Source organism: Natronolimnobius sp. AArcel1 (genome assembly GCF_011043775.1).
In the GTDB taxonomy this organism is placed as follows: Archaea; Halobacteriota; Halobacteria; order Halobacteriales; family Natrialbaceae; genus Natronolimnobius.
Genome location: NZ_JAAKXY010000006.1, coordinates 1 through 228958 on the forward strand (window position 1 = coordinate 1; position 228958 = coordinate 228958).

Below are 228958 nucleotides of genomic sequence, written 5' to 3' on the forward strand. Positions count from 1 at the left end.
AGAAGGGGGAGGGTCTCTTTGGCGGTGAATGTCGTATCAATACACACTCACACATAAATGGGTCCACGTTCGGCGACCCCGTCATAAACCGATCAGGCGTCACCGAACTACCATGGCTCACATCAGATCCCATCTTAACGGAAGACCGCAGGGGTGGAATCCTCATCTCCTTCGGACGTATTTGTAGTCCGTCTGGGGTACTTAACCCCTTCGGACCGTCCGTCCAAGTCGACCACACTGAGCGTTTCAGTGCGACCGAACACATCACATCCGAATGCCCTTGTACACTTAAGGGCATCGGATCGGCGAGCCGCCGGAAATCGCATCCGGGGAGCGCCGTTGCGTACTCCAAGAGACGCGCCTTGATTACTTAAGGGCACCGTCTTGGTGTCGCATCCGATCCCGTGTGGGCATGGATGTGCGTTCCTGCCTCCGTGCCGGAATACGGCCGGAGGGCGCGGCGTCGTGCGCCGCGTTGTTCGCATTCATGACGAGGCCCGGGTTCATATATAAGGCCGTCGTCTCGAGCGACGAGTGATCTACGTTGATCAGTCTCGTGGAGGCAGTTCCCACGGTGTTTGAGGCTCGAGGAGCGGACGGTGATGAACGCGCAGTTCGCATGGTTTATGCAGCGAAAGTCTCACAATCGACATCTCCTCATGACGTATGGATCATCTCGTCCCCAGCCGTTGTGTCGCGGTTCTCACTCGTGTCACTCGCTTCGAACCGCACACCTGCTCACCAAGAGTGCCTATGGGCGAGTTCGTTCTGCTGGGGCGCAGACCGGAGCGCGTTTAGTGACTGCCTCAAAACATAATCGTATGCGAAAAGAGCGGTTCGTACTGCTGGCGGTGATCGCATTCGCAGTTGTCTTTGCGAGTTTCCTCACGCGCGGCGTTGGCCAGTTACTGATCGGTCGCGACCTCGCAATCTTGCTTTCGGCCCCGATTGCCGTCGTCGGGTTCGGACTCCTAATTTATCTGTTCGTCCGAGCAACACTCGACGCAGTTGGTGTCTGGACGCTCGAGTGAGTGAACACGAGCGCAAACGGAAGAGGGAAACGGTTTTTCGCGCGCCACGCGAACGCGTAGTAGAGAATAAGCATGGAGATCACTCAAATCGCCGACCTCGGTCCGGATGATCGCATTGCGTTCTTCGAGCGAGACGCGGGGGTCGACGCGATCAGTGGCGATGTCAGCGAAATTGTCGAGCGAGTCCGAACAGAAGGAGATGTCGCAGTCCGTGAGTACACGAGCGAGTTTGATGGGGTCGAAGTCGGCAATCTCGAGATCACGGATCAGTGTGAGCGTGCGTACGATTCCCTTGAGGATGACGTTCGTGAGGCAATCGAGGTGGCAGCGACAAACGTACGAGAGTTCCACGACGCGCAAGTGCCCGTTGACTGGCGTGAGGACTTTAGCCCTGGTCGTGAGCTTGGACGGCGATTCCGCCCAATCGATCGAGTTGGAGTCTACGTTCCTGGTGGCGCTGCGGCGTATCCCTCGAGTGCGATTATGGGTGTCGTTCCGGCGGTTGTGGCGGGTGTCGACCACGTCACAGTGGTCACGCCACCAGCGGACGAGCTCAACCCGGTCACGCTGGCAGCGATTCACGCCGCGGGTGCGGACGCGGTCTACAGCGTTGGCGGCGTACAAGCGATTGCGGGGCTCACCTACGGAACGGAGACGATGACGCGAGTACAGAAGATCGTTGGCCCAGGGAACAAGTGGGTGACAGCAGCGAAAGCCGAAGTCCGTGGTGATGTCGAGATTGACTTCCTGGCAGGGCCAAGCGAGGTCGTTGTCGTTGCAGACGAAACGGCAGATCCGGATCTCGTCGCGGCGGAACTTGTTGCACAGGCTGAACACGACCCGAACGCGTCAGTCGTCGCGGTCACCGATACGCCAGCGATAGCCGACGCGGTCGTCGATGCTATCGACGAACACGCGAGCGCACGCGAGCGCGAAGAGACAATTCGATCGGCTCTCGAGAACGAGGCAAGCGGCGTCTTGCTGGCACGGTCGATGAGCGAGGCGATTCTCTTTACTGAGGAGTACGCACCGGAGCATCTCTCGATCCTCGCACGCGATGACGAATCGGTCCTCGAGCGAATCGACAGTGCGGGGAGTGTGTTCCTCGGGCCGAACACGCCAGTTGCGGCTGGCGACTATGCAAGCGGGACCAACCACGTGTTGCCGACCAACGGTGGGGCACGCGTCACTGGCGGACTCTCTGTCGAGACGTTCATGCGGTCGACAACCGTCCAGCGACTCTCGAGTGAGGGGCTCTCTGAGATCGGTGAGACGGTAACGACGCTTGCGGATGCAGAGGGACTCGAGGCGCATGCCGAAAGTGTTCGACTGCGACTGGACGAACAGCCAGACGAGCACAGCCAGTAGGGTCGGAGGCTCCAACACTTTCTCTCGCAGGTCGCGGAACCAGCAACTGCCGCGGCTGCGATGTACGCTGCTGTTGTCTGTGTACGACTACAGATCAACCTGTCAGACAGTGCAGTACTCGTACTATATAGAGGCTCAGACATGACATACCACATAATGTGGCCCGAACGAATATCTATGACTCTTGTGCATAACTCGTATGAAGAATCCGGTGACAGCGTTCTTTTCCCGTCGGCAGACGTCCGAGACGACACACGAGTCGGCGAGTGATGACACCGCTGTCGAGACAAACCGGGATGAATCGGAAGAGCAAACCACTGCGGCCGACCAAGCGGCGACAGAGACGACAACCGATGCGTCTGCCTCGAGCGACGAGACTGCAGAAACACACACGGAAACTGCAGCACAGACAGCGTCTGATGGTGGCCAGATACGCGTGGGTGCGACTGATGCAGACGAGTCAACACCAACGCAGCCAGCGCACCCAGACCAACATGCTGGCGGCAGCAGTATGGACGCAGAAACGTTGTTCGAGCTGTTGCCACAGCCAGCGTTTGCGATTGGTCCAGCACATCAGATCGTCGGCTGGAACCGCGAAGCAGCCCTGCTAACGGGAATCGATCGGGAAGACGCACTCGGAAAGGATGCAGCGACGGTCTTCTTCCGAGATAGTCGGACGAAAACGCTCGCAGATACGGTCCTCGAGCGACCGCATGCTGCACACCAAGAAAGCGGCATTGCGCAATTGACCCGTGATCGACATGCCTACGAGCGCGAGAGTGAACTCGAGGATGCCAACGGTGAGACGGTGTGCGTTCGTTCGGTTGCGACGCCAGTGTACGAGGACGACGAACTCCAGAGCGTGATGCAACTCGTTCAAGACACCACAGCGGTTGTTCGCCGGCACGAGGCGATGGCGGAGTTGGTCACAGAGGCGACTGAAACCGGCCAGGCAATCACGAACGGCCGACTCTCGAGTCGGGTTGAGTATACGGACAACGCGGGCGTTCTTGATGAGGATAGCCGACAGCTTGCGGCGACGATCAACGAGATTGCGGCTCACGTGGAGGAGGTAATCCATGGACTCAGCGACGAAATCGAGGATCTCTCATCCGACGCAGTCGAAATCTCGGATGCAGCAGATGAGGCTGACGAGCAGGTCCGCGAGCAAACCCGTTCGATTCGAACGATCGTCACCGAAATCAGCGACCTCAGTGCAACGATGGAAGAAGTCGCAGCGAGTTCAGATCAGGTCTCTGCGGCGGCCGAACAGGCACAGGCTGCAGCGGCAGACGGCGTCGGCGTCAGCCAGAGCGCACGCAAAGAGATGGACGATGTCCTCGAGACCTCCGATGACCTCGTCGAGACCGTGACGAAACTCGAGCAGCGGGTGGCTGAGATCGATGGCGTCATCGACGTGATCAACGACATCGCCGATCAGACGAACTTGCTCGCGTTGAACGCGAACATCGAGGCCGCACAGGCTGGCGAAGACGGCGATGGGTTTGCGGTCGTCGCAAACGAGGTGCAGTCACTGGCCAGCGAGACGAAAGAGCATACAAATCAGATCTCATCTCGCGTCCGGGATCTACAGGGTCGGACCGAAGAGACCGTGGAAGCGACCGAGCAGACGAACGACAGTGTCACGAGCGCGAACGACGGGATCGACGAGGCCATTTCGAACCTCGAGGAGATCGCTGAGGCGGTCGACGAAGCCGCACTGGGGATTACACAGATTGCCGAAGCCAACGACGATCAAGCCGCATCGGTCGAAGAGGTTGCCTCTGAGGCCGACGGTGTCGCAACTGATGCGGATCAGATCGAAGCACGAATCGCAGAAGTCACTTCGCGGACGAATGCCCAGCGCGACGCCGTCGAAGAGATGGTCGAGTACGTCGAGCAGTTGAATACCGATCAGCGCGTTGATGGTATTGAGGAACAACAGCGACCGTAATCACTGATTGCGTGCAATTTTCAGGTAGATAGGTTCAAATTTGAGTAATTCAGGCGGAGTACGAACTGGTTTTACGGTCACCCATCACGTAGGGTAGCGAAGATGCAACCGCGTACTGTCGACCCGACCGACGCGCGGGTCCTCGAGCGGAATTACGACTACGCGCAGCGAAACGCTCGGCTCTTGTCGATGTGGTATGAGTGTGACCTCGAGCGGATGATCGAACTGTTGGCGGAAAATGGCGTTGAACTGTCGGCAAACGACGAGCAGTTATTCGGAACGTACTATCACTCAGTGAAGCGACGGTCGGCAGTCTGAGACCTGTTGTCGACTGGCCACAGACAGACCTCGAGCGACCGAACTGGTGAGCCGAGCGTGTCGCGTCCGGTATCGGCGCTTCAGTCTCGAGGGCGTCACAGTTAACATCGTCGCGCGTGAATACGTTTGTATGAGCACGGATAGCGTCGACGGCGGGACGGCAGACACCCAGCCTGAGATTGAAGTAACCGAAATCGCTGCCGAACAGGCTCGAGACCTCCTCGAGGGAGAAGGGATGGATCCAGCGGAAGCCGGATTGCGATTGTTCGTTCAGCAGGGTGGTTGTGCTGGCCTCTCCTATGGGATGCGCTTCGACGATGCGCCTGATGAGGACGATACGATCTACGAACACCACGAGCTACGCGTATTCGTCGATCCGGCGAGTATGAAGTACATCGAGGGAAGTATCCTCGATTACGAAAGCGGTCTGCAGGCCGAAGGGTTCCACGTCGAGAACCCGAACGTTGTCAGTGAGTGTGGCTGTGGCGAGTCGTTCCGAACCTAATTTTTTGCGACTGCTTATTCCTCGAGTTTGAACGCGACGGTGACTTCAGCCTGGTACTCGCGGTCGTCAGCACTGGCAATTTCGACGCCGAGCTCGTCGACTTCGACCCAGTGGACGTTTTGCAGAGTCTCTTCAGCGCGGTCGATTGCGTCGTCTGCGGCTGCGTCGAAGCTTTCTGGGCTGGTTCCGATGAGCGTGATCTTTTTGAAAACCATAGCGAGTGTTTGTACCGGCGACAGAAACTTAAATATACGCCGTGCAGCAGCCAAGCGGTTGCTGCGAGTAGTGTGAACGTTTTTGAGGGCGCCAGTACCATGTCAGTACATGCCAACGGCTGACGATCCGATCGATGTCGCGGAGATCGATGAGTTGACGCCGCCAAACCGGACGCTAATGGGGCCGGGGCCGAGTGATGTCCATCCACGCGTGTTGCAAGCGATGAGTACGCCGCTGGTTGGCCATCTCGATCCCTCGTTTGTCGAGATTATGGACGAGGTACAGGCGTTGTTACGCGACACCTTCAGGACAGACAATCAGTGGACGATTCCCGTTTCGGGCACTGGGTCGGCCGCAATGGAGGCTGCGATTGGCAACGTCGTCGAACCGGGCGATACGATGCTTGTCCCGACGAACGGCTACTTTGGGGACCGGATGGCCTCGATGGCCCGCCGAGCAGGCGGCGAGGTCGTCGAGGTTGAGGCTCCCTGGGGCGAACCGCTCGAGCCCGCAGCCGTTTCAGACGCGCTGGCCGAACACGACCCTGACGTGTTCGGATTCGTCCATGCCGAAACGAGTACTGGGGTTCGCCAGCCCAACGTTCCAGAACTGACTGCAGCGGCTCACGACCACGACGCGCTGGTGATCGCCGACACCGTCACTTCCATCGGCGGGGTAGAGCTGCACGTCGACGACTGGGGGATTGACGTAGCCTACGCGGGCCCCCAGAAGTGTCTCTCCTGTCCACCGGGAGCCAGTCCACTCACGCTTTCGGATACGGCGATGGAAAAAGTTCTCTCGCGCGAGGAAGACCCACGCTCGTGGTACCTCGATCTCTCCCTGCTCGAGGGCTACTGGGGCGAGGATCGGTCGTATCACCACACTGCACCAGTCACGAACGTCTATGCGCTTCGCGAGGCACTCCGCCTCGTTACAGAGGAGGGAATCGAACAGCGCTGGCAGCGCCACGAACACCTCGCGGGTGCGCTCAAAGCTGGCGTCGAAGCAATGGGCCTCGAGATGAACGCGCCCGATGAGTACTGGCTCCCGAGCCTGAACGCCGTCCGTGTTCCTGAGGGGATCGACGACGGCGCAGTCTGTTCGGAACTGCTCGAGCGCTACGATCTCGAGATTGCAAGCGGATTAGGCGACCTCGACGGTGAAATCTTCCGCATCGGGTGTATGGGCCACTCCGCGCGCCCGGAGAACGTGATCTACGTGGTGACGGCACTCGGCGATGTGCTCGAGTCGATGGGCGCGGACGTCGATCCGGGCGTAGGTGTCACTGCGACGCGGACGGCACTCAGAAAAAGCGAGTAGCCGGGATTACGCGGAGACGCGCGGGCCCGGTGGCGCGCGTTCGACCTGATAGTCGTCTCCGTCGACGACGATAATCGCCCACTCATAACTGGGCTCGGCCTGGGTCAGTTTCTCCTCGAGCGCGTCTGCATCGTCGGGTTCAGCGACGAAACAGTGGAACTTCCCTGACGACGATGTCGGAAGTTCGCCATACTCGAGAACGGTGTTTACGTGGACAACTTTCCATGCTCGTTCAGCACGGAACTCTGGACCGGTACCCTCGACGGTGTACCCTAGCTCGGCAAAGATCGACCTGGCCTGCTCGACGAGACGCATGTTAACAGGTCCCATTCATCCATAGGTATGTCACACCACAGCATAAACGTTGGTGTCTGACGCAGTATCGCCGGAACCAGCATCAAACTAAATTATTTGAAGACAAGTAAGAGAGTCGATCCAGAACAAGTAAACAATCGTCGCTTATAGAGCGAATTTACTTAAAATGTATCGAATAGCCATGGCCAGAGTCACTCGTGGGCAGCATCCCACTCGGTCGGCTTGCGGAAGTTCCCACACTGGTTGCACTTGATGCGGCCCATGGAGTCCATCGCGTTGTCGAAACTCTCGCAGTTCGAACAGAACCAGCCGTATCGGCGGTCTGCGTCTCGAGACTCGTAGGCGACGAGAAACGGGCCTTTCGACCCGCGGTCGCCGTCTGTCTGTGAGACGTAGACGGTCTCTCCCTCCGGCGTTGCGGTCCGTTGCATACACACGCATACTCACGCTCGGAATAAATGACTGTCCGTCTCTGTCACGAACGGGTGCGGTATGAGAGCATTACCCACCTCTGGCAGCAATAACTGAAACCTTTACCCGCGCGGAAATCGTTCGAACGAGTAATGTCGTTGGTCGTGGTCCCCGTTCGCTACCCCCTGTCGAAACACTCTCGTCGAACGCTCGAGCGCGCTATTGACGTTGCTCGCGAACGGGATGCAGCGTTGACCGTCCTTCACGTCGATCTCTATCAAAACGGGAAAAAAGTAACGCGAATCGACCTCAAAAACGCTGTCGAGCAGACGACCGGCCCAATCGAGAACGCTCGGTACGTCGTTCGCACTGGCTTTCTGGTCGAAGAAAGTATTCTTGACGAGGTCGCAGCCGAAGAAGCCGATGCCGTCGTCATCGGACGAAAACAGGCCAGTCGCCTGCGACGGATCTTCCAGCGTTTTACCGACAATCCCGATATCGAACGCTATCTGCGCGATCACCTCGACTGTGACGTCATTACCGTTGAAGGCGCACGCGCGTAGCTACTCCGGGCCAGCATTTCGAACGACGAACACCGGCATCGACGCATTGTCGACGACGCGCTCTGAAACGCTCCCGAGCGACGTCACCTTCTCTCGAGGACTCTTTCCTTGCGTCCCAATCACGATCAGCCCGATATCGTTGTCATCAGCATACTCGAGAATTGTCTTCGCGGGTGTCCCCTGGCGAACCGAACCGGTCGCCTCGAGGCCTTCAGTCGCCGCCTGCTCCTGAATCGCACCGATAGCGTCGTCGCCCTCCTCAGTGAGTGAGCGCTCGAGATCAGATCCGGCCTCGCCACCTGCCGCCGCCGTAATTCTGCTATCAACGACGTAGAGTGCGTGTATCGTGGCGTCGTTGTCCGCTGCGATCGGAAGCGCGTGTGAGAGAGTTTCACGAACAGTGTCGCTGCCGTCGGTCGGGATGAGAATATCGTCGTACATCGTCTCGAGTGACTAGTCGTCCAGTATGAACATAAAAGCATCCGCAGTGCCCACGACGACGGAACACTGGGCCGATACGGACGGCGTTCTACCTCATTCGTCGGTGTCAGTGTCCGTCCCGGCAGTGTCCGTTTCTGTGTGGGTTTTTTCACTCGAGGACGCCGTGCTCGAGTCGGTCGGTGTCGATTGGTCGTCGGCAGCGACGTGGCTATCGTGCGATTCTGGATCCGATGCGGGAGCCAGTTCCTGTTCGTCCACCGCGAACTGGGCGACACCGCTCGTCTCGTCGAAGACGTGATGGCGGTGGGGATAGGCAAACTCGATATCAGCGGTCTGAAACCGCGTTCTGATCGCGTCCTGAACAGCAGACTGGACAACGAGTTGCTTGTAGGGATGCTTGATCCAGAAGCGAAGCCGTAACAGAATGCCGTCGTCTCCGTACTCAACGATCGAACAGTCCGGAGCCGCAGCGTAGCGTGCACTCCCGATACGAATGTCCGGACCACCAGAGATCACCATATCGACATTGCGTGCCGCTCGTTCGGCGTGGCGTCTGGCCGCATCAAGGTCGCTCTCGTAGGTAATCTCGAAATCGACCGCGATTCGTGTTCGCTCATCTTCCGCGGAGTAGTTGATCACGTCTCGCTCTTGAATTTCGGAGTTTGGCATCACGATGAACGTATTCTCGAGGGTGAAGATTTTCGTGTAGCGAATCGTGATATCCTCGACAAAGCCGCGATGACCCTCGTCGACAATTTCGATCATGTCGCCAATTTCGTAGGGTCGATCCGCGAGGACGAAGATCCCGTTGATGAGGCTCCCGACGAGTGGAGCGAGAACGACTGCGATAACTGCAGAAATGACGGTCACCGAGAGGAAAATTTCGGTCCCACTGAGGCCGAAGACGGCTGCGACCGTGACGAGTGTCAAGACGAGAACGGATATTTTGACGCCGCGCAGTACGGTCCGCGTGACGCTGGGCCGTTCGATTCGTCGTGCGACCGTGCGTCCTGCTAATCGAACAACGAGATTCGAGAGATACCAACCGACAACGAGGACAATAGCGGCAACAGCAAGTTGGGCGATAAACTCAGATCCCGGGAGAACGGCTTCGACAGCCTCGACGATACCATCAGCACCCTCAGCGACCGGATCGTCAGCACCCTCTTCCGGAGACTCATCGCCCCCATTTCCGGCCGGCTCGTCTTCATCCTGTACGGCCGCGCGCATGCAGACATACTCTGTGCCGTGGTGGTTAAGGGTTCTGAACGACCACCCTGCCACTTCGCGGAGACAACCCGATTGTGAAAAGAGGTGCTACTCAGTACATAATAAATCATTTATCCATCGGGTCCCTGGCGAGGGATATGGCATCAGATGAGCTTCGAACGACGGTCGAACGCGTCGGCGACCGCTTCAACCTCGGCGAGTACGAGATCGACGCCTACCTCACTGTCCTCGAGCAGGGACAACTCACGGCGAGTGAAATCGCGGACCGAACCGAGATTCCACAACCGCGCGTCTACGATACCGTCCGCAGCCTCAGTGATCGTGGCCTCGTCGAACTCCGTGAATCCCGCCCGATGAAAGTCGTCGCACTCGATCCCGGCGATGCGTTCAACGACGTCCAGAGCTCTCTCGAGCAGATGATCGACGAACTCGAGGCCCGCTATACGGCCCCGGCCCGCGAGACCGAAGCCGTCTCGCTGGTCAAATCTCGTTCGACCATCCTGCGCTATCTCGAGGAAGTAATCACCGACGCAGAGTACGAACTCTCGCTCTCGCTCACCCCAGATCTCCTGGTTCGTTTCAAGGACGAACTTGCTGTCGCGGTCGACGACGGCGTCAGTATCGACCTCATCGTGACACCGGCCTCGGAAGCGCCCTCGCCCGAGGAGTTTGACTATCTCTCGGTCGCGACGACCGCTCGAGCGCGTCGTGGGATTACGACGCCGGTCGTCGCCGTCGCCGACGGCAACTACTCGATTTACGCGACCCAAGACGCCCTTCGCGACGATCAGGATCGCTACGGTGTCATCTTCAACCGCTCGGCGCTTGGCTTTCTCGTCTCTGGCTTCTTCGGCACCGTCCTTTGGACCACCGCAGAGGAAACACTCTGTGAAGACGGCTCGAACCGCGGCTATCCCCGCAAGTACGCGACGATCCGACGCTGTGTCAAGGACATCATCGATGACGGCGGCGAGTTCTACGCGACCATCGACGGCCGCGACGTCGAAGTCGGCGGTTCGCGCATCGTGCGCGGGCGCGTGATGGACGTTTCATTCGAAGTCAGCGAAGAGGTTGCTGCACTCACCCTCGAGACCGAGTCTGGCGAAGAACTCACTATCGGCGGCCGCGTGGCCGCACTCGAAGATATCGAGGCCCACGAGATCCACATCGGGCGTCACGAACCGCCAACGATCGACGACTGAGACGGGTTTCTGGAATGATTTCTGGTGGGACAGAGTTCGGATTTCAGTGATCTTGGCCGACACGAACACGATTTTGCAGGCGGCTTTGAAACAGGAGCCTGGGGAAGGCCTGGATTACACGCCGCCGTGTTCCACTGAGCAATTGATAAGACCTGCTTAGACAGCCACAGACTGCCGACTGTCTCGATTAATTGCGTATAATCAGGGCCACGATTAAAGTCGTTCAATCGCGTTGAAAGACGAAGGATGGGCCACGATAAGCAGCAACGAGGGCGTGTTGTGTCTGCTCGGGCCGGTGTTGAAAACTGGTCTCGTCGCCAGTGCCTCACGGCGGCATCGACCTCGGCAGTGCTCGGGAGTGTTGGCCTCGCCGGCTGTCTCGGCGGTGCACGCGACGAGAGCACCATTGTGATGAGTGGCGATACCGACTTCGAGGGAGCGATGGACGGTGAAGACGCCGAGACATCCATTCAGGAGGCGCTTTGGGACGCTGGTCTCGACGAGTCGATCACCGTCGAGGTCCAGGCCAGCGTCGACGACACCGACCAGCGGATGCAAAACTACCAGTCGACGCTGCAAGCCGGGCGCTCCCCACCCGATATCTTCATGATGGACAGCGGCTGGACGCTCCCGTTTATCCTGCGCGAGCAGACCACCAGCATGACCGAGGTCCTCCCCGACGACGTCCTCTCGCGCGTCGAAGACGACTATCTCGAGGCCTCACTCGAGACGGCGCGCCATCCAGAAACCGGTGATCTGCACGCGATTCCGCTGTTTCCGGACTTCGGCTTGATGCAGTATCGCCGCGATCTGGTCGAAGACGCTGGCTACGACACGAGCGCGTGGGATACCGACCCGCCCAGCTGGCAGGAGTTTGCCGAGGCCGCGGCTGACGCCCGCGACGAAGCCGGCATCGACTACGGTTTTACGACGCAGGCAGCCGCCTACGAAGGACTCGCCTGCTGTACGTTCAACGAGGTGATGACCACCTGGGGCGGCGCGTACTTCGGTGGTACTGAGACCCTTTTCGAGGCCGGCGACCGGCCGATCACCGTCGACTCCGAACCCGTCCTCGAGTCGATTCGGATGATGCGCTCGTTTATCTTCGGTGATGACGCGTCGGATACGCTCGATGGCTATCCCCAGATCGCGCCATCGACAATCGTCCAGTGGACCGAAGAGGAGTCACTCGGCCCGTTTGCCTCCGGTGAGTCCGTCATGCACCGCAACTGGCCGTTCTCGATTATGGACCTCGGCGCTGAAGACGAGTTCGGCGAGGACTTAGGCGTCATGGCGATGCCGTACGCGGTCTCCGAAGACGAGGCCGAATTCGAGGGTACCGGCGGCTCAGCCAACGCACTCGGTGGCTGGCACCTCACGCTCAACCCGAACACCGAACGCACCGAGATGGCCATCGAGGTCCTCGAGGCGTTCACCCAGGAGGAGGTTATGCTGACCATTTTCGAGTTGTTAGGATACATCCCGCCAGAAGTCGAGTTGGTCGAGGACGCCGATCCGGACGAGGTCGGCCCCGTCGCTCGCTACGGCGAGCAGATTCAGGAGGCCGCTGACAACGCGATTCCCCGACCTGTGACCGACATCTGGCCGGAACAGGCCTCGGTCATCGCCCAGGAAATCAACGCCGCCTACCGCGGCGCAAAGACACCCGAGGCGGCACTCGGTGACCTCAGTAACCGCCTCGAGCGAAGCGAGGTCGACGTGGAGGGGCAGAATGGCAACTGAATCAGAGAGTGGCGGCCCCGACAGTGACGAGGGGATTTTGATTGGTGGCGATAGCGAAACCGAACGCGGGCGCAGCGGCAACGCCGTCATCAACTGGATGGAGAATCTGAGCGAGGCCGCCTACGCCTACCTCCTCTTGATCCCCGCGTTCGCCCTGCTCGCGCTCATCGCGTTCTATCCGCTGGTGATGACGTTCGTCATGTCCCTGCGCGAGGATCGCACCCGCGGCCTCGAGCCACTGGGCGGCTTCGTCGGCGTCGAAAACTACGTCGACATCCTCACCGGGAACGCCCGCCTCGCCCGGCAGTTCATGGACGTAACGCTCTCGACGTCGTTCCCCTTCCTCGAGTTTGGCGTCCCGTTGCTCCAGCAAGCGCTGTTCGTCACGCTCGGCTTTGCGGTGATCAGCGTTATCCTCGAGACGGTGATCGGCTTCGGACAGGCGTACGTGCTGGATCAGGATTTCCGCGGCCGGCGCTGGGTTCGGGTTGCGATTATCCTCCCGTGGGCGGTGCCAATTGTGATACAGGGGATGATCTTCTTCCTGCTGTTCCAGCCGACGGTCGGTTTCGGCAGTGACCTGATGCAGTGGCTCGGCATTTTCGGTGCTGATCCGCTCGCGGACAGTCAGGATTCGTTCATCATCATCCTCGTCGCGGACATCTGGAAGTCGGCGGCGTTCATGGCCTTACTGATTCTTGCAGGCCTTCAGAGCGTCGACCGCAGTCTGTACGATGTCGCACGCGTCGCGGGCGCGTCGCCGTGGCAGCGCTTTAAGATGATCACGCTGCCGCTGGTGATGCCCGCCCTGCTGGTCGCGATGTTGTTCCGAACGATGGACGCGATGCGCGTCTACGGGCTGATCGAATCGACTGCGGGCTGTACGACCGTGCCGTCGCTGACGTGTCTCGTCGTCGAGGCGATGTTCGGCGGGACGCGTATCTATGCCACGGCGGCGGCAGTCGCGTTCATGACCGCACTCGTGATTGGCCTGATCATCTCGGTGTACGTGTTCTTCTTCCGTGACACCGAGGGAGGGCTCTACTGATGACCGACGACACCATGTCACACGACGATACAGCAGACGACAACGGCGACGACCGATTGGACGACGGCGTCCCTGAACACTGGAAGCACGTACAGCGGCTGGCTGACGGCGGCCAGCCCGGCGGACAGGCCGACCACGGCGCGGTGTTCGACGACGACGGCGATGTCGAACTCGACCGCGGCCCAATCGAACGCTGGGCAGCAAACGCGATCAAAAACCCCGAGCGGACCTACCGTGCGATGTTCTACACCGCGACGATCTTCTTCCTGTTTACGACGCTGTTCCCGTTCTACTGGCTGCTTATGGTCGCGCTCACCCCTGAAGGCCAGCAACAGGACATCATCCTCACGCCGAACGGCTTCAACCCCGGCGCGTTCATCGAGGTCTTTCAGGTCCTGCCGTTTCACTGGTATATGTTCAACAGCTTCGTCATCGCGACCGCCTCGACGATCATCGTCCTGGTCGTCGGGAGCCTCGCTGGCTACGCCTTCGGCCGTCTGCAGTTCCCCGGGAAGATCCCGCTCATGCTGTTAGTGCTCGTGATATCGTTCTTCCCACCAGCGGCCTTCTTCATCCCGCTGAACGACCTCTTTAACACCTCGTTCTTCGCCCTCGAGCCGATCACTGGCGATGGCACCCTCTACAACACGCCGGGTGCGATGGTCCTGCCGCTGTCAGCTATCTTCATGCCACTCGCGATTTTCATCCTCACAACCTTTTACAGCCAGATTCCGGACGGTCTCGAGGATGCTGCCCGTGTCGAGGGGACCACGCGCCTCGGTGCACTGTTTCGCGTGATCATCCCGCTGTCGGCCCCCGGCGTCGCCACCGCGGGCGTCCTGACGTTCATCGCCGTTTACAACGAGTTCTTCTTCTCGTTCCTGATGACCGACGGCCAACCGGAGAACTGGGCACCGATTCTCGAGGGGATCCTGGGTTACCAGGGCCAATACGAGGTGATGTACCACCTGATGGCCGCCTCGAGCATCATCGGCGTGATTCCGGTCGCGATCCTCGTGATCGTGGCTCAGGAAAAGATCGTGAGCGGACTGACCGCAGGCGCACTCAAAGAGTAACATTATGGCACGAGTTCAACTCGAGAACATCACGAAACGCTACGAGGACGTAACGGCAGTCGACGACGTCAGCATGGAGATCGAGGACGGCGAATTCGTCACCTTCGTCGGCCCCTCGGGGTGTGGCAAGTCGACGACGATGGAGACCGTTGCCGGCCTGACGAAACCCACCGAGGGCCAGGTCTACATCGGGAACGACGAGGTCACGAACCTCGCCCCCAAGGATCGAGGCGTTGCGATGGTGTTCCAGAACATCGCCCTGTTCCCCCACATGGACGTCTTCGAGAACATCTCGTTCGGGCTCCGCCTGCGAACCTACGATGACGACGAAATCCAACGCCGCGTCGAACGCGCCGCAGAGATCGTCCAACTCGAGGGGATGCTCGACCGGATGCCCGACGAGATGTCCGGCGGACAGCGCCAGCGCGTTGCGATTGCCCGCGCAATCGTGCGCAACCCCGACGTATTCTTGATGGACGAGCCACTCGCGAATCTGGACGCCAAACTCCGAGTGCACATGCGGACGGAACTCCAACGACTCCACCGCGAACTCGGGACGACGATCATCTACGTCACGCACGATCAGGCCGAGGCGATGACGATGAGCGACCGGATTGCCGTCCTAAACAAGGGAAAACTCCAGCAGATCGCGCCACCACTGACCTGTTACAACGAGCCAGCAAATCGCTTCGTCGCCGGCTTCATCGGCTCGCCGTCGATGAACTTCGCCGAGGGTCAACTTGTCGCGGACGGTCTCGAGACCGACCATTTCCGCGTCGATATCGACCCAGCCGACGTTCCCGGCGGTGGAGTCGGCGATTCTGTGACGCTTGGCATCCGGCCGGAAGATGTCCACCTCGAGCGAGGTGCGGACTCGCTTCCGGACTCAACGGAGATGATCAGCGCACGGACGGACGTCTTAGAGCCGATGGGCGATGAGGTGTTCGTCTATCTGTTGCTTGCCGAGGGCGTCGAACACTCGATGGAGCAAGACCCCACCGCATCGTCAGACCAGTTGCTCATGAGCGTCACGCCGGATACGGAAATCGCAGAAGGCCAGGACGTCAACGTCGTCCTCGACCGTTCAAAGATCCATCTCTTCGACACCACGAACGGGGATGCACTTCGACATGGGCTCATAGACCAATCGGCGCACGACTCAGACACCACACGAACGGAAGCCGACAGTTGACTCGACTCGTCGATATTCGTTTGGCGATGGAGCAAAGCATCTCGAGTGCCGAAATTCAATATAGCAGTGCGTGGTGTATCAGCGTGCAATACGACACACAACGGAACGGATGACAATGGACCGAAGCGATATTAGAACTGGAATCGTTGGCCTCGGGAACATCGGACAGTATCACGCCGAGCGACTGGTCGACCTTGACGTACCACTCGTCGGTGGAATGGACGTCGCAACGGAGGCACGAACACGGTTTGGGCGCCGCTACGATGTCGACGTCTACGAAGACCACCAAGAGTTGTACGACATTGTCGACGCTGTCATCATCACAACCCCAAACAAATACCACGAATCCTATGCTGTCGACGCGTTCGAACGCGACTTGCACGTCCTCCTCGAGAAACCACTGGCTCACTCACTCGAGAGCGCCGAGCGAATTGCACAGGCCGCCCGCGAAACGGAGAGTCACTGCATGGTGGGGTTCAACAATCGGTTTGCAAACACCGTCGAAATCGTCAAAAACCGGACCGAACGCGGCGAGTTGGGTGAGGTCACACACGTCGAGGCCAACTACGTCCGGCGGCGGGGCATCCCCGGCCGAGGGTCGTGGTTTACCCGCCGGCAGATTGCTGGCGGGGGCGCGTTGATCGACCTCGGCGTCCACGCGATTGACCTCGCACTCTACTTGCTCGACTACCCCGAAATCGAGGAGGTTATGGGCGTCACCCGCAGCGATTTCGGCTCGAGAGAGGAGTACACCTACCTCGAGATGTGGGGCGAAGACGCCGGTCCAGCCGGGTTCGACGTCGACGACTCTGCGAGCGCGTTCGTTCGCTGTGCCGACGACCGAACGATTGCCCTCGAGGTTGCGTGGGCGACGAATCGACCCTCGACACACGAGTTCGTCGCCAGTGGGACCGAATCCGCCGCACAATTTGACCTGCTCGAGGGAGACCTGCGATTGTACTCAGTTGGTCCGGACAAACCGAATCATCTCGAGGATACAGCCATTGAAACGCGCCAGAACGATACCCACCGGGCCGAACAGCGGGCGTTTTTCGACGGCATCGTAGTAGGCGATAACGGCTACGCCGACAGTGTCGAACAGGCACTGACTGTCCAGCAGGTAATTTCAGCAATCTATCGCTCGAGTGAGATGGGCCAGACAGTCACTGTCGGAGAGTAACAGGATCAATCCGAGCCATGTCTTGTCACGGTCGCTTGCAGGTCGTGTCCTTTTGACCCATGCGAACGAACACCACATAGAGCTATGCGAGTCGAACGAACGCTCGTGCTCGAACTCGAGCGCCACGAGGTAACGGTCGGTGACACAGTCACCGTCCGCGTGCGAGACACGGCGAACAGACCGATCGAAGGGGCGCGTATCGACGCAGGACCAGGGGTGTACTGGACGGATAAAACCGGCCGCTGTCGGCTCTCGTTTTCTACGCCCGGCTTTCAGAAATTGGTTGCGAGAAAAGCGGGTACCGACCGCGTCTCATACAATCCGGCGACAGCGCTCGTTCGGGCGCTTCCGCGCTCGAGAGCGCCGTGGCTTGCACGGTGAGATTACGCCCGCTCGAGGGGAGTCAGAGAGACAGAACCGTCGCCAGTGACGGTGACCTCGTAGTCTTCATACTCGAAAACGAGTCGTAGGACTCCGTTTGTCGCCGACGATGAGGCGATCAGTTGGTCGAGCGACTCCGGATTGACCGCCGCGTACAACGGGGCATACGCTGGTGGTTCAACCTCAGTAATGCCAACGCCTTCCGCCCGTGCAACAGCGTCGATGATCGCCCGACTCGGCGTCACGTCGTTAGTGACCGACGACTGTTCATCTGGAGCGGACATACGGAACACTAACAGGGATATTCTGATAAGGATGCCGGCAATTCGCATTCGGAGAGTCTGGTCTGCCCTGCAACACGACAGTGAACGATACTGGCTGGGATAGTCGAGAGACGCCACACAGCCCCTGAGCCTCGAGTCACTCCCGCGCTTGTTCGAACGTCTCGATTGCCTGCTCGCGACGCTCGCCGTGATCAACGATCGGTGCCGGATACTCGGGTGCAAGTCTCTCGCGGTCACTACTCGAGCAATCACACCAGTCGTGAATCACCTCTGCCGGAACGCCCTCAAGCTCTGGAACATATCGCTTGATATACGTCGCATCCGGGTCGTACTCGCGGCCCTGTTTCATCGGATTGAACACCCGGAAGTAGGGTTGGGCATCCATCCCTGTCGAGGCAGCCCACTGCCAGCCGCCGACGTCGTTTGCTGTGTCATGATCGGCGAGTTGCTGTCGATACCAGTCGTATCCACGCCGCCAGTCGACCAGCAGATCCTTCGTCAGAAACGAAGCGACCAGCATCCGAACGCGGTTGTGGACCCATCCCTCCGCAAGCAGTTGGCGCATCCCCGCATCGACGATCGGATATCCCGTTTCACCGGCTTTCCACGCCTCGAGTTCGTCGGGGTCGTTTCGCCACTCGATATCGGCCTCATAGCTACTGAAGTTCGACGTGACAATCTCCGGATTGAACGCAAGGACGTGTGCATAGAACTCGCGAAATGCGAGTTGGCGCTGGAACGACTCGATCCCCTCGCGCTCGTCAGCCGACGCCCCCTCGAGTGCGTCCGTAGTTGCGTCGTACACCTCTCGTGGGCCGAGGGTTCCCCACTTGAAGTGCACCGAGAGCTTCGAGGTCCCCTCAATTGCGGGATACTCGCGTTCACTATCGTACGCGCCGATCGACTCCGCACAGAATCTCTCGAGGTGGTCGAGTCCTGCCTCGCGTGTCACCGTGGGTGGGTCCGCAGCCGGCTCGTCGAAACCCAGTGTCTCGAGCGTCGGAACGTCGTCCGCAGTGTCGAGGTCGCTCGCGAGGGTCGCGGCTGCGGGCGCGTCGAACGGCGATTGTTTCTCACGGTCGCGCCACTTCTTCCAGAAGTACGAAAACACCGAGTAGTGTTCGCCCTGATTCGGCGAAATCGAGCCTGGCTCATGACAAACGTGGTCGTGACACGTTCGGACCGTAACATCTGCATCCTCGAGAGCGGCCGTCACAGCTCGATCACGCTCGCTGGCAAGGCCACTGTAATCAGCGTTCCAGTGGACGGCGTCAGCACCGTACTCCGCAGCGAGTGCCGGAATCACACCACTTGCTTCCCCCTGAGCGAGTACCAGGTCGCTGTCGCGCTCGCGATACCACGCCCGAAGCGACGCCAGTGCACGTCGGAGACAAGCGACGCGAATCGGCGAGGCGTGCTCGAGAATCGTGGGGTCAAGGACGAACACCGGAACAACGCGGTCACGTTCGGCGGCGCGTGCGAGTGCGGTGTTGTCCGGCCCGCGAAGATCACGACGATGCCAGTGGACGATCATAGCTCACAACGCGGGCTCGAGGGTCGAAAGTCTCCGGTTTGCGGTGAACCGGACGGTGAGTCGTTGTCGCGTGGGATTATCGGTCGAGACGCGCTTGCTCGTATTGCGTGGAGAGATAGCCACGCGCGGTTTCGTACAGCCCGCTGACGGTGTAGTTATAGCCGATGTAGACGCTCAAAAGCGCAAGCCCCGTCCCAGCGATGACATCGGAAAACCAGTGGATGCCGAGATACATCGTCGAGATGACGACGCTGATTGCCAGAAACGCCGACAGTCCAAGCCACAGCGGATACTTGTCTCGAGAGACCCACGCCAAGAAGAGGACAGTCATCGAGAGCGACGTATGCAGCGACGGGAAGACGTTCGTGCTCTGGTTCACCGAATTCGTTAACTCCCGCGAGCGCGGGAACGCCTCATACAGCAGGCCTTCAAACAGCACAGGATCGAAGTTTCGCGGGCCGTACGCCAGAAAGATCATATAACAAAGCAGCCCAATCCCGTAGTTCGCCGTAAACGAGAGGATCAACGCTTCCAGATGCTCCATCTCCTCGAGAGCGAAGTACGCAATAAAGGGAAACAGGAGCAAGAATGCGTAGCCATAGATGTAGATGAACACGAAAAACGACGTCAGCTCTGGCGACTGATAGGACTGAATAATGGCGACCGGATCTCCCGGTAAGAGGACACGATCGATCTCGAACAACAGTTGCGTGATGTTCTGGCTGAACACACGCCGTTCAAGTCGTGTGGTAATATCGACTGTCGACCAGCGAACGAGCAACACAACGCCGAGTGCGAGCAGCGGGATAAGACAGAACTCGAGTCGCCAGCGGAAGTCACTGACAGCCGCGACGAGCCGTCGAGGTCCAACCAGCACTAACGCAGCAGTCACGAGCATTGTCGTGACGACGAGAGCGAGTTCGAGGAGGACCACGGCGAACGACATACAACTACTCGAAGCTAGTGCTGCGAGACCATTAATAGCGACCGGTTAGTGGTCGGCCTGCATGGCGTTACCGAAGCAGTTCTCCATCTTCGTAGCGATAGCCAGCACCTTCAAAGAGCGACTGGACGCGCGTAGTATCGATTTCGCCATCAGCGCCCGGAAACGTCGAAATTGTCGATTGATGCTCGAATCCCCACCCATCGTTGCGAATTCCGAGCATCGAACTATAGCCAGTCGCCGGCATCGCTTCACCTTCGAAAAACTCATCTGCGACGTAATCGCGGTCGATCAACTGCGAGACAATTCGACGAAAGTGCGGGTTTCCGAGTTCGGGATGGTGGAGGTTATAGCCAACCATATAGAACGCGCTCGTTTCTGCAGACACTGACGTCGCTTCCGTCGCTTCCTGAACTGCCTCGAGTTCGGACGACGGCAGCGGCTGGCCCGTCAGGTCAATCTCGCCCTCAAGTAGCGCCTCGATCATCGCGCCGGGGTTTGGGTCGACTTGGAACTGGAGTCCCTCAAACTGCGAGAATCCTTCCAATACGTTCGGGCGATCGTCGGAATCGCTATGGAAGGGGTGATCGTCAAACATCTCGAGTTCAATCTCATCTGTTGCAACATCGCCTACCTGAAACAGTCCGGAGCCGACCGGTTCGTCGTTGTCCGTGACGAGCGCTTCTGTCTGGTAGTCTGCGACAACCTCTGATCGTGGGTCCCAGATATGGGCTGGCAACAATGGCACAGTCAGTGCTCGAACCGCAACCGATTGGGTGCCAGCGGTGAATCGAATCCGGATGGTCTCGGTGTCGATCACTTCCGTTCGTTCGACAAGCGTCGTCCGCCCACGGTAGCGGGGGGCAGGGAGTCCGCCGTCAATCTCTCCATTCGAGGTGTCCTGAAAGAATTGATACGTAAACTCGACATCGCTTGCATCGAGTGGCGTCTCGTCGTGCCACCGCAGGTCCTCACGAAGTGTGACTGTCGCCTCGAGCGGCCCAGAATCGTGCCACTCGAGGTCGTTCACCAGCCACGGTGTGTAGTCATCGATGGTCTCACCGTTGAGGCTGCTTCCGTAGTCAGTGCGACGGACCAGTGGGTCGTACACCAACTCGAGCAAGCCGTCGACCTGGTTTCGATCGATGACGAGTGGGTTCAACCGCGTTCCAATCTCCTCACCGTAGACGCCAACGATTAGCGGCCCCTCTCGTGGACCGTCTTCGCGTTCACTGCTCAGGAGTTCGAGATAGTCAACGGCGCGGTGTGGTGGCGATGAGACATCGATTGACTCATGAGCGCCACCAAGACGGTTCGGAAAGGCTACCGTCGTGTATGGAACGACCTCGTCAAGATACGAGAGCAAGTCACCAATCGTTTCCTGGCGCGTCGACGTATCCGTCGCCTCGCGCTGCTCATCGAGTGCGTCGTCGGCCGTAACGTCGGAGTAGTGAAACGGGTTCTGCCAGCCGCGCTCGCCGACAAACCGCGAGTGGAGGAGTTCATAGAGGTCGTCGTAGTCCTCGATGCCAGGGTGGCGGGCAACGAAAATGTCGTAATCGCCCTCGAGCAAGATGTCTCGGTAGAGTTCCAGTTCGCCGATTGGTTCGTGAGAGACAGCGATGCCAGCAGCCTCGAGGTTTTCTCGAAACTGACTCAGTATACGGGCGGCGAATGCGTCGTCGTCTGCGGGAAGCGTCTTGATCGTGAGTTCGACCTGTTCGGGTGCCGTATTTTCGGCACGAGACCAGAACTGCTCCGAACAGCCGGCAAGCGAACTCGCGGTCCCACCAACTACGCCAGCGAGCAGGGTCCGGCGGGACACCGACGACGCATCTTCGGCCATGCTGGTGCCACTATGCCATCACCGCGTATAGGACTTACTCTCTAAGCGATAGCTTACGATATCCGTCTGAGGCCCGCTACCGCACAAATATGAGTTCATGAGCGAGTCTGCGAGATTGATACTAATTAGTCAGCCAAGACCAATGCCAGCAGATAATCACGAGCTGATGACAGTCATAAATTGAGTACTATCGGGAAGTAATGACTGTCTTCTATTGGCTACTCTCTTTTCTCCGTTCGTATGTAGGTCATAACAATGGCTGTCACAGGCAAGGTATCTGCTGTGGAATCCGTTCCCAACGCTGGGCGGTCCGGCCACGCTCGAGCGGTGCGCTGACGGCCGGCCTCGAACGCCCACGGAACGACCACGAGAGACATAACGAACCATGAAACTCGCACTCATCGGCTTTGGTCAGGCAGGCGGGAAGATCGTAGACGAATTCCTGGCGTTCGACGAGCAAATCGACGGCGGCTTCGTCGAGGCAGCAATCGCTGTCAACTCGGCGACGGTCGATCTACAGGGCCTCGAGAACGTTCCCCAGGAGAATCGCGTCCTGGTCGGACAGGCACGCGTGAAAGGACACGGTGTTGGCGCTGACAACGAACTCGGCGCTGAAGTCACCGAAGCAGATATCGACGAGATTCAGGGCGCAATCGATAAAGTACCGGTCCACGAGATCGATGCGTTCCTCATCGCTGCCGGCATGGGCGGCGGCACCGGCTCCGGCGGCGCACCTGTCCTTGCAAAGCATTTGAACCGAATCTACACCGAACCGGTCTACGGACTCGGTATCCTCCCCGGGACCGACGAAGGCGGGATTTACACGCTCAACGCGGCCCGCTCCTTCCAGACGTTCGTCCGCGAGGTCGACAATCTGCTCGTCTTTGACAACGACGCTTGGCGCAGTGCCGGCGAATCCGTCGAAGGCGGCTACGACCGCATCAACAAAGAGATCGTCGAGCGCTTCGGGCTGCTCTTTGCGGCCGGCGAAGTCGGCCACGACGATGACGTCGCCGAAAGCGTCGTCGACTCCTCGGAGATCATCAACACACTCGACAGCGGCATCTCGACCATCGGTTACGCACGCGAAACAGTTGATTCCGACGACGGTCTCCTCTCGTCGTTCCGGGGCGAAGAGACGTTCGACGAAGGCGAAGCAACCAATCGCATGACCAGCCTCGTCCGCAAAGCAACACTCGGACGCATGACACTCCCCTGTGACGTCTCGAGTGCAGACCGTGGCCTGGTCGTCGCAACCGGCCCGGCCGAGCACCTGAACCGCAAAGGTGTCGAACGCGGCCGCCAGTGGCTCGAGGACGAAACCGCGAGCATGGAGATCCGCGGTGGCGACTACCCGATGTCGGACCGCGACGAGGTCGGTGCAATCGTCCTCCTCTCGGGAGTCACCGACATTCCGCGAGTCGACCAGCTTCAGCAGGTCGCTATCGAAGCCCAGGAGACGACGGAGACGGTCAAAGCCAACGCGCAAGACGAGTTCGCATCGCTGGTCGACACCGGTGGCGAACTCGACGCACTGTTCTAACGTGCGCTGCCCAGTTGTGCTGACTCGCTGTTAATTTCGGCCCTTCGTGTTGTCACCCCTCTTGTTTTCGATAAACATTACAAGCGTTCACTGTGTCTACTCGAGTGGGATTGACACGCAACGCACTCGCGACTGTCGCGTGTCCTGACGGCCCGGCGTGGTGCCAACGGTCGACTCCCGGTGATTCCAATGACTGTTCGAAGCCTGCATCTCCCGGTCGCTGCACAGCCTCACGTTGACTCACTCGTCGACCTCGCCCAGGTGGGCGAACGCCACGGCTACGACACCGCCTGGCTCCCCGAAACCTGGGGGCGCGACGGCGTTACCGTCCTGACGAGTATCGCCCGCGAGACTGAGAGTATCGGCCTCGGCCCGAGCGTCCTCAACGTCTACTCGCGCTCGCCAGCCCTGCTCGGACAGACGGCGACGACGCTACAGGAAGTCGCCGACGGACGCCTCCGAATGGGCGTCGCTCCAAGTGGCCCCGCCGTCATCGAGGGCTGGCACGGCCTCGAGTTCGAGCGCCCGCTTCGGCGAACGCGCGAGTACATCGAGATCATGCGCGAGGTGATGAGCGGCGAGACGGTCCACTACGACGGCGACCTCTTCTCGCTGTCTGGCTTCCGACTTCGCTGTGACCCGCCCACCGAACCGGTCCCCATCGACGCCGCCGGCATGGGCCCCAAATCGGTCGAGCTCGCCGGTCGCTTCGCTGATGGCTGGCACGCAATTCTGTTCACGCCCGACGGCTTCCAGAACCGACTCGAGGATTTCCGACGCGGCGTCGACCTCGGCGACCGGAACCGCGATGACCTCCGCGTGAGCCTGTCAGTGACCGCCTGCGCGCTCGAGGACGGCGAACGTGCCCGTGAGTTAGCCCGCCAGCATCTGGCGTTCTACGTCGGCGCGATGGGGACATACTATCGCGAGTCACTGGCGCGACAGGGCTACGAAGACGAAGCCATGGCTATCGCGACAGCCTGGGCCAACGGCAATCACGACGACGCGATTGCTGCCATCCCCGACGCACTACTCGATGATCTCGGGGCCACCGGCACCCCGGAACACGCCCGCAAGCAACTCCAGACATTCGAGTCACTCGAGGGTGTTGATGAACTGTCAATTGGGTTCCCACGCGGGGCCTCGAGCGACGATATCAAGGCGACGATTGAGGCACTGGCCCCAGATTCATAAGGCAGAATCCCGGCGGTAGGAGGCTCTTACCAGTATGTTGCCCATCTCGTTCAGTACATCACACACATTCGTTTCCATGAGAGTCATAGTAGCAAGAGAATAACCAATTACGATACGCCAGTGGAACAGAATATGTCCAGACAATCCAGTTCACCGACCGCGGGCACAACCATGCGAAACGCCGTCAAATCAGTCCTGTTCCGAACCGATCAGACGACCACCATCGAAGAGTGTCGCCGCTGTGGCAAAACCATCGAATCTCGAGAAACAGTCTGTCCGGTCTGTGACTGTGATGACATCGTCGAGTATCGTATTCAATAAGCTGGCTTTTTCCGTCCGGAACGGTGGCCTGACGACCAGCTAACACCGTTTTCGGTCTGCTCACGCTCGTATCGTTGGTAGCCCCAGTCGAGGGAGCCGTCACGAAACCGGCAGTGCACCCGTCTCAATCGCATCCCGCCGCCCATCGAGAACGGTAAATAGCTCCTCACGTCGACACTCGAGCCAATACAGGAGTCGTTCAGCCCACTCGAGCTTGTGCGCCTTCGACGCGGAAACGGTTGGATCGTCGAAATCCCAGCCGACGAATACGAGCGTCGCTGCCCCAAGGTGGTCGGCGAGAAACGCCGCTCGATCGCCGTCAGTGAAGCCGCCAACGTTCTGGACGTGCGCCCGCGGCGCTGCCTGCGTCGTCGGCAGGACAAACGCCTCGGAACAGTCGGGAACGACGGTCCGGATCGCGGGGATGTTGTCGCCGTGGGCGTGTACCGCAACTGGAACCTCGCGAGCGGTAAGCGCCTGTACTGTTTTCGGATTCTTATCGAGGTCCGTCACCATGCAGTCGACGCTGACGCCATTGTCAGAGAGGGTATCGACGGCCGTCGACGCCGCGATGACGACATCCGCCGCTCGAGCACGTTCACGTTCGGCCTCGGTCTCGAGTGAGGGACCAGCACCGGCAATCGCGACGGTCTGATCTCGAACCGCTGGCAATCGGCTGAAATCAAACGGGGCTGTCAGTGATGCAAGTACGTCTCGAGCGCGTTCGTCTCCGCGTCGATCGTAGTCGAACTCCTGCAGAATTGCTTTATAAACAGGCTGCCACTCATCGAACTCCATACGGTCTGTCTCTGTCGGAGCTATAACAGTCATCCGCTGTACTGGCAGGTTTTGTCATCACTCTCTCTCTCTCCTGGCGTCCAGCGTTGTGACTATCAGATTATCGTCCGTTCGCGAGATGGCTGTTGTAACTGCGGAGTGTGACTGTCGCAATAATTCCGTGTTGTGGGCCGGGGGTCGCCTCCAAAGTACCCCTACCCGGGAGGCCGCCCGGCGTCCACTCTTTCCTTTCGAAGCCTCCGCCATAAGCTTTCTCTTACTACAGTAATGCTTCAATTTCTGTGCGTAATCTTTGTATACCGTCGCTATAGTGCTCGAGACGCCCCAGAGCGCCAGATATCGAAGTTGCCGTTCCACCCAGTAATACGATGTTACCGGATCCGTGCGTGGCAATCGCACCCGCATCGTTACCGGCTGTGACGAGCGCCTGGCGCGTTTCGCTCGAGAAGCCCTCGATTTCGAACAACTGTGTCTGAATATCGGCATGTTCTGTCGCGTCGACGCCTCGAGCTTCCAGTTGGCGGCGAAGCGTTCGCGGTGAGTCCACCTCGAGGCGCGCGAGTGAGAACGAGTCAGTTGTAACGGGTGATCGATCGGTGAACGCATCGCCGATCAGTGCGGCATCGCGCGTTTCGGCAACATCGTGTGTACGGATGATGTGGGCACCCCGCTCGACAGCCATCGATGTCGCCGCCAGACTGACCGGCAAGCGCTCGTCAGTCTCGCGATCCGCAATCGAGCCGAGGAAGTTCTTCCGGTTGATCGAGACCAGCATCGGGCGCTCGAGGGCGCGAAACTCGGTCAATCGGCGGAACGTCGCCTGATCGTCCGCAATTGTTTGTGCCTCGCTCCAGCCGCCAAAGGCCGGATCGATGATCGTCTTCTCGGTCATACCGTTCTGTTTCAGCGCTTCGTACACCTGGTCGACGTAGTCAGCCTCGGCCGCCCACTCCGACGATTTGCGTGCGGCCCAGTCGGTTTCCTCGACAGCACCCGGTCGCTCGAGATCCGGCGGACTGGCCATCTTTGCGACAGCGACGTCGTGTTCCTCACAAACGATCGGCATCTCCGGATCAGCAAATCCACAGATATCATTGACCATATCGAACCCCTGGGCGAGTGCTTCGTCTGCGACCTCACTGTAGCGCGTTTCAATCGAAAAGATGGCCTCGCCTGAGACGTGATCGATCGTCTCGAGCGCAACGTGTAGGCGCTCGAGTTCCTCCTCGGCTGAGAGCACCTCGAAGCGTTTGTTCGCCGACTCGAGGCCGATATCGACAATATCTGCGCCCTCGTCAATCAGTTCCGAATCGACGTACGCGGCAGCGTCGGCCGGATCGTCGTACACGCTGGGATTGTACGGCGACTCCTCGCTGACGTTCAACACACCCATGATCCGCGGTGGATGATCGTCACCGATTTGCAGTCCCGCCGCATCGACGGTGTTCATACCTCGACTCAGGAATAGAGCGTGAAAGGCACCGCGGTTGCCGGCCATGGCTTCCGACACTGTTCCCGCGGTGCCGTCAGCCATCACTACAGTGCCCGCTCACCAGATTACACCCGCTGGTATCTCCAGTGTCGCTCTTTACACCCCGCCGATAATCAGTGGGTCACCCCATCGATGGCAGCGGTGTGGATATCTCGCCCTCGAGAACGATCGTCCCATCTGTGGTCGTCGCCTGCATTCCCATTAGTATCCAGCGTGTCTCCTCAGTCGTGGTGACCATTTGTTCGGTCATCGCCGGTCGCTCGAGATAGCCCTGCATCGTCGTTGGCCCCGTCACGGCAACTTCTCCAGCGCTCGCCGCGTCACCATCGGCGTCGACCGCTCGCGCAGTGTCACCCGCATCACCGTCTTGGCGAACGGTCGCCTGCACGCCAGGCAGTGGCTCGCCGAGTCGGCCCGCAGCACGATCAGCCGGCAAGCGAACATGCGTCAGCCCCGTCTCCGGCGTCCCGACGAGTGACACGCCATCTTTTATCGACGCCGACTCACCCGCAGACTCGAGGATGGCGACGCCAGCCATATCTCCTTCGTCGAACGGGGCGCTCGTCTCGTCCGGTAGTTCTCTCGTCTCGGCTGCTGTTCCTCCCTCAAGACCTCGAAGCTCATCATAGTGGGTTGGCGTCAGGAACACCCGCTTTAACGCCGTCGTATAGCGTAGCGACCGAACTGTCTCGGGGTCCCACGTCTCGAGCGGTCGATACCGGTCGCCTTGGACGAGCGTCGCAGTCGCCCCAAACAGCAACTCGAGTGGGTTCGCGAGCTGGAGAACTCCCAGTTGGCCTGCACGCGCTCCATCCGCGGGCGAGACAGCCGTGGCCGTGTCAGACTGACCTAACTCGAGCGCACCACCCCCAGTCCGGCCAGCAGCCGCAAGCGCTGACTGCGAGTACGTGATTGCAAGCGGCTCCCCGTCGTACTCGCCAAGATATGCGATCAGTCCCACTTCCTCGTCTCCGCGGCGGATCATGTCGATTCCCGACCGCGTTCCCGTGCTGTTCATCCCGCTGTTGTCAAGAAACGACTCGAGGCTCACACCCATCCCGGTTCCACCACCGACGCGCACACCAAGTCGAACCGAATCAGCACCAACCAGAATTGATGGCAGCCGCTCAAGGTCCGTCACGACCGCCGTTGCATCCGCCATCTCGAGCGCAGTGGCAACCGCTCGTTCGTCATACTCGAGTGGCATCGTCACCGGAACACACCCATTTCTCAGCGACCCATAGAACGCAACGAGAAAGGCACGTGGGTCAGCAACGCGAATTCCGATGCGCTCGCCAGCGCCAAGATCCCGATTCCGAAGCCCGCCCGCGAACGCATCAGTCCGCGACCAGAGTTGCGAAAACGTACGCGACTCCTCGCCCACAATCGCCGTTTCGGACTGGTGTGCCAGTACCGTCGATTGGAGCGACTCGATGAGTTTCGACATTCAACCAGTTGAACAGACTCACGACGGTTATGTGTTCACGTAATATGGATAATATAATTTATATCGAGACTACCGGGCGAGTAACGAGACAAATAGTACCTCTCGACCGCCGAGCGAGCGTTCGTTACGGCTGGTCGCTCGAGTCGGTCGGTGAGTCGGCCTGTGCGCCTGATTTGGGACCAGAGCCTGGGGTGTGACCGGATGTGGACGACCCAGTCTCGACATCCTCGAGTGGGGCCAATCGAGCATCGCGCAGTAGCACTTTCTTGACGATTGACGGATTCTCGAGCAGTCGGTGTTTGGCGTGGGCACCGCGGCCGCGTCCACGTCCCTCGCGTTCGGATTGGATGACGTTAAGGAAGTTCTGCTCCTGAAGGATTTCCTGCACGCGGCGCTCTGAGAGCACGTCGAAATCGAGCTGTTTGGCGATCTGTTTGTACTGGTTGTAGATAATCTTCGTCGGGAACTCTTTCTGACTGCTGTTTTCAGTCAGCAGCGTCAGTGAGTACAGAATCGCTTTCGCCTGCTGAGGCGAGCCCTCGATGAGTTCGTTGAACCGATCGGCTTCGGTCTTTTCTTTCGCATCGCGGACGTGCTCGGCAGTGACGTGCGTATCAGTCTGTTTCTTCGCGATTCGACCCGCGTTTCGCAGAATGTCGATTGCCTTGCGGGCGTCGCCGTGTTCCTGGGCGGCGAGTGCTGCAGTCAATGGGATCACGTCATCGGAGAGTACGCCATCGTGGAACGCATCGCGGCGCTTCTCGAGGATTTCGACGAGTTGGTTCGCATCGTAGGGTGAGAAGACGAGTTCGTCCCGCGAGAGACTCGATTTGACGCGTTCGGAGAGATGATCCGGGAAGTCGATCTTATTCGAGATACCAATGATCCCGATACTCGAGTCGGAGATGCGCCGATTCTCGCCGGCTCGTGAGAGTTTCCTGAGGACTTCATCGTCCTCTAACATGTCGATCTCGTCCAAAATAACGATGGTAACGTCGGTACAGCGGTCGATGGCCTGCCAGAGTCGCTTGTAGTAGTCACCGGTCCCGAGGCCACGGTCGGGAACGTTGATCCCACTCTGATCGGGTTCGTTGACGAGTTGGGCGATGGTTTTGATGATTGACGCCTCGGTGTTCTGTTCGCCACAGTCGATGAAGGCGTATTTCACCGTCACCCCATCGCGGCCGGCCTCCGAGATAACGCGTTTCGTCACCGACCGCGAAATAAGGGACTTGCCGGTCCCGGTCTTGCCGAAGATGAACAGGTGATTCGGCTCGCTCCCGAAAATAGCGGGATTGAGCGCGTCCGCGACCCGTTGCATCTGCTCGTCACGTCCGACGATCCGGTCGGGCCCTGGAAGATGCGTAATTTCCAGCAGCCGTTCGTCGGCAAAGACCGGATCGTCGTACCGAAAGAGTGGATCGCGATCGTCGTTCGCGGACATTGCAGTACCCCGTGCGTACCAACCGAATTGAAATAAATGTATGGGGATCGGTCGCGTCTGTAAAAGACCCGCCAGAGTGCCTGCATTGGTTCCATGGGCCGAAATAGCAACCGGACTCACAGATTGCCGGCATCGCGCCTCTAACGAAGTGATGGCTCTAGGAGTGGACACTGACACCCCCCTCGCGAATGTAACTGTAACTGGCTTGCGTGTACGAGCAGAATAGCCACTCCGCGTCAGACATAGGTCTGTTACCTGACGTATGATTGAAGTTGGATATGCTCGAGTAAGACCCTCAAGACCCAGTTATCGCCCGCTTCGTGAGCTAACGCTCGAGAACGAGTGGGGACACACACCCCCCTCGCGTATGTAACGGGAAATGGGTGGGTGGGTCTCGAGTGGAAGCGCGATTTCCGATCAGAGTGGGTCCAAATCTCCGATTTTACAAACGAGACGGTGGTGTGTTGTCATTCAGACCCCCCACACGTATGGCCTTACAAACGCGAAGGGGGTGTGTCCCCCCAAAACAAACCAACAGCTATCCCGGCCAGAACGGGTGTCCCCGACGAAATCAGCCGGAATAGCACTCGAGAAGAATCTGGATCAGGTATAGTAGCCACTGAAAGTCAATGCACACCTGATCGCACGACGGGAGCGCGGTTCGGTGTGAGCGAAGCGAACGAGAACCGCGGAAAAGCGAACGGGCACGATGTGCCCGTGAGTCGGCTGTGCGATCAGTGTGTAAATCGTTTCAGTTGTTACTATACACCATCGAGAGTCTGGACAGACTCTCGAGGTCCATCCTTCCACGTCACAGTTTCGTGAACACTTCTAGAATCTATATTCTAGTTTCTAGTTTGTTTCTAGATACGGGTTCGACAGAGAGACAAAACAGCAGTAGCACGGAACAGCTACCGACAGTCGACACAACCACTCAATAGTGCAGCGCAATCCCTGCTATCGCTCGAGTCTGTTCCAGTCCAGTCCTGTTTGGCTTTCGTCTGTCTCCAGTCATCGTTCTACCGTCGTCGCTCTACCGCCGCTCTCTCCCAGACAGTTCCGCCTCTCACTGGCGCGATGAACGCATCATTTTTGCTCGCCCGTTCGATAGCGTCCGTATGCACTCGGCCAGTCTCTCTCCGGCCACGACTATGACTCCGGCTCCAGCTACGGCGACGATTGCAACTGCGACTCTGGGGCGATCATTGTATGCGTGACAGCAACGAATCAACGGACGACTCGCTCTCCGATCACTCGAGCCAAGAACCTGATCCGTCCACGCGAACACCACCAGCCGTCGCCGTCGTCGACGCCCAGACGCCGGGAAATGTCGGGACGATCGCTCGAGCGATGAAGAACTTCGGGTTCGAAGAGCTCTTACTGATCGATCCGCCTGAACTCGATCCAGATGGCGAGGCCTACGGCTTTGCAGGCCACGCCCGCGAGGACATCCTTCCGAACGCGACCGAACTCACGTTCGAGGATCTCGTCTCAACGTATCATACGATCGGCTGTACTGCCGTGACGAACGAAGACGACAACAATCACACCCGGTTTCCGTTCTCGACGCCGGCAGCACTCGCAGATCGACTGGCCACGGTCGACGGACAGACGGCACTTGTCTTCGGCCGCGAAGGCGTCGGACTCACCAACGAAGAACTCGTCCAAATCGACGAAATCTGCTCGATTCCAGCCAGCGATGAGTATCCCGTCCTCAACCTCGGGCAGGCAGCCACGATCACGCTCTATGAACTGCGAACGCTGGCGCTGTCTTCCGAGGATACGCAACTGCCCGACCTCGAGCGCGTGCGTGCGCCCGAACCGACACTCGAGCGACTCTACGAGCAGTGGGACGACCTCTTAGTCGAGATCAACCATCCGGAGGAGAAACGCGAGAAGGCAGGTCGAATGCTGCGGCGGGTGTACGGCCGCGCCGACCTGACCGCACGCGAGGCGAACACGCTGCTTGGGGTCCTTCGACGAGCAACGGAGCGGCCAGCCGACCGCGACCGGTGAGAGAGACTCACGAACTCGAGGGCTCAGACGTTGGCGCGCTTGCCGAGCCAGTCCACAGCCAGGTACAGGCGATCGTTCCGAGCAGCGCCACTGCCAGCCCGACTGTCACCCACAGTGCGCGTCCAATGCCGTACAGTTCTGCGAGGACGCCGACGACTGCTGGCGCGAACGCGATTCCGAAGTACGTTGAGCCGTTTGTGACCGCATTCAGTGGGCCACTGTACTCGGGTGCGGCTTCGACTGCGTAGGCCGACAGCGTCGGAAACCCACTCGAGAGGCCGGCACCGGCGACGAAGACGGCGACAAACAGTATCGGACCGGTCTGGCCAGAGAAGGCGACCGCGAGCGCTGGAATCGTGGGAATGGCGGTGGCGAGGACCAACAGCAGCGAAGGAACGCGGTCGATCAGGAACGTGTAGCCGAGGCGAGCGGGCATGTACGCGAGCAAGTAGACTGAGAGGAGTAAGTTGGCGGTCGTGGGTTCGTAGAAGCTACTCGCGTAGTAGACGAGCCAGGTGAAGAGGATGCCCTCGATTGCGCCGACGAGCATGATGCCGACGCAGGCACCGATGACCGAGCGTCGCTGAAGCAACTCGCGGAGCGCCGACCGCGAGAGCGAGCGTTCGGCGTCCATCGATGGCAGTTCGGTTCGACTCGCGATGAGAATCGTCGGGAGGAAACAGAGCGCGATCACGACAAACACAGCGCGCCAGTCGGCGACCACGAGCACGCCGCTGACCAGTTGCGGGCCGAGCACTGCACCGACTGCCCAGACGAGTGCGTAGGCGGCGTAGATACGGCCGCGCCGTGCCGAATGGAGGTGGCTCAAGACTGCGCGGTCGATGCCGCGAAAGGCTCCCGCCGCGGCCCCCTGTGCGAGTAACGCGATCAGAAAGACGGCATACAGTGGCGACACTGCCATCACGAGCAAGGCGATGACAACGCCGAGTGCGGATAGCACGAGGATCCGACGCATCGCCAGTCTCCCGGCGAGCAACCCTGTTGCAACGACCGCAACGACAAACCCGGCGGTCCCTGCGGGCGCGATCAACCCAAGTGCAGCCTCCGAGACACCGAACGTCTCCTCGAGACTGGGGAGAATCGGGCCTCGAGCCTGCATCGCAATCGCATCTCCAAAGACGAATAGAAACAGGGCTGCCGTCCACCATCGAGCGCGGTCCATGGGTTTTCTGCTCGTGTGCGGACGGAAAACGCTCGGCTTACAGGTAAAATCCGTATTTGGTCAGTGTCTAATTAGTGTAGCTTAAGACATAGTTCCAACGGTATGACAATCGAAGAACTCAATAATTACGAAATGATTTATTTAATATGAAACGCAGAGAACTTATTACATCTGTTGGGGCTATCTCTCTTTCTGGATGTGCCGACCTTATGACGACTGAACGAGAGGCGGATACCCAATCTTTGGATCTTGAGTTTGACAGAAGGACCGGAACTGAATTCTTTTACGACGATCAAGAGATTGGCCAGTTTGGCGCTGGGACTGGGGCATGGGTGAATGCTCCATACGAATTTAGTGTTAGCGCAATAGCTGAAGACGAGTTCGAATGGCTCTGGTGCACTGTCGAATTCACAGTGCCTGATGATATTCGCCCTCCCTTCTTCTATCTTCGAGGTGACACGGAGGTACCGATTACGTCATTTGCTCGGAGAGATGCCACAGATGGGGGTACAACGCTCGAAATTCGGGAGCAGATAGATGAATTCGACCTCCAATTCAGAGCTGAGCCTGCTGGCTCGTCTACTGATTTGGAAGAAATTCCAATTGAATTGAATTTTGACGGTGTTCTTGTGGACAGCAGTATACGGGATACAGAATATTATTCGGCCTCGTCGATTTCGCTCGTGTTACAGAGAGAGTTCGCGTAATCGCTTTGTCTATCGTCCCAACTGATACTGTTTCTATAGTAGTCACTGACAGTCAGTGCACACCCAATCGCACGAGGGCTGTGCGATTGGTGTGTAAACAGTTTCAGTTGTTACTATATTGCTCAAACTGGTTGAACGAGGCAGTTCCCGTTTTCAATCTCCTCCCGCGATTCAGATTCCCGTTTAGTCGTCCGCCGGCTCGCTCGTGCTCGTCGCGGGACCGGTGTCGGCCTCGAGAGTCGACGGAGCCTCGGAGTCGACTGTCGACTCGGCGTCAGACTCGAGCGTGACGCCGCCGTCGGTCCGCGCTCCCGACCTGTGATCTGCGTCACGGATATCGGCCACGAACGTCGATCGGCTTACTCGAGTCGACCGCAAGAGTGCCTGTAGCGCCCGCCGTTTGACGACGACGAAGCCGGCAATGATTGTCAGCAGACCGAGTACGGTCAGCGAGTCCACGACGTACCCCATGATGGCCCAGCTGACGGCCATCGCCACCGCTGGCTCGGCGTAACTGACGAGATTGACCTGCGTCGCACCGGTTCGCTCGAGCAACTCGAAGTACAGCAGAAAGGCGAACACGCCGGAGACAAGCGTCAAGTAGGCAAACGAGAGCAGGGACTCAGGCGTCACCGCGACTGCCGCGATGGATTCGCCACGCAGGGCTGCCCAGCCGAGTAACACGCCAGCGCCGAGCAACATCGCCCAGGCCTGCAGGGTCTCGAGCGGCAGCGAGGAACTGATCGGCTTGAGGAACACGCTCCCGAGGGCGAACGCGATGGCCGAGGCGAACACGAGCGCAACGCCGACTACCATCTCGCCGCCGAGTGTCGCGCCGGATGGCTGGACGACGGCGACGACGCCAACTAATCCGAGCACGAAGCCAACGACACCGGCGGGGGCGAGTCGCTCCTCTGGGAGCAGTAGGCCGGCGAACGCCACCGTGAGAATCGGTGCTGTGCTGACCACTGTCGCCGCGACCGCGCCGGAAACGTAGAGTTCGCCGAGATACAACAGCCCGTGATAGAGTGCAATGACGAAAATACCGGCGACGGCGACCGCGAGCCACTCCCCGCGAGCGCTCGGCCAGAGCTGATCGGTTACGACTGCGGCGTAGGCGAGGACGATCACACCCGCAAGTGCGTAACGCCCACCTGCAAACAACAACGGCGGCACGTACTCGAGGCCGACCTCAATGGCCACAAACGAACTTCCCCAGCAGAGTGCCAGGATCGAAAAGAGCACCGCTTCGCGGTACCTGTCTGGCAGAGATTCAAAGAGTCTCATATTCACTTCGAAAATAGCTCGAGTACTTAGCCCCTTCTACAAAAATACCTTGAGAATCGGATGAGGAACCACACATATGGATCACATCCAATTGAATCTCGAATCCAACACACAGAGTTAGAGAAATATCCAACTATGTCGTCCGGAACACACATGGGTTCGGGGACGAACACCTGCCTATGGACGAGCGCGACGTTCGACTACTGAAAGCGATTTCCGAACTCGAGACGGGGAGTCCGGAGCAGTTACACGACGCGACCGGGATTCCCGTCTCGACGATCCACTATCGGCTGAGCAACCTCCGTGACCAGGGGATCATCGAGAACGACCGTTACGAGATTGACCTCGAGGAACTTGGCCTCGGCGTCACCGTACTGGTAGAGATCCACGCCAATTATCAGGGCTCCTACGAGGAGTTCGCGGATCGGCTCTTGACTGTTGAGGGCGTGACGAACGTCTACTTCACGATGGGAAAGACGGATTTCATCGTCCTCGCCCGTCTGAGCGGCAGCGAGATGGTTGAGCGCCTGATCGCCGAGTTCGAGCAACTCGAGGGCGTCGAGCGGACGGACTCAACGTTCGTAATCTCAGCAATCGAAGAACGGGAGGCACTCCAGAGCTACGACCTCGAGACGCTGCTCGAGGAGTTAGTCGACGACTGACGGTGAAACCACGATTAGCGATAGAACGACGACTGACTGCGAAAATCGAACTCAAGTCCGGTTCAGTCAGGCTCGTTTCTGAATCTCTTCGCGTAGAACCTCGCTCACGAGGTCACCGTCCGCCTTCCCACGCAGCGCACCCATACATTCGCCCATGAGTCCGGAGAACGCCTGCATTCCCTCCTCTTCGACCTGGCCTTCGTTGCGCTCGACGACCTCGACGATTGCCTCGCGGACTTCCTCATCGTCAGCGCCGCCGAGGTCCTCTGCATCGGCTGCCTCTTCGGCAGTCCGGTCGGGGTCGTCGGCCAGTGCTGTAAGGAGATCGCCAACGCCCTCGTTCGGCAGGTCTCCGTCCTCAACCATCCGGAGAACGCCCTGCAGGTGCGTTTCCGTCACGTTCTTGACGGGAACGTCATCCCGGCGAAGTTCCGTCAACGTCGACTCGAGCGTGGACGCCGCAAGCGTCGGGTCGATGCCGTCTGCAACGACGTCTTCGAACAGCGGCATGTGCGTGCCGTAGGCGACCTGCTCGGCCAGTCCTGCGCCGAGGTCGTACTCGTCCTGATAGCGGTCGACCTTCTCGGTCAAGAGTTCCGGCTCGGGAACCTCGCTCGGATCGGGTTCGACTGGCGGTACGTCGGTTTCGGGGTACATCCGCGCTGCACCGGGCAGCGGCCGCAGGTAGCGCGTCGTCCCGTCGTCGTTCGCACCGCGAGTCTCTTCGGGGACGCCCTCGAGTGCGGTCTGTGCGCGCTCAACGACGGCGTTGATGGCGGCCTCGGCAATGTCGGTCTCGTCGGCGACGATGGCAACCGCGTCTTCGGGATCCGCATTGACTGCATCCCGTAGGTCTGCGACCTCATCCTCGGTGACGCCGTAGGCTGGCAACTCGTCGGTATGGAAAATACCGCCCGCGCCATGGCGCTTTGCGTGATCAGAGAACTCGGTGCCGAGGCGACGGTCCGGGGCGATTTCGCGACCGACGAGGCCGTCGAAGCCCTCGAGTCGGACGCCCATGACGCTGCCACCGGAACTGAGCGCGCCCTGAATGACGCCGCTGTCGGTTCCCTCGAACACGTCGGTAACGTCTTCGGGGTTGCTGACGGCTGCCTCGCGTTCGCCCAGTTCGTCTCGAATGTCGACGAGTTCGGCCTGCCGGGCAACCTCGTTGCGGACGATGTCGTCGATATCGTCGAGGCTCTGGACACCCTTGATCTCGACGCGTGCGCCCTCCGCGATGGAGACGTTGACGTCCTGGCGGATCGTCCCCAGCCCGCGTTTGACCTTGCCCGTCGAGCGCAGCAACATGCCGATCCGCTCGGCTGCCTCGAGCGCCTGCTCGGGGCTCGAGATGTCTGGACTCGTGCCGATTTCGACCAGCGGGATGCCGAGGCGGTCGAGACTGTAGCGGACACCCTCGTCGGTTTCTTCGACGCGCTGGGCGCTTTCTTCCTCGAGCAGGAGGTCCTCGATGCCGACCGCGCCATCGCTCGTCTCGATTGCGCCGCCGGTGGCGATCAGCGTCGAGCGCTGGAAGCCCGACGTGTTCGAGCCGTCGACGACGAGTTTGCGCATGACGTTGGCCTGATCGACCGGGTGCATGTCCATCAGTTGGGCGACCTCGAGAGCAGTCTCTAAGGCCTCCTCGTCTAACTCGTGGGGTGGTTCGTCGTCTTCTTCGACGAGGCAGGTGGTGTCGTAGGCGAGGTACTCGAACTCGCGGTCGACCTTGCTTTCTTCTAAGGCGGCATCGTCGATCTCGCCGAGTTCGCTGCGTGTGGGATGGAGGTAGCGCGTAAACGTGCGGGTTGCTTCCTCCGGTTCGCGCAGGTCGGTCGGACACTGACAAAACAGCTTCGTCGCCGTATCGAGTTGCTGGTGGATTTCCAGCCCGGCGACGAGACCGAGGTCCTCGTAATCGTACTCGGTATCGCTCATTGGCGTGGACTCGGAGGCGGAGGGGTAAAAAACCGTCCAGTTGCGGTCAGACCCACGTCGGTACTCTGTCGCCCCATGCCCTGTCCGACTGGCCAGACGCGGGGCTGTCGCTTTCGTTCGATACAGTCTACGGGGAGCGCAGTCGCTCGAGAGTATTAGAGAGACGGGGTAGGCCAGTCAACGACAGTGCACGTGGAAACCACGCACAGTGAAAGGTGGTTGCCTGACCGTGCCGCCTACCCGAATTCTGTTCTATCGCCATAAAACACCTCCGGTCGGTGGATGCGAACTGGCTAACTCGAGAACGGATCGCGTCGCAATTGCGTGCTGTCAGTGTGGCCGGCTTCGTTACTCCTGTACTGGTGCGAGCGCAAGCACAACGGCTACACGCCGGTCGAAACACACTCGAGTATGGTCCGGATTTCGACGATCGTCATCGTGCTCGCGATCATCCTCGGTATCGGCCTGATTCCGATTCCCGTGATTCCCGGCGTGGGAATCCTCGTCGGCCTCTCGGGTATCGTCATCGGGATTATCCTGCGACTCCTCGGGCACTGACAACAGCCTACAGATACGTCCCCACCCGTTCGCGTCGCCGCCGTTCAGTCCGCACTCGAGGGCGTCTTGAGTTCCTGTGAGATACCATCAGAAATCGCCTCGAGAACCGTCTCTGGAGTCGATTTAACTGTTGTTGCGGACTCGAACATCGTCGGGGCGTGAGATGAATCGAGTTCGACGCCATCGTCTGGCGGGCCTGCGACGACGACTGGCCCGGCCGACGCAGCGACCGTCTCGAGCAACTGCTTCGTGCCACGCCGGGTGGCTCGCTCGAGGACGGATTCGGTGACGACCGTGATGTCCGCCGATTGGACTGACTCTTCGAACGCCGTCACTGTGGCCGAGGAGAGCGATTCAAAGGGTGCGACCTCGAGTCGCTCGACACCGAGCGACCGGGCGGTTTCGGCTGCGGTATCGCCTGCAGTGACCGGTCCGATACTGGGATCGATGGCAGCCGCCGCGGTCTCGAGGCGCGCGAGTACGCCCGCGGCGGTGGCACCTGTCCCGAAAACGTGCACACGAACTGACTCTGCACTGGTTTCGTCTTGTGTTTCGGCCTGTGTCTGATCGAGATGTGACTTGTCGGGAAGTGCTGTCACCGTCTCTGTTCCCGTCACGGGATTGGTCGTCACCGCTGCAGTCGCATCGAACACGTCTGCGACCGCCGCTCCGGTGAGAACCGCTGTCGGTGAGCCGCTGCGATAGACGCCGCCATCCGCGAGCATCACGAGCCGGTCGCAGTAGCGCGCTGCGTGATTCAGGTCGTGAATCGCTGCGACGACGGTTCGGCCCTCCTCAACGAGTTCACGAACCAACTCGAGTGTCTCAATCTGGTAGGTCACGTCGAGACTCGCGGTCGGTTCGTCGAGTAACATGACGGGTGTCTCCTGTGCAATCGCACGCGCGAGGACGACCCGTTGGCGCTCACCGCCGCTGAGTTCGTCGATCGGTCGATCCGCAAATTGTGTGGTTCGCGTGCGCTCGAGGGCGTGATCCACGGCTTCTCGATCGGCCGCCGTGGGCGGTGAAAAGCGCGACCGGTGTGGATGGCGGCCCATTTCGACGACGGTTTCGACGTCGAACGAAAACGAGAGCGTCGTATCCTGTGGGACGACCGCGACGCGTCGACTCGAGGCTTTCGACGAGAGACTGTGAATATCGGTCTCATCAACCGTGACGGTGCCCGATGTGGGTGTGAGCGCGCCGCTGATTGCACGGAGCAGCGTGGTCTTTCCCGCGCCATTGGGGCCGACGAGGCCAATGAACTCTCCGGGTTCGACAGCGAGTGAGGCGTTCTCGAGGACCGAAACGTCGCCAAACGAGACTGAGACGTTGTCAACGTCGATCTGGCCGCCGGTGGGTGGAGCAGATTGGTCGGGCTCGCCACTGTTTTTGAACCCAATCATAGCGAGTGCACCTCGCGTTTCGTGAGTAAGTACAGAAAGAAGGGGGCTCCGAGGGCCGCCGTAACGATCCCGACGGGAACAATCGGCAGGCCATAGAGGCCAACACGGGCGATGGTATCCGTGATGACGAGAAACGAGGCTCCAGCAAGTGCGCTCGTCGGCAACAGGATGCGGTGATCGGGGCCAACGATCAGGCGCATGATGTGGGGGACGACGAGGCCAACGAAGCCGATGACACCGGCGACCGCGACGCCCGCTGCGGTGACGATGCTCGCAACCGCGAGCAACAGGATCTTCGTTCGTTCGACGTTGACACCGAGATGATGGGCGTCTTCCTCGCCGAGTAGCAAGACGTTCATCTCGCGGGTGTAGACGCTAAGGATGCCAACGCCGAGAAGCGAGACTGGCAACGCGAACGCGATATCACCCCAGTTGCTTCGATGGAGATGGCCCATCATCCAGACCACTGCCTCCCGAAGGTCGTCGCCGCTGTGGACGAGCATGTACGAAATCATCGCTCCCAGAAACGCCTGAATTGCGACCCCTGCGAGCAACAACGTCGCAACCGGGGTCCGCCCGCCCTCCGTCGCAATCGCATACACGGTGAACGCCGTGATGATCGCGCCCAAAAACGCCGCGACCTGCAACGGTGAAATCTCTATTGTGCCAATCACCGCCGGTATCGTGACACTCGAGAAGGGGATAAGCGCGGGAAACGCGATGGCGGCGACGGCACCCGCTGCGGCACCGCTCGAGACCCCGATAATAGAGGGGTCTGCGAGTGGATTGCGGAAGAATCCTTGCATGACCGTTCCAGCGGCTGCGAGTGCAAAGCCGACCGTCGCGGCAAGTATGATACGCGGAAGCCGAACGTCCATCACGATCGTCTGGTGTGCGGTGGGGACGTCGTACATGTCGGTTGCGACGTGGTTGGCGATCGCTTGGACGACCGTTATGGCGTTGATCCGGACCGGTCCGAGCATCGCGCTTCCGATCACAACGACGGCGAGCAGCGCTAGTAGACCGATTGACCACGACAGGATCCGTCCGGACTGCGACACGTTTGCAAGCTCGCTTGCAGTAGTCAAATATTTGTTGGAGTGGGCTGACGTACGACCAGATGCAACAGAAATTCATTGCGCTCGTCGCTGCCGTTGTCCTCCTGGCAGCCGTCGCTCCCGCAGCCGTCGCCGGAGCCCCGGGCGCCCCACCCAGTGCCCAGTTCGCTGACCAACAGACACCCCACTCAGCCGCGTTGGCTCAGGAATCGCTCACCTGCGAGTACCCACTCGAACTCGAGGACGGCACGGGTGAGACAGTCGAACTCGAGGAGGAACCTGAATCGGTCGTTGCGCTCCAGCCGAGCGATGCGCAGGTTATGTTCGAAATCGGTGCCGAAGACAAACTCGACGGCATGCCTGTCGGAGAGTATACCGAGTATCTCGACGCTGACGAGGAATTGGATATCTCAGATGACAGCGGTGTCGAGCCGGTCACTGAGGAGGTAATCGACCGCGAACCAGATGTCGTTCTCGCTGCAGACGCGCTGGCTGGCGATGACGTCGTCGATCAACTTCGTGATGCTGGCCTCACTGTCTACGTCTTCCAGACTGAGGACTCACTCGACGGTGTCGCCGAGAATATCCGACTTACCGGCGAAATTGTCGGCGAGTGTGAGGGTGCTGAAGCGTCGATTGACTGGATGGACGAACGCCTCGAGATCATCGAGAACGCCGTCGAAGACGAGGATCGCCCGCTCGCGTACTACCCAATGGGCGGTGGCTTCACCCCCGGTGCAGGCACGTTCCAGGATGAAATTCTGACGACTGCCGGTGTCGAGAACCTCGGCGCAGAAGCCGGCCTCGAGGGCTGGGGCGAGATTAGCGAGGAAACCGTGATCGAGGAAGATCCCGACTGGATTATCTACGGCGAGTCCTGGGACGAGCCACCAGTCGGTGAAGCCGTCATGGGAACGACTGCATACGAGAACGAGCAGTTTGTCACCGTCCACGATAACTTCATGAGCCAGCCCGGTCCGCTCGTGGTCTATGCAATCGAGGATATCGCACAGGAAGTCCACCCAGACGCCTATGAGGACGCCGCGGCCGAACTCGAGGACGAGGTGGGCGACGACGCTGAAACGGAGAGCGACGACAGCGACGCAGATGATGGAGCAGCCGACGACACTGACGATGCTGTCGAGACGGATGATGCAGGGAGCGAGTCGATCCCTGGCTTCGGCGCACCCGTTGCCATCATTGGCGCACTTCTCGCTGCGTTCTTGTTGCGCCGATAACGACGATACGTCGGCATTTCATGGCAAGTTGTTTTGAAAAGGATTTACACGTCGGCCATCACAGAGTAGCGCATGGTCGAGAACGTTATCTGGCCCGCCTATCTCGATGCGGCCCGCACACGCTCTGAGGGGCGCCGCGTCGCGGAGGATCTGGCCGTCGACGAGCCGTCGGTCGACGAAATCGCGAAAGCCGTCCAGCAGATCGGCTACGACGCGACGATTGAACGCGATAAAGCCTACTCGAGAGAGCCGTGGGCTGATCGCGGCCGCGTCGTCGTCCGCGGGGCCGACGATTCGAAAAATGACCTCGTACAGGCTGTCGCGGCCTACGTCGTCGCGATGCGTGACTAACATGCGCCGCGTAGGTTCCGTTGTCCGAATCGCACAGGGACTCGCCGTCCTTCGGGCTGATGAGAGTGATAACACCGGCGACACTTCTGACTTACAGAACAACATCGGCACAATCGTTCTCGATGACTCACTCGAGGAAGTTGGTCGTGTTGTCGATGTTTTTGGGCCTGTCTCCCGGCCGTACTTGGCGGTGACGCCGGACGACGATGTCCATGTGCCAGCACTGGTCGGCTCGACGCTGTACGCTCGCTAGGCTGAGAAGCGGCCTCGAGCGCCAACGAAAACACCCATAGGAACGGGGTGCAAACGCCGCGCCATGAACGATCGGATGCGGGTTCTCTTCGCCGTTGGATTCGTCGTGGTGCTCTTTCTCGGCGTCCAACTCGGCTCGCTCGCGCTTATCGAGCCGTTCGACGAGTCTGGCCATCAGGCCGTCGAGGACCCTGAGAACCCGACCAACAGTATCGTCTACTTCGGGATTATTCTCGTCGCAACCGCGTTGATGCTCGCCGCGTTCAAGTACGAGTTCGAGCGCCTGATTCAGGCGTTGATCATTGGGGTCAGCGTGATGATTTCGTGGTTCGTCTTCACGGAGTTCATCCCGCCTGTCGTCACGGCCGGTTCGATGAACGTCCTCGCTGTCCTCGCCGCGTTCGGCGTCGGGGGCGCGCTCCTGTTCTATCCGGAGTGGTACGTCATCGACCTTGCCGGGGTGTTGATGGGCGCGGGCGCGGCCGCGCTGTTCGGGATCAGTTTCGGACTGTTACCGGCGCTGCTCTTGCTCGCTGTCCTCGCCGTTTACGACGCGATCAGCGTCTATGGCACCGAGCATATGCTTGACCTCGCCGAAGGCGTGATGGATCTGAAAATCCCCGTCGTCCTCGTGATCCCGACGACGCTGTCGTACTCTTATCTGGCAGCCGGGAGCGGACCCGAGACACTCGATGACGCAGACGAAGCTGAACCCAACGACGCAGACACCACGGCAACGGCCAACTCTCCGACGCCGGAAGCAAACGGCGGCACAGGTGCTGAACCGGCGGAGACTGCCGCTGGCGACACCACAGCAGACGACGACCGCGAGTTTGACCGCGACGCACTGTTCATCGGACTCGGCGACGCTGTCATCCCGACAATTCTCGTCGTGAGCGCGGCCTTCTTCCTCGAGGCCGACACGGTCGGTGGCTCGCTCCTGATGATCAACGCGCCGGCACTCGGCGCGATGGTCGGCACGCTCGTCGGTCTGCTTGTCTTGCTCTGGATGGTCCTCAAGGGCCGCGCCCATGCGGGACTCCCGCTGCTCAACGGCGGTGCAATCAGTGGCTACCTCATTGGTGCGCTCGCAAGCGGGGTTTCGATTATGACGGCACTCGGTCTGTAGTCCGCTCTTGCGTCTGTCCCTCAAGTTGGATTTGTTCTGTTTATGCGTCTCGAGTCATATTTCTCCAACACAATCTGTCACACGGTCGCTCTCACCATGGTCCTCGAGACGTATGTGCAACCTTAAGTGTGATTCTCTCTCACGGTTGGGTATGTCTAGAGAACGACCCGTCGAGGAACTGTTGCCAACCGTCGCGTCATACACGAACGACCTCGATTTCGAGGATTTCATTCAGGGCGAGCGCCCGATGGTGCTTCGTGGCTTCCTTGCGACGGACGACGACGAACACACAGAAATCGCCGAGCGCTACATCGACTGGGCGGTCCGCTCACAATCGAGTGACGGCCTGATGGCCTACGGTTCGATCGACGTGGTGCCGGAGTGGGACGAACACCGCATCTTCCGACCCATTCCGGACGCCGGCGCAGTCGCCGTCCTCGCGCTCGAGGTCTACGAAAACGGTGGCCCGGAGTCCTATCTCGAGGCGTGCAAGCGACAGTTCGAGTATCTCCACGAGGATGCCCCGCGCAGTGAGGACGGTGGGATCACCCACCACATGGACGATATCGAACTCTGGATCGACGCGATCTACATGATGTGCCCGTTCATGGCCCGCTACGGCCAACTGACGGACACGCCCGAAGCAATCGACGAAGCCGTCGACCAGATTCTAGTCCACGCAAAACGACTTCGTGACCCACACAGCGACCTCTATCGCCACATCTGGCGCGAACAGCCAAACAGCTTCCCAGACGGCTCGCTCTGGCTCCGCGGGAACGGCTGGTTCGCCACCGGCGTCCTCGACACGCTTGATTACATCCCCGAGGACCACCCGAAGCGCGACCGCGTCGAGGAACTGCTCGTCGACCACCTCGAGAGCATGGCTGACTACCAGGATGCAAGCGGTTTCTGGCACCACCTCATCGACGACGACACGATGTATCTGGAGACCTCGGGGACGCTCCAGTACGCCTACGCCTTCGTCGACGCAATCGAACGCGGGCTGCTCGAGGAGGAGTATCTCGAGGTCGCCGAAGACGCGATGAACGCGGCGAAGACGGTCGTCACGACCGACGGCGCGGTCCAGCGCAACGCAGCGATGCCCGGCGGTCCTGAGGCCCCGCAGGCCATCAATCTCTACGGCCAGGGCTGGTTCCTGATCGCGGGGAAACGGCTTCTCGAGTCGGACGCTGACGTCTAAGGCCACATACCAATCAAAACAACCTTTCTGCCGTGTGTGCGCGTTTGGCAGTTATTCGCTGAGGTGGCTCCGAAGCGCCTCGTTCATCGCGTCGACCGGCGCGTCTTCGCCCGTCCACGTCTCGAACGCGTCGACGCCCTGGAAGAGCAACATCCACGCGCCGTCGATTGTCTGCGCGCCAGCAGCCGCCGCATCGCTGAGGAATCGCGTCTCGAGTGGCTTATACACCGCGTCGTACGCCGTCAGGTCGTCGTGCCAGGCATCGGCGGGTGCAGCGGATACGTCCTCCTCGAGGCCCACGCTGGTCGCGTTGGCGACGACATCTGCCTCGGCCATCAGGTCAGGGAGTTCCTCGAGTCCGTGGCCGCTCGCACCGGGAACGTCGTCCGCGAGGTCGTGTGCCTTCGACTCCGTTCGGTTCGCAATCGAGACGGTTCCACCCGCCTCTTCGAATCCGAACGCAAGCGCGCGTGCGGCCCCACCGGCACCGATGACGACGGCTTTGGCACCCTCGAGCGAGACGCCATGGTGGTCGAAGGCCTGTAGCGTGCCGGTCATGTCGGTGTTGTACCCGACCGGGCCGTCGTCGGTGAAGTCGATTGTGTTGACTGCGCCGACGCGCTGAGCTTTTTCGTCCACGTCGGCGAACTCGAAGGCATCGTGTTTGAACGGCAGTGTGACGGTCAGGCCGTCGACGCCAAGCGCTTGCGCACCGCGAAACGCCTCCTCGATTCGGTCGGGGTCTGCTTCAAAGGTGACGAACTTCGCGTCGATACCGCACGCATCGAAGGCCGCTTCGTGCATTGGCGGTGACAACGAGTGCTCGACAGGGTTTCCGATAATTCCGTAAACGTCCATACGGGTTCCCGCTCCGGCGAGCGAAATAATGGCCACGATTTGTTCCTCAGTACCGCGGCATTGTCTCACAGTCCCGCGAGACACTGACACACGCGTGTGCGTATCGATGACTTATTGGTCGTACCCTATTCGTCGCGCTCGAGGTCCGATAGCCTCTGCCAGACGCGCTCGTCCGTCAGCGGCATATCAATGTGATCGACCTCGAGTGCATCACAGACGGCGTTGACGACGGCGGGTGGCGCGGCAATCGTGCCGCCCTCACCGATTCCTTTGACGCCCAACTCGTTCAGCGGGCTGGGCGTCACCGTTTCGTCGGTCTCGATTGTCGGAATGTCGGCAGCTCGGGGGACGCCGTAGGAATCCATGGTATTCGTCACGAGCGTGCCATCGTCGTCGTAGACGACCTGCTCGGTGCGTGCCTGGCCGATTCCCTGGGCGACGCCGCCGTGGACTTGCCCGTCGACGATCATCGGGTTAACGCGCTCGCCGCAGTCGTCGACCGCGAGGTAACGCTCAATCTCGACGTCGCCTGTGTCGGGGTCGACCGCGACGATGCAGGCGTGCGTGCCGAACGTGTACGCCGTTCCCTCTAGTTCGTAGAACGTCGTTGCCTCGAGTCCGGGCTCGAGGCCGTCGGGGACGCCCCAGCCGTAAGCTGTCTCGGCGACTGTTTCGAACGACACCGACTCGTCCGCGGTGGCGTCGGGGTCGCTCGCAACCGAGAACGTCCCATCCGCGTAGTCGACCCGGTCGGGATCGACCTCGAGTTCGGCGGCCGCAAACGCCCGGGCTTTTCTCAGCACTTTCTCGGCGCTTTCGACGATGGCGTTTCCGCCGACGATTGTCGAGCGGCTGCCGAACGTTCCCGTTCCGGTCGGGATCGACGCCGTATCACCCTCGGAAACGTGGATTCGGTCCATCGGCACCTCGAGTGCGTCGGCGACGAGTTGGGCGTAGGTGGTTTCGTGACCCTGGCCGTGGGAGTGGGTACCCGCGTAGACTTCCACGTCACCGTCGGGGAGGACGCGGACGAGGCCGCTCTCGAAGCCGCCGCCGGTCGACTCGACGTAGTTTGCGATGCCGACGCCGCGCAGGCGGCCGTCGTCGGATTTCGTTGGACTGTCGCTATCGTTACGGTGGGACTCGTAGTCGATCCCCTCGAGCGCCTTCTCCATCGCTGGCTCGTAGTTGCCCGAGTCGTAGGTCGTCCCGACGGGCGTCTCGTAAGGGAACGACTCGGACGAAATGAGGTTTTTCCGTCGGAGTTCCGCGGGATCCATCTCGAGTTCCGAAGCAGCGATATCGAGCAGTCGCTCGGTGACGTAGATCGATTCCGGCCGGCCCGCACCGCGGTAGGAGTGAATCGGCGCGGTGTTCGTAAACACCGAGTGGGCCGTGCAGTGGATCGCATCGATTGCGTACTGACTCGAGAGCAGTTTGCCGTACCAGCCGGGAACGCGGGCCCCGCCGCCGAGCGCGTAGCCGCCGGCGCAGGCGTAGGCTTCGGTTCGCAGCCCGCGGATCGTCCCGTCGTCGTCGAGCGCCAGTTCGGCCGTCGTCCGGTGATCGCGCCCGTGGGCTCCCTCGAGGTAGTTCTCGCTGCGGGTTGCAGTCCACTTGACAGGGCGCTCGAGTTCGCGGGCGCACCACGCGGCCATCGCCTCGCCGGGGTGATGGTGGCCCTTGTGCCCGAAGCCGCCGCCAACGTGCGGGACGATGACTCGAATTTCGCCTTCACGGACGCCGAGCGTGTGGGCCAGTTTCCGCCGATGGCCGTGGGGCGACTGGCTCGTCATCGTCACGGTAAAGCCCTCTTCAGCGTTGTACTCCGCAATTGCGGCCCGCGGTTCGAGCGCCGAGGGAATCAGCCGGTTGTTCTCGAGGTCGACATCAACTATGTGGTCGGCATTGGCGAACGCCTCGTCAGTCGCCTCAGCGTCGCCCAGTTCGGCCGACATCGCGAGATTGTCAGGTGCATCCTCGAACAGCTGTGGGGCGTCCGAATCGATTACTGCCGTTCTTGGGTCGACCACCGCCTCGAGAGGATCGTACTTAACCTCGACCGCCTCGACGGCGTCGCGTGCGCGATAGCGGTCTTCGGCGACGACGACAGCGATAGGTTGACCGTGATATCGAACGCGATCCGTCGCGAGAACGGGATGGGCTGGTACGTCGCGCTCGAGGCCCGACAGCGGGAGCCGACCGGGTGAGGACGAGGCCGCGATGTCGTCCCAGGTGTACGCCCCGAGAACGCCATCCATCGCGTCTGCCGCCGAGGTATCGATCCCCTCGAGGTCGGCGTGGCCGTGCTCGCTGCGAACAAATGCCAGATGGACCGTTCCTTCAGGCTCGTGGTCGTCGGTGTACTCGGCGCGGCCGGTCAATAACACGGCGTCCTCACGGCGCTTCTCGCTGGTGCCCGTGTAGGCCTCACTGTCGCCATCATCTGCGCGCTCGAGGTCGTCGATGCGCTGGCTCGAGTGCGTTGATTCAGTGTCGCTCATCGTGTCTCACCTCCGCGACCGGCAGCGTTTTCATCGCGCTCGTCATCGCCCGCGTCGGCGATCGCAGCCCGTATCGCACGTTCGGAAACGGTCGGCAGAATACTCGAGCGGTACTCCTCGCTGGCGTGCACGTCGCCACGTCGTCGCGCTTTCGGAACGTCAGTCGCGGCGTTCGCGACGGCCTCGCTTGCGCACCCGTCCAAGTCGGCGCTGGTGTCTGTCCCCTCGAGTGCGTCTTCGACGCTCGAGAGCCTGACCGCGGTATCGGCGACGCCGTTGGCCGCGAGTTGGACTTCCTCGAGCACGCCGTCCGCAATCGTGACGCGGGCCGCGACCCCGACCATTGCGTAGCCGGAGGTTGGATGGGTCTGCTTGACGTACGCGCCGCCGCTCTGTGCTGTCTCATCCGCTGTAGAGTTGCCGAGCAGTGGAATTCGAATCGACGTAACGATCTCGTCGTCGCCAACGACAGTCTCGAACGCCCCAGTCAGAAACTCTCCGACAGGAACGTCCCGTTCGCCGTCCGGCCCGCGGATTCTGACCGTTGCATCGGCGACGAGCGCCGCGGCTGGCAGATCGGAGTCTGGGTGTGCTTCCGCGAGATTGCCGCCGACAGTGCCTCGATTGCGAATCTGTCGGTCGCCCACTGCTCGAGTCGCCGCCGCGACCGCTGGTGCATGCGCCTCGAGCGTCCCAGGTTTATCTTCGGCAGTGGTTCCCGCCTCAAGTGCAGCCGCGTAGGTCGTCGCCGCGCCAATGACGAGCGCGTCGTCTACGACCTTGAGGCCGGTCAGTTCTGCTACGGTGCTCACGTCGACAACGGCACCCGGTGCAGCATCGCCGGTTTTGAGCCGCGGAAGTAGCGCGTGGCCGCCTGCAAGCAACGTTGCGTCAGGTAGCTCGGCAAGCAGCGAGAGCGCCTCTGTGACACTGCCGGCGCGGTGATAGTCGAACGAGGGCGGATACATCAGTCCTCACCCTCCGTTACGGCCGCGCTGGGAGGCGATCCGCTCACGGCCTCGAGTTCAGTGGCCGCCGATTGCACTGCTCGGATGATGTTCGTATAGCCCGTACAGCGACAGATGTTTCCCTTCAGCGAGCGCCGAATGTCGTCGTCCGTGGGGTCTGGATTCTCCCGCAGGAGGTCTGCAACTGTCAGTACCATCCCTGGCGTGCAGTAGCCACACTGGAGGCCGTGTTCCTCGTGGAACTGTTCCTGGACGACCGAGAGCACGTCGTCGTGACTCGCCGCTGTTCGGATGGTCGCGCCGTCGGCCTGTACCGCAAGGATCGTACACGATTTGACGATGTCGCCATCGAGTTCGACCGTACAGGCCCCGCACTTGCTCGACTCGCAGCCGACTTTCGGCGCGGTCACGCCGAGTTGGTCCCGGAGCGCGTGAACGAGTAGGGTCCGCCCCTCGACCGTCACCGTCTCGCGGTCGCCGTCCACGGTGAGCGAAATCTGGTGCTCTGACATTGTCACTGCCTTTGCGGAGCCACCTCTTCAAAGATCGCCTCCCCCGGTCAGCCCGCCGGTTCAGCGCTCGTGAATCGGACCCTCGCGATCTGTGAGATGTTCTGGCTCGCGATCGTTGTGAACCGCCAGCACCTCGCTGATGATGCTCGTCGCAATCCCATAGGGAGACCCCGCACCGAGGTCGACCCCGATCGGCGCGTACACTCGCTCGAGATCCAGCTCCGATACCGTCTCTCCATCCGCGTTCATCGCCTCGAGCAACTCCGTAAAGCGTTCTCTGGGCCCCATCATCCCAATGTAGGGCGCATCCGACTCGAGTAGTGCCTCGAGTGCAAGTCGATCGTCGACGAAATTGTGGGTCATCACGACCGCGTAGGTGCGTTCGTCGGGTGCGATCGCCGCTGCAACGGCCGCTGGAGCCGTCGAGACGTGCTCGTCTGCCGTCGGAAATCGCGACTCGAGGTCGATAGCTCCGCGAAAGCCAATGACCTCGACACGGAAGCCGTTCTGTGCGCCTAACTCGACGACGGGGCCGACATCGTGGCCGCTTCCGAGCACGACCAGCCGCGGCGGGGGCTGTACGCCCTCGATGAATACCGTCGCCTTGTCCATGTTGTCCGTCTCGCCCGCTGCATCCCCGTCACCACCCTCATCAGAGCCCTCCCCGTCCGCTTCGTCCATCTCACTCGCGTCGGCCTCGAGCGTAACCGTCTCGGTGGCCTCGTTCGCGACACACCGTGTTGCCGGTTCGCGGACGGCGTCGATGAGCCACGCTGGTACTGAGGCGTCATCGACCGCTGTCACACGTCCGTTGCGGGAGTACAATCTGGTGCCAGGCGAGAGTTCGTGTCCGTTCGTTTCCCCTTCGAGAACGGTCACAATGCCGATTGGTGCTCTCTCCTCGAGGGCGGCCGCCAACGGCTCGATAGATGCTGCAAGTGGTTCGACGAGGACGTCGACGATTCCGTTACAGCCGACGCCGAGCCCCCAGACATCGTCGTCCGCAGTGAGATCGTACGTCTCGAGACGAGGTTCGTCGGCCTCGAGGACGGCGTCAGCGAGTTCGGCGAGTTCGTCCTCGAGGCAGCCAGCGGTGAGTTGGCCGACGGCGGTGCCATCGCGTTCGACGACCATTTTCGCACCGGGGCGGCGGTAGGCGTTGCCCTCGACGCCGACCACCGTTGCAACGACCGCCTCGCGGTCGCCAGCCACTCCATCTCGGAGCGCCTCGTGGACGGACCGGCCGGCTTCGGTCCGGTCGAACTCGGTCATACCGGTGTTTCCGCTTGCCGCGTCCTATCGCTTTCGGGTCTCGGTATGAGCGACGACCATTTTATGCGTCCGGGGCAATCACCACCCATGGTTCCCGCTGAAACTGGCGGCGGTGATGACTCGCTGGCCACCCAACCGGCGGACACAGAGCCGCCGGTTGTTGCTGCTATCCTCCTCGCCGCAGGGACCAGTTCGCGATTCGACGGCGCGAATAAACTCCTCGTCCCCGTCGACGGCACACCAATCGTTCGGCACGCGGGACGCACGCTCGAGGCCGCTCCGGTTGAACCGGTCGTCGCTGTCCTCGGCCACGACGCGGACGCTGTCGGCGATGCACTCGCCGGCCTCGACCTCGAGACCGTGACGAACCCTGCGTACGGAGACGGCCAGTCGACCTCGGTTCGGTGCGGCCTCGAGGCGATTCCAGAACAAGCCGACGCCGTCATGATTGCACTCGGCGATATGCCGTTCGTCGATCCCGCCTCCATCACGGCATTAGTCGATGCCTATCGCGCGGGTGCCGGAGACGCACTCGCAGCCGCGAACAACAGCGAGCGAGGCAATCCCGTGCTGTTCGATCGGCAGTATTTTTCCGCTCTCGCCGCACTCGAGGGAGATATCGGTGGTCGCGCCATTCTCGAGCGGGAGGGCGCGCTCGTCGAAACCGGTGACCCCGGCGTGCGACGCGACGTGGATCGCCGAGTCGACATACAAGAGTGAACTGAGTGCCAGCGGCTAGTCTGTATCTGCGTTTGAGTCGGTGTCCGCCTCGAGAATATCTGCTTCGACATCGTCGCCGTGCTCGAGACCCTCGAGCAGGATATCGATGCGCTCGGCTTCGGATTCGCGGTCGAGCGTGCCAGCATCGGGATAGACGCCGACGAGCACGAGATGATCGCTACCGTACTCGAGGCGTGCGATGTCGATGTACACCGCGACACCTTCGTACCCATGCAGCGTCGCCTCGCCATCGAATGTATCGACCGTACTCTCGCGCTCGAGGATAGCGACTGCTCGCTCCTCGAGTTCATCACCAACCTCGAGTTCGGCGTACTGATTCTGGACGTGTTCGGCGATTTCGGCTGTCGTCATGTCGCTGACTGGGTTGAAATCCTCGCCGAGGAGTCTGACCTGCGGTGTGGTGATCGCAGCGAAGACGCCGGCTTCGGTTTCCCCATCGAGCACGCCGAAGGGCGTCGTGATCGTTCGTGTGTACTGGCTGATGTAGTTGACCGCATCGACTGATTGTCTGGCGACTGTCTCCGTTTCGATGACCTCCTGTGTGCCGTGATACTCGTAGCCGGCGTCGTCGACTGCGGTCTGCGAGACGACTGCTGGCGACGCGTTGACTGTCGTGAGGTCTGTGATATATTCCTCAACGCTGCCGAGACAACCAGCGGTTGCCGTTATCCCACCGACCGCGGCCGCTGCGACGAACCGCCGTCGATCCATACTCGAGCGTCCACGAACCGCGGGATAAGTGTCGTGCCTCCCTTCGCTGACTGACACGTTCTCCGTCGCTTCTCATACCGTGGCACTGAAGCAGTTACTCGGATGGTAGCCGATATGCCGCCCCATCATCCGTATCTTGGACTTCGATGCCAAGCGCCTCGAGTTCGTCACGAAGTTCGTCTGCTCGCTCGTAGTTGCCGTCGGCCCGTTCTTGCTCGCGAACGTCGAGCACGAGATCGACCACGTCGCCGGCCAACTCGGCGCTGCCGTCCGTCTCACCGATAAAGGAGAGTCCGAGAACATCCCCCAGTTCCTCGAGCGTGTCGACGGCGTCACAGAGGCCACGGTAGTCATACTCTGTGCGGTCCTCGAGATGAGCGTTGATCGCGGAAGCAATCGACAGCAGCGCAGACTGCGCTTCGCGCGTGTTGAAGTCGTCGTTCATCGCCGCGACGAACGACTCGCGGGCGTCCTTGACGGCTGCCCGGAGGTCGCCTTCTTCGACTTTTGTCCGCGCGTCGGTGGAGTCGACTGCGTCGACGGCCGACTCATACGCACGCTCGAGTTGGTCCCAACGCTCTTCGGCTTCGGCGATGGTCTCATCCGAGTAGAGTTGCTGGCTGTTGTACGAGCCGGCGGTGAGGAAGGTTCGCATCACGTTCGTCCCCCACTGGTCGATGGCTTCATCGACGGTGACGAAGTTGCCCAGACTCGAGGACATCTTCTCGTCGGCCATCTGGAACAGTTCGCAGTGGAGCCAGTAGTTCGCGAACGCCTGATCGGTTGCGGCTTCGGACTGGGCGATCTCGTTTTCGTGGTGTGGGAAGACGAGGTCGCGGCCGCCGACGTGGATGTCGAGGGTTTCGCCGAGGTGGGTCATGCTCATCGCCGAGCACTCGATGTGCCAGCCGGGACGGCCTTCACCCCACGGCGAGTCCCACGTCAGCGAGGTTTCGCAGGCGTGTCCTGGGTCGGCAGCGCCCTCGTGGCGGTGTTCGGCGACTGCTCCTTCGTCGACGCCGCCGGCCTTCCAGAGCGCGAAATCTGCGGGATTGCGCTTTTCGGAGCGTTCCTCGGGGTCGCCTTGGGATTCGATCTCCTCGAGATCCTGATTCGAGAGTTTGCCGTACTCCTCGAAGGCGGCCACGTCGAAGTAGACCGAGCCGTTGGATTCGTATGCGTAGCCCCGCTCGACTAAGGTCTCGACGAGGTCGATGATTTCCGGGACGTGCTCGGAGACGCGCGGGTAGACCTCTGCGCGCAGCAGGTTCAGCGAGCGCATATCCGCGAGCGTGCGCTCGATGTAGGTCTCAGCAACAGTGGCTTCGTCGTCGCCGAGATCATCCTCGCCCACGCGGGCGACAATTTTCTCGTTGATATCAGTAAAGTTCTCGACGTGACGCACGTCGTAGCCGAGGTACTCGAGCCAGCGGTGCATGACGTCGACGTGGACCCACGACCGCGCGTGGCCCAGATGGGGCGGATCCGAGACCGTCAGGCCACAGTAGTAAAGCAGTACGTTCTCGGGGTCCTGTGGCTCGAACGGCTCTGTCTCGCCCGTCAACGTGTTCGTCACGTGTAGGGTCATTAGTCGCTCGTACTGCCGGCTGAAAGTTAAAGCGTTGGATGCTTTGCCACCATAATAGCTGAGGCGCTACAACGATTTCGAGACGTTCTGATCGGACGGTCGATACCCTGAGTCCGAACTAGTCCGGTCGGCGTCGCCCACCTCGAGTACTTCTTCTAATATAAAGGTTGATAAATAAAAGACGAATTGACATGTAGTGATGACTGACGCTTCATCGTCGCCAACTGGTGGGTTCTCTCTCATCAGCCCACCCATCGTAATTACGGCACTGCTTGCAGCGACGTGGTTCGTTCTCAGCGTCTATCGTGTTACGTTTTCCGTCGCACTGCCAGACGTGCTTGCCGAGACGAGCGTGAACTATACGGAAGTGAGCGTTCTGTTTGGTGCGCTGTTCATCGGATACGCGGTCAGCCAATTTCCTGCTGGCAGCCTCGCGGACCGCGTCGGTGTGCGGACGGTGCTGATCGGTGGTGCTGGGATCGCCAGTCTCGCACTCAGCTCACTCGCTGTCGCCACAAACTATTTCCACGTCTTCGCTGCGCTGTTGCTCGTTGGGACCGGAATCGGAAGCTTCCGTGCCGTGAGTCAGGTTGCCATCTCGTCGCATGTCCCCGACGAATACGAAGGGAAAGCACTCGGATTGCTCACAGCTGCAGAACCGTTCAGCTACGTCGTCGGTCCCGTTACTGTTGCACTCCTGCTCGAGACGTACGATCTCTACACGATGCCACTCGTCCTTGCTCTCGCTCCACTACCACTTCTCGGGATTCTCTTGACGACTCGTTCGCTCCCGGCTCGAGTTGATTCGGATCTGGTGGCGATACCGACGTTCCGGCAGGCGGGGACGGTATTCCGCGATCTTCTCCGACGCACCGAGACGGGACTGCTGGTTGGGTTTGGGATCGCGTTTTCTACGACGACGAACGCACTCATCGCTATTCTGCCATGGTATCTTGTTGAAACTACGTCGCTGACATTGACACTGGGAACACTCTATGCGGGTGGCGTATTCGGTGCCGGCGCTGTCGGTGCGATACTCGGTGGTGTACTGCGAGACCGTGTCGGTGCAGTTCCCATCCTCTGTGTCGGGTTCGCGGCCGCCGCCAGCATGCTTGTCGTCTTCGCGCTGTCCTCAACCGTCGGCCAACTCCTCGTCGTCCTTGCGGTCTTCAGTCTTGGCCTCAATAGTATTCTTCCAGCACGTGATCGGATCATCAACGTCCAGGCCAGGGAGTGTTCGACAACGCATACCGGAGCAATGATCGGCGCCCTCCGATCGCTCTGTTATCTGGGTGGCGGACTCGGTGCCGTCATCGTCGGACTCACGTTTGCCCAGTTCGGACTCACGGCCGGATTTGGATTGCTCGTGATACTACTGTGTGCTGGTCTCTGTTGCTCGGTCGCACTGTGGTACGTCAGTGGACGACGATACTGACGTCCACGAGCCAGTCTCAGAGTGTCGGGACACCCTCGAGTGCGTTTTCGACCTCGCGAAGCGCGTTCGCCCCCTCGAGTCGATCAACGACGACGAGAAGTGTGCCGTCGCCGACGGCCGCTGCAGTTGGGTCGATATCCTCGAGCGTGAGTGCCTGAAGTACTGCAGCCAGTGCTGCCCCATCGACCGCACCGGTCGCAAAGATAGCTGTTTGATCGCCGCCGTTCGAGCCGAATCCGGTGGCGCCAACCGAAACGAGCGTGTCGGCATTGGCGTCTGTTGGCCCAATACCGCTTTCCATCTGGACGCGAACGTCTCGCTCCTCGCGTTCGTACGCCGGCAGTTCCTCGGCGTACCGGCGTAGCGCGGTCGCAACCGCATCCGTCTCGCCGTCGACCTCGAGAAAGCGTGCTGCAGCCGTGTAGTTGACAATGCCCGCCCGGAGCGCGGCCACAAGAAACGGGTGTTGATCGGCGACACGGCGTGTCTCGGCTGCCAGTGACATATCGGGGTGCGCGTCCCGTGATGACATAAAGTCGCCGCTCTCTGCAACCGGCGGTCAACTCCGACTCGACGAGACCCAACTGCGACCGGGCCGACAACTCGCTACAGCAGACGATATAAATTCCTTCGACCACAACAACGCGTATGAGCAACTCCGAGTCGGACGCGTCTCTCGAGGATGATGTTCGAACGGCCGTCTCCCTGTTCCTCCAGCGGAACTTTCCACAGATCGAAGGCCACGGCGGCGAATCGACCATCACGGAGGTCGACCTCGAGGAGCGCCATGTTGGGATCAACCTCACCGGTGCCTGCAGCGGGTGTGGCGTGAGTCCGATGACTACCCAGGCAATCCAGCGGCGACTCCCGGCAGAAATCGATGAAATTGATCACGTCACCGTCAGCACCGGCTTCGATGGCATGGCCACGCAGGGGTCGGGGCCTGACGTACCGCCGGATACGCCCTTCTGACGCTCGCGGTTCTGGCGTTCTCCACTGTCATCGCAGCCGTGTCCATCACGGACCGCGGCGCTTTTGCCTCGAGGCGTGCAATAGCACGCATATGAAGCCCGAAGCCGTCGCAGAACTCATCGAGTCGAATCTCGAGGATGCCGACGCGACTGTCACGCACGCACGCGATGAACATGACGAGGATCATCTCGCAGCGACGGTCGTCTCGCCCGCGTTCGACGGCGTCCCGCTGGTCCAACAGCATCAGCAGGTCTACGACGCCCTCGGCGATCACATGACGACCGACATCCACGCCCTCGAGTTGTCGACGTACACCCCCGAGGAGTACGACGACCTCGAGTAGCCACGTCACTGACCGAGCGGTCCCACGTCCTGAATCGGACCCGCAGGTTTTTCCTTCTCTCCTGATACGATAGCAGTATGGAGTCGCTTCACCCGCGAATTCGCTTCCTCTGGATCGCCCAGGGTGTCATCATGGCAGTCGTTCTCGGTGTCGCCCTCGCAGCCGCCGACCAGTTCTTCGTCGATATCCCGACAGCCGCTATCGGCGGGCTCGCCGGTCTCGTCCTCATCGCGGGCATCGCCCACGCCGTTCGTCTCTACCAAATCTGGCGCTTTGAACTGCAAGGGGACGCACTCTACCTCGAGCGCGGTGTCATCACGTTCATCGAGACCGCAGTCCCGTTCGTTCGCGTCCAGCACGTTGACACCCAGTTCGGCCCAATTGAGCGCGTGCTTGGCCTCTCGAGTGTCGTCGTCTACACGGCAGGCTCGCGAAACGCAGATGTTCGGATTCCGGGGCTGACGCCGGACCGTGCTCGAGAACTACAAGATACGCTTCGCGAACTGGCCGTCGAGAGCGAGGCTGACGACGCTGTCTAACATGAATCGACTGCACCCACTCAGCGCGGTCATGTACGCCCTGCAGTATGCGTTTATCTGGCTCTGGATTCCGATGGTCGCCGTTATCGGCCTTGCGGCGGTCTTTGAGCCGATCAGCGGTGGCTGGACGGTCGTTGCCGCGCCGTTCGGATTTGTCGTCGGAATCGCCTACGGCATCGCGTACTACTACCGCTTTGGCTACGAGGTCACCGATGATACCGTCGACGTGGCATCCGGTGTATTCGCCCGCCGCGACCGAGAAATCCCATACGGGCGGATTCAGAACGTCGATATTCGCCAGGGCGTGATTCAGCGCCTGCTCAGTCTCGCAATCGTTTCGATTGAAACAGCCGGTGGCGGCCAGAGCGAAGCGACGCTGTACTTCGTCAGCGAGGCGGAAGCGAATCGCCTTCAATCAGAAATCCGCCAGCGCACCGCTGAGGTAAAAGAACGCCGTCAGCAACGCCGTCGAGACGCGGCCGCTGCTGACTCCCAGGCTCTTGTCGACAGTGAACGCACCGATGCTGATCCCGTCGACGCTGACGACCCAGCACAACGGGAGGTCGAGCCAGAAACGGATGCCGAGTCAGCGTCACAGCGTGACGACGCCGCACCCGGCTTGGGTCCCGACGAAATCGGCCCAGTCCGACCGCCACACATGCGCGGGACGGACTCTGGTGCTCCTGACGAGCCGACAGCACCCCACCCGAGCCAGCGCCGACAGGGACTGTTCGACCTCGAGGCGAAAGAACTCTTGTTGTACTCCTTTACGTCGTTCCGACCCGCCGCCGCTGCCGGGCTGTTGTTCATTTTCTTCTTTGCAACCGAAACCGTGCTCAACCTGTTCGTCACCCTCGCACAGCCCTTCGGCGGGCCGACGGATCTCGAAGCTGGCAACACCGGAAGCTACGGCATTTTGACGATCATCTCGGGTGCGATCAGTGTCCTGATCACGTATGTCCTCAGCGTTGCCTACACCTTCGCGACGTACTACGACTTCGAACTCGGGCGCGTTGGTGAGGACTTCGTCTACGAACGTGGCTTGCTCCAGCGCTACAGCGGTTCGATTCCATCCGAAAAAGTCCAGTCGGTTACAGTCACCGACAACCCGATACAGCGCCTGATCGAGTACGCCGGCCTGTGGGTCGAAACGGCTGGCTACGGTCCGGACAGCAACGGTGGCAGTCAGTCCGCCGTTCCGCTGGCCCAGCGCGGGCGTGTCTACCGCTTCACTGAAAATCTGACTGGCGTCGAGACGCCGAAATTCAGTAGCCCGCCGCCAGTTGCACGACGACGGTATCTGGTTCGCTACTCGCTCGTCGCCGCAGTAATCGTCGCGGTCGCATTTGGACTCGCTACTGTCACGGCGTTCGAACAGTGGTATTTCGCCGCTGTCGTGTTCGTCGCCGTCCCGCCAGCCGCTCACCTTCGGTACGTCAACATCGGCTACTTCGTCGGCGAGGACCACCTCGTCGTCCGCAGCGGCTTCTGGCGACGCCGAACGACCGTGGTTCCGTACTACCGCGTCCAGACTGTCAACACGCGCCGGTCGATCTTCCAGCGCCGACTCGGCCTCGCGTCGCTCGTCGTCGACACCGCCAGTTCCCAGTCGTTCGTCTGGTCCTCGACGACGATCTATGATATCGATCTCGAGGATGCCCGCGATATCCACCGGACGAGTCGAAAACGCCTGCAATCTGCCCTACGCGAGCGAGCCGAAAGCGACGAACTCGGCCTCTCCGTCGACTTTACCTAAGCGCTCGTCCTATTCCAACTGTCGACGGTTTCGGTGCCTTTTACCTGACCCACCGAGTCTCTGCGCGTATGGGAGATGACGATTACCGACTCGAGGAGGACAGCCTCGGTGAGATGCAGGTACCGAAAGACGCCTACTGGGGCGCACAGACCCAGCGCGCCATCCAGAACTTCCCCATTTCGGGAATCTCGTTCAGCCGGCGATTCATCCGCGCGCTCGGTGTCGTCAAGAAGGCCGCCGCACAGGCCAATCGCGACCTCGAGCTCGTCGAGGACGATGTCGCCGAGGCGATCATCGAGGCCGCAGACGAGGTCATCGCGGGCGAACACGACGATCAGTTCCCCGTCGACGTGTTCCAGACCGGCTCCGGCACCTCGTCGAACATGAACGCAAACGAGGTCATCGCCAACCGCGCCGCCGAGATCATGGGCGCGGAAATCGGTGACCGCGTTGTCCATCCGAACGACCACGTCAACTACGGCCAGTCGAGCAACGACGTCATCCCAACCGCGATGCACGTTGCCTCGCTCGAGGCCGTCGAAAAAGACGTCATTCCAGCACTCGATACGCTTCGAGAAGCGCTCGAGGCGAAAGAAGACGAGTTCGACGACGTCGTCAAAACAGGTCGGACGCACCTGCAGGATGCAACGCCAGTCACCCTCGGCCAGGAGTTCGGCGGTTACCGCACGCAGGTCGAGAAGGGGCTTTCGCGCGTCGATAAGGTTCGCGAGCACCTCGCCGAACTCGCTCTCGGTGGCACTGCGACTGGCACGGGCCTGAACACCCACGAGGAGTTCCCCGGCCGCGCCGCCGAGTACATTACGAAAGAGACGGGCGTCCAGTTCCGTGAGGCCGACAACCACTTCGAGGCTCAAGCTGCCCACGACGCAATGTCTGAAGCCCACGGCGCGCTCCGTGTCATCGCCGGGTCGCTGAACAAGATCGCAAACGATCTTCGGCTCTTGGCGTCCGGCCCACGCAACGGCCTCGGCGAGATCGAACAGCCCGAGAACCAGCCCGGCTCCTCGATCATGCCCGGCAAGATCAACCCCGTCGTTGCCGAAGCCGTCAATCAGGTCCACAAGCAGGTCGTCGGCAACGACGCCGCCGTTTCAGCGGGAGCAGCTGAGGGCCAGATCGACCTCAACCTCTACAAACCCGTCCTCGCGCACAACTTCCTCGAGTCGGCCGAACTCATCTCGAACTCGAGTCAGGTTTTCGCAGAGCGCTTCGTCGACCCGCTCGAGGCCAATGAAGAATTCTGTGCGAATCAGGTCGAACAGTCGATGGCGATGGCCACCTCGTTGAACGTCCATATCGGCTACGACAAAGCCAGCGAGGTCGCCAAAACGGCACTCAAGGAGGGCAAAACGGTTCGTGAAGTCGTCCTCGAGAAGGGCTATCTCGACGAAGACGAGGCTGATGAGGTGCTTGATCCCCGAAAAATGGCTCAGCGGGGCATTCTCGGACAGGACGACTAACGCCCAGTCAGTCTGCGGTCGTAATTGATCTCACATTCTTGTTTCAGGCCGTTTGCAAGCGAGTATTTGGCACACTACTGAGTACTCGGAGTACAGTTACATCACATACTGACTAGTCTTTCTTTCCAGACACTCGAGCCCAAATCGACACACAGAGTCCGTATTAGCACGGTACAGAACGGAATAAACGAAACCAAGCAGTTTTGGGGGCCGGTAGCGTCAGACGAAATATGCACACCTGTCGCAACTGCAATCAGTCGTTCCAGACCGAACTTGCACTTGAATTACACCGCGACACCTGCCAGAAAGGACAACTGTTCTGCCAGGTTTGTGGTGACCGATTCCGCGAAGGCGATGCCACACAGGATGGGTGGCACTATGCGTGTCCGAACGACGAGTGTGATGGAGACGGCCTTCAAGAGGACCTCTATCACGTCAAGGACGTCCGCACGGCAACCCACTAACTGCGTTTCCCCTTCTCGAGGCTGTTGCGATGGGATTGCGTGGCCTCTGGCCACGTGGTGTGTACACAGCCAACAGTGACGGTTCTAATCGGCGTTGAGTAACTCTTTTCTCGAGCACCGGTCTTCGCCGTTTGCAAGAGACGAGTTTTAGATATAGCACCATACGATTCATTAGGTGGGTTTCGAGCAGTCAACTCTGAAATTGGAATGCTACCATGAACCAATGGTTTCGGATAGGTCTTGCTCTCACCTCGGCTTTGCCATTGGATTCGAGTACACTGGCCACTTGCTTCTCGTGTCGCGAAACACGCTACACCTTCGATTGCTCATAGTAGTCGATGCACTCACCGCAATTGCGCTGGCTCCCGCGATGCTCGAGCCCCCGATCGAAAGCAGCGGAGACGGCGGTGGTGGTGGCCAACACGTGAATGTGCTGTCTTGATTCCATGACCGGACGTTTCTGACTTAGATCTGTATCCAAACCCAACTGCACTCGAGGCCGTCAGATGGTCCCGCAAAACCAGTATCGTCTACCCGGACGAAAGCCACGGGTTTCCACTCCAGCGACGTTGGCTTGCCCATATGATGTCCGCAATATACACTTCCGCAGTACGCACCGCAGCCGTCTTCATCCGCTCGAGAGCCACTACAGAGCCCGATCGTGAGGTAGTAGGCTGTGTGACCGGTTCGAGTGCTGTGGCATTTCCTGCGCTACTAAGTTGCTTACCGGGTGGGAATGAACCTCGAGCGAAAGCATCTCCGTGACTCAGTCTGGTCTGCTGTCTCTCTCGTCTATACGACTCAAGGCGGTATTTCAGCTACTAGAGAGTGCTATCACCTATGTGGTTCACACACTGACTGCTGATCCTGCTCACGAGCGCGCTACGCCCGTTCGCTCTGGCGCAGCTCGGAATGAAGTGAGAGCCGCGCATCCATCTGCTGATCTGGTGTGTTGGACTTTCAGTGAGTACTAGGATTCTCTCGAGATGGCCTCGATTTCCTGAACCGGGTGCTCTCTTGAATGGATACCACCACGAGGACGATCATTGAAATTGACAGACCGACCTCCAATTACCCCCGATTTGTCTCTGGATTGTATTCTTTCAGGGGTGCACTCGAGTGTCCGCAGAGATTGACTGGAAATATATTTCACACTAATATCTCGTTAATTCACCCGCTGATATTCCCTGTGGGTACTGCTATTGATTTTGTTTGATTTGGCCTCGATTTGTTGAAATGGTCTGGAACAGCACATGTGTGTTTGCTGTCTATTGGTGGGCTTTCTAACTGCGAATTTGGCTTGGGGATCACCCATTTACCTCATAGAAATATAGCCGAAACTTATTATGGGTCCCAGTGGAATATACTAATCTGCAACCCTCTTCTGGAACTGCAACCCCTAGGGTCTAAGCCCCGAGAACCACCTTCTAAAAACCATCATCTATCTACACTTTCTACACTACTACTGCGATTAATAGTGTAGTTTTGCGGAAGAAATGATTCCCAGATGTCTACTTTTCCCCTCGAGTCTTGATTCTCATGGTAGGTACTCGATGCTCCACTAGCATGGTGGTTCCCTAGTTTGCTGTTAGCATGCAACACATTACACTCTTTTAGATTCTATTGTAGTACTATAGTTGCTCGTTTTATAGGCCTACTTTGGAACCTAGCTCGTTATCTGCCCTGGTGTTGCATGCTCATACTCGCAAATAAGGGCATTTATTTCCGAGAATGGGCCAGATTGAAGTGGCTCCCCTGAGTGGTGCCGGCTATGGCAGCCGACGACCGAGTCGCCGTGAAAACGTATGTGCCACGGTACCAAAAGGAGGTCTGGCAAGAGCACGCCGACGACCTCGAGATGAGTCAAAGCGAGTTCGTTCGGACAATGGTCCAGTCCGGTCGAAGTACGTTCGATGTGCCCTCGAGTGGGGGTAGCGAAACACCCCCCGATGAGGGTGGGGAAACCGACCACTCTGAGGGGTTCGGTGATCGCATTCTCGAGGTGCTTCAGCGCGAAGGTGTCAAGAATTGGGACGAACTCGTTGACGCCCTGATTGACGATGTTGAGGACGATTTAGACGCAGCATTGCAGCGTCTGCAAGACGAAAATTTGGTTCGCTATAGCGGCCGCGATGGCGGCTACGTGGTGACAGAAAATGAGTGAGAGCCAGCAGCTGAACACGGTCGAATATTTCCTGCAGGATATCGAACACCACGGGCGCAACGACCGCACGGCAGCAGCCTATCGGCGAGTGTTGCGGGAGTACGAGACGTTCCTCCAGGAGCGATTCGATACAACGCCGCCAGCGGCCAGCTATCGTGATTGTATGGCCTGGGTACATGAGATGCGTTCGACCCACTCAGAAAGCACTGTGGCGACGTATGCGTCGTATCTCAACCGTTTCTACAGCTACCTCGAGCGAGTGGGCCACGCCGAGGAAAATCCGATGACGGTCGTCTTAGAGGAGATGAACGAAACCATCGAGTCGAATCCAACGCGGCGAGATATTACGCTTGCAGAGATGCGTGCGTTCGTCGCTGATGTTCGCCATCCGCTTCATCGGGCGATCATCGTGCTGTTGTTGAAGACTGGACTCAGGGCGGGCGAACTCTGCAACCTGGATTTAGTTGACTGTCACCTCGAGCACGAGGCTCAGGACTGGCAGCCGCGGGCGCATATCGCCGGGCGACCGAATTCGCTCTTTATCTCGACAGAACACACCTACGGCGAGGAATCTGGCGGGGTGCAACGGAGTGCGTCAAACAAGCGCAAGCGTGAGACGGTGATTCCGATCGACGGGGAAGTAAAGCATGCGCTGATACAGTGGCTTGCGATCCGCCCTGATACGCCCTCGAACCCCGGGAGAACGACCGCCGAACCACTGTTCCTCAGCACGGCCGACAACTGGGGGGCGCGTCTCACACCGAAAATCGTCCATCACGTGGTTACCGACTATGCAGCAGACCGTGGCTGGCATCGAACCGGCGGCGGCGCGTCCGAGAACGTCACCCCGCATTACTTCCGTCACTTCTTCACGACGCACCTGCGGGATCGAACCGGGGACCGAGGGATCGTCCAGTACCTCCGCGGTGATGTCGCCAGTGACGTGATCGATACCTACACTCACAACTGGGGCGATCGGGTTCGGGATACCTATCTTGAGCACATCTATACGATCTCCGGCTGACTAACCTCGTGTTGGACTGCATTCGAGTGGCGTTCGTGACTCTCTGAGATGGCTCGTATCGCCAGTTTCCAAATTGTGTCTCCATTGGAAATTGGTGTTCTGGCCTCATATCTCGTTCGACATCAGGCAAATAAACCCTATGTCGCTATACCGAAAACGTAGTTGTAGTTCAGAAGGCTTGGTACTCGCTGGACGAGATTCAGCCTTTGGCCAGATTGCCTGACGATCTCTGTACTACCCAAATTCACCGACGATTAGCGTGAAATCGCTGTACCCGTCTGTAGTCAAACAAGTATTAATACCAATTCTACCTCTCTACTCTTGTATGGATAGTCGGTTTCTCTTTGTTGGGGTAGTTATTTTGTTGGCCGTCTTGGGTTTAGTGGTGTTATTCTCGGTTCCATTGGGCATTGACCATAGTGAGGGACCTGTTGTGTTGGGCGATTCCGAAGAGTTCGTCTCTGCTGGACAGATCTCGAGCGAAGACCAACTACTAGTTCGGCACGACGCTACAGTAACAAACGACACCGCTCACACTGTACTCGAATACGAAAACGGAACCGTGGAATCCGTGTACCGTGACGGCGTCGTGTACACAAAGCATGTAACACACGTCGATAATGAGGACTGGTTTGAACGGAACGAACCAGCAACTGCCGAGATTATTCATTCCGGAGAATATCAAGATCGGTTCATTCGAATTTCTAAAGAGAATGGAACGTTCGATTCGTCTGAAATAGGTTCCGTACGCTCTATGACCTATTCGGGGTTGAGTTCAGCTGATTACGAGAAAACAGGTGAACAAAGCGACCCTGCACGGATAGTGTACTCACCAGAGTCTACATGGATGAAACTCGGTTCAGACACTCAACGAATCAGTTCTAAGTCGGGAGATCTCAAAACAGATCCTGAAACTGGCATCGTCCGAACGGCCTCGCTCCGTGTGACTGTGACAGAAGTGTCTTCGTACGGAGAGTTCTTGTTTTTCAGTGACGATGGTGATATCCTAGACGTACAGTATGAGTATGATCCTGAACCAGACATAGACCAGGTGGAGAAACCCTCATGGTTCAGACAGTGTGTCGAAAATGACCAATGCGAATTCTAATTGCAGATAGAAATCCCACTCAGCAATTTTGGCATCCGTGATTACTGCCCAAAAATCTGAATCGGAGTGTTTCACGTCGAATACAGTTATATTGGACTCCTCGAGTCCTGTCTCACCGATTCGTCGAGATGAAGCCACTTGAGCGAGACAAGGGGCGACACAGCAGCACAGAAAATCAGCAACGACTGTCGTCCTCAGACCGCTTCGGCACGAGCGCTCACCGTATCGAAAATGTGTGGAACGAACCCTTCGGCGAGTGGCGAGAGTTCGTACACTCGCTGTCCACCCTCACGGAACTTGCCGACGAGTCCAGCGTCCTCGAGCGTGTTGAGGTGGTGATACAGGTCGTTTTGCCGTCGCTCGAGCAAGTCGGCGAGTTCACCGCTTCGGAGTTGCCCTTCCTCGGCGAGCAGATAGAGGATGGTAAATCGCGTGGGCTCACCCATCGCGCTGAGGCGATTTGCCTCGCGCTCGAGGTCGAGCGTCTCGTTCAGTAGCTGTGAGTCGAGCCGTTCTTGAGCCGTCGTTCGGTTGTTCGTCTGGACTTCGCGTTCACTCATATCTGTCTCTATGTGCTCGAGTGTCTTAGACTTAATCGTCGTTAAGACGAATTGTCGACACGAGATTTACTATCACGCAACTTGGACTGTATCGTAATGGATACACTCACGGGGTATGAGGGCACGCCGATCGAGACGATAATCGCTCGGTCGGTCCCCGACGCGACGCCGGACGATGTTTTCGTCTTTCTCATGGGACCGTACCGCTTGCTTGATCCGTCGTATCTGTATCCGGGCGATGAGTATCCGCTGCCGTCAGACCCGCTCGCGCCGCGGGCTGGCGCTGGGGAACCCGACGCAATCGAGGCAACGCTGTAAACGATCTGTAAACGTGTCTCTGCAGAAACGGGGGTCACGGCGTTTATCGCGACGGATATCGACATCCCGACTCGGCGAGAGGCCGAACAGCAACAACGTGACGAACCGGGACTGGCTGTGATCGACCAGTCGGTCGCGTTCGCACGCGCGAGCGCAGGAAACGCGTTCGTCTTTACAAAAGCCGGACTCACGACGGGTGCTGGGGCCGAGGCTGGAGCCATTCCCGAGCACTTCCGACTCCGCGACGAAGCAACTCGACGTCGTGATCCGCGGACGTTCTGTATCTTCGCAGAAGCAACCGAAGCCTCCGGTGAACACGGCCGTGTCTACGAGCCTCGGTTCAGCAGCGCCTCGATCGATGAAATGGATGATGCCTACGATCTTCGCTTTCGCTACTTCGTCGACCGGGACGAACTCGTCGACCGGTTGATCGATTTCGTTGAGTCCTACGTCATCCCGCTCTCGAGGTGATTATTCGACGGCGAGTTCGGTCTCGAGGTCAGTGTCGTTGAGCAAAGCTCTGACGGCGTCGACAGCGTCGGTCGTTTCAGAGCGGTTCTCGAGGAGGACGGTTTCGCTGGGAAACAGTTGCTCGCCAAGTAGCAAGCCGTGGTCGCGGGCGGTCGAGCCGGTCACGGTCAGGTAGACGCCGAGTCCGTGCTCGGCGATTGCGGCCTCTTCTTCGCGGTGGCCGTTGGGATACTGAAAATCAACGCCGTCGAGCGTCCGAGTGCCGAGGACGGCTTGGACGAGTCGCTCGTATCGTGGTTCGATACAGAGCGGTCCCTCGTAGGCCTCGAGAAAGTCGCGGTCGAGTCCCTCGGCTGCGGGCGCGACGTCGGGGGTTGCCATCAACGTGTGGTAGACGGTATCGCCGAGGCCGGTAATAACGCGAACATCTGTATCAGCCGGGTCGATTCGCGCGTTGATCGCTTCGATTCGATCGAGTGGCTCCGGGCGGAGTGTGACGACTTCCTCGAGAATGAGGTCGGCGCTGTCGAAGCCGAGTGCGAACTCGTGGGTTCGCAGCGCGCGGAAGGGCTCTTCGCGGCCGATGAGTTGGACGTCGGCGTCAGTGTCGATCGCATCGATATCCGCGAGCGGAATCGTCACGCTGTCGAAGACGATCCGGCGCGGCTTCCCCGCCCGATCATCTCGCAACAGGGTGTACTCTGGGGCGGTTGGGTCGTCGACAGTGCTGTAGTCGGCGAGACGATGGTAGACGTTTGGCTCGTCGGGCTCGAGGGTGCCCTTTGTGAGTGCCTTTTCGTGGCGAAGCGTCGAAGAGATCTCATCCGCGAGCGTCGGCTGCTCGAGACGTCGGGCCAAGCGGTCCAGTACGGACTCGAGCGGTCGTCCTTTGCGCGGGACTGCAATCGGAATCGTCTCGCCCATCGGCCGATTCTCTGCCGGCGACGGATAAACGAGTTGTGTTTTCCGCTACGTTCTACAAAATCGGGATCTGTGACGCACGTGGGTGGGGCGGGTTATTCGCCGCCGTCTGCGAACATCGACCCGAGCTGGTCGCGCCACTCCTGAATGTCGGTGACGTCATCCTGTAGCGACTCGAGGTCGGATTCGACACTGTCGACGTGGGATGCAACATCGTCGACATCGGACTCCACGGCATCGATGTCGTCGTCCAGTTCAGCAACGTCTGTCTCGAGCGTCTCTGCGGTCTCCGTGACGTCGTCGAGACCGCTTTCAAGCGTCTCAACATCGCTCTCGAGTGTGTCAACGTCGTCTTCGACGGCGGTTACGTCGTCACTAACAGAGTCGACCGATTCGTCGACGGCTGCAACATCATCTTCGACGCCCTCGAGGTCGGAGTCGAGCGTTTCCACGTCAGATTCAACACGTTCGAGACCGGTTTCGACGGCATCGACATCGTCACTAACCGACTCAAGATCGGTTTCCAGTTCGTCAGTTTGGCTATCGAGTGCATCGATATCGTCGGGAACTGACGCGAGACTGGAGAGGTCTTCCTCGAGGTCGGTCGTCCACTCGGTCAACGTATCAATTTCGGTGCCGAGGTCGTCGACGCGGGTTTCGGTCCCGCCAAGGCGGTTGTCGATTGCAGCGACATCGGCCTGGAGGGCAGACTGCTCGGATTTGACCTCGTCGATGAGTTGCTTGCCGGTGCCGTGTTCGTTGAGGAACTGCTCGAGGGCGTCGGTGTAGGCTGTAACTTCCTCGACGCGGCTCTGAAGGTGGTCAAGGCGGGTGAGTTCTGCGGTCCCGAGTTCGTCGCCGAGTTCGGCCTGGAGTACCTCGAGGTCCTCGTCATCGACGGTTTCAGCGCGGATTTCAGCAGCGAGCGCGGCGGCGAGTTGGCCGTCTGGTTCGCCTTCCGTATCAAGTCCAGCCGCGTCGTCGGTCGTTGTGGCAGTTTCTGGCGTCTCGGCGGCCGACGTCTCAGGGGTGTCGATCGCTTCGTCGTCACTCATATCGACGACATCGGCGTCGTCGACGCTGTCGGACTCTGCATCCGCGTCGACGGTCTCGGAGTCGGTGTCGACTGGTGCAGCCTCACTTTCTTCAGCCACTGGTTCGGAGTCAGCGTCTGGCTCGACATCAAGCGCTGTATCATCGTCTTCGGCAGCTGGATCCGCCTCGTCGGTGTCGTCGATGGACTCTTCGGAACTCTCGTCGAGCGCTGGCTCTGTGTCGTCTGCGTCGGCGTCGGCATCAGCAGGCTCGTCTAACTCGAGATCGAGTGTCTCTTCCGCTGCGTCGACATCGCCTTCGTCCTCGTCTGCGTCTTCGTCGACGCTTGCCGCCGCATCTTCGAGGTTGAGATCAAGGTCTGGCTCGTCGATATCGTCGTCTGCATCCTCGAGGTCGAGGTCGAGATCAAGGTCGTCGCTTTCACCGTCGGCCTCACTGTCGCTTTCGACTGGCGGTTCGGGGTCGGGGATTTCGTCTTCTTCGAAGCCGAGGTCGATGTCCGGGGTATCGTCTTCGTCGTCTTCCTCGGTGGCCTCGAGGTCGGGGTCGGTGTCGACATCGCTGAGGTCGAGGTCGAGTCCGCCGTCGTCAGCCTCGTCGGCTGTCGCCTCATTGTCGTCTTCTGTGTCCGCATCAGCGTCCGCATCTGCATCAGCCGCTTCGGTATCGGCCAGTTCAGCAGCATCGGCGTCGCCTTCTGTCTCGTCGGTTGCGGCGGTGTCGTCGAGAGACTTGCTGTCCTCGTCACTGAGGCCCGGAACGGAAGACGATTCGCCCGAGAGCATCTCTCGGACGGCCTGGTTGCGGTCTTCGGAGACGATGCTATCGATAACAGTATCGTCGATTTCGTCGCCGCCGGACGTTCGTTCGTCGTCGCCAGAAACCTCGACGACCGTTGGTTCGGTCAAGAATTTCTCGGCGGTCTGTTCATCGTCAATTCGGATGCCATACACCGTCAGGAGGTCCTCACCGGCCTCGAGTGTGCCGGTGAATTCAACGTGGTTGTCCTGGAAAGCAGTCCAGTCGTCGCTGTGATAGTCGGGGTGGAAGCCGACTTTGTCCATTGGGAACGATTCAGGGATATCCTCGGAGAGTCGAAAGGTTACCTGATCGTCTCGCTCGGATTCAATCTCGAAGCGAATCGCAGGCACGGGAAACTCATCCGCCGTGAACGCCTTTCGGACGGTTAGTCCGTCGGCGCTGACCTCGATCACTTCGTCCGTATCGGCGGTGCTACTCATGCGGGCAACGTTGCCCCACCATTGTTATAAATGATACGGAAGAATATCAAATTTAGGTCATATACGCGACTAGAGATCGACGCGATCGCCGATCTCTGCGAGCTCGAGTCGGTGCGGGAATTCGAAGCTCTTCGCGTGATGATGGAGGACTTTCGGGTCGGATGTGAGCCCTTTCCACATGTCCCAGTGACTTGGGAGAAGCCGCTCGAGTTGGAGGTCGTTCGTCGCTTCAATGATCTGGTTTTCGTCGCTGTACCAGCTGGTTCGGGTTGGCTCGCCGGAGGACGAGTCAGGGACGCGGCCGATCGTTCCAAAGGCGAGAACACCCAGATCGATGTCGTACTCCTCGCCGATGCGAGCGAACTCGTCGCTCGGTTTCGTATCGCCGCCGTGGAAGAAGGTACCGCTGTCGTGTTCGATGACGTAACTGACAGGGTGTGTCGAGTCGGGATCGTGGGCAGCTTCGACGTGGATGGTAAACTCGCCGATCTCGAGGGTGTCGCCCTCTTCGACTTCGCTGAGCTGCTCGTCGTCGATGTCCCACTCGTCGGTCCAGCCTTCCTCCTCCGTCACCGCGAGGCTGTCGTCTGCTCCGTAGAACGTTGCGTCCGTATTCTCGAGAATCGGGGCCTGACTCGGCCCGTCGACGTGATCAGTGTGTTCGTGCGTGGCGAGGACGGCGTCGGCCTCGGTCACGTCCTCGGAGTCGAACGGAACCGGGATCATGCGCGTGGTCCGTGGCGGATTGCCAAGGCTCAGGTAGGGATCGATGTAGATCGTCGTCCCCTCGCTGCCTTTGAGGATGAACCCATTGCAGCCAAGATACCAGATGCCGACGCTATCCGGTGTTGCATCTTCGACGTCACGAACAAGCCAGTCTCCCCAGTCGCTTTCGACCATACGTGACGATAGACAAACGAGTGCGTAAATGTTGCTGTCGAGTCCGCCGTCACTGACGAGAGGAGCAAGATGACTGAACAGCGTCGGACACGACCTATAGCGGAACTGTCGACTCGAGCACTTCGGGTTCTTGTTCCATCTTTTCGCGGTCGGACTCAAACTCGAGCCAGGACGCACACAGCGCGGCGTTGTCTGCGGCGATGACTCGACCCGTCTCGGTGTCGTACTCAACCAAACCGGCATCGGCCAGCATCGGCAGGTGGACGTGAACCAGCGAGACTCGAACGTTGTCGACGGTCTCTGCCGTCACGTCGTCCGTCGACGTCTCGAGCTGTGCAACGGCTCGAGCGAGTGCGTCGACCGACACCGTGTCGATCTGATCGACCAGAACGGCGAGCATCGTCCGTCGTCGCTCGTCGGCAAGTCCACTGAACACGGCATCGAGTTCCGCACTCGAGGCGTGTGCGTTCCCAGTGCGGATGGTGTCGACGGTGGCGTCTGGCAGTGCGTCAGTTGCAACGAGTGTGCCGTTCTGATCGGCGATAACCCCTGCGTCTTTCAGGGCGGGCAGGACCCGGTGCTGACAGTCGATGCGCGTCCGCTGGTGTTCGTCGTCCGTGACTGCAGCGAGCGGCTTGTCGTTCGTTACGGCTGCGATCTCGTATGCGAGATCGTTGGGGTCGATACCGTTTGGAGATCGTTCGGCGACGACTCGGAGCACTTCGCGTCGGGGTTCGTCTGCGAGCAGCGTGAAGAGCTCGTCTCGGGAGGGCACCGTTCGTCCGCCGACGTCTGAATTACTCATCACTTACGGGTCCGTACCGTTCGGGCAAAAGAACTGCTCCAAATTAATTTGGAGTAAGTGGCATTTTACCACCAGATACGTGAATATCTCGAGTGGATTGGTAAGTTTCTGTGAACACTGCACTCATATTCCCGAAAAGGATCCGATTCGCATACGTCTGTAGTCACATATTGAGAACCGCGTTATCACTGATTAGGGCAGTAAATATGCATGAGGCGAAGTCACACGATGCCCGACTCGTCACCAGTTCGGACCGTCCACGATACACGAGTTTGAGTGGGTGACTACCAGGTTCCGTGGAAGGTGTCGAACGAGAGGTCCTCGAGTGGCTTGTTGCCGATGGCGATCTCGTACTCGCCGGGAGTGAGCATCGGCTTGTGGAAGCGCGGCCCGTCGTCGGTCGTGATTCGCGGACAGCCGGTATTGACGAACGCGTCCATGTCGAAGTTCAGAAGGCGGTCGGGGGTGACCTCGTCCATCGTAATGAGGTACGCGTTGTCGTTGCCCTCGAGAATTTCTTGGGCCTGATCCCAGCGGCCCTGGCCGATTTTCGTACAGAAGATGACGCCCCATTTTTCGGCGTCCATCGCGCGGTGAACGGCACCGTAGCGCTGTTTCAGGAATTTTTCGGTGTCCGCGACAGTGACGACATTGTTGACTGGATCGGCGATGACGACGTGTTTCTCGGGGTGTTCCATCGCCAGGCCGAGCGGGTGGAACTTGCCGCCGCCGACGTACAGCACCTGATCCGCGGGCACGTCCGCGCTCGCGTAGTTACATCCGAGCACCTGTCCCTCGTGGGTGAGTCGGTCATCACCGCGGCGGCTGTGGACCTCGTAGCCGCGTTCCTCGAGGAATTTGGTCATCTCCTCGTAGAGATTCATGTGCTGGGCCGTCGTCACGAGACCGACATCCTTGGTTTCGTCGGGGTCCTCGAGCGTCTCGAGGGCGTCTTCCATGATCGGCGTGACTTCGACGTTCGAGAACAGCGGCACGTAGATCACCTTGTCCGTGTTCTTCATCGGCGAGTGGCCGAAGTGGACGAACACGTCAGTGCGTTTCATCAGGTAGGTGTCAAGGTCACAAGCGCCATAGCAGGGCTGACCCGAGAGCATGAACGTGACATCGCCCTCAGTCAACTCGCGCAGGTCGTCCGCCACTTTTGGGCCGCGGCGCTTGAGCCCCTCGGGGAACTGCAGGCCGACCTTCTCGGCGTCGCGCTCCTCGACGGCGTCGATAATTCGCTCGAGTTCGTAGTCCCACTCGCGGTCGTGTTTCAACTGCATCCCGGTGTTTCGGAGGTCCCCTTCTGTGTACTCCGTCTCCTGGCTCATTAGCCGTGGTAACGGCCACGGACGTATAACGGCGGCGCTTTTCGGGCCGGTGACACAGCCTCGCAGTCAGCGCTCGCAACTCGAGTGTGGAGTATTGGCGACTGATTGTTTCGACCCAACAGTCATAGTACTGGAGTGTAAACGGGGAGCTAATGTCAGCGGAACAGTCTCCAGATGGCTATCTTTTCGACGTCTACCGTCGATATATCGGTGAACCTGAGGACCGGACCGACATCTACGCCGGGTTCAGTCTGTTCCTCGGCGGTATCGGCCTTGGGATCATTTCGTTGGTACTCTTCCTGTGGAGCACCAACTATGCTGCTCGTTCCGACGCGTACTTCACGTGGACCGAACCCGCGTACGCGCTCGTGATGGTCGCGTTGCCGATTTTGATGCTCGGAATCGTCGTCCTGTTGCCGTCCGAACGTCGTGTACAGTATGCATCTATTGCGGGCGTGGCCGTGACCGTCGTCGCGGTCGGTGGATTTCTATACGCCTATCCGACCGACTGGAACGGCTACGGCGCAGATTACACCGCCGAGGTTATCGCGGTCTATGCAGTTGGTCTCGCCGCGCTTACCGCCTCCACTGGCGCAGCGTTAATCGCTCACTACCTCGATATGGCCCGTGAGGCCCAGCGAATCGAACCCACCGATGATGCGGAATCCGAATCGTACACCGATGAGGAAATCCAAAGCGACATCGACGCCGCGATGGAAGACGTCGAACTCTCCTGGGGTGGCGTCCAGAAAACTGAGCACAAGCGCCTGAGTTTCTCCGAAAACGAGTTCGACGAAGTCGACGTCGATAGCGTGGGGACAAAAACCACCCGCTCCTCGGGCGTCGACGCGCAAGTTGCCGGCCTCAAAGGTCTCAAAGGCGGCGACACGAAAACGACCACCTCGAGTGCGACGGTCGATGATCAGACGCAGAAACTCAAAGAACTCCGCGAGCAACAGCGCGCCGAGGAGTTAGCAACGGATGACAGCAGTGGTCTCGTTGCAGCAGTGACTGGCAGGCTCGCATCGCTGCGCAATCGTTTGGGGCGCAATTAATCACTTATAAACTGACGTAAATACTATATTTTTCTGTATTTTCACAAAATGAAATCAATGCACATAGATTTATAATCCGTCAGCCGCCTTGGGCAACTATGGCTAAAGGCCTAGACGTTGGGACGATGAACATCCTGTCTGCACAGCAGGATGGTTCCGACACGGTATTCGTGCAACAGCGTAACTCCTTCGTGGAAATTGAGTACTCGGATATGGCCGAGCAGATGCTTTCGCGAAGCGAAGTCCTTCACATTCGCAAAGACGATAAGGTCTACGTCGTCGGTGACGACGCCCTGAACTTTGCGAACATTTTCAACAAGGAAACCCGTCGCCCGATGAAACACGGGATCCTGTCGAACGACGAACAGAGCGCGATTCCGATGATGAAACTCATCATCGAACAGGTCGTCGGCGAGCCGGCCTATCCTGACGAGAAGCTCTACTTCTCCTCACCCGCAGATCCAATCGACTCTGATCTCTCGACACTGTATCACCAGAAAACGATCGAATCATTCCTCAACGACATGGGCTACGACTCTGAGCCAATCAACGAGGGGATGTCCGTTATCTACTCCGAACTCGCGGACAACAACTTCACCGGCCTCGGTATTTCGTTCGGTGCAGGGATGACGAACGTCTGTCTCTCCTACTACGCAGTGCCCGTCATGAAGTTCTCCGTCGCCCGCGGTGGCGACTGGGTCGACGAACAGGCCGCCCGCGCAACGGGCACGCCAGTCGACAAGGTCACCTCGATCAAAGAGGACGACTTCGAACTCGACTTCACCACCGACGTCGGTGGCGTCGAAGGTGCACTTTCGATCTACTACGAGAACCTCCTCGATTACGTCATCGAGAACATCGTCTCGGAGGTTGACGAGGAAGACGTTGAGGAAGGCCTCGACGTGCCAGTCGTCGTCACCGGTGGTACCTCGAGTCCAAGTGGCTTCGAGGATCTGTTCCGTGACCACCTGAACGACGCCAATATTCCGTTCTCGATCAGCGGCGTGACCCACGCTGACGAACCGCTCTACAGTGTCGCCCGTGGTGGCCTCGTTGCAGCTCGCTCCGATGAGGATGTCGACGTTGAGGAAGAAGACGCTGACGCAGCGGCTGCTGAGTAACGACGCGACTCATATTTTTGCGTTTTCGACCGGACCTGAGGAGTGAAGCGGCTGGTAGTCTACAAGCCCGTAGGTGCAGACTCCTTGTCTCTACGATTGATAAAAGCGATTGAGAGCGTCGCGCCAGGACTCGGGAGTCTCGGGAACGCTGTCGTGGTCGACCGGAATGTCCGCGTACTCACAATGCGGACAGCTCACGGTCGAGACGTCACCGAGGGAGAGTTCCTCGAGCGAGCCCTGACACCGGGGACACTCGTCCATAGGATGCCTTCGAACGGCCGCTCCTTAACTCTATTCGAAATTGTCACGAAACTGGTGGTGCTGGTGCGCCAGCTCACGTCACTCGAGAATTACTACTGCGCATCTATAAAACTTTTTGTATGCGGGATGTGTATACCCTATGTATGAGCCTGACCTCGTCTGCTGACCACGAAATTCCACTCGAGGGCTGTCGACCAGCGGATGTCACCCCTGTAGCGCTCGAGGCGAGTGCCCTCGAGTCGACTGCGCCGTCGTATCTGCGGGACCTGAAACGCGAGTTTGCTGCGGATGGCCTCGCGCCGACTGCACTCACTATCGATGCCTGTTTTGACGAGACGTGTTCGCTTGCGACGCAGGACGAAATCGACCGAATTCGGGGCTACGTCCGCGCCGGTGCATTCCTCGGCGTTGGCTCCGTGACAGTCGCTATCGATGATATTACCGATGTCGAGACGGTCAAACCCGCACTCGAGGCGTGTGCCGAACGCGCCGACCGCGAGGGGATTGCCTTCGATCTCGAGGGGCCTATCACGCTCGAGCGCTAACGCTTCGGTATGTCGCCGTCTCGTCGGACGATCGCCCGCGAACTCGAGTCACTTGCTGATTTTGCCGATCCCTCGCCCGACCTCGAGCAGTATCTGACGCCGCCTGAAATTGCTGCCCATGTCTGTCATCTGGCTGCACTCGAGGACGACCTTTCGCGGCCAGTCGTCGACCTTGGAACGGGGACTGGAATGCTCGCGATTGGGGCTGCACTTGCGGGTGCCGAACGCGTCATCGGGATCGACGTCGACACGGATGCGCTGGCGACCGCGCGGGAGAACGCGACTCGAGTCGGCGCTGCAGGCATCGACTGGGTTCGCGCCGACGCGACGGCCCCGCCGGTCGCACTCGAGGGCGCGACTGTGCTTTCGAATCCGCCCTTCGGCGCACAACGCGGGAATCGACACGCGGATCGGGACTTTCTCGAGGCCGCTGGCGCTGTCGGGACGGTGTCGTACACGATCCACAACGAGGGCAGCCAGGAATTCGTCGAGTCGTTCGCCGCGGACGCGGGCGGAGAGGTAACGCACGCGTTTCGAGCCGAGTTTCCGATTGAGCACCGGTTCGAGTTTCACACCGAAGCGGAGTCGACGCTGCAGGCGGAAGTGTTCCGGCTCGAGTGGACTCGTTGATTGCCTTCGACGCACGGCGTGAGACGGCAATTATAGTTGGTGAGACGTCGCATTATTCAGCGTGAAGGGCGGAACGTGTTCAGTACAGCGTGCAAACACGCACGTCAGTCCAGACAGATTCCCCAGTTGAGCGAAGGCTGAGCCACACTCTCTCCATCTTCGATAACGTCCAGTGATGACGAGAAGAGATAGACGCCATGGGGGAGACATGGATCTGCCTCGTGGGGTGCAACGAGAACGTACTCTTCTGTCACAGTCTCACCTGGATCCAATTCAACCCTCTCTTCCATCGGCTCGCCACCGATTGCAGCCTCGGCTTGCCAGCACCCGTCCGGATCTGGCGAGGAATAGTGCTCGAGCGATTCCCAATCGTTCAGGAGCCGAGCATCGCGATCACTGTGTTCACCGTGCGAGAGGGGCCTTGGGCCATAGGCAAACGTTCGCTCAGTTGGCGCGTTATTCCCAATGATGACTCGAATTTGAGCAGGATGGTCGGCAGTGAACTCGTGGCGGATTTCGATATCGAGATGAACGCCCTCGGCTGGCGTATCAACGCCGACAGAGATGTCCGGAGTCAAGCTCTCCGCTTCGTCGGTTGGAACGTCGTCATCAGGGGCGGAACAGTCAGCCTTCAACTTTTCCACAGATGGCACATCAGTCGTCAACGCTGGCTCGCCAGTCGTTTGATCGCTGAAGGGAACACTTCCGAGACAGCCGGTGAGGACGGGCAGTGTTCCAGTCGCGGCGAGCAGCTGACGCCGATTCATACCAGATGCTCACTGGTACGTTGTGATAGGTTTTCTGAAAATCACATTTCAAATTAGTATTTTCTCAGTACAGTTCTGACGGTACTGGTCCTGGTTTCAATTCGAACATGATCTGCATGCCGACGCCGTGCTCCACTCAACTTACTCCTCGAGGTGTTCGATTCGCGCATACCGGCCTGCGCGCCAGCCGGCGATGAGCGCGACCACGGTGCCGACCACAATCGAGAGCCCGAAGCCGATTGCGTACACCTCGAGTGGTGTCTGGAGCAAGTCATCGAAGCCGGCGACGGAGCCAGCGAGGCTGTTGAGTCGGCCGACGAGCACCGGCGTTGCTGCGAGTCCAATGACCCCGCCGAGCAGCCCGATGAGTAACCCTTGCATCCCGATGGTTCCTGCGAGCAGTCGCCTCGAGAGGCCGATTGCCCGGAGGGCAGCGAGTTGCGTTCGCTGCTGGGCGGCCACAAGTGCGAACAGGTTGATGGTGAGGACGAGCCCACCGACGACGGCGAGGCCGACGAGCGTCCCGCCGCTTGCAAGCACGAGCGGCTGTTCCTCGAGCATGGCACCGATCTGTTCGTCACTGGTTCGGATGTCGTACTCAGGGTACTCCTCCTCGAGGTCGGCAGCGACCTCCTCGCGGTCAGCGTCGTCGGCGACGTTGCCGGTGATGAATGTCGCCCTGTCGGTGCCGATCGTCCCGGCAACGGCCTGTAGATCCACCAGTGGGAGCGAGACGGTTTCCGAGCCCAGGAATTGTGAGTAGTACTGAGAGGTGCCGACGACGGTGAACTCGTAGTCTGGCGCACTCTCCTGGCTGGTGCCGACGTAGATCGTGTCGCCAACGTCTGCACCGATTTCGTCTGCGACGCGTGGATCGAGGACGATCTCCTCGGTCGTCGGCTCGCTCGAGCGCTCTTCGTAGGCCGATTCAGGTGTCTCGAAGCCCTCTCCCTCCTCGAAGTCAAAGCCCTCGTGCGTTTGCTGGGCTCCGACGGCAGGCCGGCGCTCGAGATCGTCGGGATCGGTCCCAAGGTAGACATCGTGTATGGCGATCGGTGTCGCGTACGTCATATCGTCGCGCTCGACGAGATCCGCCGCGATGCCGTGAGAGCCGACGATTGGGTTTTCGGTCCCGCTGGCGGAGGGGTCGACGGGATCGCTCGAGATCCAGATATCCTGATCGGCGTTCTCGAGGCCGTCTTCGCCGGTTTCGACGACGCCGACGCCGAGACTGGCAAGCAGCGTAATCGAGAGAATGGCGATCGTAACTGCGACCACTGTCAACGCCGTTCGACCTGGAGAGCGCCGTAGCTGAGCGATTGCAAGGCCGGTCACGGCTTTCGTTCGGATGAGCGAGCCGCTGATCATTGGCTTACCTCCTCTAAGACGGACGTTCGTGAGGCAACGGCAAGCGGATAGGGCACGGCGACGAGGCCAGCGAGCAAGGCGACGCCGATCCCGTAGGGGATGAACAGCGGGTGGACGACGGCAACGGCTCCTGGCGCAATCGTTGCACTCGCGGCCGCGTTAACAACGTGTATCGCACCCATGCCGAGCCCGACACCGATGAGTGCGCCGACAGCCGTCGTTGCGAGCGTCGAGAGCGCGACAACCACGAGTCGGCTGAGTGTCGGGAATCCCACTGACTCGAGGACGGCAAGCGTTTGCCGGTCCTCGTCGACTGTCATGCCCATCGTGGTCGCGACAAACGACGCACAGATGGCGATGCTGGCGACGAGCGCGAGAACGCCCGTCGCGAGTGCGAGACCATCGTCAAACAGTGAGCCGAGGGCGACACCGTCAGGTGAGTCGATTTCGGCGTTCGGGTACGCCGTTTCGCCTGCTGTCTCAGCGGCGTCGGCGTCGCCCCAGACGAGGACGCTGTCGGCGAGTTCGTCGTCCGACGCGCCAGAGACGTGCTGTAATTCGCTCAGATGGACGAGTGCGATGGGAGCCTCGTTTTCACCGTCCGAACCAGCCGTTTCGACACCACTGACCGTCACCGCGGGATCCATGTCAGACGGGAGCGCTGCTTCACCGCCTGCAACGGACAACTCGTCGCCGTCTGCCGCCTCGAGGCGGTCTGCGGCTGCCGTTGAGAGCAGAATCTCCTCCTGTGGCGCGCCCGTGTACGAGCCGTTATCGTAGTGTGAATCGCCCGCCTCGAGGCCATCCGTCGGGAGGCCGGCAACCGTTCGTGGCTCGCCGTCTGGAACGACGCCCACCATGAGAATTGTTTGTGGATCGCCATCGCCATTCTCGAGACGAACCGGTTCGACGAGGACTGGTGAGGCGTGGTCGACGCCATCTTCGTCGCTAATCGTCGCTGCGCGTTCGTTCGTCTCGCCGAGGCGTGGCCCTTCGACGCCGTCGACGGCAGAAACGGACTCGCTTCCCTTGGGTTCGAGTTCGGCGGTCGCATCGTTTTCGGAGACGACGCCGCCATCAGCAAGCGCTAACGCGATGCCGGTCAGGACGATCAACAACGTAATGGTCAGCGCAACGGCGGCCGTCGTCGCTGCGATCCGTCCCGAACGAGTGCGGGTTGCTCGACTCCACAATCGACTGAGTGAAAACCCAATGAGGGCGTTCCAGCGCCCTCGACGTGTGCCGTCGCTGTCATCCGCCATCCGCAATCACCTGCCCATCGCAGAGCGTGACCACCCGATCGGCGACGGACAGGGTCTCGTCATCGTGTGAGGCGACGAGCACCGCCCGTCCGCGCTCGCGCCCGACAGCAGTTAGTAACTCGAGGACATCCGCCCCAGTCGTTGTATCGAGTTCGCCCGTTGGCTCGTCGGCGACAATCACATCGGGGTCCGTCGAGAGCGCACGCGCGAGTGCCACTCGCTGGCGCTCGCCGCCGCTGAGTTCGCTGGGCAGGTGGGTCGTTCGCGCCTCGAGTCCGACCGCCTCGAGTAACTCTTCTGCGCGGGCGCGGCGGCGGCGCTTGGGAACGCCCGCCTGTACGAGCGGCAGTGCCACGTTCGCTCGGGCCGACAGCGACGGCAACAGATGAAACCGCTGGAAGACGATGCCGACGTGTTGTCGACGCAGTCGCGTTCGTTGTCGGTCGGAGCGTGTTGTAAGATCATCGCCGAGCACTGACACGGTGCCCTCAGTTGGGACGACCAGGCCTGCGACCGTGTGCAAAATTGTCGACTTGCCGCTGCCGCTTGGCCCCTCGAGCCCGACGATTTCGCCACGTCCCACCGACAACGAAACGTCATCGAGCGCCCGAACCGTCCGCCCGCTCCCCGAACTGAATCGCCCACCACCTGAGCCATATTCGTGTGTGACGCCCTCGAGCTGGACAGCATCCAGTGGCCCGTCCTCGACTCGAGACGCAGACGATGCTGTCGACATCGTCTCTCCCTCGGACTCGGGGGTGGTTCCGGTCGTGGATCGAGACGCCGAAGCCGCCCTCGACAGTACGCGGTTGATCATCGCCAGTAGTTCAACTCACTCGAGCGAACGGGAGTGCCGGCCATTGTTTCACACCGACTTCCCGTTTCCACGTACCGGTTAACCTCACTGGCGCCACCTGCAACTGTTCACCCCACCTATGAGTGTCAACCCAGCCGAATTCTCACAGCAATGTCTGTTTCTTGGTGGCTGGATAGTGATCGGCTCTGGAACACGAAATACCAACGTACAACGGGGTGTTCAGCATCTGTTTGAGAAACCTGCTGGGTTGGGCCGTCTCGAGCAGCGTTTCGCTATGCGGTAAGCGATGACACTCATGAATACGAACCAATTTTGGCCGGCGTACGTCGCCATCCTCTCGAGAAGGCTGTTCGAACACGTGCTTCTCCTCCGAGAAAGGGTCCCATTCTGCGTCCGTTGGGTGCCTACTTGTGGCAGCTAGTTGTACGTCTCCTCGCTGGCAATGGCGACAGCGGTTCCATCCGACACGGCATAGATCGTTTCGTCTTCGTACTCGAACTCGAGACCGTTTGCCGCAGTTGGCTCATCTGGCTCCGGGAGTGGGGCCGTTTCGACATCGCTCGAGGATTCAACCTCGAGGACGAATTCGCCGTCGTCCGGCACGATCGTGATGAGTCGGTTATCGATCCGGAGATCGGCTGTCTTTTCGTCGGATTCGTGGACGACTGTTGGCTCGGAATCGGCCTCCCACATGCGGACCTGATAGACGGGATCGTTTCCGACGGGTTCCCATCCATGTCGATCGACGGAGACGGTCTCTCGCCAGCCAGGACCACCGACACTGACGGTTTCCTCACCCGTGTGGGCCAACTGCTGGTCGGGTATCGCTTCCATCCAGATGTTTCGTTGCTCGCTCGAGACGATCACGCCCGTCGCCTCGAGTCCCGAGTCATCGACCAGTTCGTCGAGGCCGATACCCGAGACGAGTTGGTTTTCGGCTTCCTCAGCGTACTCTATGGTGTAGTCTTCGATTTCAATCGCCTCGTCTCCGGGTTCGTCGTCGAAGACGACCACGTTCAGATTGACCGGAATTGCCATGCCCGAGAGTACTGCGAGGACCAGCAAGACGACGAGTACCGCTGAACTCCGCTGGGTGATCCTCGAGAGCCGCGTCCGTTCTCGAGCGTGCGTGGCGCGGGCGATGTCACGGATGCGGTCGATGCTGGTGGTATCCGTCTGATTGCCGGTTGCAATCTCGAGTACCCGGTCCGTGACTGCACCGGGGTGTTCGTCTGCGTTCCGATCGCGGAAACTGGCGAGTGCGCGGTCGATCCGGGCGGGCAGGACTGGTCGTTCGGTTGCCGTCAGCGCAACCGTGATCAGCAGTGCAAGTACCGCGACGATGACGAGCCCTGGGCCCTGAAAGAGGATATAGGTCTGATTCTCGCCGAACCAGTAAATCTGCCAGAGGCCACGCGAAATTGCATACAGGAGGATCGCCAGCCAGACATGGAGTGCATTCGGCCGGTTGCCGCGACGCTCGAGGACGACGAGTGCGAGCACAAGCCCGAAGAAAAAGCCAAGCGCGTGACCCTGAATCGCGATTTCGGCCCACGAGGGTGCGGTTGGTGGACTTGGTTCGGCGGTATAGGTATAGATCGGATTCTGCAGTGCACGATAGAGCGTCTGAAGTGCACTCTGGACGCCGATGACGCCAATGAGCGTCATGATTGGGTAGTGGACAATCGCAAAGCCAACGAACGCAAACACGACGCCGGAGAAGCCGATCACTGGCCCAAGCGAGAAAATACTCGTCAGCAGGCCAATGGCGATGACTGCGAGCGGGAAGAGTACGACGGCACGGATCCACGGTGTCGTCCACCAGGTGCGAAGACGTGCCCGCATCCCGTCGTCAGGACGGGTCTCTCGAGGCTGCGTCTGCGCGTAGTGGCTCCAGGCGTACTCGGCAATCGGCGCGGCGACGACGGTTCCGGCCAGATTACTGACGAGATGGCCAGCACTCGCGTGTGAAAAGGACGCTGTGAGTATTCCAAGCGGGTAGAAATACGACCAGGAGCGATAGGGAATCGTCACGGGGTCGCTGGGATCTGTGATCCCGTTCTGGACGAACAGATAGACGGCGAGAACGAACGCGATGACGATGAGCGACCCCCACGGAACGCCCATGATGAGTCGGTCACCAGCAATGTCTCGCCACCGCCGGTCAGGGTCGGCAAGTCGCCTGACAACCGCAAGTGAGAGGACGACCGTCGCGACGATAACGGCCGCAAGCAGCGCCGCAATCGGTGACATGTGCCTGAGGTGCGACCGTGGGCGTATATACTGTTCGGCTCACCATCCGACGGCGTCTACCAGTTGAACCGGCCTTCGAAAGGTACAAGCGGTCGACGAACGGAGTAGTCGCCATGGAACTGCGGGTCACCGAGAGCACCGAGGACGAACTCTCGATCGAAATTGCGGGCGAGGATCACACGTTTATGAACGTCCTCAAGGGCGCATTGCTCGAGCACGAAGACGTCAGTGCTGCAACGTACGACGTGAATCCAGAACAGTCCGGCGGCCAGACAGAACCGATTCTGACGGTCAAAACCGACGGGACCGTTGATCCACTCAACGCCCTCGAGGAAGCAGCCGTCGACGTCCGAGAGAAGACGATTTCATTCCGCGACGCGTTCGAAGCTGCGGTATAATCGCTGCTCACTCGTTTTACTGCACACTCACTTGCGTGAGCTCTCGCGATAGCGGTCTAGCCGTCGGCTTCTGACTCGAGCGTGACGACACCCTCGCTCGAGTCGTAGTGGACGCGCTGGTCTTCGCTGGTCGTGTGGCTCACTGTTGCACGGAGGTCATCGACGTCAGCCGGACGATCAACGACCAGCACGGAGTGGCGCGGAGAGTAGTCCATCGTCTGTTCTCTCGGGCGCACGTCGTAGCCGTGGACGTGGACACCGTCGTCGACAGCCTCGACGCGAACCCACTCGTGGCGCACCGAACTCGAGCCGAATCCAGATTCGATGACGAGCACAATCTGGTTGTCGAAGGAAACGTCCTCGAGCGTCTCTCGAGACTCGTCGTCGGTTTCCTCGAGAGTGATCGCCGACTCGAGATCCGATTTCGTCTCGAGCAGGCTGGCGCTGTAGAACTCGCCGATGTCGAATCCCTGACCGTCGACGGCTCGTTCCTCGAGCCGGACCGCGGAAACGGGTTCGAACTCGAGGGTTGGCTCAGATTCCATCCCGTTGCCGAGGTAGTGATCATCCCAGTTCTCCGGATCATCGTGTGCAGGTCGTTCCGGTTCGTGAGGCGGGGTGTCAACGCGTGCTTCCTCAGGTTCATCACCGTCGTTGCCATCCGTGTCCTCGTCGTCGACATCGCCCGTATCGGTTTCAGAACTGTCGTCTTCGTCCTCGTCGCGGTCGCTTCGCTCGCTGTTCTCGTCATCACGTGCGTTGCCATCGCCGTTCCCGTCGTCACTCTCGCCTGCTGGGTCACCTGTCTCCTCGAGGCAGCCGGCGGCGAGGCCAGCGAGTCCGGCCCCGCTTGCAACGAGGAGCCGTCGACGCGTTCGATCAGTCATACACACCCGTTTCGGGGGTGCAGATAAACGCTTTGAGGAAGCTCAAAGACGCGTTTCACTGACGGCGAGTGACAGTCGCTTCAGGCCAATCAACACGCGGCGTAGAAGACGTACACCGTCTGCCCGCCCTCGTCAGGGCCAACGTGGATATCGAGTCCTTCCTGACTGAGTGTGCTCGAGTCGATATCCTCGGAGCCGGATTCAGCAGCCTGAATCGTCGCGGCAATCTCGTCGGCCAACGCCTCGCCGTCCTCATAGTCCTCGAGCTGGCCAACCGGCGGGTGTGAGGCTGCGATCAGGTCGGTCTGGCAGTCCACGCCGAACTCATCCGGGCCGGCGTACTGGGGTTCTGTGTCTTCGTACTCGAGGGCGACGAGACCGCGATTTCGGTGCTCGGCGAACGCGGCGAGGTCGTCATCGTACGTCCGCTGCTCGTCGGCGTCACGGTCAGCATTGAGCCGCTCGTGGACCGCAGATTCGGTGGCCTCGAGGTCGACCCCTGCTGCCTCACTTCCCTCGCCGGGTGCATCCGGCGGCGCTGGCGCGCCAATGCCGGGCAGAATCGAGAGCGGGATAACACCAGTTGCAAACAACAAAAAGACGATGCCGATGACAGCGAACGCGGGCAAGTACGGTTTGGCAACCTCGAGCCAGCTTGGCGTCTCGAGGTCCGTCTCGATGTCGTCGTAGTTCTGTTCGGTCTTCTCGAGATTGTGACTGCCACAGCGCGAGCAGGGCGGGTTGTTGCGCATGTGCTGGCGGCCACAGTCGGCACAGACCCACATGTACTGCGTGCCGGTGTCGACGGTGCCGTCGTCTCGGCCGCGATCGGACTCTTCGCCCTCGCGGACGACCGCCTTCTCGAATTTGTTGTGCCCGCAGCTATCGCAGGGTGGGTCGTTGTCCTCGTGTGGTTTGCCACACCACGTACACCGCCACTTCACTGGTACTAGGGGTCGACCGCGACGAAATAAGCGTATTGAATCAAACTGATTGACTCACCTCGAGCGTCGAGTCTGTCGGTTAGAGTCGAACCGGCACGCCCTGCTCGTCGAGATACGATTTCGTCTCCTCGATCGAGTACTCATCAAAGTGGAAAATCGACGCTGCGAGCCCGGCGTCAGCGTTCGCTTCCGTAAACACGTCGTACATATCCTCGGGGCTGCCACAGCCTGAAGAGGCGATTACGGGCGTATCAACGACCTCACAGACCGCTTCGGTCAGCGGCAGGTCGTAGCCGTCTTTGGTGCCGTCCTTGTCAATCGAGTTGACGAACAACTCGCCTGCGCCACGGGATTCGGCTTCTGCTGCCCACTCGAGGACGTCAATTCCGGTCCCTTCGCGGCCACCCTTTTTCGTACACTCGAACCAGCAGGATTCGCCGTCGATTTCGGTGTAGTGCTCGCCCTGCTCATCGAAGCGCCGGCGCGCGTCGACGCTGATGACGATACACTGGCTGCCGAAGGCGTTCGCCCCCTCGTTGACGAGTTCCGGCCGCTCGAGTGCGCCGGTCGTAATCGAGACTTTGTCCGCACCAGCGCGAAGGGTTTCTTTGATATCGTCGGTGGTTCGGATGCCGCCACCGACAGTGAGGGGGATAAAGACCTCGTCTGCGACTCTCGAGACGACATCGAGCATCGTTTCGCGCCCCTCTGCGGAGGCGGTGATGTCGAGGAAGACGAACTCGTCAGCCCCCGATTCGTTGTACGCTTTGGCCATCTCGACCGGGTCGCCGGTGTATTTCAGGTCCTCGAAGTGCACGCCGGTGTACACTGCCGGATTCCCGTCGTCGTCCAGATCAACGTCAATACACGGGATGATTCGCTTGGTGAGTGCCATGTGGTCGTAGGCGAGTCTTTGCACTGGGGGTAGTAAAGCCGTCTGGATCGAACAATTTCGACGGTGGGTCCGATCGCTTCCTCACCGCTCGAGCAGCCGATCCCGGAACGCCTCAACGGCCTCGGGGAGTACCTCGAGTTCTGCCTGGTATTTGGCGTACTCGCCGTACTCGTCGGTGAGTGTGACGTTCATTTCGGGGTCGCGACTCGCGGCTCGAGCGACTGCATCGTCAGTCCACGATAGTTCTTGGAGAGTTTCGGCCAGTCGGTAGGCACCGAGTGACGGCTCATCGAGTGGCACGGCGTCGCGGGCCGTTTGTGCCGCCTCAAGTGCAGCCGCTCGTTGCGCGCGGATCTCGTCGCTATCATCGGGTGCCTCGACGTCGCCGTCAGCGATCCGATCGCGGACGCGCTCGAACCCACGCAATGACTGCTCGAACTCGAGGGCGCGCTGGAGTCCGAGTCCAAAGGTCTCTGCCTCGAGTGTGTCCTCCATAGATTCGTGAGCCTGGTGTATCGAGCTTCCAGCCTGCCAGATGACGGACTCGAGTGATCGGGTTCCGTCAAACCCATCGAGTCCGACCGCCTCGTACCACGCCTCGCTTTCGCCGTCTTGCGATGGAAAGTCAGCCTCGTTGGCCCGCTCGATCGATTGCTCGAGCGTGTCCTCGAACACCGCCTCGAGATAGTGGTCGCCGTCACCATCTGCAATCCCGCTCGCGTAGCGTTCATCAAAGTGCGCCCAGATGCGTGTCGTGGTCGTTCCGAGCTCGAGGTCGCCCGCAGACTCACCGATTTCGAGGACATCGTCGGCTTCGTGGACGTCCCACCGATTGAGGGTTCGCTCAGCGTGCTGGAGATCTCCGTCTCGCTGGAACGCATACAGTGTTGCACGGAGCCGTCCCGCGTCGGTATCTTCGCCACGATACTCGGGTTCTGCACGCCGATCTGCAAGCGCCGACTGCACCGCGTCGTACTCGTCGCGAAGTTCAGTCAAGAGATCGTCTCGGTCGGCGTCGATAGCGAGCCACGCGGTCGCGGCTTCTCGAGCGACTTTGTGTTGTTCGCGTGCGTCCCGAAGTGCGTGATAGCGGTCTGCACCCACTGTGTCGGCGGCTTCATCCCGGCCCGCCATCGCCTCGAGTCGGTTCTCATCAATCGTTTCTCGGATAACGCCGTTTGGAATGTGAGATTCCTCGAGTGGCTCCGGTATCTCATCGATGAGTGTGTCTGTGCGCTCGAGTGCATCCTCGAGCGCGTCCGCATCCGGTTCAACGGGAACCGGCCACTCGAGAGTTGGTCCGTCCGACTCGAGGACCGTATCGGCCTCTGCAGGTGTGTACGTCGGTGTGGACTCATCGCCGAATCCGGGGAGGCTCTGACAGCCCGCAACGGCGGTGCTCGTCGCTGCAGCGAGGCCTGCGAGCAGCTGTCGGCGAGTGCGACTCGAGTGTGGTGTGTGACTCTCGCCACCCAGTTTCTTGCCAGTCATGAGTCGTCTCCGTCGTTGGTCGCCTCGCGCTCAGCGGTGAGCACGTTGCGGTGACAGGACATACTCTCGGAACTGCTCCTGCTCGTTGGCCCGTCGTTGTACGGCCTGTCGACGCGGATCACGACCGCCTCCATGCGTTCGTAGTCTGCCTCGCAGGTGGTCTCCGGTGACTTCAGGTGCTGGCAGTACTCCGTTCGAAACGAGTTCCCGCGGGCGGTCACATCGAGGAGGTGGCGCTCGTAACAGTCTTCGATTGTTCGCTGGTCGATGACGACCGACTGCTGTTCGAAGTCGGTGTCGTCGACGAACGCCTGTATTTCGCGCTCGGCTGTCTCATCAGCGGTGATCTCGAGCGCGTCGGCGTCTTCGGTATCAGTAATAAACAGTGCCCGTTCGTGTGCGAGGATGGGCTCGTCTTCGTCTGCATCTGCAGCGTCTGCTGCCGTTTCCGCATCTGAATACACGAAGTGCTTGGCATCGTCCGAGCGGATGGACAGGGTTTCGCCCCGGTGACTCGAGTCAGTGCTGGGACGTTCCGTCACAGTGTGTTCGTGCGTGCTGTTAGCAGTGACCTCGTCACTTGTGTTCTGTTCAAAGACCGATCCGCCGTCAAATCCGCCCGTACAGCCTGCGACTGCCACCGAGAGGGCGCTCCCGGCAGCGGCAAGTAACTGCCTGCGGGCTGGCGTAGAGGAGGGCATTATGCGACACACTCGTTGGTCGATTGGTAAATACTTCTGGATGACGAATTGCCGTACTCGAGTAGCCGGCGCTCGAGAGGCTTGCAGTACGATGTAGGTGCGTTTAAGGGACCAAGACGCGAACGAACGGGCATGGCAGACGACACTCCAGCCGCAGATCACGACTCGGGCGCTGACGTCGGCCACGATCTCGAGGCCGACCGAACGACCGCTCCAATGAGCGACTACTCCTCGCGTGCTGTCGCTATCGGCTTTCTCGTAATGAGTATCGGAATAACGGTTGTCTTTGGAATCCCGCTCGTTGCACTCGGACTGTAAGGGCCGTTAGAAGACGTATTCGTCGTCGTGGCCCATCATTCCGTCATCTTCAAGGCCTGTTCCGCCGGTTGCTCCTTCTTCTTCGTCCATCGGTCCGCTGGTCTTGTAGGCTTTGATCCCCGTCGAGAGGAGATCCTCAATCGCTTCTTCGCGATTGACGAACTCGCCACGCTCGACCATCTGGGCGATTTGCATCTCGAGATGTTCCGGGATGGTGATCTCTGCTTTTGGCATGCTGATTCGGCTTTCGGCGAGGGGGTATTTAGGTTTGACGGGGATTGTACGCTCCTTGAAATCACACGTAGTGCGTGTGTATGCACCGAGTACTGATTCCCACCACCGACAGCGGGCCTCCTCGAGAGGTTGATCGAAGCGACTCTCGGTTGATCCTACGCTGGACGGTCAGGGAGGAGTGACGTGAAAAGCGGGTGCGGGTACGTGGTGGACACGCCGCGTCGGGGGTGGAGTGATGCCAGTGTGAGAGACAGCCAGACTGTGGCTGTGACGCGGGTGTGGGTTCGTCTTCGTCGCGACGGGGTCTTAGCGGTTGCCCATCATGGAGTCGAAGGCGTTTTTCAGCGTTGCTCCCGGCTGGGTGATCGAATTCAGCTGCTGGCGCATCTTGCGCTGGTTGAAGTAACTCGCGAACGCGAGGATTGTTGGCGGCCAGAGGCCAACGAACAGTCCGCGCTGTCGGTCTCCGCGGAGGAAAAAGTAATACCACGAGAGGGCGACGGATGCGCCGGCTGCGAGGAACGCTGGCCCCATTGCTTGGTCGCCAACTTCTTCTACTGCCTGTCCAGAGATTTCCTGGTCTGTCATCTGCTGTTTACTCGCCATGCACGTTGTCGGTGGGTAAGATGCTACTAAGTCGTGGCGAGGGTTTCGAGATGTATCCCTGGCTTGTTCATCCAAACGAAGTGTTCCCAATCGTTTCAACCCTGATTCCGTCCCCGAAATTCGGACTTTGCATAGCGCGACCGACACCATGCTCGAGTCACTGCGTCACATCTACGTCTGTCCGCGCGAACACACTTGTATGCCGACCGACGTCACAGACCTGTATCAGGAGTTCGGCGACGACCGACTCCCGCCGGGCCAGCGCGAGACGACGGCGTTTCCAGTCCTCTCGAAGAGTGCCACGCCGACCTGGGACCCTGACACCTGGGAGTTTACCGTCACTGGCGCTGTTGATACGGAACTCCGTTTCTCTTGGGAGGAGTTTCGCGACCTGCCACACGAAACCCAGCGCCAGGACTTTCACTGCGTGACCGGCTGGAGCAAGTTCGACTGCGAATTTACGGGCGTCCCGTTCCCCGAACTCGCCGAGCGCGCGGGCGTTCACGACGATGCCTGCCACGTCATGTTTTCGGCGCTCGATGACTACACGACTGACCTCCCGCTCGAGGAGTGCATGCGCGATGAAGTACTGTTCGCGTGGGACTACGACGGCGAGTCACTGCCCGCAGATCATGGCGGGCCGCTTCGGGTCGTCACGCCGCACAGATACGCCTACAAGGGCGCAAAGTGGGTCGACGGCATCGAGTTACTCACCGAACCCGAGCGCGGCTACTGGGAAAAGCGAGGCTACTCCCAGACGGCGGACCCGTGGCGTGAGGAGCGATATAGTTAGGCTGAAGGCGAGGCGGTCCTGAACATCGTGCGATGGACGGGACCTCGGAGGGACGGCTGGCGGGTACGCCCCATGAACCAGCGAGCGAGACGCTCGAGGAGCCCCTGGTCAGTGCGAGCCGCGAACTTGCGGACGTTTCGTTCGGTGCGATTACTGACGCGGAGTTCACTGATGATGAGGCCAGCCAGTTGCGACTGCAGTGGGCCACCCCGGATGGCCTCGAGATCGTCGGGCGCGGTGTTGCTGCCCGACTCACCGCAACCGGCCCGGACCGATTCGCGGCAATCCGCCAGCAGGCGAGCGATCTTTTTGTCGACCTCGAGCACAACGGGCCGGCAATTGCCCGCCCGCGTGCGTTCGGCGGCGTTGCGTTTCACGACAGTCACGATACGACGACTGCGGGGTCCACTACCGTAGCGGGCGATTCACATTGGGAGGGATTCGACGCCGCGTCCTTCGTCGTCCCGCGCGTGTTCGTCACGCGCAGTGATACCGACGACGTCACAGGAAATGCGAAAATCTGGCTGACGGCCGTCGGCACCGACGCCAGCGCCACGAACGAGCGACTCGAGCGTTGGGATGACCGACTCGCGGACCTCCCTGCGATGCAGCCAAGCGGAACGAGCCCCGGCGTCGCCAAAACCGAGCGAACCACCACGCGCGAGCAGTGGGCCAGTCAAGTTGATGACGCCCTCGAGCGAATCGCGACGGACAGACTCAGGAAAGTCGTCCTCGCACAGGCGCTCTCGGTCGATCTGGAAGACGAGATCGACGTTGCGTCGACGCTCGAGCGCCTGCGTCGTCGGTACCCGAACTGTTACCGATTCCTGATCAGCGGCCACGACGGGTCGACGTTCTTCGGTGCGCCGCCCGAACGGCTGGTTTCGAAACGCGGTGATCACGTCGAAACCGAAGCACTGGCTGGCTCTGCGCCCCGCGGCGAGGCACCCGAAGAAGACGAAGCGTTCGCCGATGAGATGCTTTCGAGCGACAAACTCGACCGCGAACACGACCTGGTCGTCGAAGCGATTCGCGACCAACTCGAGGGACTCGCCAGCGAGCTACACATTGGTGATCGCGGCATCCGGAAGTTGGCGACGATTCAGCACCTCCAGACGCCAATCGAGGCGACGCTTGCGGCTGATCGTCACGTCCTCGAGCTCGTCGAAGGACTGCATCCGACACCGGCGGTCGGCGGGATGCCCCCGGACGCTGCCTGGGAGACGATTCGCGACACCGAGCCTTTCGACCGCGGCTGGTACGCCAGCCCAATCGGCTGGTTCGACGCCAACGGCGACGGCGAATTTGCAGTTGGGCTCCGGTCGGGAGTCGCAACAGCAGACCGCGTCACACTCTTTGCCGGCAACGGGATCGTCGCGGACAGTGACCCGGACGAGGAGTGGGAGGAAGTCCAGTTGAAGTTCCGCCCGATTCTCGACGAACTGCGATAACGACCGACGATTGTTATGCACGCACCAAATCGCGCAACGCTGTGGGGTCGCATTCTCGCCGACGAACTTGCCGCAGGTGGCCTCGAGGCTGTCTGTATCGCGCCCGGAAGCCGGTCGACGCCGCTGACGGTTGCGTTCGCCGAACACGACGATATCGACGTGTATTCACACCTTGACGAGCGCTCGGCGGCCTACTTCGCGCTCGGTCGCGCCCGGCGAACCGGCGAGCCAACTGCACTGATCTGTACCTCCGGTACTGCGGCAGCGAACTTTCATCCGGCCGTTCTCGAGGCGAATCAGGCCCGCGTGCCGATGCTCGTTCTCACGGCGGATCGGCCACCGGAACTCCGAGATAGCGGCGCGAATCAGACCGTCGATCAGGTCAAACTCTACGGCGACGCAGTGCGCTGGGCCGCCGAACTGCCCGTTCCCGAGGCTGACGAGCGAACCGTTCGCAGTCTTCGGACGACCGCCGCACGCGCGCTTTCTGAAACCGTCGGCGTCGAACCCGGCCCCGTCCACCTGAACTGTCCGTTTCGAAAGCCACTCGAGCCACTCGAGGTCCCCGACGCTGTTCCGGATTCATTTGGGGAGACGCTCGCTGGCCGGGGACGCGAGGGTGCGTTCGTCGAGACCGTACGTGGGAATCGAACGCTCGAGGACGACCGCGCCGCAGAAATCGCTAGCGCGCTCGAGGCAGCCGAGCGCCCACTCGTCGTCGCTGGACCTGCCGATCCGACAGCGGCACAGACGCTCGAGGCAGAATCCGTCGTGTCCGTCGCTGAGCGACTTGGCGCGCCGATACTCGCGGACCCGTTGTCGGGGCTGCGATTCGGCCCACACGTCCGGCACGCTGACGGATTGCCTGCTGTCTTCGGTGGCTACGACACCTACATCAACCACATCGACGAGCCGGATGTCGTCCTCCGATTTGGGGCGTCGCCGACCTCGAAACCGCTGCGTCACGCCCTGCGAGACGCGGCTGCACGCCAGTTCGTCGTCGATCCCGCGGGTGCGTGGCGCGAGGCGACCTTTACCGCGACGGATCTGGTCGCCGCAACGCCTGAGTCGGTCATCTCGGGTATCCTCGAGTCGCTCGAGTCCGATTCAGTGTCGGATACGGTGTGGCTCGAGCAAATCGCCGAGGCCGAGCGTCGACACTGGGACCTCGCCGCCGATGCGTGTGAGCGGGGGTCGCTCGAGGCCGACCCCTTCGAGGGAGCAGTTCTCAGGGATGTTTTCGCGCATGCGCCGGACCCGGCGACGATTTTCGTCTCGAACAGTATGCCGATCCGAGACGCGGATCGGTTTGGACAGCCCCGTGCGTCCGAGTTGACGGTCCTCGCCAATCGCGGTGCAAGCGGGATCGACGGCATCGAAAGTACGGCGTTGGGGGCGGGCAGCGCCGCAGACGAACCACTCGTGCTCGTCACCGGCGATCTGGCCTTTTACCACGATGCGAACGGATTGCTCGCAGTCGACCGCTGCGATGTCGACGCGACCATCGTCTTGCTGGACAACGACGGTGGCGGCATCTTCCATAAGCTTCCGATTGCGCAGTTCGAGCCGCCGTTTACCGACCAGTTCAAAACGCCCCACGGCATCGAGTTTGAGCCGCTTTCGGAGGCGTACGGCCTCGAGTTCGCGCGCGTTAGGCCTCACGAGTTTTCGGGGGCGTATCGAGACTCGCTCGAGCGCTCGGGGACGCAGGTGCTGTCGGTGTCGTTCGATTCTGAGGAGAGTCACCGACGCCGGGAGGACCTTGCAGAACGTACTCGAGATGCGATTCGCTGAGCCGCGCCGATACTGTGCGGTGAGAGTACTGTTTTCGCGGGTGTGACTGTCTCTGAGCGAATGGGTCGGCGTTTCGCTGGTGGTCGCTCTCGAACAAATAAATAGTATAGTGCTATACCAAAATTGGGTGTTGCGTACGAATCGAATGGGCCGATTGTGTGGTCTCAGAGTGCGATCATCGTCACACCGATCACCGCGAGGACGGCGGCGATGAGTCGAATTCGGAAGTGACGCTCACCGAGCAAGATGCCGCCGAGGATGACGGCGACGATGGCTTGCGTGTTGATGATCGGCGAGGCGATGCTGGCCGGCAGGACCGCAAACGCGAGCGTCGTCAGGTGCTCGCCCAGTGCGACCATCCCGCCCGCGAGCGCAAACTTCGGCAGGTCTGTACGGACATCGACACCGCGTGGTGGATTGCGAATCGCACCCGGGAGCAAGACGACAGCAATACCGACGAGCAACAGCGGTACCCACAGCCGCTCCGGAATCGCGAGTTCCTGTAGCGCGATTCGCTTACCGAGGTCGCTCACTGCATAACACATCGCGCTCAACAGGGCCAACTGTGCCGGCCTCGAGTTCGCGGCTTTGGCAATCGGCTTGAGGAACCCGCCGGGATCGTAGTTGGCGACGTAGACCGCGAGCGTCGCGACGACGACGCCGGCGACCTGCAGCGGGGTGAGAATCTGGCCGAGTATCACGACCTCGAGCGGGAGGACGAACATCGGGACGGTCTTGTTGATCGGTGTGACGTAGGAGACGTCGCCGTCCTCGATTGCACGCAGAAATAACACGAACGCGATGGCGGTCATCACGACGGTGAGTCCAGTCACACCGATCTCAGAGAGTCCGAACTGAGAGAGGACGGTTGTGGCGTTGGTGGCTTCCGTGGCAGCAACCGGCAGATACCACGCGACGGCGAACGTGTTGAGTAGAACTGTCAGCGCCGCTGGTGAGTAGCCCGAGAACAACCGTTTGAGGAGATAGATGTAGACGCCCCACACCACGGCGGCACCGAGCGCGACTCCGAGACCGGCATCCATACCTCGCCGAATGGAAGTGCGTTACAAGAGTCGTTCGATTGGGCGGCCGAAATGTGCCGTCTCGAGGCGTTGTGACCCGCTTGTCGTGTGGTGACGTTACTCTATCTGTGGTGCTTGGTCGTTACTTCGACCGGGAAGTTCGAGTTCAATCTCGAGTTCCGGATCACCCATGCCGTCGAACTCGATCTCGAGGTTGACCGGCTCGCCGAACGCGAAGGGCAGTTCCCAGGCCTCGTCGCCGCTGGAGTCGCTGATCGTGAGTTCGTCGCCGTTGCGCAGCTGTTCGCCCAGTGCGATCAAGAACTCGCCCGCGTCGGCAGCGTCGAGACGGTACTCCTGTTCGAACTTGCGGCCGGCGCGGATGACGGTTCGGTCGTCGCTGGGTTCGTCGGCGTCGGGAGCGTTCTCTGTAGCGTCTGTCATCGGAGCACGTACGGTGTCCAGCAAAATGATTCTCGTGGGTGGTGTCTCGACTCGCGACGCGGTCGGGCCGAGCGTGACGAGAGCCTTATCAGGAATCGCACACCACTCTCGAGCACCAATGGTTTCGGAACTGTTCGACCCCGACCGCTGGGAGCCCGTCGCCGAGCTGAACGACGAGTTCCGGGATATTACGTATCATCGCGCACTCGAGTCCGGGACGGTTCGGATCGCGTTCGACCGCCCTGACGTTCGCAATGCCTTCCGGCCGGGCACTGTCGATGAGTTGTACGACGCCCTAGAGCACGCCAAACGCCAGACGGACGTGGGCTGTATCCTTCTGACGGGCAACGGCCCATCGTCGAAAGATGGCGGCTGGGCCTTTTGTTCAGGCGGAGACCAGACGATTCGCGGCGAGGATGGCTATCAGTACGAGGGAGACGAAGACCGTGCCTCTGAGCAGGGACGACTCCACATTCTCGAGGTCCAGCGCCTGATTCGCCACGTTCCGAAGGTCGTCGTCTGTGTCGTCCCCGGTTGGGCGGTCGGTGGCGGGCACTCGCTACATGTCGTCTGTGACCTTACGCTCGCGAGTGAGGAGCATGCGAAGTTCCTCCAGACTGACCCGGACGTGGCGAGTTACGACGCCGGCTTCGGCTCCGCATACTTGGCAAAGCAGATCGGCCAGAAGAAAGCGCGCGAAGTCTTCTTCCTCGGAAAGACCTACTCCGCCGCGGAGGCAGCCGAGATGGGCATGATCAACGAGGCCGTACCCCATGAGGAACTCGAGGAGACAGCCCTCGAGTGGGGCGAGCGTATCAATGCCAAGAGTCCAACGGCGATGCGGATGCTCAAGTACGGCTTCAACATGACCGACGACGGCATGATCGGCCAGCAGGTGTTCGCGGGCGAGGCGACCCGACTTGGTTACATGACTGACGAGGCGGCAGAAGGCCGAGATGCGTTCGTCGAGGGTCGAGACCCCGACTTCGACGACTTCCCGTGGCACTACTGACTCCAGCGGCCGTCATAGATGCCCCTCGTATTTGCCAGCGAAAGCAAACCATTTGAAGCTCAACCCCCGAGTTCCGGATAGTGACGCTCCCTGACCGGTCTTCGCTTTCGCGGCGCGAGTACGTTCGGTTGGCTGTCGCAGCCGGCGGGACGGCCGCATTGAGCGCGTGCCTCGGCAGTGACGGGGACGACGCCTCGAGCGTCGACGTTCCATCGGGGACCGACGAACCGGAGTCGCTTCCGACACGACAGCACGCCTGGAACGACGCGCTGACGACCGACGAGCACGGCACCGTTCAGCCGCCAGCACATCACGTACTGGTTGCGCTGTCGCTTCAGGACAACGTGGTCGAGGACGGACGTGTCGACAACAGTGCTCGAGAAACAACCGAAACTGCACTACGCGCGCTCGAGCGCGCCTACGAGTGGAGCAACGAGGGGCTGGTCTTTACGCTCGGCTACACGCCGGCGTACTTCGACCGGTTCGACGAGTCGCTGCCGGAGTTGGTCGATCTTCCGGAGCCTGAAGCGCTGACTGGACAAGAATCACCCGATTTCGACGACTTTGATGCCGTCTTCCACCTTGCGAGTGACAGCCCTGAGGTCGTCATCGAGGCCGAGGAAGGCCTGTTCGGTGAGGTCGAGACGCTCAACGGAGTCGACCCCGAACTCGAGACCGATCTCTCGGCGGTTTTCGATCGACTCGAGGACCAGCGCCGGACTGGCTTCGTCGGCGATGGGTTGCCAGCCGACCACACTGATACTGACGGCGTGCCTGAGTCGGTACCCGAGGATGCGCCCTTCTTCATGGGCTTTCGCTCGGGATTTCAGGAGAGTCAGGCCACGGAGGACCGCGTGACGCTCGAGTCGGGTCCGTTCGCTGGCGGGGCAACCCAGCACGTCGAATCGATGGATATCAATCTCACGCAGTGGTTCAACCAGGAAAATCACTTCCAGCGGGTTTCGAAGATGTTCAGCCACGAACATGCCACCGAGGATCTCGTCGGCGATGTCGGCGAGACGCTTACGGGCTCGAGTGAGTTGCGTGACGAGCGGATCGACTCGACGGCTGCGGACGCACGCAGTCACAACGTTGTTGGCCACGCACAGAAGGCCGCTCGAGCCAGAGAGGACGGTGAGCCGCTCCTCTTGCGCCGGGATTTCAATACAGTTGACAGCGGGGGGCCGGGCCTGCATTTCGTCTCGCTCCAGCACGATATCGACGAGTTCGTCCGGGTTCGCGAGGCGATGACTGGTGCGGATCTCGACGTGCCGATGGCGAACAACGGTATTCGACACTACATCTTCGTCACCCGGCGTGGAAACTACCTGGTTCCGCCACGACCACTGCGAGCGTTACCGCCAGCAGATCCGGACGCAACATGACGACTCGAGACGCTGAATCGCTTTCGAGACCACAAGACACGTGACACGACACACCATGACACGACAGCTATCAGACGGCGAGAGGACTTCGACTACGATCGACCGACGGACGGTCGTCCAGCGACTTGGTGCAGTAACCGGGACGCTCGCGCTTGCGGGCTGTCTTGGGGAGAGTGACGATGATGATACCGAGGGCGAGAGCGATACCGGCGACACAGACGGTGGCGACGATGTCGACGCGATGCCCGATCTCATCGATGTCGATGATCCGCCGGCTGCGGTCTACATTCCGACCCACCGCGAAGCCATGCGAATGCTCGAGCCGATCGAGGCCGGCGAGTACGCGCTCGCGCCGATGCTGTCGTATCCACACCCGTTTTGGGTGATTGCGGGCGGCGGCGATGTTGAAGACGAGGTCGAACGCGTCGAGCCTGAGGACGGCCGTGGCGTCCACATGATGTTCACGCTCTGGGACGCCGAAACGGAGACCGTTTTGCCGGTCGACGAGGGCGTCCAGATCCGGATCGAACGCGACGGCGAGCAGATCAGCGACTCCCCGCTGTCTCCGTGGCCGATGCTCTCACAGGAGATGGGGTTTCATTTCGGAGACAACGTTGTGCTCCCCGAAGACGGAACGTACACGGTCGAGGTCACGCTCCCGCCGATTTCGGCGACCAAGACTGGCGACCTCGAGGGCCGGCTGGATGACAGCCAGACAGTGAGCTTCGAGTTCGTCTATGACGACGAGTTCCGCGAGGAAGTCATCGGTGGCGTCGACTTCCTCGATGAGGTGTACTGGGGTGAACCGGGTGCGCTCGAGCCGATGGACCACGGTCATGATGCTGATGAGCACGATGACCACGATCATAGCGATCATGACGATGGCCACGACGGACACGATGACGACCACGGCGATGATGGGCACGATGACCATGGCGATCATGACGACCACGACGAGCACGGCGATCATGATCACGATGACCACAGCGGTCATGACGACCACGATGATCATGGCGATCACGACGAGCATCATCACGTTCCCTACTCCGAGCTCCCACCGGTCGAGGCCTTCCCCGGAACGCGACTCGAGGCTGGCGATGCCGATGCAGATGACGATCTTAATGGCGACACACCGGCAACGCGAGACCTCCCACGCAGCGGCGACGCGGCGTTTCTGGCAACGCTGCTCGAGTCGGACCATCGACTGGCCGACGGCGACCAGTATCTGCTCGTTTCGCCGCGGACGCCGTACAACCGCGTGCCGCTCGCAGATATGTCGCTCTCGGTGACGATTAACGACGATGAGGAAACGGCTCTCGAGCAAACGATTGACGACGAGTACGGACTTCATTACGGCGCGTCGCTTTCGACCGCGGTCAAACCGGGTGCGTCGGTGACGATCACGGTGGAGTCACCACCACAGGTTGCCCGCCATCAGGGGTACGAGACGGCCTTCCTCGAGATGGAGCCGGTCGAACTCGTGGTTCCGGAGGGTGATAATGACTAATCGGGTGCGAACGTTCACACTCGTGCTCGTGTGCGTTCTCGCGCTGTCACTGGCTGCGATGCCCGCAAGCGCCGGAGACGGAAGCGTGTCGGTCTACTTCCAGACAGAGGAGGAAAGTTCGACCACCCTTGAGATCGATGCCGACAGCGGCGACACCATCGAACTCGAGATCGTGATGAGTGCTCACAGCGACCTCCGTGGGCAAGGAATCGACGAACTTGCTGCGACGGTCGAGTATAATACGTCCGTCTTCACCGTCACCGAAGCCGACCATGGTCCGATGCTGGCGAGCGGCGATTCCGACGCCGAGATTGACGGCTCGCTCGATGTCGACGACGATACAGGACAGCTACTGGTTGACCAGGAACGCACACCTTCGGGTGACGGTGCAACCGGAAACGACCCGTTCGCAACGCTGACGCTCGAGGTAGCGGAAGATGCTGAAGTGACGACGGAGACGCTCGAGGTCACCGATTCGTCGGCGAGTTCGGTCAGAGACTATCCGCGGTCCGTCTTCGACAACGATGCTATCATCCACGTCGAGGGCGGGGCGGACGAGTCGGATGATGAGGGTGATGACGACGATGACGGTCCGGAGGGCGTTACACTGGGCGATGGAGTCGATGACGACACGAACGAGACAGACGACACAACTGAGACGGACACAACCGAGAGTGCGTCGAACGACGCTGATTCGGAGACGGACTCGAACGAAACGAGTGAGGAATCGAGCAATGGCACTTCGGACGCGGCAGACGACGCTACAGCCGGTGACGATTCCGTCCCCGGATTCGCGATACCCGGTGCACTCATCGCGCTCGCGGTCTGGCTCGGCCTTCTCATCCGCGCCGACTAACGAATTTTCGAGAGGTGTTTCGACCGTTCCGTTCGTGATGAGTATTCGCAGACTCGAGCGCAATGCCAACGTTAACACTCCCGCAAGTTGGACACTCGAGTCATGACTGAGGCCGAGACGTCACGAGCGAAGGCGTGGGTGATGGCGGCACGCCCCCAGACGTTGCCCGCTGCTGCGGCACCCGTCATCGTCGGGACCGGACTCGCGGTCGCTGAAGGGGTGTTTGCCCCGCTTCCCGCACTGATGGCGCTCGTTGGGGCAGCGCTGATTCAGGTCGGGACGAACTTTGCGAACGACTACTACGATGCAATCAAGGGTGCGGATACGGACGACCGCGAGGGATTTACTCGGGTCACCCAGTCCGGGTTGATCGCACCTGAACAGGTCAAACTCGCGACGATCATTACGTTCGCGATTGCAATTCTCAGCGGCACCTATCTCGTCTATATCGGTGGTGTTCCAATCCTCGTTATTGGTCTCCTGAGCGTGTTCTGTGGCTGGGCCTACACTGGCGGCCCGTACCCGCTTGGCTATCACGGCCTCGGCGATCTGTTCGTCTTCGTCTTCTTCGGCATCATTGCCGTCATGGGCACGTTCTACGTCCAAGCCGCGGCCGTCCTCCCCACGGATACGTTCATCACAACGATTCCCGACGGCACCGTCACGCTCGAGTCGTTTGTCGCCAGTCTCTCCATCGCAGCGCTTTCGACCTGTATCATCATCGTGAACAACATCCGCGACCGCAAGACCGACCGGGAAGCGGGCAAACGGACGCTTGCAGTCCGACTGGGCTATCGCTGGAGTCGCGTTGAGTACGTTTTCCTTCTCGTCCTCGCCTATTTCGTCCCGGTCTGGTTCTGGCTCGAGGGCTACGGCGTGGCAACGTTGCTCCCGCTCGTGTCGGTGCCCTACGCTGCGGTAGTCACCCGAACGGTGCTGACCAGAACCGATGGCGAGGCGTTGAACCCGGCACTCGAGGGCACCGGCAAACTGCTCGCGCTGTATGCGGTACTGTTCGCCGCCGGGGTGGTGCTGTGAACTCCGATCGTGACCTGGATGCGACAGACGACAGCGACGACACGCTCCAGTTTTCGTATCGCCCGTTTTCACTTGCACTCGAGAAGCCACTCGAGACCGCTGCCGGCCCAATTGACGCCCGCGAGGGCTTTCTCGTCCGTCTTGTCGATTCGAACGGCGTCGTTGGCTACGGCGAGGCAGCCCCGCTTGCGGGGTGGACTGAATCGCTCGCCGATTGTGAAGCCGCACTCGAGCGCGTCCAACCGGCGCTCGACAAGGGTGGCCCAAGCGCGGCACTCGAGGCGGTGGATAAACGGGTTGCCGCACGCCACGCCCTATCGCTTGCATTTTCGGATCTCCAGGCGTCTCGGCAGGCGACGCCGCTGTATCGCTATCTCGGCAACGGGCCGATGATCGGTAGAGTGCCCGTGAACGCGACGATTGGCGACGGCTCGCCGGCAGACACCAGTGCGGCCGCACGCCACGCCAGTGACCGCGGCTTCTCCTGTTGCAAACTGAAAGTCGGACTACGCTCGCTCGAGGCAGATCTCGAGCGCATTCGCGAAACCCGGGCCGCCGTCGGCGAGGAAATGGCTCTCCGCGTCGATGCGAACGAAGCCTGGACCTACGAGGAAGCCGAGCGCGCACTCGAGACGCTCGATGATCTCGATGTCGCCGTCCTCGAGCAACCACTTCCAGCGGGCGCACTCGAGGGGCATGCGGACCTCCGTGCACAGCACTCGGGCGTCGATATCGCACTCGATGAAGGGCTGCTCGAGCACGGCATAGACAACATCTGCGAGGTTGGGGCGGCTGATGCCGTCGTCTTGAAGCCGATGGCGCTCGGCGGGATCGATGTCGCCCGAAAGGTCGCCGCCTGGGTGACCGAACTCGGCATTACGCCGATTATCACGACGACAATTGACGGCGTCGTCGCGCGAACGGGTGCCGTCCATCTCGCGGCAGCGATTCCCAACATCCCACCGTGTGGGCTCGCGACGGCGGACCTGCTCGCAGAGGATCTCGGACGAGACCCGGTCTTGCTCGAGAAGGGTGCTGCCGTCGTCCCGCAGGCAAAAGGACTCGGTGTCGAGGGAGTGTGGGGAGACGAATGACGCCAGTCGACTGGCCCACACGAGACCTCCTCTCGCACCGAGCCGCAACGACACCGAACCGAACGGCGCTGATCGACGCCGACACCGGACGCGAGTGGACGTATCGTGAGTTCGACCGCCGGGTGGACCGGGTCATACAGGCACTCGAGGAAGCCGGTATCGACACTGACACTGCCTCGAGTGGCCGACTCGGCGTGGTCATGGATACACGGCCAGCGTTTGCGGCCGTCTTCTTCGCAGCGATGCGCTGTGGGCAGACACTCGTCCCGCTGAACGTTCGGGAAACGACGAGCGAACTCGCGACCAAAGTCGAGCGAACCGATCTCGAGGTACTCGTCTGCGAACGCGAGACAGAAGGAATGGCGCTCGAGGTAGCCACTGCTGCGTCCGAATCCAGCGAGAACGTGGCGGTCGTCTCCGTTGACGACGCTGAGTCTCCCGTTCAGTCGATTCGTTCGGCGCTCGAGTCCGAGTCAACCCACAAAACCCAATCGACAGCGGTCGATCCCGTCGCGCTCGAGCCGGATGACACCCAACTTCTCATGTTCACGTCGGGCACGTCGGGCGAGCCGAAGATCGTTCGACTGACGGTTGGCAATCTGGTCGCCAGCGCGACTGCTTCGGCGTTTCGCCTGGGTCTCGAGCGCGATGATCGCTGGCTGTGCTGTCTGCCGATGTATCACATGGGTGGGATTGCACCCGTGCTCCGGTCGACGTTGTACGGCACGACCGCCGTTATCCAGCGCGAGTTCGACGCCAATGAGACTGCGCGCGTGATGGACGAGTACGAGATCACGGGCGTCTCGCTCGTCCCGACGATGTGCAAGCGACTCCTCGAGGCGGGCTGGCAGGTTCCTGACTCGCTGCGATTCGTTCTCCTCGGCGGTGCTCCAGCCTCGAGTGAGTTGCTCGAGCGCTGTCTCGAGGCGGGCGTGCCAGTGTGCCCAACCTACGGGATGACCGAGACCGCATCGCAGGTGGCAACGGCGACACCCGCAGAACTCGGGGTTCACGAAAGAACTGTTGGCCAGCCGCTTGTCACCACCGACGTGACGATCGTCGATGAGCAAGGTAAGCCGGTCTCGAGCGGTGAATCCGGTGAACTCGTCGTTTCCGGACCGACGGTGACGCCGGGCTATCTCGACGCCGACCGGACGGCCGAGGCGTTCGGCGAGTACGGCCTGCACACCGGCGACGTGGGGTATCGAGACGACGGTGGCCGACTCTGGATTCTCAACCGGCGCAGCGACCGAATCGTCACCGGCGGCGAGAACGTCGATCCCGGCGAAGTCGTCGCCACGTTGCGCGCGCATTCTGCAATCGAGGAGGCAGCCGTGCTCGGCCTCGAGGACGCGGAGTGGGGTGAACGAGTCGGCGCGCTTGTTGTCCCGACTGACACGGCATCGGCTCTCGAGGTCGAGGCCGTTATCGAACACTGCGACGAACAGCTTGCGGGGTTCAAGCGGCCGAAAACGCTCGGCGTCGCCGACTCGTTGCCCCGAACTGCGTCGGGGACCGTCGACCGGGAGGCTGCTCGCGAGCGACTCCTCGAGGATGGCGTCGACGTGGCTGACTGGGAGCGCTAACTGCGTACCGATTTTGGAAACGGGATTAAGACGCTCGAACCCCTCTCTCGAGTCGTGTGTACACTCACGCTCGCCTGGCAGGTGTTTGAGGACGCGCCGGTTGCCGTCGCAGCGAACCGGGACGAGGCACTCGAGCGCGAGTCGCGCCCGCCGAGTGTCTACCGCGAGGAGCCGCTGATCGTCGCCCCGCAAGACGCCGAAGCGGGTGGCACCTGGATCGGCTACAACGAACATGGCGTGTTCGCTGGCATTACGAATCGCTGGCTCGACGCCGAACTGGCGGGTGAGCGCTCGCGCGGGCTACTCGTTGGTGACGTCCTCAAGGCCGAATCTGCCGCCGAGGCGGCAACTGTCGTCGAGAACGCCACTGTCGAAAACGAGTACGACGGCTTCAATCTCGTCATTGCCGACGCGGCCGATGCGTACTGTTTCCAGTGGGACGGTTCGCTCGAGCGAACTGTCTTCGAACCCGGCGTCCATGTCGTGGTCAACGCTGCCGTCGACGATGATGTGTCGATTCCCGACAGTCGGGCCGAGGCCGCTCACGCGCAGGCTGCGAACGCTCGAGCAGTTCGCCGGGACCTCGCCGCCGAGCGCGATGAGTCGGTTTCGGACTGGCTCGAGCGTGCTGGGACTGTTCTGGGAGATCACGACTACGGCGTCTGTATCCACGGTGACGGGTTCGGCACGCGCTCGTCGTCGTTGCTCGCGCTCGGGTCCGACCGCAGGCAGTATCTGTTTGCGCCGGGTCCACCCTGTCGGACTTCCTACGAGGACGTTCGCCTCGAGTGCGATTTCGGTGACCATTAGCGGTGGTCGCTCTCGCTGTCGGAACACCGAAGGGCACATTTAAGCGGCTCCCCAACGCTCTGTTGGACATGGACGCATTCTTGCCTGTCGCGACACGCACGCAGAGGTGGTCACTGTGAGCGTTTCCGCCGCCGAAGCGGAACTCTCGGAGGACGAACGCGCCGGCCTCGAGCTCGTTCGCGAAACTGGTGGGATTCACCAGAGCGATTTCTGGAAGGAACTGGGCGTGTCCTCGCGAAAGGGCAGCCGAATCGTCGAGTCGCTCGTTGAAAAAGACCTCGTCGACCGCGAGGAAACGGTCTACAGCGGTCACAACACCTACCACATCACGCCGACCGCTCGAGACCTTGATTTCCGGCTGCTGATGGCCGGTGACATGCTCTCGCCGTTTATCGGTGAAGAGGAAGTCGATCCAAACAGCGACGCGTTCTCGCAGTGGATCATGAACCTCGCGTACGAAGAATAACCCGCAGTTAGCCCGTTCCCTCGTTATTCGTACCGTCCGAATCGTTCGATCAACACGAACGGATCTCGTTCTCGATTGTAGTAAGAAACGTCGCCATCTAACGCCTCGAGAATCCGGCGATGGACCTCTCGTGCGGCGCGACTCTCGTCAGGTTCTAAGTTGTGACGACCACGCATGTCTGTCCAGAAGTCGCCGTCAAGCCACAGCAGCGTCTCTTGGTTGGACTGGTAGACGACGTCGCCATACTCGGCAAGTCCGTCGCGGTCGGTTGCGAGTTGTCGACCAGACAGTTGTGCGCGTGCGAGGACGGCGACGAGCTGACGCCGCGAGACTGGGGCATGCAGCGCGACATCGTTGATCGTCTCATCGAAGTACGCTTCGACGAGGTCACAGGCGCGAGAGAACTCGTCAAACTCGAATTCGACCGTGTGATTGCGTGGAAGTTTCATAGTCAGCAAATCGCGTGTCGGTCAGTAGCTGTGTCATTCACAACTACTGATAAAAGTGTATCCCTCGTCGCAGTGAGCGAAACACGTCCTCCTTACTCGAGCGCACTTGCCGCTCGGATCAGTCGCTCTTCGCCAAAGGCCGGGCCGACGAGTTGGAGGCCGACCGGCAGCCCATCAGTCTCGCCTGCTGGCACCGAGATTGCCGGCAGATCCGCGAGGTTGACCGGGACCGTGTTCGCGTCGGATAAGTACATCTGGAGCGGATCCTCGAGGCTCTCGCCGAGTTCGAACGGCGGGACGGGCATTGTTGGTGATGCGAGCACATCGGCTTCGGCGAGTGCGTCGTCGAAGTCCTGTTTGACCCATGCGCGGGCGTCTTGGGCCTTCTTGTAGTACTTGTCGTGGTAGCCAGCTGAGAGGGCGTATGTGCCAAGGAGAATTCGGCGTTTGACCTCGTCGCCAAAGCCCTCCTTGCGCGCTTTCGCGAAGGCCTCGTTCCAGTTGCCGTCGTAGCCGCCCGAGTTGCCGTAGCGGACGCCATCGAATCGTGCGAGATTCGAGGAGGCTTCCGACATCGCGATCACGTAGTAGGCTTCGACGGCGTGTTCGACCGACGGCAGCGAGACCTCGTGATATTCGGCGCCCTGTGCTTCAAGTTCCGAAATCGCGTCCCAGAAGGTCTCGACGACGCCCTCGTCAGCGCCCTCGAGCAGTTCCGTTGGGACGCCAATCTGGAGGCCCTCGACGTCGCCCGTTGCGGCGTCGGCGTAGGACTCGCCCTCGAGATCAGTCTCTCGAGTCGTCGCGTCGTGGTTGTCGGGGCCGGCGATCACGTCGAGCAGGGCGGCGGCGTCTTCGACCGTGTTCGCGAAGGGGCCGATCTGCTCTAAGCTGTTGCCGTAGGATACGAGGCCGTAGCGCGAGACGAGGCCGTAGGTTGGCTTGATGCCGACGACGCCACAGAACGCGGCGGGACAGCGGATCGAGCCACCGGTGTCGGAGCCAAGTGCAACGTCGGCCTCGCCGGCGGCGACGGCTGCTGCGGAGCCACCGGAGGAGCCGCCGGGAACGTGACCCGGTGCGGCGGGGTTGTCCGTCTCGCCGAACGCGGAGGTTTCGGTCGTCGAGCCCATCCCGAACTCGTCCATGTTGGTCTTGCCGACAATCGTTGCGCCGGCGTCTGTAAGCCGCGAGACGACCGTTGCGTCGTACGGCGGGACGTACTCCTCGAGCATAGCCGAGCCACAGGTCGTGCGCACGCCCTCGGTGGAGATGTTGTCCTTGACGGCGACGGTCGTGTCCGCGAGCGGGCCGTCGTCTGCGCCGTCGATTCGCTCCTCGGTGATGAAGATGTTCTCGGCCATGTTAGGAAACGTTCGGCCCCTTGAAGTAGCCGTCCTCGGTTTCGGTTGCGTTTCGAAGCGCTGCGTCTGTCTCGAGGGAGTCGCGTTCCTCGTCCGGTCGCATCACGTTCGCGAGGTCTGCCTCGCGGTCGACTTCGGGAACCTCATCCAGGGTTTCGAAGTACCCGAGAATATCCGCGAACTGGCGCGTAAACTGGTCGATCTCGTCATCATCGAGATCGACTCGAGCCAGGTCTGCAACGTGGCGAACGTCGTCCGGCTCGACTTCGTCCGGGCTCTCACTCATGTCCGAGCACACTCGCCAGCGGAGAGTAAGGGTTTCGATACGGGTACGCAGGCGCTGCCGTCACGACGGTTGGTCGGAACCATGTCTCATCAGTCGGGGGTCAGGGTGATTTCGTCCTCGAGGTGACCACTGAGGACACTCGTTGCATGGGTTCACGTTATCACCACTCGTCAGAATATCTGCTCTGTCACAGGGGAAATTTTAATTATGGAGCAGGCGTACATTTATCATGTCTGTCAGTAACTAGCACTGGCAGTTACGAACGACTATCGACTCACGCGACTCGAGTTCGCGTGAGCGTCCGGCACGGGCACGACACCTATGACACGTAAACCCACTGATTCCGACGGCGAACCGGCGGAGAACAACTGTACGGAGCGTTCGAGTCGAGAGTCCGCGAGCGGCCGTCTCGGACTCGGATCGCGACGCAACTTTTTGAAGGCAAGCGCTGGCGCGGGTGCGCTCTTGCTCGCCGGCAGTTCGCTCGCGGCGGGACAAGAACTCGCTGAGGAGACATGCGAATCGTTTGGCGAAATCACCGTCGGCGACGGCAACTTCCTGCTGATCAACAACGACTGGGGAGCAACCGCTGACGATTTCGAGATGTGTAGCTGGCTCGCCGAGGACGGCAGCTACGGCTACCACTGGGAGACGCGGACGACAGGTGGCGGCGAGCCAAACTATCCGCAGGTGCTGCTTGGCACCAAACCGTGGGGCGACGACAGCGGTGCCGACTCGTTCCCGATTCAGCGCGGCGATGTCGACGAACTGATTCTCGAGATCGACATCGACCTCGATATTTCGGGCGGCGAGTGGAACCTCGCCGAGGAGTGGTGGCTGATGGAACAACCGCCGTTAGAGGAAGAAGAGACCCACACCCACGAGATCATGTTGGTACTCGACTGGAGCGACGACCACGGTCACAACGGGACACTCGAAGACAGCGCCTGGACCGACCAGTTCGGCAACACGATTGACTACTGGGAGTTCTACGGGGACGGCGGTGGCACCGACGCAGACTTCCATATTTTCCGCGTGAGCGGCGGCCTGACGACGGGCCAGATCGATTTGACGGAGATCATGGACTATCTCACAGCAAACGTTGGTATCAGTGAGGATCTGTGGGTCAGCGGCATCGAAGTCGGCAGTGAGTACTGGGAGGGCACGCAGGGCGACGTCACCTACAATACCCTCGACGTAACGATCAACGGAACGACCTACACCAGCGGGAGCGACGGAACTGGAACCCCGCCTGGCGACAGTGGTGATGACGACGATGACGATGGCGGCGATAATGGCGATGACGATACCGGTGACGACGACGATACCGGTGACGACGACAGCCCGGGTGACGGTGATGACGACCTGAACGCCGTGATGAACACGAGCACGACGTCAGCGTCGGCTGGCGACCGACTCACGTTCGACGCTGAGGATACCACGGGCAATGGAACCTGGATCGACTCCCTCGAGTGGGACTTTGACGACGGGACGACCGCCAGCGGCTGGTGGAACGAGCACACGTACGAGTCCGCAGGGACGTACACGGTCGCGCTTGATGCGACCGACAACGAGGGAACGACGACCACTCACGAGGTGGAGATTACCGTTTCCTGATCTCGGCTCACCGCCATCCGGATGGTAGCCCATCAGCCACCTGTGTGGGGTGTGGAACACGTTTTGGACGTGTCGGTCACACCACTGAAGCGTTGATTCCTTCGAATTGCTGTTCTCGAGGGCTCGTGTCAGAAATTCCATAGGCACTGATCGGCGTCACATCGATCCGCTCCACAGTAAATTACACTCAAAACACTAGTGATTTTAATACGTGGGCAGTGACACCAGTGATGAGACCCAATGACTGATCAGACACACTCTTCACCGACCGACGCCGCCTCCACGGACGGCCAGCGTTCGGACACCACGTCGAATCGCGATCACACTGAGACGGCCCTCGAGCGACGGTCGTACATGCAGCTACTCGCCACAGTCGGTGTGGCAACCCCGCTGCTTGGTGCGTCGAGCGGGGCGGCGACTGCGCAAGCGACGAGCGATGAGTGGGAATCGGCAGCGGACGAGCGCATCGAGACGCACCGAACGGGCGACCTCGAGGTCGTGGTTGAAGACGACTCCGGTGAGCCAGTTGCCGACGCCGACGTCGCCGTCGAGATGGATGAGCACGCGTTCAGATTTGGTGTCGCACTCGATGCCCCGACGTTGCTCGAGGCGGACGAGACCGATCCCTATCGCGAGCACACACGAGAACTATTCAACACTGTCGTGTTCGGTGACCATCACAAGTGGCGGTTTTTTGAGGACAATCCCCAAACGGCCGACGACGCGACGGCGTGGGCGCTCGAGCACGACCTCGACGTCCGGGGCCATACCTGCCTCTGGGGAAACGTCAACGCGTGGTCGATCCCCCCTGATGTCGTCGAAGCCATGGGAATCGACTGGCCCGAGGGCGGCGCGGACGATCCTGACTACGACCCCGAGTACGTCCGCGAGCGCACACTTGATCACATCGAGGATCTCATCGAGCACTACGGCGACGACATTATGGAGTGGGAAATCGTCAACGAGGTGCTCCATGAGACGGCGCTGATCGCAGCGGTTGAGGAGGGGCCAGACGAAGAACTCGACCCGACGGCGGCGGCCACCGCGCCGGTGCTCGCCGAGTGGTACGACCATGCACAAACCGTGGCCGACCGCGAGGGTGTCGGTATCGCTGTCAACGACTACAACACGCTCGAGGGCGACTACGCGGACACGCAGGAGGCCTATCACGAGCAAATTCAGTTCTTACTCGAGGAGGGAATCGACCTCGACGGCATCGGCTTTCAGTGTCACTTCGACGCGGCGGAGACGCTCGAGCCGGAGGCCGTGTATTCGATTCTCGACGAATTCGCGGAGTACGATGTCGGCCTGCGGATCACTGAGTTCGACACGTTCCAAGAGTTACAGGACGAAGAGTGGGAGAGCGACGAGGCAAAAGGCGAGTTCCTCTCTCAATTTCTCAAGACGACCTACAGTCACCCGGCAGTCGAACAGTTCGTTCTCTGGGGGCTCTGGGATGGCGATCACTGGGGCGACAATTTCGACGGGCACGAGGCCGACGCGCCCCTGTTCTACGAGGACTGGGAGCCGAAACCCGGCTACGACGCCTACACGGACCTCGTTTTCGATCAGTGGTGGACCGACGAATCAGGGACGACGGACTCGAGCGGGCGCTACGAGACGCAGGCGTTCCTGGGAACACACGAGGTCTCGGTGACAGTGAACGAGACGACGGTAGAAGAGACGATTTCTGTGACAGAGTCCGACGGCACGACTGAAGTGGTTGTCACGGTCTCCGATGAGAGTGAGGATATTTCGGTTGGCGGCTACGAACCGCAGGATACGACGGGCGATGGGTTGGCCAACGATATCACCGGTGATGGGCAGACAACCCACGACGACGTTGCTGCCTTCTTCGAGCACATCGACGCCGATGCGATTCAGGAGAATCCGCAACTGTTCGACTTTGCTGAAACCGGTGACATTGGATTCAGTGACGCCCTTGCGCTGTTGCGATCAGTTTGATCCGACAGGTTGTCTCTCACTCGAGTACTGTTCTCTCGTAACCGCCCACCACAGACAAAATTACGACTAAGCAAATTAAAAATTAACTAACACTAGCAGGAACTTTTATGAGAGTCTGTTGCGACATAATTTCACGTATGAGTCAGCAACAACATATGGCGATGGATCGACGGCGAATGCTACAAGCGATGGGCGGACTCGCATCCGCTGCGGTCCTTGGCGGGGCGATGACCGGAACTGGGATGGCGGCTCACGACGATGAGTATCGTGGCGTGCGCGTCAATCAAGTCGGCTATCCACTCGAGGGAGTCAAACGAGCGATTATCACGTCCCAGGCGATGAATGTCGACGGCGTCTCGACGTTTTCGCTTGTCGATGCCGACAGCGGCGAGACGGTCTACGAGGGGGACCTCATGGACGAAACCCTTGGTGAGGGTGAGAGTGCGGACAACCCCTGGGACGGGACCGATGCAGTGAGTGACGAGTTCGGAACTGACCACAGCATCAAATACGCAACCTTCACCGAGTTCGACGAGCCCGGTGAGTACCAGGTCGTCGTCGGTGACGAGGAGTCCTATTCGTTCGAAATCGCCGACGCGAGCGATCTGTACGCGCCAGTGCTTCGGGACGTTGGCCGACTCTATACGCTCAAACGCTCGAGCACCCGTATCGAGGATCCCTACACCGGCCTCGAGATGGGGCCCGGCCACGAACAGGACGAAGAGGCTATCATCGCCGAACCGATCGGCGACTGGCTCGAGGACTACGAGGCTGGCGACACGATCAGCATTACCAACGGCTGGTACGACGCAGGCGACTACGGCAAGTACGTCAACCCGACGGGAGTCACCGTTGCGCAACTCATGCTCGCCTACGAGCGCAACCCCGAGTCGTTCCACGCCGGCCAGTTCCATATCGACCACCTTGTGGACGATCCAGAACTCGGCGAGATGCCGGACATTCTCGTTGAATGCAAGCAGGGACTGCACTTTTTGACGCAGATGCAGCGGCCAAACGGGTCGCTGTTCTACAAACTCGCGGGCAACGAGAGCTTCCCGGACATGGACGTCGCACCTGAAGACGACGATATGGATCGGTACGTCTTCGGCACCTCTTCGGCCGGCACGGCCCACGCCTGTGCGGTCTTTGCGATGGCCGCTCGCATCTACGAGGACCACGACCCTGACTTTGCCCAATCGATGCTCGAACACGCCGAGGACGCCTGGGCCTGGCTCGAGGCCAATCCAGATCTCGTCTGGGAGGAATCAGAGGACCAAGACGAGGGCTCGGGACCGTACGCTCGCGACGAGTATGACGAACCGGATCGCTTCTGGGCGGCCGCAGAACTGTTGCGGACGACTGGCGACGACAGCTACGATCAGTGGATTCAGGACACTGACCTCGGCTATGACGGCTTTGAGGGACCGGTCGACGATCTGCCCTCGGACGTGGAAGCGCCGATCGACTGGAACAATCCGGTTGGACTCGGCCACTACGCGTACTTCTGGGCGGATGGCGACCTTGCCGGCACCAGCCACGAAGATACAGAGACAGCTGCAGCGGGACTCAACGGCGCGTACTGGGCGACACAGCGGTATCTTGATGACCCAGACGCCGATGAGTTCGATGCGTGGACAACCGGCGTCTACGACCTCTACTGGGGCTGGAGTAAATCCGGGCTCTCGAGGGCGCTTCAGGGCCTCTGGGCAGTCGAAATGCACGAAGAGATCGGCAACGAGTGGATCGGAGACGAGCCGGAAGCCGCCGTGATCACGGAGCCACTCCATCACGTCCTCGGGCGCAGTCCAACAGGCTATTCGTTCGTCACCGGCCACGGCGAGCGCTCGACACAGAACCCACACGACCGCATCGTTCAGAGCCAGGAGATGGACGAGCCGATTCCGGGCATGCTCGTCGGCGGCCCACACCTCAGCGACGGCGTCGATGAAGACGGCACGTTCGAGCATCTCGGTGTGGACTCGACGGATGCGTTCGATCAGGGGCCGCTGCTGGCCTACGCCGACATTCACGACTCTTACGCGACCAACGAGTGGGCAATCAACTACACGGCACCGCTGTTCATGCTGCTTGCGGAAGTCGTCGGCACCATTGACGAAACGCCCGAACCCGACCCAGTCGAATCAGGTGACAGCATTCAGGTTGGTGAGTACAGCACCGAAGACACCACGAGCGACGGTCTGCACAACGACTTCACTGGTGATGGTGAAACCACCCACGACGACGTGACCGCCTTCTTCGAGAATCTCGAGGACGAAAACATCCAGAACAATCCAGAGGCGTTCGACTTCGCCGGGGACGGCGAGGTCGGGTTCGCGGATATCGTGGAGATGCTCAACCGAATCTAAGCGCGCAGCAACACGCTCGAGTGCATTCGTTCTCGAGTGGTTCGTTTTGCAGCGACTCGAGCGAACTCGAGTTACCCGCTTGCGTTCATGTCTGCGAACCAATTAGATACCACAGCCTTTAAGTATGTTTCGGCCGTTATCAGTGAGCACTGCATAGCGTTTTCATCGACGGTTTACCGGTCCCAATACAATGACTGACTCCACAATCCGAACCCGTAGCGACGAGCGCCAGCACACCGACCAGGAGCAGGAGTCTGCCGAGCAGGAACGAGAACAGTGTCCCGAGTGTGGCGGTCGTGTCGTTTCGGACGCCGAGCACGCCGAAACAGTCTGTACGGACTGTGGGCTCGTCGTCGACGAGGGCGAAATCGACCGCGGCCCAGAGTGGCGCGCCTTCGATGCCGCCGAAAAGGACGAAAAGTCCCGCGTCGGCGCGCCGACGACGAACATGATGCACGACCAGGGCCTGTCGACGAACATCGGCTGGCAGGACAAAGACGCCTACGGCCGCTCGCTCTCGAGTCGCCAGCGCCAGAAGATGCAGCGGCTTCGCACCTGGAACGAGCGCTTCCGTACGCGTGACAGCAAAGAGCGTAACCTGAAACAGGCACTCGGCGAAATCGACCGCATGGCGAGTGCGCTTGGCCTGCCGGAAAACGTCCGCGAAACTGCAAGCGTGATCTACCGACGTGCACTCGAGGAGGACCTGCTCCCGGGTCGCTCGATTGAGGGCGTCGCGACGGCCTCGCTGTACGCCTCTGCACGGCAGGCTGGGACCCCGCGCAGCCTCGACGAGATCACGGCCGTGAGCCGCGTCGAGAAAGACGAAATTGCTCGGACGTACCGCTACGTCATCCGGGAACTCGGCCTCGAGGTCCAGCCAGCCGATCCGGAGAGCTACGTGCCGCGCTTTGCAAGCGATCTGGATCTTCCTGACGAGACCGAACGCCGCGCCCGCCAGTTGCTCAAGACGGCCAAAGACGAGGGCATCCACAGCGGTAAGTCGCCGGTCGGCCTCGCGGCTGCTGCTGTCTACGCTGCCGCGTTACTCACCAACGAGAAGGTCACCCAGAACGATGTCAGCGAGGTTGCGAGTATCTCCGAAGTGACAATCCGAAATCGGTATCACGAACTGCTCGAGGCTGAAGAGGCCGCGCCGGTCTGAGTCTCGGCGCTGTTGTCGGCCGTAATGGCTGGTTTGAGTGAATTAATTTGGTACTGTCCGATCACTGGCGCGTTTAGTCACTGTATACTGAATATATGGGCTCGCTACGTTGGGAGTATGAACAGCGAATGCGACAACTGCGAGGCTCGCTCAGAGATCGCATACACGCTTACGACCTACCTCGAGCGCGGTGATGAGCAGGTTGATCTTCACTTTTGCTCGACGGATTGTCTGCAGGTGTGGACCTAACGCGAGGAGTGTCTGGTGCTGGCGACTCGAGCGCATTGTATGGCTCGGCTGACACTTATTGGTGGTCACGCTGAAGCGTCAGTATGACAATTGCGCCGACACCCGAGGAACTTCCCGACGTGAGTACGTCGAGCGGTGATGTAACAGCCGAGGTTCGAACAGTCAACGGGATTCGGCTGCATACGGTCGTCGCGGGCGACCCGACCGATCCGCTCGTCGTCTTCTTGCATGGGTTTCCGGAGTGTTGGATCGCGTGGCACCAACAGATTGCGCCGCTCGTCGAGGCGGGGTTTCGGGTGCTCGTGCCCGATCAGCGCGGGTATAACCGCAGCGAGAAGCCACGCGGCGTTCGCGCGTACCGCCAGCAGCAACTTGCCGCCGATATCGTGGGGCTAATCAAGTCAGAGGGCGCTGGGAGCGCCCATGTCGTCGGCCACGACTGGGGCGGCATGGTCGCCTGGGACCTTGCACTTCGGTATCCCGAGTACGTCAACCGACTGACGATAGCGAACGCGCCCCATCCTGTCGCGTTTCGCCAGCACCTGCTCTCGAATCCCGCCCAGATGCGCCGCAGTTGGTACGCCTACTGCATGCAAGTCCCCTGGCTGCCGGAACGGCTGTGTCGGTCCAACGACTTTCGACTCCTCGAGCGCGCGCTCTGTGACACCGCTGCACCAGGGACGTTCACCGATGCCGACCTCGAGCGGTATCGTCGCGCCTGGGGCGTCACCGGTGTGCTCTCGGGAATGATAAACTGGTATCGTGCGAGCGCCAGATACCCGCCGAACCCGCCACGCGAACAGGTTGACGCGCCAACACTCGTCATCTGGGGCACCGATGACGTTGCTCTTGGCACCGAACTCGCACTCGATAGCTACGAGTACTGCCCTCGAGACCAGCGTCGCCTCGAGTTACTCGAGGGCACGAGCCACTGGGTTCAACATGAACACCCCGAGCGCATGACTGAGTTAGTGCTCGAGCATGCAACCGCTGGCTGAGACACTGGTATTGATCGATTCCCAGGGAATAGGAACAACAGCGAATATATTCAGGCGCCCCACGCTTCACTAGACCTAGAACTCACACCCATGGCTCAGGCAACACTGATACTGACGATGCCCGAGCAGCTCTGGATTCAGCAGCTCTCAACGGCACACCCGGAAACGACGTTTCGCGTACAGGCAGCAGTCCCTGGAGCGGAGACGGGATTTGCACTCGTTCGAATCGCCGGCTCAGACGTGACTGCTGTTCTCGAGGCAATGCGTGAACACGACCAGCTTACCGAGTTGACAATCGCCCAGCGAAGTGAACGCGAGGCGACGGTTCACTTCGAGACGACGGCCCCGCTGTTGCTGTTTTCCTCACAGGAATCAGGAATTCCGATCGAACTCCCGATCGAAATCGCCGACGGCGAGGCCACAGTGGAGGTTACCGGCTCGAGAGAGCGCCTCGCTGAACTCGCCGAACAACTCGAGTTCTTTGGGCTCTCCTATCGGATCGATAGCGTCAGTGAGCGACTGCACCAGAGCCAGTTACTCTCCGAACGCCAACTCGAGATCGTCGTGACGGCTGTCGATCAGGGCTACTACGACACGCCGCGGCGGTGTTCGCTGACGGACCTTGCAGAGCACCTCGGGATTGCAAAGTCGACGTGCAGCGAGACGCTCCATCGTGCTGAAGAGGCGATTGTCAAACGGTTTGTCGAGGATTTGCCGGGACTGGACGGGGCAGAGTCACTCGCTGAACAGCTTGCAGCAAACTGATGACGAGATCGGACCAGTAACTCTGTTGTATATCCCCTCATTCGGCTTTGTGTAGCGATAAAACGGACGCAGTATTTATATCTCCGAACATATTCGCCGCAATTCTCGTGAACTGGAAATTGGGTGTATAATACAACCAGACGTAGCCGCGAGTGCGCGGTAGCGGGAAGGTACAGATGGACATATTCAAGTACACTCCGTCAAGTTACTGCTCTACGAAAACGCCGTGTACAGAGGTGTTTTACCCAGATGAGTACGGACGATGAATCATTCCACCCACTCGGAAGCGAGTGGGAAGACGAACTCGAGACGATGCTCGACGATACCGAGTACGATACGGACCTCGGTATGCAAATGGCCCAAGACGCATTCCGCGTCACGAAGGGCGAACTCTCTGAAGCCGACTTCCACGAGAAATATCACGACGATGTGATGGAGGAGTTCGGCGAGGACGAACGACCAACCAAGGAAGCGTACGAAACCGCCCAGGAAGAAGCGAAAGGGACGGTTGGTCGAATGCTCTCGAAATTCGATGGTGATGGCGAGGACAGTCGCCGCGGTGCCATGAAGAAGATGGGAGCCGGTGCGGCTGCTGTTGGTCTCGGTGCATGGGGAACCGTCGATGACGGTCCAAGCCAGCCCGAACCAAGCGTTGCTGCAGCACAGGAAGAAGGCGACGACGATGCAAATGATCTCCAGTGGGGGATGACAATCGACCTCGAGCGATGTGACGGTTGTCTAACCTGTGTTGAGGCCTGTACGCAGGAGAACGACCTCGATCAGGGTGTCAACTGGATGTACGTCCTCGCGTTCGAAGACGAACTTAGCTCTGGTGGCTCACCAGCGCCCGACGTTCGTGGCGGTATTGACGGGTTTGATATGCTCGTTCGCCCGTGTCAGCACTGTACTGATGCGCCGTGTGAGAAGGTGTGCCCGACGACGGCACGTCACACCCGGGACAAGGACGGCCTCGTCCTTACGGACTACGACGTGTGTATTGGCTGCCGATACTGTCAGGTTGCTTGTCCCTACGGTGTCAACTACTTCCAGTGGAACGAACCAGACGTTTCGACGGACGAAATCGCTGATCACATGGGTGTCGAACCCGGCGAGGAAGGCGACCATATGACCGACGACCGTGGTCGATGGGTCGACGCTCGAGCCCCACGGGGCGTCATGAGCAAGTGTACGATGTGTCCAACTCGTCAGGATGGCCTCATGGGCGACGAACAGGTCGGTACCACGGCTTGTGAGGAAGCTTGCCCACCGGATGCAATCCAGTTCGGAAACGTCAATGACGAGCGAAGCGATGCCTACCAGCACCGTGAGAACCCGAACAAGAGTCGCTCGATTATTGACGCCCACCACAACATGCCGTCACCCGACGACATCGATGAGGAACTCGACGGCGACACCGATCTCGAGGACGCACTCGAGGCGCTCGAAATCGAGTCCGATGTGGTCGCGATCATGAAAGCGATCGAGATCACGACGGATGATCTCGGCCCCAGCGACGAGGAGAACACGACGCTCCTCGAGCAGGAACAAGAGATTCTTGAAGCCGTTGAAACGCTCGAGGAGTACGTTGATCTCGAGGACGAAGATGCACTGGACGAACTTCGGCTTGGCGATGGTGAAGAAAGCGACGCCGAAGACCGCCTTCGCAACTTCGCCGGTAACCCTAGCTCGATGTTCAAACTTCTCGAGGAGTATGGGACGAACCCGAACATCGCGTACATTGGGAAAGAACCCGGACCGAACGCTGAGCAGGTTGAAGGACCAGTCTCGTACGATGGCTGGGACAGTTTGACCGACAACCGGAAGGAAGTCCTTGACGAGGATACTGTTGACGGAGGACTGTTCTCATGAGCACGAAGACACCGGATGAATCGGACATTCTGCGACCGATCGGGATCGACGCGATCTCGAAACCGTATCTGGCACTGTTCGGTGCTGCATCGGTCGCGTTCGGTATCTTCCTGATCGGCTGGATGTACCAGCTCTGGGTTGGGATGAGCGTTACCGGGCTTTCTGACTGGGGTTCCGGCGGCGGTGTCACCTGGGGTCTCTATATCGGCGCGTTCATCTGGTGGGTCGGGATCGCCCACGGCGGGATTATCCTGTCCGCTGCGGTCCGACTGCTTGGCATGGATCGGTACATGCCAGTTGCCCGCCTTGCAGAGATGTTGACGCTTGCAGGCCTCTCGGCCGCTGGCTTCTACATTATTGTCCACATGGGCCGTCCGGACCGGATGGTCACGAGCGTTATTGGTCACTACCACATCACGGTGAACAACTCGCCACTGGTGTGGGACGTGACGGTCATTACGGCGTACTTCGTCCTCACGGCGACGTACCTCGGACTCACGCTCCGATACGACATCACGCGACTGCGTGATGACCTTCCGGATATCTTCGAGCCGATGTACAAGATGATGACCCTCGGTTACTCCGAGAAAGAAGACGAGGTCATTGAGCGGATGGTCTGGTGGCTCGCGCTGGCGATCATCATCATGGCTCCGCTCTTGCTCCACGGCGGTGTGATTCCGTGGCTGTTCGCCCTGCTGCCGACCTACCCCGGCTGGTTCGGCGCAATTCAGGGGCCACAGTTCCTGACAATTGCACTTACCTCGGCAATCAGTGGCGTCATTCTGGTCTCTTACGCCTTCCGACGCGCGTACGACTGGGACCACATCATTACGGATGATGTCTTCCGCGGCCTGCTCCTGTGGCTCGGATTCTTCTGCCTGTTGTTCCTGTGGCTTCAGCTGCAGCAGCTTGCGTCCGGGAGCTTCTCGCCAACTGTCGACCACGAAGCCGCAACGGCTTCGAAGTTCTCGCACCCAGCGTACATCGTGCCGATGATGATGGTTCTGGGCGTCCTCGCGTACATCTTCGCGACGACGATCCGTCCATCGCTGTTCACCAAAGCACGCGCCATCGGTGCGGCCGTGCTGGTGTTGATCGCAACGCTCGTCGAAAAGACGTACTTCGTCGTTGCTGGCCTCTGGTACCCTGCATTCAGTATCTACGACGCCACGCCCGGCGAGTACATGCCGAGCTTGATCGAAATGTCGTCGGTGCTTGGGACGATTGGGATGGTGACGTTGTTCTTCCTCGTCATCTCCAAACTCGTTCCCGTGGTCGAACTCCACGCCATCGAACATCTGCGTGGTGACCACGGACATGGCCACGATGACGACTCAACTGAAAGCGCAACTGAACAGGAGGTGAAAGCATGAGCGCACTCACGGCTGCACTCACGATGTTGCCATTGTATGCCGGTGTCGGTGGGACCGAAGGCGTTACTGGCTTCCCAAACATCGGGACGTACCTCATCTTCGGGGTCGTGCTGGTGCCGATCTACGTGATGATCATCGCGTGGTTCACCGGGACGCCGCGTGACACGAAAACCGGCGTGATGGGAATCGTGTACCTGGTCGGCATTACAGCCGGCATGTGGGTCCCAATGTTCTTCCTGACGATGCTCATCGGGATCATCTTCTTCGGCGGTCTGCCGGAACCAGTCGGTTCACCTGGTCCGTAGACTCACCGTCGACTTGTCCGATTTTGTGACGCGGTTTTTGTTGTTTTTATCCCCTCCTGACTGGCTGTGCACAATCGGACCTTGAAAGCCCATGCAGTATCGAAACTGCCGTGGGAGCAGACAACTGGCTATGACACTGTCACTCTCCGTCGCACTCGGTGTGTCAGAGCTGTCGCTGTTGTATCACGGTTACGACGGCACCGAAGGAGTCACCGGCTTTCCAAATATCGGGACATGGCTTATTTTCGGCGTCGTCCTCGTGCCCGTCTACGTCATGGTAATCGCGTGGTTCGCGGGCACCCCACGCGATACGAAACTCGGGGGGATGGGCGTCCTCTACCTGATCGGCATTACCGCAGGGATGTGGGTGCCCATGTTCTTCCTGACAGTTATCATCGGCATCATTTTCTTCGGTGGCGCACCGGAACCGATCGGCTCGACCGGCCCGCCATAGTCTCGAGACAAACTCGAGCCCTCGAGTGTCTGGGCGGTTCCGAACCATCACACGTATCCCCGTCGGCCTCTTTCAGTTCACCAACCGCTATCGACGCACCATGAGTATCACAGAACACGAACTCAAGATCAAACTCGAGGACATCGAGGACCCTGATATCGGCGAGGACATCATCTCGCTCGGCTTGGTCAACGACGTCACGATCGACGACGAGACAGCCCGTATTTCACTCGCGTTCAACGCCCCGTATGCCCCCTCCGAGATGGAACTGGGCAATCAAATCCGGGAACTCTGTGATGAGGTTGGCCTCGAGGCCGACCTGCGAGCCCACGTCGGGCAGGAACACGGCTTCGACGACGAGGTGCTCCCGCGCGTCCGAAACGTCATCGCAGTCGCCTCCGGGAAAGGTGGCGTCGGGAAGACGACCGTCGCAGCGAATCTCGCCGCCGGCCTCGAGAAACGCGGCGCGATGGTCGGCCTACTGGATGCCGACATCCACGGCCCGAACGTGCCGAAGATTCTACCAGTCGAAAGTGATCCTGGTGTGACGCCGAACGAAGATATCGTCCCGCCGCGCTCGGATGGCGTCCGAATCATCAGTATGGGCTTCATGATGGAAGAAGATGACGACCCCGCAATCTTGCGTGGGCCGATGGTCAACAAGTTCATGATGAAGTTCTTGGACGGCGTCGAGTGGGGTCGTCTCGATTATCTTATTGTCGACCTCCCGCCGGGGACCGGCGATGCAACCTTGAACCTCCTGCAGTCGATGCCAGTCACCGGAGCCGTCGTCGTCACGACGCCCCAGGAGATGGCGCTCGAGGATACCCGAAAGGGGATTCAGATGTTCAACAAGCACGACACGCCCGTACTGGGCGTCGTCGAGAACATGAGTTCGTTCGTCTGTCCGTCCTGTGGCGACCAACATGGCCTGTTCGGGACCGAAGGTGCAGATACGATCGTCGACAACTACGACGTCCCACTGCTCGGACGCATCCCGATTCACCCCGACTTTGGTGCCGACGGTAGCAAGGGCCCAATCGTCAAAGACGACGACAGCCCGGTCCAAGAACACGTCGAGGACGTTGTCGCCGAGGCCTCCGACCGCATCGGCGAGGCAAACCGCCGCACGGTCAACGAACACACCTCGGATACGCCCGATAACACGCTTCCGACCGAGACTGAAGACTGATTCGGTCGTTTCTGTTTCGCTGCCTGCTATTCCTCGTGCCAATCCTGCGAGCAGTAGCAGTTACTCGAGATACTCGAGGTCACCGAACCGTTCACGGTTCATCGTCGTGACGACGAACCGTTTCACCGTCTCGATCAGTTCGGCTTCCGTTTCGTACGTTTCGATGCGAAGGTCCCAGCGCGTTCGTGCTGACCGAATCATTTCACTGGTTACATCCGATTCGTGGACGAATACGATCCTGTCACCGTGGGTCTCCGCAAGGTTCTCGAGGACGCTACCTGCTTCTTCGCCAATGCCGAAATTGTGACCTAAAAACGGAACGATGAACACGGTCGCATTTGCACAGCGACTGTATTCGATACTCTGTGTTACTGCATCCACTGCGTCCGTGTCGATATCGATATCAACTGCGAGAAACGCGTTAATTCCTGGATCTGTTCGAAGATCGCCTTGTACTCGCCGAAGTAGGGCTTTCGCCTCGTCAATTTCGCCTTTGTTTTGGAATAATTTCCTGAACGGTCCCGGGAGTTCGTTGATCTCCACGTCGTTTAGTTCGTCGTTGTTGAACACGTAGTTTAGGTTGAACGATTTGTACGGCCCCATCAGATAGAGTAGAAAACGGTCGTAGGCTACATCGCCGAGTCGGTCCGCGATGTGATCACGTGTAATTTCCTGCGCCATGATTACAACAATATATCAATAGTATATAAAAGAGGGCCTTTTCGAAAAATCCTGGCTTGAGAAAGACTAAAAGGAGAAACCGCGTAGTACCGAATACAATGGGGACGAAAAACACGCGGATCGCCGACAACCCGGACGATCCGGCTGATCTCCTTCCCGAAGAGAGCGTCCTCTCTCTGGATGACTATCTCGAGATGCAGGCTGCAGTCGGTGATCGAACCCGGTTCGAGATCGTTTACCGACTCACACACTCTGGTGATCTCACACCCACCGAACTCGACGATGTGATGGATATCGACGACAGCACGCTCCATTACCACCTCAACAAACTACGGGACGTTGGCCTGATCGAGAAACGCGTCCAAACGGAACGCGACAGCGATGGCCTCTACGCCTACTATCGTGCGACAGTCCTCGGTGAGGTCATCCTCGAGAACGGTGTCGAGGAACTCCTTCGCCGCGAGTGGGACTTCAGTGAGGCGTACGATAGCACCAGTAACTGATCAGACGCGGGCGACTACTCGGCCGGCGGGGGTGTCGGTTCGTCTTCGAGCAGCGACGCGATGTACTTGTCGACGTGGTCGTCCATCCGTCGCTTGTAGCCCGCCTGCCGGGCGAGTCGGTCCAGTTCGCGGGCGACGAGACTGCCGTACTGCACTGCCTTTTTGTCCCGCATCGCAACCGTCTCAGGGAGGTACTGCGCGGCAACCTGTCGGAAGCCCCGTTTTCGCATCTCCTCGTCGGCCAACAGCTCGTTCGGCAGTCGGAGCGCCGCGTCAACGACGGCGTCGTGAAGCAGGGGTGCAACCGGCTCGAGGCCGGCGGCCCGAATCGACAGCACGTCGCGGGGCAGTTGCTCGGAGAGACTCCGAATCTGCTCGCGGACCGCGCCGCGGGTGGTTTCGGCGTCGACGCGGTGGTCGAGCCGGACGACCTTTTCGTAGCCCCCAAAGAGTTCATCAGCACCCTGTCCGACCGCGAGCGCGTCGAAGCCGTCGGCGGCGACGCGTTCGCCGACGAGATACAGCGGGAGGGCGATCTGGACGTCCATCGCGTTCGTCCGCCCCGTCGCGCGGACGATTTCGGGCACCGCACGCTCGAGGTCTGCCGGCTCGAGGTCGACGACGGTAAGGTCCCTGCCCATCGCCTCGGCGGCGGTGTGGGCGGCCTCGATGTCGTGACTGTCGGGGAAGCCAACGACGTAGAGTGGCGCATCAAGGAGTTCGGCGACGAGCGCGGAGTCGACGCCGCCCGAAAAGGCAACGGCGATGTCGCGCTCTGGGGCCGTCGCGTCGCTGTGTGCGGTTTGAATCGCTGACTCGAGTGCCTCGAGGGCGGCTGCCTGATCGGATTCTGGTTCGGGTTCGGGGAGTGTCCAGTGGCGCTCGAGAGTGGTTGTGTCAACAGGCAAGTGCGGATCGTCTGCGTCCAGGGCAGCCCCTGCTGGAACCGGGACGGGGTCGTCGAGTGAAGCGGGTTCGAACGCCCACTGCAGGACGTCCGTTTCGCCGGCCTCGAGAAACAGTGGTTCGCGCCCGAGGACATCGCGGACAAGTCGTCCGTCAAGTTCGCCTGCAAAGCCAGTGGTGCCGGGCAGTGGGTCCGTTCGCTCGAGGGCGTCACGGACAGTCTCTGTATTGGCACCGCGTAACGTCATTGCCATAGCCCCGGCACGCTGTTTCGTACCCGTCGGGTGACGCCACCAGCGAACTGCCGGACGCTGATGTGCCACGGTGTCCGTTTGCCTTCGACGGAGGTCTTGCCTTCGCGAATCGCCTCGAGAATTGCGTCGGCGCTTCGGTCGTCGGCGTCGACGCGGGTGACGGCCTGGCCGACCATCTCGCTGATATGGGCGTCGCTGCCGGCGGTTCGGGGCAGGTCGTGCTCGCGGGCGAAGCGGTCGGCTTGCCGGTTGGCGCGGCCAGTGAGCAGACGCGAGTTATAGACCTCGATTGCGTCCCCTTTCGCAAGTTGCGTACGTGAAATTCGACCCATGACGCCGTGGCGCGATTCCTGGAACGGGTGAGGGATCACGGCGATTCCACCTTGCTCGTGGATCGCCTCGAGCGTCGTTTCGTAGGACAGTCCTGGTGGGATGGCGCGTTCGACGCCAAGTCCGAGAATATGGCCTGCCTTACTCGAAATTTCGATTGCCGGGATACCCACGAGTCCATACTCGGGGGCGCGTTCTGCGGCCTCGAGGCTGGCATCTATCTCATCGTGATCGGTCACCGCAATCGCATCGAGGCCGATCGCTTCGGCTTGCTCTAAGATGAGCGACACCGGGTCGCGGCCGTCGTACGATAGCGACGAGTGGGCGTGAAGTTCGACCGACAGCACGCGTGGTAATTCGGGCAGCGTGATGAAAAGCACCCCGGTCCCGGTTGCCACCGTGGCTGATGGAGACCGTCAAGCCAGAACGCTTGAGAGGCTTCACTCGAGAACAGGGCTATGAACTCGGTGACGAGCAGGCTCCCCGGCAGCGACCGTCCGACCAGTCGGACGAGACTGTTTGGCTCGCTCTGTACGCTGGTCTTTCTCGTCAATCTTGGCCGGCTCATCTATGCGCCGCTGCTCGAGCCGCTGCGAGACGTCTTTGGGGTTGGACCAGCGGCTGTTGGTTTGCTCGCGACGCTGGCCTGGGTTGGGTCGACAGTGCCTCGACTGCCGACTGGCTATCTGCTCACGAAGTATCCGCGTCACACAATCGTTCTCTGGAGTGGCATCATCATGACGGGGTCGTCGGTTGTTGCCGCCGCATCGGTTTCACTCGAGATGCTCTACGTCGGTGCGTTGCTCATGGGCGTCGCCAGCGGCGTCTACTTCGTGTCGGCGAACCCGCTCGTAAGTGAACTCTTCCCGGAGCGTGTCGGCCGGATGATCGGCATTCACGGCATCGCCGCACAGGTTGCAGCAGTGATCGCGCCCGCATTCGTCGGCGTTGTGCTGGCGATTACACTGTGGCCGCTTGCTGGTTGGCGAGTGATCTTTCTGGCAATTGGATTCGTTTCGCTGTGCTCGACGGTGGTCTTCTACGTGCTCGCAAAGCGCGCGACGTTGCCTGATGCTGGGGCAGCCGACCGGAACCTTCGGGCTGCATGGTGGGCGAACTGGCGACTCATTGTGACTGCCGTGGCGTTGGTTGGCTTTATCGGCCTCGTCTGGAACGGCGTGTTCAACCTCTATGCGACGTATCTCGTGGACTCGAAGGGACTCTCTGATGGCGTCGCACTCACGCTATTGACCGTCATGTTCGCCACCGGACTGCCGGCGTTCTGGATTATGGGGTCGCTCGCGGATCGATTGCCGTTTATTCCCCTGCTGCTCGCGATCACCGGCGCGTTTGCCGTCTCCCTGTATGCACTGACGGTTGTGCAATCGCTTGCAGGCGTCATCGCAGTCAGTGCGATCATGGGCTTTGTCATCCACAGCCTCTTTCCCGTCTCGGATACGTACGTCCTCGCGTCACTGTCTGATGCCCATCGCGGCAGTGCGTACGCGATTTTCAGTGCGACGATGATGCCACTTCACGCAGTCGGCCCGTTTGCCGTCGGCTGGCTTGTCGAACAGGGTTTTTCGTTCGATGACGTGTTCCGCAGCTTCGTCGTCGGACTCGTCCTCACCATCGTCGGTTTCGTCGTGCTGTTCTCACTCGGAGCCGTGCCATCCGACTCGAGCGAGTAACGATACCACAGAGCGCCCTCGAAATTTGATGCACGAACGTGCACATAGAAACCCCTTTACCGACCGGCTTTCATCACTGAAGTGAATGAGTCTTGCCGATTCGGACCGCGAACTCGTCGTCGAGGAACTGGGGCGAGAGCCGACCCCGGCGGAGGCGGCGCTGTTCGAGAACCTCTGGAGCGAACACTGTGCGTACCGCTCCTCGAGACCGTTGCTGTCGGCGTTCGAGAGCGAGGGCGAGCAGGTCGTCATTGGCCCGGGTGACGACGCCGCAGTCGTCGCATTGCCCGACAGCGATGGGGACGAGGAGACCTACATTACGCTGGGGATCGAGAGCCACAACCACCCCTCCTACGTGGACCCGTTTGACGGGGCTGCGACGGGCGTTGGCGGCATCGTCCGTGACACGCTTTCGATGGGGGCATACCCGATTGCGCTCGCGGATTCGCTGTACTTCGGTGCGTTCGACCGCGAGCACTCGAAGTACCTCTTCGAGGGCGTTGTCGAGGGAATCAGCCACTACGGAAACTGTATCGGTGTCCCGACTGTGGCGGGCAGCGTTGACTTCCACGACGACTACGAGGGCAATCCACTCGTCAACGTCGCCTGCGTCGGCCTGACCGACGAGGAGCGCCTTGTCACCGCCGTTGCACAGGAACCCGGCAACAAACTCGTCCTCGTGGGCAACGCGACGGGCCGAGATGGCCTCGGCGGTGCGAGTTTCGCGAGCGAAGACCTCGCGGAGGACGCCGAAACCGAAGACCGCCCCGCGGTCCAGGTCGGCGACCCCTACGCAGAAAAACTCCTCATCGAGGCCAACGAGCAACTCATCGAGGAGCAACTCATCGAGTCCGCACGCGACCTCGGCGCGGCCGGCCTCGGCGGTGCCTCGAGCGAACTCGTCGCCAAAGGCGGTCTCGGCGCACACATTGAACTCGAGCGCGTCCACCAGCGCGAGCCGAATATGAACGCCCTCGAGATCTTGCTCGCCGAGTCCCAAGAGCGGATGTGCTACGAAGTCGCACCCGAGAACGTCGACCGCGTGGCCGAAATCGCTGAGCGATTCGACCTTGGCTGTTCGGTCATTGGCGAGGTGACTGACGGGAATTATACGTGCACGTTTGACAATGAAGCCGTCGTCGACGTCGACGCACACTTCCTCGGCGAGGGTGCGCCGATGAACGACCTCCCAGCCGATGAGCCGGACCAGCCCGACACTGCACTCCCCGACGCGGACCTCGAGTCGGCGTTCGAAACCATCGTCTCGAGCCCGAACACGGCCTCGAAGCGCTGGGTCTACCGCCAGTACGACCACGAAGTCGGCGTCCGGACGAGCGTCGGCCCCGGCGACGACGCCGCGATCGTTGCGGTCCGGGAAGCCGAGACTGGACTCGCGATTTCCTCTGGTGCCGCACCCAACTGGACCGACACGGCACCCTACGACGGGGCTCGAGCGATCGCCCTCGAGAACGCGACGAATGTCGCCGCGAAAGGGGCAACGCCGCTTGCGGCAGTTAACTGTCTCAACGGCGGCAATCCCGAGAAGCCCGACGTCTACGGCGGGTTCACAGGAATCGTCGACGGACTGGCCGATATGTGTGCGACGCTCGAGACGCCCATCGTCGGCGGGAACGTCTCGCTGTACAACGACTCTGTCGCCGGGCCGATTCCGCCGACGCCAACGCTCGCACTCGTTGGGACGAAAGCGGGTTACGACGCGCCGCCGATGGCTGTCGACGCGGAAGCCGCAGACGACTCGTCACTGTTGCTTGTCGGTGACCTCGGTCTCGAGGCAGAGACGTTCGCACTCGGGGGCTCCGAGTATCTCGCCCAGCAGGGTGGTAGCGACGTGTTCCCCAACCTCCCCGAGGAACCAACGGCGCTTATCGAGACCATTGCGGACATCGCAGACGACGACGCGACGCTGGCGACCCACGACGTGAGCCACGGTGGACTCGCCGTTGCACTCGCTGAAATGGTCACCGCAGACGCCGGTCTCGAGGTCACCCTCTCGACTGACGATCCGATCGGTACGTTGTTCCACGAACAGCCTGGTCGAGTACTGGTTCAGACGAGCGCACCTGAGATGGTTCGTGAGGCGTTCGACGGCATCGCCCCAGTGGTCGACCTCGGCTCGGTGACGACGACCGGTCACCTCGAGATCACAACTGGCGAGGAAACACTCGAGACTGACGCAGCGACGATTGCCGGCCTGCGAGAAACAATCGAACGCGAACTCGCATAGTCGAGACAAACGAGGTCGTACAGCCTTTTATTCGGCTCGTTGTCAAATAGTGTATCTCACTGCTGATGCCGATATTTTGAAATACCCCCGGGACAACTGCTCTGCATAACGACAGTGGAGGCCACCTAGTCGATGGATACCGAGTTGCCGTCCGTGTTAATTGTCGAGGACGAACCCGACCTCGCGAATCTGTATACCGCATGGCTTGCGGGCGAGTACGACGTTCGCACGGCATACGATGGACCTGAGGCACTCGATGCAATCGACGAGGCGATTGACGTCGTCCTGTTGGACCGCCGGATGCCGGAACTGTCAGGCGATACCGTCCTCGAGACGATCCGAGACCGCGATCTCGACTGCCGGATTGCGATGGTGACCGCAGTCGAACCCGATTTTGATATTATTGGCATGGGATTCGACGATTATCTCGTCAAACCCGTCTCAAAAGCGGAACTGCATCATGTTATTGAACAACTGCTGTTGCGTTCGACCTACGACGAGCAGTTGCGAACGCTCTTTGCGCTCGCCTCGAAGAAGGCCCTCCTCGACGGTGAAAAGAACGAGGCCGAACTCGCAGCCAGCCGCGAGTACGACGAACTCGAGGATCGTCTTGCCGTATTGCGCACGCGCGTCGATGAGACAGTTGCTGCGGTTCTCGAGGGTGGCGATGCGCGACAGCTCTCACAGGATATCGCCCGTGGTGCGTCCGAGGAGTAGTCCTATGGATTCTCGGCATCGACCAACTCGAGTGTCATCACGTCTCTGACGTCGATCTGTGTGCCACCATCCGGGCCGCAGTCGACCGATAACCGCCAGTCATGGGCGTCGGCGATGGCTTTGACGAGTGCGAGTCCTAATCCGTTTCGCGCCGTTTCGTTCCCCGGGGATGCGGGATCGAACACGCGGTCGTGCGTTGCAGCATAACTCTCGGCCGCATCGTCTCGCAGGAAAAAGCCACGCGAGCGGGTATCCTCGTTCTCGAGGCCGACCACGTCGATCCAGACGGTTACGTCTCGTCCCTTGTCAGTGTCGCTTCGCGCTGCGACGTCGTTGAACGCCGCCTCGAGGAACGAGATGAACCGGTCGGAATCAGCTCTGAGCGTCGCTTCTTGCTCGACGATGACGTTCTCTGCGATCAGCTGTGAACTATCAGCAGCCTCGAGAACGGCCTGCTCGAGGCGAATCCGGCTTCGGGTTCGAACTGACGAGGCGTTTCGGGCGAACTCCCGGACGTCGTCGATGAGCCGTTCAGCCCGGTCCAGTGTCGTGCCGACGGACTCCTCTGCGAGTGGGAACTGCCACGAGTCGTCAGTCGGATCATCATCGAGTGCGTCCGCGACCTCCTCGAGTTGCTGTTGAAGGTCGTTCGAGAGCACGTCCGCAACGCTCTCGAGTCGCTCTGTCTGGCGCTCGAGTTCGACGGTTCGATCGCGAAGGATCTGCTCGCGGTCTGCACGGTCGAGTGCGGCACGGGTGTTTTCGACCAGCGTCGAAACGAGGTCGACATCGGTCTCGTCGAAGCGATTGGCTTCGAACGAGCCAGTCATGAGGATACCGTGGGTTCCAATTGGTGCGATGATCTCCGACCGAATGGGGGTTTCGGGGTTATAGAGGTCATCTTCGGCCTCGAGATCGTCGAATTGTTCGACGCCGCCGGCTTCGAAGACGTCCCAGACGAGTCCCTCCCCGGGATTGAATCGCGGGAGGCCACCGAACTCGTCGTGTGCGTCAGCGGTTCCCGCGACTGGCTCGAGATAGCCATGTTCTTCCTCGAGTAGCCATGCGCCGCTGATTGGGAGGCCAAGCAGGTCGCTACCGGCGTGGACGGCGATCGCACAGATCTCCTCGGGATCGTCGGAGTCAAGCAGCCAGCGAGTAATCTCGTGTAGCGACGTCGCGACGCGCTCGTACTCGTGCTGGTCGGTAATGTCGCGAATCACGCAGGCGACGGTCGCTGTCTTGTCTTCAATCGGGACAAACCGAAATTCGCTCATCCGTTCGACGCCGGCCGCGTTCGTGATCGCCGCCTCGAGCGTACGCGTCTCGGTCGCGCCGGTGTCGATGTCGGTGATCGCACGCCCCATTTCGAGTGCCTGTTCATCCGCAACGTCGGCTAGTTCAGTGAGAATTTCGACGTGTTCACCGACGAGTTCAGCACGGGACGTTCCAAGCAGGTGCTCGAGTGCGCTGTTGACGGAGACGATTCGGCGGTCCTGGCTCAGTGTGAGGACGCCGTCGCTGATCGCTTCAACGACGGCCGCATGCTGGGCGAGGGCGGTCTCCTGTTGCTTTCGCTCGGTGACGTCGCGCATGTACACCGACAGGCCGGTCTCGGAGGGGTACGCCCGCGCTTCGAACCAGGTCTCGAGGCGGGTATGATAGACTTCGAACGAGACAGGAATCTGTTTGTCCATCGCCTGATGAAAGCCGTCGGGAAACTGCGTCTCGACGGTTTCGGGGAACTCATCCCACATGACTCGGCCGATGAGTTCCGAGCGCGAACGCTTGAGCAGCGACTGTGCGCGCCGGTTGAGATACGTAAACCGAAAGTCCGTATCGAGTGCGAAAAACGCGTCTGAAACGCGATCGAGCGCTGGGATCGATCGGCGTTTCACGCCGTCTCACCTGTTGCTCCCGCCGCGTCGGAAGAGCCCAGCGTATGCGTCACCGGCATTGACTGCGGACCACGATCGAGAGACATAGAACAGTGTTATCTATACTTTGGGTAGCGCGTATTTCAGTGTCGCGGCCGACGCCCACTGGACGGCAATTACCGTCTCGAGCGGGCTCTCGTCCATCAGAACTGATCACTCAGGTAGGTTGCTGTCTCTGGGAACAGGGCCGTCACTGTCTCGAGCGTACTTGTATCCGCCTCGAGTCGCCCAGTTCGCTCGAGAGCGGTTGCGGAGCGAGCGCCAACAGCGAGTTGCGAGAGCGCGCCGATATCGAGTTGTGCGTCAGCCGCGTCGGCTGTGAGCGAGTCGTCTCGGTCACAGACGCCACCACCGTCGTCGCTCGAGAGCGTAAACGTAGCGTCGTTCCACTCAGCGACATCGTCTGTGACCGCGAGCGTGATCGTCGCCTCGAGATCGGGGTACAAAAGCGCCGACAGCGCGGCTTCGACGTCGACGAGTCGGACCATTGGCCCTGTCTCGACTGTCGTCTCGATTTTGTCGGGTTCGGCTGCAATCTCGAGCAGCGGGACCTGTTCGGGGAGGCGGAGTCGAATTCGGTCGACCTGTGAATCGTGAGTATGACAGAACGACAAGAGTGCGAGTAGGTCGTCGTACGTCTCGAATGCGAGTTCGGAGACGTCCATCGTCCGCTCACTGTGGTCGGCGGTTGCTTCGATCGTGTACGTGAGATAGCCTCGAACGACTCCATCGCGCTCGTAGGCGTAGATATACGGGTCGGTATCGAAGCTCTCGAGGATGCAATAACGCCACCAGTCAGCCGAGCGTTCGAGCGAGAGTGCGTACTCCTCAGCGAAGGCGTGATAGGCCGACTCGAGACGGTCATAGTCGTTGGGCTCGAGACGCATGAACGACCCGTCACGGTCGGCTTCGTCTGAGGCGAACGCGAGCGTTTCGGGATCGCACTCGTGAGTCACAATCGTATTGCTCGTATCCCAGCCGAACTGTCGGTAGAACGCGTATTGAAACGGCCACAGCACCGCGAATTGACAGCCGCGTTCGCGATACTCTTCGAGTGAGTGCTCGAGCAGACGCCCGACGGAGCCCTGACGGCGATACTCCGGCGGGGCCGCAACGGCTGCCAGTCCGGCAGTTGGATGGAACTCGCCGCGTACGCGGGCGTTGAGCCAGTAGTGTCGACAGACCGCACGTGGTTGGCTGGCGTCCGCGTTGGCATCCGGGTAGATACCTCGTGGCGAGCCAAGCAGTGCCCGCGGTGTGTCGTGTTCGTCGGAATCGTACGACGTTGGTCCCAGTTCGGGAGCAAACGCGTAAGTCCGGTACTCGTGGAACACCTCCCGCTCATCGGGAATCTGGCGATAGTCAGCCATACAATCGACCGCCGCAGCGAGCGAGAAAACGTTGCTGATCCCGTCTCAGTGGTCCGCGAGGAACGCCTCGATCCGAGCCAGCGCCTCCCGGATATCCTCGAGCCCGGTCGCATAGGAGACGCGGAGATGGTTGTCACCGCCTGCACCGAAGACGTCACCGGGGACGACGGCGACACCCTGTTCGTGCAGCAGTTCCTCGGCGAACTCTTCTGCGGTCCAGCCTTCGGGAACCTCCGGGAAGCAGTAGAACGCGCCTTTCGCATCGAAGACGTCCATGCCAATCTCGCGGAATCGCGAGAGAATAAACTGGCGGCGTCGATCGTACTGAGAAACCATCTCCTGGACGTCATTCTCGCAGGACTCGAGCGCCTCGAGAGCGGCGTACTGGGCCGTCGTCGGAGCCGAGAGCATCGTGTACTGATGGATCTTGTTCATCGCGCCAATGACCTCGGCGGGGCCAAGCGCGTAGCCAAGTCGCAGCCCCGTCATCGCGTGCGCCTTCGAGAAGCCATTGAAGACGACAGTGCGCTCGCGCATGCCCGGTAGCGTCGCAATCGAGGTGTGCGTGTGCCCGTCGTAGGTGAGTTCCGCGTAAATCTCGTCGGCAAGGACAGTCAGATCGTGTTCACGGACGAACTCGGCGATTGGCTCGAGGTCTGACTCACGCATAATGGCACCCGTTGGGTTGTTCGGATAACAGAATACGAGCAGATCGGCCTCGTTTGCGCCGGCTTGCTCGAGGGCGTCGACCGTCAGCCGAAAGTCATTTTCTTCCGTCGTCGGCACGGGCAGGACCTCACCGCCGGCGAAGGTTACGCCCGGTCCGTAGGAGATGTACGATGGCTGGGCAACCGCAACGGTATCGCCCGGATTGACGAGTGCACGGAAAGCCAGATCGACGGCTTCGCTCGCGCCAGCGGTGGCAATGATCTCCTCATCGGGGCCGTAGCCGAGATCAAAACGATCGGCGACGTAGTCACTGATTGCCTCGCGGAGTTCGCGTTTCCCCCGGTTTGCCGTGTAGGAGGTTTTGCCCTGCTCGAGAGAGGTGATCGCGGCGTCGCGGGCCGCCCACGGCGTTGCGAAGTCGGGTTCGCCGACACCAAGTGAGATGACGTCGTCGCGCTCTTCGGCGATTTCGAAGAATCGGCGGATGCCTGATGGCGGGACCGACTGGACGCGATCTGCAAGTTCGAACGTCATTGTGGGTCAGGGCGACACCGAGAGCCGGTCGTCCTCGTCACCGTTTCCGAACTCGATCCCGTTTTCTTTGTACGAGGTCATCACGTAGTGCGTGACCGTTTGGGTGATCTCGGGGACGGGCGCGACCTTCTCGCTGATAAACTGAGAGACTTCGCGGATCGAGTCACCTTCGACCTCCATATCGAAGTCGTAGTCGCCGCTGACGAGGCGTAACGCGGTGACCTGTGGGAATCGGGCGAGGCGCTCTGCGATGTCGCCGTAGCCGGTTTCGCGGTCGAGTCGAACGTTCAATTCGACTTCGGCACGGACACGCTCGTCTTCCAGCTCGTCCCAGTCGACAACCGCTTGATACCCACAGATGACGCCTGCTGCCTCGAGTTCTTCGATGGCTGTGTCGACCTCGGACTCCTCGAGGCCGGTCATTCGCGCGATATCCGCCGTGGAGTACCGTGCGTTCTCACGAAGCAACTCGAGCACCTCGCGTTCGCTCATACCAACGCGAAGCGCAAGCGCGAGTAAAAACGTTGTTGTTGATCGATAGCACGTGTACTGACTCGGCGTTTTCACTACTCTATCTCATCTTGATGTGCTGACTTCCGAACATATTCCCCGGAGAGATTATGCAACATAGAAACTCACTAGCTAGAATAGGAAAAATAGGTTTTCTAAACCAAAACAATTGTTTTTGCCCGGACAAGCTTTAAGTGGGATGCGCACGTACGATTGACGTACGATGAGCACTCAGAAAACCGTCCGTCAACCAGCCGATGTCGTCGAGGAGAACGAACTTCGCCTTGACCAGGACAAAGCCGAGCAGATCGTCGACGCGCTGAACTCGGAACTTGCGAACGCGTACGTCCTATACCACCAGCTCAAAAAGCACCACTGGGTCGTCGAGGGCGCAGAGTTCCTCCCCCTCCACGAATTCCTCGAGGAGGCCTATGAACACGTCGAGGAAGGTGCAGACGCCATCGCTGAGCGCGCCCAAGCACTCGGCGGCGTACCCGTCTCTGGTCCGGCGAACTTACAAGACCGCGCGACCGTCGAGTTCGAGGGCGAAGACGTCTACGACGTCCGAACGATGTTCCAACACGACCTCGAGATGTACGGCGACATCATCGAATCGATGCGCGGCAGCATCGAACTCGCGGATAACCTCGGCGACTACGCAACCGCCGAAATCCTTCGTGAGATCCTCGTCACGCTCGAGGAAGACGGTCACCACTTCGAGCACTACCTCGAGGACGACTCTCTCGTGCTCGAAGAAGCGACGAAAGAGCGGTAATCGACTGCGGACGACGTTGGCGGCGGGACCACCACACGATTTTTGAAGCGATACTCGTCGCGTCCTGACTGACGCGTACAGCGACCTGTGCTCGAGGAAAAGATAGCTGCGACTGTATGCGTGAGTAGCGAGATAGTCGCGACTGTGATCACCCAATCCAGTCTGGAGGGCGGCGTTCAGTCTGGCTTCGGCTCAGGGCTCGAGGTCGACAGTGAGATCGGTCGCGATCCAGCCATCGGTGTTGTCGCATTCCGTAAAGACGGTTTTTCCGGGGCGGGTCTCGTGGCAGGTCACCACCGCTTCCGGCTCGTCGGTGTCGTCGGTCTCGGAATCTTGCCTGCGAACGGGTACGTCCATTACTGTGAGTTAGGCGAGCCTAATTCTAAAAAGGTTTTGGTCGGCCTAAGTTCTCGAGAATTGGTGAGTGGGAGCGACCTGTTTGGTGTGGCGGTACGTTCTCGTTGCACGTAACCTCCATAGAACGCCGCTCCCGGTCGCCAGCTACTGCCTCACTCGAGGCTCAATCCGCGGATGTCGACCGTGTTGCCTTCCTTGACGTGACCGATAATCTGCCCGTCCGTCTCGGCGACGAGTGCATCAGCCTGCTCGTCGGGCAGCGCAACGACGAATCCAGTGCCCATGTTGAACGTCCGGTGCATCTCCTCGTCGGTCACGTTCCCTTCCTCCTGGATGAACTCGAAGATTGGCTGGGCTGGCAGCGGATTTTCGATGACGTAGTTGTGCTCGCCCATCCGCAGCAGGTTCGTCCACCCGCCGCCAGTGACGTGAGCCGCCGCGCGAACGTCGTGGTCGTGCATCGACTCGAGGAGGTCCGTGTAGATACGGGTCGGCCGGAGCAGTTCCTCGCCGATGGTGTGTTCGGGATCGAGCGGGAACTCGTCGGTGTAGTCGTGATTCCGAGTCGCGGCTTCGCGAGCGAGCGTGAGGCCGTTCGAGTGGATACCGTTTGACGGGAAACCCACGAGCGCGTCGCCGACTGCGGCCTCGCCTTCGAAGATCTCGTCTTTATCGGCCAGTCCGACGCAGGTACCCGCGAGGTCGAAGCCTTTTACGACATCGGGCATGACGGCGGTTTCGCCCCCGAGCATCGTCAGATCGGACTGCTCGAGGCCGACTGCGAGTCCCTCACCGACCTGATTCGTGATCTCTTCGTCAGGCTCGTCGATAGCAAGGTAGTCGACGAACGCGACGGGTTCGACGCCCGCCGCGACGAGGTCGTTGACGTTCATCGCGATGCAGTCGATACCAATCGTCGAGAAGTCCTCGAGGGCTTCTGCGACGAGCAGTTTCGTCCCGACGCCATCCGTTGCGAGCGCGAGATAGCGGTCGCCGATGTCGATCAGACCCGCGTATTCGGTTCGAAGGTCGCTCCCGAAGGCCTCGAGGAGGGCTGCGGTTGCGTCTTCACTGGCTTCGATATCGACGCCGGTGTCGGCGTAGGTGAGCCGTTCCTCGTCTGCATCGTCCGCTGAATCGGTCATGTGCGAACGACCGCGTGGGGCGAGCAAAAGGTCACCGGTCCCGCACGAGGCGAGCGGCCGCTCACCAGAAGCCGAACGTCAGGATGAACCCGACGAGCACGACCGCACTCACAACGAAGACAGCCGAGAAAACGGCTTTGTTCCACGTCAGGACCGTTTTCCCGTCGAGTGGCCCGAACGGGATCATGTTGAACGCGGCGAGAAAGAGGTTGATCAGGACGCCCATGTGACCGATAACCCCGAGGTAGCCGCCAAACAGCATTAGTGGCAAGAACAGGACTGCGAGCAGGTGATTCGTCAACGGGCCGGCCAAGGCGATCATCGCGTTCTCGCGTTTCGTGATGCGCCCACGGTGATAGACGGCTCCGGGTGCGGCGAACAGGAAGCCGATCAGGGCGCTCATGATCGCCAGAAACAGCATCTGATAGTCCGCACGAAATTCCGCGAGTTGGCCGTACTCGATGGCGACGACCTTGTGTGCGAGTTCGTGCAGGAGGAAGGCGACGCCGACGGTGACGAAGCTGAGTCCGACCATCGTGACGAAGTCGCCGATGGTGACGCCAGCAACGCGGTGAATCGGTGCGAGCAACAGCGCAAACGCGACGCTTAGGACAATCCAGGCGACTGCGAGGTCGAACAGCTCCTTGCTGCTGAAAGTGAGTTCCGGCTCCGACTGACGGGTTGTTCGGACACTCATGCGAAGAAGCTGCGGAGTAACTCGAGGCTGTTCCGAGCGCCTTGCATCAGTTCGCCCATGAGCGCGTCAACACCGCCGATGTCGGGGGCCAGATACGGCAAGACGACGAGCGGGAAGAGCACGGTTGCGATCAGGCTCCCGATGTTCGTCAACGCGACGACCATGATGAGTCGGAACAGCGGCACGTTGAACATCTCTTCCATGGCCTCGCCGACCGGCCGTTCGGTGTCGCCGACGATTTCGTTCAGCGTCTGGATATCCCGGACGTTGACCGGCCGGTGTTTGAGTTCGACGTAGCCCGCGAACCAGCCCGGGGCGATCAGCGGGTTGATGCTCGTCAGCCACGCCACGAGGCCACCGACGCCGGCACTGCTCCAGCGTGCGCCTGCGAGTCGGGCGAGCGTAAAGGCAAAGATGCCGTTAAACAGGAACCACGCGATGAACAACTGCAGAAGGAACGTGTTCTGGACGCCTGCCATAATCAGCAGGAAGAAAAAGCCGAAAAATGCAAGCATGACGAGATAGCCGAAGATTTTCAGCGGCGAGAACCGCCGACTCGAGGCCGTGCCAGTCAGCGAGTCCATCGGCGGGAGTTCGTCGGGGTTCAGGAGGTAGTTCTCGATACCGGCTTTGTGGCCCGCACCGACGACGGCGAGCACGTCGTAGCCCTGCTTTCGAAGTGCGTGCAGGTTGTGGGCGATGTAGGCGTCGCGTTCGTCGATCAGGGCGTTTGCGCCACGCGGACTGAACTGGCGGAACTCCTCCATCATCGCGGCGACGACGTCGCCGTCGGTCATCTGTTCGATATCGATCTCTTCGACTTCCTCGACATCACCGCCGAGTGCGGAGAGGACGAGTCCGAGGACGGCTCCGAGGGCAACACCGATCCCGAGCCCTGCCAAGAGGCCAACGCCACCGCGGATCGAGTAGATGCCAGCGCTCTCGAGTCCTCCTTGAGAGAACGGGCCGACGAACGTGCCGGTGGCGACCAGCGCGAGGCTCCCCGCGATTCCGACAAGCACGCCGATGACGAGACTGAGTGAAAAGCCATCGAGGAGGCCGCCGGTGTATTTGTGGGCGGATTCGATCGGGGGGATAAACAGGAGGCCGATGAAGAGACCGCCGGCGGTTCCGAGTCCGACCGCGCCGACGTACTGCAGCGTCGAGGTGGCGGTGATACCAAGCAACAGCGTCTCGCCGAGGCCGAGATACGGCGAGATGAACGCGGCGAAGACAAATCCGAGGAGTGCGCCGCCGACGGCACCGAAGGCAAGCCCAATCGTTTTCGGGTTCGTAATCCCGAGTGCGAGCCCGCCGACCATCTTCAGCTTCTCGGTGAATGATAACCGCCGCCAGAATCGCTGGATCGTAATCTGAATGTCGCGATCGACCAGTGCAACGCCGCTACCGTTTCGTTCCGCGGCGTCGATGCCGGCTTTCATGTCCGCGCCGGGTTCGATATCGAACTGATCGCCGAGTCGCGACTGGACATATGAGAGCATCCAGTACGCGAGGAACTGAAAGACGGTGTTGCCCGAGAGGAGGTCTTTGGCCTCGAGGTCATCGGGTGTACCGCCTTGCATCTGTTGATATCGTCCTTCGTCGAGTTCGACGGCGACGATATCGGGTTGTTCTCTGTCGACAGCTTCGTGGACGTCATCGACGCTGGCCTGGGACACGTGGGCCGTCCCGAGAACCTCGACGGACCCCTGATCGGTGGTGTCGTCGCCGGGGGGTTCCGGGACGTTGGCGTCGCCTGCATCGCTCATTAGCACTATGCAACTCGGTCGGGGCTTTTACCAGTGTCGAACTTGTGAGTCGTTCTCCTCCGTTGATACAGGTCGAAATAGCTCGCCGAATCGTGACGATAGACCTGAATAGCTTCCCTGACAACCGACGAGCATGACCGCACTGATCGAAACCGTTATTGAGAATCGTGAGATGGTCCAGCCAAACCACGCCAATATGCTCGACGTTGCCCACGGGGGCAACGTCATGAAGTGGATGGACGAAGTCGGCGCGATGAGTGCCATGCGCTTTGCCGGCGAGACCTGTGTCACTGCCCACGTCAACCGCATGGATTTCGAGCGCCCGATTCCGGTCGGCGACACCGCCTACATTACCGCATACGTCTACGACGCCGGCACCTCGAGCATCAAGGTCCGGTTGGTCACCGAGCGCGAAGACCTGCGGACGCGCGAACGTGAGAAGACGACTGAATCCTACTTTGTCTACGTCGCGATTGACGAACACAACGAGCCGACGCCGGTACCCGACCTCATGGTCTCGAGCGAGCAGGAAAAACAGCTCCGACAGGAAGCACTCGCAGGCGAAAACGGCGACTGAGACTCACTCAAAGCGAATCGTCTCGGCTGCGGGGTCGACCTCGACGACGCTGCCGATTGGGATCGGCGTCGTCGGCCACGTGTGGCCGAAATCGACGTTGAACACGAGCGGCGCGTCGGGGTTGTACCTCTCGAATACGCCTTCGATTGCCTCGCGCTGCTGTTCTCGATACGTCTCACGACGCTCCGGTGGGCGATCCTCGAGATGTGATCGTGCCGGTGGACGGCCGACGAGCACGCCGGCAAAGCGCTCGAGCAGTCCGCGCTCGCCGAGGGCTCTGAGGACGCCAGCGACCCACCCGGAATCGGGCAGTTCTTCGGAGGTCTCGAGTGCCAGGATCGTTCCCTCCAGGTCGTCCTCGTCGGGGAGATACCGGTCTGCGAGGAACTGCTGGTCGAGAATCTCGAGGCAGCCACCCCAGACGCGCCCCGAGACTGGGTTGTCGCCCCCGGCCCACTGCCAGCCTGAATTGGGTTCGGTGTCGCGGGCCTGCTCGAGCGAGTCGGGGTCTGCCCAGTCGCCGGGTTCGTCGGTAAAGTGGTCGGCGGGGCGGATCTCGCCGACCGAATCCTCGAAGAAGGCGCGCTCGGTGTACTCGATTGTGTGCTCGAACATCTCGCCGTCCATCGCGAGTTCGGTGAACACGCAGGGGCCGTAGTAGGAAACGATCCCCAGATTCCACAGATACAGCGCGAGATTCGTGTTGTCGCTGTAGCCGTAGAACCGGGTTGGATTTTCCCGCAGCACGTCCGCCTCGAGATGCTCGAGGACCCGAATCTGGTCGTTGCCGCCGATGAGAGCAATCACTCCCTTTGTATCTGGGTCCGCGAAGGCATCCATAATGTCTCGAGCGCGCGCCTCGGGCTTGTCGGCTAACGCTTCGTTTCCCATCTCGACGGTCGGGTACTCAACCGGCTCGAGGTCGAACACTTTGCGCAGGCGCTCGAGGCCGCGTTCGTAGACGTACGGGAACTCCTCAATTGGGTTCGATGACGGGGCGATGACGGCGATGTTGTCGCCGCGCTCGAGCGGCGGTGGCGTCGTGACGACTGTCATAGCAGATGTGCTGTGAGAACTGACAAATAGTGCCGGAATGGGATGGTACTGACGCTACTCGGTTTTCGCGTCGTCGACGCGGCCTCGTGCTTCGTGGATGTATTCGTCTGCTGTTTCGCGTGTGTCGGCGGCGACAGCGCCGACCAACCCGCCGATTGCGCCGCCAGTGCTTGCCCCGCTTCGACCGAATAGACTGCCGATTGCAGCACCGATTGCGGCCCCAAACGCGGCGTAGCGTGCCCGCCGAACAATGGTCGTGAGTTTCGATGACATATGTAATCACGTATGACTATGTTGTTCAGCGGGATAAGTATGTCTCCGAATCGTAATCATAGTGCTCAGAGAATTGTCTCGATGTTGCCGAGAGACTCGAGGACGTGGTCCGGTTCTGGGCCAGTCGTTCCAGCCTCAAGGTCCGCTCGTTCCGTCACGCCCGTGAGGACAACGGCGGTGTCCATACCGGCCTGTTTGCCGAGTGCGATGTCGGTATCAAGCCGGTCGCCAACGACGAGCGTCTGGCCGGGATCCGCATCGAGGCGAGCCATCGCTGCCTCGGCTGCGATTGCAGACGGTTTGCCTAAAATTGCGTCAGGTTCACGACCCGAAGCGGCTTCCATCGCTGCGAGAATCGCACCTGAACCGGGAATCGTCCCGCCATCGACCGGAATCGTCGTATCGGGATCGGTGCCGTAAAATGCGGTATCGCCTTCGAGAGCGGACAGCGCCTCAGCGAGGTCGTCATATGAGAAGTCGCGATCGAACGAGCCCAGAACCACATTAGCGTCAGCGGGGTCGGTCGTGACTACAATCGATCGATCCTCGAGAATCGCCTCGAGTCGCGGGCTTCCAACGAGGAAGACGCGCTCGCCGGGATGGGTGTCGGAGAGATACTGTGCTGTTACTGTCGCCGAGGTCAGGACAGTCTCTGGCTCGACCTCGAGTCCGTGCGGGGCGAGTTTCTCGCCGTAGTGGGCACGTCCCCGCGTGGGATTATTCGAAAAAAGCAATCGCGAACAGCCCGCTTCCTCGAGGGCATGAATTCCGTCGGTCGCACCGGGGAGAAGTTCATCGCCGCGAACGATCGTGCCATCGATATCGAGGACCACGGCCTCGTACTCGGTCATCACCTGTTCTATGGGTGGCGCGTGATTGAGTGTTTGGTTCCGCCAGCAGCGTCAATCCGAGCGCTCGTACTCGAGTTCTAACTCGTCGGTGTCGACGCCGGCGCGGTCGGCGCGTTCGTTCGACTCGACCAGTCGGTCGAGGCGGTGTTCGAACTCGGATTCGGAGAGTTCACCCGCGGCGTAGCGTTGCTGGAGTTGGGTGACCGGATCGACGGCCTGTTCGGGCTCGTCTGTGTCGTCCGCGGGCCGGGTGAGATACCAGAGCAAAATAAAGCTGAGGACGAACAGCGCGGTGATCGCGACGGCGACCCACGGTCCCGCCAACAGCAGCGCCGCGATGATCACCACGTCCGCGAGGACGAATTTGAGGGCGAACAGTTCCGTGAGGTTGTAGTCTCGCCCACCGCTATCGCTGGCCATACGAGTGTCTATATCGTCGACAGGAATAACGATGTGGTTCGATCACTGTCACTGGTATCCGTTTGCGCTACTCCGCTGTGTTGACGTCGGTGAGAATTCTTATCCGGAGACCACTCCTACGAACGGGTATGACACTCGCGGCTGACCCACCCGAACCACCGGCCCCACCGGAACTCGAGTTCGTCGATCCAAACGAGTACGAGGACGCGACGATCAGCGCCGACGACGGCGTCGACGTCGACTACCGGCGCGAGGAACTGCAGAACTTTCTCGAGAGCGGTGCCTGGGAGGAGGCATTCGACATGTGGCTCGCAGAGACCGACCTCGAGCGCCGGGAGTACGACATTGCTCGCGATCTCGACCTCTTTGCGGAGTACGACTTCTTCTGGGACGATTTCGCCGACCGCGTGGGGTATCACGCACCGGGGATTCCCGAGGACTGGCAGACTCGAGAGTATCATCCGGAACTCGATACGTGGGGGACGGTCTCTGCGATCAACGCCGAACTGACGGAGTTCGGCCAGATCGTTTCGGAAGTGCTCAAAGACGACTACATCGACTGGGAAGCCGAGTACGAACCGCCGGAGGATCTTCCGGATTTCGACTAACGACAAAAACGTGGAACCACAGTGAGAGTCGCCGCAGGGGTCGGGACTTACTCCCTCCCAACGGCGATGTTTTGTGTCTGCCCGTTACACTCGGGACAGGATCTGAGCGAGTCGGTCGATTCTCGGTAGCCACAGCGTCGGCATTCGTACCGCGAACGGGTCGGTGTGTATGGGTCCGTGTAGACCATAGAACTGTGGGAACATACCACACAAAAGAATGTTCTGTAGGGACGCTTGTGCATCAATCTATACAATACTCTCACCCCTATTGTGGTTTAATATTGGATATTCGTCCAAAATATGGTGTGTCAGCGGCCGTCAGTGGTAGCGATCCTCGCTGTGACTTAGCCACTCCACTCTCCGGCGAGGTCACCAGCGATGTTTTCGCGCCAGTGATCGAACTCCTGTTTGCACGCACCACTCTCGTTTACATGATCGACAAACCCGACACCTGGAGACGACAAGTGGTCGCCACAGAAGGGACACGTTACGGGATCCGTCCATTCTCGAGTACCATTCACTGCCATATCTATGCTGTCCACAACGAACTACATAAATGTATTCCAAAAGTAGGATTTAGCTTGCGAATTACTACTAATCGGGCATTATGCTCCATGGAAATCTTATTTTAGTCCGCGCATGGGCCAGGAATTGGATTTCATTAACACGGACAGAATGCGGCTGTCGAGGAGTCTATTCTCGAGTCGATATCTCGTTCGTGAGGTGTGCTCTCACAGTCGGTTCGCATCGGTGGTTTCTCGTCAGTTCACACGCGTGGATGCATCAATGAGGGGAACGCTTCGCCGCCTCACGGGAGCCGACGTGCTCGTGTTGACGGCTGCAATCTGGTTTCTCGCGAAATTTCTTCGCTATGCGTTCCCGCCGCTGTTCGGCTCGTTCCAGGCGAGTTACGGCGTCTCGAACGCCGACCTCGGGCTGGCGTTTACCGGCTTCATGCTCGTCTATGCCGCGATGCAGTTTCCCTCGGGCGTGCTCGCTGATCGGCTTGGCTCGGTCTCCGTCGTCACGGCAGGCGTGTTGCTTGCAGCCTGTGCGTCGTTGGTACTCGTCGTCGACTCCCCGTTTGTGGTTCTCGTCGGAGCGATGCTCGTCATGGGCGCAGGAACCGGCGCACACAAAACCGTCGCCGTTCGGCTCCTCTCTCGAGCCTATCCCCATCGGACGGGGCGGGCACTGGGCGTTCTCGATACGTTCGGCACCTTCGGCGGCGTGATCGCGCCGACTGCCGTCGTCGCGGTTGCAGGCGTCCACTTCGCGTTCGGCGCGAGTTGGCGGCTCATCTTTCTGGTAACCGGTGTCCTCGGACTTGTCCTCGCAGTCGCATTCTGGGTTCGCATTCCGACCCGAGTGCCGGAGGAAACGGCGAGTGATGCGTCGCCCGCGCTTCGCGAGGCGTTCGCAGTCGGCCAGTACGCGACGCTGTTTCGCGAGTGGCGGTTTTCGGTGTTTGCCCTGCTAACGGTGTTGTTTGCGTTCACTTACAACGGTCTCGTCGCATTCGCACCGCTGTACCTGACCGACGCAGCCAATCTCACGGATGCGACGGCGGGACTGCTCTACAGCGCGTTCTTCCTGGCGAGTCTGGTTCAGCTTGGGACCGGCGAACTCAGTGATCGACTCGGTCAATTGCCGATCATCGTCGCTTTACTCTCGCTTGCAACGGTCGCGCTCGGTACACTCATCGCGCTGACTGAAACCGCGAATCCAGTCGCCCTCGGGGTCGCACTCGTCGCGGTCGGCATCGGCTCACACGGTTTTCGCCCCGTCAGAGGAGCCTATCTGATGAGTGCAATTCCGGACGACGTTGCTGGCGGCGGACTGGGCGTCGTTCGAACGCTTCTCATGGGTGCAGGGGCGATCTCACCGGCACTCGTCGGCGTGCTCTCCGAAACCGCGAGTTTCCAACTAGCGTTTTCGGTGCTTGCCGTTTCGGTCGCCATGGCCACCGTACTCGGCCTCCTGCTCTGGGTCACGGACCGATAGCAGACGACGCAGCGGCTTTTTGACGTCCGTTGTGGACACCCGTTATATACCAGCCACTGCAAGATTCTCGAGACCGAGGCAGAGTCGTCGTAATGCGCTCGAGTCGCTGAGTGCCTGCCCGGTCCGACTGTCGATTCGGCCGAGCGACTGTCAGTCTATCCCGAAGCGACCGCGAGCCGTCTTGCAGTCTCCCTAAAAAATCGACACGGGAAAGCGCCTTATTCTTCGCGAGCGGTTGCTATCGCTCCGACGAGCAACAGTGCGCCGCCGACGAGTGCGCCGGCACCGACCATTCCTGAACCGCCAAAGACGGCGACGAGACCGGCAACCAGGCCCGCACTTCCGCCACCGGCAGCGATTGGGGGAACGAGTGACGCGCGCTGGATCGTTTCGCGCTTGTCATCCTCGTCCGCCTCGTCCATCTCGGAGAGACGCGACTGAACATCCCGTAGCTCGCTTTGCAGTGTCTCAAACTCCTCTTGCGTGACTACCTCGGCCGCTTCCGGCGTCTGTGACTGGCTCTCCTCGAGCGACGACAATCGGTCCTCGAGCGCGCTCCCCATCTCTGGCGACGGCTGCTGGTCAGCGTGTGAGTCGAGGCGCGCCTCGAGGGCTTCAATCGTGGACTCGAGGTCGCTGGTGTCGGCCTGGGCTGCGAGGTCGTCGACTTCCTCCGAAAGCGCTGCTACTCGTTCGACTGTCTCCTCGAGCGCGTCCAACTGGCTCGTGCGGTCTTCGAACTGCTCGGTCTGCGCCTCGAAGTCAGCCTCGAGTGCCGCGAGTCGATCCGTGAGCGATTCGACCGCTGCTGTGGAGACACTGGTCGCTTCGTCCGGCAGGTCCTCGACTGTCGCCGCAAGCGACTCTACCGTTTCCGCGAGGACGACGTGCTCGTCGTGTCTATCCTCGAGATGTGCCTCGAGCGCCGAAATCTCGTCTGCGAGCGCGTCATACTCGGTCTCGAGTGCTTCGAGGTCAGCCTCGTTCGCGACATCTGCCGTTCGCTCATCGAGATCTTCGATGCTCGACTCGAGCGTCTCGACATCGTCTGTCACGCTCTCGACGGCCGCCGTGGTTTCCTGAAGTTCGGTTTCGAGGTCCGACGTTCGACTGGCGATTGGTTCAAGGTCTGCAACAGTCGTCTCGAGTGCTTCGAGGTCGTCAGTAAGCGTTGTTTCGACGCTCTCGAGGTTGTCAGTCAGTGTCGTTTCGACGCTCTCGAGGTCCGCTGTGAGTGACGCGTCCGTATCCTCGAGCATCGCTTCCAGCGTGCCTTCCACGGTTTCGATATCTGCTGTGAGCGACTGCTCGAGATCCTTACGGTCCGCCTCGAGCGACTGCTCCATCTCTTCAATTCGTGTTTCGTGCGCGGCACGCGCTTCGTCCAGTTCGCCAGCCACGGCGTCAATCCGTGCTGTGAGTTCCTCGAGTCGACCCGACACACCCTCGAGACGGGAATTTTGCCCCTCGAACTGGTCCGACTGGTCGTCGAGGCGGCGCTCGAGCGACTCGATAGTGTTCTCGAGCGTCGTTACCCCTGCTTGCGTTGCCGTCGTCTCTAGCTGCTCAGCAACCCCTTCGAGATCGTCCTCGAGCGCGGCCACCGTTTCGGCGAGCGAGTCGTCATCGACTGCCGCTGCGAGGGGTTCGACTCGATCCTCGAGTGCCTCGAGGTCCGCCTCATTCGCAGCAGTCGCTGCGGTTTCCTCGAGTCGGTCATCGACGGCCGCTACACGCGTTTCGTGTTCCTCCCGACGTGTCTCGAGTTGGCGTTCGATTTCTGCAATATCCTCCTCGAGTGTGTTGACCTGGTCTTCGAGTGCCTCGAGTTCCATCTCACTCGCAGCTGTCGAGGCGGTTTCCTCGAGTTCGGCTTCGACGGCAGCGGTTTGGTCGGAGAGCTGGTCGAGCGTTGCAGTCAGTGAGCTATCGACGCGCTCGAGGTCGGTTCTGAGCGCCTCGAGTTCGGCATCCCGGTCGCCGAGTCGGTCGAACAGGTCGTCTATTGCCTTCTGTGCCGGATCGGCGTCGGTTACAGCCTCGTCGTCGAACGCGAGTGTTGTGTCAGTACCCTCAGCAGGGTCGCTCGAGTCGACACCGCCTGCGTCGGCGGTCGCCGTCGCCTCGAGTTCGTCCCACTCGATTGTCCCGTCGACATCATCCGCGGCCGCTGTGGCTGCGCCACGGACGGCACTTTCGGCGGGTGTCTCTGCGAATCGGACACCTCGAATGGAAAACGGGAGCGGGGCCGCGTCGAAGCGACCGCCGATGAGGTACTCGAGGCCGGCGACTGCGCCCGGACCGGCGACTGCGACCGGCACGGCAACGCTCTCTTGAACCGTCCCGTCGTCGGCTCGCTCGAGGAGTTCCTCGAGAATGCTGGCGATCACCGCATCGTAGGCCTGGGCCAGTGCTTGCTCGGTTTCACCCGCGGTGTCTGGGTCGAGTACGAACGTCTCAATGGTGTCTGCAACTGCTTCGCGGGTGGCGTCACACTCGGTTGCCGCCTGCTCGAGTACCCACTCGCTGCCGATGGGGACGGCAAATGAGAGTGCCGGGACACCGTAGTACGCGAGCGAAACCGTCGTTGTCTGCTGCCCGAGACAGACACCGAGACCGGTGAATTTGTCGTCCGAAAGCTGGTCGTAGATCACCGCGAACCCGCGATCAATCGCCGTCGATGAGACGTCGTACTCTGCAGTAGCTGCATCGACTGCCTCACGATAGCGTTCTGCCGCGACGTCGTTCGTTCCAACTGGTGCCGGAATCGCGTAACAGAGCGCCTCGAGGTCCGACTCGAGTGAAAGAGTGGCGTCGACAACAGCCGCAAGCGTGTCCACGTCGATCTCGCCCGCCTCCCCGGTCTGTTCCACACTCGTCCGTTCACCCACCTCGCCAGCGCCGGCGCTGCCAGCGTCGCAACCACCACTGAGCGGTGACGCGTCGATTTCCATCCCCCTGTCGGTATCGCGTGCCGCCCGAACCGCGTCCGGGCCGAGGTCGAGACCGTATGCCATGGTCACACAAACTAAGACCGACCTCTTGGTATTTTGTACCTAAATACCAAACGTGAAAATCAGTCGAGCACACCCACTCGAGTCTCCAGCGCTACTGACCAGGTTCCGTGACGGTCACAAATACGTTCATGTAGCCGTGCTGTCGGCAATGTATTCCGTTTGTTCTCGAGACGGGGGACCATACTTCGCTCAACACGAATAGCGTTATATGCGTTCAGTGCACACAGCCGGTAATGAGCGCACAGGTACGATCTCCAACGGCCCGCATCTGCGAACGCTGCGACCGTGAAGAACGATGGGACGACGAACTCGGCGCGTGGCAACTCGCGCGCAAAGACGGCGAAAAACAGGTTGGAAACCCGCATTGCCTCCACGAGTGGGACATCAACGGCACGTTCAATCCCGTCGCCGACCAGTAATCTGCAGTACACTTCTGCTCGAACCATCGCGAGCGCCGTCTCCAGCACAGCGTCGGGCTTTTTGTACACTCGAGCGTATGACTTTCCGATGCCAACCGTCTATATTACGGCCCCACCGGCGGCCGCTGAATCGCTTGCGACAACACTCGTCGAGGCAGAACTGGCCGCCTGCGTCAATCGCGTTCCGACGACGTCGACCTACCGCTGGGAGAGCGAGATTCACCACGATGACGAAGTCATCTTGCTCGCGAAGACGACCGAGGAGGCCTACGACGCACTGGTCGAGCGCGTCATGGACTTGCACCCACACGACGTCCCCTGCATCGAACGATTCGACGAGGAACACGTCCTCAAGTCGTATGCAACGTGGCGAGACGAGGTCGTTAGTCCGTAACCGTTCTCGAGGCGATGCGTTCGTCAGTCTGTCACAGGCCTGACTGCGCGAAAAAGCAACCCTTAAAACTCGCGCACGGGTTGTGACTGATATGGCTGGAACCATCGAAGTGCTCGTTCCGGGTGGGCAGGCCAACCCTGGCCCGCCACTCGGTCCCGAGCTCGGTCCGACGCCCGTCGACGTTCAGGCGGTTGTACAGGAGATTAACGACCAGACCGAAGCGTTCGACGGCACTGAAGTGCCTGTTACCGTCGACTACGAGGACGACGGGTCGTTCTCGATTGACGTCGGTGTCCCACCGACGGCAGAACTCGTCAAAGACGAGGCTGACTTCGACACTGGCAGTGGCGAACCGCAGAAGGATTTCGTCGCTGACCTCTCTGTCGATCAGGTCAAACAGATTGCCGAGCAGAAACACCCAGACCTGCTCGCCTACGACACGAAAAACGCCGCCAAGGAAGTCGTCGGCACCTGCGCTTCGATGGGCGTTACCATCGAAGGCGACGATGCCCGCGAGTTCAAGGCGAAAGTCGACGCTGGCGAGTACGACGACGTGTTGGTCGAGGCATAAGCCGAGGACAACGCTCGAAAACCGAACGAAGTGAGGTTTTCGGTATTCTCGCGAACGAAGCGGAAGCGTGTTCGCGAGCACCCAGAATGCAAGCATCGCGAGTATTCCGTTGTTCTGGCTGACGCGTAAGCAAAGCCAGCGCTCGAAACGCTTGCGTTTCGTTGTTCTCGCAGCCGACGCCTAAAACGCGATAACACGACAACTGACGGGCTCGTTTTCAGCCCATTTTCCCGGTTCTCGCGAGTCACAACTGCGCTATTTACTGCAGCGGGCGCGCCAGTATATCCAGATTCGCCGCCGTATACACGAGTTCACCACGCTCGAGTTCGGCTAGTCGTCGCTCGAGCCAGCGTTCTAGCTCACGTGCGGTCGCTATCTCTGGTTCATCGACGAGCACCTCGCTCACAGCCCCATCAATCGTCTCGAGGATGTGTTCGACGACGACCGCCTCACGGTGTGGATAGCCCTCGCCAGCCTCGCGTGGGCGGACAACCCAGGCGGAACCACCCGACTCGAGAAGGTCCCAGTTGCGAGCAGGAAGTGCAGACAGCAGGTGGCGGCCGGCATCGCTCCGACCGCCTGACCTGTACTCGTCCATGTGCCGGTGATATGCTTGCTCGAGGCGGCTATCGAGGGGATCGCGTGGGGCGAATCCGGTCGCACCGTCGTAGGTGATCGGTGCGTACAACAGCCCGCCATCTGCGAGCATGGATTCGATTGCCGGCAGCGCGATGTCGGCATCAACGAGGTCGAGAAACGCGGCGGCGATAATGAGATCTGCTGTCAGCTCGAGTGAGAGCGCATCACCACACTCGAGGGTGACCTCGAGGCGTGAACACTGGCTGTTTGGCGATTCGAGGTGGTCCTCGTTGGGATGCGCAACGAACGTCGCAGTCCCGGATTTATCCGACCGCAAGACGTCGTACCCACGCGCCTCGAGTTCGGCGGGGAGACGATCCTGTGCGCGCTCGATGGTTGTCGCGTTGTGGTCGACAGCGTGGTAGCTGACGCGGTCGGGAAGTAGCCCCCACTCGGCAAGTCGTGGGAGCATCGTTCCCATTCCGGCACCAAGTTCGACGATCCGAACCGGTTCGTCTCGAGTCAGTTCGGCCTGTAATCGCTCGAGGACGCGCCGGTTGAGCGCTCGGTCGTCAACGGTCCGTTTGGCCTCGAGATAGGCCTGCATCAGTGCCCACCTCGCGTGTTTGTTGGTGTGGCCGACGCTAGTTGTGACTCCTCGGTGCTGTGCCACGCGTTGAGTACTGCTCGGAACGTCGCCAATTGCTCGTCCCAGGTCGGCTGTGAAACCGCAGTCGCACGCGCTTGCTGGCCGAGTGCAGCGAGTTGGTCTCGGTCGCGCTCGAGTACCTCGATCGTTTTTGCGAGTCGCTCGACGTTGTCCGGGTCGATGAGGGAGCCGTTTTCGCCGTCGGTGACGAGTTCGCTTGCCCCGCCGACGGCGCTCGCGATCGGAATAACGCCGTATTCCATTGCCTCGAGGTACACCATGCCGAACCCTTCGTAACGCGATGGGACAGCAAGAACGTGTGCGCGCTCGAGAATAGACTCGAGGCGCTCATCAGTGACGTGGCCGGCGAACGTAACGCGGGTTGTCAGCCCAGCACGCTCGACGCGGTTGCGCTGTTCGGCGACATACTCGGGTGCTGCGTCCGTACTGCCGACGACGGTTAGTTCCCACTCAGTATCTTGGGACAGCGTCTCGAGTGCTGAGACGACCGTCTCAAGGTTCTTCCGCGGGATGACGTTGCCGACGAAGACGAGGTGCAGCGGAGTTGCTCGAGCGCGCCCGTTGACGGTCGCAGCCGAGACAGCAGCGGTTTCATGGCGGCCTGCCGGGGGGACGACGGCGGTTGGAAGTGCCGTGCAATCGGTCGTTCGATCTCGAGTGAACTCACTTGTACAGATGGCGGCGTCAACGGACTCGAGATAGCGGCGTTCGCGAATGTGACGTTGTGGGTCAGTGACGCTAGGGCCAGCCGACTCGAGGAGGTGGACGAGCGAGACAATTCGGTCAGGGGCATCGAGATCGGGATTGTACTTGAGCAGTGTTGGATAGCAGAGTTCGTCCTCTATCAACACGTCATAGGGCTGGTTCAGTTGCGACCGAATCGACTCATCAAGATCCACTGATTCGTCGCCTCCGTTGTGTTTCGCTCTGGGCGGAAGCGAGAGGACGTCGACCGTATCGCCCTGGCGCTCGAGGTACTCAACGAGTTTCCGATCGTAGCGGTAGCCACCCGATGTTTGCTCGAGGTCGCCAGCGATGACGAGGCCAACGTGCATTAGAGTGTGCGCTGATGGGCAACCGTTGCCACGTCGTCTTCTTCGATTTCGATGCGAAGGTCCGTTATACCGTCTGTCTCGAGAGCGGAGTGAGCAAGCAGGCGGTCGCCGAACACCGTTGCAAAGCGCTCAGCACTCGGATTTCCGTCCTCGAACCCGGGGAGGTCATTGAGTGTTTGATCCCGGTAGAACGCAGCAACGTCGGTCATGGCTTCCTCTATTGCGTCGATATCGACCAGATAGGCGTACTCGTTCAGTGCTGGTCCAGACACTGTCGCGGTAACGGTAAAGTGGTGGGAGTGCAGTTCGCCTTCTGGACCCGGCTCAGGCACCGTTAGATAGTGATGTGCAATGAGCGACCGCGACACGGAAACCTCGTACATAACTGACACAGTCTCGGCCAATGAAAGTAAAGTCTCCCCCTTACAATAACACCGCTCAGTCTGTCCCGTAGGTCAACAGCACCTGTATTGCCTCATCCGGGCGCTCCTCGAGCAGTTCGTATGCCTGGTCGGCCTCCTCGAGTGAAAACTCGTGTGTCAACAGCGGGTCGATCTCGAGTTGTCGGAGCCAGTCCCAGACGACTTCGTGGCGACGCTCTCGCGACCAGCGCCCGCGGAGGCTGGGATCGATCGTGCTCACTTGGCTGCTCGAAATCTCGAGGCGATCACGGTGAAAGTGGCCGCCGAGATCGAGTGTCGTCGGCTTGGTGCCGTACCACGAGCCAACGATGACGCGGCCGTCGAATCCTGTTGCTGCGATTGCGCCGTCGAGTGCATCCGGGTTACCCGAGAGTTCGTACGTCAGATCAGCCCGCTTACCGGCGACGGCTTCGACGCCGTCGCGAATCCCGGTCACTGTTGGATCCAGCGACTCGTCCGCACCGAGAGACTCCGAGCGCTGGCGGCGGCGCTCGTGGGCATCGAACGTGACCAGTGTCTCGAGTGGCATCTCCGCGAGTAAGGCTGTCGTCAGCAACCCAACGACGCCCTGTCCAAGGACGGTGACACGCTCGCCAAGCAGCGGCGCACCATCAAGCAGAAACGTCACTGCGGTCTCGAGATTCGCAACGAGCGCTGCCTCGCGAGTCGAGATGTTGTCGGGCACGACGAGCAACTCGTCTGGGGCGACACAGAAATGACTCTGGTGCGGGACGTACGCGAAAACGCGGCGCTCGAGCCACGATTCTGCGACGTTCTCGCCGACTGCAGTCACCTCACCAACGGTGGCGTAGCCATACGACAGGGGAAAGGAAAAGTCGCCATCGATGGTCTCGAGTTCCGAATCAGCCGGGAGATTACTCGGTGCATCGCCGCGATAGAGCAGTCCCTCGGTTCCGGCGCTGATCGCGGAGACGAGCGTCTGGACGCGAACCTCATCCGGGCTGGGCTCAGGGAGTGTGTGGCGTCGAACAGCAACCGTCTGTGGTGCGGTAAAGTAGAGGGTTCGCGCACTCACCGGCACTCGCCTCCCTGGAACGCGCCCATCCATGTCGCGACATCGTGATTGTTCACACTATCATCTCGTTCGGTGAGGCGTCACTTTACCGTTTGTTCTGTTCCCATCGCTTGCACGCTCACTCGAACCCGTTATCTTCGTCTTACCGATGCCAGCCTGCAACGGCGACCCAGTCTCGAGCGAAGTTGAGCACGAACGGGACCATCACGACGAGTGCAATGAGTCGCGAGAGTCCGGGAGCAACTGGGGGCAACAGGGCAAGCCAGATGGTGACCATCGCGAGTGCGCCCAGTGGTCGCCGGAGTCGACTCTCTGGGAGGTCATAGACTGGTCGACCGTGTCGCCGTCGCCACCAACTGCCAAAGACGAACAGGTATCGAGCGATACCGACTGCGAGAAACGCCAGCGGAACCGCCTCGGTCGCAATGGCGACAAGCGTCCCGACGAGGACGACCAGCGCATCCGTTTCGACATCGAACTGAGCGCCGAGCATCGTCGTGGTCCCGGTCCGTCGGGCAAGCAAGCCATCCACGGCATCGAGTGCAGCACCCACCGCGAACAACAGCGCTGGCAGCCATGCCAGCAGTCCATCCGGACTCGGAACAACGATGAATCCAGCAAGGACGACGATCGCTGCCCCTCGTGTGACAGTCACCCACGTCGCGAGTGTAACTGGCTCTAACCCTGCAGTACGAGTCGTCTTCGACACGATCCGAAAGAAGATGCCGCTCACGAGGCCGATGGTACAGCCGACGACAGCGAGAAAGTGTGCGGACACGATGTCGCCCGCCGTGGCGCGCTCGAGTGCAATCACCAGTCCCCAAGCACCGAGCCAGAGCCCAAGCGTTGCCCGGCCCCATAGTGACCGCACCTGCTGTCCGCTCGAGTCCTCAAGCAGTGAGTCACTCATGGTTGGGTTCGCGTGGTTGTCGGTCGCGTCGAAGCAGCACAATAAGGGCACCGAGCAAGCACACTTGGGCTATTTTGTCAATCGCCTCGAGCGCCGACAGATCGGCGACTGTCGTTGGTTCGTTGAGGACGTACCAGAGAACAATTTGTGCGCCGGTGAACGGAATGCCAGCGAGATACACGAGTTGGCGAGCGATGTTCAAGAGAATAAGTGCGATGCCGAGTGCAAAGCCGGCGGTCGTAGCGAGAAACGCAATGCCCATCCAGTGTGGCAGAAACTCGAGTCCCAGAATCAGGTGGACAAGCGCGGTGACGACTGCAAACCCGATTGCAAGCCAGTGACGCGTCGACAACGATGCCCATGCCACTCGCGAGTCCGCAGTTGCGACGCGCATCTACGAGCTATGTTGGTCTCGAGTGACAAACCGTTTGTGACGCCTTTTTTCGCACAGCGATGGCACGTCTCAGATTTTGTTCGCGGGTGGCACAGTCCGTTCTTCTGGCTGTGTCGACCCGCTCGCAGCGAACAGGACGCGTGCCCCGGCACCCACGCCGAGTATGACCCCAAGGGTCGCGAGCGCGAGCGTCACTCCAAGCGAGAGACCGGCAATTCCTGCGAGAATGCTTCCAGCAAGAACACCAGCACCGAGGCCGTCTCGGCCGACTCGAGCCGTGATCGTCTGACCGACTGCAACGAGGCCCAGTGCGGTCAGAACGGGCAACACGGTCACGCCGAGGATAACGAATGGGATGCCAAAGAACGTCCCAAGACTCGTTCCAAGGAGGAGGTAGCCAGTCTGGGCGAGTCCAGCTATGACAAGTGCGCCTGGCAAGCCAATACATGTCGAGATTACCGGACTTCGGCGAACGGTCCGCACCGACCGCGGCCCAGATTCCTGAAACAGTCCGAGGACGACCAGTGCAACGACGAGTGTTCCCACAAACTGTGCGCCCACGCGCACAGGCGGCGAGACATCGTTGTATGCCTCGAATCCAGTGCCGGCTAGCAGCAATGGCGTCGATTCTCCCCCAGCGATCAGCACATCCACAGCCCACATAGACACATCATACAACTCATCGTATAATATTAGTTTCGATCAGTCTGAAATGTTCTATTCTGCTTGTGTCTCTGCTCGATGCCCTGCGAATGCGTCTCGAGCGCTGGGACCGCCAGTTCGACGGGTTTAAGTTTGCCATGGCATTTCGTTCAAGGGAGACAGGCGTAGCCTGTTTCACTGACCCGTAGGAGCAACCCTGCGTACTACGGAGGTGAACGATGGCAGATACGGATATTCAAACCGCAGTGGCTCGCGCACTCGAGGAGTCACCCGACCGGAACTTTACCGAGACGGTGGACCTCGCGATTAATCTGCGCGACCTTGACCTGAACGAACCGTCGAATCGTGTTGACGAGTCTATCGTCCTGCCGTCCGGAACCGGCCAGGAAACGATTATTGTCGTCATCGCCGATGGAGAGACTGCAGTCCGCGCCGAAGACGTTGCGGACGACGTACTCTCTGTCAGCGATGTGGCCGATCTGGACGACGACGAAGCCAAAGATATGGCGGACGAGACGGACTTCTTTATCGCCGAAGAGGCGATGATGCAAGATATCGCCCGGCACCTGGGTACCATTCTCGGCCCCCGAGGGAAGATGCCGGACCCGCTCGCTCCCGACGACGACGTCGTCGAGACTGTCAACCGACTCAAAAATACCGTGCAGCTTCGCTCCGGTGACCGACGAACGTTCCACACGCTCGTCGGCTCCGAAGACATGGACGCCGAAGATGTCGCTGACAACATCGACGTCATCTTGCGACGTCTGCACGCTGACCTCGAGAAGGGCCCACAGAACATTGATGGCGTCTACGTAAAGACGACGATGGGCCCATCCGTGGAGGTGGCCTAAGATGAGCGCACAGGCTGAACGCAAAACCGAGAACCTTCCCCAGTGGAAGCAAGCAGAAGTCGACGAACTCGAAGAACTCATCGAGAGCTACGAGAGCGTCGGCATCGTCGGTATCGCTGGCATTCCAAGCAAGCAGCTGCAGGACATGCGCCGTGACCTTCACGGCACCGCTGAACTGCGCGTCAGCCGCAACACGCTGCAGGTTCGTGCACTCGAGAGCGCTGGCCTCGGAGACCTCGTCGAACAGGTCGAAGGCCAGGTCGGCCTCATCGGCACGAACGCCAACCCATTCGCGCTGTACAAAGAACTCGAGGCGTCGAAGACGCCGGCCCCGATCAACGAGGGCGAGGTCGCGCCGAACGATATCGTCATCCCAGAGGGTGACACGGGTGTCGATCCCGGACCGTTCGTTGGCGAACTTCAGAGTATTGGCGCGAACGCACGCATCGAGGACGGCTCGATTCAGGTTATGGAAGACTCGACGGTCCTTGAGGCCGGCGAGGAGGTTTCCGCAGACCTGTCGAACGTCCTCAACGAACTTGGAATCGAGCCCAAAGAAGTCGGGCTTGACCTGCGTGCTGTTGTCGCAGAGGGTGTCCTCTTCGACCCCGAAGACCTCGATATCGATATCGAGGCCTACGAAAGCGACGTGCAGACGGCCGCTGCTCGCGCACAGAACCTTGCAGTCAATGCGAGCTTCCCAACCGCGACGACGGTCCCGACGCTCATCGCGAAGGCCACGGGCGAGGCCAAGAGCCTCGGCCTGCAGGCCGCTATCGAGGACGAAGCACTCATGCCAGACCTCGTCAGCAAGGCCGACGCACAGCTGCGTGCGCTTGCGGCCCAGATCGACGACGAGGACGCCCTGCCTGAGGAACTGCAGGGCGTCGAGGCACCGGCCCAGCCGGCAGCCGACGACGGCGAGAGCGACGATGACGAATCGGCAGACGACCAGGACGACGCTGCGGCCGACGACGGCGACGCCGACGACGACGATGAAGACGACGGCGACGGCGCAGAAGGCCTCGGCGCAATGTTCGGATAACCAACTTAACTGGAGATTACAACAATGGAATACGTTTACGCTGCACTCATCCTGAACGAAGCGGACGAAGAGATCAACGAAGACAACCTCACCGACGTGCTCGACGCTGCTGGCGTCGACGTCGAAGAGTCGCGCGTCAAAGCGCTCGTCGCTGCCCTCGAGGACGTTGACATCGAGGAAGCAGTGTCCGAAGCCGCTGCCGCACCCGCTGCAGCAGCTGGCGGCGCAGCCGCAGGCGGAGCCGCCGCTGGCGCTGCTGACGACGATGGCGACGACGAAGAGACCAGCGACGTCCCTGACACGACGGACGACGACGAAGACGACGAAGACGACGAAGCCGGTGGCGAGGGCCTCGGCGAACTCTTCGGCTAACTCGGTTCCAGTCGCAACGCGACGATTCAGCTCATCACGTTTTCTTTCGACCGCCACTCCCGTAGCGACGCGATCAGCGCACTCTCTCGCTAACCGTGTCTCACTCGAGCGCAGGTTTAAGTACGAACAGGGGACCAAACCGTCCGATGGCCGGGCCCTCTCTCGAGTTCGTTTTCGATCCGGCGTTGTCGCTGCAGGTGCTGGCGTGGGTTTTCGCGGGGGCGACACTGGGCACGCTCAGCGGGCTCATTCCGGGGCTACACGCGAACAATTTTGCACTGTTGTTAGCTGGATTCGCGCCCATTGTCCCTGGTCCGCCGCTGTTTGTCGGCTGTGCGATGCTTGCGGCGGGGGTCGTCCATACGTTCATGAACGCTGTTCCTGCAATGGCACTCGGTGTTCCCGATGCCGAGATGGCAGTGACTTCGTTGCCCGGCCACCGCATGGTCTTGGAGGGACGAGGCTACGAGGCGATTCGGCTGTCGGCGCTTGGGAGTCTGCTCGCCGTACTCGTGGCGGTTCCGCTCGCGATTCCGGTAACCGAAGCCGTGCTGGCAGTGTATCCAACGATTCGAGATAATCTCCCACTCGTGTTGGCGATGGTCGTCGTTGCACTGGTTGCCTCGGAACGGACGTGGCGGACCAAAGGCGCTGCTGTACTCTCGTTCTCGTTGGCTGCTGTCCTCGGTGCACTGACGCTCGATCTCTCGCCAGATGCGCCGCTGACGGCTGGCGGGACGCTCGCGCCGCTGTTTGCGGGGCTCTTTGGAGCACCCGTACTGATCGACGCGATTTTCGGCTCCGGAATCCCGCGACAGGACGAGGAGACGATCGAAATCTCGAGTCGACTTGTTGGGGCAACGGCGGTTGCCGGCGCGCTTGCTGGTGCCGTCGTTGGGTACATTCCCGGCATTTCGGCCGCCATTGCTGCTGTCGCCGTCCTCGTATTCATTCCTGGCGGCGCTGGTGATCGTGGCTACATCGTCGCGACCAGCGGTGTCGACACGTCGAACATGATTTTTGCGCTGTTTGCACTTGTCGCGATTGGCCAGCCCCGAACGGGCGTGATGGTCGCCTTTGAGAGCGCGAACGCCCCACTCGAGCTACCGATTCTGATCGGGGCCGTCCTCGTCGCCGGCATACTCGGGTTCGTCCTTGTGATCGTCGTTGGTGATCTCTATCTCGAGGTAGTGGGACGGCTGACGTACTGGAAGATTTCGGCCGTCGTGTTGACGCTCCTGCTCGTTCTTTCGTATCTGTTTACTGGCCTGCTCGGGATCGGAATCTTCGTCGTCGCAGCGGCGATTGGCATGGTCCCGGTTCGATTGCGTGCCCGTCGCGTCCACCTTATGGGCGTCCTGATTGGTCCGTTGATGTTTGGGCTTTGAGTGCGTTCGACCGATTTTACTGGCCGGCCGCTCGAGCGGCTTCGACAACCGCCTCGACGCGCTCTCGAGAAACGACGTTCGTCGTCTCACCGCCGGCTTTGAGTGCCGTTCCAACGATAACACCGTCTGCACCTGCCTCGAGACGGTCGCCGACGGTGTCCGGCGTGATACCACTCCCAACAAGCACGGGAACTCGGTCACCGACAGCGTCTGCGACGCAGTCGAGGTCTGTGCGTGCTGTTTCCTCGCCAGTTCCAGCACCCGAGACGATGATGCCATCGGCCCGTCCGCGTTCGACGGTCTCGAGCGCGGCCTGCTCGAGGGTCGTCTCCCCGATTGGCGTCGCGTGTTTGACGTGGATATCTGCGAGAACCGCGACATCAGCCTCGAGTCGATTACGCAGGCGAAGCGTTTCGTGGGCTTTCCCCTCAAGGACTCCCTGATCAGTTGCGGCGGTCCCAACGTGGACGTTGACGCGGATGAAGTCGGCGTCGACAGCAGCGGCAATCGACAGTGCGGATTCGGCGTCGTTGCGCAACACATTGATTCCAAGCGGGCAGTCAACGGCATCGGAGACGGACGCAGCGAGCGCGGTCAGCTCTGCGACGACGTGTCTGGGAACCGCCTCAGGGTAAAAGGGCGCGTCGCCGAAATTCTCGAGCATCAGTGCATCAACGCCGCCGGCCTCGAGTCGGCGGGCATCAGCGAGCGCACGCTCACGAATGACATCTCGGTCGCCATCGAAGTCGGGCGCGCCGGGGAGCGCCGGCAGGTGAACCATGCCGATAACAGGGGCAGGAGCGTCGATGCGCACCCGAAATGGCGTAATCGAAGTCATACGTGGAGTCACCGCTCGAGGGGCCTAAGCCGTGGCGGAGTGATCGTCCGGACGACCGGGTGGGTGCAGGTGAGGTGTGTCACACCGGGGCAATCCGGCAAAGGCGTTGCCGTCCGCGGTCGTTTTGCCGTCCCCGTGGGTAGTTTGCGTGAGTATGTCATCGCTGTTTTCGACACTGTCGATGCGTGACCTCGAGATTCCGAATCGACTCGCTGTCTCGCCGATGTGTCAGTACACCTGTGAGCCGGACGGGCTTCCAACGGAGTGGCATCGCGTGCATCTCGGAAGTCGGGCCGTCGGCGGTGCCGGTATCGTCATGACTGAGGCAACGGCCGTCGAACCGCGCGGTCGGATCACACCCCACGATCTGGGTATCTGGAGTGACGAGCATGCTGCTGCACTCGAGCCGATTACCGAATTTATCTGCGAGCAAGGGGGAGTCCCCGCGATTCAACTGGCCCACGCGGGTCATAAAGGGAGCAAGCACCGCCCATGGGACGGAAACGTTCCGATTGCTCCGGACGAGACCGACCCCGACGGTGCCGAGGGCTACGAAGTCCTCTCACCCTCGCCCGAGGCGTATCCGCCGTTCGACGGCGATCGACCCGAGATGCAAGCGGCCGACGCGGACGACATCCAGGGCGTAATCGATGCGTACCGAGACGCGGCTGAACGCTCGCTCGAGGCGGGCTTCGAAATCGCAGAGGTGCATGCGGCACACGGCTACTTGCTGCATGAGTTCCTCTCGCCGGTGACGAACGAGCGGACGGATGATTACGGTGGGAGCTTCGAGAACCGAACCCGTCTCGTCCGCGAGGTCACAGCGGCAGTTCGTGAGATCTGGCCCGATGAGAAGCCAGTGTTCGTCCGTATTTCGGGGACAGACTGGCTCGATGACCGCGAGTCATGGGACCTCGAGCAGTCGGTGCGGTTGGCTGGGTCGTTGTCGGATCTTGGCGTCGACCTGATCGACGTCAGTTCCGGTGGTATCCATCCGGACCAGCAGCCACCGGGTGGTCCGAACTTCCAGGTCCCGCTGGCTGAAGCGATCCGAGAGGGTACTGATGTGGCTGTTGGGGCGGTTGGCGGCATTACCGAGCCTGAACAGGCCGATGCGCTCGTGCGAAACGGGCGATCCGACCTCGTGCTCGTTGGCCGTGAGTTCCTCCGAGATCCGTATTTCGGCCTCCGCGCGGCCGGTGATCTCACTGACGAGGCACCGTCGTCGTGGCCGATTCAGTATCGGCGTGCTGTTCGGTAACAATTTCACGACATTAACTTATATAACCGAACTTGTTCGTTCTTCGTCCCATTGTTCGGGAATGGACAGTCAGTACAACTGGTCGCTCGCGTAACTGTCGAGTGACCATGACCGAACATGATACCACTCGTCGGACGTTCATGAAAGCTGCCGGTGCTGCAGGCGCAGTCACGATCGTTGCAGGCTGTCTTGGCGACGATGACGACGGTAACGGAAACGGCAATGGCAACGGGAACGGCGACGATGACGGTGATGAGGCCGAAGCAATCGAGCCTGGCACCGAAATCGAACTCGACGGCCAGACGCCTGGGTGGGTCGGCATCGCCCCCGACTCCATTGACGGCGACGAGAACCCAACGCTCGTCCTTGAAGAGGGCGAAACCTACGAAATCGGCTGGACCGAAGGCGACGGTGCCGACCACAACATCGAGATTCGAGACGACGGCGGCGACGTTGTCGACGACCTCCAGACTGACGAAGTCAGTGACCCAGACGACGACCAATGGCTCGAGTTCGAAGCCAGCTCCGACATGGCCGAGTACGTCTGTGACCCACACGAGACGACGATGGTCGGTGAAATCGTCGTCGAGTAAGCGCCCCTTCTCAGCCATCGCGCGAACGTGACGCACGCTCGCGTTTGTGCGCTCGAGGTGTCCGTGATGGCCTTGAGCCTGTGCTCATACTGTAGTGACCGGGTTCCGATTCCTTCTCTGCTGATACGTCGGTGGTGGCTTCGATGACGATCGTTTCGCGTCTGGGTAGTGGACTCTGTCCATCGGTAGCGTCTTCACCGCATCGAAACAGGTCACCGACAAGTAACTGTTACTCGTCAACCCACTTGATCGAACAGCCCTGTGACGGCTGCCACTCGAGGTCGACGTCTTCGCCTGCCAGGATTGCGTCGATTGCCTCGCGGACGTGATATCGGGTAGGCTCATCGTCGGGACTGAGTGCGTCGTCCAGGCGTCCCTGATAGACCAACTGGAACGCCTCGGCGTCATCGTCGCGTTCGAAGAGGAACGGATCGGGCGTACAGACCGCGCCGTAGGCCTCAGCGACGGTCTGCGTGTCATCTTGGAGGTACGCATCGTACTGAATCGTGCCGTCCTCGACGAACTCCGCCATCGACTCGAGTGAGTCTTCGGGATACTCTTCGGCATCGTTCGGATTGATCCCAACGACGGCGACGTCGTCGTGGTCGGTTGCAATCTCGTTGAGCAGATCGAACTTCGCCTGCGCGTAGGGGCAGTGATTGCACGTGAACACGACAAGCAGCGCCTCGTTGTCGGCGAACGACTCGAGCGTGTACGTTTCCCCGTCGACCCCCTCGAGTTCGAACGCGGGGGCGGTGTCTCCGGCCTCGAGTTGCGTGTCGGATTCGAGTAGTGCCATGGCCGTTCGTTTGCTCTAGTGGTCCTTAAGAATCCCGCTCACGGTGGTGTATGCGATTTCGGGAGCAATTCATCATCGACGGCGTACCTATTTGTACCAGCCACATCATCGGTGAACTATGCAAACCCTCGAGATTACAGACGAACAGTATGCGTTCATCCAGCGGCTTCGTCAGGAGATTTCAGAGGACGTCGTCGGCAAGTACGGCTTCGTTCGCGAACAGGACGCCATCCAGTTTCTGATCGACAATATTGGAAGCGAGCAAGACATCGATATCGACATCGATGAGGCGTTCTCGTCCGCAGCGACCAGCGACGTTGCTGACTCTGTCGAGGCCGCAATTGCGGGCGATCCCGAACCGGAGACGACCGGCGAGTCCGTCTCCTACGACGAAGGCGACGACGCAGACACTGCTGTGGACTCGAGCACAGAATCGGACGAGATAGACGAGACACAGGACGCAACCGACACCAATGACGACGACGCAAGCGACAGTGAGGACACGGACGACCACGACGGCAGCGCCGACGACGACGACATGCTCGACGAAATGATGAGCCTGCTCGAGACGCACGATGACAAGTGGGAAGAGTCCTCGTCGGCAGATTATCGCTACACCGTGACTCTCCCCGACGGGTCGACGGAAGATGTGCAGACGAAAGACGACGTGCGGGCGCTCCTGTTCAAGAACTATCGGTAGCGATTGAGAGGCGTCACTCGGGCGTGGTCGGTGCCGTCCACCCGGTGATTCCATGTAGCCGAAAGCGCGCACCACCGTCTCGACTCTCTGTCACGTCAATTTCCCAGCCGTGGGCATCGACGATGGCCTCGACGATTGCCAGGCCGAAGCCTGTTCCATCAGGAGACGTGGTGTAGCCGTGGTCGAACACTGACTCCCGTTCGGCCGGCACAATGCCAGGCCCGTCGTCTTCAACCCAGAGCATCCCATTATCCCAGCCAACGCGGATTGTTACCGCTGGCTGCATCGAGTCGTTCGAATGTGTCTCCGTGGAGCGGGTCGCATGTTCGGCAGGCTCGTCTGGGTTGCCGGTCGCCTTGAGTTGCTCCGTCGAGCCGTGTTCAATCGCGTTTCGAAAGAGGTTCTCGAATAGCTGTCGGAGCCGTCCGTCATCGGCTCGAACCCGTCGCTCGTCGTCGACTTCGATCTCGAGTGTTGCGGCTGTTGTCCCGAGAGTGTCCCAGGCTGCTTCGACGACCGTCTGCAGTCGAACTGTGACCGGATCGTCGACAGCTTGACCCTGACTGGCGAGCGTAAGCAAGTCGTCGATTAGCGTCTCCATGCGCTCGTGTGCCGCGACCAACTTCTCGAGTCGTTCCTCGACTGTGGATTCTGACGTGAGTTGCAGCGCCAGTCTGGCGTTGCCGTCGGCGACGCTGAGTGGATTGCGCAGGTCATGTGAGACGACGCTGACGAAGCGCTCGAGTTGTTCGTTCTGGCGCTTGAGTGTTCGTTCGCGGCGCTTTCGCTCGGTAATGTCCGTGTAGATGCCAAAGCCTTCGATAGTGCCGTCGAATCCCGAGACGATGACGGGGCGAAAGAGAAACGTTCGACGGTCGCCATCAGCGGTGACGCGTTCGATTTCCGTGCCACTGCCAGCGTCTGACCGGAACCACTCGTCGACGGTCTCGCCACTTTGCTCCTCAGGGACGATCAACGCCGGGAGCGAGCGCCCAACGGCGTCCTCGCCGTAGCCAAAGGTCGTCTCGAACGCCGGGTTGACGGCGTTGACAACCGGCACCGACGCGTCGAAGCTGACCATCACAACCGGATCAGTAATCTGCTCGAGCAAGGCGTCGAAGCGTCGTTTTGCCTGCTCCCGAACACGGACTTCGTTTGCGACGACGGTGAGATAGCCACTATTCGCCCGACTGATTGTCTCGCAGATATCGGCGACTTCGTGACTCGAGTACGTTGCCTGGCGTTCAATCTCGAGGTCCTCGAGTGCGTCCGTGATCAGGTCGGTGGCTTTCTCGACGCCGACGGACTGGCCGAACGTCGAAACGAGTTCGTCGTGACGCATTACGCTGGAAGGAGTAAGGCGACGGTTGTCGTGTTGTGATAACCACTGAGTTGGCCCGGCCCCATACAGATTTCACCGTACGTTTCGAAGCCGACGAACGGAATCTCGAGTTCGTCTGCCATCGCCTCGACGGCCGTGTCGAACGCGTCGCCGAGGACAATGCCACGACAGGCACAGTCGTAAATGAATCCGCCGGCAATTTCGACGTCGCCAGCGTCATCGCGTGCACGCCGGGCAGTCTCGGCGGCCGATTCGATCTGTGCGTCGGGTCGGCCGTGCATCACGCGGAAGACGGTCCCCTCCGGAATGTCGACGGCAAAGTGCATCGCGCCGCCGTCGTCTTCGATCCAGGGCCAGCGCATCTTGTACTGGGTACCTTGATCGATGCCGAACTCGAACTCACAGAGAATTTCCTGTAGCAGTTGCTCACTCGGCTCGAGGTCGTCGATTTCAACGCCAAACTCAGATCTGACGGCCTCACGGACCGCATCTTTCCAGACCTCGAAAGCGGGTTCGCCGTCGAACTCGTAGACCGTTGGCCCATCCGACCGCGTCACTTCGACCGGGTCAGAAAGCGGTTCGTGGCCGTGTGCAACCGCCATGGCGGGGCGCTCGTCAGCACCGATCAATCCGAGGACAACGCCGTCTTCGACCACCTCGCCGTCGTGAAAGACGTACGTCGCCTCGAGTTGATGATTGTCCGCTGCTGAGCCGCCAACGATGAACACTTCGGGGCCGAGCTTTTGCTGCGTGACGAGCGCTAACTGCTCGCCGACACCGCTTAAGCCATCGCTGAGGGCAATCGCTGCGGCGTAGGGATGGTCCTCGAGTGCGTTTGGAATGTCGGTGACGGCTTCTCGAACGGCTCTCGAGACGTTCTCCTGGAGACCCGTTCCGAGCCCAGTATAAAACGAGAGCGTATCGCTTGCAACGAGGCCAACGGCGACTCCGTGGCCGACTTGAGACTGTGTAAACGAACCGTTTGCCGAACAGCCAATGAGCTTCGCATCGGGACCGATAACGGATCTGATTCCCTCGAGCACGGCGTCAAAGTCGTATTCGACGGGACAGAAGACCTGACAGAAGTCAACCTGCGTTCCCGACAGTTGTTCGCACGCTGTCGTGGCAGCGCTGACCCCAGCCTCTCGGCCGTGGGTTACCGTGGCGAGCGCCGTCCCAACAGAAGTTCGCATAGTCCCCCTGACGATTGTTACCTAATTGAATGTTTGGTCTGTCTATCTGGCTATCTGTCGCTATGGCGTCTATACTACGGCGTTTCAAAAATCATGTCTGTCTGTGTCTCACACTCTGTGACGCCCCAACACCAGTCCATCCCAGCGACAGCACTGTTTCGGCGATCCGTTCTGAGCCTGTGATCCAGTACCGTCGCAATCACATCGAATCCGACTCCTTTAGGGGCTGGTAGTGCAAATTTCGTGTACTGATGCCCATCGCTGGACTGAACGGCCCTCGCAGTTCGCTCAGGCGTGACCCGCTCTGCCAGTTTCGACGACCGAACGGAGGGTCCCGATGACTGTCGGTGTCATCGGTGCCGGAATCTCCGGACTGACTCTCGTTCACGCACTTCGCGAACAGGGCGAGGACGTACTCGCCTACGAAGCGCGCGACGAACCTGGCGGGATCATGCGAAGCCGCCAGATCGACGGCCGTACCGTCGAACTCGGCCCGCAGCGACTCCGACTAACGCCCAGTATCGAGACGCTGATCGACGACCTCGAGTTGTATCCACAGCTTCGACTCGGTGCGGACGACCAACCGTTGTATATTTACGCGGACGGCGACCGTCGCGTCGTGCCGCTGTCCGCACGCGAGCTTCTTACAACGGACCTGCTAAGCGTCGGTGGCAAGCTTCGGCTGCTCAAAGAGCCACTAACTGCGGATACACGCCCAGGTGAAACCGTCGATGAATTTCTCGTCCGAAAGTTCGGCCAGCAGGCTGCCCGGCGATTCTTCGGGCCGCTGTACAGCGGCCTGTACGGAACGGACACGCAGGATATGCTCATGGAGTACTCACTCGGTCGCGCCATCGAAAACGCCGGCATCGACGGCAGCATCGTCCTCGCAGTATTGCGAAAGTTGTTGTCGGGCCGCGAAACACCGCCGATCTGTACGTTCGATGACGGCCTTGGCGTCCTCTCGAACGCCCTTTACGAGCGCCACGCCGACGCAATATCGCTCGAGACGCCAGTCACGGCGATCCAATCCGCAGACGGCGGCTACGAACTCGTCACCGACGACGGCACGGAAACCGTTGACGACGTTGTCGTCACAACACCGGCCGATACCAGCGCTGACCTGCTCGAGTCGGTCGATACTTCGCTCGCGTCGACACTGCGTCGGTTCAACTACAACCCGATTGCCGTCGTCTTCCTCGAGTCGTCGTTCGACGAAGACGGTATCGGGACGCTCGTGCCGTCGACGGAGCCGAGTCAGATCAGCGGCCTCACGTGGAACGCGAGCTTTCTCGACCGCGATGGGGTGTTTACCTGCTATATCGATCCCGGTCGGTGTCCGAACATGACCGAGCGCAGCGATAGCGATCTCGAGTCAATCGCGGCCGACGAGTTCGAACGAATTACTGGCGCGTCCGCAGAACCGTTCGGGATCCACCGATGGAATCCCGGTATGCCGGCATACGACCGCTCGTGGACGGCGATGGACGATATCGAACTCCCGGATGGAATTCATCTCTGCTCGAACTACGTTGGCCGTCCAGGTATCCCCGGACGCATCCGAAATGCCAACCGACTCGCAGGCGAACTGGCCGAAGCCGAATAAGTTCGTCTCGGCGGCGCTGGGTGGGTTTCCGCCTCCGAAGTACCTATACGGACTGGGTCCTGACGCCCCCATATGGAGACTGAGACACAAACTGGGACAGCAACGGGCATCGTCCTGTTGAATTTTGGCGAGCCAGCCACGCCGGATCGTGAGGTCGTCCTCGAGTACCTCACGCGAATTTTCTACGACAACGCCTCGCTCGAGGATGCCGACTCCGAGGAGGCCGCATGGGAGCGTTCTCGAGAACTGGCCAAGCGACGCCTGCCCAGCCTGATGGAGGAGTACGAGGCCATCGGTGGCTCGCCACTGCAGGCGCAGGCCGACGCACAGGCCGAAGCGCTCGAGGGTGAACTAACCGACCGTGGCCACGAGGTAACTGTCTACCGCGCGATGCAGTTCATGGAGCCACTGATTCCCGACCTCGCGAGCGAACTCGCCGAGGACGGCATCGACTCGGTTCTTGCCGTCCCGATCTATCCACTCTGTGGCCCTTCGACGACGGTGTCGTCAATTGACTCACTCGAGGACGCACTCGAGAAAATCGACGGCTACGACCCAACGGTCGCGTCACTGACTGGCTGGCATCGAGCACCGGCGTACAACCGACTCAGAGCCGACGGGATTCGGTCGTTTATTGAGGAAGAGGGCATCGACTTGCACGACCCCGACACCGCCTTCGTCTTCTCGGCACACGGGACGCCGACAAAATATCTCGAGGACGGCAGCCGGTACGACCAGTACGTCGAGGAACACGCCCAGGCACTGGCCCAAATCCTCAACCTCGAGGAGTACGAAATTGGGTATCAGAACCACTCGAACCGGAATATCGACTGGACCGAACCCGAAACCGAAGACGTCGTTGAGGAACTCGGCCAACGTGGCGAGGCAGACCGCGTCGTCGTCGAGCCGATGAGTTTCATGCACGAACAGTCTGAGACACTCGTCGAACTCGATATCGACCTGCGTGAGGACGCAGAAGACGTCGGTCTCGAGCTTCACCGGGTGCCGGTTCCACACGATGACTCGAGGTTCCCTCAGTTGCTTTCGGATCTGGTCGAGCCGTTCGTCTCCGGATTCGAGCCGTCGTACTACAACCTCCGGCAGTGTCAGTGTCGCGACGAGCCGGGGTCGTACTGTCTGAACGCTGGCCTCCCGCCGCAGTAGCGCGGGGTAGCAGCGGTTGGGTAGACGACCAGGCAGGATTATGATTCTCGCGGTAGAATAGCAGTGAATTTCCGGTATTGATTGTATACTCAGCCCAGATCTGTTCTCCGATTACGAGGCGACCTGTACATCGAACTTCCCGGACCACTTGTATGTCCGACCACCCCACTCGAACGACGGTGCAACGAGTGCAAGGATGAGAAAAACGGGAACCAAAAGCAGGGATGGGTACGAAAGAACGACCGATGCTCGGGTAATGCCTAGCCTCCAATATGCAAGACCTCCAAGCAACGTTGCTACGATCACGCCGACAATCGGGAACATGAGCGCACCTGCAGAGAAGGCGAGTGAAATCCCAAGAAGGATGGTGGTTTGGAGTGGCTCAAAGCGCCAGGATGTTTTGCCAAGTCGAACGAGTCGGTGATACACGGCTTCGGGAGATCCATTGACGTCAATCTGTCGACAGTGATCCGTCTCGGCCCAGATGTCGTCTACGTACTCACTCAAGAGCGTGTCATCGCCGACCGTTTGACGAAGATCGCGAAGAAATGCCGTTTCATCCAGCTTCGTTCGATCAAACGCGACGCCACCGCCCCACACGTACCGACCGGATGCAGGCCCGGACGTGCCCGCAATAATCAGGGCTGGTTCAAACAACTGCCAGAGACCAGACCCAGTGTACACTGGGACTTCTGTTGCAGCATCGTGGTTTTTCGCGTGCGTTGTGAGCGTTTCGATCCATCCCGCTTCACGATGAACATCATCATCCGTCCAGACTATTATGTCGTCAGTTGCGTGTTCCATTCCCGTTGCAAGCGCGTGCGCCTTTCCCGAACAGCCGGCTGGCTCACCAGCGATGAGGACAGTTGCCCGATCTGGAGCCGCATCAACAACTGGAGCCGTAGACGAATCACACACAATAAGCAACGCATCTGAATCTCGGAGATTGTCAACCACGGATTCAGCAGCGTTCGTCCATGTATTAGTTGGTAAAATAACACTCGCCATGTCAACTAATTCAGGTTAGCTCAAATAGTTGTTCTGTTTCTCTACAGCAACTACACTCCCAATCGTCGAACGAAGTGCGATTAGTTCACTGACTACTCGAGCCGTCTGCGTCGTACTGCGTTGCCGTCTCGAAGAACGCCTCGACGTTTTCGACCGGCGTTTTTCGGTCGACGCCGTGGCCCAGATTGAGAATGTGTCCGTCCCTTCTTGCAGCGTCGATAACGTCGCGCGTGCGCTCGCGAACGTCCGCCGGATCGCCGTACAACAGCGCTGGATCGAGATTCCCCTGAATCGCAACGTCCTCGAGTGCGTCGAGATCCTGCGTGATATCGACCGTCCAGTCGAGGCCGACCACGTCGGCCCCGCTTTCGGCGAGCAACTCGAGGTTGCCGCTCATGTTGCGCGCGAAGATGATCGTGGGGACGTCGACGGCCTCGAGAATCTCCTGATGGAGGGGGAGTAAGAATTTGCGGTAGTCTGCAGGCGAGAGGAGGCCGGCGTAGGTGTCGAACAGTTGGATTGCATCCGCGCCCGACTCGACCTGATAGGTGACGTACTCGACGATGATGTCGGTAAACGCCTGCAGGAGTCGCTCGAACGCGTCGGGGTGTTCCGCGCGGAGTCGGCGAATCGCCATGAACGATCGCGACGGCGTTCCCTCACAAACGTACGCGCCGAGCGTGAATGGGCCGCCGGCGAAGCCAAGGACGGCCGCCTGCGAGCCGAGTTCGTCCGTGAGACGCTCGAGGAGGTCGCCGACGTACCAGAGTTCCTCGCGCACGTCGCCACGTTCGCGGGCTGTGTCTGCCGGTTCCTCGACGGGGTTTTCGACGACCGGGCCGACGCCGGACTCGAGGTGGTAGGAAAAGCCCAGTGGCTCGAGGACGGTCAGAATATCGGAGTACATGACGACGCCGTCGGGCTGGAACCGCTCCCAGGGCTGTAAGGAGATTTCAGCGGCTATGTCCGGCGTGGAAATGGCCTCGAGAAACGAGTAGTCGTCCCGGAGCTCGCGATACTCGGGGAGATAGCGTCCGGCCTGGCGCATCATCCACACCGGGGGGCGTTCCGTCTGCTCGCCGTGGGCCGCCCTGATGAACAGCTCTTTCATAGGTTGCTGTTGGACGGCGGCCGCCTAATAGTTGTGAAAGCGGTCGAATGCACCCGGTTTCGGCGCTCGTATGGCGCTCTCGCGTGATTTGCAAGCGAACCACTATCATTGTGGCGCTCGTGTGTAGGGTATGGGCACTACCGCCGGAGACGCCGTCTCGTTTGGAAAATCAATCGTTGCGGGTATTCAAGCGAAGAAAGTGCCGTTTATGGCTGCAAGTCTCGCGTATCAGGCGTTTATTTCGCTGTTACCATTGCTCGTCTTGCTCTTTTTTGTCGTGACGATTCTCGGCGACGAGCAGTTTGCATCCCAGACCACCGCAGCGACGGAAGGGTTCTTGCCCGAAAGCGGGCAGTTGCTAATCGAAGAGGCAATCACAGACTCGCCCGCGACCGCGGGGTCGACGCTCATCGGTCTCGTTATCCTACTGTGGGGGTCGCTGAAAATATTCCGTGGCCTCGACACGGCGTTTTCGGAAATCTACGAGTCTGGAGACAAAGGCTCGTTCGTCTCACAGCTCCAGGACGCACTGCTCGTGCTCGGAACGATTGGCGGTGCCCTGATCGCCGCTGTCGTTGCGAGTCTCGTGCTCGCGTTCTTCCCGGACATTCCGTTTATTGGTATTGTGCAGCCGCTCTTTCTCGTCGTAATTCTCTCAGTTGCTTTCTTCCCGATGTACTACTTCTTTCCCGACGTTAGCGTTGCCAAACGCGAAGTCATCCCCGGCGTTCTCGTCGCCGCCATCGGCTGGACGATACTGCAGTCGCTCTTTAGCGTCTACGTCTCGTTTGCCGGCGATTCCGAGGCCGCCGGCCCACTTGGTGCGATTTTGCTCTTGCTCACGTGGCTGTACTTCGGGTCAATGATCCTGCTCGTCGGCGGTGTCATCAACGCCGTCGGCGCAGGTCGCATCGAGGTGACAACCGACGAAGAAGACGACCTCCCCGGCATTCCCGACTCGGACCGGCCAGCCTTCGTCGATCGCGAGCGCCGGACACACGAACGCCTCGAGCGCTCACTCGAGTCTGTAACGCGCGAGCGTGACCTGCTCAAAAACGACTTGCGCACACAGCGCCAACGGCGCTATCAGCTTGAGGATCGACTTACCGAACTCGAGGCTGAACGCGAGTCCCTCGAGCACGACCGTGATCGACTCGAGGCGAAGAACGTTCGACTCCGGCAGCGACTCGATGTCGCCGAGGACACCTCGGGCTGGCGGTGGTTTGCTCGGCAGGCACTCGCCCATGTTCGGACGATTCGTATCGGGACGAGTAGTCAGGACTGAGACGGGTTCCTGTCCGTCAGTTCCGGTGCAACCGCGACCCGGGCAGCGGTTGCAACGGTGGACTCGCTGCACTCCTCCACCAAGACTCGTCTCACACGGTTCGACTCACCGCCGGTACATCGGTACAGCAATCTGTACGAGAAACCCGGGCACCTTAGTAGCGATAGCGCGCAGTCTCGGCTGTGTCGTATCCAGTTCGGGACGCACGCGAGCGGATCCAGACGGCCCATCAGCCGATCATTGCCGCGATCAACGACTGTGCAACGCAGGTTGCTGCGCCCTGGGATACCGCGCGAACGACCAATCCCGACGCTGTCGTCGATCCGCTTCGGCGTGCGCTTGCAGAGCGCGGCGTGCTCGCAGAACTTGTGTCATTGCTGGTCGATGTCGTCGAGGCAATCGGATACGAGTGTCATGGATCGCCGGTGCCCGCACCGCCGTACGTGATCGTGACCAGTCGCGGCCCGATGGTCCGTGTCACGATCGATCCGGGACGCCTGGTTATCCGGTTTGACGCGTTCGAAGTGCTTCGCGATCCTGACCCCGAGCGCCGGGCAACGTACCACCGTTGTGACGGCGTCACCGTTTCCGTCTCACTCGAGTAGACAGAGCCTGTTTTCGGTCCTCGAGTGGCGCTTGGTTCGTGGGCGTTATGGTGTCACAACAGCCATTGGCGCGGTTTTAGCATCTCAAACCGGACCCTTACCTCCAATTAATAATATCGTCAGGTTCATTACTAACTACCCGTAACTGGCAGGTGGTGACTACTAGTGACTGATTCACGACGCTCGTCTCGTCGGTCATTGCTCGCGACATCCGGCTCTCTTGCAGCGCTTGCTGTTGCCGGTTGTCTCGGCGATGATGACGAGGCAGACGACAGCGGGAACGGCAATGGGGACGGAAGCGACGACCACGACGACGATCACGATCATGACGATGATCACGACCACGATGATGACCATGATCACGATCACGACGATCATGACCATGACCTTCCCGTTGCTGAGTTCGAGGTTCTCGACCGCGACCACGACGAGGAGGTAGTCGTCTACGTCCACGGCGACCACTGGCACGACGACCCCCTCGAGGTCCCTACTGACGATAATCTCTCACTCGGCGCGTTCGTCGAAGACGAGGATGGCGACGAGATCGAACTCGGCGATGACCTCGAACTTGAGGTCGATATCGTCAGCGGCGACGACGTAATTGACGTCGACTTCCACGGCGATCACGTCCACATCCATGGCGAGGAAGAGGGCTTCGCGGATATTACGTTCCAGCTCGTCGAAGACGGTGAGGTTGGCTACGAAACGCCGGAACTCGAGGTCGACGTTGGTGACCACGACCACGATGACCACGACCACGAGCACGGCGAGGTCGACGAACTGAAAATCCTTGATCGGTCCGAGGACCCACACGAAGAGGTTGCAGAGTATCACGACGGCCACTGGCACGGCGAACTCCCGCACATCCACACTGACGATAACGTCTCACTGGGCGGCGAGTTCTACGACGACCACGGCGACGAGATTCCGATTGGCAGCTCCGAGGAGTACGAACTCGGCGTTCGTGTCGCTGATGATGCCGACGACGATATCGTCGAAATCGACGAAGACGACGACTTCCACGGCGACCACGTCCACATCCACGGCGTCGAAGAGGGTGAGACTGAGGTCGTCTTCATGCAGTGGCACGACGACCACGCCGATTGGGAAAGCGAGCCAATCGCAATCGAGGTTGACGACCACTAAGATGATTTGCTGTCCCGATTTGCCGGTGTGGCCGCAGGACGGTTCGCGGTTGCATCGTCACTAACGGACAGCAGATCGTATTAGGCCCCTGCTGACGAGCGGATTCGTCGTGGCATCCGGCGAATCCGCTCTCCACTGCCTGCGATCGCGGGCGTTCTGCTCGCGACTCGCTCCTTCCTGCGGTGTTACTAGCGATCCCCGCTATAGCTGGCACCGATTATTAACTAACTTGCTACGGATAACAACCCTTTTACCCAAGAGGCCGTACCCTCGTACATGAACCGAACACGCCGTTCAGTACTGCGCTCGAGTGCGAGCGTCGGTGCGGGTGCCGTTGCACTTGGTGGGCTTGCGGGGTGTTTGAGCGAGCCCGACACTGAAAGCAATCCTGACGGCGGCTACGCAGCATTTTTTGCGCTGTGGGATTGGGCTGAACAGGTTTCTGGTGACCAGATGGACTTTGAGAATCCTGTAGACACAGGCGAGATGGGGCACGGCTGGGATCCACAGAGTGACCTCATCGCGGATATCGCCGGAACAGAGGTGTTTGTCTATCTCGACACGCCCGAGTTCGCCTGGGCACAGGACTTAGCTGGTGACCTCGAGAACGATTACGATCATATCACGCTCATCGACGCGATGGAGGGTCTCGGCTCGGAGTTGCTCCCTGCGGCTGGCGATGACCACGACCACGATCACAACGGCGACGGTGACCACGAAGAAGCGGACGAGTACGACGACGATCCAACAGCGGTTTCGATCACGACGTTCGACCTTTTCGATCGCCAGACGGGTTCCCAGGGTGCCTACTGGCACAATGACCACTGGCATCAGGGACTGCCTGACGTCCCAGTCGACAGCTACGCTGCCGTCGATGCCGTTGTCGAAGACGACGATGGGCGCGTCCTTCCACTCGGCGAGGACGAACCGTTTTCACTCGACGCTCGCATCGTCGACGGTGCAAGCGAAGATGTCGCCGAGATCGAATCACACGGCGACTATATCGAGTTCCACGGCCTCGAGACGGGACGAACCCGCGTCATCTTCGAACTCGTTGCCGACGACGAGGTTGTCTGGGACAGCAGCGACGATACGCTCACACTCGAGGTTGTCGAGGAACTCGAGGATGATGCGGTACCGGAGTTTTACGATCCACACGTCTGGACGGATCCAGTACTCGCTCAGGAAATGATCGAGACAATTGCGGATGGACTTGCCGACCTCGACCCGGATAATGCAGAGGCGTATCACGACAACGCCGCAGACTACAACAACCGCCTCGAGGAGGTTCACGAGCAGTTCCAGACACTTTCTGAGGAAGCCGATCGCGATATTGCCGTCCTCGCGGGTCACGACTCCTTCCAGTATATTGAGGACCGATACGGCTTTGAGATTCACACGCCAGCACCGATCTCTCCCGATGCAGAGTTGACGCCAGGTGATCTTGGGGACACGATCGAACTCATCGACGAGTACGACATCGAGACGATTCTGTACGACCCCTTCGATGCAAACGAGGGTGAAATGCCCCGCGAAGCCGAGCACTTACTCGAGAACAGTCAGGCAACGGAGGCCGTCCCAATCAGTCCTGCCGAGGGGACGATGTCGGAGTGGAACGAAAACGACTGGGGATGGCTCGAGCAGATGGAAGAGCTAAACATACCTGCACTGCAGGATGCACTCGGAGCGGAGTAGAATGCAAGCTATACGTACCCCCACAGCGGAACTACTGGTGAGTCGAGCGTGAGTTCAGCCGTCGATATTCGGAACGTTTCGTTTGCCTACGGTGACCAGACTGCACTCGAGGATGTCACCCTGACTGTCGAGTCCGGAGATTTCCTCGGGTTGATCGGCCCAAACGGGTCGGGAAAGACCACTCTTCTTCATATTATGCTCGGGCTGCTCAGCCCGGATAGTGGGGCCGTTGAGTTGTTCGGGCAGGATGTCGATTCGTTCGAACAGGGTGAACGCATTGGCTACGTGTCGCAGAAAGCGACAGATCGTGGCGGAACGATGCCGGTAACTGTCCGCGAGTGTGTTCGCATGGGTCGATTCGCCCACGTCGGTCATGGCCGACTCAGTGACGAAGACCGAGACATTGCGGATGACGCCCTCGAGACGGTCGACATTATGGACCTTGCAGACCAGCAGATGAACCAGCTTTCGGGTGGCCAACGCCAGCGAGCCTACATCGCACGGGCGCTTGCCTCCGAAGCCGACCTGCTTGCACTGGACGAGCCGACAGTTGGCGTCGACGCGGAATCGCGCGATGCATTTTACCAGTTACTCGAGTCGTTGAATGAGTCCGGAATCACGATCATCCTGATCGAACACGATATTGGCGTCGTCACGGATCGGGCGGATCGAATCGCCTGCATCAATACGCAACTGTATCACCACGGCGACACGGAGTCGTTCGTCGAAAGCGATGCGCTGAGTGAAGCCTACGGGGCGACAGGCACAGTCGTCCACCATCACCACTGATGAGCGGAGACGAACCCACCTCGATGGCACACGACGCCTCGGATACACAGGCGATGGAAGCCAATCCAACCAGCCTTCGCTACCGCCTCGAGTCCGTTGCTCTCGGACTCGTTGGGTTACTCGCGGTGGCGATGCTCGTCTTTATTGCACTCGATTGGCTGCGCCATCTCAACGCGGACGCAGCGGTGCTGTTCGATCAGTTCCTGGTCGCTGGCATGTGGTTTGACTACTACGCTGGGACGAACGTCTTCCAGCATGCCTTTATGTGGCGGATGATCGCAACAGGCGTCCTCGTGGGAATCGTTGCGCCGCTTATCGGAACCTATCTCGTTCATCGGCAGATGGCGCTGATCGGCGAGACACTCGCACATACTGCCTTTGCCGGCGTTGCCATCGGATTTCTCGTCATCGCGGTGACTGGCTGGGAGGGGTCGCTCTTGCTCGTTGCACTCATCGTCAGCATACTCGGTGCACTTGGCGTCCAGTGGCTAACTGAACATACCAACACGTTCGGCGACGTGCCCATTGCGATTATGCTCACCGGGAGTTTCGCCGTCGGGACGCTACTGATTAGCTGGGGCCGCGGAACGATGTCTGTCGCCATTGATATCGAAGGGTGGCTCTTTGGCAGTCTCTCGGTGATTCCCTCTGGCGGCGCACGCATGATGGCCGTCCTCACTGTCTCCGTCGTCGCCGTGATTGCACTCACCTACAAGCAACTACTGTTTATCACGTTTGACGAGCAGGCCGCTCGAGTCGCCCAACTCAACGTCACGGCGTACAACACCCTGTTGGTCGTGATGACTGCCGTCGTCGTCGTTGGCGCAATGCAGATTCTCGGCGTCATCCTCGTTGCTGGCATGCTTGTCATCCCCGTCGCTGCCGCCTCACAGATCGCTCACAGCTTCCGTGAGACGCTCTTTCTCTCCGTTTTGTTCGGCCAGTTTGCCGTACTTGGCGGGTTCGCGTTCGCGCTAAGTCAAAGCCTCCCTCCAGGTGGGTCGATTATCGTCGTCGCGATTGGCTGTTATCTCGCGACTATTGCCCTCTCCGATCGGTCCGGTGTTGCTCTGTCGATGCACTAATTCGGTGTGCCTCACTGTCACAGGGCCTTTGTGTTCCTGGTCCATACTACATCTATGGCCATTGAAGCGTCGTTTACTGCCGAAGAAGGGGAGTTTCCACTCGCCGAAGTGTTTTCGAAGTTCCCCGCTGCCCGGATCGAACTCGATCGGGTCGTCCCGACCAACGACGCGTTGATTCCGTACTTCTGGCTGCACGACGTCGATGCGGCATCGATCGATCTCGAGGGCCTCGAGCATCCCGGTATCAATGACCTCCAGATTATCGACGACCTCGAGACGGAGGTGTTTGTCCGAATCGACTGGGATTTCGAGTACGAGAGCGTTCTGACTGCGATTCTCGAGACCAACGTGACGTTGCTATCTGCAGTGGGAAAACAGGATAAGTGGACGTTTGAGATTCGCGGGATGGAACAGGAGGCTGTCTCGAATTTTCAGTCCTACTGCCTAGATTTTGACATTCCGATTGAACTCGTCCAGTTACACGCGCTGTCACCGATGCACTCAGAGAACGAATACGATTTGACAGATACACAACGGGAAACGCTCGTGCTTGCGTATACGCTCGGCTATTACGACTCGCCACGAACGGCGACCCAGGATGACCTCGCTGATGAACTCGAGATTACGCGACAAGCGGTCGCCTCACGTCTCCAACGAGGCACTCGACGTCTGATCGCGAGCACGCTCGTTGGTGCCACGGAATGACTTATAAAGGCGTTACCTATGTAAAAGTCAGCCATAGGCGTTCGTCGTGCATTAGCTATATCATGCGCGGGAGAACTCACTCGAAAGACGCTACGCTGCAGGACGCTCGAACCAGCCGTCCGTTCACTCGTTGGCCACGCTATCAGCGAGTTGCAGCCACTCCATCGAGTGAGACAACGGTGTACGTGAACCGCTTCCTCAAGACTGTTGCCAGGACAGTTATGAGCGTAACCGACAATCTAAGTACGAACACGAATGGGTGAGCCAAACGATCTCCCCAGTTCTGGCGCGGATACCGTCGTCGAGCGGGGGGATACGTACGAGCACGAACAGTATGGCACGGTTGAGGTATCGGCGATCTGGAAAGGCGTCAACGGCGTCGATACGACGCGTGAGGCGGACGAGACGGATACATACATCATCCGCTACACGGCAGATCCGGACGGCGATCCGGTCGATGAACTAACCGATACACTCGAAGAATTTCTCGACGCGATCGAGTGAGTCGCTCGTTTTCACCTAGCGCCGTTGTCGACTCTCCCTACCGAATGGGAACGAGAACGGGGTTTAACTCGCTTCGAAGTGAGGATCCAACTGATGGGACGGCTAGCTACACTGTTCGATCCCGAGACTGTCGGCGTGGTCGGTGCAACCGACCGCGAGGGGGCAGTCGGCCGGGCGATTCTCGAGAACCTTCAATCGGCGTACGAAGGTGAGATCGTCCCGGTCAACCCCTCACGCGAGGAGGTTCTCGGGCTCGAATGCTACGAAGATGTGCAGAGTGCGCCGCCGATAGAGCTGGGTGTCGTCGTCGTTCCCCCACCAATCGTTCTCGAGGCGGTCCGAGAACTCGGCGAGGCGGGGACGGAAAACGTCGTCGTCATCACAGCCGGCTTCGCAGAGACCGGCGGCGAGGGAGCAACACGCGAGCGAGAACTCCGAGAAATTGCCACCGAATACGACCTGAACGTCGTCGGCCCGAACAGTCTCGGTGTCATGTCGACACCGATCGGCATGAACGCCACGTTCGGACCCGAGAACGCCCGCGAAGGCTCGATATCGTTTATGAGCCAGTCGGGCGCGTTCATTACCGCAGTCCTTGACTGGGCGAACGAACAGGGAATCGGCTTCAAAGACGTCGTCTCACTTGGGAACAAATCCGTTCTCGACGAAACGGACTTCATCGAGGAGTGGGGCGAAGATCCTGATACAGACGTTATCATCGGCTATCTCGAGGATATCGACAACGGGGAACAGTTCGTCCAGACGGCGCGTGAAGTAACTGACGAGACGCCAATCGTCCTCGTAAAATCCGGCCGAACTGACGCGGGTGCACAGGCAGCATCCTCGCACACGGGAGCCATCGCGGGCAGCGAACGCGCCTACGAGGCCGGTCTCGAGCAGGCAGGCGTAATCCGCGCCGAGTCCGTTCAGGAACTGTTCGACTACGCGCGGGCGCTGTCTGGACTCCCCCACCCCGACGGCGATGGCGTCGCAGTCGTGACGAACGCGGGTGGCCCGGGCGTCCTCACAACCGACGCAGTCGGCGACTCGAGCCTCGAGATGGCTACGTTCAGCACCGAAACGATCGACAAACTCGGCAATGCGATGCCCGATGAGGCGAACATCTACAATCCGATCGATGCGATCGGTGACGCCGATACCGAGCGCTTCGGCGAGGCACTCGAGATTGCACTCGAGGACCCGAACGTCGGCAGCGCCGTCGTCGTCGCCGCGCCGACAGCCGTCCTCGCCTACGACAACCTTGCTGAGACGGTCATCGAGAAACGCGAAGCCTACGATAAGCCGGTCGTGACCTGCCTGATGGGCGGCGAGCGCGCCCGTGCAGCCGACGAGGTGCTTCGCGAGTTTGGCATCCCGAACTACTTCGACCCGTCACGGGCGATTGCGGGTCTCGACGGCCTGACACGCTATCGTGACGTTCGCGAGCAGGTCCGAGACGAACCCGACGCGTTCGATGTCGACCGCGAGCGCGCCCGCGAGATCATCGCACGGGCAACCGACCGCGACGATAACCGGCTCGGCGTCGAATCGATGGATCTGCTCGAGGCCTACGGGATCCCCACACCAACGGGCGAAATCGTCGACGATCCAGCGCGGGCACGCGAGGTCGCCGAGTCCATCGAGGGCGACGTTGTGATGAAGATCGTCAGCCCGGATATCTCACATAAGTCCGATATCGGCGGCGTAAAAGTCGGCGTCAGCGACGACGATGTCTACGACGCCTACGAAGATGTCGTCTCGCGGGCGCGTAACTACCAGCCCGGTGCGACCATCATCGGCGTCCAGGTTCAGGAGATGCTCGACCTCGAGGCCTCGACTGAGACCATCGTCGGGATGAACCGCGACCCGCAGTTTGGCCCACTGCTGTTGTTCGGCCTCGGCGGCATCTTCGTCGAAATTCTCGAGGATACGTCCGTCAGGGTCGCCCCAATCGGCGAGGACGAAGCCCGCGCGATGGTCGACGAGATTCAGGCTGCACCGCTGTTGCGCGGCGCGCGTGGCCGCGAACCGGCCGACGTCGACGCGGTTGTCGAGACCATCCAGCGACTCTCACAACTCGTGACGGACTTCCCGTCGATCCTCGAGTTGGACGTGAACCCGCTCGTGGCTGGCCCCGAAGGCGTACAGGCGATTGATCTGCGACTGACCGTCGATACGGAGGCGTTCACCGATGACTGATACAGACACAGACACCGACACCGAACCAGACCAACAGACCGAACCAACACGCAAGCGCGACTCGAGCACCGGCGACACTGACACCATCCTCGTCAGTTCGCTCGCCGAAAGCGTCGGCAAGACCGCGATCACGCTCGCGCTGGCCGAACTCGCCCGCGAAGACGGCGACAGCGTCGGCTACATGAAACCGAAGGGGACGCGCCTGCAGAGCAACGTCGGCAAAACCGTCGACGAGGATCCAATGCTCGCGCGCGACCTGCTCGATCTCGAGGCCGAGATGCACGACTTAGAGCCCGTGGTCTACTCGCCGACGTTCATCGAGCAAGCGATCCGCGGGCGCGAAGACCCAGCCGAGTTGCGCGAGCGCATTACGGAGGCGTTCGACGACCTCGCTGCGGACCACGACCGCATGTTCGTCGAAGGCGGCGGCGAGTACGCCGTTGGCGGCATCGTCGACCTCACTGATGTTGACGTCGCGGACCTGCTCGAGGCTCGCGTGATCCTCGTGGCTCCCTACGAACAGCCCGGCGACATCGACGACGTCCTCGCCGCAGCCGACGCCTTCGGTGAGCACTTCGCTGGCGTCGTCTTCAACAACGTCCCCGACGCGGCCTACGACCAGCTCGAGACCGACGTGGTTCCGTTCCTCGAGGGTCGTGGCGTGTCAGTCTACGGCGTCCTTCCGAGTGAACGGACGCTTGCGGGCGTCACCGTCGCCGAACTCGCGGACGAACTCGGCGCATCGGTGCTCGTCGACGAGGGCGAAGACGGCTACGTCGAGCGCTTTGCTGTCGGTGCGATGGGCGCAGACAGCGCGCTCCGATACTTCCGTCGGACGAAAGACGCGGCCGTCATCACCGGCGGCGACCGCGCCGAGATTCACACGGCCGCGCTCGAGGCCCCCGGCATTCGCTGTCTGATCCTGACCGGCGGCCACCGGCCATCCGGCGCAATACTGGGTCAGGCCGCCGAGAAGGGCGTTCCAGTGTTGTCGGTTCAGACGGATACCGTGACGACTGTCGAACGCGCCGAAGGCGTCGTCCGAAGCGGCCGCACTCGAGACGCCGAGACGGTCGAGCAGATGCAAGCACTCCTGTCGGACCACGCCGCACTCGAGGACGTTCTCGAGAGGTAGCGACTCCCAACGTTATGGGACAAAACGGCGTCTATGGCACTATTGATGCTTCTTTCGGCTTTTTGATGACCTCCTATTGATGTGTGACTGTGCGGCTCGTATGACTACACCGTCTGACCAACAATTAAGAGTCCGCCGCGCATGAGCCAAGACATGGTAGACATGGACGACACCCCGCAGGAAATCACCTCGATCGTCGGCCGCGAGGTCTACTCGAACAGCGGCGTTTTCGTCGGTGAAATCGAGGATCTCCAGTTGAATATCGACGGTCAGGTCGTTACAGGCCTCGCGCTCGGTAATCTCAATCCCGAACTGTTCTCACAGGAATCGAAAAGCGGCCAGGGCGTTATCGTTCCCTATCGCTGGGTTCGCGCCGTTGGCGATGTCGTACTGGTCAACGAAGTCGTCGAGCGCGTTCGCGACCCCGACGACGAAGAAGACGAGATTCTCGCTTAAGGACTCCCCATTCTCGAGTATATACTGCGCCGCTTAGGACCCGTTCGACCCTTCGGTACCATCGACACCCATCGTATCGAACAGGGTTCGTTTGACCGCTTCTTCGGTCAACTCCAGCAGCGTATTTCGGTTGTCCTCGGAAATCTCGATGCCGGTGAAGATCCCGAGCGGAATCTCTGCGCTGGCCTGTGTCGAGTGGCCGGCGGTTTCGCCCATTTCGCCGTAAGCATCATCGAGCACTTTGCCGATGTTGATGCGGATATCCTTCGAGCGACCCGCGAGGAAGATGGTCTCGTCGGCAATGCCAAAGACCGCAGTCGTGGTGACACCCTCGAGATCGAGGAGGTGACTCGCGGCCTGCGTCAGTGCCTCCCGGTCGCGGACAAAGCCAGCGTTCGAGACAAGGTGACTCCCCTGTACGTCGCGGTTGGTGATGGCTTCGGCGAGTACGTCGAGCGTTTCCGGCGACATCGACGGCGATTCGACCTGCTCTAGGGTGTCGTGATTCGCAAAGGGGTAGAGATACGCTGCGGCAGTGAGGTCTGCAGGGGTCGTATCGCGTTTGAAATCCAACGTCTCGGCGCGGATGCCGTACAGAAGCGCAGTGGCAACTTCCTCCGAGACGTTCATATCGAACTCCTGGATGTATTTCGTAACGATCGTCGATGTTGAGGACATGTTCGGCCGGATATCGACGAATTCAGGCTCGTAATCAGCCTCGAGTTCGTGATGGTCGATCACTGCATCAACCGAGAGGTCCATCTCCTCGCTGGTCGCGTGATCGACCAGTGCAACGGTGTCGTAGACCGACCGATCCTCGAGGTCATCCCACTGCAAGAGCTCAATCCCCAGAAGGTTGACGAACGCACGATTTTCCTGATGGCCCATATCGCCCAGATAGACGATATCCGATTCGATGCCGAGATGGTTCGCAATTGCCTGCATAGCGGCCGCAGAGGCGATCGAGTCTGGGTCTGGACTGTCCTGTGTGATGATTGCCAGTCGCGAGGACGTCTCTTCTAACAGATTCGCAAGTTTGCCTGCGTTATACTCGAGTTCGCCGGACTCGAGTGCGCGCAGGGCCGATTCGGCGATTACCGAGGAGGGGTTGATAACGATATCAGCGCCTAACTCCTCGAGTTCGTCGCCCGAGACTGGGTCGCTCGCGCGCGCGACGATAAACTGGCCATCGTTTTGATCGCGGATGTGTTTGACTGCCTGTTTGTTTGATTCGACGTCGGATGCGAGGATGAGGACAACGCCGCGCTCACTGACGAGGTCAGCGGCCTCGGGTTCGCGGATGTCGGCGGTGCGAGCGTCTAGGTCCTGATCACGCAAGGATTCGACGCGACTTTCATCGCGGTCGATAATGAGGACGTCTTTGCCCTGCTGGGCCAACTCTTCGGCAACAGCATAGCCCACGCTGCCACAGCCCAAAATCGCGTAATCAGAGATCGACGAAATCGTAACCCCCGTACTCATTGCACGTGTGGTCGGACCGGCCACACTTAACCCTCCCGAAGATTGTTACGTTGCGATAGTGTCACCGGATCCGGGAGTCGCTGCCTCGAGACGCCAGTCTGTGCGTGTTCTGCTCTGCCACGACAGTCTTCAAGGGAAACGTATTTCAACAACCGCAGGAAAGTCGGAGGTAGAGGGCCGGTAGCTCAGTCCGGCAGAGCGTCTGACTCTTAATCAGACGGTCGCGTGTTCAAATCGCGCCCGGCCCGTTCTGCACCGCGAACAATTCGTGAGCGGTGCATCACGGAACCGGCGGGATTTGAATGCAGGGAGAGCGCAGTCTCGCGAACGAAGTGAGCGAGGAAACGATCGACCGTGTGTTCAAATCGCGCCCGGCCCGCTTTTGCGACGAACAGTTTCGTGAGGAGCAAAGCGGCCAGAGCGATTTGAACTAGACGAGTCACAGCCCGTGAGCGAACACAGCGAGCGAACTGGAATGTCTCGACGTAGTTCACAATCGCGCCCGGCGCACGTTGTCGATCCATAATTTTGGTTGACTCGAATTTAGACCACCAACCCAAGAGTAGTAAAGAACATGATCGGTGACTCGAGTGTATCAGCAACGCCTGTCACATTCGACAGTCAATTTGGTTGGACAACTGTCGAGAGAGTCGTTGAATGAGTGTTTAATCACCAACTATCGATCGATAATGAGTTGGTTTTGGGTGGGTTTGTACAGAATTATATGTGGTCGGCAATTACACTTTAGGTGACTGGATCCAGATGATGTGCTATGCTATCACTTCTGGCGTCAGTCGTCGGGAACTCAGAAGTTGCAGAGACCGACGAGAACGCAAGTGGGCCAGGACGAACAGAACCGACGGAGGTGAGCGAAGACGAACTGGGTGCGATCGCTGATCACAGTATCGTTTCCCAACTCGTCGACGGATTTGCTCAGCCAGTGACGGTCGTCGATGCCGATGGGCGAATTGTCATGCTCAACACGGCAGCAGCCGACCTCTACGGGACGACGGCGTCTCCCGTTGCTGATCGCCACCCGGATACGTTACACGATATCGAAAGCGAGGCCAGCGATATCGTCACCGAGGCGCTCGAGCAGGGGAACACAATTCACGAGCGCGAGGAACACAGTCTGATTAACGGCGAAGAGGTGTTTCTCGAGCGCACAGTGACACTACTCGAATCTGACGCTGGCGAGGTGTGTGGGGCTATCCTTGTCGAAACGGACGTTAGTGAGCGTCGCCGCCAGCGAAACAAGAACGCGTTTCTCGAGGCATACAACGAGCAGGCGATGGCAGACTTTCAGACGGCGATTGAACGGCTTGCACGCGGTGATCTGACGGTCGAATTGACGGTGCCGGAACCGGACGAGGAGTTCGACGAAGCGTGGGCAACCTACGAGGAGTACGTGTCGTTACAGAGAAACCTTGAGCAAGCAGTATCGAATATTCGGGAGACCGTCGCGACGATTGAGTCTGTGGCGACGGAACTGGCCGATTCGGGGTCGTCGCTCGGAGCGACAACTGAGGAGGTGACGAATGCAATCGATGGGATCGATGCCTCGTCCTCAGAGCTTGCGAATGGGGCGGATGAGATGACGACGGAGGCACAGCGAGCCAGTGAAAGCGTCAGTGACCTCTCGGCGTCGATCGAGGAGATCACGGCATCGATCGGGCAGATCAACACGAAGACAGAGCAAGTGACCGAACTCGCGAACGACGGTGTCGGCGAAGCGGATGCGGCCGTCACGCAGATTCGTGACGCGAACGAGTCGACGGCGGGGGTTGCACAGCGGATCGACGACCTCGAGGAGAGCATGCAGGAAGTCGGCGAGATCGTCGAGTTGATCAACGACATCGCCGATCAGACGAATCTGCTGGCACTGAATGCGAGTATTGAAGCGGCGACGGCTGGCGAAGACGGCGACGGATTCGCTGTCGTTGCAAACGAGGTCAAGAGCCTGGCCGAAGACTCGCAGGACTCGGCATCCGAAATTGGAACGATCATCGACGACATCCAGGCACAGACGGCGGATCTGGTTCGCAGCATTCGTGAGGCAAGCGCGGAAGTCGAAGACGGGGCAGACAGTGTTGCAGATATCGTTGACCGCCTCGAGCGGATCAACGAACGCGCGGCTCGGACCAGTGAGGACGTTGCACAGATCACTGACGCCGTCGAGTCCCAGGCCCAAAACGCCGAGGAGGTCAGCGTTGTCATTGACGAGACGGCGGGCCTGAGCGAGGAGATGACGGCAACGACCGAGGCAGTCTCGAGTTCCCTCGAGGAACAGACCGAGGCAATGACACTCGTCGCGGATCGTGCCCAGCGCTTTGGCGATATGAGTGAAGATATCCACGGCCGCCTCGAGCAGTTCAAACTCGACGCAGACGACGATGCTGCGCTGGACGTGGATTCCTGAACTGGCCCGAGAGATGCCGAACTCCCCGAATTGGGACGTGTTCTGTGGCCCCAGTCGGGCTTTTTCTTCCCACTGGCTGGGAACACACGACGACTGAAAAAGGTCGTGCGGGCGTAGGTGGAGCTATGACAGCCGACCATTTGCTCACTGACGACGAGATCAGACACACGGTTGTTGACCGTGTTCGAGAGGTCCAGGTCGTCGACGGCGACCCAAGCAGCGAGGAACTGCTCGAGTCGGTCGACGTTACTGACGGCGTCGTCACGTTCACGGTCGTCTTCGATCGGTTAGATCGGCTGATGGCCGAACGCGTCAGCGAGCAACTGCGCGGTGCGGGCCTCTCGACGGATGGTGTTGCACACGTCCGAATTGAGGCGACGGATGCTGATGCGCCGGCTTCGGGATTGCCGGTCACAGGAGTCAATTCGCTGATCGCCGTCGCGAGTTCGAAAGGTGGTGTCGGGAAGACAACGATCACGGCCGCACTCGCTCGCGCACTTTCCGAGGCCGGACTTGATGTCGGTGTGTTCGATGCGAACGTCCACGCACCCGATGCGCCCGATTTACTCGAGGCCGAGGGCCCAGTTCACCAGACGCCCTCTGGGCGGCCGGAGCCGATCGATGCCGATGGAATCGAAATAATGAGTATCGAACTCATCGCGGACGACGGGCCGGTCGCCTGGCGCGGCGCGATGGTTCACGATGTCGTCACAGATCTGCTCGGAAATGCGGCTTGGAGCGACCGAGACATCTTGCTCGTTGATCTGCCGCCGGGGATCGGTGAGGCGGTGACCACCATCGTCCAGCAGGCACCGCTTGATGGCGCGCTGTTAGTGTCGACGCCGACCGATGCCGGAGCGCGAGCGACCGAACGGACTGGGGCGTTACTGACGGCAAACGACGTGCCGACGATCGGTGTCGTGGCGAATATGGTCGGCGACGAGGGGCCGTTCGCCGCCGACGGCACAGGGCTGCAAGACCGGATCAACGAGGAGGCACACGCCGCTGTCGACCCGATTCCGTTCGATCCGTCACTCCAAACCCCCGCGGCGTGTTCGTTTGCTGATCCCGAAACAGATGGGGAAGTCGCAATCGACGCACTCCGGGCCACGCTCGAGTCGTTTTGTGCTGAGATTCAGACACCAGCGTATCCGGCGGACGCGGTCGACCTGCGTGGATTGCCGCCGTCGACGAGCCAACAACAGGCGATTACGGAACTCGGCGTCGACGGTACCGAATCAGTTTCCGTCTCAGCGCTCACGCGCGGTGAGCCTGATGACCTCATCACTGCCGTCCGCACGAGTCTCGAGCGCGATGGGCGCGAACTGACGGCGACGACTGCTGACCTCGGGCAGGATGGCTGGCTCGTCGAACTCGAGGCAACAGCACGCACACAGTCTGCGTCGGAGTCCGAGTCGGCGACGTGAAGACGCAGTCAGTACCCAGTTGCGGTTGGTCCGATACGTGCGTATTCGCGTTTTGGCTGCCCAGTCAGCATTGCGCTAATTGCGATCCTCAGGGGCGCATATAAAGAACCACTATTGGAAGGGATTTGGCCGCAGAGTCCCCAATACGTGGGAAACCGCCTTCTCAGTTTAAGGGTAGAGAGCGCAGGTCCGGGTGTGCATGGTACAGGGACGATCCACTTCACGACGACACGCTCCCCGCTGGAGGGCGGCTGTATCGCCCGCCGACTATCTTCACACCGGTGCGAGGTGGTTCCATGAGTACTGATGATACTGACCCGGACGCAGAGTCCGGACTTGATCTGACGCGACGCGAACTCACCGCCGCGGCAGCTGGTATTGCCGGCGCCTCGGGGCTTGGACTCCTCGGGTATCGACGGCTCGGTCAGGAGGAGACGGCCGACGCCGACGAAGACGATGACGACACCCTGAATCCCTTCGAAGAGTACCCGAACGAAGACTGGGAAGAACACTATCGCGACGTGTGGGAGCCTGATGACTCGTACATCCTCACGTGTACGCCAAACGACACTCACAACTGCTATCTCGAGGCCTCGGTGAAAAACGGCGAAGTTACTCGCCTCGGCCCGTCGATGAATTACGGCGAAGCCGAAGGCCTCGAGGGCGAGCAGGCGACCCAGCGTTGGGATCCGCGAGTCTGTAACAAGGGCCTCGCGATGATCGAGCGATTTTACAGCGATCAGCGGGTGCAGGCCCCGATGGTCCGCGAGGGTTTCCGCGAATGGGTCGAGGATGACTTCCCGCGGGAGGACGACGGCTCGATGCCTGAGGAGTACGCCAACCGTGGCGAGGATAGCTGGGTCGAGATGGAGTTCGACGAGGCGTACGAACTCGCCGCCCAAGCAATCCTCGAGATCGCCGACCATTACAACGGTGACGATGGCGTACAGGACCTCTTAGAACAGGATTACGACGAGCGCGTCGTCGAGGAAACTGGCGGCGTCGGCACGCAGACCCTGAAGTTCCGCGGCGGGATGCCCCTGCTTGGCATGATCCGGCTGATGGGCATGTATCGTGTCGCGAACCAGATGTCGCTGGTCGATCAGCACATCCGTGATGTCGGCCCCGACGAAGCCGTCGGCGGCGTCGGCCTGGATAACTACTCCTGGCACACTGACTTGCCGCCGGGCCACACGATGGTCACGGGCCAGCAGACAGTCGACTTCGACCTCGTCAACGTCGAGTATGCCGACCACGTCGTGCTCGCGGGGATCAACTTCCTGACGACGAAGATGGCCGACTGCCACTGGTTGACCGAAGCCAGACTGAAGGGCACGAAAGTCACCGGCGTCTTTACCGACTACAACGCGACCGCCTCAAAGTGTGACGAACTGATGGTCATCCGGCCAGCAACCGACTCCGCGCTCTTCCTTGGTGCAGCCAAGATCATCATGGAGGAGGGCCTGTACGACGACTACGTCCGCCGGAACACCGACCTCCCGATGCTCGTCCGGATGGACGACAAAAAGCTGCTTCGCGCGAGCGACGTCATCGAGGGCTACGAATCCGAAGAGCTGGAAAAGACGAACGTCGTCGGGGACGACGACGAGCGCCCGGGCGAAGGCACGACGGACATCTGGGAACAGATCCTCACCGAAGACCTCCGCGAGGAATGGGGCGATTTCGTCGTCTACGACGAAGACACCGACGACCTCGAGCCGGTCACCCGTGATGAGATCGGCGATGACTTCGACGTCCCTGCCGCACTCGAGGGAAGCTTCGAGGTGGAGACGGTCGATGGCGAGACGGTGGAGGTCCGCCCGGTGTTTGACCTGATCAAGCAACATCTCGAGGACACCTGGGATGCAGAAGACGTTGCCGAGGTCACGGGCTGCTCGCCGGAAGCCGTCGAGAACCTCGCAGCTGACTGTGCGGATGCTCAGGAGGAGACGCTCATCCTGACCGGGATGGGGCCAAACCACTACACGAATCAGGACCAGAAAGACCGCGCGGTCTTCTTGCTGGCGTCGCTGACGAGCAATATAGGTCAGCACGCAGGCAACGTCGGCAGTTACGCAGGGAACTACCGTGGTGCGTACTTCAACGGCCGTGATCAGTGGATCTACGAGGATCCGTTCAACCCCGAAACCGACCCCGACGTGACGGACGTCGATATCCGGAACACGACGACGGCGCAGTCGGCTCACTGGTACTCTCACGGTGACCGGCCGCTGAAGGTCGAAGGCGAGTACCACATGGGCGACTCGCACATGCCGACGCCGACGAAGCTGCTGTGGGTCTCCGGTTCGAACTCGATCCTTGGCAACGCGAAGGGTTCCTACGATATCATCGAGAACATGCTCCGGAACGGCCGGATCGAGGCCTTCTTCACCAACGAGTGGTGGTGGACGGGAACCTGCGAGTACTCCGATATCGTCTTCCCCGCGGACTCGTGGGCCGAGCACCACCAGAACGACCTCACCGCGGCAGTGACGAACCCGTTCGTGATGGCGATGCCCACGACCCAGATGGAACGCATCTACGACACCCGCAACGACGCTGAAATCTATGCGGGCGTCGCGGAAGCGCTCGGTGACCTCCTCGATGACGACCGGTTCACCGACTACTGGACGTTCATCGACGACGAACACACGGCCAAGCCGTACCTCCAGCGGATTATCGATCACTCGAACACGGTCAAGGGCTACGACATCGACGAGATGTTAGAAGAGGCCGAAGAAGGTATCCCGAAGATCATCCAGACCCGCACGTACCCGAAAAAGGTCGGCTCCGAGCAGGCGCTTGACGACCGGCCGTGGTACACGAAGACGGGTCGCCTCGAGTTCTTCCGCGAGGAGGACATGTTCGCAGAGGCTGGCGAGAACATTCCGCTCCACCGTGAGCCGATGGACGGGACCTTCTACGAGCCGAACGCGATCGTTTCCGGTGACGATCACCCGATGATCGATCCGGACACGCCCGAGGACTTGGGCTGGGACGAGGATCGCCGCGACGGCGACGCTCGCCAGGTTCGCAACCGGATCTACACGCCCGAGGAACTCCTCGAGACTGAGCACCCGCTCAAGGAACTCGACGAGGGCTTCGACTACAGCTACATGACGCCGAAGTACCGCCACGGGACCCACACCTTCGCGAACTCGCTGCCCAACATCGCGGTGTGGTGGGGTCCGTTCGGTGACATGGAACGCCACGACGAGCGCAGTCCCTACTACGGCGAGGGCTACATCGAAATGAACCCCGCGGATATGGACGCGGAAGGGTTCAACGATGGCGACTACGTCTGGGTCGACGCTGACCCTGAGGATCGGCCATATCGCGGTGCGGACTCCGAAGACGAGGACAACTACGCCCGCGCAAAGATGCGCGTTCGCAGCCAGCCGGCGATGCCCGAGGGCGTCACCCGGAGCTGGATGAACCTAAACGGTGCCTCTCACGGAACCGTTGAAGCTCACGATCCTGACGGCGAGGAAGGCGACGGGCTGGCGAAAAACGAGGAGACGGATTACCAGTCGCTGTACCGTCAGGGCAGCCACCAGAGTGCGACACGTACCTGGTTCCGGCCGACCCTGCTGACCGACGATATGGCCCGGAAAAACTACGGCGGCCAGAACGTCGATGTTGGCTTCGAGATGGACGTCCACGTCGCCAACGGCGCACCAAAGGAGGCGTTCGTCAAGGTCGAGAAGGCCGAGGACGCCGCCCACGACGAGGACGAAGAACAGTGGATGCCCGACCGCAAGGGCTTGCGACCTAGCGGCGAGAATGACCGAATGAACGACTACCTGAGCGGCGGCTTCGTCAGCCAATCCGACGACTAACGACGAGGTGACTACCAATGGCAGAAGTATACAACTGGCAGATCGGACGCGAGATGGAATTCCCCTACGCCGAGTCCCGACCGGACCGGCAGTGGGGCGCAGTATTCGACATCAACAAATGCATCGCATGCCAAACATGTACGCTCTCGTGTAAGACCACGTGGACCCACGGCGAGGGCCAAGAGCACATGTTCTGGAACAACGTCGAGACCAAACCCTACGGCTCGCACCCTGTCGGCTGGGACGTCGAGATCCTCGAGGCACTCGACTATCAGGAGTGGGGCTCCGACGGCGTCTACGACGGTGATACGATCTTCGAGGCCAACGACATCAACTGGGACGACATGCTGGTCGATGACGATCCGAGTAACTTCCATGGCGAGGGAATTGAGGGCTACCGTCCAGACGACGAAGACTGGGCGTACCCGAACCTCGGCGAGGACGAACCGGCAGGCGAAGATATCGAGGCTGACACGCACATTGAGGAGAACCCACACCCGATGTGGTTCTTCTACTTGCCGCGGATCTGCAACCACTGCACGTTCGCGGCCTGTGCCGGCGGCTGCCCGGTTCAGGCGGCCTACAAGCGTTCGCAGGACGGCATTGTTCTCATCGACGAGGATAGCTGTGAGGCGCTGCAGGAGTGTGTTCGTGCCTGCCCATACGGGAAGTCGATCTACAACCCTGCCGAGCAGCGCTCACAGAAGTGTGTTGGCTGCTACCCGAAGATCGAGGAAGGGCTCGTTCCACAGTGTTTCGAGAACTGCCTCGGAAAGATCCGCCAACACGGTTGGATCAACCCGCTCGAAGACTACGATGCCTCGAACCCCATCGACTTCCTCGTTCACGAAAAGGAAGTCGCACTGCCGCTGTACCCTCAGCTCGGCTTAGAGCCAAACGTCTACTACGTGCCACCGATCAACGTCCCGACGGACTACCTGTTCCAGATGTTCGGGCCGGGCGTCGAAGATGCCATCGAAACCTACCGCGAGGCGATGAACGGCGCCGAAGAACACCGCGACTTGCGCGGCCTCCTGCACCTGATGGGCTCGACCGAATGGCGCGTCGAGGAGTTCGAGGTCACTGATGAGGAGGCCATCGGCTACGACGGCAGCGGCTCGACCGTCGCCCGCGTGCCGATGGAGGAACCACAGTACGAACGCGACTCATACGACGCAGCGAACGACGTTTACCGACTCGACGTAACGTAATCGAACCGCCCACCCACCACCCCCACGATCACGACACTATGGATCCACACCAACACGTCCACCGCGCACGACTGTACAAACTCGCGTCACTGGCGTTTGACCGCCCCAGTGACGAACTCAGCGCCGCCCTCGAGCGCGGCGAGTTTCAACAGCAACTGGTCGAGTCGGCCCGCGCGCTCGAGTCTGAGGCCCTGCTCGAGCACGCTGAAACGATCGCCGAAGCAAGTCCGACGGAGCCGGCTGGCGTCGACGACCTCGCGACACAGTATTCGACGATCTTCGGGTTCGAACACGGTGGTGAGATTTCACAGTATGAGATCGAGTACAGTACCGGGACAGTGCTCACCAGTACAGATACGATCGCCGATCTCTCGGGGTTCTACAACGCGTTCGGGCTCGAGAAAGTGGATGGGCGGCGTGATCGCTCCGACCACCTCTGTCTCGAACTCGAGTTCGTCTCGCATCTGGCGCTCCAGACGGCCGGACTTGCACTCGATGACGATAAGCAGGGTGTGACGATTCTCGAGAACGCCCAGGAGGATTTCCTCGAGGATCACCTCGGACGGTGGATTCCACAGTTCCGTACGACGGTCGAAGAGGGAACTGACGTGGCGTTTTACCGGGCGTTTGCCGCGCTGTGTGACGAACTGATCGCCGCGGACGCGGAGCGATTCGGTGCAGAGCCGACCGTCTTCCCGGAGACACCGCCGTCGCCGACGGAGCATTTCCTCGGCGGTGACGAGGAGGGAGACTTTCGCTGTAATGGCTGTGGTATCGACGATATACCGGGGCAGAATCCCTCACTGCCGAACGCACCCGGTGGCACCAACGGCGTCGATGCCGGTCGCGGCCCTGGACCGAACTGAGAGGCGAATCAGGTCCGATTCACCAGTCGCTTTTTGAACGCGAACGTCTGTCTCCGTTCGAAGCCGACCAACCCTTTACAACGGCGCTTGAACCCGTCCTATGAACCAACGCAGGACACTCGCCACTCGAATCAGTTGGGTACGCCAACCATGAAAGTCATCTCTCTCGTCGGCCCGAGTGACTCGGGTAAGACGACACTCGTTGAAGAACTCGTCCCACGCCTCACAGACGACGAGACTCGCGTTGGGACCGTCAAATCCATCCATCACGATATCGAGATCGATACGCCAGGTGCAGATACGCATCGTCATCGCACGGCCGGCGCCGAAACCGTCGTCGGGATCACGCCTGAACTCACGTTCGAAATCTCGAGTCAGGGCAAACGAGAGCCGCCGGCTGTCCCCGACTCGGTCGCAGAACGTCTCGAGGATGATCCTGAGCAACAGGCACTTGGGGCGGCGCTTGCCCGCCTCGAGCGTCGTGGATACGATATCGTCCTCGTGGAGGGGTTCACTGCGGCCCCATTGCCGACGATTCTCGTCGGCGAGCGCTCGCCTGCCGACGTTGGTGGGTCCGTACTTGGCCACCGTGACGATGGTCTCGAGGCGCTCGTGGAGGCAATCACATCGCTCGAAGCGTGGGACGAGAAAGGAGCGTCCAGCACGTCAGAGTGAGTCATCGCGTCCGGCTGTTCGCGTGACTGGTGATCTTGCCACACCAATCTGAAACTAGATCTGGTTATTTTCCCATGCCATAGGAACGACTATTGGTTATATTGCGGGCCATGCTCGAGTACCCAGTATGGACAGTCGTGACTGGCACTCGGCTGGGCGATGGAGTCGGCGTGCCGTCCTCGCTGGGGCCGCCGGAACAGCGGTCGGCAGTACTGCCGGCTGTCTCGCCGATAGCGACCGGGTTCGGGTGCTCGCAGCAGGCAGTCTCGCAGTCGCACTCGAGACGGATCTCGGACGGGCCTTTCACGACCAGACGGGAATTGCTCTCGAGGGCGAGTATCACGGCTCGAACGTCGTGATGCGGATGGTCGAAGACGCCAGTGCACATCCGGACGTGGTGATCAGCGCCGACGTGTCACTGCTTCGCGACCGACTCATCCCGGAGTATACGTCGTGGGACCTCTCGTTTGCAGCCAACGAGGTCGGGATCGCCTACGAACCGGAGACAGACCTCGGCGAGCGGCTTGCGGCTGGTGAGCCCTGGTACGAGGTGTTTGCAGACGCCGAGACCAACGAAATCGCGATCAGTGACCCCGATCTCGATCCACTTGGATATCGCGCTGTCCACCTGTTCGAACTGGCTGAGCGCGAGTACGATCTCGAGGGCTTTCGCGAACAGCTCCTCGAGCGAACCTACTGGGAACCAGACGAACCCCAGTTGCTCGCGGGCATTGAGGCGGGTGATCGCGCCTGTGCGGTTGCCTACCGGAACATGGCGGCCGATCACGGACTCCCGTTTCTCGAGTTACCCGATGCGTACAACTTCGGGAATCCGGCGTACGACGACCACTATGCCGACGCCAGCTATACGACGGACGACGGCTACGAGACGAGGGGGTCATCGACCGTGTACAACGCGACGGTGCCGGAAGCAGCGGACCGACCCGATGCCGGCCGCGAATTCATCTCGTTTTTAGCGTCGAATCCCACGATACTCCGCGAGCAGGGGCTTCGCGTCGACGAAACGTTTCCACAGCCAAACGGCTCGGTTCCTGCGGAGGTCCGACTATGACCACAGACACTAATCGAAAGCGGTCGTCGTCTTCGAACTCTCCGTCTCGCTCGGATTCGCCAGCGAACGGCGACGAAGACGATGCACTCGAGCGAGGGGCGACTCCGGCGCCAGCCACAGAGACGGATTCAGCATCCCAAACTGCGCCGCTTGCCACACGGACTGTCACTCGCTGGCTTCCGTCTGGGCTGGCGATTCCTGCCCTGCTGGGGGCGGTGTTGCTCGGCTACTTCATTGTCCCCTTTGCCGTCTTCTTCCTGCAGGTCGGGTCAGTCGACGTGCTCTCGGGGCTGGCCGATCCGACCGTCCAGCAAGCGATCCAGTCGTCACTCCTGACGGCACCTATTTCGACGGCGATTGCGACCGTCTTTGGCGTCCCACTGGCGTACGTCCTCTCGAGAGCCTCGTTTCGCGGAAAACGACTGCTCGAGGCGGCCGTGTTGATTCCACTTGTCCTCCCGCCGATCGTCGGCGGCGTCGTGTTACTGACCGTCGTAGGCCGGTATACGCCGATCGGCGCGGCGGCCGCAGCGCTTGGCTATCCGCTGACGGGCAGTCACGCCGGGGTAATTCTCGCTCAGACGTTCGTTGCTGCGCCCTTCCTCGTGGTCACTGCGAAAGCCGGTTTCGATAGTGTCGACCGCCGACTCGAGGAGGCTGCGCGAACGATGGGCTACGGACCGCTCGAGACGGCGCGGCTGGTGTCACTGCCGCTCGCACGCAACGCCATCGGGGCTGGAATTATTCTTACGTTCGTCCGCGCAATCGGCGAGTTTGGTGCGACGATGATGGTCGCGTACAACCCGCGGACGATGCCAACGCAGATTCGCGTCTCATACATCTCGCACGGACTCGAGGCAATCGTTCCGATAGCGCTTGCGCTGATTGCGATTACACTCGCGGTCACCATTGCGGTTCAGTTGCTAGTCGGAACACCTCGGCAGCTGTGACTGTATGTTCGTCCAGAAAGAAGCGGTAAGGGATGATGAAAGTCGGCCTAATCGTTTCTAACCACTTTGGAAGTGAGATTAATGCAGTTCCTGCTGTACTGATAGACGGAATCATGACATCGATCGCAGACATCGAAATTCCGGCCACTGGTACCGGACTGGGCGAACTCTTCGAGGCAGTCCCCTCGTTGAGTTGTGAGATGGAACGCGTCATCGCCTCGAGCGGCCACTGCCTGTGGCTTTCGGGTGCGACGCAAGACGAAATCGAACACGCGCTTGCGACCTCGAGCGAGGTCGACGACTACGCGCTGGTCAGCGAGGATACCGACCGCTGGCTCTACGACATCGAGTTCGATCCCGAGACGGTCGATCCGTTCACAGTCGTCCTTGAGGAGGGCGGGACGGTGTTGTCCGCGTCGGCGTCGAACGGCTCGTGGCTACTGAGCGTCCGCGTTGTCGACCGCGAGAACGTCAGCACGCTATACGACCGGCTGGTCGACAACGACGTTGGCCCGACCATCGTCCGTCTGTTCGATATGGCCGAGGAGACTCACTCGCAGTGTGGGCTTACCTCCCGACAGTACGAAACCCTGGTCGCGGCCATCGATCACGGCTACTTCGAAATCCCGCGTGAAGTGTCGATGCAGGAACTCTCGGACGAACTCGGCATCTCGCATCAGGCGCTCTCGGAGCGACTTCGCCGTGCCTACCGCGCGCTGGTCACCTCCGAACTCAACGTCGCCGAAGAGGAGACGACCGCGCCGCCGATGCCATCCGACTGAGATACCAGTTCCCATCTGACCGTCCCCTGCCCCGTCCGCTCCCCCGCGGCCGTATCTGATCGATTCTCTATTACGGCCACTCCTGTCCTACCCGCACTCTCACCTGCTCACCCGCAGCGACAGCCTCACTCGCTACAGCAGACGATATAAGAGCCTCGAGGCGGAGACTCGAGTATGCACGTCGATTCCAGTGATGGCGTCCTCGAGCTGACGTTCGATCGTCCCGGTGTCCGAAACGCGATTTCGAAAGCCGTCGCCGAACAACTCGTCGAGTTACTCTCAGACGTTTCGCCTGCAGAGTACGATGCAATCGTCCTCTCGGGTGAGGGCGACGCCTTCAGCGCCGGTGGGGACCTCGAAGCGATGACAGCAGGCCCTGACGCGCCGCGTGCCGAGTACGAGGCGATCACCGACAGTTTCGGACAGGTCGTCGAAGCCATGCTCGAATGTCCAGTCCCAATTGTCGCGAAAATTGACGGTGACGCCGTTGGCGCCGGGTTAGCGATTGCAGCACTGTCGGATATTGCCTACGCGTCGACGGAATCAACATTTTCCTGTGCGTTCGTCCGCGTTGGCCTCATTCCGGACACCGGCGGGACGTTCATGCTCCCGCGACTTGTCGGGCTGCGAACAGCGAAGAAACTCGCCTTTACCGGCGAATTTTTCGACGCGGAGTACGCCGCCGAGATCGACCTGATCAACGAGGCAGTCTCGTCTGCCGACCTCGAGGAGCGAGTCACAGAGACAGTCGAGCGACTTGGTCGTCGGCCAACCGACGTGATCGGCATGACGAAGCAGGCGCTGCACGAAAACATGGGCCGGCCCTGGGATGACGCCCTCGAGTACGAGACTATGCTGCAGGTTCAGGCACGCCACAGCGATGCCCACGAGGAAGGCGTTACCGCGTTCATCGAGGGCCGTCAGCCGGAGTTTGACGTATAGACTCGAGTCGCAGGAACGATCTTGTTATTCCGTCGCAAGCTACCGCAAGCACCACCATCATGGACGAATCCGTTGACACTCACATCGTAATGAGCCCAGAGTTTACCGACGACGACATCGGCAAGACGGTTATCAATGCAAACGGCGAAGACGTCGGCATCGTTGCAGATGTCGACCACGGGACTGCACACGTTGAACCAGACCCCGGCATTACGGATACGATCAAGGCCAAACTCGGCTGGGGCGGCACTGATGACGATGCGTATCCGCTGCAGCACGAAGCCGTGTCGCAGGTGACCGACGACGAGGTCCACCTCGAGAGTGATCTGCAGGGACGAGGAACGGACGCCGGAACGAGTACCAGTGCGGGTGCCGGAGCCGGGTCGATGGGCGATGAGACAGCAGATAGGGGGATGGGAACGAGCGATTCGGCGATGGATACTGACACGGACACAGATTCCGACATGGGTCGAGAGACCGGGACCGAAACCACCGGCGCAGGCGCGGGCGCTGGAACGGACACGGGTCGCGGCGGCGGCATTACTGACGACGATGACAGCCTCATCGGCGACGATGAGAGCGAGATGCGCCGCGATGACGATACGGGTATGATGGGCGATGATGACGACGATGGACTGCTCGGGGATGACGATGACAGCGGACTCATGGACGACGATGATGACGATCTCATCGGTGACGACGACGATACCCGTGCACGACACGACGACGATGACGACCTCATCGGAGACGATGACGATAGCGGACTGATGGACGATGATGATGACGATCTCATTGGCGACGATGACGATAGCGGCCTCATGAGCGACGATGACGATGACCTCATCGGCGATGATGACGATACCCGTGCACGACGTGACGATGATGACGACCTCATCGGTGACGACGATGATAGTGGCCTCATAGACGACGACGATGATGACCTGATCGGCGACGATGACGACGACGAGCTACTCGGTGACGATGATGATGACGACGATCTCATCGGCGACGACAACAGATAATCACTGTTCGCCACCACACCGTTCCGGAACCGATTCCCAATCGCTGTTTTGCTCATCGCCCACGGTCGGTACACCACCCTGCACCGACTGCAGTTCTTTGCGCGCTCGCTCGAGATAGTGGTCCCGCTGTGTTCAGGACCCCGGTTCACCGAACGACTCGCCCTCGCGTTCGTCCGCCCGGCGTCGCCGTAACGCTGCACGAGCGTTCGACGCGTCGTAACCAAAGAAGACGTTCTCGCCATAGGCCTCTGCCACCTCGAGTGCGTGGAGCAGGTTCTCGATCTCGACGTTGACCGCGTACAGTTCGATGCTAAACGGCGTCTCGAGGGCGGTTTCGAAGCCCTTGGCAATCGTCTCGAGCCAGTAGGTCGTCTCGTAGGCCGTATCGTACAGCGGGACGACGAACTCATCGACATATGGCTCGAGTGCCTCGAGATCGATGCCGGCGCGCTCGTAGAGGTGGCCAGGATAGGGATCAGGATAGAGCGTCATGTACACCCGGCCGGGGATGTGCTCGACGGCCTCCTCGAGAAACTCCGTGATGACAGCTGCACGCCACTCGAGGCGGTCGTCGTACTCGCTCGCCTCGAAGCGCTGCTCACAGATGCCACAGCGACAGTACTCGCCTCGAGGAAAGCCAATGTCGTCGAGTCGAACGTCCTCGTTTTCGGCGACGCAGTCGTCGATAATCTCGAGCAGGCCTTCGCGATAGTCCTCGCGGCTGGGACAGATGTACGCCCAGTCGAAGTAGGGCTGTTCCCTGTCTGCAGGCCGGCCCATGTCATCGACGGGAACGAGTGAGGGGTCTGCATCGGCGGCGGCGTTATCGCCGAAACACGACACCATGTTCACCGCATTCTCGAGTGGTTCGGCGGACCGGCCGGTCACGTCTTTGACTTCGTAGAATCCGTGGTCGAACTCCGGCCAGTCGACTTCCTCGGCGTTTCGGGTGACGACGCCGTACATAGTGGAGGGTACGACGCCGACCCTGTAAGCCGTTCGGTTCGGAGGGGTAGTATCCGGGTTATTCTGCTGGTTCGAACTCGACGTCGTCGATCTCGACATCTCCAGATCCGCCGGAGAACACCTTCCAGAGGACAGCGATGACGAACAGGGCGATCACAATCTTGAGTGTGCGCGACATGTACACGTCATACTTCGGGTGTCACCCACTTAGATATTCTGGATGGACTGCTAGAAATGAAGAACGGTCACAAATACAGATCGGTCGTGTGTGATCAGGCGGTATCGATCAACGAGGCGATCTCCTCGCGGACAATTGTTCCACAGTACGAACAGCGAACCGCATCCTCGAGTACTTCGAAGCGAGACGTTACGGGCTCGTTACCGGTCGTGATACAGCCATCGTTCGGGCAGGAGAGAACGTCGACGACGACCTCCGGCCGTTCGACGCGGTGTTTCTCGACGACCTCGTAGTCCCGAACGATATTGATCGTCGCCTCGGGTGCGATCAGTGAGAGGACATCGACTTCGTCCTGGCTCAACTCTCGGTCCTCGACCTTGACGATGTCTTTGCGCGCGAACCGATTCGAGGGAACGTTCATCCCGACAGACAGTTCCTCGCCCCTGCTCCCGTCGATGCCCAAAATCGCGAGAACGTTCAGTGCCTGCCCGCCGCGCACGTGGTCGATAACGGTGCCGTCCCGAATCTTGCTGACGCGCAGTTCGTGATCCGCGTTCCCGTCGTGGTGGTCGTGATCGTCACTCATCGGTGTCACCTCCGTCGTTGCTCAACAGCAGATCAAGCAGCGCCATCCGCACCGGGACACCGTTGTGGGCCTGCTCGAAGTACGCGGCGTGCTCGGTGCCGTCGATTTCGGGCGCGATTTCGTCGACGCGTGGCAGCGGGTGCATGATCGTCAAATCGTCGCTCGCCGCCTCGAGAAGGTCCTCGTCGATCTGGTACTCGCCGGCAACCTTCTGGTACTCGTCTTCGTCCGGGAAACGCTCGCGCTGGATTCGCGTCACGTAGAGCACGTCGAGCGAGGGGAGGATCTCCTCGAGCGTCTCGTGTTCGCGGACCTGGGCGTCCTGTTCTTGATGGAGGTCGTAGATGACCTCTCGCGGAAGTTGTAGGCTCTCAGGGCTGATGAAGTGCTGGCGCGCATCGAAGTTTGTCAGCGCGTGGGCCAGCGAGTGAACCGTTCGGCCGTACTTCAGATCGCCCATGATGCCGATGGTGAGGTCGTCGAGACCCGCGTTCTCTCGGATCGTATAGAGATCGAGCATCGTCTGTGTCGGGTGATGTCCCGCCCCGTCGCCGGCGTTCAACAGCGGCACGTCGACGTATTCGCTTGCCATCTTCGCGGCCCCCTGTTTGGGATGGCGCAAGACGAGCGCATCGGCGTAGCCTTCGATGACGCGGACCGTATCAGCCAGCGTCTCGCCTTTCTTGACACTCGAGGATTCAACCGAGCCCATGTCGACGACGTCGCCACCGAGGCGTTTCATTGCGGTTTCGAAGCTCATCTTCGTTCGCGTGCTCGGTTCGAAAAAGAGCAATCCGAGCAACGATCCCGCGTGGCGGTCGGCGACGGCGGCGCGGTCAGCGTCGATTTCGGCCGCCCGGTCGAGGATGGTCTCGATATCCGCCCGCGAGAGTTGTTTGCTCGTGATGAGGTGATCGTGACGCATTCGTTTGTGTACGCTCTCGGGACCCCCTTGAATCCCTCCATTCACCGTGGTCGTCTACGGCAATTGATCCCGATCCGTCACACTCTAATCTGAATAATACCTGTTTAGATGTTCGAAAGTATTATCTTAACACCTATGTGTTCAATAAAATGACATGTATAAAGAGTTCACCTCTGAAGAGGAGCGTGGACGGCTGATAGCCCGTCTCCGTCCTGATAGTTTCGGACGGTTATTCGGAAAAATGGCTGTTGCGGGTGCTAGTTCGTTTATGCTCTCGTTCTTTTCGATTTTCGCTTGGGCAATAGTGTACAACCCTCCAGATGGAGCGTCGCTTCCGCTTCCGATCACCGTTGTAGGGATTGGCTCATGGGCTTGCTTAGTTGTCTCATTATTCGGTTACGTAATCTGGGCGTCCCAGCAAATCCGGAAACATCCACATGATTCAGAATTATATGAGAAGCGAAAGCGCTTGATGCATTTGGCTCTTGGATTCGGGATACTCACTCTACTGGCACCTATTGGAATCCTATTTGGCGGTATCAGGACATCTTGAGGTCATTTAGTATGGTGCTCAGCCGGAAGTAAGAAAATCAGAAATACCGGGAAATTCCTTCGTTTCGGGATGGAAACTGCCAACCATGGATGACCGGATGTCGATGCTAGACCCGCTGAGGCGGTCGTATTCTGACACAGCCGTAACGGATCCGCTGCCTCAGTCGTTCAAACTCTAATCTGAACAGCGCCCGAAGTACGAAGGCAAAGAATTATGCGGGCACTGTGGCAAGTCGCCACCGTATGGAGAATCGGTTGGAGACCGGAATCGACGTACTCGACCGGAAACTTGACGGCGGCTTGCCCCCGGGCTGTGTTATCTCGTATACGGCGATTCCAGCCAGCCAGTCCGAACTGCTGCTGTACGAACTCACTGCCGCGCGTGGGACACTGTACATCACCACTGAGCGCTCGAAGCCCGTCCTCAAACGTGCCCTCGAGGATTCGCCGTCCTCTATCGGCTCCCCAACGATTCGTCACGTCACGGGTGACGACCCACTCGAGGAGGCACGCCAACTCGTTGCCGCCCTTCCCGAAGGTGCGAACCTCATCATCGACACGATGGACGTCTTAGAACGTGCACCGATGGACGACTACGTCTCCTTTCTGAACGACCTCAAGACGCGGATGGTCGAAACCGGCTCCGTCGCCGTTTTGCACTGCCTCGAGAGTGAGTCTCAACCTGAGAACCGGGCGCGGACCCACCACGCCGCCGACGCGGTCTTTACCCTCCAAACGGCGGTCACTGGCACCGAACTCGAGAATCGACTAACGATTCCGAAGTTCCGCAACGGCGGCCAGCCAACCGAGTCGATCAAACTCGAGTTGACGGAGGAAGTCCAGATCGACACGAGCCGAGATATTGCCTGAGACGGGCGGTCCGAACGTGTGAAACGGGCAGTGCGCTGGTGCCGAATTTATTATAGGAGTGGACTCTCAGGTAGTCATGTATATCCCGCTATGGCACACTCACAACACCCACCCGCGACGGAGCCGCCGCTGCAACGGCTTTTTGATACCGTTCCGTCCCCAATCAGGCTCCTGATCCAGTACGCACTCGTCGGTGCAGTCCTCGCGACGCTCACCATCGCGTTCGCTGCGGTCCTCGATATAACCTGGGCGGCCCATTTCGTCCCACCGTGGTTCGGGAACTGACTTCGGCGGCCGCCTGTCACTATTTTGAGGTCGGCAAAACCGCTCTACGCGTCGCTCTCGAGCATGCTGAAGTAAGTAACGGATTGAAAAACGGAGCCGACGTTACTCTTCGGCGCCTTCGAGTTCTTCGACGATTTCGTCAGCATCGACGTCGGCGTCCTCGAGGGCTGCCTCGATGTCGCCGCCGCCCATGCCACCCATGCCGCCCATCATACCGCCCATGCCCATACCGTCGAGGACTTCCTGGACGATGACGCGGTCGATGTCGACCTTGCCCATGATGTCCTGAGCGATCTGCTGTTTGCCCATCATCCACTGCTGGTTCATCGTCATCTGCGGCGTGGCCTCGAGATAGAGCGTCTCTTTCTCGACGAGTTCGGTTTCGAACTCGGGTTCGGCATCCTCGTCTTCGTCGTCTTCGTCGGGCTCGACTGGGACTTCTTCTTCGACTTCGTCCGTTTCGATCCAGAGGTCGGGTTCCATCCCGAGGTACATCTCGAACAGACCGGCGGCTTTCTGCTCGCGGTCGTCGACCTCGCCGAGGATTTCGTACTCGTACTCGACGTCTTCACCGGCGAGTGGGTGGTTGAAGTCCACGCGTGCACGGCCGCCGATGATGGTGCTGATGTAACCCTGCTGGCCGTCGACCTGGACGTTTGCGCCAGGGTAGCGGTCATCCTCGTCGATCTTCTCGGCGCTGACGGTCTGGACGTCGTCAGGATCGTACTCGCCGAAGGCATCTTCGGCGGCGATCGTCACGGAGCCCTCGTCACCGGCTTCGGAGCCAGTGATGGCTTCTTCGACGCCTTCGAAGATGTGACCCTCTCCGAGCACGATCGTGCGCGGTTTGAACTCCTGGCCCTGATCATCGACGCCTTCTTCCTCGGCGACTTCAGGGTCGGTCGTATCGACTAACTGGTCGCCATCGGCCGTGTACGCGGTGTACTCGAGTTCGACGAAATCGCCGTTCTGGAGTCCGTCAGCGTCTTCATCAACATCCTCTGCAACGTCATCGGCCTGTTCTGCAGGCTCGGCTTCCTGTTCCTCGGTCATACGTTGTACGTCCCGCCGTCTACATTTAAGTACGACGCTTTGGCCCGAGAGGACCGGTACTTACACCTGGTCGCTCGCACTCGAGTCACACATGTACGAGGTCGAAGTCAAGGTGCCAGCCGATCTCGAGGCCGTTCGCGAGCGCCTCGAGGGGCTCGACGCTGAACACGAACATACGGTCGTGCAAGCCGATACCTACTACGACGCGCCGCATCGCTCGTTTCCCGACACCGACGAGGCGCTTCGCATTCGTCGAGAATCGACACCAGACATGGACGAATCTGAGAGCCGCGTGACGTACAAAGGGCCGCTGCTTGACGACGAATCGAAGAGTCGCGAGGAACACGAGACTGGCGTTGCAGACGGTGAGACGATGGATGCTGTTTTGACGAATCTCGGCTTCGACCCGGCCGCCACGGTGCGAAAGGAACGCGAGCATTTTCATCTCACACTCGAGGCCCACGACTTTCCCTACACGATCACGCTCGACAGCGTCGACGACGTTGGCGAGTTCGTTGAGGTCGAAACCGACGTTGAAACCGAACGTGAACTCGAGCCCGCACGCGAGGGCGCATACGCCGTCCTCGAGGAACTCGACCTCGAGCCGGATGACCAGCTTCGAACGTCCTATCTCGGGCTCTTGCTCGAGTCCTGACCGGTCAGCCACAAGAATCAATTACTATGGCGCATTTTCAAACGCAAATCTGTTTCCGCAAGTTATAGAACCACGGTCTGCCAAGACCCGGTAATGAGCGAGCGGAACATTCGGGTCGAGCCAATCGACCGTCAGGCAGTCGAAGACCAGGAGGTCGAAATCGTTGAGCGAAAAGGAATCGGGCACCCGGACTCGATCTGTGACGGCGTCGCCGAAAGCGTCGCCGGCGCACTGGCCCGCGAGTATCTGGACCGAATCGGTAAGGTGCTTCACTTTAACACAGACGAAACGCAACTCGTCGCCGGTGAGGCCGCCCCTGCATTCGGCGGTGGCGAGGTCGTCGATCCCATCTATCTGCTGATCGTCGGCCGTGCGACCAAACGCTACGAGGGCGAACTCTTCCCCGCAGAGACTATCGCGCTGCGAGCCGCCCGCGACTATCTCGAGGAGACGATCCCACACCTGACCGTTGGCGAGGACATCGTCGTCGACGTGAAACTGGGCGAAGGAAGTGGCGACCTGCAGGATGTCTTCGGCGAGGACGAAGTCACCGTTCCGATGGCAAACGACACGAGTTTCGGTGTCGGCCACGCTCCACTGACCGAGACCGAGCAGATCGTCTCCGAAGCCGAGGCACGACTCAACGGCGAGTTCGCCGAGGAGAACCCGTATCTCGGACAGGACGTGAAGCTGATGGGCAAACGCGAAGGTGACACGATCGATGTCACCGTCGCCGCGGCGATGGTCGACCAGCACATTGCTGATATCGACGAGTACGCCGACGCCGTCGAATCGGTTCGCGAGTTCGTCGCCGATGTGGCGGCCGAACACACCGATCGCGAGGTCCACGTCCACGTTAACACCGCCGACGACTACGAGGACGGCTCGATCTACCTCACCGTCACCGGTACCTCCGCAGAACAGGGCGATGACGGCTCCGTTGGCCGCGGGAATCGTGCAAACGGCCTCATCACGCCAAATCGCTCGATGTCGATGGAAGCCACGAGCGGCAAGAACCCGGTCAACCACATCGGGAAGATCTACAACCTGCTCTCGACCGAAATCGCCGAAGAAGTCGTCAGCGAGGTCGACGGCATCCGCGACCTGCGCGTGCGCCTCCTCTCGCAAATCGGTCGCCCAATCGACCAGCCCCACGTCGCCGACGTTCATCTCGTCACCGAGGATGGTGTTTCCCTCGAGGACGTCCAGAGCGATGTCGAAGCAATCGTCGACGAGGAACTCGCCGACGTGACGAGCATTACGCGCCGCGTCATCGACGGCGAACTCTCGACGTTCTAATCCGATTTCCGCGCTGTTTCTGGTCTATACTGGCAGTCCCATAAGGTTCCAGTAGCGAAACACCCAGCACAACACGGCGAGTGCGAGGACGACTGCCGTGTAATGGATGCGACCGGCGACTCCCCAGTAGGACTCTCGCCACGCCTGAACAGCGTATCCTGCCGCGACAACTGTTGCAATCGCTGCGAGCATTGGGACTGTAAACGCAAGCGACAGGCCTGATGGCGGAGCGGTCATCAGCGACCCCCTCCCAAGAACTGAAAGCACGATCTCGAGGGCGAACAGCGCGATCACGACCCCGACGAGCAGCGCGCCTGCGCCTCCGGCTATGAGCCGAGCGCGATGGGGGGTGCTCGAGTCAGTCGGTGACGCACCCTCACCGCGAACCCGGCGAACGGCGGCGGCGAGCGGCCAGCCGAGGACTCCAGAGAGGACGACAAGTGCAGAGCCAAGCCCGAGCCCGACCTGCGTGTACAGGTCGTCGTACCACGATATGCGTGTGTATGTCCACACTGTGCTATCGGATGTGAAGTCGGTGATCTCGCCGTCTGTTTCGTGGAACACGATTGTTGCTTGGCCATCAACACGGCGGAACACCAGCGGCTCGAGTTCGACCCAGCGTGACTGGTTGCTCCCGTCTACAACTAGCGTGCCGTCATCGTCGATCCAGATGTCTACGCCCGGACTCGTTCCCGAGAACAGGGTCTTCTCGTACGTCGTGAGTTCGTGGGTCATAAACGCCCGATAGCTTCCCTCGAGTTCGTCGGCACGGTGGGGTTGCCCGTCGGGGGTCAGTTCTGTATCAGTCGTCGGGACGTACCGCTCGAGAAATTCGTCTTCGAACTCCGAGACGGCCAGTTCGGGCGCAGCGCCCTGAAACGAGACGAACAGTCCGAGATCGAGTTCAGGGATGAAAAGAAACTGGCTGTGATATCCCATTCCCCCGCCGCCGTGGTAGAGGAGGCGGATATCATCGCGTGTTCGCACGAAGAGTCCGAACGCCATCCGCTCGAGTTCTTCGTGTGGGGCAAACGACTGTTTGTGCATCGTCGTCGCGGCGTCTTCGGAGAGCATTCGCCCAGTGTCGGTCGCGCCGCCCTCGAGGTGGGCGAGCAGGAACTGGGCCATATCGCTTCCGGTCGACCACATTCCCGATGCGGGTTCCACATTCGAGTGAAACTGAAGATCTCGCCGAATCCCTTCGCGAGTTTCGTCATCGACGTGACTGGGGATGACATCGAACGTCGTTCGGTCCATGCCGAGCGGGTCGAAAATCGCGTCATCGACGTAGTCGGCGAATCGTATGTCAGCGACATCGGCGATCACCTGGCCAGTCAGTGCTGGTGCATAGTTCGTATACCCCATCACTTCACCGGGTGGTCGAAGACGACTCGGCTGATGGGTGCCAACCGATTCCGCAAGTGGCTGGCGGTCGTCGGGATTTTCGACAGTGTCGTTTCGCATCCGCGGCTCGAAGCCGGCGGTGTGTGTTGCCAGATGCGAGAGCGTGATCGGCTCGTCGAACGTCTCCGGAACTGACACGGACTCGAGGTACTGATTCACGTCCGCGTCGGGATCAATCGCATCGTCATCGATGAGGCGCATCGCCGCGGTGTACGTGGCAGCCTTCGAGACCGACCCCGTGTGGACTGGCGTTTCGTCCGGGGTGACCGCCCGCCCGTCGAACGACGTTTCCCCGTAGCCGCGCTCGAGCGCGACAGCACCGTCGTGGACGACGGAGACGACGGCACCCGACACGTTGTGCGCCTGGAGTGCCGAGTCGATCGCATCGTCGACGAACGACTCGAGGTCGTCCCCGACGGGATCTGGCGGTTCGTCGGGAGTCGCTTGCACGGAAGCCGGCACACGACTGGCTGCGGCCGTCACGCCCACTGCGGTGGCTCCTGCAAGGACGCCCCGCCGTGAGTAGGAGGTGGGCATTGCAGGTCAAACTATCCACTGGGATAACATATTCTGACTGAAACACCGATAACTGTCCGCTAGCCGAAATGATTTTGAGAGTCCAGTTGAAGTTCTAGCACACAGTTCAACTGAATGACTAGTGGTGACACAAGACAGTGAGTGGCAACTGTTCCATCGGACCGACTCGGCTACTCAACGACCGATGTAAGACTCAAAAGAGCCAGTCGTAGCCCTCGAGGAGGGCCTGCCGTCCGTTGGTGTCGATAATCTCGCCGTGGCCGGGGATGACGCGGTCGAACTCCCAGGCCAGAATAGCTCGAATCGAACGCCTGAACGTGGCCTCGTTCGCAATCGTCAGTCGAAGTTCGACCGGCGGCCCGAGCTGGTTACGGACGCGGAGCGCTCGAGCGATAAGACGCGTTCGGAGCGGGCTGTCGTCGCCGATGTGAAAGCCGATATCGCCGAGAATCAGTGTTCGACTCGGTCGGTGAAAGAATGCGACTTCGGTGAGCCAGCGATGGCCGGCGACGACCACCTGATCGATGTCGGTCCCCCAGCGCGGATCTGGCGTGCCACCCAACACGTGATCGAATTGGAGATCAGTCCGGCGCGCGGCGAGGCCGGGGGCAGCCAGCAGTTCGACATCTGGGTAGGCCGCTCGGTACTGTTCCATGTACAGATGGCCGTGGAGTTTGCTCGCCGGAGCGACGAACCGAACCTCGCCGAGGTCGTCGAACGCGGCTTTCAGTTCGGGCGTCAGTTCGGCTGGCGACTGGACGAACAGCTCGCCGCTCGAGAGCCGAATCACGGTCATGATCCGGCCGAGTTCGACGGTGCAAAACTCGAGTGGCTCTGCGTACGTCCACAGCTGTGGTCCCTGTTGCTCGAGCATACTCGAACCTCACTGTGACGACATATATACGCCTGCCCCGGCCTCGAGTGGGTGGGAACCAAGGAGACGAGACGTCAGGATAGGGTTCGACTGGTGGCGTCTCGGCTCGTAACCCCCTTATAGCCCGAACCATCTATCCATGGCCATGCACCCGCCGGGAGCCGACACCGTCCTCATTCGCCATGGCGACCTGAACACGAAGAGCAACCGGGTCAAACGCCAGATGGAGGGCCTCCTCATCGAGAATCTCGAGGCGCTGCTCGAGGACCGGTCGATCCCTGGCGAGGTCGAACGACGCTGGAACCGACCGCTGATCCACACCGACGAAGATGCCATTGCGGAGGCGACCGCGGCCGCGGCGGACGCCTTTGGCGTCGTCTCGGTGAGCCCGTGTGTGACGACCAGCATTGAGAAAGCCCAGATTCTCGAGGCGCTCGAGTCGATGGCGCGCGAGTGCTACGACGGCGGCACATTCGCGGTTGATGCCCGGCGGGCGGACAAAACGCTCCCCTACACGAGCGAGGACTTGGCGCGCGAGGGCGGGACAACTATCTGGGAGGCCGTCGAAGACGAGTTCGAACCCGAAGTTGACCTTGACGATCCTGACCTCACGTTCGGAATTGAGGTTCGCGAGGATATTTCGTTTCTCTCCCTCGAGACCGTTACCGGACCCGGTGGGCTTCCGCTTGGCGCGCAAGAACCCGTCATCGCGCTGATCAGCGGCGGCATCGACTCGCCGGTGGCAGCCTACGAGATGATGCGCCGCGGCAGCCCAATCATCCCAGTCTACGTCGACCTCGGGGCCTACGGCGGTATCGACCACGAGGCGCGTGCAATGGAGACAGTGCAGACGCTCTCACAATACGCGCCAAACTTCGATATGCCGGTGTACAAGGTACCGGGCGGAGAACTCGTCGACTTGCTCGTCACCGAAATGGAACAGGGCCGGATGCTCTCGCTGCGGCGATTCTTCTACCGCACCGCCGAGGTACTTGCCGGACGCGTCGACGCCCACGGAATCGTCACGGGCGAAGCGGTCGGGCAGAAATCGAGTCAGACGATGCAAAATCTCGCGGTGACCAGCCGCGCCACCAGGCTTCCGATTCACCGCCCGCTGCTCACTCGCGACAAACAGGAAATCGTTGCGCAGGCACGCGAAATCGACACCTACACGCAGTCGACGATTAACGCCGGCTGCAATCGCGTCGCTCCCGATCAGGTCGAGACCAACGCTCGACTCAAACAGCTACTCGAGTACGAACCCGACGACCTGCTCGAGCGCGCCGAGGCGGTCGCAAGCGATGCGGAACTCGTTGAGCCTTAGCAGAGTACGTCTAGAACGTTCGGAACTTTTGCTCAAAAAGTATTACTTGAACGCTTTTTGGTGGTAATTCAAAGGAAATCCGTAGGCAAACATCGGGCAACAACAGGTTTCGAACCTTTGATATCTCTTAACAGGTGTTTATGCTGCTGTAATGTGGTTTGTTCAGCTCATGTTTTTAATTCGATGACCTAAATAATATAAATACTAATTAGTATAGGTGAGAATATATGAGTTAATCCTGTACAGTCACCCATGCAGATCGATTGGACCGGAATTGACCACGTAACGAAGGTCGATCCGGAAAAAGCAATGCCGTCGAATTCGGAATCGCTGCTCACTGCAACGGACCTCGTGATAGTCGGTGGCTCTGACGGTGTCACCGAGAAAAATGCCATGGCGACCATCGAGGCGGTTCGCGACGCCGTGCCAGATGTACCAATATTCCAGGAGCCCTTTCGCTCAGATCAGGTGTCAATGGATACGATCAACGCCGTCGACGTTCTCTCGATTGCAGCCGTCTATAACGGCGACCGTGATCACTTCGTCGGCAAGCACCTCTCGATGTACTCCGAGTTAGCGAGCAAGCCGTCCTCGCTACTTGGAACGAATCTCCCGATTGTTGGTAACGTAATTGAATCGAAGGGCGAGACGGTTCTTGAAAATGTTACTGAGAAAATCGTTGGTGAGGGCTACGTAATTCAGAACGTCGATTCGGCCGCAGCCACTACTAGTGGGGTAACGGAACCGCTTACGACCGAGGAGGTCGCAGGCGCTGCCCTCGCTACCGAGACGTTCTACGACTTCCCCATCTTTTACGTCGAGTACTCCGGGACCTACGGCGGCTCCGAGGATGTCACAGCCGCGGCGAACCACCTTGATGAAACCGTCCTCCTCTACGGCGGCGGCATCGACTCCGCAGCCAAGACCGAAGAAATCATCAATGCAGGGGCGGACGCAATCGTCGTCGGTGACTGCTTCCACGACGACCCCGATAGCTTCCTCGAAACGATCCCTGAGTAAGTCCAAGAGTTGGCAGCATCACGAACCCGATGACCTGCTCGAGCGCGCCGAGGCGGTCGCAAGCGATGCGGAACTTGTTGAGCCTTAGCAGAGAATGTCTATAACGTTCGGCACCTCTGCTCGAAAAGCAGTATTTGAACGCCTTGCGGTGGCTTTCAAAAAAGTCCGTAGGCAAACATCGGGATAACAACGGTTCCCGAGCCTTTGAATGTCTTCTAATTCTCCGTTGAACAACTCGATAGTTGACATATATTGGCCGGTCGTGGTCAATACAGGTAACGCACGTATCGTTAAGTACAGAGGATGAACTGACCATCGAGAGGCTATGACCATATCACTCGTGTACCTGATTTTGTAGAACGCGGAAGGAGCGATTACATTGCTTTAGTCTGACTGAGTTTGTTCCGAACGAGGGTCGTCCGGGACGAACCAGGACGGAAAACCATCAGCGGGTGCTGATCGTTCTGCGTGAAACCGACCTCGTTCAAGAGCAAGTTTTAGCGTCACAAACAGCGCGTAAGGGAGCACCCCCGCCAGTGAGTCTGAAGAGATGAATTCTGCAATCAGCAGTCCGACGAAAAACACAGGAATCAACATCATGAGCCCACCCAAATAAATAAGGATAAAGCGGGCGGGTAACTCGAGTATGCTGTACGCTGACATCTCCTTGTATTTTTGCGGGCGAATGTAGATCCGATAAGTAGTAGCGATATGAATGGCGATAAATAATAACGCCGTTCCAAATAGTGATGGAGAGGTTAACACTGAAAAGTTTGCGAGGAATGCCTCAGGATTACCTACTGTGTGTCCTGGCATCCCTTCGCCCGGAGTTCTTTCCAGTAGTGCGGCTCCAAGCACGAAACTTGCAAGCACGATAAAGACACCCGTCGGGATGATTACTCGTAGATTCCGCGGATAGATCGGAGGAAGCGGACCAATCGTTCGAGGCGTATCACTCCAAAACTGATCTCCAAGGGGCTGGATAAGGATCTGCTGCTCCCGCTCTTCGTAGTGACTCCGTCGCTGGGCAAACAGAGCGCAACCGCAGTACACGAGCCACAATGCTACAATATCGACCCAGTAGAGCAGGAAAACAGCAGTATATCCCCAGCTGAATACGAAGTATCCGACGACCGGTAGCAAGTTGGCGAGGGCTATCGCGCCGAACTTGAAGTGGTCGCCCTCAGTTCGTTTCTTGTTCTCCATTCAAGCTATAATATAGACTGATGATTATGCTATCATATACTTTGATACATTCTGACGACGCTTCCAGTAAGAAGAGATCCTGTACTGATCGTTAGAGGGCCCGGTCGAGATTATGGACGATACACGCAAGGGCGAGTTCACGAAACTGCTTCTACCAGCGTCGAGAACGAACGAGGGTCGAAGTCCAAGGCGTCGATACCCGCAATACCGCTAGTTGGAAGCAGTGAAACAAAGAGAGTGAGAAGCACCCGCTAGACTGCCATATCGAGTCTATCGAACGCGTTGTACAGCGTTGACGTGGCAGGAAGTTCAGTGAGGGTGATCGCGTTTCGAATACGAGGAATTTCGATGAGTTCGTTAAGTGTTCGATAGGTCGTACTCTTCCGAACTTTGAGACGTAACAGAACAACGTGCTGATGAAGCGTGTACGCTGTTTCGAGTACTTTGAGGAATCTCGTGAGACTGCTTGCTGGGCAAATGAAATGCTTGCTCGGCAAATCGGAGCAATCGAGACTTTGGGAGAGTCTGCATCTAGACAAGCTTCCAACTGAATCTGTAACTCACTACAGATTCCAACAGAGTCGTCGAGCCGTAAGTCGATGGCACCCGAATGTCCTTCACGACGCCGGGTATAGGTAGATGGCATGGAGACGGCACTCGCCACTGCAGGTGCTGCGAACGGTGTCAACGCTCGAGGGCGGCCCACGGCGTCAGTACGTAATGACTTCGTAGCCGTCAGCAACGAGCGAGCGGATGCTCGGATGGCCTTCGTACTCGTCGAGTTGGTCAGCCGAACTGGCTTCGATTTCGTCGGCAACGTCGTAGGCGTTCGCACAGTAGTGACACGCCGACATAAGGTCGGTCAGCCCGGCGTAGAGGTCGTGATAGTCGTGGTTGTCGTCTTTGAGTTCGGGAACCCATTGCGTTCCCGCTCCATCAAAGATAATTTCGACGTCGTCACCTGCCTCGTCGAACTCCTGGGCGGTCTGGAGTGCGTTGACGACGCGGCCGAGTTCAGCGGGCGAGTCAGTACCGGCGAGTACGACGATAGCTGCGTCTGGCATACACCCTCCAGTTACGACGCCATCCTTCTCACCCTTGTGCGCTCGTGTGCCTGTCGCGCCAGACCGACTCGCTCGAGCACCGCTGCTCAGCAGCGAGCCGACCGGGGTGGCCGCCGATGACTGTCGTTCTCGACGGCGAAACGCTCACACCGGCAGACGTTGCGGCGGTCGCGCGAGATGACGAACGCGTCGAAATCGCCGACGCAGCCCGCGACCGCGTTCACACGTCCCGCGAGCGTGTCGAGGACGTTATCCAGAGTGGCGAAGCCGTCTATGGAATCAACACCGGCTTTGGCGAACTGGTCGACGAGCGGATTCCGCCCGAAAAGCGCGAGCAACTGCAGGTCAACCTGCTTCGGAGTCACGCGGCTGGTGCGGGGCGAGAACTTACGCGTGAGGAGGTCCGCGCGATGCTCGTCGCCCGAATCAATGCGCTCGTGAAGGGCTACTCCGGCGTCCGCGAACGGGTTGTAAACCATCTCGTGACCCTGTGTAACGAGGGCGTCCAGCCGGTTGTCTACTCTCGCGGGAGTCTTGGTGCGAGCGGCGATCTCGCCCCGCTTGCACACCTCTCGCTGGTGCTTATCGGCGAGGGTGAAGCCGACATCGACGCGACCGAGTCGACGGACTCCCCACGCCGCGTTTCCGGTCAAAGCGCCCTCGAGGAGATTGGCCTCGAGGCGCTCTCGCTCGAGCCAAAAGAAGGACTGGCGCTGATCAACGGGACGCAGTTGACGACGGGACTGGCAGCGCTTGCGGTGGTCGACGGCGAGCGTCTCGTCACTGCGGCTGACGCAGCGGGGGCACTGACGACGGAAACGACGCTCGGGACGACTGCCACATCCGAGTCAGCGATTCATGACGTTCGCCCACACGCGGGCCAGCAAGCGAGTGCGGCAAACGTCCGTGCGTTCACTGCAGGGAGCGACGTTGTCGAGGCTCACCGCAACTGTGATCGCGTGCAAGATGCCTACTCGCTGCGCTGTTTCCCGCAGGTTCACGGCGCGGTCCGAGACGCAATTGCACACCTGCGAGACGCTGTGGAAGTCGAACTCAACAGCGCAACCGATAATCCGCTCGTCTTTGCCGCTGACCGTGTCGATGACCGGGCATCGGGCACCGACCGCGCCGCCGTGCTCTCAGGCGGGAACTTCCACGGCACGCCGCTTGCCCTTCGCCTCGAGTATGTGCGACTCGCGCTTGCGGATCTGGCGGCGATCACGGAACGGCGCATCGACCGCCTTCTGAATCCGAATCTGCAGGAGTCACACCTTCCGCCGTTTCTTGCGACCGACAGCGGCGTCGAGTCGGGGTATATGATCGCCCAGTACACCGCCGCAGCGCTCTGTACTGAAATTCGATCACTTGGCCCGGCATCGACGGATAATACACCCGTCAGCGGCGGGCAGGAAGATCACGTTAGCATGAGTGCGCACTCGGCGCTGTACGTTCGGCGTGCCCTCGAGTCAGCACGCTGGGTCGTCGCCGCTGAACTCGTCTGTGGAACCGAGGCAGCCGACTATCTCGACGAGGCGTTCGATACCGACGAGTCGCTCTCACTCGGCACTGGCACGGCTGCCGCCCGCGATCTGGTCCGGGAGGTCGTCCCGCCACTTGCGGCGACCGGCGACCGGCCAGTGCGTCCCGATATTGAAGCCGTCGCTGCGTTGCTTGAGGACGGGCTTGTGACTGGGGCACTCGAGCAAGACACTGCGTGAGCGCCAGGGTGCACGGACAGGAACTGCGACGGGGACTCTCGAGGATGCTGTCACTCAGTTGTGCCGCCGCCCTCTTCGAAGAATTCGCTGAGAATCGATTTGAGGCCTTTTCGGAGGTGCTGGTGCATCGTCGGCGGTGAGACGTCCATCGCCTCGGCGATTTCCTCGCCCGTACTCTCGCGGGGCCAATCGAAGAAGCCGCCGTAGTATGCCAGTCGCAACGTCGTCAACTGCCGATCGGTGAGTTCATCGAGGATTCGATTTCGCCGTTCGGCGGCGGTTCGGACGGGGCGGTCGACCTCTCGGCGGGCGACGAGTTCCGTGTTTTCGTAGATCATCGCCAGTGCGTCGGCGACTTCCCGGACATCTGCACTCTGTGGCACGTCGACGAGGCAGGTTCCGACGCTGTCTTCGACCGTGATGTCGCGGATCGTTGCCCCGTGATTCGTGAGCATCCTCACGCCTGATTCAGCAAGGCGCATCTCGATCGTACACCGCTGGATGCCGTCATGAATCAGCCGACACTCCTCGATCGAGTCGTGGTTGCGAGCCTCCTCGAGAGCGGTTTCTCCTTCGAGACCCTCGACGGTGACGTACTGGAATGTTCGCCCGTTCGCGGTTGCGCCAGCCCACTCGAGTGAGCACGTACAGTCGTACTCTCTGGAGAGGTCGAACGAGAACGAGTCGCCACCGTCGATTCGGAACTCGAGTTCGACGACAGTGTCGGCAAGCAGCAACTGCCGATTCTTGACGGCCATAATGGTGAAGCCGATGGTTTCGCCGAGTAGCTCGAACTCGGCTCTTTCACCCGGCGTAAACGCGTCTTTCCGACTTGCGAGGACCGTGAGTACGCCGTAGGTAACGTCCTCGTAGGTGATCGGGACGGCAATTGCAGCCCGGACGTCGTTTTCGCGGGCGGCCGTCTGGAGGGGGGAGGGCAACGAGTCAGACTCAAGGATTCGATTCGTTATCTGTACGTCGCCCGTTCGTGCGGCACGTTCAACTGGGCGCTCGTGATCGACCTCGAGTTCGCGTACGCAGTCGAGATACATCTCAGCGTCGCCGGCTTCGATACGGTGGGTGAGCGTGTCGTTTCCAGTCCGCTCGACGATCCAGGCGCCACAGTAGAGCTCAGAGTCGACAAGCTGTTCGCAGACCTCCTGTTCGATCGTCTCTCGTGCTGGTGCTTCGACGAGGGTCTCGATGATCTGGTGGATAATCGCGTTGATTCGATTGAGCGTCTCGAGTTCGGATTGGCGCGACCGGAGTTGTCGCTCGCGTTGAGCGCGTTCGGTAATGTCTCGAGCCAGCCAGACGACTGCGCGGTGGCCATTGATGTGCTCATCCGTTGGGACAACTCGTGCTTCGAATCGCTGGCTGCCGTCGGTTGTCTCTCCTTTGTACTCGACAGTCTGAATCTCGTCTGTCTGAATCGCCTCGTCGATACAACGCTGTAGCTCCGTGGCAGTCGAATCGGGAAACACCTCGGTGAGGTGGGCCCCGATCATCTCCGCTGAGTCCATCGAGTACAACTCGGCGGACTCGGGTCGGAGTTGGGCCTCGAGATAGGTCCCGTTCTCGCTGATGACGAACGCTTCGTCCGGGAGTTCGTCGGCTAGAATCCGATGGTAGTCACGGTCGACTTCACCCGCTTCATCTTCGGTTGTGTCCGTCGCCGTCGAGACGGTCTCCAGAATTCGGTCGACTGCCTCGTCGCTCGTCGCCGGAACGTATTCATCAGCGTTCGTGCGGAGAGCAACGGTCGCTAGCCGTTCACTTCCGGTTGGCGGCGCAACGACAGTCGGGATCGATGCTGGTGCGGTTTCGACCGCTCTGAGGAGCGTCCGAAGTCGTTCCGGCGTCGTGAGTTCGAGGATGATCGCTGCTGGCGAGTGGTCGACGGGCGTGGTGTCATCATCGGCGACGAACAATCGCTTCGGATCGTCGTCCTCGAGTGTCGCTTTCGGTTGTAGGTCAGTACGACTCGTCGTGTTTTTGTCGCCGTTGGTCGAGGTGTCCTGATCGGTCACACGCTGTAGCCGGCCGGAATCAGTGTCATCGAACGCCAGTTCCGTGACTGGGATCAAGTGCACCGCTCGATCAGTCTCACGCTCGAGTGGAGTGTGGAGACGACTCTCACTGTCGCGCGACCTCGTCACGAGTACGATCGGTCCGCTGGTTAGTTTTGTTGTCATACCCACCGAGTAGTTCCCACCCACACGTGTCCGCGATGCCACTCCCCTTTCTACCCGAAACGGGCGATTGGAATAAAAAGATGGTGGTTCAATTGATCACTGGGGAAACTGTCTCTTCCGAGACAGTCTGCCAGTTGAGTACTATCGTTCCGTGAGACTGTTTGTGAGGAACTACTCTTACAGTTCGTTCTGGTCTTTCAGGTCCTCGATGATGTCGTCGACGAGCGGTTCGGGGTCGTCGTACGGGAACTCCCCGCCGGACGTCTTCGTGTTCAGTTCCATCGCCGTCATCGAGAAGTCACCGGCTTCAAACGTCGTTCCGGGACCATCCGGTAGGGCCGGGACGAGATCCATCGGACTCGAGATCGGGTAGTTAGCGCCTTCGAAGGCGTCGATCATCTGCTCGCGGAGGTCATCTTCAGCAGCCATTGTGCTTCACCATTACACACGATAAATAATAAATTTGTGGGTAGTTGGTGTTCTGTCTGGTCGTGGGGCTACTCGAGGGTTCCGTTGGTTCAGCATAACTGGCAGTGTCACTGCCGTTTCGCGCCGACATGTCAGGTAGTGGTCGAAACAGTAATTAATCATCGGTGTGGACTGTCTGGACATGGCCAAAGATACCGTCAGGTACCCCGACGCAGTCGTCGAGGAAATCGACGCACTCGTCGACGACGGTATGTTCGAGAGCAAATCCGAGTTCTATCGGTTCTCCGCGGAGTACGTGTTGACGCTCATCAACGCCGAACATGAGGTCGAGACGTTCAACTTCGACGAGATCAAATCCGAACTCGACATCTCTCGAGCGGACCACGCGAAAGCACTCGGCACCGACGGCGGCACCTTCTTCCTCGATGCCGTCATCACCGTCCGAAAGCACGGGCTTCGCGGCGACTATGAGGCTGCCGAGCGCTACATCGATACGCACTACGAATCTACCGATCAGGAGTGTATTATTCTCGAGGAGTTGCTCGGTACCTACCGCAGCGGACCGTCGACGTAAGAACACGTTCCGTTTGCTGTCGTTTCCAATCGTGGGTTCTGAGCTGTCATACCACACTGTCCCGATGTACTGATTGCCACATCGGGGGGTCCCAGTTGCATCGACACTGACGGACCCAGTCCGCATCGGTCACCGCGTTGCCCGCCGACCGAAGACGAACACCAAGATTGCGAGTAAGATCACGCCCGAAGCGGTTTCTGCGACTGCGAGTACCTGTCCACCGCGGGTTGTCGGTCTGAAATCCCCGTATCCCAGCGTCGTAAACGTGAGCGCGCTGAAGTAGAGGCCGTCGAACAGCGAGATGGGATCACCGCTGTCTCCAACCCGCTCGATGAGGTCGAACACCCAGTACGCCAGTCCACAGAGGACAACCGTGAGCGTCCCCGTTCCAAGCACGCGCCACGGGCTTTCGCCGTATCTGGCGACGACACTCGGTACGATTGACCGACAGACCATTTGCCAGTCGGCCTCCCGTCGATACTGCCGCAACTGAATATCTTTCCGCCCGAGAAAACACTGACTTGCCAGCCGTGAGAGGCTGTTCTCACGGGCCAGCGACTCGAGAGTTCCGTACGTCTCGGCGGCTTTTTCCACGGCGTCTCCCTCGTTCGGCGCTCCACCGTCTGCAGTGACGGTCTCACCCATCTGGGGATACCGAGGGTCGTACACACAGTACGGTAGCATTCCACCGCGAGCCACCGTCTTGATGCGCTGAAGGAAACTCCCCTGGAGCGCCGACTCGGCGGGAGAATAGAGGTGTTGGAGTCGCCCGTCTGTCGTTGTTTCCGGCCAGAACCGCGTTTTGCGATTGATTCGTGCATCGCCGAGCAACGCGCCGTACAGGGCGGCACCGACGAGGTCTGCATCCAGCAAATAGGCCCTGCTAAGCCGTGCACCTTCGAACGAAGCCCCGGTGAGGATCGCTCCTGACAGATTGGCTCCTGACAGATCCGCTCGGTTGAAGGTCGCTCGAGACACGTCGCCGTCGCCCGTAAAATCGGCCCCGGCGAAGTTCACATTTGAGAGATCGGCCCGATCGAACGTTGCGTTCGCGGGGAACCTGGCGTCGCTAAAGTCTACACCGGCCAGAAACGTCACGTCGCGACAGTCGAGTCGGTCGCCGAAGACCGGCGTTCGGTCGCGAGTGCGTCCGGTCGTCTCTGTCGACTGGCCGTCGGCCGGCGTCTCCAGAAACGTCGGCTCATGACGGAAGGTCGCCCCGCTGAAGTCGAACCGACCTCGTGTCCAGTCATCCGCGGTAAGTGCGAACGTAGATTCCATCTGCCCGCCGGCAAACGAGAGGTCCGTGGTCGAATCGAATTGCTGCTCGCGAAACGACGTTTCGGAGCGAAAGATGACGTTGGCGAACGAGATCTGGCCGTTCCAGTCCATCTCGTCGAACTGCGCGCGCCCGGTTCCCGCGGTGGTGAACCTCGAGTCAGCGAACGTCAGCGTTCCCTCGTCCTCGATGAGGTCTGCGTCGACGAACAAAATACTCCCATCGCCGTCAGTTTCGAACCGTGACTTGGCGAACGTCACCGTTCCGCCGTCAGCGCGAAATTCCACGCCGGCAAACGAGATGCTCTGGGCTCCGGTCGTCATGAACGTCGCCTCCTCGAACGAGGTCCGTCCGCCGGATGCGGTAATGTCTGCATCGTCGAAGAACAGCCGATTCGATGCCTCAAACGTCGTTTCATCGAACGAGATCCCCGTGTCGTCCGACGCGGAGAACGTTGCGTCTCGAAACGAGATGTTACTGCCGGCGAGGAACGCCGCGTCGTCGAACGACACAGTACCCGGTCCGCTGGGTTCGAACGTCGCATCGTAGAACGAAATGTTGGCGTCGCCTTCGGTGTGAAACCGTGCCTCGTCGAATCGAATGTCTCCGTCGCCGCGGGCCGAAAACGCCGTGCGGACGAAGCAAACGGTCCCACGTCCCGCGGTCGTAAACGACGCCTCGTCGAACGAGAGATTGCCTGACCCCTCGGTGCGGAACGTCGCATCATCGAACGCAACGCTACCGTCGTCATCGCCCGCGGCGACGAACGCCGTGTCGTGGAACGAAACCATCCCGCTCGAGGCGGGTGCGAACGTCGCATCGGCGAACGAGACGGGTCCTGCCGTCGCACGGAACGTCAGCCCGTGAACGAACACGTTACCTGCGTCAGCGGTCCTGAACGCTGTTTCCTCGAAGGAAATCCCCGCTTCTCCCTTGGCTAGGAAATCGGTGTCGTAAAACCAGATGTGACCCGCACCGGTTGCGTTGATCATCGCGCCGTCGAAGGAGACGCCCGAGGATGCGGTGACCGACGCGTTCCGAACTGATACTGTGCCGCCCGCCGCGGTCGTGAACACAGCATTGTCGAACCGAACGTCGCCGTTGCTCTCGGTGAGAAAACGCGCGCCATCGAAGACGATGTCGCCGTCACCGTCGGTCCTGAACGTCGCCTCCTCGAACGAAATGTCGCCGCCCGCAGCGGCGAACGTCGCACCAGCGAACGAAACCGGTTGCTCACCGGTCGTCCGTATCGTTGCCCCTTTGAACGAGACGTCGTCCTCGTCGCCTCGAAAGACGGCGTGATCGAACCGCAGATCCCGAGTCCCGTCCGCGACGATTTCGAGGTCGTCGGCCTCGAGCGAGGCGAACGTCGCGCCGACAAACTGGCCGCGGTGTTCCTGCCGGTCGTCCTGTGGGGCATCCCCGACCGCGTCGATTGCGCCCAGCAGCGCGGCTCGCTCGTCTACGTCGTCGGGGCGCTCGTCGGGTGGCGTATGAAAGATGCAGCGATGCTCGTCGTCGCTGCTCGAGTCGTCGACATCCGCGAGCGGCGGGTGAGGGCAGACCCAGACTGTCGTGTCAAGTCCACCGCGGTCCGGCTCTCTGTCGAGCATCCACTGCTCCTGGGTTTTCCCGTGCCACGTTTCCGGCTCACGTTTGCGAGCCACGTATCCACAGACGGTTTCGCTGTCGCACACGACCGATCGGTACGCAGAACCGCCGCATAACGCTTATCGCCGATCAACCGTTGATGGATCGGCTATGGATCGAAATCGGGTCCTAACCCCAGTCTTTCGAGATCGACGTGCTCGCGGACGAGCGCTGCTGCACGGTCGGCAGGTGTTTCTCTCGACTCCGTGCCAGTTGAGTCACATCCGTCAGTTCCACCCGGCGGCCACTCGACGCCCGCCGACGCCGCGACGGACTCGAGAAACGCCGTTCGAATCGGTGCGTTGTCGAACAGGCCATGCAAGTAGGTGCCACACACCTGTCCACAGGCCGCGCTTTCATCCTCGAGCGGGCTCGAAACGTCCCCAAGTGCCCGTGTTCGGCCGGCGTGAATCTCATAGCCTGTAACCATCTCGCCATCCGCGGCCGCGAGCAACGGGCTTGCGTCACCGTCGACCGAGACGGCGGTTCGCTCGAGACATTTGCTGTCCTCAAAGCGGGTTTCGACCGGGAGCAGTCCCAGTCCGGTGACTGTGTTGGCGTCATCGGTGCCCTCGAGTGCGGCGTTCGTGAGCCGCTCGCCCAGCAACTGGTAGCCACCACAGAGGCCGATGATTGGCCCCTCAAACGCCGAGATTGCGTCACCGACCGGCGACCCGCGGAGTGCGCGCAGGTCATCAACCGTGTTCTTCGTCCCCGGAACGACGACCGCATCGGCCCCAACGGCCTCGAGCGGATCATCGCTTCGAGTGTGCTCGCGCTCGAGCGGGACGAATACGACCGAGACACCCGGTTCACTCGCCAGCGCCTCGAGATCAGTCGCGTTCGAGAGTCGCGGGAGTCTCGGAACGGCGATTCGAACGCGCTGGTTGGCCGGGACCCCATCATCGTCACCGAGCGAACCACGCTCGTCCGTCGCAGGAAGCGAGACGCTGTCTTCTTCGGGGAGTCCGGGGTCGTCATACGGTATGATACCCAGTATTGGAACGCCAGTTCGCGATTCGATCTCCGCGATGCCGTCCTCGAGCAGCGACGGATCGCCGCGGAACTTGGTGATGACTGCGCCAACGACCTGCTCGCGCAACTCTGTTGGCATCAACTCGAGGGTACCGTAGAGGCTGGCGAAGGCACCGCCGCGTTCGATATCGACCAGTACGAGAATATCGGCGTCGGCGAAACGAGCCGTCTCAACGTTCGCCAAGTCGCGGTCATGGAGATTGATTTCGGCGATGCTGCCCGCACCCTCAGCAATGATAACATCGTTGTCGGCTGCCAGTCGCTCGTAGGATTCGACCGCGCGCTCGCGTGCGAACTCCCAATGGTTGTCGTAGTAGTGAGATGCTGGAACGTGCTCGCGGGCCTCGCCCTGAATAACGAGTTGGCTTTCGCCATCGCCGCGCGGCTTCAATAGAACGGGATTACAGTCCGTCGTCGCCGTCGTTCGCGCTGCTCGAGCCTGGACGAACTGCGAAACGCCGATTTCGCCCCACTGGGCACTCGAGTCGGCAGTCTCAGTCTCCAGCCCGTCGCTCGAGGGCGGGGACGGACTGGGAACGACTCGAGCGTTGTTACTCATGTTCTGTGCTTTGAAGGGTGCGACCGCTTTGTCCTGATCTGCAAGGAGGCGACAGAGACCGGCCGCGACGGTCGATTTGCCAACGTGGCTTGCAGTGCCAGCAACCAGCAGGGTGCGTGTCATCCGCGTACCAGACGCCACGCGGAGAGGGTGTATCGGCGTATCGGTTTCAGCCGTCGGTGACGCTATTCCTCATCGTGGGCTGGCTCCGGTGGCATGCCATCGTCATACGCAACCGCTTCGCCAGCGTGTGGCTCGATATGGCTCAGGATTTCGTGGGGAACGTAGCCGATGTTGTACCCCTCCTCGTTGTGCAAGACGATGCCGTGTTCGTACTCACGGAAGTCGTAGCAGTTGATTTCCTCGTAGGCGTTCCCGGGTTTGAACACTACTTTCATAGCTGCACTGACCACGGAGCAGCGGTTGCGCCTACTCCCTGCAGATGAAAGGTACTGTCAGGATTGACGATATGAGCCTCCACAACAACTTCCCCACGACCCACTGTCCTCCGAGTTGGATGGAGTCTCCTCAGTCGCTCGCAGTCCCTGCTCGGTACTGGCGTTCCCAGCGCGGCCCAGCCCAACTCGAGAGGGCGTAGCCAAGCGCGCCAACACCGAGACCGCCAACGGCGAGCGCCGCGGCGATTTCCGGTGTCGGTGCTGGGGTGACGAAACCGGCGACGAGCGCCGGGACGAGGGGGATGGCGATGCCGACGGTGAAGCCGGTAAAGCGGACCGAATCGAACAGGAACTCATTTGGATCGAAGCCGGCGATAGCGACCGTGAGCCCGTAGTAGTACAGGCCATAGCCCCCAAGCAGTATCGCACCGACGAGGGCGTCAAGCAGTGTGGCCTCGTACCAGAGCACTGCCGCGAGATACGGCACGGCAACGGCTGGCGCGCCGACGAGGACGAACGCGAGCCGCTTCGCCCGAAACACGTCTGTGATCGAAACCGGGTAGATTCGATACGCCTCGAGCGAGTCGAACTGGGTCAACCAGTTGTAGGTCGTAAACGCCGAAAGCCCGAGGACGCCGCCAAAGAGGATTCCCGGCGCGGGTTCGATGCCGGTGATCGACTCGACGACGCCGACGAGGCCGACGACGAGCGCGAACAGGATGCCAGCCGAGACGAACGGCTTCCAGACGCCGCCAGCCGACCGCGTGAGATCGAGGAGGCTCTTCGCGACGAGCGCGTCAGTTCGCGATCCGGTCGGCAACCGGTCGCGAATCCGGCCGAATCGGTCGCCCGCTACAACTCTCTGTGTGGGACGGCCATCCGTCGGATTGAACGCGCAAATCGCTCCAATGCTGATGACACCGGTTCCAAGAGCGAGGACGACTGCCGTCGACAACGAGCCCGACATCGGGACGACCACGCCTCGAGCGGGTTCGAGGAGCCCGGTTGTCCACACACCAATAGCGAGGATCACGCCCGTCAGGCCAATGACCCAGACAGGGACGTTCCGGCTGCGTGCGGCGATTAGCGCGACGGTCACTGCCATTCCCGCGGCAAAGACGAGCGTCAGCGAGAGCCACAGTAGGGGCACGCCGGTGAGTACCGGGAATGGGAGCGTCCCGGTCGCTGCGAGCGGGACGGCAGCCAGCGCCATCGGGAGCACGACGACGAGGGCGTAAAACAGCAGATCCTTCAACAAAAAGAGTCCAAGCAATCGTCGGCGCGAAAGCGGTAGCGTTCCCGCCGTCGACAACACGAGCGAGAGCCGCCCGAAGACGTTCTCGAGCATCGACGACCCCGCGAAGGCGGCCGTGCCGCTGTAGAGACCGAATCCGAGTGCGAGTACGTGCAAACCAGTGATGATGGTTCCCGAGGCGGTTCCAGTCGTTTCGAGGGCGAGGACGCCGCCGGTTGCCAGCGCGGCGATAACAACCGGGAAGCCAGCGAATCGCCAGCCGCCAAAGAGGCGGACGTGGAGTCGCCACTCTTCACGGACTAACGCGGCGAACAGTCTCCGGGTCGTTGCGCCTCCGGTTGTCTGGCCCATCGCGCTCATGGCTGTGGCCGCGACTGTCGGTCGGGTGGCGCTGTCTCAGCGTCGAGAACAGGCATGTCCCGCGCCGCCTCCGCATCGACGTGCTCGAGAAAGACCTCGAGCAGCGATGTCTCCGATGGGGCGTCTTCACCAGTTTCATCGTTACTATCGGTGCGACCATCGGCGGAGAGGGTTCGCTCGGTCACGATCGTCCCGTCAGCGACGATGCCGACCCGCGTACAGATTTCCTCGGCGACGTCGATGTTGTGCGTCGAGACGAAAACGGCGTTGTCATCGGCTGCGTACGCGGTGAGAAAGTGTTTGACCTGCTCTTGAACTAAGGGGTCGAGGTTCGCGAGTGGCTCGTCGATCAGAACGAGATCCGGATCGTGGATGAACGCCTGTGCGATCATCACCTTCTGTTGCTGGCCCCGCGAGAGATCCGTATGCAACGTCTCGAGTTTCCCGCGAAAGCCGAGTCGATCTGCCCAGTGGTCGATCGCATCCGCGATTGCCGCTGGCTCGAGATCGCGGACGTCGCCGACGAACTCGAGGTACTCACGCGGTGTGAGAAAGCTCGGCGGTGAGCCGCGCTCAGGGACGATTCCGACGCGGCGGCGCGTTTCGATCGGGTCGGCTATCGGATCGGTTCCGAGGACGCGAATCGTCCCCGAATCCGGCTCGAGTTGACCTGTCAACGCCTGGAGCGTCGTGGTCTTTCCGGCACCGTTCGGGCCGAGAAAGCCGAACACCTCGCCGCGGTCGACGTGAAAATCCATCTCATCGACCGCCTGCACGCTCCCATAGGACTTGCAGAGTCCATCTACCTGTATCGTGCCCATTCAGCGGCACTTATCAACGATCGGTAATAACTATGCTGGCATCGGCAGTTGGCGTGACACACTGGAAATTTGGGTCGGTGACTGCGTTATACTGCCGGACAAAACGAGTTACAGATTTTCGACCGAACGGCTGGTCGAAAATATGTACTGACTTTTGTCTGGTAGTATTAGAACTCCGTTCCCTGCCGGGCGCGCTGGCCGTGGTCGATCGGATGGCGATCTTTCCGAACGTTCGTCAGGAGGTCGACGTGATCCTCGAGATATGCTGGCTTTTCGTGACTGCCTGAAAGCACTAGTTCGAGATTGTCGGGTTTTTCCTCGATCAACTCGAGGACGTCATTCTCTTCAATTAGCCCGCGGTCAGCAGCGTACAGCACCTCATCGAGGATCAGCATGTGAACGCCGTCTTCGGGCGGCCCGTCGAGATCGAGCGGTGCCGTGAGGTCGGCGGTATCGGCTGCCTCGAGTAGTTCTCGTGCGCGCTCGAGTCCAGCCTGTGCTTCGGCTTCGTGGCCCTCGTCGTCACTGCCGTCGGCCATGCCATGCCAGCCGTAGTGGCCGAGGTTTTCGTAGCTGATTCCGGGGAGTGCGTCGATGGTGTTGTACTCGCCACGGACAGCGTCGACGCTCGAGGCACCGCCTTTCATGAACTGCAGGAGGTGGACGCGATAGCCGTGTCCAGCGGCGCGGACGCCCATTCCGAGTGTCGCGGTTGTCTTGCCTTTGCCATCGCCCCACCAGGCTTGGACGAGACCGAACTCTTCGGGAGCGTCGGGTTCAATAGGCGCTGCTTTGGGAGTCTGACCACCGCCGGGTGTGTTCTCGATCGGTGACTCGATGGACTGATCGTCGCTCATACCGTCGCCCTCGCGTCGATGGCACATGTAGCCACCGACTGCGTATCTCTTGGCACTCGAGTCAGCCAAGTGACCAAACGTGTCTTTACGCTCCGACCCTAACGTGTTCGCAGTTCATGCCACTCGAGTGGTCGCGGATTGCTGACGACGGCGAGGATACTGGCCCCAGCCTCGAGACGGTCGTCGCTGTGCTCGAGGACGATGACTGCCGGCAGATTATTGCCGTACTCGAGGAGCCATTGACAGCCGAAGCGATCGCCGACGCGGCGGGGATTGCGCTCTCGTCGACGTACAAAAAGCTCGATCGACTGGTGGACGCCGGGTTAGTTGAGAAGACGACTGGCGCTCGTCAGGGTAGGAAGCAGACAGCGCACTACATTACTGCGGTCGATCGGATTGCGATTGGACTTGAGGATGATCGGTCATTCCGTATCGACATCGATCAGTCCGCGTCGCTCCCGTTTTGGCTTTCACAGTGACTGGGGTCCCTAGTGACTGCGCGACTGAGACGGTGTTTCCGCACGGACAACAGCCCCTAGGTACACTGCGATGGCGACGATCACGATCGTCCCGCCAGGGCGGAGACTGTACTGCCAGGAGAGCCAGATACCGCTGAGGACGGCGAACTCGCCGATGACGATTGCGGTGTACAGTGTCTCTCGAAAACTGGTGGCGAGCAATGAGGCTGCAGCGACGGGGACGACGAGCATCGCGGCGACGAGGATTACGCCGAGAATCTGCATCGCGCCGACGACGACCAGCGCGGTGAGGACGATTAGCAGGCCGTTGTACGCTGAAACGGGGATACGAGCGACACGGGCGGCGCGTTCGTCGAACGTAATAAACAGCAGTTGCTTGTACGCAAGCGCAACGACGCCGACAACGACGAGACTCAACACCGCCATCAGCGTGACGCTGCGCTCGTCAGTCACGGAAATGTTCCCGAACAGGTAGCTGTTGATGTCGACGAACGCGAAGCCGCCGCCGATGTCGATAAACAGTGTGCCAAGCGCAAAACTGCCGGTGAGCATGATCGCAATCGGAACGTCGCCGTACGCGCCGGTGCGAGTCGCAAGCAGTTGGACGCCGAGCGCGCCGACGATCGCTGCAGCCAGCGCGACGACCAACAGCCGCGCGCTCCAGCCAGAGGCCGCAAACAATAGTGTTCCGAACGCAACGCCGGCAAACGCCGTATGCGCAAGCGTTTCCCCAATAAGCGCCATCTCACGGTGAACAAGGAACGTCCCGATCACTGGCCCGACGATCCCGATGAAGACACCGACCGTGACCGTGTTCCACATGAATCGATAACAGGCCAGTTCCGTCCCGAGGATCCGGCCTGCGCTACAGCCCGCGTCGAAGAATCGATCGGGAACCACTCCGAACGCAAGCGGGAGAAAAAGAGCCACAACAGCGACGCCGATGACGCCAAGCAGCGCTCGCAGAAGCAGCCCCAGTGATCGTCTCATCGGTGTGTACTCGTAGGCATCACGCTCTCGAAAGTCGTCCGTCGGGTCTGTCTCGAGTCCGAAGTAGTCCGTTGATGGTCGATTTTGGTGGGTCTCACTCGGCGCCGAGTGCGCGCTCGAACGCTGGCAGATTAATTGATTCCATCTGTCCGAGATAGCTTCCGTGGCCGTCTTCAACCCACTCTTCGACGACGCTTTCTGCCGGCGAAACCATCACGGTGTCGGTCGCCGTCTCAGCTTCGGCGACGATCGTTTCAGCGGTATCCGGCCCATCGAAGTAGTCCCAGAGGACGTACTCGAGGCCGTGTTCCTCGACGAACTCGACGGCAGCGGCGATCTCTCGGCCGCCCGGTTCGTCATCCGGAGAGAGTCCCACTGGCGTGTGGATTTCGAAGCCGTAGCGTTCGGCGAGATACTGAAAGGAGTCGTGGCCGGCGAGGACGACGTGGTCGTGCGCTCGGTCCGCGAGGGCGTGTTCGAAGCGCTCATCAAGCGCCTCGAGATCGTCAATATAGCTGGCTGCGTTGTCCTCGTAGACCGACTCATTGTCCGGATCGAGGTCGATCAGTGCGTCACGGATGGTTCTGACGCCATCCTGTGCCAGGACCGGATCGGCGAAGAACTTGGCGTCGTACTCGCCGTGTGCGTGATCGTGGTCATGCTCGTGACCATGGTCTGCCTCTCCATCACTGCCATCGCCAACGCGAACCGCAAGCGCTGGTGCCTCCCAGCCACCCGAGCCGTCGTCGAGCACGCGGAGGGAGACTGTCACCTCACCGTCCTCGAGACCCGAGAAATCGAGCGTGTCAGCAGCTGTCTCGACTGCGAGCGCGTCGCCGTCGACCTGTGCCTCGAGTTCGTACTGGTCGTCCTCGAGGTCGATGTCGCCGTCCGTTGTGTCGAGAAGCACGGTGACAGACATGTCATCGACCGGCACCTCGAGTGGGACGCCGTGCCAGTGGTCACCGTGTGCGTCCGCGACGCGTTCGCCGTCTTCGTTCTCGAGGTCGATCGCACGAATCGGGAGCGTGTTGTCGCTATCGTCGTAGTCGTGATCGGTATCACCGTGTCCGTGGTCGTGATCGTGTGCATGCGCGTGGTCGTCGTACTCGCGCAATTCGATCCCAGCCGCAGCATCGATCAGGACCACATCATCTTCGTGATCGGCTTCGACGCGTTCGATTGCCTCGTCGACCCAGGGCTGGAATCCCTCAACATCGAAGTAGACGAACGCATCGGATTCGACGACGTTCGGCAACATATCGGTCGTCGGCCCCCACTCGTGGCCGTGTTGACCAGATGGCACGGCGTTTTCGACCGTCCCTGCGTCGCCGATGACGTTGCGCGTAAACTCATAGAGGGTAAAAAACGAGGCATAGATATCGGT

The 228958-nt window shown here is 60.1% G+C and carries 221 protein-coding genes, 1 tRNA gene and 1 pseudogene (1 of these 223 cut by a window edge); 122 read left to right on the top strand and 101 right to left on the bottom strand.

Features of this window, described 5'->3' with window-relative positions:
- The first annotated feature begins 821 nt into the window (after positions 1–821).
- The 5 genes from G6M89_RS17665 (at position 822) to G6M89_RS17685 (ending at position 5176) form a co-directional block, all read left to right on the top strand.
- Complete coding sequence (locus G6M89_RS17665; RefSeq protein ID WP_165163229.1) at positions 822–1031, top strand: hypothetical protein; 210 nt, start codon at positions 822–824, stop codon at positions 1029–1031.
- Positions 1032–1103: 72 nt separating this feature from the next.
- Complete coding sequence (gene hisD / locus G6M89_RS17670) at positions 1104–2399, top strand: histidinol dehydrogenase (protein WP_206335620.1); 1296 nt, start codon at positions 1104–1106, stop codon at positions 2397–2399.
- Positions 2400–2598: 199 nt separating this feature from the next.
- Complete coding sequence (locus G6M89_RS17675) at positions 2599–4353, top strand: methyl-accepting chemotaxis protein (RefSeq protein WP_165163230.1); 1755 nt, start codon at positions 2599–2601, stop codon at positions 4351–4353.
- Positions 4354–4455: 102 nt separating this feature from the next.
- Entirely contained in the window at positions 4456–4671 is a 216-nt protein-coding gene (locus tag G6M89_RS17680; RefSeq protein WP_165163231.1) for a hypothetical protein, read from the top strand.
- 130 nt (positions 4672–4801) lie between these two features.
- Positions 4802–5176 carry an iron-sulfur cluster assembly accessory protein gene (locus tag G6M89_RS17685; RefSeq protein ID WP_165163232.1) on the top strand — a complete coding sequence of 125 codons (375 nt, stop codon included), beginning with the start codon at positions 4802–4804 and terminating at the stop codon, positions 5174–5176.
- 14 nt (positions 5177–5190) lie between these two features.
- Here the strand turns inward: G6M89_RS17685 and G6M89_RS17690 are convergent, their stop codons facing one another.
- A complete protein-coding gene (locus G6M89_RS17690; RefSeq protein ID WP_165163233.1) occupies positions 5191–5391 on the bottom strand; it encodes a dodecin in 201 nt (66 codons plus the stop codon).
- A 109-nt stretch (positions 5392–5500) separates the two neighbouring features.
- On the opposite strand from G6M89_RS17690, the gene G6M89_RS17695 reads away from it, so the two are divergent.
- Positions 5501–6712 carry an alanine--glyoxylate aminotransferase family protein gene (locus tag G6M89_RS17695; RefSeq protein ID WP_165163234.1) on the top strand — a complete coding sequence of 404 codons (1212 nt, stop codon included), beginning with the start codon at positions 5501–5503 and terminating at the stop codon, positions 6710–6712.
- Positions 6713–6718: 6 nt separating this feature from the next.
- Here G6M89_RS17695 and G6M89_RS17700 read toward each other — a convergent pair whose 3' ends face one another.
- Both G6M89_RS17700 and G6M89_RS17705 read right to left on the bottom strand, forming a co-directional pair.
- A complete protein-coding gene (locus G6M89_RS17700; RefSeq protein ID WP_165163659.1) occupies positions 6719–7027 on the bottom strand; it encodes a hypothetical protein in 309 nt (102 codons plus the stop codon).
- A gap of 191 nt (positions 7028–7218) precedes the next feature.
- Positions 7219–7458, bottom strand: coding sequence for a DUF5816 domain-containing protein (locus tag G6M89_RS17705; RefSeq protein ID WP_165163235.1), 240 nt, complete (start codon positions 7456–7458; stop codon positions 7219–7221).
- A gap of 132 nt (positions 7459–7590) precedes the next feature.
- Here G6M89_RS17705 and G6M89_RS17710 point away from each other — a divergent pair, with 132 nt between their 5' ends.
- Positions 7591–8001, top strand: a complete 411-nt coding sequence (locus tag G6M89_RS17710) for a universal stress protein (protein ID WP_165163236.1) — start codon at positions 7591–7593, stop codon at positions 7999–8001.
- On the opposite strand, the gene G6M89_RS17715 is transcribed toward G6M89_RS17710, so the two are convergent.
- On the bottom strand, positions 8002–8442 hold the full coding sequence (locus G6M89_RS17715; RefSeq protein WP_165163237.1) for a universal stress protein: 441 nt from the start codon (positions 8440–8442) through the stop codon (positions 8002–8004).
- 93 nt (positions 8443–8535) lie between these two features.
- Entirely contained in the window at positions 8536–9672 is a 1137-nt protein-coding gene (locus G6M89_RS17720) for a mechanosensitive ion channel family protein (protein WP_165163238.1), read from the bottom strand.
- 137 nt (positions 9673–9809) lie between these two features.
- Here G6M89_RS17720 and trmB point away from each other — a divergent pair, with 137 nt between their 5' ends.
- The 7 genes from trmB (at position 9810) to G6M89_RS17755 (ending at position 17494) form a co-directional block, all read left to right on the top strand.
- On the top strand, positions 9810–10874 hold the full coding sequence (gene trmB / locus G6M89_RS17725; protein WP_165163239.1) for an HTH-type sugar sensing transcriptional regulator TrmB: 1065 nt from the start codon (positions 9810–9812) through the stop codon (positions 10872–10874).
- 246 nt (positions 10875–11120) lie between these two features.
- A complete protein-coding gene (locus G6M89_RS17730) occupies positions 11121–12617 on the top strand; it encodes an extracellular solute-binding protein (protein ID WP_165163240.1) in 1497 nt (498 codons plus the stop codon).
- Positions 12607–13665, top strand: a complete 1059-nt coding sequence (locus tag G6M89_RS17735) for a carbohydrate ABC transporter permease (protein ID WP_165163241.1) — start codon at positions 12607–12609, stop codon at positions 13663–13665. Before G6M89_RS17730 ends, G6M89_RS17735 begins: the two co-directional genes overlap by 11 nt.
- Positions 13665–14741 (top strand): carbohydrate ABC transporter permease, encoded by a 1077-nt coding sequence (locus G6M89_RS17740; protein WP_165163242.1) that lies wholly within the window; start codon positions 13665–13667, stop codon positions 14739–14741. The genes G6M89_RS17735 and G6M89_RS17740 overlap by 1 nt, the downstream gene beginning before the upstream one ends.
- A gap of 4 nt (positions 14742–14745) precedes the next feature.
- Positions 14746–15933, top strand: coding sequence for an ABC transporter ATP-binding protein (locus tag G6M89_RS17745; protein WP_165163243.1), 1188 nt, complete (start codon positions 14746–14748; stop codon positions 15931–15933).
- Between the two features lie 109 nt (positions 15934–16042).
- Positions 16043–17113 (top strand): Gfo/Idh/MocA family protein, encoded by a 1071-nt coding sequence (locus tag G6M89_RS17750; protein WP_165163244.1) that lies wholly within the window; start codon positions 16043–16045, stop codon positions 17111–17113.
- An 84-nt stretch (positions 17114–17197) separates the two neighbouring features.
- Positions 17198–17494, top strand: coding sequence for a carboxypeptidase-like regulatory domain-containing protein (locus G6M89_RS17755; protein ID WP_165163245.1), 297 nt, complete (start codon positions 17198–17200; stop codon positions 17492–17494).
- Positions 17495–17496: 2 nt separating this feature from the next.
- On the opposite strand, the gene G6M89_RS17760 is transcribed toward G6M89_RS17755, so the two are convergent.
- The 4 genes from G6M89_RS17760 to G6M89_RS17775 form a co-directional block, all read right to left on the bottom strand.
- Positions 17497–17778, bottom strand: coding sequence for a HalOD1 output domain-containing protein (locus G6M89_RS17760; protein WP_165163246.1), 282 nt, complete (start codon positions 17776–17778; stop codon positions 17497–17499).
- Between the two features lie 136 nt (positions 17779–17914).
- The gene (locus tag G6M89_RS17765; RefSeq protein WP_165163247.1) at positions 17915–19312 is read right to left on the bottom strand and encodes a deoxyribodipyrimidine photo-lyase; all 1398 of its coding nucleotides are present in this window, start codon (positions 19310–19312) and stop codon (positions 17915–17917) included.
- 76 nt (positions 19313–19388) lie between these two features.
- Positions 19389–20258 (bottom strand): phosphatase PAP2 family protein, encoded by an 870-nt coding sequence (locus G6M89_RS17770; protein WP_165163248.1) that lies wholly within the window; start codon positions 20256–20258, stop codon positions 19389–19391.
- Positions 20259–20325: 67 nt separating this feature from the next.
- Positions 20326–22101 carry an ABC transporter substrate-binding protein gene (locus tag G6M89_RS17775; protein WP_165163249.1) on the bottom strand — a complete coding sequence of 592 codons (1776 nt, stop codon included), beginning with the start codon at positions 22099–22101 and terminating at the stop codon, positions 20326–20328.
- A gap of 385 nt (positions 22102–22486) precedes the next feature.
- Here G6M89_RS17775 and G6M89_RS17780 point away from each other — a divergent pair, with 385 nt between their 5' ends.
- The 3 genes from G6M89_RS17780 (at position 22487) to G6M89_RS17790 (ending at position 25159) form a co-directional block, all read left to right on the top strand.
- A complete protein-coding gene (locus G6M89_RS17780) occupies positions 22487–23644 on the top strand; it encodes a tubulin/FtsZ family protein (protein WP_165163250.1) in 1158 nt (385 codons plus the stop codon).
- Positions 23645–23833: 189 nt separating this feature from the next.
- Positions 23834–24838 (top strand): TIGR04024 family LLM class F420-dependent oxidoreductase, encoded by a 1005-nt coding sequence (locus G6M89_RS17785; protein WP_165163251.1) that lies wholly within the window; start codon positions 23834–23836, stop codon positions 24836–24838.
- Between the two features lie 132 nt (positions 24839–24970).
- Positions 24971–25159, top strand: coding sequence for a hypothetical protein (locus G6M89_RS17790; protein WP_165163252.1), 189 nt, complete (start codon positions 24971–24973; stop codon positions 25157–25159).
- Between the two features lie 99 nt (positions 25160–25258).
- Here the strand turns inward: G6M89_RS17790 and G6M89_RS17795 are convergent, their stop codons facing one another.
- The 4 genes from G6M89_RS17795 to G6M89_RS17810 form a co-directional block, all read right to left on the bottom strand.
- Positions 25259–25957, bottom strand: coding sequence for a 6-hydroxymethylpterin diphosphokinase MptE-like protein (locus G6M89_RS17795; RefSeq protein ID WP_165163253.1), 699 nt, complete (start codon positions 25955–25957; stop codon positions 25259–25261).
- A gap of 259 nt (positions 25958–26216) precedes the next feature.
- Positions 26217–27407 (bottom strand): dihydropteroate synthase, encoded by a 1191-nt coding sequence (folP, locus tag G6M89_RS17800; RefSeq protein ID WP_165163254.1) that lies wholly within the window; start codon positions 27405–27407, stop codon positions 26217–26219.
- Positions 27408–27570: 163 nt separating this feature from the next.
- Positions 27571–28896, bottom strand: coding sequence for a class I adenylate-forming enzyme family protein (locus G6M89_RS17805; RefSeq protein ID WP_165163255.1), 1326 nt, complete (start codon positions 28894–28896; stop codon positions 27571–27573).
- A 124-nt stretch (positions 28897–29020) separates the two neighbouring features.
- The gene (locus G6M89_RS17810; RefSeq protein WP_241175437.1) at positions 29021–30340 is read right to left on the bottom strand and encodes a Cdc6/Cdc18 family protein; all 1320 of its coding nucleotides are present in this window, start codon (positions 30338–30340) and stop codon (positions 29021–29023) included.
- Between the two features lie 1209 nt (positions 30341–31549).
- Here G6M89_RS17810 and G6M89_RS17815 point away from each other — a divergent pair.
- The gene (locus G6M89_RS17815; RefSeq protein WP_165163256.1) at positions 31550–32356 is read left to right on the top strand and encodes an RNA methyltransferase; all 807 of its coding nucleotides are present in this window, start codon (positions 31550–31552) and stop codon (positions 32354–32356) included.
- A 7-nt stretch (positions 32357–32363) separates the two neighbouring features.
- On the opposite strand, the gene G6M89_RS17820 is transcribed toward G6M89_RS17815, so the two are convergent.
- Positions 32364–33539, bottom strand: coding sequence for a sugar MFS transporter (locus tag G6M89_RS17820; RefSeq protein ID WP_165163257.1), 1176 nt, complete (start codon positions 33537–33539; stop codon positions 32364–32366).
- Between the two features lie 209 nt (positions 33540–33748).
- On the opposite strand from G6M89_RS17820, the gene G6M89_RS17825 reads away from it, so the two are divergent.
- Positions 33749–34246, top strand: a complete 498-nt coding sequence (locus G6M89_RS17825; protein ID WP_165163258.1) for a hypothetical protein — start codon at positions 33749–33751, stop codon at positions 34244–34246.
- A gap of 183 nt (positions 34247–34429) precedes the next feature.
- Here the strand turns inward: G6M89_RS17825 and G6M89_RS17830 are convergent, their stop codons facing one another.
- Entirely contained in the window at positions 34430–35533 is a 1104-nt protein-coding gene (locus G6M89_RS17830) for a DMT family transporter (protein ID WP_206335621.1), read from the bottom strand.
- 179 nt (positions 35534–35712) lie between these two features.
- Between G6M89_RS17830 and G6M89_RS17835 the strand changes: the two genes are divergently transcribed.
- Entirely contained in the window at positions 35713–36195 is a 483-nt protein-coding gene (locus G6M89_RS17835) for an Lrp/AsnC family transcriptional regulator (protein ID WP_165163259.1), read from the top strand.
- Positions 36196–36261: 66 nt separating this feature from the next.
- Here G6M89_RS17835 and gatE read toward each other — a convergent pair whose 3' ends face one another.
- On the bottom strand, positions 36262–38136 hold the full coding sequence (gatE, locus tag G6M89_RS17840) for a Glu-tRNA(Gln) amidotransferase subunit GatE (protein ID WP_165163260.1): 1875 nt from the start codon (positions 38134–38136) through the stop codon (positions 36262–36264).
- 411 nt (positions 38137–38547) lie between these two features.
- Here gatE and G6M89_RS17845 point away from each other — a divergent pair, with 411 nt between their 5' ends.
- Positions 38548–38694: a hypothetical protein gene (locus G6M89_RS17845; protein WP_165163261.1), complete on the top strand. Its 147-nt coding sequence runs from the start codon at positions 38548–38550 to the stop codon at positions 38692–38694.
- A gap of 44 nt (positions 38695–38738) precedes the next feature.
- Here G6M89_RS17845 and G6M89_RS17850 read toward each other — a convergent pair whose 3' ends face one another.
- Positions 38739–40100 carry a heme ABC transporter ATP-binding protein gene (locus G6M89_RS17850; RefSeq protein WP_165163262.1) on the bottom strand — a complete coding sequence of 454 codons (1362 nt, stop codon included), beginning with the start codon at positions 40098–40100 and terminating at the stop codon, positions 38739–38741.
- Entirely contained in the window at positions 40097–41161 is a 1065-nt protein-coding gene (gene btuC, locus G6M89_RS17855; RefSeq protein WP_165163263.1) for a vitamin B12 ABC transporter permease BtuC, read from the bottom strand. Before btuC ends, G6M89_RS17850 begins: the two co-directional genes overlap by 4 nt.
- A gap of 59 nt (positions 41162–41220) precedes the next feature.
- On the opposite strand from btuC, the gene G6M89_RS17860 reads away from it, so the two are divergent.
- The 5 genes from G6M89_RS17860 (at position 41221) to G6M89_RS17880 (ending at position 45329) form a co-directional block, all read left to right on the top strand.
- Positions 41221–42396: a PGF-CTERM-anchored ABC transporter substrate-binding protein gene (locus G6M89_RS17860; RefSeq protein WP_165163264.1), complete on the top strand. Its 1176-nt coding sequence runs from the start codon at positions 41221–41223 to the stop codon at positions 42394–42396.
- A 72-nt stretch (positions 42397–42468) separates the two neighbouring features.
- Positions 42469–42747 (top strand): signal recognition particle subunit SRP19, encoded by a 279-nt coding sequence (srp19, locus tag G6M89_RS17865; protein WP_165163265.1) that lies wholly within the window; start codon positions 42469–42471, stop codon positions 42745–42747.
- Position 42748: 1 nt separating this feature from the next.
- On the top strand, positions 42749–43000 hold the full coding sequence (locus G6M89_RS17870) for an H/ACA ribonucleoprotein complex subunit GAR1 (RefSeq protein WP_165163266.1): 252 nt from the start codon (positions 42749–42751) through the stop codon (positions 42998–43000).
- A gap of 63 nt (positions 43001–43063) precedes the next feature.
- Positions 43064–44128: a presenilin family intramembrane aspartyl protease PSH gene (locus G6M89_RS17875; RefSeq protein ID WP_165163267.1), complete on the top strand. Its 1065-nt coding sequence runs from the start codon at positions 43064–43066 to the stop codon at positions 44126–44128.
- Between the two features lie 151 nt (positions 44129–44279).
- A complete protein-coding gene (locus tag G6M89_RS17880) occupies positions 44280–45329 on the top strand; it encodes a glycoside hydrolase family 105 protein (protein ID WP_165163268.1) in 1050 nt (349 codons plus the stop codon).
- A gap of 51 nt (positions 45330–45380) precedes the next feature.
- Here G6M89_RS17880 and aroE read toward each other — a convergent pair whose 3' ends face one another.
- The 5 genes from aroE to G6M89_RS17905 all read right to left on the bottom strand — a co-directional run bounded on the left by aroE (position 45381) and on the right by G6M89_RS17905 (position 51443).
- Positions 45381–46187, bottom strand: a complete 807-nt coding sequence (aroE, locus tag G6M89_RS17885; RefSeq protein ID WP_165163269.1) for a shikimate dehydrogenase — start codon at positions 46185–46187, stop codon at positions 45381–45383.
- Between the two features lie 125 nt (positions 46188–46312).
- The gene (locus G6M89_RS17890; RefSeq protein WP_165163270.1) at positions 46313–48691 is read right to left on the bottom strand and encodes a xanthine dehydrogenase family protein molybdopterin-binding subunit; all 2379 of its coding nucleotides are present in this window, start codon (positions 48689–48691) and stop codon (positions 46313–46315) included.
- A complete protein-coding gene (locus G6M89_RS17895) occupies positions 48688–49659 on the bottom strand; it encodes a xanthine dehydrogenase family protein subunit M (protein ID WP_165163271.1) in 972 nt (323 codons plus the stop codon). Before G6M89_RS17895 ends, G6M89_RS17890 begins: the two co-directional genes overlap by 4 nt.
- Positions 49659–50171 (bottom strand): (2Fe-2S)-binding protein, encoded by a 513-nt coding sequence (locus G6M89_RS17900; protein WP_165163272.1) that lies wholly within the window; start codon positions 50169–50171, stop codon positions 49659–49661. Before G6M89_RS17900 ends, G6M89_RS17895 begins: the two co-directional genes overlap by 1 nt.
- Before the next feature lie 60 nt (positions 50172–50231).
- Positions 50232–51443, bottom strand: coding sequence for an XdhC family protein (locus G6M89_RS17905; protein ID WP_165163273.1), 1212 nt, complete (start codon positions 51441–51443; stop codon positions 50232–50234).
- An 87-nt stretch (positions 51444–51530) separates the two neighbouring features.
- Here G6M89_RS17905 and G6M89_RS17910 point away from each other — a divergent pair, with 87 nt between their 5' ends.
- Positions 51531–52163: an NTP transferase domain-containing protein gene (locus G6M89_RS17910; RefSeq protein WP_165163274.1), complete on the top strand. Its 633-nt coding sequence runs from the start codon at positions 51531–51533 to the stop codon at positions 52161–52163.
- Positions 52164–52178: 15 nt separating this feature from the next.
- On the opposite strand, the gene G6M89_RS17915 is transcribed toward G6M89_RS17910, so the two are convergent.
- A complete protein-coding gene (locus G6M89_RS17915) occupies positions 52179–52895 on the bottom strand; it encodes a DUF6517 family protein (RefSeq protein ID WP_165163275.1) in 717 nt (238 codons plus the stop codon).
- Positions 52896–52989: 94 nt separating this feature from the next.
- A complete protein-coding gene (gene cysS / locus G6M89_RS17920) occupies positions 52990–54483 on the bottom strand; it encodes a cysteine--tRNA ligase (protein WP_165163276.1) in 1494 nt (497 codons plus the stop codon).
- A gap of 199 nt (positions 54484–54682) precedes the next feature.
- Between cysS and G6M89_RS17925 the strand changes: the two genes are divergently transcribed.
- Positions 54683–55918, top strand: coding sequence for an MFS transporter (locus G6M89_RS17925; RefSeq protein ID WP_165163277.1), 1236 nt, complete (start codon positions 54683–54685; stop codon positions 55916–55918).
- A gap of 16 nt (positions 55919–55934) precedes the next feature.
- Here G6M89_RS17925 and G6M89_RS17930 read toward each other — a convergent pair whose 3' ends face one another.
- Positions 55935–56423, bottom strand: a complete 489-nt coding sequence (locus G6M89_RS17930; protein WP_165163278.1) for a hypothetical protein — start codon at positions 56421–56423, stop codon at positions 55935–55937.
- Positions 56424–56566: 143 nt separating this feature from the next.
- On the opposite strand from G6M89_RS17930, the gene G6M89_RS17935 reads away from it, so the two are divergent.
- From G6M89_RS17935 to G6M89_RS17980, 10 genes are all read left to right on the top strand, one after another.
- The gene (locus G6M89_RS17935) at positions 56567–56890 is read left to right on the top strand and encodes a NifU family protein (RefSeq protein ID WP_165163279.1); all 324 of its coding nucleotides are present in this window, start codon (positions 56567–56569) and stop codon (positions 56888–56890) included.
- A gap of 91 nt (positions 56891–56981) precedes the next feature.
- Positions 56982–57233, top strand: coding sequence for a BolA family protein (locus G6M89_RS17940; protein WP_165163280.1), 252 nt, complete (start codon positions 56982–56984; stop codon positions 57231–57233).
- Between the two features lie 77 nt (positions 57234–57310).
- Positions 57311–57772: a PH domain-containing protein gene (locus G6M89_RS17945; RefSeq protein ID WP_165163281.1), complete on the top strand. Its 462-nt coding sequence runs from the start codon at positions 57311–57313 to the stop codon at positions 57770–57772.
- A gap of 1 nt (position 57773) precedes the next feature.
- Positions 57774–59528, top strand: coding sequence for a PH domain-containing protein (locus G6M89_RS17950; RefSeq protein WP_165163282.1), 1755 nt, complete (start codon positions 57774–57776; stop codon positions 59526–59528).
- Between the two features lie 68 nt (positions 59529–59596).
- Entirely contained in the window at positions 59597–61009 is a 1413-nt protein-coding gene (locus tag G6M89_RS17955; RefSeq protein ID WP_165163283.1) for an aspartate ammonia-lyase, read from the top strand.
- 230 nt (positions 61010–61239) lie between these two features.
- Positions 61240–61473, top strand: a complete 234-nt coding sequence (locus G6M89_RS17960; RefSeq protein WP_165163284.1) for an HVO_2901 family zinc finger protein — start codon at positions 61240–61242, stop codon at positions 61471–61473.
- Positions 61474–61696: 223 nt separating this feature from the next.
- Positions 61697–61915, top strand: coding sequence for a hypothetical protein (locus G6M89_RS17965; protein ID WP_165163285.1), 219 nt, complete (start codon positions 61697–61699; stop codon positions 61913–61915).
- Between the two features lie 1329 nt (positions 61916–63244).
- Positions 63245–63637 (top strand): DUF5805 domain-containing protein, encoded by a 393-nt coding sequence (locus tag G6M89_RS17970; RefSeq protein ID WP_165163286.1) that lies wholly within the window; start codon positions 63245–63247, stop codon positions 63635–63637.
- Positions 63630–64661, top strand: a complete 1032-nt coding sequence (locus G6M89_RS17975; protein ID WP_165163287.1) for a tyrosine-type recombinase/integrase — start codon at positions 63630–63632, stop codon at positions 64659–64661. The genes G6M89_RS17970 and G6M89_RS17975 overlap by 8 nt, the downstream gene beginning before the upstream one ends.
- Before the next feature lie 325 nt (positions 64662–64986).
- Positions 64987–65769, top strand: a complete 783-nt coding sequence (locus tag G6M89_RS17980; protein WP_165163288.1) for a hypothetical protein — start codon at positions 64987–64989, stop codon at positions 65767–65769.
- A 194-nt stretch (positions 65770–65963) separates the two neighbouring features.
- Here the strand turns inward: G6M89_RS17980 and G6M89_RS17985 are convergent, their stop codons facing one another.
- Positions 65964–66329 (bottom strand): helix-turn-helix transcriptional regulator, encoded by a 366-nt coding sequence (locus G6M89_RS17985; RefSeq protein ID WP_165163289.1) that lies wholly within the window; start codon positions 66327–66329, stop codon positions 65964–65966.
- A 96-nt stretch (positions 66330–66425) separates the two neighbouring features.
- Here G6M89_RS17985 and G6M89_RS22435 point away from each other — a divergent pair, with 96 nt between their 5' ends.
- Positions 66426–66647 carry a hypothetical protein gene (locus tag G6M89_RS22435; protein ID WP_241175438.1) on the top strand — a complete coding sequence of 74 codons (222 nt, stop codon included), beginning with the start codon at positions 66426–66428 and terminating at the stop codon, positions 66645–66647.
- A 117-nt stretch (positions 66648–66764) separates the two neighbouring features.
- Positions 66765–67118, top strand: coding sequence for a hypothetical protein (locus tag G6M89_RS22440; protein WP_241175440.1), 354 nt, complete (start codon positions 66765–66767; stop codon positions 67116–67118).
- Here the strand turns inward: G6M89_RS22440 and G6M89_RS17995 are convergent, their stop codons facing one another.
- The 5 genes from G6M89_RS17995 to dph2 all read right to left on the bottom strand — a co-directional run bounded on the left by G6M89_RS17995 (position 67119) and on the right by dph2 (position 73375).
- On the bottom strand, positions 67119–68042 hold the full coding sequence (locus tag G6M89_RS17995; protein WP_165163290.1) for a hypothetical protein: 924 nt from the start codon (positions 68040–68042) through the stop codon (positions 67119–67121).
- Positions 68043–68134: 92 nt separating this feature from the next.
- Complete coding sequence (locus tag G6M89_RS18000; protein WP_165163291.1) at positions 68135–70336, bottom strand: AAA family ATPase; 2202 nt, start codon at positions 70334–70336, stop codon at positions 68135–68137.
- 69 nt (positions 70337–70405) lie between these two features.
- A complete protein-coding gene (locus tag G6M89_RS18005) occupies positions 70406–71236 on the bottom strand; it encodes an MBL fold metallo-hydrolase (protein WP_165163292.1) in 831 nt (276 codons plus the stop codon).
- A 94-nt stretch (positions 71237–71330) separates the two neighbouring features.
- Positions 71331–72041, bottom strand: coding sequence for a hypothetical protein (locus tag G6M89_RS18010; RefSeq protein WP_165163293.1), 711 nt, complete (start codon positions 72039–72041; stop codon positions 71331–71333).
- Between the two features lie 284 nt (positions 72042–72325).
- Positions 72326–73375, bottom strand: coding sequence for a diphthamide biosynthesis enzyme Dph2 (gene dph2 / locus G6M89_RS18015; protein ID WP_165163294.1), 1050 nt, complete (start codon positions 73373–73375; stop codon positions 72326–72328).
- 152 nt (positions 73376–73527) lie between these two features.
- On the opposite strand from dph2, the gene G6M89_RS18020 reads away from it, so the two are divergent.
- Entirely contained in the window at positions 73528–74430 is a 903-nt protein-coding gene (locus G6M89_RS18020; protein WP_165163295.1) for a permease, read from the top strand.
- 98 nt (positions 74431–74528) lie between these two features.
- The gene (locus G6M89_RS18025) at positions 74529–75551 is read left to right on the top strand and encodes a hypothetical protein (RefSeq protein WP_165163296.1); all 1023 of its coding nucleotides are present in this window, start codon (positions 74529–74531) and stop codon (positions 75549–75551) included.
- A 90-nt stretch (positions 75552–75641) separates the two neighbouring features.
- On the opposite strand, the gene G6M89_RS18030 is transcribed toward G6M89_RS18025, so the two are convergent.
- Positions 75642–75812 (bottom strand): zf-TFIIB domain-containing protein, encoded by a 171-nt coding sequence (locus tag G6M89_RS18030; protein ID WP_165163297.1) that lies wholly within the window; start codon positions 75810–75812, stop codon positions 75642–75644.
- Positions 75813–75955: 143 nt separating this feature from the next.
- Here G6M89_RS18030 and G6M89_RS18035 point away from each other — a divergent pair, with 143 nt between their 5' ends.
- Positions 75956–76357, top strand: coding sequence for a hypothetical protein (locus G6M89_RS18035; RefSeq protein WP_165163298.1), 402 nt, complete (start codon positions 75956–75958; stop codon positions 76355–76357).
- A gap of 9 nt (positions 76358–76366) precedes the next feature.
- Positions 76367–76987: an METTL5 family protein gene (locus G6M89_RS18040; protein WP_165163299.1), complete on the top strand. Its 621-nt coding sequence runs from the start codon at positions 76367–76369 to the stop codon at positions 76985–76987.
- 104 nt (positions 76988–77091) lie between these two features.
- On the opposite strand, the gene G6M89_RS18045 is transcribed toward G6M89_RS18040, so the two are convergent.
- The 5 genes from G6M89_RS18045 to G6M89_RS18065 all read right to left on the bottom strand — a co-directional run bounded on the left by G6M89_RS18045 (position 77092) and on the right by G6M89_RS18065 (position 83454).
- Positions 77092–77754, bottom strand: coding sequence for a hypothetical protein (locus G6M89_RS18045; RefSeq protein WP_165163300.1), 663 nt, complete (start codon positions 77752–77754; stop codon positions 77092–77094).
- A 141-nt stretch (positions 77755–77895) separates the two neighbouring features.
- Positions 77896–79122 carry an ABC transporter permease gene (locus G6M89_RS18050; RefSeq protein WP_165163301.1) on the bottom strand — a complete coding sequence of 409 codons (1227 nt, stop codon included), beginning with the start codon at positions 79120–79122 and terminating at the stop codon, positions 77896–77898.
- A complete protein-coding gene (locus G6M89_RS18055; protein ID WP_165163302.1) occupies positions 79119–80384 on the bottom strand; it encodes an ABC transporter permease in 1266 nt (421 codons plus the stop codon). Before G6M89_RS18055 ends, G6M89_RS18050 begins: the two co-directional genes overlap by 4 nt.
- Positions 80374–81120 carry an ABC transporter ATP-binding protein gene (locus G6M89_RS18060; RefSeq protein WP_241175442.1) on the bottom strand — a complete coding sequence of 249 codons (747 nt, stop codon included), beginning with the start codon at positions 81118–81120 and terminating at the stop codon, positions 80374–80376. The genes G6M89_RS18055 and G6M89_RS18060 overlap by 11 nt, the downstream gene beginning before the upstream one ends.
- 498 nt (positions 81121–81618) lie before the next feature.
- A complete protein-coding gene (locus tag G6M89_RS18065; RefSeq protein ID WP_165163304.1) occupies positions 81619–83454 on the bottom strand; it encodes a rhomboid family intramembrane serine protease in 1836 nt (611 codons plus the stop codon).
- A gap of 113 nt (positions 83455–83567) precedes the next feature.
- Between G6M89_RS18065 and G6M89_RS18070 the strand changes: the two genes are divergently transcribed.
- Positions 83568–83852, top strand: a complete 285-nt coding sequence (locus G6M89_RS18070; RefSeq protein WP_165163305.1) for a DNA-directed RNA polymerase subunit L — start codon at positions 83568–83570, stop codon at positions 83850–83852.
- 56 nt (positions 83853–83908) lie between these two features.
- Here the strand turns inward: G6M89_RS18070 and G6M89_RS18075 are convergent, their stop codons facing one another.
- The 5 genes from G6M89_RS18075 to G6M89_RS18095 all read right to left on the bottom strand — a co-directional run bounded on the left by G6M89_RS18075 (position 83909) and on the right by G6M89_RS18095 (position 88770).
- Complete coding sequence (locus G6M89_RS18075; protein ID WP_165163306.1) at positions 83909–84739, bottom strand: hypothetical protein; 831 nt, start codon at positions 84737–84739, stop codon at positions 83909–83911.
- A gap of 89 nt (positions 84740–84828) precedes the next feature.
- Positions 84829–85683, bottom strand: coding sequence for a hypothetical protein (locus G6M89_RS18080; protein WP_165163307.1), 855 nt, complete (start codon positions 85681–85683; stop codon positions 84829–84831).
- Positions 85684–85762: 79 nt separating this feature from the next.
- On the bottom strand, positions 85763–86578 hold the full coding sequence (gene hisF, locus G6M89_RS18085; RefSeq protein WP_165163661.1) for an imidazole glycerol phosphate synthase subunit HisF: 816 nt from the start codon (positions 86576–86578) through the stop codon (positions 85763–85765).
- A gap of 81 nt (positions 86579–86659) precedes the next feature.
- The gene (locus tag G6M89_RS18090; RefSeq protein ID WP_165163308.1) at positions 86660–88069 is read right to left on the bottom strand and encodes a transposase; all 1410 of its coding nucleotides are present in this window, start codon (positions 88067–88069) and stop codon (positions 86660–86662) included.
- The gene (locus G6M89_RS18095) at positions 88066–88770 is read right to left on the bottom strand and encodes a hypothetical protein (protein WP_165163309.1); all 705 of its coding nucleotides are present in this window, start codon (positions 88768–88770) and stop codon (positions 88066–88068) included. Before G6M89_RS18095 ends, G6M89_RS18090 begins: the two co-directional genes overlap by 4 nt.
- A 132-nt stretch (positions 88771–88902) precedes the next feature.
- On the opposite strand from G6M89_RS18095, the gene G6M89_RS18100 reads away from it, so the two are divergent.
- Positions 88903–89088 carry a hypothetical protein gene (locus tag G6M89_RS18100; protein ID WP_165163310.1) on the top strand — a complete coding sequence of 62 codons (186 nt, stop codon included), beginning with the start codon at positions 88903–88905 and terminating at the stop codon, positions 89086–89088.
- A 6-nt stretch (positions 89089–89094) separates the two neighbouring features.
- Here G6M89_RS18100 and G6M89_RS18105 read toward each other — a convergent pair whose 3' ends face one another.
- Together G6M89_RS18105 and G6M89_RS18110 are read right to left on the bottom strand one after the other, a co-directional pair.
- Positions 89095–89322 carry a ribbon-helix-helix domain-containing protein gene (locus G6M89_RS18105; protein ID WP_165163311.1) on the bottom strand — a complete coding sequence of 76 codons (228 nt, stop codon included), beginning with the start codon at positions 89320–89322 and terminating at the stop codon, positions 89095–89097.
- A gap of 306 nt (positions 89323–89628) precedes the next feature.
- On the bottom strand, positions 89629–89928 hold the full coding sequence (locus tag G6M89_RS18110; RefSeq protein WP_165163312.1) for a hypothetical protein: 300 nt from the start codon (positions 89926–89928) through the stop codon (positions 89629–89631).
- A 148-nt stretch (positions 89929–90076) separates the two neighbouring features.
- Between G6M89_RS18110 and G6M89_RS18115 the strand changes: the two genes are divergently transcribed.
- From G6M89_RS18115 to menD, 3 genes are read left to right on the top strand one after another with little or no spacing between them, the layout of a single operon-like run.
- Positions 90077–90721, top strand: a complete 645-nt coding sequence (locus G6M89_RS18115; protein ID WP_394352381.1) for a sulfite oxidase-like oxidoreductase — start codon at positions 90077–90079, stop codon at positions 90719–90721.
- A gap of 32 nt (positions 90722–90753) precedes the next feature.
- On the top strand, positions 90754–92172 hold the full coding sequence (locus tag G6M89_RS18120) for an isochorismate synthase MenF (RefSeq protein WP_165163314.1): 1419 nt from the start codon (positions 90754–90756) through the stop codon (positions 92170–92172).
- Positions 92173–92187: 15 nt separating this feature from the next.
- Positions 92188–93966, top strand: coding sequence for a 2-succinyl-5-enolpyruvyl-6-hydroxy-3-cyclohexene-1-carboxylic-acid synthase (menD, locus tag G6M89_RS18125; RefSeq protein WP_165163315.1), 1779 nt, complete (start codon positions 92188–92190; stop codon positions 93964–93966).
- 164 nt (positions 93967–94130) lie between these two features.
- On the opposite strand, the gene G6M89_RS18130 is transcribed toward menD, so the two are convergent.
- Together G6M89_RS18130 and G6M89_RS18135 are read right to left on the bottom strand one after the other, a co-directional pair.
- Positions 94131–95009 carry a DMT family transporter gene (locus tag G6M89_RS18130; RefSeq protein WP_165163316.1) on the bottom strand — a complete coding sequence of 293 codons (879 nt, stop codon included), beginning with the start codon at positions 95007–95009 and terminating at the stop codon, positions 94131–94133.
- 96 nt (positions 95010–95105) lie between these two features.
- Positions 95106–95432: an amphi-Trp domain-containing protein gene (locus tag G6M89_RS18135; RefSeq protein ID WP_165163317.1), complete on the bottom strand. Its 327-nt coding sequence runs from the start codon at positions 95430–95432 to the stop codon at positions 95106–95108.
- Between the two features lie 118 nt (positions 95433–95550).
- On the opposite strand from G6M89_RS18135, the gene G6M89_RS18140 reads away from it, so the two are divergent.
- The 9 genes from G6M89_RS18140 (at position 95551) to G6M89_RS18180 (ending at position 105186) form a co-directional block, all read left to right on the top strand.
- Positions 95551–96444 carry a 1,4-dihydroxy-2-naphthoyl-CoA synthase gene (locus G6M89_RS18140; protein ID WP_165163318.1) on the top strand — a complete coding sequence of 298 codons (894 nt, stop codon included), beginning with the start codon at positions 95551–95553 and terminating at the stop codon, positions 96442–96444.
- An 80-nt stretch (positions 96445–96524) separates the two neighbouring features.
- On the top strand, positions 96525–97829 hold the full coding sequence (locus G6M89_RS18145; protein ID WP_165163319.1) for a Tat pathway signal protein: 1305 nt from the start codon (positions 96525–96527) through the stop codon (positions 97827–97829).
- A gap of 55 nt (positions 97830–97884) precedes the next feature.
- Positions 97885–99336: a hypothetical protein gene (locus G6M89_RS18150; RefSeq protein WP_165163320.1), complete on the top strand. Its 1452-nt coding sequence runs from the start codon at positions 97885–97887 to the stop codon at positions 99334–99336.
- A complete protein-coding gene (locus G6M89_RS18155; RefSeq protein ID WP_165163321.1) occupies positions 99329–100192 on the top strand; it encodes a cohesin domain-containing protein in 864 nt (287 codons plus the stop codon). The genes G6M89_RS18150 and G6M89_RS18155 overlap by 8 nt, the downstream gene beginning before the upstream one ends.
- 102 nt (positions 100193–100294) lie before the next feature.
- Positions 100295–101230 carry a 1,4-dihydroxy-2-naphthoate polyprenyltransferase gene (locus tag G6M89_RS18160; RefSeq protein ID WP_165163322.1) on the top strand — a complete coding sequence of 312 codons (936 nt, stop codon included), beginning with the start codon at positions 100295–100297 and terminating at the stop codon, positions 101228–101230.
- A gap of 14 nt (positions 101231–101244) precedes the next feature.
- Positions 101245–102324 (top strand): o-succinylbenzoate synthase, encoded by a 1080-nt coding sequence (menC, locus tag G6M89_RS18165; protein ID WP_165163662.1) that lies wholly within the window; start codon positions 101245–101247, stop codon positions 102322–102324.
- Complete coding sequence (locus tag G6M89_RS18170; RefSeq protein WP_165163323.1) at positions 102321–103910, top strand: class I adenylate-forming enzyme family protein; 1590 nt, start codon at positions 102321–102323, stop codon at positions 103908–103910. Before menC ends, G6M89_RS18170 begins: the two co-directional genes overlap by 4 nt.
- Positions 103911–103964: 54 nt before the next feature.
- Positions 103965–104720 carry an NRDE family protein gene (locus tag G6M89_RS18175; RefSeq protein WP_165163324.1) on the top strand — a complete coding sequence of 252 codons (756 nt, stop codon included), beginning with the start codon at positions 103965–103967 and terminating at the stop codon, positions 104718–104720.
- Between the two features lie 115 nt (positions 104721–104835).
- Positions 104836–105186 (top strand): MarR family transcriptional regulator, encoded by a 351-nt coding sequence (locus G6M89_RS18180; RefSeq protein ID WP_165163325.1) that lies wholly within the window; start codon positions 104836–104838, stop codon positions 105184–105186.
- 23 nt (positions 105187–105209) lie between these two features.
- On the opposite strand, the gene G6M89_RS18185 is transcribed toward G6M89_RS18180, so the two are convergent.
- From G6M89_RS18185 to gatC, 3 genes are all read right to left on the bottom strand, one after another.
- Positions 105210–105635: a hypothetical protein gene (locus G6M89_RS18185; protein ID WP_165163326.1), complete on the bottom strand. Its 426-nt coding sequence runs from the start codon at positions 105633–105635 to the stop codon at positions 105210–105212.
- A 92-nt stretch (positions 105636–105727) separates the two neighbouring features.
- Positions 105728–106999 (bottom strand): Asp-tRNA(Asn)/Glu-tRNA(Gln) amidotransferase subunit GatA, encoded by a 1272-nt coding sequence (gene gatA / locus G6M89_RS18190; RefSeq protein ID WP_165163327.1) that lies wholly within the window; start codon positions 106997–106999, stop codon positions 105728–105730.
- Between the two features lies 1 nt (position 107000).
- Positions 107001–107285: an Asp-tRNA(Asn)/Glu-tRNA(Gln) amidotransferase subunit GatC gene (gene gatC / locus G6M89_RS18195; RefSeq protein ID WP_165163328.1), complete on the bottom strand. Its 285-nt coding sequence runs from the start codon at positions 107283–107285 to the stop codon at positions 107001–107003.
- A gap of 321 nt (positions 107286–107606) precedes the next feature.
- Here gatC and G6M89_RS18200 point away from each other — a divergent pair, with 321 nt between their 5' ends.
- The 12 genes from G6M89_RS18200 (at position 107607) to G6M89_RS18250 (ending at position 121603) form a co-directional block, all read left to right on the top strand.
- Positions 107607–108902 (top strand): PKD domain-containing protein, encoded by a 1296-nt coding sequence (locus G6M89_RS18200; protein WP_165163329.1) that lies wholly within the window; start codon positions 107607–107609, stop codon positions 108900–108902.
- A gap of 240 nt (positions 108903–109142) precedes the next feature.
- Positions 109143–110867, top strand: a complete 1725-nt coding sequence (locus G6M89_RS18205; RefSeq protein WP_165163330.1) for an endo-1,4-beta-xylanase — start codon at positions 109143–109145, stop codon at positions 110865–110867.
- A gap of 137 nt (positions 110868–111004) precedes the next feature.
- Complete coding sequence (locus G6M89_RS18210) at positions 111005–113233, top strand: glycoside hydrolase family 9 protein (protein ID WP_165163331.1); 2229 nt, start codon at positions 111005–111007, stop codon at positions 113231–113233.
- Between the two features lie 190 nt (positions 113234–113423).
- A complete protein-coding gene (locus G6M89_RS18215; protein WP_165163332.1) occupies positions 113424–114398 on the top strand; it encodes a transcription initiation factor IIB family protein in 975 nt (324 codons plus the stop codon).
- Between the two features lie 117 nt (positions 114399–114515).
- Positions 114516–114647 carry a hypothetical protein gene (locus tag G6M89_RS22625; protein ID WP_255488512.1) on the top strand — a complete coding sequence of 44 codons (132 nt, stop codon included), beginning with the start codon at positions 114516–114518 and terminating at the stop codon, positions 114645–114647.
- Positions 114648–114730: 83 nt separating this feature from the next.
- Positions 114731–115645, top strand: coding sequence for an alpha/beta fold hydrolase (locus G6M89_RS18220; protein ID WP_165163333.1), 915 nt, complete (start codon positions 114731–114733; stop codon positions 115643–115645).
- A 90-nt stretch (positions 115646–115735) separates the two neighbouring features.
- Positions 115736–116410: a helix-turn-helix domain-containing protein gene (locus tag G6M89_RS18225; protein ID WP_165163334.1), complete on the top strand. Its 675-nt coding sequence runs from the start codon at positions 115736–115738 to the stop codon at positions 116408–116410.
- Positions 116411–116659: 249 nt separating this feature from the next.
- A complete protein-coding gene (locus G6M89_RS18230) occupies positions 116660–118279 on the top strand; it encodes a 4Fe-4S ferredoxin N-terminal domain-containing protein (RefSeq protein WP_165163335.1) in 1620 nt (539 codons plus the stop codon).
- Complete coding sequence (gene nrfD / locus G6M89_RS18235) at positions 118276–119652, top strand: NrfD/PsrC family molybdoenzyme membrane anchor subunit (protein WP_165163336.1); 1377 nt, start codon at positions 118276–118278, stop codon at positions 119650–119652. The genes G6M89_RS18230 and nrfD overlap by 4 nt, the downstream gene beginning before the upstream one ends.
- On the top strand, positions 119649–119957 hold the full coding sequence (locus G6M89_RS18240; RefSeq protein WP_165163337.1) for a hypothetical protein: 309 nt from the start codon (positions 119649–119651) through the stop codon (positions 119955–119957). The genes nrfD and G6M89_RS18240 overlap by 4 nt, the downstream gene beginning before the upstream one ends.
- Positions 119958–120087: 130 nt before the next feature.
- Positions 120088–120411, top strand: coding sequence for a hypothetical protein (locus G6M89_RS18245; protein WP_165163338.1), 324 nt, complete (start codon positions 120088–120090; stop codon positions 120409–120411).
- 100 nt (positions 120412–120511) lie between these two features.
- Positions 120512–121603 carry a P-loop NTPase gene (locus G6M89_RS18250; RefSeq protein ID WP_165163339.1) on the top strand — a complete coding sequence of 364 codons (1092 nt, stop codon included), beginning with the start codon at positions 120512–120514 and terminating at the stop codon, positions 121601–121603.
- 60 nt (positions 121604–121663) lie between these two features.
- On the opposite strand, the gene G6M89_RS18255 is transcribed toward G6M89_RS18250, so the two are convergent.
- Positions 121664–122284 carry a hypothetical protein gene (locus G6M89_RS18255; protein WP_165163340.1) on the bottom strand — a complete coding sequence of 207 codons (621 nt, stop codon included), beginning with the start codon at positions 122282–122284 and terminating at the stop codon, positions 121664–121666.
- 98 nt (positions 122285–122382) lie between these two features.
- Between G6M89_RS18255 and G6M89_RS18260 the strand changes: the two genes are divergently transcribed.
- On the top strand, positions 122383–122787 hold the full coding sequence (locus tag G6M89_RS18260) for a winged helix-turn-helix domain-containing protein (protein WP_165163341.1): 405 nt from the start codon (positions 122383–122385) through the stop codon (positions 122785–122787).
- A gap of 14 nt (positions 122788–122801) precedes the next feature.
- On the opposite strand, the gene G6M89_RS18265 is transcribed toward G6M89_RS18260, so the two are convergent.
- On the bottom strand, positions 122802–123941 hold the full coding sequence (locus G6M89_RS18265) for an asparagine synthase-related protein (RefSeq protein WP_165163664.1): 1140 nt from the start codon (positions 123939–123941) through the stop codon (positions 122802–122804).
- Positions 123938–124624 carry a PHP domain-containing protein gene (locus G6M89_RS18270; protein WP_165163663.1) on the bottom strand — a complete coding sequence of 229 codons (687 nt, stop codon included), beginning with the start codon at positions 124622–124624 and terminating at the stop codon, positions 123938–123940. The genes G6M89_RS18265 and G6M89_RS18270 overlap by 4 nt, the downstream gene beginning before the upstream one ends.
- A 111-nt stretch (positions 124625–124735) precedes the next feature.
- Between G6M89_RS18270 and G6M89_RS18275 the strand changes: the two genes are divergently transcribed.
- The 3 genes from G6M89_RS18275 (at position 124736) to G6M89_RS18285 (ending at position 128930) form a co-directional block, all read left to right on the top strand.
- Entirely contained in the window at positions 124736–125968 is a 1233-nt protein-coding gene (locus tag G6M89_RS18275) for an MFS transporter (protein WP_165163342.1), read from the top strand.
- Positions 125969–126053: 85 nt separating this feature from the next.
- Positions 126054–128213, top strand: a complete 2160-nt coding sequence (gene purL / locus G6M89_RS18280; protein ID WP_165163343.1) for a phosphoribosylformylglycinamidine synthase subunit PurL — start codon at positions 126054–126056, stop codon at positions 128211–128213.
- Between the two features lie 132 nt (positions 128214–128345).
- Positions 128346–128930, top strand: a complete 585-nt coding sequence (locus G6M89_RS18285; RefSeq protein ID WP_165163344.1) for a response regulator transcription factor — start codon at positions 128346–128348, stop codon at positions 128928–128930.
- 2 nt (positions 128931–128932) lie between these two features.
- Here G6M89_RS18285 and G6M89_RS18290 read toward each other — a convergent pair whose 3' ends face one another.
- The 4 genes from G6M89_RS18290 to G6M89_RS18305 form a co-directional block, all read right to left on the bottom strand.
- Positions 128933–130828 carry a PAS domain-containing protein gene (locus G6M89_RS18290; protein ID WP_165163345.1) on the bottom strand — a complete coding sequence of 632 codons (1896 nt, stop codon included), beginning with the start codon at positions 130826–130828 and terminating at the stop codon, positions 128933–128935.
- A gap of 182 nt (positions 130829–131010) precedes the next feature.
- The gene (eis, locus tag G6M89_RS18295) at positions 131011–132237 is read right to left on the bottom strand and encodes an enhanced intracellular survival protein Eis (protein ID WP_165163346.1); all 1227 of its coding nucleotides are present in this window, start codon (positions 132235–132237) and stop codon (positions 131011–131013) included.
- Between the two features lie 45 nt (positions 132238–132282).
- Complete coding sequence (locus tag G6M89_RS18300) at positions 132283–133440, bottom strand: pyridoxal phosphate-dependent aminotransferase (protein ID WP_165163347.1); 1158 nt, start codon at positions 133438–133440, stop codon at positions 132283–132285.
- 6 nt (positions 133441–133446) lie between these two features.
- Positions 133447–133932: an Lrp/AsnC family transcriptional regulator gene (locus G6M89_RS18305; protein ID WP_165163348.1), complete on the bottom strand. Its 486-nt coding sequence runs from the start codon at positions 133930–133932 to the stop codon at positions 133447–133449.
- 241 nt (positions 133933–134173) lie between these two features.
- Between G6M89_RS18305 and dpsA the strand changes: the two genes are divergently transcribed.
- On the top strand, positions 134174–134725 hold the full coding sequence (gene dpsA, locus G6M89_RS18310) for a DNA starvation/stationary phase protection protein DpsA (protein ID WP_165163349.1): 552 nt from the start codon (positions 134174–134176) through the stop codon (positions 134723–134725).
- 192 nt (positions 134726–134917) lie between these two features.
- On the opposite strand, the gene G6M89_RS18315 is transcribed toward dpsA, so the two are convergent.
- The 4 genes from G6M89_RS18315 to G6M89_RS18330 all read right to left on the bottom strand — a co-directional run bounded on the left by G6M89_RS18315 (position 134918) and on the right by G6M89_RS18330 (position 138693).
- Complete coding sequence (locus G6M89_RS18315) at positions 134918–135082, bottom strand: hypothetical protein (protein ID WP_165163350.1); 165 nt, start codon at positions 135080–135082, stop codon at positions 134918–134920.
- Positions 135083–135234: 152 nt separating this feature from the next.
- The gene (gene purM, locus G6M89_RS18320; protein WP_165163351.1) at positions 135235–136227 is read right to left on the bottom strand and encodes a phosphoribosylformylglycinamidine cyclo-ligase; all 993 of its coding nucleotides are present in this window, start codon (positions 136225–136227) and stop codon (positions 135235–135237) included.
- A gap of 61 nt (positions 136228–136288) precedes the next feature.
- On the bottom strand, positions 136289–136924 hold the full coding sequence (locus tag G6M89_RS18325) for a metalloprotease (protein ID WP_165163352.1): 636 nt from the start codon (positions 136922–136924) through the stop codon (positions 136289–136291).
- Positions 136921–138693: a TraB/GumN family protein gene (locus G6M89_RS18330; protein ID WP_165163353.1), complete on the bottom strand. Its 1773-nt coding sequence runs from the start codon at positions 138691–138693 to the stop codon at positions 136921–136923. Before G6M89_RS18330 ends, G6M89_RS18325 begins: the two co-directional genes overlap by 4 nt.
- Before the next feature lie 133 nt (positions 138694–138826).
- Between G6M89_RS18330 and G6M89_RS18335 the strand changes: the two genes are divergently transcribed.
- On the top strand, positions 138827–139270 hold the full coding sequence (locus G6M89_RS18335) for an acyl-CoA thioesterase (RefSeq protein WP_165163354.1): 444 nt from the start codon (positions 138827–138829) through the stop codon (positions 139268–139270).
- A gap of 3 nt (positions 139271–139273) precedes the next feature.
- Here G6M89_RS18335 and G6M89_RS18340 read toward each other — a convergent pair whose 3' ends face one another.
- The 4 genes from G6M89_RS18340 to G6M89_RS18355 form a co-directional block, all read right to left on the bottom strand.
- A complete protein-coding gene (locus G6M89_RS18340) occupies positions 139274–140326 on the bottom strand; it encodes a S66 peptidase family protein (protein ID WP_165163355.1) in 1053 nt (350 codons plus the stop codon).
- A gap of 54 nt (positions 140327–140380) precedes the next feature.
- The gene (locus tag G6M89_RS18345; RefSeq protein WP_165163356.1) at positions 140381–140599 is read right to left on the bottom strand and encodes a glycine zipper 2TM domain-containing protein; all 219 of its coding nucleotides are present in this window, start codon (positions 140597–140599) and stop codon (positions 140381–140383) included.
- Between the two features lie 65 nt (positions 140600–140664).
- Positions 140665–141450, bottom strand: coding sequence for an HAD-IIA family hydrolase (locus G6M89_RS18350; protein ID WP_165163357.1), 786 nt, complete (start codon positions 141448–141450; stop codon positions 140665–140667).
- Positions 141451–141501: 51 nt separating this feature from the next.
- Positions 141502–141870 (bottom strand): SHOCT domain-containing protein, encoded by a 369-nt coding sequence (locus G6M89_RS18355; protein ID WP_165163358.1) that lies wholly within the window; start codon positions 141868–141870, stop codon positions 141502–141504.
- 128 nt (positions 141871–141998) lie between these two features.
- On the opposite strand from G6M89_RS18355, the gene G6M89_RS18360 reads away from it, so the two are divergent.
- Entirely contained in the window at positions 141999–142478 is a 480-nt protein-coding gene (locus tag G6M89_RS18360) for a hypothetical protein (protein ID WP_165163359.1), read from the top strand.
- Positions 142479–142525: 47 nt separating this feature from the next.
- Here G6M89_RS18360 and G6M89_RS18365 read toward each other — a convergent pair whose 3' ends face one another.
- A complete protein-coding gene (locus G6M89_RS18365; RefSeq protein WP_394352376.1) occupies positions 142526–142720 on the bottom strand; it encodes a rubrerythrin-like domain-containing protein in 195 nt (64 codons plus the stop codon).
- Positions 142721–142822: 102 nt separating this feature from the next.
- The gene (locus G6M89_RS18370) at positions 142823–143005 is read right to left on the bottom strand and encodes a hypothetical protein (RefSeq protein WP_165163361.1); all 183 of its coding nucleotides are present in this window, start codon (positions 143003–143005) and stop codon (positions 142823–142825) included.
- A 259-nt stretch (positions 143006–143264) separates the two neighbouring features.
- Here G6M89_RS18370 and G6M89_RS18375 point away from each other — a divergent pair, with 259 nt between their 5' ends.
- A complete protein-coding gene (locus G6M89_RS18375; protein ID WP_165163362.1) occupies positions 143265–144482 on the top strand; it encodes an MFS transporter in 1218 nt (405 codons plus the stop codon).
- 218 nt (positions 144483–144700) lie between these two features.
- On the opposite strand, the gene G6M89_RS18380 is transcribed toward G6M89_RS18375, so the two are convergent.
- Positions 144701–147499 carry a hypothetical protein gene (locus tag G6M89_RS18380; protein WP_165163363.1) on the bottom strand — a complete coding sequence of 933 codons (2799 nt, stop codon included), beginning with the start codon at positions 147497–147499 and terminating at the stop codon, positions 144701–144703.
- 233 nt (positions 147500–147732) lie between these two features.
- Here G6M89_RS18380 and G6M89_RS18385 point away from each other — a divergent pair, with 233 nt between their 5' ends.
- From G6M89_RS18385 to G6M89_RS18395, 3 genes are all read left to right on the top strand, one after another.
- Complete coding sequence (locus tag G6M89_RS18385; protein WP_165163364.1) at positions 147733–147918, top strand: HEWD family protein; 186 nt, start codon at positions 147733–147735, stop codon at positions 147916–147918.
- Between the two features lie 88 nt (positions 147919–148006).
- Complete coding sequence (gene cutA, locus G6M89_RS18390) at positions 148007–148312, top strand: divalent-cation tolerance protein CutA (protein WP_165163365.1); 306 nt, start codon at positions 148007–148009, stop codon at positions 148310–148312.
- Between the two features lie 91 nt (positions 148313–148403).
- Positions 148404–148883 carry a 50S ribosomal protein L11 gene (locus G6M89_RS18395; protein ID WP_165163366.1) on the top strand — a complete coding sequence of 160 codons (480 nt, stop codon included), beginning with the start codon at positions 148404–148406 and terminating at the stop codon, positions 148881–148883.
- Between the two features lie 259 nt (positions 148884–149142).
- On the opposite strand, the gene G6M89_RS18400 is transcribed toward G6M89_RS18395, so the two are convergent.
- The 7 genes from G6M89_RS18400 to G6M89_RS18430 form a co-directional block, all read right to left on the bottom strand.
- Positions 149143–150069: a class I SAM-dependent methyltransferase gene (locus G6M89_RS18400; protein ID WP_165163367.1), complete on the bottom strand. Its 927-nt coding sequence runs from the start codon at positions 150067–150069 to the stop codon at positions 149143–149145.
- A complete protein-coding gene (locus G6M89_RS18405; protein WP_165163368.1) occupies positions 150069–151187 on the bottom strand; it encodes a glycosyltransferase family 4 protein in 1119 nt (372 codons plus the stop codon). The genes G6M89_RS18400 and G6M89_RS18405 overlap by 1 nt, the downstream gene beginning before the upstream one ends.
- Complete coding sequence (locus tag G6M89_RS18410) at positions 151187–151570, bottom strand: 6-carboxytetrahydropterin synthase (protein WP_165163369.1); 384 nt, start codon at positions 151568–151570, stop codon at positions 151187–151189. Before G6M89_RS18410 ends, G6M89_RS18405 begins: the two co-directional genes overlap by 1 nt.
- 55 nt (positions 151571–151625) lie before the next feature.
- The gene (locus G6M89_RS18415; RefSeq protein WP_343162662.1) at positions 151626–152645 is read right to left on the bottom strand and encodes a zinc-binding alcohol dehydrogenase; all 1020 of its coding nucleotides are present in this window, start codon (positions 152643–152645) and stop codon (positions 151626–151628) included.
- 142 nt (positions 152646–152787) lie between these two features.
- Positions 152788–153555, bottom strand: a complete 768-nt coding sequence (locus tag G6M89_RS18420) for a CDP-alcohol phosphatidyltransferase family protein (protein ID WP_165163371.1) — start codon at positions 153553–153555, stop codon at positions 152788–152790.
- Complete coding sequence (locus G6M89_RS18425; RefSeq protein ID WP_165163372.1) at positions 153548–153949, bottom strand: hypothetical protein; 402 nt, start codon at positions 153947–153949, stop codon at positions 153548–153550. Before G6M89_RS18425 ends, G6M89_RS18420 begins: the two co-directional genes overlap by 8 nt.
- Positions 153950–154018: 69 nt before the next feature.
- Positions 154019–154612: a hypothetical protein gene (locus tag G6M89_RS18430; RefSeq protein WP_206335624.1), complete on the bottom strand. Its 594-nt coding sequence runs from the start codon at positions 154610–154612 to the stop codon at positions 154019–154021.
- Positions 154613–154830: 218 nt separating this feature from the next.
- Between G6M89_RS18430 and G6M89_RS18435 the strand changes: the two genes are divergently transcribed.
- The 4 genes from G6M89_RS18435 (at position 154831) to G6M89_RS18450 (ending at position 158268) form a co-directional block, all read left to right on the top strand.
- Entirely contained in the window at positions 154831–155463 is a 633-nt protein-coding gene (locus G6M89_RS18435; RefSeq protein ID WP_165163373.1) for a 50S ribosomal protein L1, read from the top strand.
- 1 nt (position 155464) lies between these two features.
- The gene (locus G6M89_RS18440; RefSeq protein ID WP_165163374.1) at positions 155465–156508 is read left to right on the top strand and encodes a 50S ribosomal protein L10; all 1044 of its coding nucleotides are present in this window, start codon (positions 155465–155467) and stop codon (positions 156506–156508) included.
- A gap of 24 nt (positions 156509–156532) precedes the next feature.
- Positions 156533–156880 (top strand): 50S ribosomal protein P1, encoded by a 348-nt coding sequence (rpl12p, locus tag G6M89_RS18445; RefSeq protein ID WP_165163375.1) that lies wholly within the window; start codon positions 156533–156535, stop codon positions 156878–156880.
- 146 nt (positions 156881–157026) lie between these two features.
- Entirely contained in the window at positions 157027–158268 is a 1242-nt protein-coding gene (locus G6M89_RS18450) for a tripartite tricarboxylate transporter permease (RefSeq protein WP_165163376.1), read from the top strand.
- A 16-nt stretch (positions 158269–158284) separates the two neighbouring features.
- Here G6M89_RS18450 and G6M89_RS18455 read toward each other — a convergent pair whose 3' ends face one another.
- Positions 158285–159106 (bottom strand): BtpA/SgcQ family protein, encoded by an 822-nt coding sequence (locus G6M89_RS18455; protein WP_165163377.1) that lies wholly within the window; start codon positions 159104–159106, stop codon positions 158285–158287.
- Between the two features lie 154 nt (positions 159107–159260).
- Between G6M89_RS18455 and G6M89_RS18460 the strand changes: the two genes are divergently transcribed.
- A complete protein-coding gene (locus G6M89_RS18460) occupies positions 159261–160367 on the top strand; it encodes an NADH:flavin oxidoreductase/NADH oxidase (RefSeq protein ID WP_165163378.1) in 1107 nt (368 codons plus the stop codon).
- 107 nt (positions 160368–160474) lie between these two features.
- The gene (locus G6M89_RS18465; RefSeq protein WP_165163379.1) at positions 160475–160960 is read left to right on the top strand and encodes a twin-arginine translocation signal domain-containing protein; all 486 of its coding nucleotides are present in this window, start codon (positions 160475–160477) and stop codon (positions 160958–160960) included.
- A gap of 229 nt (positions 160961–161189) precedes the next feature.
- Here G6M89_RS18465 and G6M89_RS18470 read toward each other — a convergent pair whose 3' ends face one another.
- A complete protein-coding gene (locus G6M89_RS18470; protein ID WP_165163380.1) occupies positions 161190–161759 on the bottom strand; it encodes a thioredoxin family protein in 570 nt (189 codons plus the stop codon).
- Positions 161760–161877: 118 nt separating this feature from the next.
- Between G6M89_RS18470 and G6M89_RS18475 the strand changes: the two genes are divergently transcribed.
- A complete protein-coding gene (locus G6M89_RS18475; protein ID WP_165163381.1) occupies positions 161878–162459 on the top strand; it encodes a hypothetical protein in 582 nt (193 codons plus the stop codon).
- A gap of 13 nt (positions 162460–162472) precedes the next feature.
- Here the strand turns inward: G6M89_RS18475 and G6M89_RS18480 are convergent, their stop codons facing one another.
- Both G6M89_RS18480 and G6M89_RS18485 read right to left on the bottom strand, forming a co-directional pair.
- Entirely contained in the window at positions 162473–163801 is a 1329-nt protein-coding gene (locus G6M89_RS18480; protein WP_165163382.1) for a PAS domain-containing sensor histidine kinase, read from the bottom strand.
- Positions 163801–164994, bottom strand: coding sequence for an FIST signal transduction protein (locus G6M89_RS18485; protein ID WP_165163383.1), 1194 nt, complete (start codon positions 164992–164994; stop codon positions 163801–163803). Before G6M89_RS18485 ends, G6M89_RS18480 begins: the two co-directional genes overlap by 1 nt.
- Positions 164995–165331: 337 nt before the next feature.
- Between G6M89_RS18485 and hemG the strand changes: the two genes are divergently transcribed.
- Together hemG and hemH are read left to right on the top strand one after the other, a co-directional pair.
- Complete coding sequence (hemG, locus tag G6M89_RS18490; protein WP_165163384.1) at positions 165332–166600, top strand: protoporphyrinogen oxidase; 1269 nt, start codon at positions 165332–165334, stop codon at positions 166598–166600.
- A 72-nt stretch (positions 166601–166672) separates the two neighbouring features.
- Positions 166673–167764 (top strand): ferrochelatase, encoded by a 1092-nt coding sequence (gene hemH / locus G6M89_RS18495; protein ID WP_165163385.1) that lies wholly within the window; start codon positions 166673–166675, stop codon positions 167762–167764.
- A gap of 111 nt (positions 167765–167875) precedes the next feature.
- Here hemH and G6M89_RS18500 read toward each other — a convergent pair whose 3' ends face one another.
- Both G6M89_RS18500 and hemE read right to left on the bottom strand, forming a co-directional pair.
- On the bottom strand, positions 167876–168772 hold the full coding sequence (locus G6M89_RS18500; protein WP_165163386.1) for a glycosyltransferase family 2 protein: 897 nt from the start codon (positions 168770–168772) through the stop codon (positions 167876–167878).
- An 85-nt stretch (positions 168773–168857) separates the two neighbouring features.
- Positions 168858–169883 (bottom strand): uroporphyrinogen decarboxylase, encoded by a 1026-nt coding sequence (hemE, locus tag G6M89_RS18505; protein WP_165163387.1) that lies wholly within the window; start codon positions 169881–169883, stop codon positions 168858–168860.
- A 130-nt stretch (positions 169884–170013) separates the two neighbouring features.
- Between hemE and G6M89_RS18510 the strand changes: the two genes are divergently transcribed.
- The 11 genes from G6M89_RS18510 (at position 170014) to G6M89_RS18560 (ending at position 181487) form a co-directional block, all read left to right on the top strand.
- The gene (locus G6M89_RS18510; protein ID WP_165163388.1) at positions 170014–171168 is read left to right on the top strand and encodes a YihY/virulence factor BrkB family protein; all 1155 of its coding nucleotides are present in this window, start codon (positions 170014–170016) and stop codon (positions 171166–171168) included.
- Between the two features lie 182 nt (positions 171169–171350).
- The gene (locus G6M89_RS18515) at positions 171351–171773 is read left to right on the top strand and encodes a hypothetical protein (RefSeq protein WP_165163389.1); all 423 of its coding nucleotides are present in this window, start codon (positions 171351–171353) and stop codon (positions 171771–171773) included.
- Between the two features lie 165 nt (positions 171774–171938).
- Complete coding sequence (locus G6M89_RS18520; protein ID WP_165163390.1) at positions 171939–172919, top strand: hypothetical protein; 981 nt, start codon at positions 171939–171941, stop codon at positions 172917–172919.
- Positions 172920–173195: 276 nt separating this feature from the next.
- Entirely contained in the window at positions 173196–174614 is a 1419-nt protein-coding gene (locus G6M89_RS18525) for a metal ABC transporter solute-binding protein, Zn/Mn family (RefSeq protein ID WP_165163391.1), read from the top strand.
- A 48-nt stretch (positions 174615–174662) separates the two neighbouring features.
- Positions 174663–175403 carry a metal ABC transporter ATP-binding protein gene (locus G6M89_RS18530; RefSeq protein ID WP_165163392.1) on the top strand — a complete coding sequence of 247 codons (741 nt, stop codon included), beginning with the start codon at positions 174663–174665 and terminating at the stop codon, positions 175401–175403.
- A 23-nt stretch (positions 175404–175426) separates the two neighbouring features.
- On the top strand, positions 175427–176488 hold the full coding sequence (locus tag G6M89_RS18535) for a metal ABC transporter permease (RefSeq protein ID WP_241175443.1): 1062 nt from the start codon (positions 175427–175429) through the stop codon (positions 176486–176488).
- A 54-nt stretch (positions 176489–176542) separates the two neighbouring features.
- On the top strand, positions 176543–177193 hold the full coding sequence (locus G6M89_RS18540) for a helix-turn-helix domain-containing protein (protein ID WP_165163394.1): 651 nt from the start codon (positions 176543–176545) through the stop codon (positions 177191–177193).
- Positions 177194–177448: 255 nt separating this feature from the next.
- Entirely contained in the window at positions 177449–177697 is a 249-nt protein-coding gene (locus tag G6M89_RS18545; protein ID WP_165163395.1) for a hypothetical protein, read from the top strand.
- Between the two features lie 93 nt (positions 177698–177790).
- Positions 177791–179896 (top strand): acetate--CoA ligase family protein, encoded by a 2106-nt coding sequence (locus G6M89_RS18550; protein WP_165163396.1) that lies wholly within the window; start codon positions 177791–177793, stop codon positions 179894–179896.
- Entirely contained in the window at positions 179889–181031 is a 1143-nt protein-coding gene (locus G6M89_RS18555) for a phosphotransacetylase family protein (protein WP_165163397.1), read from the top strand. The genes G6M89_RS18550 and G6M89_RS18555 overlap by 8 nt, the downstream gene beginning before the upstream one ends.
- A gap of 162 nt (positions 181032–181193) precedes the next feature.
- Positions 181194–181487: a PRC-barrel domain-containing protein gene (locus G6M89_RS18560; RefSeq protein WP_165163666.1), complete on the top strand. Its 294-nt coding sequence runs from the start codon at positions 181194–181196 to the stop codon at positions 181485–181487.
- Positions 181488–181520: 33 nt separating this feature from the next.
- Here the strand turns inward: G6M89_RS18560 and G6M89_RS18565 are convergent, their stop codons facing one another.
- Complete coding sequence (locus G6M89_RS18565; protein WP_165163398.1) at positions 181521–182969, bottom strand: DHH family phosphoesterase; 1449 nt, start codon at positions 182967–182969, stop codon at positions 181521–181523.
- Between the two features lie 174 nt (positions 182970–183143).
- On the opposite strand from G6M89_RS18565, the gene G6M89_RS18570 reads away from it, so the two are divergent.
- The 12 genes from G6M89_RS18570 (at position 183144) to G6M89_RS18625 (ending at position 198174) form a co-directional block, all read left to right on the top strand.
- Positions 183144–183217 (top strand) — tRNA-Lys (locus G6M89_RS18570).
- A gap of 524 nt (positions 183218–183741) precedes the next feature.
- Complete coding sequence (locus tag G6M89_RS18575; protein WP_165163399.1) at positions 183742–185388, top strand: methyl-accepting chemotaxis protein; 1647 nt, start codon at positions 183742–183744, stop codon at positions 185386–185388.
- A 125-nt stretch (positions 185389–185513) separates the two neighbouring features.
- Positions 185514–186815, top strand: coding sequence for a P-loop NTPase (locus tag G6M89_RS18580; protein WP_165163400.1), 1302 nt, complete (start codon positions 185514–185516; stop codon positions 186813–186815).
- A gap of 296 nt (positions 186816–187111) precedes the next feature.
- Positions 187112–190654, top strand: a complete 3543-nt coding sequence (locus G6M89_RS18585) for a molybdopterin-dependent oxidoreductase (protein WP_165163401.1) — start codon at positions 187112–187114, stop codon at positions 190652–190654.
- A 17-nt stretch (positions 190655–190671) separates the two neighbouring features.
- Entirely contained in the window at positions 190672–191865 is a 1194-nt protein-coding gene (locus tag G6M89_RS18590) for a 4Fe-4S dicluster domain-containing protein (RefSeq protein WP_165163402.1), read from the top strand.
- A 38-nt stretch (positions 191866–191903) separates the two neighbouring features.
- On the top strand, positions 191904–192731 hold the full coding sequence (locus G6M89_RS18595) for a molecular chaperone (protein WP_165163403.1): 828 nt from the start codon (positions 191904–191906) through the stop codon (positions 192729–192731).
- A 150-nt stretch (positions 192732–192881) separates the two neighbouring features.
- A complete protein-coding gene (gene mobB, locus G6M89_RS18600; protein ID WP_165163404.1) occupies positions 192882–193406 on the top strand; it encodes a molybdopterin-guanine dinucleotide biosynthesis protein B in 525 nt (174 codons plus the stop codon).
- 127 nt (positions 193407–193533) lie between these two features.
- Positions 193534–194478 (top strand): extracellular solute-binding protein, encoded by a 945-nt coding sequence (locus G6M89_RS18605; RefSeq protein ID WP_165163405.1) that lies wholly within the window; start codon positions 193534–193536, stop codon positions 194476–194478.
- Positions 194475–195428 (top strand): ABC transporter permease, encoded by a 954-nt coding sequence (locus G6M89_RS18610; RefSeq protein WP_165163406.1) that lies wholly within the window; start codon positions 194475–194477, stop codon positions 195426–195428. The genes G6M89_RS18605 and G6M89_RS18610 overlap by 4 nt, the downstream gene beginning before the upstream one ends.
- Before the next feature lie 113 nt (positions 195429–195541).
- Positions 195542–196210, top strand: a complete 669-nt coding sequence (locus G6M89_RS18615; RefSeq protein WP_165163407.1) for a helix-turn-helix domain-containing protein — start codon at positions 195542–195544, stop codon at positions 196208–196210.
- Between the two features lie 174 nt (positions 196211–196384).
- Positions 196385–197152, top strand: a complete 768-nt coding sequence (locus tag G6M89_RS18620) for an enoyl-CoA hydratase/isomerase family protein (RefSeq protein WP_165163408.1) — start codon at positions 196385–196387, stop codon at positions 197150–197152.
- 89 nt (positions 197153–197241) lie between these two features.
- A complete protein-coding gene (locus G6M89_RS18625; RefSeq protein WP_165163409.1) occupies positions 197242–198174 on the top strand; it encodes a PRC-barrel domain containing protein in 933 nt (310 codons plus the stop codon).
- Between the two features lie 132 nt (positions 198175–198306).
- Here the strand turns inward: G6M89_RS18625 and G6M89_RS18630 are convergent, their stop codons facing one another.
- The 3 genes from G6M89_RS18630 to pyrB all read right to left on the bottom strand — a co-directional run bounded on the left by G6M89_RS18630 (position 198307) and on the right by pyrB (position 200829).
- Positions 198307–199140 carry a hypothetical protein gene (locus G6M89_RS18630; RefSeq protein ID WP_165163410.1) on the bottom strand — a complete coding sequence of 278 codons (834 nt, stop codon included), beginning with the start codon at positions 199138–199140 and terminating at the stop codon, positions 198307–198309.
- A 272-nt stretch (positions 199141–199412) separates the two neighbouring features.
- Positions 199413–199904, bottom strand: coding sequence for an aspartate carbamoyltransferase regulatory subunit (gene pyrI, locus G6M89_RS18635; protein WP_165163411.1), 492 nt, complete (start codon positions 199902–199904; stop codon positions 199413–199415).
- Complete coding sequence (gene pyrB, locus G6M89_RS18640; RefSeq protein WP_165163412.1) at positions 199897–200829, bottom strand: aspartate carbamoyltransferase; 933 nt, start codon at positions 200827–200829, stop codon at positions 199897–199899. Before pyrB ends, pyrI begins: the two co-directional genes overlap by 8 nt.
- A 795-nt stretch (positions 200830–201624) precedes the next feature.
- On the opposite strand from pyrB, the gene G6M89_RS18645 reads away from it, so the two are divergent.
- Together G6M89_RS18645 and G6M89_RS18650 are read left to right on the top strand one after the other, a co-directional pair.
- Entirely contained in the window at positions 201625–202251 is a 627-nt protein-coding gene (locus G6M89_RS18645) for a transcriptional regulator (RefSeq protein ID WP_165163413.1), read from the top strand.
- Between the two features lie 90 nt (positions 202252–202341).
- The gene (locus G6M89_RS18650; protein WP_165163414.1) at positions 202342–202536 is read left to right on the top strand and encodes a hypothetical protein; all 195 of its coding nucleotides are present in this window, start codon (positions 202342–202344) and stop codon (positions 202534–202536) included.
- Between the two features lie 102 nt (positions 202537–202638).
- Here the strand turns inward: G6M89_RS18650 and G6M89_RS18655 are convergent, their stop codons facing one another.
- Positions 202639–203589 (bottom strand): peptidylprolyl isomerase, encoded by a 951-nt coding sequence (locus G6M89_RS18655; RefSeq protein WP_165163415.1) that lies wholly within the window; start codon positions 203587–203589, stop codon positions 202639–202641.
- 91 nt (positions 203590–203680) lie between these two features.
- Between G6M89_RS18655 and cyaB the strand changes: the two genes are divergently transcribed.
- A complete protein-coding gene (gene cyaB, locus G6M89_RS18660; RefSeq protein ID WP_165163416.1) occupies positions 203681–204244 on the top strand; it encodes a class IV adenylate cyclase in 564 nt (187 codons plus the stop codon).
- Positions 204245–204337: 93 nt separating this feature from the next.
- Positions 204338–205543, top strand: a complete 1206-nt coding sequence (locus tag G6M89_RS18665; RefSeq protein ID WP_165163417.1) for a methionine adenosyltransferase — start codon at positions 204338–204340, stop codon at positions 205541–205543.
- Between the two features lie 24 nt (positions 205544–205567).
- Here the strand turns inward: G6M89_RS18665 and G6M89_RS18670 are convergent, their stop codons facing one another.
- Both G6M89_RS18670 and G6M89_RS18675 read right to left on the bottom strand, forming a co-directional pair.
- Positions 205568–207484 (bottom strand): serine hydrolase, encoded by a 1917-nt coding sequence (locus G6M89_RS18670; RefSeq protein WP_165163418.1) that lies wholly within the window; start codon positions 207482–207484, stop codon positions 205568–205570.
- A gap of 193 nt (positions 207485–207677) precedes the next feature.
- Complete coding sequence (locus G6M89_RS18675; RefSeq protein ID WP_165163419.1) at positions 207678–208358, bottom strand: DUF4336 domain-containing protein; 681 nt, start codon at positions 208356–208358, stop codon at positions 207678–207680.
- A 145-nt stretch (positions 208359–208503) separates the two neighbouring features.
- Between G6M89_RS18675 and G6M89_RS18680 the strand changes: the two genes are divergently transcribed.
- Together G6M89_RS18680 and G6M89_RS18685 are read left to right on the top strand one after the other, a co-directional pair.
- Entirely contained in the window at positions 208504–209682 is a 1179-nt protein-coding gene (locus tag G6M89_RS18680; RefSeq protein ID WP_165163420.1) for a tRNA sulfurtransferase, read from the top strand.
- A gap of 252 nt (positions 209683–209934) precedes the next feature.
- The gene (locus tag G6M89_RS18685) at positions 209935–210702 is read left to right on the top strand and encodes a heptaprenylglyceryl phosphate synthase (RefSeq protein WP_165163421.1); all 768 of its coding nucleotides are present in this window, start codon (positions 209935–209937) and stop codon (positions 210700–210702) included.
- 384 nt (positions 210703–211086) lie between these two features.
- On the opposite strand, the gene G6M89_RS18690 is transcribed toward G6M89_RS18685, so the two are convergent.
- The 3 genes and pseudogenes from G6M89_RS18690 to G6M89_RS18700 all read right to left on the bottom strand — a co-directional run bounded on the left by G6M89_RS18690 (position 211087) and on the right by G6M89_RS18700 (position 212972).
- Complete coding sequence (locus G6M89_RS18690) at positions 211087–211908, bottom strand: DUF6498-containing protein (protein WP_165163422.1); 822 nt, start codon at positions 211906–211908, stop codon at positions 211087–211089.
- 176 nt (positions 211909–212084) lie between these two features.
- Positions 212085–212439: pseudogene (locus G6M89_RS18695) on the bottom strand (IS5/IS1182 family transposase); the annotation flags it as partial.
- Between the two features lie 179 nt (positions 212440–212618).
- Complete coding sequence (locus G6M89_RS18700; RefSeq protein ID WP_165163423.1) at positions 212619–212972, bottom strand: DsrE family protein; 354 nt, start codon at positions 212970–212972, stop codon at positions 212619–212621.
- A 116-nt stretch (positions 212973–213088) separates the two neighbouring features.
- Here G6M89_RS18700 and hutH point away from each other — a divergent pair, with 116 nt between their 5' ends.
- Complete coding sequence (hutH, locus tag G6M89_RS18705) at positions 213089–214690, top strand: histidine ammonia-lyase (RefSeq protein ID WP_165163424.1); 1602 nt, start codon at positions 213089–213091, stop codon at positions 214688–214690.
- Positions 214691–214740: 50 nt separating this feature from the next.
- Here hutH and G6M89_RS18710 read toward each other — a convergent pair whose 3' ends face one another.
- Positions 214741–216885: a bacterio-opsin activator domain-containing protein gene (locus tag G6M89_RS18710; protein ID WP_165163425.1), complete on the bottom strand. Its 2145-nt coding sequence runs from the start codon at positions 216883–216885 to the stop codon at positions 214741–214743.
- Between the two features lie 177 nt (positions 216886–217062).
- Positions 217063–217314, bottom strand: coding sequence for an MTH865 family protein (locus G6M89_RS18715; RefSeq protein ID WP_165163426.1), 252 nt, complete (start codon positions 217312–217314; stop codon positions 217063–217065).
- 181 nt (positions 217315–217495) lie between these two features.
- Here G6M89_RS18715 and G6M89_RS18720 point away from each other — a divergent pair, with 181 nt between their 5' ends.
- Entirely contained in the window at positions 217496–217888 is a 393-nt protein-coding gene (locus G6M89_RS18720; RefSeq protein WP_165163427.1) for a CopG family transcriptional regulator, read from the top strand.
- Positions 217889–218017: 129 nt separating this feature from the next.
- Here G6M89_RS18720 and G6M89_RS22820 read toward each other — a convergent pair whose 3' ends face one another.
- The 6 genes from G6M89_RS22820 to G6M89_RS18750 all read right to left on the bottom strand — a co-directional run bounded on the left by G6M89_RS22820 (position 218018) and on the right by G6M89_RS18750 (position 226102).
- A complete protein-coding gene (locus G6M89_RS22820; RefSeq protein ID WP_165163428.1) occupies positions 218018–220864 on the bottom strand; it encodes an ion channel in 2847 nt (948 codons plus the stop codon).
- Positions 220865–220926: 62 nt separating this feature from the next.
- Positions 220927–222534: a cobyric acid synthase gene (locus G6M89_RS18730; protein ID WP_165163429.1), complete on the bottom strand. Its 1608-nt coding sequence runs from the start codon at positions 222532–222534 to the stop codon at positions 220927–220929.
- A 62-nt stretch (positions 222535–222596) separates the two neighbouring features.
- Positions 222597–222809, bottom strand: a complete 213-nt coding sequence (locus G6M89_RS18735; RefSeq protein ID WP_165163430.1) for a hypothetical protein — start codon at positions 222807–222809, stop codon at positions 222597–222599.
- A 130-nt stretch (positions 222810–222939) separates the two neighbouring features.
- Positions 222940–224424, bottom strand: coding sequence for a hypothetical protein (locus G6M89_RS18740; RefSeq protein WP_165163431.1), 1485 nt, complete (start codon positions 224422–224424; stop codon positions 222940–222942).
- Positions 224421–225245: an ABC transporter ATP-binding protein gene (locus G6M89_RS18745; protein WP_165163432.1), complete on the bottom strand. Its 825-nt coding sequence runs from the start codon at positions 225243–225245 to the stop codon at positions 224421–224423. The genes G6M89_RS18740 and G6M89_RS18745 overlap by 4 nt, the downstream gene beginning before the upstream one ends.
- Positions 225246–225412: 167 nt before the next feature.
- On the bottom strand, positions 225413–226102 hold the full coding sequence (locus G6M89_RS18750; RefSeq protein WP_165163433.1) for a cob(I)yrinic acid a,c-diamide adenosyltransferase: 690 nt from the start codon (positions 226100–226102) through the stop codon (positions 225413–225415).
- Between the two features lie 116 nt (positions 226103–226218).
- Between G6M89_RS18750 and G6M89_RS18755 the strand changes: the two genes are divergently transcribed.
- On the top strand, positions 226219–226581 hold the full coding sequence (locus G6M89_RS18755) for a winged helix-turn-helix domain-containing protein (RefSeq protein ID WP_165163434.1): 363 nt from the start codon (positions 226219–226221) through the stop codon (positions 226579–226581).
- 9 nt (positions 226582–226590) lie between these two features.
- Here G6M89_RS18755 and G6M89_RS18760 read toward each other — a convergent pair whose 3' ends face one another.
- Both G6M89_RS18760 and G6M89_RS18765 read right to left on the bottom strand, forming a co-directional pair.
- On the bottom strand, positions 226591–227571 hold the full coding sequence (locus G6M89_RS18760) for a metal ABC transporter permease (RefSeq protein WP_165163435.1): 981 nt from the start codon (positions 227569–227571) through the stop codon (positions 226591–226593).
- Positions 227572–227665: 94 nt separating this feature from the next.
- A protein-coding gene (locus G6M89_RS18765) for a metal ABC transporter solute-binding protein, Zn/Mn family (RefSeq protein WP_343162663.1) crosses the window boundary here: on the bottom strand, positions 227666–228958 show its 3' portion. Its footprint extends 84 nt past the window's final position; 1293 of the gene's 1377 nt are visible here — the last part of the coding sequence; the start codon falls outside the window, past its right edge; it ends in the stop codon at positions 227666–227668.

What these genes read in the sequence shown, in the direction of transcription:
- G6M89_RS17665 (WP_165163229.1), top strand. Translation starts at nt 822, where the DNA reads ATGCGAAAAGAGCGGTTCGTACTGCTGGCGGTGATCGCATTCGCAGTT.
- hisD (WP_206335620.1), top strand. Translation starts at nt 1,104, where the DNA reads ATGGAGATCACTCAAATCGCCGACCTCGGTCCGGATGATCGCATTGCG.
- G6M89_RS17675 (WP_165163230.1), top strand. Translation starts at nt 2,599, where the DNA reads ATGAAGAATCCGGTGACAGCGTTCTTTTCCCGTCGGCAGACGTCCGAG.
- G6M89_RS17680 (WP_165163231.1), top strand. Translation starts at nt 4,456, where the DNA reads ATGCAACCGCGTACTGTCGACCCGACCGACGCGCGGGTCCTCGAGCGG.
- G6M89_RS17685 (WP_165163232.1), top strand. Translation starts at nt 4,802, where the DNA reads ATGAGCACGGATAGCGTCGACGGCGGGACGGCAGACACCCAGCCTGAG.
- G6M89_RS17690 (WP_165163233.1), bottom strand. Translation starts at nt 5,391, where the DNA reads ATGGTTTTCAAAAAGATCACGCTCATCGGAACCAGCCCAGAAAGCTTC.
- G6M89_RS17695 (WP_165163234.1), top strand. Translation starts at nt 5,501, where the DNA reads ATGCCAACGGCTGACGATCCGATCGATGTCGCGGAGATCGATGAGTTG.
- G6M89_RS17700 (WP_165163659.1), bottom strand. Translation starts at nt 7,027, where the DNA reads ATGCGTCTCGTCGAGCAGGCCAGGTCGATCTTTGCCGAGCTAGGGTAC.
- G6M89_RS17705 (WP_165163235.1), bottom strand. Translation starts at nt 7,458, where the DNA reads ATGCAACGGACCGCAACGCCGGAGGGAGAGACCGTCTACGTCTCACAG.
- G6M89_RS17710 (WP_165163236.1), top strand. Translation starts at nt 7,591, where the DNA reads ATGTCGTTGGTCGTGGTCCCCGTTCGCTACCCCCTGTCGAAACACTCT.
- G6M89_RS17715 (WP_165163237.1), bottom strand. Translation starts at nt 8,442, where the DNA reads ATGTACGACGATATTCTCATCCCGACCGACGGCAGCGACACTGTTCGT.
- G6M89_RS17720 (WP_165163238.1), bottom strand. Translation starts at nt 9,672, where the DNA reads ATGCGCGCGGCCGTACAGGATGAAGACGAGCCGGCCGGAAATGGGGGC.
- trmB (WP_165163239.1), top strand. Translation starts at nt 9,810, where the DNA reads ATGGCATCAGATGAGCTTCGAACGACGGTCGAACGCGTCGGCGACCGC.
- G6M89_RS17730 (WP_165163240.1), top strand. Translation starts at nt 11,121, where the DNA reads ATGGGCCACGATAAGCAGCAACGAGGGCGTGTTGTGTCTGCTCGGGCC.
- G6M89_RS17735 (WP_165163241.1), top strand. Translation starts at nt 12,607, where the DNA reads ATGGCAACTGAATCAGAGAGTGGCGGCCCCGACAGTGACGAGGGGATT.
- G6M89_RS17740 (WP_165163242.1), top strand. Translation starts at nt 13,665, where the DNA reads ATGACCGACGACACCATGTCACACGACGATACAGCAGACGACAACGGC.
- G6M89_RS17745 (WP_165163243.1), top strand. Translation starts at nt 14,746, where the DNA reads ATGGCACGAGTTCAACTCGAGAACATCACGAAACGCTACGAGGACGTA.
- G6M89_RS17750 (WP_165163244.1), top strand. Translation starts at nt 16,043, where the DNA reads ATGACAATGGACCGAAGCGATATTAGAACTGGAATCGTTGGCCTCGGG.
- G6M89_RS17755 (WP_165163245.1), top strand. Translation starts at nt 17,198, where the DNA reads ATGCGAGTCGAACGAACGCTCGTGCTCGAACTCGAGCGCCACGAGGTA.
- G6M89_RS17760 (WP_165163246.1), bottom strand. Translation starts at nt 17,778, where the DNA reads ATGTCCGCTCCAGATGAACAGTCGTCGGTCACTAACGACGTGACGCCG.
- G6M89_RS17765 (WP_165163247.1), bottom strand. Translation starts at nt 19,312, where the DNA reads ATGATCGTCCACTGGCATCGTCGTGATCTTCGCGGGCCGGACAACACC.
- G6M89_RS17770 (WP_165163248.1), bottom strand. Translation starts at nt 20,258, where the DNA reads ATGTCGTTCGCCGTGGTCCTCCTCGAACTCGCTCTCGTCGTCACGACA.
- G6M89_RS17775 (WP_165163249.1), bottom strand. Translation starts at nt 22,101, where the DNA reads ATGGCCGAAGATGCGTCGTCGGTGTCCCGCCGGACCCTGCTCGCTGGC.
- G6M89_RS17780 (WP_165163250.1), top strand. Translation starts at nt 22,487, where the DNA reads ATGAAACTCGCACTCATCGGCTTTGGTCAGGCAGGCGGGAAGATCGTA.
- G6M89_RS17785 (WP_165163251.1), top strand. Translation starts at nt 23,834, where the DNA reads ATGACTGTTCGAAGCCTGCATCTCCCGGTCGCTGCACAGCCTCACGTT.
- G6M89_RS17790 (WP_165163252.1), top strand. Translation starts at nt 24,971, where the DNA reads ATGTCCAGACAATCCAGTTCACCGACCGCGGGCACAACCATGCGAAAC.
- G6M89_RS17795 (WP_165163253.1), bottom strand. Translation starts at nt 25,957, where the DNA reads ATGGAGTTCGATGAGTGGCAGCCTGTTTATAAAGCAATTCTGCAGGAG.
- folP (WP_165163254.1), bottom strand. Translation starts at nt 27,407, where the DNA reads ATGAACACCGTCGATGCGGCGGGACTGCAAATCGGTGACGATCATCCA.
- G6M89_RS17805 (WP_165163255.1), bottom strand. Translation starts at nt 28,896, where the DNA reads ATGTCGAAACTCATCGAGTCGCTCCAATCGACGGTACTGGCACACCAG.
- G6M89_RS17810 (WP_241175437.1), bottom strand. Translation starts at nt 30,340, where the DNA reads ATGTCCGCGAACGACGATCGCGATCCACTCTTTCGGTACGACGATCCG.
- G6M89_RS17815 (WP_165163256.1), top strand. Translation starts at nt 31,550, where the DNA reads ATGCGTGACAGCAACGAATCAACGGACGACTCGCTCTCCGATCACTCG.
- G6M89_RS17820 (WP_165163257.1), bottom strand. Translation starts at nt 33,539, where the DNA reads ATGGACCGCGCTCGATGGTGGACGGCAGCCCTGTTTCTATTCGTCTTT.
- G6M89_RS17825 (WP_165163258.1), top strand. Translation starts at nt 33,749, where the DNA reads ATGACGACTGAACGAGAGGCGGATACCCAATCTTTGGATCTTGAGTTT.
- G6M89_RS17830 (WP_206335621.1), bottom strand. Translation starts at nt 35,533, where the DNA reads ATGAGACTCTTTGAATCTCTGCCAGACAGGTACCGCGAAGCGGTGCTC.
- G6M89_RS17835 (WP_165163259.1), top strand. Translation starts at nt 35,713, where the DNA reads ATGGACGAGCGCGACGTTCGACTACTGAAAGCGATTTCCGAACTCGAG.
- gatE (WP_165163260.1), bottom strand. Translation starts at nt 38,136, where the DNA reads ATGAGCGATACCGAGTACGATTACGAGGACCTCGGTCTCGTCGCCGGG.
- G6M89_RS17845 (WP_165163261.1), top strand. Translation starts at nt 38,548, where the DNA reads ATGGTCCGGATTTCGACGATCGTCATCGTGCTCGCGATCATCCTCGGT.
- G6M89_RS17850 (WP_165163262.1), bottom strand. Translation starts at nt 40,100, where the DNA reads ATGATTGGGTTCAAAAACAGTGGCGAGCCCGACCAATCTGCTCCACCC.
- G6M89_RS17860 (WP_165163264.1), top strand. Translation starts at nt 41,221, where the DNA reads ATGCAACAGAAATTCATTGCGCTCGTCGCTGCCGTTGTCCTCCTGGCA.
- srp19 (WP_165163265.1), top strand. Translation starts at nt 42,469, where the DNA reads ATGGTCGAGAACGTTATCTGGCCCGCCTATCTCGATGCGGCCCGCACA.
- G6M89_RS17870 (WP_165163266.1), top strand. Translation starts at nt 42,749, where the DNA reads ATGCGCCGCGTAGGTTCCGTTGTCCGAATCGCACAGGGACTCGCCGTC.
- G6M89_RS17875 (WP_165163267.1), top strand. Translation starts at nt 43,064, where the DNA reads ATGAACGATCGGATGCGGGTTCTCTTCGCCGTTGGATTCGTCGTGGTG.
- G6M89_RS17880 (WP_165163268.1), top strand. Translation starts at nt 44,280, where the DNA reads ATGTCTAGAGAACGACCCGTCGAGGAACTGTTGCCAACCGTCGCGTCA.
- aroE (WP_165163269.1), bottom strand. Translation starts at nt 46,187, where the DNA reads ATGGACGTTTACGGAATTATCGGAAACCCTGTCGAGCACTCGTTGTCA.
- G6M89_RS17890 (WP_165163270.1), bottom strand. Translation starts at nt 48,691, where the DNA reads ATGAGCGACACTGAATCAACGCACTCGAGCCAGCGCATCGACGACCTC.
- G6M89_RS17895 (WP_165163271.1), bottom strand. Translation starts at nt 49,659, where the DNA reads ATGTATCCGCCCTCGTTCGACTATCACCGCGCCGGCAGTGTCACAGAG.
- G6M89_RS17900 (WP_165163272.1), bottom strand. Translation starts at nt 50,171, where the DNA reads ATGTCAGAGCACCAGATTTCGCTCACCGTGGACGGCGACCGCGAGACG.
- G6M89_RS17905 (WP_165163273.1), bottom strand. Translation starts at nt 51,443, where the DNA reads ATGACCGAGTTCGACCGGACCGAAGCCGGCCGGTCCGTCCACGAGGCG.
- G6M89_RS17910 (WP_165163274.1), top strand. Translation starts at nt 51,531, where the DNA reads ATGGTTCCCGCTGAAACTGGCGGCGGTGATGACTCGCTGGCCACCCAA.
- G6M89_RS17915 (WP_165163275.1), bottom strand. Translation starts at nt 52,895, where the DNA reads ATGGATCGACGGCGGTTCGTCGCAGCGGCCGCGGTCGGTGGGATAACG.
- cysS (WP_165163276.1), bottom strand. Translation starts at nt 54,483, where the DNA reads ATGACCCTACACGTGACGAACACGTTGACGGGCGAGACAGAGCCGTTC.
- G6M89_RS17925 (WP_165163277.1), top strand. Translation starts at nt 54,683, where the DNA reads ATGACTGACGCTTCATCGTCGCCAACTGGTGGGTTCTCTCTCATCAGC.
- G6M89_RS17930 (WP_165163278.1), bottom strand. Translation starts at nt 56,423, where the DNA reads ATGTCACTGGCAGCCGAGACACGCCGTGTCGCCGATCAACACCCGTTT.
- G6M89_RS17935 (WP_165163279.1), top strand. Translation starts at nt 56,567, where the DNA reads ATGAGCAACTCCGAGTCGGACGCGTCTCTCGAGGATGATGTTCGAACG.
- G6M89_RS17940 (WP_165163280.1), top strand. Translation starts at nt 56,982, where the DNA reads ATGAAGCCCGAAGCCGTCGCAGAACTCATCGAGTCGAATCTCGAGGAT.
- G6M89_RS17945 (WP_165163281.1), top strand. Translation starts at nt 57,311, where the DNA reads ATGGAGTCGCTTCACCCGCGAATTCGCTTCCTCTGGATCGCCCAGGGT.
- G6M89_RS17950 (WP_165163282.1), top strand. Translation starts at nt 57,774, where the DNA reads ATGAATCGACTGCACCCACTCAGCGCGGTCATGTACGCCCTGCAGTAT.
- G6M89_RS17955 (WP_165163283.1), top strand. Translation starts at nt 59,597, where the DNA reads ATGGGAGATGACGATTACCGACTCGAGGAGGACAGCCTCGGTGAGATG.
- G6M89_RS17960 (WP_165163284.1), top strand. Translation starts at nt 61,240, where the DNA reads ATGCACACCTGTCGCAACTGCAATCAGTCGTTCCAGACCGAACTTGCA.
- G6M89_RS17965 (WP_165163285.1), top strand. Translation starts at nt 61,697, where the DNA reads ATGGTTTCGGATAGGTCTTGCTCTCACCTCGGCTTTGCCATTGGATTC.
- G6M89_RS17970 (WP_165163286.1), top strand. Translation starts at nt 63,245, where the DNA reads ATGGCAGCCGACGACCGAGTCGCCGTGAAAACGTATGTGCCACGGTAC.
- G6M89_RS17975 (WP_165163287.1), top strand. Translation starts at nt 63,630, where the DNA reads ATGAGTGAGAGCCAGCAGCTGAACACGGTCGAATATTTCCTGCAGGAT.
- G6M89_RS17980 (WP_165163288.1), top strand. Translation starts at nt 64,987, where the DNA reads ATGGATAGTCGGTTTCTCTTTGTTGGGGTAGTTATTTTGTTGGCCGTC.
- G6M89_RS17985 (WP_165163289.1), bottom strand. Translation starts at nt 66,329, where the DNA reads ATGAGTGAACGCGAAGTCCAGACGAACAACCGAACGACGGCTCAAGAA.
- G6M89_RS22435 (WP_241175438.1), top strand. Translation starts at nt 66,426, where the DNA reads ATGGATACACTCACGGGGTATGAGGGCACGCCGATCGAGACGATAATC.
- G6M89_RS17995 (WP_165163290.1), bottom strand. Translation starts at nt 68,042, where the DNA reads ATGGGCGAGACGATTCCGATTGCAGTCCCGCGCAAAGGACGACCGCTC.
- G6M89_RS18000 (WP_165163291.1), bottom strand. Translation starts at nt 70,336, where the DNA reads ATGAGTAGCACCGCCGATACGGACGAAGTGATCGAGGTCAGCGCCGAC.
- G6M89_RS18005 (WP_165163292.1), bottom strand. Translation starts at nt 71,236, where the DNA reads ATGGTCGAAAGCGACTGGGGAGACTGGCTTGTTCGTGACGTCGAAGAT.
- G6M89_RS18010 (WP_165163293.1), bottom strand. Translation starts at nt 72,041, where the DNA reads ATGAGTAATTCAGACGTCGGCGGACGAACGGTGCCCTCCCGAGACGAG.
- dph2 (WP_165163294.1), bottom strand. Translation starts at nt 73,375, where the DNA reads ATGAGCCAGGAGACGGAGTACACAGAAGGGGACCTCCGAAACACCGGG.
- G6M89_RS18020 (WP_165163295.1), top strand. Translation starts at nt 73,528, where the DNA reads ATGTCAGCGGAACAGTCTCCAGATGGCTATCTTTTCGACGTCTACCGT.
- G6M89_RS18025 (WP_165163296.1), top strand. Translation starts at nt 74,529, where the DNA reads ATGGCTAAAGGCCTAGACGTTGGGACGATGAACATCCTGTCTGCACAG.
- G6M89_RS18030 (WP_165163297.1), bottom strand. Translation starts at nt 75,812, where the DNA reads ATGGACGAGTGTCCCCGGTGTCAGGGCTCGCTCGAGGAACTCTCCCTC.
- G6M89_RS18035 (WP_165163298.1), top strand. Translation starts at nt 75,956, where the DNA reads ATGAGCCTGACCTCGTCTGCTGACCACGAAATTCCACTCGAGGGCTGT.
- G6M89_RS18040 (WP_165163299.1), top strand. Translation starts at nt 76,367, where the DNA reads ATGTCGCCGTCTCGTCGGACGATCGCCCGCGAACTCGAGTCACTTGCT.
- G6M89_RS18045 (WP_165163300.1), bottom strand. Translation starts at nt 77,754, where the DNA reads ATGAATCGGCGTCAGCTGCTCGCCGCGACTGGAACACTGCCCGTCCTC.
- G6M89_RS18050 (WP_165163301.1), bottom strand. Translation starts at nt 79,122, where the DNA reads ATGATCAGCGGCTCGCTCATCCGAACGAAAGCCGTGACCGGCCTTGCA.
- G6M89_RS18055 (WP_165163302.1), bottom strand. Translation starts at nt 80,384, where the DNA reads ATGGCGGATGACAGCGACGGCACACGTCGAGGGCGCTGGAACGCCCTC.
- G6M89_RS18060 (WP_241175442.1), bottom strand. Translation starts at nt 81,120, where the DNA reads ATGTCGACAGCATCGTCTGCGTCTCGAGTCGAGGACGGGCCACTGGAT.
- G6M89_RS18065 (WP_165163304.1), bottom strand. Translation starts at nt 83,454, where the DNA reads ATGTCACCGATTGCGGCGCTGCTTGCGGCCGTTATCGTCGCGACGGTC.
- G6M89_RS18070 (WP_165163305.1), top strand. Translation starts at nt 83,568, where the DNA reads ATGGAACTGCGGGTCACCGAGAGCACCGAGGACGAACTCTCGATCGAA.
- G6M89_RS18075 (WP_165163306.1), bottom strand. Translation starts at nt 84,739, where the DNA reads ATGACTGATCGAACGCGTCGACGGCTCCTCGTTGCAAGCGGGGCCGGA.
- hisF (WP_165163661.1), bottom strand. Translation starts at nt 86,578, where the DNA reads ATGGCACTCACCAAGCGAATCATCCCGTGTATTGACGTTGATCTGGAC.
- G6M89_RS18090 (WP_165163308.1), bottom strand. Translation starts at nt 88,069, where the DNA reads ATGACTGGCAAGAAACTGGGTGGCGAGAGTCACACACCACACTCGAGT.
- G6M89_RS18095 (WP_165163309.1), bottom strand. Translation starts at nt 88,770, where the DNA reads ATGCCCTCCTCTACGCCAGCCCGCAGGCAGTTACTTGCCGCTGCCGGG.
- G6M89_RS18100 (WP_165163310.1), top strand. Translation starts at nt 88,903, where the DNA reads ATGGCAGACGACACTCCAGCCGCAGATCACGACTCGGGCGCTGACGTC.
- G6M89_RS18105 (WP_165163311.1), bottom strand. Translation starts at nt 89,322, where the DNA reads ATGCCAAAAGCAGAGATCACCATCCCGGAACATCTCGAGATGCAAATC.
- G6M89_RS18110 (WP_165163312.1), bottom strand. Translation starts at nt 89,928, where the DNA reads ATGGCGAGTAAACAGCAGATGACAGACCAGGAAATCTCTGGACAGGCA.
- G6M89_RS18115 (WP_394352381.1), top strand. Translation starts at nt 90,077, where the DNA reads ATGCTCGAGTCACTGCGTCACATCTACGTCTGTCCGCGCGAACACACT.
- G6M89_RS18120 (WP_165163314.1), top strand. Translation starts at nt 90,754, where the DNA reads ATGGACGGGACCTCGGAGGGACGGCTGGCGGGTACGCCCCATGAACCA.
- menD (WP_165163315.1), top strand. Translation starts at nt 92,188, where the DNA reads ATGCACGCACCAAATCGCGCAACGCTGTGGGGTCGCATTCTCGCCGAC.
- G6M89_RS18130 (WP_165163316.1), bottom strand. Translation starts at nt 95,009, where the DNA reads ATGGATGCCGGTCTCGGAGTCGCGCTCGGTGCCGCCGTGGTGTGGGGC.
- G6M89_RS18135 (WP_165163317.1), bottom strand. Translation starts at nt 95,432, where the DNA reads ATGACAGACGCTACAGAGAACGCTCCCGACGCCGACGAACCCAGCGAC.
- G6M89_RS18140 (WP_165163318.1), top strand. Translation starts at nt 95,551, where the DNA reads ATGGTTTCGGAACTGTTCGACCCCGACCGCTGGGAGCCCGTCGCCGAG.
- G6M89_RS18150 (WP_165163320.1), top strand. Translation starts at nt 97,885, where the DNA reads ATGACACGACAGCTATCAGACGGCGAGAGGACTTCGACTACGATCGAC.
- G6M89_RS18155 (WP_165163321.1), top strand. Translation starts at nt 99,329, where the DNA reads ATGACTAATCGGGTGCGAACGTTCACACTCGTGCTCGTGTGCGTTCTC.
- G6M89_RS18160 (WP_165163322.1), top strand. Translation starts at nt 100,295, where the DNA reads ATGACTGAGGCCGAGACGTCACGAGCGAAGGCGTGGGTGATGGCGGCA.
- G6M89_RS18170 (WP_165163323.1), top strand. Translation starts at nt 102,321, where the DNA reads ATGACGCCAGTCGACTGGCCCACACGAGACCTCCTCTCGCACCGAGCC.
- G6M89_RS18185 (WP_165163326.1), bottom strand. Translation starts at nt 105,635, where the DNA reads ATGAAACTTCCACGCAATCACACGGTCGAATTCGAGTTTGACGAGTTC.
- gatA (WP_165163327.1), bottom strand. Translation starts at nt 106,999, where the DNA reads ATGGCCGAGAACATCTTCATCACCGAGGAGCGAATCGACGGCGCAGAC.
- gatC (WP_165163328.1), bottom strand. Translation starts at nt 107,285, where the DNA reads ATGAGTGAGAGCCCGGACGAAGTCGAGCCGGACGACGTTCGCCACGTT.
- G6M89_RS18200 (WP_165163329.1), top strand. Translation starts at nt 107,607, where the DNA reads ATGACACGTAAACCCACTGATTCCGACGGCGAACCGGCGGAGAACAAC.
- G6M89_RS18205 (WP_165163330.1), top strand. Translation starts at nt 109,143, where the DNA reads ATGACTGATCAGACACACTCTTCACCGACCGACGCCGCCTCCACGGAC.
- G6M89_RS18210 (WP_165163331.1), top strand. Translation starts at nt 111,005, where the DNA reads ATGAGTCAGCAACAACATATGGCGATGGATCGACGGCGAATGCTACAA.
- G6M89_RS18215 (WP_165163332.1), top strand. Translation starts at nt 113,424, where the DNA reads ATGACTGACTCCACAATCCGAACCCGTAGCGACGAGCGCCAGCACACC.
- G6M89_RS22625 (WP_255488512.1), top strand. Translation starts at nt 114,516, where the DNA reads ATGAACAGCGAATGCGACAACTGCGAGGCTCGCTCAGAGATCGCATAC.
- G6M89_RS18220 (WP_165163333.1), top strand. Translation starts at nt 114,731, where the DNA reads ATGACAATTGCGCCGACACCCGAGGAACTTCCCGACGTGAGTACGTCG.
- G6M89_RS18225 (WP_165163334.1), top strand. Translation starts at nt 115,736, where the DNA reads ATGGCTCAGGCAACACTGATACTGACGATGCCCGAGCAGCTCTGGATT.
- G6M89_RS18230 (WP_165163335.1), top strand. Translation starts at nt 116,660, where the DNA reads ATGAGTACGGACGATGAATCATTCCACCCACTCGGAAGCGAGTGGGAA.
- nrfD (WP_165163336.1), top strand. Translation starts at nt 118,276, where the DNA reads ATGAGCACGAAGACACCGGATGAATCGGACATTCTGCGACCGATCGGG.
- G6M89_RS18240 (WP_165163337.1), top strand. Translation starts at nt 119,649, where the DNA reads ATGAGCGCACTCACGGCTGCACTCACGATGTTGCCATTGTATGCCGGT.
- G6M89_RS18245 (WP_165163338.1), top strand. Translation starts at nt 120,088, where the DNA reads ATGACACTGTCACTCTCCGTCGCACTCGGTGTGTCAGAGCTGTCGCTG.
- G6M89_RS18250 (WP_165163339.1), top strand. Translation starts at nt 120,512, where the DNA reads ATGAGTATCACAGAACACGAACTCAAGATCAAACTCGAGGACATCGAG.
- G6M89_RS18255 (WP_165163340.1), bottom strand. Translation starts at nt 122,284, where the DNA reads ATGGCGCAGGAAATTACACGTGATCACATCGCGGACCGACTCGGCGAT.
- G6M89_RS18260 (WP_165163341.1), top strand. Translation starts at nt 122,383, where the DNA reads ATGGGGACGAAAAACACGCGGATCGCCGACAACCCGGACGATCCGGCT.
- G6M89_RS18265 (WP_165163664.1), bottom strand. Translation starts at nt 123,941, where the DNA reads ATGACGTTACGCGGTGCCAATACAGAGACTGTCCGTGACGCCCTCGAG.
- G6M89_RS18275 (WP_165163342.1), top strand. Translation starts at nt 124,736, where the DNA reads ATGAACTCGGTGACGAGCAGGCTCCCCGGCAGCGACCGTCCGACCAGT.
- purL (WP_165163343.1), top strand. Translation starts at nt 126,054, where the DNA reads ATGAGTCTTGCCGATTCGGACCGCGAACTCGTCGTCGAGGAACTGGGG.
- G6M89_RS18285 (WP_165163344.1), top strand. Translation starts at nt 128,346, where the DNA reads ATGGATACCGAGTTGCCGTCCGTGTTAATTGTCGAGGACGAACCCGAC.
- eis (WP_165163346.1), bottom strand. Translation starts at nt 132,237, where the DNA reads ATGGCTGACTATCGCCAGATTCCCGATGAGCGGGAGGTGTTCCACGAG.
- G6M89_RS18300 (WP_165163347.1), bottom strand. Translation starts at nt 133,440, where the DNA reads ATGACGTTCGAACTTGCAGATCGCGTCCAGTCGGTCCCGCCATCAGGC.
- G6M89_RS18305 (WP_165163348.1), bottom strand. Translation starts at nt 133,932, where the DNA reads ATGAGCGAACGCGAGGTGCTCGAGTTGCTTCGTGAGAACGCACGGTAC.
- dpsA (WP_165163349.1), top strand. Translation starts at nt 134,174, where the DNA reads ATGAGCACTCAGAAAACCGTCCGTCAACCAGCCGATGTCGTCGAGGAG.
- G6M89_RS18315 (WP_165163350.1), bottom strand. Translation starts at nt 135,082, where the DNA reads ATGGACGTACCCGTTCGCAGGCAAGATTCCGAGACCGACGACACCGAC.
- purM (WP_165163351.1), bottom strand. Translation starts at nt 136,227, where the DNA reads ATGACCGATTCAGCGGACGATGCAGACGAGGAACGGCTCACCTACGCC.
- G6M89_RS18325 (WP_165163352.1), bottom strand. Translation starts at nt 136,924, where the DNA reads ATGAGTGTCCGAACAACCCGTCAGTCGGAGCCGGAACTCACTTTCAGC.
- G6M89_RS18330 (WP_165163353.1), bottom strand. Translation starts at nt 138,693, where the DNA reads ATGAGCGATGCAGGCGACGCCAACGTCCCGGAACCCCCCGGCGACGAC.
- G6M89_RS18335 (WP_165163354.1), top strand. Translation starts at nt 138,827, where the DNA reads ATGACCGCACTGATCGAAACCGTTATTGAGAATCGTGAGATGGTCCAG.
- G6M89_RS18340 (WP_165163355.1), bottom strand. Translation starts at nt 140,326, where the DNA reads ATGACAGTCGTCACGACGCCACCGCCGCTCGAGCGCGGCGACAACATC.
- G6M89_RS18345 (WP_165163356.1), bottom strand. Translation starts at nt 140,599, where the DNA reads ATGTCATCGAAACTCACGACCATTGTTCGGCGGGCACGCTACGCCGCG.
- G6M89_RS18350 (WP_165163357.1), bottom strand. Translation starts at nt 141,450, where the DNA reads ATGACCGAGTACGAGGCCGTGGTCCTCGATATCGATGGCACGATCGTT.
- G6M89_RS18355 (WP_165163358.1), bottom strand. Translation starts at nt 141,870, where the DNA reads ATGGCCAGCGATAGCGGTGGGCGAGACTACAACCTCACGGAACTGTTC.
- G6M89_RS18360 (WP_165163359.1), top strand. Translation starts at nt 141,999, where the DNA reads ATGACACTCGCGGCTGACCCACCCGAACCACCGGCCCCACCGGAACTC.
- G6M89_RS18365 (WP_394352376.1), bottom strand. Translation starts at nt 142,720, where the DNA reads ATGCACAAGCGTCCCTACAGAACATTCTTTTGTGTGGTATGTTCCCAC.
- G6M89_RS18370 (WP_165163361.1), bottom strand. Translation starts at nt 143,005, where the DNA reads ATGGCAGTGAATGGTACTCGAGAATGGACGGATCCCGTAACGTGTCCC.
- G6M89_RS18375 (WP_165163362.1), top strand. Translation starts at nt 143,265, where the DNA reads ATGAGGGGAACGCTTCGCCGCCTCACGGGAGCCGACGTGCTCGTGTTG.
- G6M89_RS18380 (WP_165163363.1), bottom strand. Translation starts at nt 147,499, where the DNA reads ATGGCATACGGTCTCGACCTCGGCCCGGACGCGGTTCGGGCGGCACGC.
- G6M89_RS18385 (WP_165163364.1), top strand. Translation starts at nt 147,733, where the DNA reads ATGAGCGCACAGGTACGATCTCCAACGGCCCGCATCTGCGAACGCTGC.
- cutA (WP_165163365.1), top strand. Translation starts at nt 148,007, where the DNA reads ATGCCAACCGTCTATATTACGGCCCCACCGGCGGCCGCTGAATCGCTT.
- G6M89_RS18395 (WP_165163366.1), top strand. Translation starts at nt 148,404, where the DNA reads ATGGCTGGAACCATCGAAGTGCTCGTTCCGGGTGGGCAGGCCAACCCT.
- G6M89_RS18400 (WP_165163367.1), bottom strand. Translation starts at nt 150,069, where the DNA reads ATGCAGGCCTATCTCGAGGCCAAACGGACCGTTGACGACCGAGCGCTC.
- G6M89_RS18405 (WP_165163368.1), bottom strand. Translation starts at nt 151,187, where the DNA reads ATGCACGTTGGCCTCGTCATCGCTGGCGACCTCGAGCAAACATCGGGT.
- G6M89_RS18410 (WP_165163369.1), bottom strand. Translation starts at nt 151,570, where the DNA reads ATGTACGAGGTTTCCGTGTCGCGGTCGCTCATTGCACATCACTATCTA.
- G6M89_RS18420 (WP_165163371.1), bottom strand. Translation starts at nt 153,555, where the DNA reads ATGAGTGACTCACTGCTTGAGGACTCGAGCGGACAGCAGGTGCGGTCA.
- G6M89_RS18425 (WP_165163372.1), bottom strand. Translation starts at nt 153,949, where the DNA reads ATGCGCGTCGCAACTGCGGACTCGCGAGTGGCATGGGCATCGTTGTCG.
- G6M89_RS18430 (WP_206335624.1), bottom strand. Translation starts at nt 154,612, where the DNA reads ATGTGGGCTGTGGATGTGCTGATCGCTGGGGGAGAATCGACGCCATTG.
- G6M89_RS18435 (WP_165163373.1), top strand. Translation starts at nt 154,831, where the DNA reads ATGGCAGATACGGATATTCAAACCGCAGTGGCTCGCGCACTCGAGGAG.
- G6M89_RS18440 (WP_165163374.1), top strand. Translation starts at nt 155,465, where the DNA reads ATGAGCGCACAGGCTGAACGCAAAACCGAGAACCTTCCCCAGTGGAAG.
- rpl12p (WP_165163375.1), top strand. Translation starts at nt 156,533, where the DNA reads ATGGAATACGTTTACGCTGCACTCATCCTGAACGAAGCGGACGAAGAG.
- G6M89_RS18450 (WP_165163376.1), top strand. Translation starts at nt 157,027, where the DNA reads ATGGCCGGGCCCTCTCTCGAGTTCGTTTTCGATCCGGCGTTGTCGCTG.
- G6M89_RS18455 (WP_165163377.1), bottom strand. Translation starts at nt 159,106, where the DNA reads ATGACTTCGATTACGCCATTTCGGGTGCGCATCGACGCTCCTGCCCCT.
- G6M89_RS18460 (WP_165163378.1), top strand. Translation starts at nt 159,261, where the DNA reads ATGTCATCGCTGTTTTCGACACTGTCGATGCGTGACCTCGAGATTCCG.
- G6M89_RS18465 (WP_165163379.1), top strand. Translation starts at nt 160,475, where the DNA reads ATGACCGAACATGATACCACTCGTCGGACGTTCATGAAAGCTGCCGGT.
- G6M89_RS18470 (WP_165163380.1), bottom strand. Translation starts at nt 161,759, where the DNA reads ATGGCACTACTCGAATCCGACACGCAACTCGAGGCCGGAGACACCGCC.
- G6M89_RS18475 (WP_165163381.1), top strand. Translation starts at nt 161,878, where the DNA reads ATGCAAACCCTCGAGATTACAGACGAACAGTATGCGTTCATCCAGCGG.
- G6M89_RS18480 (WP_165163382.1), bottom strand. Translation starts at nt 163,801, where the DNA reads ATGCGTCACGACGAACTCGTTTCGACGTTCGGCCAGTCCGTCGGCGTC.
- G6M89_RS18485 (WP_165163383.1), bottom strand. Translation starts at nt 164,994, where the DNA reads ATGCGAACTTCTGTTGGGACGGCGCTCGCCACGGTAACCCACGGCCGA.
- hemG (WP_165163384.1), top strand. Translation starts at nt 165,332, where the DNA reads ATGACTGTCGGTGTCATCGGTGCCGGAATCTCCGGACTGACTCTCGTT.
- hemH (WP_165163385.1), top strand. Translation starts at nt 166,673, where the DNA reads ATGGAGACTGAGACACAAACTGGGACAGCAACGGGCATCGTCCTGTTG.
- G6M89_RS18500 (WP_165163386.1), bottom strand. Translation starts at nt 168,772, where the DNA reads ATGGCGAGTGTTATTTTACCAACTAATACATGGACGAACGCTGCTGAA.
- hemE (WP_165163387.1), bottom strand. Translation starts at nt 169,883, where the DNA reads ATGAAAGAGCTGTTCATCAGGGCGGCCCACGGCGAGCAGACGGAACGC.
- G6M89_RS18510 (WP_165163388.1), top strand. Translation starts at nt 170,014, where the DNA reads ATGGGCACTACCGCCGGAGACGCCGTCTCGTTTGGAAAATCAATCGTT.
- G6M89_RS18525 (WP_165163391.1), top strand. Translation starts at nt 173,196, where the DNA reads ATGAACCGAACACGCCGTTCAGTACTGCGCTCGAGTGCGAGCGTCGGT.
- G6M89_RS18535 (WP_241175443.1), top strand. Translation starts at nt 175,427, where the DNA reads ATGGCACACGACGCCTCGGATACACAGGCGATGGAAGCCAATCCAACC.
- G6M89_RS18540 (WP_165163394.1), top strand. Translation starts at nt 176,543, where the DNA reads ATGGCCATTGAAGCGTCGTTTACTGCCGAAGAAGGGGAGTTTCCACTC.
- G6M89_RS18545 (WP_165163395.1), top strand. Translation starts at nt 177,449, where the DNA reads ATGGGTGAGCCAAACGATCTCCCCAGTTCTGGCGCGGATACCGTCGTC.
- G6M89_RS18550 (WP_165163396.1), top strand. Translation starts at nt 177,791, where the DNA reads ATGGGACGGCTAGCTACACTGTTCGATCCCGAGACTGTCGGCGTGGTC.
- G6M89_RS18555 (WP_165163397.1), top strand. Translation starts at nt 179,889, where the DNA reads ATGACTGATACAGACACAGACACCGACACCGAACCAGACCAACAGACC.
- G6M89_RS18560 (WP_165163666.1), top strand. Translation starts at nt 181,194, where the DNA reads ATGGACGACACCCCGCAGGAAATCACCTCGATCGTCGGCCGCGAGGTC.
- G6M89_RS18565 (WP_165163398.1), bottom strand. Translation starts at nt 182,969, where the DNA reads ATGAGTACGGGGGTTACGATTTCGTCGATCTCTGATTACGCGATTTTG.
- G6M89_RS18575 (WP_165163399.1), top strand. Translation starts at nt 183,742, where the DNA reads ATGCTATCACTTCTGGCGTCAGTCGTCGGGAACTCAGAAGTTGCAGAG.
- G6M89_RS18580 (WP_165163400.1), top strand. Translation starts at nt 185,514, where the DNA reads ATGACAGCCGACCATTTGCTCACTGACGACGAGATCAGACACACGGTT.
- G6M89_RS18585 (WP_165163401.1), top strand. Translation starts at nt 187,112, where the DNA reads ATGAGTACTGATGATACTGACCCGGACGCAGAGTCCGGACTTGATCTG.
- G6M89_RS18590 (WP_165163402.1), top strand. Translation starts at nt 190,672, where the DNA reads ATGGCAGAAGTATACAACTGGCAGATCGGACGCGAGATGGAATTCCCC.
- G6M89_RS18595 (WP_165163403.1), top strand. Translation starts at nt 191,904, where the DNA reads ATGGATCCACACCAACACGTCCACCGCGCACGACTGTACAAACTCGCG.
- mobB (WP_165163404.1), top strand. Translation starts at nt 192,882, where the DNA reads ATGAAAGTCATCTCTCTCGTCGGCCCGAGTGACTCGGGTAAGACGACA.
- G6M89_RS18605 (WP_165163405.1), top strand. Translation starts at nt 193,534, where the DNA reads ATGGACAGTCGTGACTGGCACTCGGCTGGGCGATGGAGTCGGCGTGCC.
- G6M89_RS18610 (WP_165163406.1), top strand. Translation starts at nt 194,475, where the DNA reads ATGACCACAGACACTAATCGAAAGCGGTCGTCGTCTTCGAACTCTCCG.
- G6M89_RS18615 (WP_165163407.1), top strand. Translation starts at nt 195,542, where the DNA reads ATGACATCGATCGCAGACATCGAAATTCCGGCCACTGGTACCGGACTG.
- G6M89_RS18620 (WP_165163408.1), top strand. Translation starts at nt 196,385, where the DNA reads ATGCACGTCGATTCCAGTGATGGCGTCCTCGAGCTGACGTTCGATCGT.
- G6M89_RS18625 (WP_165163409.1), top strand. Translation starts at nt 197,242, where the DNA reads ATGAGCCCAGAGTTTACCGACGACGACATCGGCAAGACGGTTATCAAT.
- G6M89_RS18630 (WP_165163410.1), bottom strand. Translation starts at nt 199,140, where the DNA reads ATGTACGGCGTCGTCACCCGAAACGCCGAGGAAGTCGACTGGCCGGAG.
- pyrI (WP_165163411.1), bottom strand. Translation starts at nt 199,904, where the DNA reads ATGAGTGACGATCACGACCACCACGACGGGAACGCGGATCACGAACTG.
- pyrB (WP_165163412.1), bottom strand. Translation starts at nt 200,829, where the DNA reads ATGCGTCACGATCACCTCATCACGAGCAAACAACTCTCGCGGGCGGAT.
- G6M89_RS18645 (WP_165163413.1), top strand. Translation starts at nt 201,625, where the DNA reads ATGGAGAATCGGTTGGAGACCGGAATCGACGTACTCGACCGGAAACTT.
- G6M89_RS18650 (WP_165163414.1), top strand. Translation starts at nt 202,342, where the DNA reads ATGGCACACTCACAACACCCACCCGCGACGGAGCCGCCGCTGCAACGG.
- G6M89_RS18655 (WP_165163415.1), bottom strand. Translation starts at nt 203,589, where the DNA reads ATGACCGAGGAACAGGAAGCCGAGCCTGCAGAACAGGCCGATGACGTT.
- cyaB (WP_165163416.1), top strand. Translation starts at nt 203,681, where the DNA reads ATGTACGAGGTCGAAGTCAAGGTGCCAGCCGATCTCGAGGCCGTTCGC.
- G6M89_RS18665 (WP_165163417.1), top strand. Translation starts at nt 204,338, where the DNA reads ATGAGCGAGCGGAACATTCGGGTCGAGCCAATCGACCGTCAGGCAGTC.
- G6M89_RS18670 (WP_165163418.1), bottom strand. Translation starts at nt 207,484, where the DNA reads ATGCCCACCTCCTACTCACGGCGGGGCGTCCTTGCAGGAGCCACCGCA.
- G6M89_RS18675 (WP_165163419.1), bottom strand. Translation starts at nt 208,358, where the DNA reads ATGCTCGAGCAACAGGGACCACAGCTGTGGACGTACGCAGAGCCACTC.
- G6M89_RS18680 (WP_165163420.1), top strand. Translation starts at nt 208,504, where the DNA reads ATGCACCCGCCGGGAGCCGACACCGTCCTCATTCGCCATGGCGACCTG.
- G6M89_RS18685 (WP_165163421.1), top strand. Translation starts at nt 209,935, where the DNA reads ATGCAGATCGATTGGACCGGAATTGACCACGTAACGAAGGTCGATCCG.
- G6M89_RS18690 (WP_165163422.1), bottom strand. Translation starts at nt 211,908, where the DNA reads ATGGAGAACAAGAAACGAACTGAGGGCGACCACTTCAAGTTCGGCGCG.
- G6M89_RS18700 (WP_165163423.1), bottom strand. Translation starts at nt 212,972, where the DNA reads ATGCCAGACGCAGCTATCGTCGTACTCGCCGGTACTGACTCGCCCGCT.
- hutH (WP_165163424.1), top strand. Translation starts at nt 213,089, where the DNA reads ATGACTGTCGTTCTCGACGGCGAAACGCTCACACCGGCAGACGTTGCG.
- G6M89_RS18710 (WP_165163425.1), bottom strand. Translation starts at nt 216,885, where the DNA reads ATGACAACAAAACTAACCAGCGGACCGATCGTACTCGTGACGAGGTCG.
- G6M89_RS18715 (WP_165163426.1), bottom strand. Translation starts at nt 217,314, where the DNA reads ATGGCTGCTGAAGATGACCTCCGCGAGCAGATGATCGACGCCTTCGAA.
- G6M89_RS18720 (WP_165163427.1), top strand. Translation starts at nt 217,496, where the DNA reads ATGGCCAAAGATACCGTCAGGTACCCCGACGCAGTCGTCGAGGAAATC.
- G6M89_RS18730 (WP_165163429.1), bottom strand. Translation starts at nt 222,534, where the DNA reads ATGACACGCACCCTGCTGGTTGCTGGCACTGCAAGCCACGTTGGCAAA.
- G6M89_RS18735 (WP_165163430.1), bottom strand. Translation starts at nt 222,809, where the DNA reads ATGAAAGTAGTGTTCAAACCCGGGAACGCCTACGAGGAAATCAACTGC.
- G6M89_RS18740 (WP_165163431.1), bottom strand. Translation starts at nt 224,424, where the DNA reads ATGAGCGCGATGGGCCAGACAACCGGAGGCGCAACGACCCGGAGACTG.
- G6M89_RS18745 (WP_165163432.1), bottom strand. Translation starts at nt 225,245, where the DNA reads ATGGGCACGATACAGGTAGATGGACTCTGCAAGTCCTATGGGAGCGTG.
- G6M89_RS18750 (WP_165163433.1), bottom strand. Translation starts at nt 226,102, where the DNA reads ATGAGCGACGATCAGTCCATCGAGTCACCGATCGAGAACACACCCGGC.
- G6M89_RS18755 (WP_165163434.1), top strand. Translation starts at nt 226,219, where the DNA reads ATGCCACTCGAGTGGTCGCGGATTGCTGACGACGGCGAGGATACTGGC.
- G6M89_RS18760 (WP_165163435.1), bottom strand. Translation starts at nt 227,571, where the DNA reads ATGAGACGATCACTGGGGCTGCTTCTGCGAGCGCTGCTTGGCGTCATC.